This window comes from Roseicyclus persicicus (assembly GCF_012395815.1).
Lineage (GTDB): Bacteria > Pseudomonadota > Alphaproteobacteria > Rhodobacterales > Rhodobacteraceae > Roseicyclus > Roseicyclus persicicus.
Genome location: NZ_JAAZQQ010000002.1, coordinates 439,896 through 659,986, shown reverse-complemented (window position 1 = coordinate 659,986; position 220,091 = coordinate 439,896). Strand labels below are relative to the sequence as shown.

General features: G+C 70.5%; 221 protein-coding genes, 3 tRNA genes, 2 pseudogenes and 1 riboswitch (1 of these 227 only partly in view). Of the genes and pseudogenes, 110 read left to right on the top strand and 116 right to left on the bottom strand.

The annotated features are described in order from the left end of the window. The first annotated feature begins 32 nt into the window (after positions 1-32). Entirely contained in the window at positions 33-1,268 is a 1,236-nt protein-coding gene (locus tag HCU73_RS08590; RefSeq protein WP_168623003.1) for an MFS transporter, read from the top strand. A 19-nt stretch (positions 1,269-1,287) separates the two neighbouring features. On the opposite strand, the gene HCU73_RS08585 is transcribed toward HCU73_RS08590, so the two are convergent. The 3 genes from HCU73_RS08585 to HCU73_RS08575 form a co-directional block, all read right to left on the bottom strand. Continuing rightward, positions 1,288-1,605: an NIPSNAP family protein gene (locus tag HCU73_RS08585; RefSeq protein ID WP_168623002.1), complete on the bottom strand. Its 318-nt coding sequence runs from the start codon at positions 1,603-1,605 to the stop codon at positions 1,288-1,290. Between the two features lie 23 nt (positions 1,606-1,628). Then, positions 1,629-1,973 carry a thioredoxin family protein gene (locus HCU73_RS08580; protein ID WP_168623001.1) on the bottom strand — a complete coding sequence of 115 codons (345 nt, stop codon included), beginning with the start codon at positions 1,971-1,973 and terminating at the stop codon, positions 1,629-1,631. A 77-nt stretch (positions 1,974-2,050) separates the two neighbouring features. Beyond that, positions 2,051-2,365: a DnaJ family domain-containing protein gene (locus HCU73_RS08575; protein WP_168623000.1), complete on the bottom strand. Its 315-nt coding sequence runs from the start codon at positions 2,363-2,365 to the stop codon at positions 2,051-2,053. 96 nt (positions 2,366-2,461) lie between these two features. Between HCU73_RS08575 and HCU73_RS08570 the strand changes: the two genes are divergently transcribed. From HCU73_RS08570 to HCU73_RS08550, 5 genes are all read left to right on the top strand, one after another. Continuing rightward, positions 2,462-2,926, top strand: coding sequence for a MarR family winged helix-turn-helix transcriptional regulator (locus tag HCU73_RS08570; protein WP_168622999.1), 465 nt, complete (start codon positions 2,462-2,464; stop codon positions 2,924-2,926). Between the two features lie 669 nt (positions 2,927-3,595). Then, positions 3,596-4,135 (top strand): hypothetical protein, encoded by a 540-nt coding sequence (locus HCU73_RS08565; RefSeq protein WP_168622998.1) that lies wholly within the window; start codon positions 3,596-3,598, stop codon positions 4,133-4,135. Next, positions 4,132-5,487 carry a GAF domain-containing protein gene (locus HCU73_RS08560; protein ID WP_168622997.1) on the top strand — a complete coding sequence of 452 codons (1,356 nt, stop codon included), beginning with the start codon at positions 4,132-4,134 and terminating at the stop codon, positions 5,485-5,487. The genes HCU73_RS08565 and HCU73_RS08560 overlap by 4 nt, the downstream gene beginning before the upstream one ends. Before the next feature lie 225 nt (positions 5,488-5,712). Then, positions 5,713-7,068, top strand: a complete 1,356-nt coding sequence (locus HCU73_RS08555; protein WP_168622996.1) for an FAD-binding oxidoreductase — start codon at positions 5,713-5,715, stop codon at positions 7,066-7,068. A gap of 58 nt (positions 7,069-7,126) precedes the next feature. Beyond that, a complete protein-coding gene (locus HCU73_RS08550; protein WP_168622995.1) occupies positions 7,127-7,621 on the top strand; it encodes a c-type cytochrome in 495 nt (164 codons plus the stop codon). A 68-nt stretch (positions 7,622-7,689) separates the two neighbouring features. On the opposite strand, the gene HCU73_RS08545 is transcribed toward HCU73_RS08550, so the two are convergent. After that, entirely contained in the window at positions 7,690-8,193 is a 504-nt protein-coding gene (locus HCU73_RS08545) for a GNAT family N-acetyltransferase (RefSeq protein WP_168622994.1), read from the bottom strand. 252 nt (positions 8,194-8,445) lie between these two features. On the opposite strand from HCU73_RS08545, the gene HCU73_RS08540 reads away from it, so the two are divergent. The 13 genes from HCU73_RS08540 (at position 8,446) to HCU73_RS08480 (ending at position 19,335) form a co-directional block, all read left to right on the top strand. Next, positions 8,446-9,393, top strand: coding sequence for a helix-turn-helix domain-containing protein (locus tag HCU73_RS08540; protein ID WP_168622993.1), 948 nt, complete (start codon positions 8,446-8,448; stop codon positions 9,391-9,393). Positions 9,394-9,511: 118 nt separating this feature from the next. Next, complete coding sequence (locus HCU73_RS08535; RefSeq protein ID WP_168622992.1) at positions 9,512-9,952, top strand: hypothetical protein; 441 nt, start codon at positions 9,512-9,514, stop codon at positions 9,950-9,952. A 106-nt stretch (positions 9,953-10,058) separates the two neighbouring features. After that, positions 10,059-11,081 carry an NAD(P)H-dependent flavin oxidoreductase gene (locus HCU73_RS08530; protein ID WP_168623262.1) on the top strand — a complete coding sequence of 341 codons (1,023 nt, stop codon included), beginning with the start codon at positions 10,059-10,061 and terminating at the stop codon, positions 11,079-11,081. Positions 11,082-11,115: 34 nt separating this feature from the next. Then, positions 11,116-11,355: a YjiS-like domain-containing protein gene (locus tag HCU73_RS08525; protein WP_168622991.1), complete on the top strand. Its 240-nt coding sequence runs from the start codon at positions 11,116-11,118 to the stop codon at positions 11,353-11,355. Between the two features lie 10 nt (positions 11,356-11,365). Continuing rightward, complete coding sequence (locus HCU73_RS08520) at positions 11,366-11,989, top strand: LysE family translocator (protein WP_168622990.1); 624 nt, start codon at positions 11,366-11,368, stop codon at positions 11,987-11,989. Between the two features lie 24 nt (positions 11,990-12,013). Further along, a complete protein-coding gene (locus HCU73_RS08515; protein ID WP_210730540.1) occupies positions 12,014-12,523 on the top strand; it encodes a DUF6653 family protein in 510 nt (169 codons plus the stop codon). After that, on the top strand, positions 12,516-13,286 hold the full coding sequence (locus HCU73_RS08510; protein ID WP_210730539.1) for an alpha/beta hydrolase: 771 nt from the start codon (positions 12,516-12,518) through the stop codon (positions 13,284-13,286). The genes HCU73_RS08515 and HCU73_RS08510 overlap by 8 nt, the downstream gene beginning before the upstream one ends. Continuing rightward, positions 13,283-14,176, top strand: coding sequence for an alpha/beta fold hydrolase (locus HCU73_RS08505; protein ID WP_168622988.1), 894 nt, complete (start codon positions 13,283-13,285; stop codon positions 14,174-14,176). The genes HCU73_RS08510 and HCU73_RS08505 overlap by 4 nt, the downstream gene beginning before the upstream one ends. 44 nt (positions 14,177-14,220) lie before the next feature. Then, positions 14,221-14,592 carry a hypothetical protein gene (locus HCU73_RS08500; RefSeq protein WP_168622987.1) on the top strand — a complete coding sequence of 124 codons (372 nt, stop codon included), beginning with the start codon at positions 14,221-14,223 and terminating at the stop codon, positions 14,590-14,592. Positions 14,593-14,747: 155 nt separating this feature from the next. Further along, the gene (locus HCU73_RS08495; protein ID WP_168622986.1) at positions 14,748-15,257 is read left to right on the top strand and encodes a hypothetical protein; all 510 of its coding nucleotides are present in this window, start codon (positions 14,748-14,750) and stop codon (positions 15,255-15,257) included. 114 nt (positions 15,258-15,371) lie between these two features. Further along, positions 15,372-16,124: a hypothetical protein gene (locus tag HCU73_RS08490; RefSeq protein ID WP_168622985.1), complete on the top strand. Its 753-nt coding sequence runs from the start codon at positions 15,372-15,374 to the stop codon at positions 16,122-16,124. A gap of 84 nt (positions 16,125-16,208) precedes the next feature. Then, entirely contained in the window at positions 16,209-16,448 is a 240-nt protein-coding gene (locus HCU73_RS08485) for a helix-turn-helix transcriptional regulator (RefSeq protein WP_168622984.1), read from the top strand. A gap of 76 nt (positions 16,449-16,524) precedes the next feature. Continuing rightward, positions 16,525-19,335 (top strand): VapE domain-containing protein, encoded by a 2,811-nt coding sequence (locus HCU73_RS08480; RefSeq protein ID WP_168622983.1) that lies wholly within the window; start codon positions 16,525-16,527, stop codon positions 19,333-19,335. Between the two features lie 1,165 nt (positions 19,336-20,500). Here HCU73_RS08480 and HCU73_RS08475 read toward each other — a convergent pair. Beyond that, entirely contained in the window at positions 20,501-21,442 is a 942-nt protein-coding gene (locus tag HCU73_RS08475) for a GlxA family transcriptional regulator (RefSeq protein WP_168622982.1), read from the bottom strand. A gap of 164 nt (positions 21,443-21,606) precedes the next feature. Between HCU73_RS08475 and HCU73_RS08470 the strand changes: the two genes are divergently transcribed. Both HCU73_RS08470 and HCU73_RS08465 read left to right on the top strand, forming a co-directional pair. Continuing rightward, on the top strand, positions 21,607-22,476 hold the full coding sequence (locus HCU73_RS08470; protein WP_239025483.1) for an MBL fold metallo-hydrolase: 870 nt from the start codon (positions 21,607-21,609) through the stop codon (positions 22,474-22,476). Positions 22,477-22,694: 218 nt separating this feature from the next. Further along, positions 22,695-24,176: a fused MFS/spermidine synthase gene (locus HCU73_RS08465; protein ID WP_168622981.1), complete on the top strand. Its 1,482-nt coding sequence runs from the start codon at positions 22,695-22,697 to the stop codon at positions 24,174-24,176. A 285-nt stretch (positions 24,177-24,461) separates the two neighbouring features. Here HCU73_RS08465 and HCU73_RS08460 read toward each other — a convergent pair whose 3' ends face one another. The 5 genes from HCU73_RS08460 to HCU73_RS08440 are packed head-to-tail and all read right to left on the bottom strand — an operon-like array spanning position 24,462 to position 27,899. Next, positions 24,462-25,088 (bottom strand): CoA transferase subunit B, encoded by a 627-nt coding sequence (locus HCU73_RS08460; protein WP_168622980.1) that lies wholly within the window; start codon positions 25,086-25,088, stop codon positions 24,462-24,464. Next, a complete protein-coding gene (locus tag HCU73_RS08455; protein WP_168622979.1) occupies positions 25,088-25,816 on the bottom strand; it encodes a CoA transferase subunit A in 729 nt (242 codons plus the stop codon). Before HCU73_RS08455 ends, HCU73_RS08460 begins: the two co-directional genes overlap by 1 nt. Continuing rightward, positions 25,813-26,670, bottom strand: coding sequence for a 3-oxoadipate:acetyl-CoA acetyltransferase (locus tag HCU73_RS08450; protein ID WP_168622978.1), 858 nt, complete (start codon positions 26,668-26,670; stop codon positions 25,813-25,815). The genes HCU73_RS08455 and HCU73_RS08450 overlap by 4 nt, the downstream gene beginning before the upstream one ends. Before the next feature lie 12 nt (positions 26,671-26,682). Beyond that, positions 26,683-27,540, bottom strand: coding sequence for an alpha/beta fold hydrolase (locus HCU73_RS08445; RefSeq protein WP_168622977.1), 858 nt, complete (start codon positions 27,538-27,540; stop codon positions 26,683-26,685). Continuing rightward, the gene (locus HCU73_RS08440) at positions 27,537-27,899 is read right to left on the bottom strand and encodes a hypothetical protein (protein ID WP_168623259.1); all 363 of its coding nucleotides are present in this window, start codon (positions 27,897-27,899) and stop codon (positions 27,537-27,539) included. Before HCU73_RS08440 ends, HCU73_RS08445 begins: the two co-directional genes overlap by 4 nt. Positions 27,900-28,175: 276 nt before the next feature. Between HCU73_RS08440 and HCU73_RS08435 the strand changes: the two genes are divergently transcribed. Then, the gene (locus HCU73_RS08435) at positions 28,176-29,051 is read left to right on the top strand and encodes a dioxygenase family protein (RefSeq protein ID WP_168622976.1); all 876 of its coding nucleotides are present in this window, start codon (positions 28,176-28,178) and stop codon (positions 29,049-29,051) included. An 88-nt stretch (positions 29,052-29,139) separates the two neighbouring features. After that, positions 29,140-30,030 carry a LysR family transcriptional regulator gene (locus HCU73_RS08430; protein WP_168622975.1) on the top strand — a complete coding sequence of 297 codons (891 nt, stop codon included), beginning with the start codon at positions 29,140-29,142 and terminating at the stop codon, positions 30,028-30,030. A 30-nt stretch (positions 30,031-30,060) separates the two neighbouring features. Here the strand turns inward: HCU73_RS08430 and HCU73_RS08425 are convergent, their stop codons facing one another. The 12 genes from HCU73_RS08425 to HCU73_RS08370 form a co-directional block, all read right to left on the bottom strand. After that, entirely contained in the window at positions 30,061-30,759 is a 699-nt protein-coding gene (locus tag HCU73_RS08425) for an ABC transporter ATP-binding protein (RefSeq protein ID WP_168622974.1), read from the bottom strand. Continuing rightward, positions 30,752-31,495: an ABC transporter ATP-binding protein gene (locus tag HCU73_RS08420; RefSeq protein ID WP_168622973.1), complete on the bottom strand. Its 744-nt coding sequence runs from the start codon at positions 31,493-31,495 to the stop codon at positions 30,752-30,754. Before HCU73_RS08420 ends, HCU73_RS08425 begins: the two co-directional genes overlap by 8 nt. After that, entirely contained in the window at positions 31,488-32,492 is a 1,005-nt protein-coding gene (locus HCU73_RS08415) for an ABC transporter permease subunit (RefSeq protein WP_168622972.1), read from the bottom strand. The genes HCU73_RS08420 and HCU73_RS08415 overlap by 8 nt, the downstream gene beginning before the upstream one ends. 5 nt (positions 32,493-32,497) lie before the next feature. After that, positions 32,498-33,367, bottom strand: a complete 870-nt coding sequence (locus HCU73_RS08410) for a branched-chain amino acid ABC transporter permease (RefSeq protein ID WP_168622971.1) — start codon at positions 33,365-33,367, stop codon at positions 32,498-32,500. 63 nt (positions 33,368-33,430) lie between these two features. Continuing rightward, entirely contained in the window at positions 33,431-34,591 is a 1,161-nt protein-coding gene (locus tag HCU73_RS08405; RefSeq protein WP_239025482.1) for an ABC transporter substrate-binding protein, read from the bottom strand. Positions 34,592-34,653: 62 nt separating this feature from the next. Next, positions 34,654-35,433 (bottom strand): benzoate diol dehydrogenase BenD, encoded by a 780-nt coding sequence (benD, locus tag HCU73_RS08400; protein ID WP_168622969.1) that lies wholly within the window; start codon positions 35,431-35,433, stop codon positions 34,654-34,656. Then, positions 35,430-36,452 carry a benzoate 1,2-dioxygenase electron transfer component BenC gene (benC, locus tag HCU73_RS08395; protein WP_168622968.1) on the bottom strand — a complete coding sequence of 341 codons (1,023 nt, stop codon included), beginning with the start codon at positions 36,450-36,452 and terminating at the stop codon, positions 35,430-35,432. The genes benD and benC overlap by 4 nt, the downstream gene beginning before the upstream one ends. A 72-nt stretch (positions 36,453-36,524) precedes the next feature. Next, the gene (benB, locus tag HCU73_RS08390; protein ID WP_168622967.1) at positions 36,525-37,040 is read right to left on the bottom strand and encodes a benzoate 1,2-dioxygenase small subunit; all 516 of its coding nucleotides are present in this window, start codon (positions 37,038-37,040) and stop codon (positions 36,525-36,527) included. Between the two features lie 14 nt (positions 37,041-37,054). Further along, positions 37,055-38,443, bottom strand: a complete 1,389-nt coding sequence (benA, locus tag HCU73_RS08385; protein ID WP_168622966.1) for a benzoate 1,2-dioxygenase large subunit — start codon at positions 38,441-38,443, stop codon at positions 37,055-37,057. A gap of 37 nt (positions 38,444-38,480) precedes the next feature. Continuing rightward, complete coding sequence (locus HCU73_RS08380; protein WP_338052038.1) at positions 38,481-39,638, bottom strand: muconate cycloisomerase family protein; 1,158 nt, start codon at positions 39,636-39,638, stop codon at positions 38,481-38,483. 131 nt (positions 39,639-39,769) lie between these two features. Then, on the bottom strand, positions 39,770-41,041 hold the full coding sequence (locus HCU73_RS08375) for a D-amino acid dehydrogenase (protein WP_168622964.1): 1,272 nt from the start codon (positions 41,039-41,041) through the stop codon (positions 39,770-39,772). Between the two features lie 94 nt (positions 41,042-41,135). After that, positions 41,136-41,222: riboswitch (glycine riboswitch) on the bottom strand. 61 nt (positions 41,223-41,283) lie between these two features. Continuing rightward, entirely contained in the window at positions 41,284-41,754 is a 471-nt protein-coding gene (locus HCU73_RS08370) for a MarR family winged helix-turn-helix transcriptional regulator (RefSeq protein ID WP_168622963.1), read from the bottom strand. Between the two features lie 192 nt (positions 41,755-41,946). Between HCU73_RS08370 and HCU73_RS08365 the strand changes: the two genes are divergently transcribed. The 4 genes from HCU73_RS08365 (at position 41,947) to HCU73_RS08350 (ending at position 45,212) form a co-directional block, all read left to right on the top strand. After that, positions 41,947-42,972, top strand: coding sequence for a TRAP transporter substrate-binding protein (locus HCU73_RS08365; protein ID WP_168622962.1), 1,026 nt, complete (start codon positions 41,947-41,949; stop codon positions 42,970-42,972). A gap of 64 nt (positions 42,973-43,036) precedes the next feature. Next, a complete protein-coding gene (locus HCU73_RS08360) occupies positions 43,037-43,537 on the top strand; it encodes a TRAP transporter small permease (protein ID WP_168622961.1) in 501 nt (166 codons plus the stop codon). A gap of 17 nt (positions 43,538-43,554) precedes the next feature. After that, on the top strand, positions 43,555-44,826 hold the full coding sequence (locus HCU73_RS08355; protein WP_210730538.1) for a TRAP transporter large permease: 1,272 nt from the start codon (positions 43,555-43,557) through the stop codon (positions 44,824-44,826). 312 nt (positions 44,827-45,138) lie between these two features. After that, positions 45,139-45,212: transfer RNA gene (locus tag HCU73_RS08350), tRNA-Gly, on the top strand. Positions 45,213-45,479: 267 nt separating this feature from the next. On the opposite strand, the gene HCU73_RS08345 is transcribed toward HCU73_RS08350, so the two are convergent. From HCU73_RS08345 to HCU73_RS08335, 3 genes are all read right to left on the bottom strand, one after another. Further along, complete coding sequence (locus tag HCU73_RS08345) at positions 45,480-46,145, bottom strand: SOS response-associated peptidase (protein ID WP_168622959.1); 666 nt, start codon at positions 46,143-46,145, stop codon at positions 45,480-45,482. A 22-nt stretch (positions 46,146-46,167) separates the two neighbouring features. Next, positions 46,168-46,332: a hypothetical protein gene (locus HCU73_RS08340; protein ID WP_168622958.1), complete on the bottom strand. Its 165-nt coding sequence runs from the start codon at positions 46,330-46,332 to the stop codon at positions 46,168-46,170. A 168-nt stretch (positions 46,333-46,500) separates the two neighbouring features. Further along, on the bottom strand, positions 46,501-48,111 hold the full coding sequence (locus tag HCU73_RS08335) for a bifunctional metallophosphatase/5'-nucleotidase (protein WP_168622957.1): 1,611 nt from the start codon (positions 48,109-48,111) through the stop codon (positions 46,501-46,503). A gap of 126 nt (positions 48,112-48,237) precedes the next feature. On the opposite strand from HCU73_RS08335, the gene HCU73_RS08330 reads away from it, so the two are divergent. The 3 genes from HCU73_RS08330 to arsC are packed head-to-tail and all read left to right on the top strand — an operon-like array spanning position 48,238 to position 49,963. Continuing rightward, entirely contained in the window at positions 48,238-48,573 is a 336-nt protein-coding gene (locus HCU73_RS08330) for a DUF952 domain-containing protein (RefSeq protein WP_168622956.1), read from the top strand. Then, complete coding sequence (locus HCU73_RS08325) at positions 48,573-49,631, top strand: quinone-dependent dihydroorotate dehydrogenase (protein WP_168622955.1); 1,059 nt, start codon at positions 48,573-48,575, stop codon at positions 49,629-49,631. The genes HCU73_RS08330 and HCU73_RS08325 overlap by 1 nt, the downstream gene beginning before the upstream one ends. After that, on the top strand, positions 49,622-49,963 hold the full coding sequence (gene arsC, locus HCU73_RS08320; protein WP_168622954.1) for an arsenate reductase (glutaredoxin): 342 nt from the start codon (positions 49,622-49,624) through the stop codon (positions 49,961-49,963). The genes HCU73_RS08325 and arsC overlap by 10 nt, the downstream gene beginning before the upstream one ends. 66 nt (positions 49,964-50,029) lie before the next feature. Here arsC and HCU73_RS08315 read toward each other — a convergent pair whose 3' ends face one another. From HCU73_RS08315 to HCU73_RS08305, 3 genes are read right to left on the bottom strand one after another with little or no spacing between them, the layout of a single operon-like run. Next, a complete protein-coding gene (locus HCU73_RS08315) occupies positions 50,030-51,349 on the bottom strand; it encodes an MATE family efflux transporter (RefSeq protein WP_168622953.1) in 1,320 nt (439 codons plus the stop codon). After that, positions 51,342-51,851 (bottom strand): PaaI family thioesterase, encoded by a 510-nt coding sequence (locus tag HCU73_RS08310; protein ID WP_168622952.1) that lies wholly within the window; start codon positions 51,849-51,851, stop codon positions 51,342-51,344. Before HCU73_RS08310 ends, HCU73_RS08315 begins: the two co-directional genes overlap by 8 nt. Beyond that, complete coding sequence (locus tag HCU73_RS08305) at positions 51,848-52,291, bottom strand: PaaI family thioesterase (RefSeq protein ID WP_168622951.1); 444 nt, start codon at positions 52,289-52,291, stop codon at positions 51,848-51,850. The genes HCU73_RS08310 and HCU73_RS08305 overlap by 4 nt, the downstream gene beginning before the upstream one ends. Positions 52,292-52,433: 142 nt before the next feature. Between HCU73_RS08305 and HCU73_RS08300 the strand changes: the two genes are divergently transcribed. The 8 genes from HCU73_RS08300 (at position 52,434) to HCU73_RS08265 (ending at position 60,576) form a co-directional block, all read left to right on the top strand. Further along, the gene (locus HCU73_RS08300) at positions 52,434-52,808 is read left to right on the top strand and encodes a MerR family transcriptional regulator (protein WP_168622950.1); all 375 of its coding nucleotides are present in this window, start codon (positions 52,434-52,436) and stop codon (positions 52,806-52,808) included. Positions 52,809-53,225: 417 nt separating this feature from the next. Continuing rightward, positions 53,226-53,627: a MerR family transcriptional regulator gene (locus HCU73_RS08295; protein WP_168623258.1), complete on the top strand. Its 402-nt coding sequence runs from the start codon at positions 53,226-53,228 to the stop codon at positions 53,625-53,627. Positions 53,628-53,667: 40 nt separating this feature from the next. Then, positions 53,668-55,443: an acyl-CoA dehydrogenase C-terminal domain-containing protein gene (locus HCU73_RS08290; protein WP_168622949.1), complete on the top strand. Its 1,776-nt coding sequence runs from the start codon at positions 53,668-53,670 to the stop codon at positions 55,441-55,443. A gap of 55 nt (positions 55,444-55,498) precedes the next feature. Continuing rightward, positions 55,499-55,711, top strand: a complete 213-nt coding sequence (locus HCU73_RS08285) for a hypothetical protein (RefSeq protein WP_168622948.1) — start codon at positions 55,499-55,501, stop codon at positions 55,709-55,711. A 301-nt stretch (positions 55,712-56,012) separates the two neighbouring features. After that, positions 56,013-56,645: a glutathione S-transferase family protein gene (locus HCU73_RS08280; RefSeq protein WP_168622947.1), complete on the top strand. Its 633-nt coding sequence runs from the start codon at positions 56,013-56,015 to the stop codon at positions 56,643-56,645. A gap of 13 nt (positions 56,646-56,658) precedes the next feature. Next, the gene (locus HCU73_RS08275; RefSeq protein ID WP_168622946.1) at positions 56,659-57,870 is read left to right on the top strand and encodes an acetyl-CoA C-acetyltransferase; all 1,212 of its coding nucleotides are present in this window, start codon (positions 56,659-56,661) and stop codon (positions 57,868-57,870) included. An 11-nt stretch (positions 57,871-57,881) separates the two neighbouring features. Continuing rightward, complete coding sequence (locus tag HCU73_RS08270) at positions 57,882-58,370, top strand: hypothetical protein (RefSeq protein WP_168622945.1); 489 nt, start codon at positions 57,882-57,884, stop codon at positions 58,368-58,370. Between the two features lies 1 nt (position 58,371). Then, entirely contained in the window at positions 58,372-60,576 is a 2,205-nt protein-coding gene (locus HCU73_RS08265; RefSeq protein ID WP_168622944.1) for a 3-hydroxyacyl-CoA dehydrogenase NAD-binding domain-containing protein, read from the top strand. A gap of 78 nt (positions 60,577-60,654) precedes the next feature. Here HCU73_RS08265 and HCU73_RS08260 read toward each other — a convergent pair whose 3' ends face one another. Beyond that, positions 60,655-61,746: an enolase C-terminal domain-like protein gene (locus tag HCU73_RS08260; protein ID WP_168622943.1), complete on the bottom strand. Its 1,092-nt coding sequence runs from the start codon at positions 61,744-61,746 to the stop codon at positions 60,655-60,657. A gap of 292 nt (positions 61,747-62,038) precedes the next feature. Between HCU73_RS08260 and HCU73_RS08255 the strand changes: the two genes are divergently transcribed. The 3 genes from HCU73_RS08255 to HCU73_RS08245 all read left to right on the top strand — a co-directional run bounded on the left by HCU73_RS08255 (position 62,039) and on the right by HCU73_RS08245 (position 65,702). Beyond that, complete coding sequence (locus HCU73_RS08255; protein ID WP_168622942.1) at positions 62,039-62,839, top strand: Lpg1974 family pore-forming outer membrane protein; 801 nt, start codon at positions 62,039-62,041, stop codon at positions 62,837-62,839. Positions 62,840-62,964: 125 nt separating this feature from the next. Continuing rightward, on the top strand, positions 62,965-64,599 hold the full coding sequence (locus HCU73_RS08250) for an AMP-binding protein (RefSeq protein WP_168622941.1): 1,635 nt from the start codon (positions 62,965-62,967) through the stop codon (positions 64,597-64,599). A gap of 86 nt (positions 64,600-64,685) precedes the next feature. Further along, positions 64,686-65,702, top strand: coding sequence for a hypothetical protein (locus tag HCU73_RS08245; RefSeq protein ID WP_168622940.1), 1,017 nt, complete (start codon positions 64,686-64,688; stop codon positions 65,700-65,702). Positions 65,703-65,708: 6 nt separating this feature from the next. On the opposite strand, the gene HCU73_RS08240 is transcribed toward HCU73_RS08245, so the two are convergent. The 9 genes from HCU73_RS08240 to HCU73_RS08200 form a co-directional block, all read right to left on the bottom strand. Further along, positions 65,709-66,584: a hypothetical protein gene (locus HCU73_RS08240; protein ID WP_210730537.1), complete on the bottom strand. Its 876-nt coding sequence runs from the start codon at positions 66,582-66,584 to the stop codon at positions 65,709-65,711. 69 nt (positions 66,585-66,653) lie between these two features. Further along, a complete protein-coding gene (gene upp, locus HCU73_RS08235; RefSeq protein ID WP_168622938.1) occupies positions 66,654-67,286 on the bottom strand; it encodes a uracil phosphoribosyltransferase in 633 nt (210 codons plus the stop codon). Next, complete coding sequence (locus HCU73_RS08230; protein ID WP_168622937.1) at positions 67,283-68,269, bottom strand: adenosine deaminase; 987 nt, start codon at positions 68,267-68,269, stop codon at positions 67,283-67,285. The genes upp and HCU73_RS08230 overlap by 4 nt, the downstream gene beginning before the upstream one ends. A 1-nt stretch (position 68,270) precedes the next feature. Continuing rightward, positions 68,271-68,432, bottom strand: a complete 162-nt coding sequence (locus tag HCU73_RS08225; RefSeq protein ID WP_168622936.1) for a hypothetical protein — start codon at positions 68,430-68,432, stop codon at positions 68,271-68,273. Positions 68,433-68,438: 6 nt separating this feature from the next. Further along, the gene (locus tag HCU73_RS08220) at positions 68,439-69,647 is read right to left on the bottom strand and encodes a phosphopentomutase (RefSeq protein ID WP_168622935.1); all 1,209 of its coding nucleotides are present in this window, start codon (positions 69,645-69,647) and stop codon (positions 68,439-68,441) included. Continuing rightward, complete coding sequence (locus tag HCU73_RS08215; RefSeq protein WP_168622934.1) at positions 69,647-70,957, bottom strand: thymidine phosphorylase; 1,311 nt, start codon at positions 70,955-70,957, stop codon at positions 69,647-69,649. The genes HCU73_RS08220 and HCU73_RS08215 overlap by 1 nt, the downstream gene beginning before the upstream one ends. After that, positions 70,954-71,400, bottom strand: coding sequence for a cytidine deaminase (locus HCU73_RS08210; RefSeq protein ID WP_476748676.1), 447 nt, complete (start codon positions 71,398-71,400; stop codon positions 70,954-70,956). The genes HCU73_RS08215 and HCU73_RS08210 overlap by 4 nt, the downstream gene beginning before the upstream one ends. Before the next feature lie 39 nt (positions 71,401-71,439). After that, positions 71,440-73,002: a response regulator gene (locus HCU73_RS08205; RefSeq protein ID WP_168622932.1), complete on the bottom strand. Its 1,563-nt coding sequence runs from the start codon at positions 73,000-73,002 to the stop codon at positions 71,440-71,442. A gap of 81 nt (positions 73,003-73,083) precedes the next feature. Further along, complete coding sequence (locus HCU73_RS08200) at positions 73,084-74,982, bottom strand: propionyl-CoA synthetase (RefSeq protein ID WP_168622931.1); 1,899 nt, start codon at positions 74,980-74,982, stop codon at positions 73,084-73,086. A 402-nt stretch (positions 74,983-75,384) separates the two neighbouring features. Here HCU73_RS08200 and HCU73_RS08195 point away from each other — a divergent pair, with 402 nt between their 5' ends. Further along, positions 75,385-75,636, top strand: coding sequence for a hypothetical protein (locus tag HCU73_RS08195; protein WP_168622930.1), 252 nt, complete (start codon positions 75,385-75,387; stop codon positions 75,634-75,636). Between the two features lie 6 nt (positions 75,637-75,642). Here HCU73_RS08195 and HCU73_RS08190 read toward each other — a convergent pair whose 3' ends face one another. Both HCU73_RS08190 and HCU73_RS08185 read right to left on the bottom strand, forming a co-directional pair. Continuing rightward, entirely contained in the window at positions 75,643-77,922 is a 2,280-nt protein-coding gene (locus HCU73_RS08190; RefSeq protein ID WP_168622929.1) for an NADP-dependent malic enzyme, read from the bottom strand. Positions 77,923-78,001: 79 nt separating this feature from the next. Beyond that, entirely contained in the window at positions 78,002-78,769 is a 768-nt protein-coding gene (locus HCU73_RS08185; protein ID WP_168622928.1) for an NAD kinase, read from the bottom strand. Between the two features lie 192 nt (positions 78,770-78,961). Here HCU73_RS08185 and glyA point away from each other — a divergent pair, with 192 nt between their 5' ends. After that, on the top strand, positions 78,962-80,257 hold the full coding sequence (gene glyA, locus HCU73_RS08180; RefSeq protein WP_168622927.1) for a serine hydroxymethyltransferase: 1,296 nt from the start codon (positions 78,962-78,964) through the stop codon (positions 80,255-80,257). Positions 80,258-80,371: 114 nt separating this feature from the next. Beyond that, on the top strand, positions 80,372-81,445 hold the full coding sequence (locus HCU73_RS08175; RefSeq protein WP_239025481.1) for a fatty acid desaturase: 1,074 nt from the start codon (positions 80,372-80,374) through the stop codon (positions 81,443-81,445). Between the two features lie 178 nt (positions 81,446-81,623). Here the strand turns inward: HCU73_RS08175 and HCU73_RS08170 are convergent, their stop codons facing one another. Beyond that, on the bottom strand, positions 81,624-82,208 hold the full coding sequence (locus HCU73_RS08170; RefSeq protein ID WP_168622926.1) for a TetR/AcrR family transcriptional regulator: 585 nt from the start codon (positions 82,206-82,208) through the stop codon (positions 81,624-81,626). A 75-nt stretch (positions 82,209-82,283) separates the two neighbouring features. On the opposite strand from HCU73_RS08170, the gene HCU73_RS08165 reads away from it, so the two are divergent. Together HCU73_RS08165 and HCU73_RS08160 are read left to right on the top strand one after the other, a co-directional pair. Further along, positions 82,284-82,538, top strand: coding sequence for a hypothetical protein (locus HCU73_RS08165; protein ID WP_168622925.1), 255 nt, complete (start codon positions 82,284-82,286; stop codon positions 82,536-82,538). Positions 82,539-82,612: 74 nt separating this feature from the next. Then, a complete protein-coding gene (locus tag HCU73_RS08160) occupies positions 82,613-83,899 on the top strand; it encodes a homoserine dehydrogenase (protein ID WP_168622924.1) in 1,287 nt (428 codons plus the stop codon). Positions 83,900-83,903: 4 nt separating this feature from the next. Here the strand turns inward: HCU73_RS08160 and HCU73_RS08155 are convergent, their stop codons facing one another. Further along, complete coding sequence (locus HCU73_RS08155) at positions 83,904-84,812, bottom strand: hypothetical protein (RefSeq protein ID WP_168622923.1); 909 nt, start codon at positions 84,810-84,812, stop codon at positions 83,904-83,906. A gap of 136 nt (positions 84,813-84,948) precedes the next feature. Here HCU73_RS08155 and HCU73_RS08150 point away from each other — a divergent pair, with 136 nt between their 5' ends. From HCU73_RS08150 to HCU73_RS08100, 11 genes are all read left to right on the top strand, one after another. Continuing rightward, on the top strand, positions 84,949-85,620 hold the full coding sequence (locus tag HCU73_RS08150) for a ceramidase domain-containing protein (protein WP_168622922.1): 672 nt from the start codon (positions 84,949-84,951) through the stop codon (positions 85,618-85,620). 74 nt (positions 85,621-85,694) lie between these two features. Continuing rightward, positions 85,695-86,666: a class II fructose-bisphosphatase gene (gene glpX, locus HCU73_RS08145; RefSeq protein WP_168622921.1), complete on the top strand. Its 972-nt coding sequence runs from the start codon at positions 85,695-85,697 to the stop codon at positions 86,664-86,666. Between the two features lie 33 nt (positions 86,667-86,699). Next, positions 86,700-88,469, top strand: coding sequence for a single-stranded-DNA-specific exonuclease RecJ (gene recJ / locus HCU73_RS08140; RefSeq protein WP_168622920.1), 1,770 nt, complete (start codon positions 86,700-86,702; stop codon positions 88,467-88,469). A gap of 90 nt (positions 88,470-88,559) precedes the next feature. Continuing rightward, positions 88,560-88,634: transfer RNA gene (locus HCU73_RS08135), tRNA-Glu, on the top strand. Positions 88,635-88,778: 144 nt separating this feature from the next. After that, entirely contained in the window at positions 88,779-89,153 is a 375-nt protein-coding gene (locus HCU73_RS08130; protein ID WP_168622919.1) for a diacylglycerol kinase, read from the top strand. 579 nt (positions 89,154-89,732) lie between these two features. After that, positions 89,733-90,869, top strand: coding sequence for an ABC transporter substrate-binding protein (locus HCU73_RS08125; RefSeq protein WP_168622918.1), 1,137 nt, complete (start codon positions 89,733-89,735; stop codon positions 90,867-90,869). Positions 90,870-90,937: 68 nt separating this feature from the next. Further along, positions 90,938-91,858 carry a branched-chain amino acid ABC transporter permease gene (locus HCU73_RS08120; protein WP_168622917.1) on the top strand — a complete coding sequence of 307 codons (921 nt, stop codon included), beginning with the start codon at positions 90,938-90,940 and terminating at the stop codon, positions 91,856-91,858. Next, positions 91,855-92,838, top strand: coding sequence for a branched-chain amino acid ABC transporter permease (locus HCU73_RS08115; RefSeq protein ID WP_168622916.1), 984 nt, complete (start codon positions 91,855-91,857; stop codon positions 92,836-92,838). The genes HCU73_RS08120 and HCU73_RS08115 overlap by 4 nt, the downstream gene beginning before the upstream one ends. After that, entirely contained in the window at positions 92,831-93,580 is a 750-nt protein-coding gene (locus HCU73_RS08110) for an ABC transporter ATP-binding protein (protein ID WP_168622915.1), read from the top strand. The genes HCU73_RS08115 and HCU73_RS08110 overlap by 8 nt, the downstream gene beginning before the upstream one ends. Further along, the gene (locus HCU73_RS08105; RefSeq protein WP_168622914.1) at positions 93,577-94,263 is read left to right on the top strand and encodes an ABC transporter ATP-binding protein; all 687 of its coding nucleotides are present in this window, start codon (positions 93,577-93,579) and stop codon (positions 94,261-94,263) included. The genes HCU73_RS08110 and HCU73_RS08105 overlap by 4 nt, the downstream gene beginning before the upstream one ends. Positions 94,264-94,627: 364 nt before the next feature. Next, the gene (locus HCU73_RS08100) at positions 94,628-95,731 is read left to right on the top strand and encodes an MraY family glycosyltransferase (protein WP_168622913.1); all 1,104 of its coding nucleotides are present in this window, start codon (positions 94,628-94,630) and stop codon (positions 95,729-95,731) included. A 7-nt stretch (positions 95,732-95,738) separates the two neighbouring features. Here HCU73_RS08100 and HCU73_RS08095 read toward each other — a convergent pair whose 3' ends face one another. Beyond that, on the bottom strand, positions 95,739-96,782 hold the full coding sequence (locus HCU73_RS08095; RefSeq protein ID WP_168622912.1) for an AbrB family transcriptional regulator: 1,044 nt from the start codon (positions 96,780-96,782) through the stop codon (positions 95,739-95,741). 40 nt (positions 96,783-96,822) lie between these two features. Next, on the bottom strand, positions 96,823-97,563 hold the full coding sequence (locus HCU73_RS08090) for an SDR family NAD(P)-dependent oxidoreductase (RefSeq protein WP_168622911.1): 741 nt from the start codon (positions 97,561-97,563) through the stop codon (positions 96,823-96,825). Between the two features lie 179 nt (positions 97,564-97,742). Between HCU73_RS08090 and HCU73_RS08085 the strand changes: the two genes are divergently transcribed. The 5 genes from HCU73_RS08085 to HCU73_RS08065 all read left to right on the top strand — a co-directional run bounded on the left by HCU73_RS08085 (position 97,743) and on the right by HCU73_RS08065 (position 102,640). Beyond that, a complete protein-coding gene (locus tag HCU73_RS08085; protein WP_210730536.1) occupies positions 97,743-98,426 on the top strand; it encodes a GntR family transcriptional regulator in 684 nt (227 codons plus the stop codon). 89 nt (positions 98,427-98,515) lie between these two features. Further along, entirely contained in the window at positions 98,516-99,502 is a 987-nt protein-coding gene (locus tag HCU73_RS08080) for a Bug family tripartite tricarboxylate transporter substrate binding protein (protein WP_168622909.1), read from the top strand. Between the two features lie 72 nt (positions 99,503-99,574). Then, entirely contained in the window at positions 99,575-100,051 is a 477-nt protein-coding gene (locus tag HCU73_RS08075) for a tripartite tricarboxylate transporter TctB family protein (protein WP_168622908.1), read from the top strand. A gap of 37 nt (positions 100,052-100,088) precedes the next feature. Continuing rightward, positions 100,089-101,612, top strand: coding sequence for a tripartite tricarboxylate transporter permease (locus HCU73_RS08070; RefSeq protein ID WP_168622907.1), 1,524 nt, complete (start codon positions 100,089-100,091; stop codon positions 101,610-101,612). A gap of 5 nt (positions 101,613-101,617) precedes the next feature. Further along, a complete protein-coding gene (locus HCU73_RS08065) occupies positions 101,618-102,640 on the top strand; it encodes an Ldh family oxidoreductase (protein WP_168622906.1) in 1,023 nt (340 codons plus the stop codon). Here the strand turns inward: HCU73_RS08065 and HCU73_RS08060 are convergent. From HCU73_RS08060 to HCU73_RS08045, 4 genes are read right to left on the bottom strand one after another with little or no spacing between them, the layout of a single operon-like run. After that, the gene (locus HCU73_RS08060; protein WP_168622905.1) at positions 102,637-103,902 is read right to left on the bottom strand and encodes an aminotransferase class V-fold PLP-dependent enzyme; all 1,266 of its coding nucleotides are present in this window, start codon (positions 103,900-103,902) and stop codon (positions 102,637-102,639) included. The two genes, HCU73_RS08065 and HCU73_RS08060, sit on opposite strands and share 4 nt — an antisense overlap. A 19-nt stretch (positions 103,903-103,921) precedes the next feature. Then, positions 103,922-104,377, bottom strand: a complete 456-nt coding sequence (locus tag HCU73_RS08055) for a PaaI family thioesterase (protein WP_168622904.1) — start codon at positions 104,375-104,377, stop codon at positions 103,922-103,924. 1 nt (position 104,378) lies between these two features. Then, complete coding sequence (locus HCU73_RS08050) at positions 104,379-105,164, bottom strand: enoyl-CoA hydratase (RefSeq protein ID WP_168622903.1); 786 nt, start codon at positions 105,162-105,164, stop codon at positions 104,379-104,381. Positions 105,165-105,188: 24 nt separating this feature from the next. Then, positions 105,189-106,430, bottom strand: a complete 1,242-nt coding sequence (locus tag HCU73_RS08045) for a CaiB/BaiF CoA transferase family protein (protein WP_168622902.1) — start codon at positions 106,428-106,430, stop codon at positions 105,189-105,191. A gap of 110 nt (positions 106,431-106,540) precedes the next feature. On the opposite strand from HCU73_RS08045, the gene HCU73_RS08040 reads away from it, so the two are divergent. Both HCU73_RS08040 and HCU73_RS08035 read left to right on the top strand, forming a co-directional pair. After that, entirely contained in the window at positions 106,541-107,239 is a 699-nt protein-coding gene (locus HCU73_RS08040; RefSeq protein ID WP_239025480.1) for a GntR family transcriptional regulator, read from the top strand. Between the two features lie 35 nt (positions 107,240-107,274). Continuing rightward, on the top strand, positions 107,275-108,798 hold the full coding sequence (locus HCU73_RS08035; protein WP_168622900.1) for a malonate--CoA ligase: 1,524 nt from the start codon (positions 107,275-107,277) through the stop codon (positions 108,796-108,798). Positions 108,799-108,805: 7 nt separating this feature from the next. On the opposite strand, the gene HCU73_RS08030 is transcribed toward HCU73_RS08035, so the two are convergent. The 3 genes from HCU73_RS08030 to HCU73_RS08020 all read right to left on the bottom strand — a co-directional run bounded on the left by HCU73_RS08030 (position 108,806) and on the right by HCU73_RS08020 (position 111,383). Beyond that, complete coding sequence (locus tag HCU73_RS08030; RefSeq protein WP_210730535.1) at positions 108,806-109,399, bottom strand: DUF4893 domain-containing protein; 594 nt, start codon at positions 109,397-109,399, stop codon at positions 108,806-108,808. Between the two features lie 90 nt (positions 109,400-109,489). Then, a complete protein-coding gene (locus HCU73_RS08025; RefSeq protein WP_168622898.1) occupies positions 109,490-110,533 on the bottom strand; it encodes an NAD-dependent epimerase/dehydratase family protein in 1,044 nt (347 codons plus the stop codon). 97 nt (positions 110,534-110,630) lie between these two features. Continuing rightward, a complete protein-coding gene (locus HCU73_RS08020; RefSeq protein WP_168622897.1) occupies positions 110,631-111,383 on the bottom strand; it encodes a sulfite exporter TauE/SafE family protein in 753 nt (250 codons plus the stop codon). A 35-nt stretch (positions 111,384-111,418) separates the two neighbouring features. On the opposite strand from HCU73_RS08020, the gene rraA reads away from it, so the two are divergent. After that, positions 111,419-111,904, top strand: a complete 486-nt coding sequence (gene rraA / locus HCU73_RS08015) for a ribonuclease E activity regulator RraA (protein ID WP_168622896.1) — start codon at positions 111,419-111,421, stop codon at positions 111,902-111,904. A 6-nt stretch (positions 111,905-111,910) separates the two neighbouring features. Here the strand turns inward: rraA and HCU73_RS08010 are convergent, their stop codons facing one another. From HCU73_RS08010 to HCU73_RS07985, 6 genes are all read right to left on the bottom strand, one after another. Continuing rightward, positions 111,911-112,882: a D-2-hydroxyacid dehydrogenase family protein gene (locus HCU73_RS08010; RefSeq protein WP_168622895.1), complete on the bottom strand. Its 972-nt coding sequence runs from the start codon at positions 112,880-112,882 to the stop codon at positions 111,911-111,913. A gap of 82 nt (positions 112,883-112,964) precedes the next feature. Beyond that, positions 112,965-114,626: a thiamine pyrophosphate-binding protein gene (locus tag HCU73_RS08005; protein ID WP_168622894.1), complete on the bottom strand. Its 1,662-nt coding sequence runs from the start codon at positions 114,624-114,626 to the stop codon at positions 112,965-112,967. Positions 114,627-114,630: 4 nt separating this feature from the next. Next, entirely contained in the window at positions 114,631-115,722 is a 1,092-nt protein-coding gene (locus HCU73_RS08000; protein ID WP_168622893.1) for a 4-oxalomesaconate tautomerase, read from the bottom strand. Continuing rightward, entirely contained in the window at positions 115,719-116,783 is a 1,065-nt protein-coding gene (locus HCU73_RS07995) for an isocitrate/isopropylmalate dehydrogenase family protein (RefSeq protein WP_168622892.1), read from the bottom strand. The genes HCU73_RS08000 and HCU73_RS07995 overlap by 4 nt, the downstream gene beginning before the upstream one ends. After that, positions 116,780-118,795, bottom strand: a complete 2,016-nt coding sequence (locus HCU73_RS07990) for a tripartite tricarboxylate transporter permease (RefSeq protein WP_168622891.1) — start codon at positions 118,793-118,795, stop codon at positions 116,780-116,782. The genes HCU73_RS07995 and HCU73_RS07990 overlap by 4 nt, the downstream gene beginning before the upstream one ends. Before the next feature lie 74 nt (positions 118,796-118,869). Continuing rightward, the gene (locus HCU73_RS07985) at positions 118,870-119,973 is read right to left on the bottom strand and encodes a Bug family tripartite tricarboxylate transporter substrate binding protein (protein ID WP_168622890.1); all 1,104 of its coding nucleotides are present in this window, start codon (positions 119,971-119,973) and stop codon (positions 118,870-118,872) included. Between the two features lie 141 nt (positions 119,974-120,114). Here HCU73_RS07985 and HCU73_RS07980 point away from each other — a divergent pair, with 141 nt between their 5' ends. After that, positions 120,115-120,795 carry a response regulator gene (locus HCU73_RS07980; RefSeq protein ID WP_168622889.1) on the top strand — a complete coding sequence of 227 codons (681 nt, stop codon included), beginning with the start codon at positions 120,115-120,117 and terminating at the stop codon, positions 120,793-120,795. Continuing rightward, positions 120,792-122,189, top strand: a complete 1,398-nt coding sequence (locus tag HCU73_RS07975) for a sensor histidine kinase (protein WP_168622888.1) — start codon at positions 120,792-120,794, stop codon at positions 122,187-122,189. Before HCU73_RS07980 ends, HCU73_RS07975 begins: the two co-directional genes overlap by 4 nt. A 7-nt stretch (positions 122,190-122,196) precedes the next feature. Here HCU73_RS07975 and HCU73_RS07970 read toward each other — a convergent pair whose 3' ends face one another. Then, positions 122,197-123,267 carry an AbrB family transcriptional regulator gene (locus HCU73_RS07970; RefSeq protein ID WP_168622887.1) on the bottom strand — a complete coding sequence of 357 codons (1,071 nt, stop codon included), beginning with the start codon at positions 123,265-123,267 and terminating at the stop codon, positions 122,197-122,199. A 66-nt stretch (positions 123,268-123,333) separates the two neighbouring features. On the opposite strand from HCU73_RS07970, the gene HCU73_RS07965 reads away from it, so the two are divergent. The 4 genes from HCU73_RS07965 to HCU73_RS07950 all read left to right on the top strand — a co-directional run bounded on the left by HCU73_RS07965 (position 123,334) and on the right by HCU73_RS07950 (position 127,490). Then, complete coding sequence (locus HCU73_RS07965; protein WP_168622886.1) at positions 123,334-124,029, top strand: FCD domain-containing protein; 696 nt, start codon at positions 123,334-123,336, stop codon at positions 124,027-124,029. After that, on the top strand, positions 124,026-125,420 hold the full coding sequence (gene tcuA / locus HCU73_RS07960) for an FAD-dependent tricarballylate dehydrogenase TcuA (RefSeq protein ID WP_168622885.1): 1,395 nt from the start codon (positions 124,026-124,028) through the stop codon (positions 125,418-125,420). Before HCU73_RS07965 ends, tcuA begins: the two co-directional genes overlap by 4 nt. Further along, entirely contained in the window at positions 125,410-126,498 is a 1,089-nt protein-coding gene (tcuB, locus tag HCU73_RS07955) for a tricarballylate utilization 4Fe-4S protein TcuB (RefSeq protein ID WP_168622884.1), read from the top strand. Before tcuA ends, tcuB begins: the two co-directional genes overlap by 11 nt. 101 nt (positions 126,499-126,599) lie before the next feature. Then, on the top strand, positions 126,600-127,490 hold the full coding sequence (locus tag HCU73_RS07950) for a cation diffusion facilitator family transporter (protein ID WP_168622883.1): 891 nt from the start codon (positions 126,600-126,602) through the stop codon (positions 127,488-127,490). Positions 127,491-127,512: 22 nt separating this feature from the next. On the opposite strand, the gene HCU73_RS07945 is transcribed toward HCU73_RS07950, so the two are convergent. Next, a complete protein-coding gene (locus HCU73_RS07945) occupies positions 127,513-128,703 on the bottom strand; it encodes a CaiB/BaiF CoA transferase family protein (RefSeq protein WP_168622882.1) in 1,191 nt (396 codons plus the stop codon). Next, the gene (locus HCU73_RS07940; protein WP_168622881.1) at positions 128,700-129,659 is read right to left on the bottom strand and encodes a hydroxymethylglutaryl-CoA lyase; all 960 of its coding nucleotides are present in this window, start codon (positions 129,657-129,659) and stop codon (positions 128,700-128,702) included. The genes HCU73_RS07945 and HCU73_RS07940 overlap by 4 nt, the downstream gene beginning before the upstream one ends. Before the next feature lie 364 nt (positions 129,660-130,023). Between HCU73_RS07940 and HCU73_RS07935 the strand changes: the two genes are divergently transcribed. From HCU73_RS07935 to HCU73_RS07890, 10 genes are all read left to right on the top strand, one after another. Then, complete coding sequence (locus tag HCU73_RS07935) at positions 130,024-130,998, top strand: Bug family tripartite tricarboxylate transporter substrate binding protein (RefSeq protein ID WP_168622880.1); 975 nt, start codon at positions 130,024-130,026, stop codon at positions 130,996-130,998. After that, complete coding sequence (locus HCU73_RS07930; RefSeq protein WP_168622879.1) at positions 130,998-131,438, top strand: tripartite tricarboxylate transporter TctB family protein; 441 nt, start codon at positions 130,998-131,000, stop codon at positions 131,436-131,438. The genes HCU73_RS07935 and HCU73_RS07930 overlap by 1 nt, the downstream gene beginning before the upstream one ends. A gap of 28 nt (positions 131,439-131,466) precedes the next feature. Then, a complete protein-coding gene (locus HCU73_RS07925; RefSeq protein WP_168622878.1) occupies positions 131,467-132,984 on the top strand; it encodes a tripartite tricarboxylate transporter permease in 1,518 nt (505 codons plus the stop codon). Positions 132,985-132,989: 5 nt separating this feature from the next. Then, positions 132,990-133,913 (top strand): LysR family transcriptional regulator, encoded by a 924-nt coding sequence (locus HCU73_RS07920; protein ID WP_168622877.1) that lies wholly within the window; start codon positions 132,990-132,992, stop codon positions 133,911-133,913. 41 nt (positions 133,914-133,954) lie between these two features. After that, positions 133,955-134,353: a carboxymuconolactone decarboxylase family protein gene (locus HCU73_RS07915; RefSeq protein ID WP_168622876.1), complete on the top strand. Its 399-nt coding sequence runs from the start codon at positions 133,955-133,957 to the stop codon at positions 134,351-134,353. A gap of 59 nt (positions 134,354-134,412) precedes the next feature. Then, positions 134,413-135,327: an AAA family ATPase gene (locus tag HCU73_RS07910; RefSeq protein ID WP_338052032.1), complete on the top strand. Its 915-nt coding sequence runs from the start codon at positions 134,413-134,415 to the stop codon at positions 135,325-135,327. Next, positions 135,327-136,580 carry a vWA domain-containing protein gene (locus tag HCU73_RS07905; RefSeq protein ID WP_168622874.1) on the top strand — a complete coding sequence of 418 codons (1,254 nt, stop codon included), beginning with the start codon at positions 135,327-135,329 and terminating at the stop codon, positions 136,578-136,580. Before HCU73_RS07910 ends, HCU73_RS07905 begins: the two co-directional genes overlap by 1 nt. Before the next feature lie 238 nt (positions 136,581-136,818). Beyond that, complete coding sequence (locus tag HCU73_RS07900) at positions 136,819-137,289, top strand: (2Fe-2S)-binding protein (RefSeq protein WP_168622873.1); 471 nt, start codon at positions 136,819-136,821, stop codon at positions 137,287-137,289. 24 nt (positions 137,290-137,313) lie between these two features. Beyond that, entirely contained in the window at positions 137,314-139,674 is a 2,361-nt protein-coding gene (locus HCU73_RS07895) for a xanthine dehydrogenase family protein molybdopterin-binding subunit (protein ID WP_168622872.1), read from the top strand. Positions 139,675-139,689: 15 nt separating this feature from the next. Continuing rightward, positions 139,690-140,484 (top strand): FAD binding domain-containing protein, encoded by a 795-nt coding sequence (locus HCU73_RS07890; RefSeq protein ID WP_168622871.1) that lies wholly within the window; start codon positions 139,690-139,692, stop codon positions 140,482-140,484. 74 nt (positions 140,485-140,558) lie between these two features. Here HCU73_RS07890 and HCU73_RS07885 read toward each other — a convergent pair whose 3' ends face one another. Next, on the bottom strand, positions 140,559-142,925 hold the full coding sequence (locus tag HCU73_RS07885) for a 1-deoxy-D-xylulose-5-phosphate synthase N-terminal domain-containing protein (RefSeq protein WP_168622870.1): 2,367 nt from the start codon (positions 142,923-142,925) through the stop codon (positions 140,559-140,561). A gap of 147 nt (positions 142,926-143,072) precedes the next feature. Here HCU73_RS07885 and HCU73_RS07880 point away from each other — a divergent pair. Together HCU73_RS07880 and HCU73_RS07875 are read left to right on the top strand one after the other, a co-directional pair. Next, positions 143,073-143,162, top strand: a tRNA-Ser gene (locus HCU73_RS07880). 416 nt (positions 143,163-143,578) lie between these two features. Next, positions 143,579-143,809, top strand: coding sequence for a sulfurtransferase TusA family protein (locus tag HCU73_RS07875; RefSeq protein ID WP_168622869.1), 231 nt, complete (start codon positions 143,579-143,581; stop codon positions 143,807-143,809). Here HCU73_RS07875 and HCU73_RS07870 read toward each other — a convergent pair. The 17 genes from HCU73_RS07870 to HCU73_RS07790 all read right to left on the bottom strand — a co-directional run bounded on the left by HCU73_RS07870 (position 143,793) and on the right by HCU73_RS07790 (position 158,917). Further along, positions 143,793-145,076 (bottom strand): molybdopterin-binding protein, encoded by a 1,284-nt coding sequence (locus HCU73_RS07870; protein WP_338052031.1) that lies wholly within the window; start codon positions 145,074-145,076, stop codon positions 143,793-143,795. The two genes, HCU73_RS07875 and HCU73_RS07870, sit on opposite strands and share 17 nt — an antisense overlap. Beyond that, entirely contained in the window at positions 145,073-145,564 is a 492-nt protein-coding gene (mobB, locus tag HCU73_RS07865) for a molybdopterin-guanine dinucleotide biosynthesis protein B (protein WP_168622868.1), read from the bottom strand. The genes HCU73_RS07870 and mobB overlap by 4 nt, the downstream gene beginning before the upstream one ends. Next, positions 145,561-146,172: a molybdenum cofactor guanylyltransferase MobA gene (mobA, locus tag HCU73_RS07860; protein WP_168622867.1), complete on the bottom strand. Its 612-nt coding sequence runs from the start codon at positions 146,170-146,172 to the stop codon at positions 145,561-145,563. Before mobA ends, mobB begins: the two co-directional genes overlap by 4 nt. Further along, positions 146,169-147,044 carry a formate dehydrogenase accessory sulfurtransferase FdhD gene (locus HCU73_RS07855; RefSeq protein WP_168622866.1) on the bottom strand — a complete coding sequence of 292 codons (876 nt, stop codon included), beginning with the start codon at positions 147,042-147,044 and terminating at the stop codon, positions 146,169-146,171. Before HCU73_RS07855 ends, mobA begins: the two co-directional genes overlap by 4 nt. A gap of 61 nt (positions 147,045-147,105) precedes the next feature. Next, positions 147,106-148,317 (bottom strand): c-type cytochrome, encoded by a 1,212-nt coding sequence (locus HCU73_RS07850; RefSeq protein WP_338052030.1) that lies wholly within the window; start codon positions 148,315-148,317, stop codon positions 147,106-147,108. Between the two features lie 63 nt (positions 148,318-148,380). Then, positions 148,381-148,536, bottom strand: coding sequence for a hypothetical protein (locus HCU73_RS07845; protein WP_168622864.1), 156 nt, complete (start codon positions 148,534-148,536; stop codon positions 148,381-148,383). 13 nt (positions 148,537-148,549) lie between these two features. Continuing rightward, positions 148,550-149,641 carry a P-loop NTPase gene (locus HCU73_RS07840; protein ID WP_168622863.1) on the bottom strand — a complete coding sequence of 364 codons (1,092 nt, stop codon included), beginning with the start codon at positions 149,639-149,641 and terminating at the stop codon, positions 148,550-148,552. 83 nt (positions 149,642-149,724) lie between these two features. Next, complete coding sequence (locus HCU73_RS07835) at positions 149,725-150,717, bottom strand: formate dehydrogenase subunit gamma (protein WP_168622862.1); 993 nt, start codon at positions 150,715-150,717, stop codon at positions 149,725-149,727. 11 nt (positions 150,718-150,728) lie between these two features. Then, positions 150,729-151,325 (bottom strand): formate dehydrogenase FDH3 subunit beta, encoded by a 597-nt coding sequence (fdh3B, locus tag HCU73_RS07830; protein WP_168622861.1) that lies wholly within the window; start codon positions 151,323-151,325, stop codon positions 150,729-150,731. 15 nt (positions 151,326-151,340) lie between these two features. Next, a complete protein-coding gene (locus HCU73_RS07825) occupies positions 151,341-154,313 on the bottom strand; it encodes a formate dehydrogenase subunit alpha (RefSeq protein ID WP_168622860.1) in 2,973 nt (990 codons plus the stop codon). After that, the gene (locus HCU73_RS07820; protein WP_168622859.1) at positions 154,313-154,528 is read right to left on the bottom strand and encodes a hypothetical protein; all 216 of its coding nucleotides are present in this window, start codon (positions 154,526-154,528) and stop codon (positions 154,313-154,315) included. Before HCU73_RS07820 ends, HCU73_RS07825 begins: the two co-directional genes overlap by 1 nt. A gap of 87 nt (positions 154,529-154,615) precedes the next feature. Beyond that, positions 154,616-155,221, bottom strand: coding sequence for a TorD/DmsD family molecular chaperone (locus HCU73_RS07815; RefSeq protein ID WP_168622858.1), 606 nt, complete (start codon positions 155,219-155,221; stop codon positions 154,616-154,618). Between the two features lie 189 nt (positions 155,222-155,410). Beyond that, positions 155,411-156,091, bottom strand: a complete 681-nt coding sequence (locus HCU73_RS07810) for a DUF3306 domain-containing protein (RefSeq protein WP_168622857.1) — start codon at positions 156,089-156,091, stop codon at positions 155,411-155,413. Further along, positions 156,088-156,627 (bottom strand): DUF3305 domain-containing protein, encoded by a 540-nt coding sequence (locus tag HCU73_RS07805; protein WP_168622856.1) that lies wholly within the window; start codon positions 156,625-156,627, stop codon positions 156,088-156,090. The genes HCU73_RS07810 and HCU73_RS07805 overlap by 4 nt, the downstream gene beginning before the upstream one ends. Before the next feature lie 15 nt (positions 156,628-156,642). Beyond that, the gene (locus tag HCU73_RS07800; protein ID WP_168622855.1) at positions 156,643-157,632 is read right to left on the bottom strand and encodes a DUF6352 family protein; all 990 of its coding nucleotides are present in this window, start codon (positions 157,630-157,632) and stop codon (positions 156,643-156,645) included. Further along, positions 157,632-158,183, bottom strand: coding sequence for a DUF6505 family protein (locus HCU73_RS07795; RefSeq protein ID WP_168622854.1), 552 nt, complete (start codon positions 158,181-158,183; stop codon positions 157,632-157,634). Before HCU73_RS07795 ends, HCU73_RS07800 begins: the two co-directional genes overlap by 1 nt. Further along, positions 158,180-158,917 carry a biotin/lipoate--protein ligase family protein gene (locus HCU73_RS07790; protein WP_168622853.1) on the bottom strand — a complete coding sequence of 246 codons (738 nt, stop codon included), beginning with the start codon at positions 158,915-158,917 and terminating at the stop codon, positions 158,180-158,182. The genes HCU73_RS07795 and HCU73_RS07790 overlap by 4 nt, the downstream gene beginning before the upstream one ends. Before the next feature lie 92 nt (positions 158,918-159,009). Here HCU73_RS07790 and HCU73_RS07785 point away from each other — a divergent pair, with 92 nt between their 5' ends. Then, positions 159,010-160,962, top strand: coding sequence for a 4Fe-4S binding protein (locus HCU73_RS07785; protein WP_168622852.1), 1,953 nt, complete (start codon positions 159,010-159,012; stop codon positions 160,960-160,962). Between the two features lie 16 nt (positions 160,963-160,978). Here HCU73_RS07785 and HCU73_RS07780 read toward each other — a convergent pair whose 3' ends face one another. From HCU73_RS07780 to HCU73_RS07755, 6 genes are all read right to left on the bottom strand, one after another. Beyond that, positions 160,979-161,506, bottom strand: coding sequence for a DUF2478 domain-containing protein (locus tag HCU73_RS07780; protein ID WP_168622851.1), 528 nt, complete (start codon positions 161,504-161,506; stop codon positions 160,979-160,981). Between the two features lie 95 nt (positions 161,507-161,601). Then, entirely contained in the window at positions 161,602-163,539 is a 1,938-nt protein-coding gene (locus tag HCU73_RS07775) for a molybdopterin biosynthesis protein (RefSeq protein WP_168622850.1), read from the bottom strand. A gap of 5 nt (positions 163,540-163,544) precedes the next feature. Next, the gene (locus HCU73_RS07770) at positions 163,545-164,531 is read right to left on the bottom strand and encodes a MoeA family protein (RefSeq protein WP_168622849.1); all 987 of its coding nucleotides are present in this window, start codon (positions 164,529-164,531) and stop codon (positions 163,545-163,547) included. Positions 164,532-164,577: 46 nt separating this feature from the next. Beyond that, entirely contained in the window at positions 164,578-165,393 is an 816-nt protein-coding gene (locus tag HCU73_RS07765) for an ABC transporter substrate-binding protein (protein WP_210730532.1), read from the bottom strand. A 19-nt stretch (positions 165,394-165,412) separates the two neighbouring features. Next, a complete protein-coding gene (locus HCU73_RS07760) occupies positions 165,413-166,144 on the bottom strand; it encodes an ATP-binding cassette domain-containing protein (RefSeq protein ID WP_239025479.1) in 732 nt (243 codons plus the stop codon). Next, the gene (locus HCU73_RS07755) at positions 166,141-166,836 is read right to left on the bottom strand and encodes an ABC transporter permease (protein ID WP_338052027.1); all 696 of its coding nucleotides are present in this window, start codon (positions 166,834-166,836) and stop codon (positions 166,141-166,143) included. Before HCU73_RS07755 ends, HCU73_RS07760 begins: the two co-directional genes overlap by 4 nt. Before the next feature lie 87 nt (positions 166,837-166,923). Here HCU73_RS07755 and HCU73_RS07750 point away from each other — a divergent pair, with 87 nt between their 5' ends. Both HCU73_RS07750 and HCU73_RS07745 read left to right on the top strand, forming a co-directional pair. After that, the gene (locus HCU73_RS07750) at positions 166,924-167,838 is read left to right on the top strand and encodes a helix-turn-helix transcriptional regulator (protein ID WP_168622848.1); all 915 of its coding nucleotides are present in this window, start codon (positions 166,924-166,926) and stop codon (positions 167,836-167,838) included. A gap of 117 nt (positions 167,839-167,955) precedes the next feature. Beyond that, positions 167,956-168,108: pseudogene (locus tag HCU73_RS07745) on the top strand (IS6 family transposase); the annotation flags it as partial. Positions 168,109-168,168: 60 nt separating this feature from the next. Here HCU73_RS07745 and HCU73_RS07740 read toward each other — a convergent pair. Beyond that, positions 168,169-168,546, bottom strand: coding sequence for a hypothetical protein (locus tag HCU73_RS07740; RefSeq protein WP_168622847.1), 378 nt, complete (start codon positions 168,544-168,546; stop codon positions 168,169-168,171). 533 nt (positions 168,547-169,079) lie between these two features. Here HCU73_RS07740 and HCU73_RS07735 point away from each other — a divergent pair. Beyond that, positions 169,080-169,274 (top strand): hypothetical protein, encoded by a 195-nt coding sequence (locus HCU73_RS07735; RefSeq protein WP_168622846.1) that lies wholly within the window; start codon positions 169,080-169,082, stop codon positions 169,272-169,274. Between the two features lie 56 nt (positions 169,275-169,330). Here HCU73_RS07735 and HCU73_RS07730 read toward each other — a convergent pair whose 3' ends face one another. Then, the gene (locus HCU73_RS07730; protein ID WP_168622845.1) at positions 169,331-170,074 is read right to left on the bottom strand and encodes a Crp/Fnr family transcriptional regulator; all 744 of its coding nucleotides are present in this window, start codon (positions 170,072-170,074) and stop codon (positions 169,331-169,333) included. A 171-nt stretch (positions 170,075-170,245) separates the two neighbouring features. Here HCU73_RS07730 and HCU73_RS07725 point away from each other — a divergent pair, with 171 nt between their 5' ends. Further along, positions 170,246-170,479: a hypothetical protein gene (locus HCU73_RS07725; RefSeq protein WP_210730530.1), complete on the top strand. Its 234-nt coding sequence runs from the start codon at positions 170,246-170,248 to the stop codon at positions 170,477-170,479. Between the two features lie 93 nt (positions 170,480-170,572). Here the strand turns inward: HCU73_RS07725 and HCU73_RS07720 are convergent, their stop codons facing one another. The 3 genes from HCU73_RS07720 to HCU73_RS07710 form a co-directional block, all read right to left on the bottom strand. Continuing rightward, positions 170,573-170,728 (bottom strand): hypothetical protein, encoded by a 156-nt coding sequence (locus HCU73_RS07720; RefSeq protein ID WP_168622844.1) that lies wholly within the window; start codon positions 170,726-170,728, stop codon positions 170,573-170,575. A 39-nt stretch (positions 170,729-170,767) separates the two neighbouring features. After that, entirely contained in the window at positions 170,768-170,941 is a 174-nt protein-coding gene (locus tag HCU73_RS07715; protein WP_168622843.1) for a CsbD family protein, read from the bottom strand. A 231-nt stretch (positions 170,942-171,172) separates the two neighbouring features. Continuing rightward, on the bottom strand, positions 171,173-171,604 hold the full coding sequence (locus tag HCU73_RS07710) for a hypothetical protein (RefSeq protein WP_210730529.1): 432 nt from the start codon (positions 171,602-171,604) through the stop codon (positions 171,173-171,175). 253 nt (positions 171,605-171,857) lie between these two features. Here HCU73_RS07710 and HCU73_RS07705 point away from each other — a divergent pair, with 253 nt between their 5' ends. The 8 genes from HCU73_RS07705 to HCU73_RS07670 all read left to right on the top strand — a co-directional run bounded on the left by HCU73_RS07705 (position 171,858) and on the right by HCU73_RS07670 (position 176,446). After that, the gene (locus tag HCU73_RS07705) at positions 171,858-172,049 is read left to right on the top strand and encodes a Thivi_2564 family membrane protein (RefSeq protein ID WP_168622841.1); all 192 of its coding nucleotides are present in this window, start codon (positions 171,858-171,860) and stop codon (positions 172,047-172,049) included. A gap of 506 nt (positions 172,050-172,555) precedes the next feature. Beyond that, positions 172,556-172,870, top strand: a complete 315-nt coding sequence (locus HCU73_RS07700; RefSeq protein ID WP_168622840.1) for a hypothetical protein — start codon at positions 172,556-172,558, stop codon at positions 172,868-172,870. Then, complete coding sequence (locus HCU73_RS07695; protein WP_168622839.1) at positions 172,867-173,253, top strand: hypothetical protein; 387 nt, start codon at positions 172,867-172,869, stop codon at positions 173,251-173,253. The genes HCU73_RS07700 and HCU73_RS07695 overlap by 4 nt, the downstream gene beginning before the upstream one ends. Positions 173,254-173,261: 8 nt before the next feature. Beyond that, positions 173,262-173,723, top strand: a complete 462-nt coding sequence (locus tag HCU73_RS07690; protein ID WP_168623251.1) for a hypothetical protein — start codon at positions 173,262-173,264, stop codon at positions 173,721-173,723. Further along, entirely contained in the window at positions 173,720-174,727 is a 1,008-nt protein-coding gene (locus tag HCU73_RS07685; protein WP_168622838.1) for a hypothetical protein, read from the top strand. Before HCU73_RS07690 ends, HCU73_RS07685 begins: the two co-directional genes overlap by 4 nt. Before the next feature lie 31 nt (positions 174,728-174,758). After that, complete coding sequence (locus HCU73_RS07680) at positions 174,759-175,565, top strand: transglutaminase-like domain-containing protein (RefSeq protein WP_168622837.1); 807 nt, start codon at positions 174,759-174,761, stop codon at positions 175,563-175,565. A 132-nt stretch (positions 175,566-175,697) separates the two neighbouring features. Then, positions 175,698-175,835, top strand: coding sequence for a hypothetical protein (locus HCU73_RS07675; protein ID WP_168622836.1), 138 nt, complete (start codon positions 175,698-175,700; stop codon positions 175,833-175,835). A 77-nt stretch (positions 175,836-175,912) separates the two neighbouring features. After that, positions 175,913-176,446 carry a hypothetical protein gene (locus HCU73_RS07670; RefSeq protein WP_168622835.1) on the top strand — a complete coding sequence of 178 codons (534 nt, stop codon included), beginning with the start codon at positions 175,913-175,915 and terminating at the stop codon, positions 176,444-176,446. A 271-nt stretch (positions 176,447-176,717) separates the two neighbouring features. Here HCU73_RS07670 and HCU73_RS07665 read toward each other — a convergent pair whose 3' ends face one another. After that, entirely contained in the window at positions 176,718-176,870 is a 153-nt protein-coding gene (locus tag HCU73_RS07665) for a hypothetical protein (RefSeq protein ID WP_210730590.1), read from the bottom strand. A gap of 9 nt (positions 176,871-176,879) precedes the next feature. Here HCU73_RS07665 and HCU73_RS07660 point away from each other — a divergent pair. The 4 genes and pseudogenes from HCU73_RS07660 to HCU73_RS07645 all read left to right on the top strand — a co-directional run. Further along, positions 176,880-177,092: pseudogene (locus HCU73_RS07660) on the top strand (succinyl-CoA--3-ketoacid-CoA transferase); the annotation flags it as partial. 296 nt (positions 177,093-177,388) lie between these two features. Beyond that, a complete protein-coding gene (locus tag HCU73_RS07655) occupies positions 177,389-178,393 on the top strand; it encodes an AraC family transcriptional regulator (protein ID WP_338052024.1) in 1,005 nt (334 codons plus the stop codon). 106 nt (positions 178,394-178,499) lie between these two features. Next, complete coding sequence (locus HCU73_RS07650; protein WP_168622834.1) at positions 178,500-179,327, top strand: NAD(P)H-binding protein; 828 nt, start codon at positions 178,500-178,502, stop codon at positions 179,325-179,327. A 34-nt stretch (positions 179,328-179,361) separates the two neighbouring features. After that, positions 179,362-179,787 (top strand): DUF4345 domain-containing protein, encoded by a 426-nt coding sequence (locus HCU73_RS07645; protein ID WP_168622833.1) that lies wholly within the window; start codon positions 179,362-179,364, stop codon positions 179,785-179,787. A 200-nt stretch (positions 179,788-179,987) separates the two neighbouring features. On the opposite strand, the gene HCU73_RS07640 is transcribed toward HCU73_RS07645, so the two are convergent. The 18 genes from HCU73_RS07640 to HCU73_RS07555 all read right to left on the bottom strand — a co-directional run bounded on the left by HCU73_RS07640 (position 179,988) and on the right by HCU73_RS07555 (position 200,442). Next, a complete protein-coding gene (locus HCU73_RS07640) occupies positions 179,988-180,998 on the bottom strand; it encodes an alpha/beta fold hydrolase (RefSeq protein WP_168622832.1) in 1,011 nt (336 codons plus the stop codon). Then, complete coding sequence (locus HCU73_RS07635) at positions 180,995-181,684, bottom strand: DUF4386 family protein (RefSeq protein WP_168622831.1); 690 nt, start codon at positions 181,682-181,684, stop codon at positions 180,995-180,997. Before HCU73_RS07635 ends, HCU73_RS07640 begins: the two co-directional genes overlap by 4 nt. Positions 181,685-181,709: 25 nt before the next feature. Next, entirely contained in the window at positions 181,710-182,564 is an 855-nt protein-coding gene (locus HCU73_RS07630; RefSeq protein WP_168622830.1) for an NAD(P)H-binding protein, read from the bottom strand. A gap of 32 nt (positions 182,565-182,596) precedes the next feature. Next, positions 182,597-182,971 (bottom strand): hypothetical protein, encoded by a 375-nt coding sequence (locus tag HCU73_RS07625; protein ID WP_168622829.1) that lies wholly within the window; start codon positions 182,969-182,971, stop codon positions 182,597-182,599. A gap of 43 nt (positions 182,972-183,014) precedes the next feature. Then, positions 183,015-183,209: a hypothetical protein gene (locus tag HCU73_RS07620; RefSeq protein WP_168622828.1), complete on the bottom strand. Its 195-nt coding sequence runs from the start codon at positions 183,207-183,209 to the stop codon at positions 183,015-183,017. A gap of 31 nt (positions 183,210-183,240) precedes the next feature. Further along, positions 183,241-183,603: a glycine zipper family protein gene (locus tag HCU73_RS07615; protein ID WP_168622827.1), complete on the bottom strand. Its 363-nt coding sequence runs from the start codon at positions 183,601-183,603 to the stop codon at positions 183,241-183,243. 95 nt (positions 183,604-183,698) lie between these two features. Next, positions 183,699-184,739, bottom strand: coding sequence for a GlxA family transcriptional regulator (locus HCU73_RS07610; RefSeq protein WP_239025478.1), 1,041 nt, complete (start codon positions 184,737-184,739; stop codon positions 183,699-183,701). 310 nt (positions 184,740-185,049) lie between these two features. Beyond that, positions 185,050-186,459, bottom strand: a complete 1,410-nt coding sequence (gene cysG, locus HCU73_RS07605; protein WP_168622826.1) for a siroheme synthase CysG — start codon at positions 186,457-186,459, stop codon at positions 185,050-185,052. After that, positions 186,456-187,433: a glycosyl transferase family protein gene (locus tag HCU73_RS07600; protein WP_168622825.1), complete on the bottom strand. Its 978-nt coding sequence runs from the start codon at positions 187,431-187,433 to the stop codon at positions 186,456-186,458. The genes cysG and HCU73_RS07600 overlap by 4 nt, the downstream gene beginning before the upstream one ends. Beyond that, positions 187,430-190,069 (bottom strand): nitrate reductase, encoded by a 2,640-nt coding sequence (locus HCU73_RS07595; RefSeq protein ID WP_168622824.1) that lies wholly within the window; start codon positions 190,067-190,069, stop codon positions 187,430-187,432. The genes HCU73_RS07600 and HCU73_RS07595 overlap by 4 nt, the downstream gene beginning before the upstream one ends. Further along, positions 190,069-190,398 carry a nitrite reductase small subunit NirD gene (gene nirD / locus HCU73_RS07590; RefSeq protein ID WP_168622823.1) on the bottom strand — a complete coding sequence of 110 codons (330 nt, stop codon included), beginning with the start codon at positions 190,396-190,398 and terminating at the stop codon, positions 190,069-190,071. The genes HCU73_RS07595 and nirD overlap by 1 nt, the downstream gene beginning before the upstream one ends. 91 nt (positions 190,399-190,489) lie before the next feature. Then, entirely contained in the window at positions 190,490-192,928 is a 2,439-nt protein-coding gene (gene nirB / locus HCU73_RS07585) for a nitrite reductase large subunit NirB (protein ID WP_168622822.1), read from the bottom strand. Positions 192,929-192,933: 5 nt separating this feature from the next. Then, positions 192,934-194,604: an ABC transporter ATP-binding protein gene (locus HCU73_RS07580; RefSeq protein ID WP_168622821.1), complete on the bottom strand. Its 1,671-nt coding sequence runs from the start codon at positions 194,602-194,604 to the stop codon at positions 192,934-192,936. An 11-nt stretch (positions 194,605-194,615) separates the two neighbouring features. Then, on the bottom strand, positions 194,616-195,686 hold the full coding sequence (locus HCU73_RS07575; protein ID WP_168622820.1) for an ABC transporter permease: 1,071 nt from the start codon (positions 195,684-195,686) through the stop codon (positions 194,616-194,618). 162 nt (positions 195,687-195,848) lie between these two features. Next, positions 195,849-197,204, bottom strand: a complete 1,356-nt coding sequence (locus tag HCU73_RS07570; protein WP_168622819.1) for a CmpA/NrtA family ABC transporter substrate-binding protein — start codon at positions 197,202-197,204, stop codon at positions 195,849-195,851. A 270-nt stretch (positions 197,205-197,474) separates the two neighbouring features. Beyond that, positions 197,475-198,647 carry an ABC transporter substrate-binding protein gene (locus tag HCU73_RS07565; RefSeq protein WP_168622818.1) on the bottom strand — a complete coding sequence of 391 codons (1,173 nt, stop codon included), beginning with the start codon at positions 198,645-198,647 and terminating at the stop codon, positions 197,475-197,477. Further along, positions 198,644-199,228, bottom strand: coding sequence for an ANTAR domain-containing response regulator (locus HCU73_RS07560; protein WP_168622817.1), 585 nt, complete (start codon positions 199,226-199,228; stop codon positions 198,644-198,646). The genes HCU73_RS07565 and HCU73_RS07560 overlap by 4 nt, the downstream gene beginning before the upstream one ends. A 281-nt stretch (positions 199,229-199,509) precedes the next feature. Then, the gene (locus HCU73_RS07555; protein WP_168622816.1) at positions 199,510-200,442 is read right to left on the bottom strand and encodes a LysR family transcriptional regulator; all 933 of its coding nucleotides are present in this window, start codon (positions 200,440-200,442) and stop codon (positions 199,510-199,512) included. 152 nt (positions 200,443-200,594) lie between these two features. On the opposite strand from HCU73_RS07555, the gene HCU73_RS07550 reads away from it, so the two are divergent. The 6 genes from HCU73_RS07550 to HCU73_RS07525 all read left to right on the top strand — a co-directional run bounded on the left by HCU73_RS07550 (position 200,595) and on the right by HCU73_RS07525 (position 206,757). Next, a complete protein-coding gene (locus HCU73_RS07550; RefSeq protein ID WP_168622815.1) occupies positions 200,595-201,407 on the top strand; it encodes a class II aldolase/adducin family protein in 813 nt (270 codons plus the stop codon). Between the two features lie 133 nt (positions 201,408-201,540). Then, positions 201,541-201,834, top strand: coding sequence for a ribbon-helix-helix domain-containing protein (locus tag HCU73_RS07545; RefSeq protein WP_168622814.1), 294 nt, complete (start codon positions 201,541-201,543; stop codon positions 201,832-201,834). Between the two features lie 106 nt (positions 201,835-201,940). Continuing rightward, positions 201,941-202,336, top strand: coding sequence for a VOC family protein (locus tag HCU73_RS07540; RefSeq protein WP_168622813.1), 396 nt, complete (start codon positions 201,941-201,943; stop codon positions 202,334-202,336). A 56-nt stretch (positions 202,337-202,392) separates the two neighbouring features. Further along, positions 202,393-202,914: a Twin-arginine translocation pathway signal gene (locus HCU73_RS07535; RefSeq protein WP_168622812.1), complete on the top strand. Its 522-nt coding sequence runs from the start codon at positions 202,393-202,395 to the stop codon at positions 202,912-202,914. 20 nt (positions 202,915-202,934) lie between these two features. Continuing rightward, complete coding sequence (locus HCU73_RS07530; RefSeq protein WP_168622811.1) at positions 202,935-204,506, top strand: GMC family oxidoreductase; 1,572 nt, start codon at positions 202,935-202,937, stop codon at positions 204,504-204,506. Positions 204,507-204,852: 346 nt separating this feature from the next. Beyond that, a complete protein-coding gene (locus tag HCU73_RS07525) occupies positions 204,853-206,757 on the top strand; it encodes a heavy metal translocating P-type ATPase (protein WP_168622810.1) in 1,905 nt (634 codons plus the stop codon). Between the two features lie 18 nt (positions 206,758-206,775). Here the strand turns inward: HCU73_RS07525 and HCU73_RS07520 are convergent, their stop codons facing one another. From HCU73_RS07520 to HCU73_RS07485, 8 genes are read right to left on the bottom strand one after another with little or no spacing between them, the layout of a single operon-like run. Beyond that, positions 206,776-207,489 carry a hypothetical protein gene (locus HCU73_RS07520; protein WP_168622809.1) on the bottom strand — a complete coding sequence of 238 codons (714 nt, stop codon included), beginning with the start codon at positions 207,487-207,489 and terminating at the stop codon, positions 206,776-206,778. Continuing rightward, complete coding sequence (locus tag HCU73_RS07515) at positions 207,486-207,851, bottom strand: hypothetical protein (protein ID WP_168622808.1); 366 nt, start codon at positions 207,849-207,851, stop codon at positions 207,486-207,488. Before HCU73_RS07515 ends, HCU73_RS07520 begins: the two co-directional genes overlap by 4 nt. Before the next feature lie 37 nt (positions 207,852-207,888). Further along, entirely contained in the window at positions 207,889-208,785 is an 897-nt protein-coding gene (locus tag HCU73_RS07510) for a dynamin family protein (protein ID WP_168622807.1), read from the bottom strand. Then, entirely contained in the window at positions 208,782-210,875 is a 2,094-nt protein-coding gene (locus HCU73_RS07505) for a dynamin family protein (RefSeq protein WP_168622806.1), read from the bottom strand. The genes HCU73_RS07510 and HCU73_RS07505 overlap by 4 nt, the downstream gene beginning before the upstream one ends. Next, positions 210,872-212,065: a hypothetical protein gene (locus tag HCU73_RS07500; RefSeq protein WP_168622805.1), complete on the bottom strand. Its 1,194-nt coding sequence runs from the start codon at positions 212,063-212,065 to the stop codon at positions 210,872-210,874. Before HCU73_RS07500 ends, HCU73_RS07505 begins: the two co-directional genes overlap by 4 nt. Further along, the gene (locus tag HCU73_RS07495; protein WP_168622804.1) at positions 212,062-212,961 is read right to left on the bottom strand and encodes a PP2C family protein-serine/threonine phosphatase; all 900 of its coding nucleotides are present in this window, start codon (positions 212,959-212,961) and stop codon (positions 212,062-212,064) included. Before HCU73_RS07495 ends, HCU73_RS07500 begins: the two co-directional genes overlap by 4 nt. Continuing rightward, on the bottom strand, positions 212,954-213,760 hold the full coding sequence (locus HCU73_RS07490) for an FHA domain-containing protein (protein ID WP_168622803.1): 807 nt from the start codon (positions 213,758-213,760) through the stop codon (positions 212,954-212,956). The genes HCU73_RS07495 and HCU73_RS07490 overlap by 8 nt, the downstream gene beginning before the upstream one ends. Next, the gene (locus HCU73_RS07485) at positions 213,757-215,037 is read right to left on the bottom strand and encodes a serine/threonine-protein kinase (protein WP_168622802.1); all 1,281 of its coding nucleotides are present in this window, start codon (positions 215,035-215,037) and stop codon (positions 213,757-213,759) included. The genes HCU73_RS07490 and HCU73_RS07485 overlap by 4 nt, the downstream gene beginning before the upstream one ends. A gap of 266 nt (positions 215,038-215,303) precedes the next feature. Between HCU73_RS07485 and HCU73_RS07480 the strand changes: the two genes are divergently transcribed. From HCU73_RS07480 to HCU73_RS07465, 4 genes are all read left to right on the top strand, one after another. Next, positions 215,304-215,969: an ABC transporter ATP-binding protein gene (locus HCU73_RS07480; RefSeq protein WP_168622801.1), complete on the top strand. Its 666-nt coding sequence runs from the start codon at positions 215,304-215,306 to the stop codon at positions 215,967-215,969. A 3-nt stretch (positions 215,970-215,972) separates the two neighbouring features. Next, the gene (locus HCU73_RS07475; protein ID WP_239025477.1) at positions 215,973-218,378 is read left to right on the top strand and encodes an FtsX-like permease family protein; all 2,406 of its coding nucleotides are present in this window, start codon (positions 215,973-215,975) and stop codon (positions 218,376-218,378) included. After that, the gene (locus HCU73_RS07470) at positions 218,368-219,429 is read left to right on the top strand and encodes a lipocalin-like domain-containing protein (protein ID WP_168622800.1); all 1,062 of its coding nucleotides are present in this window, start codon (positions 218,368-218,370) and stop codon (positions 219,427-219,429) included. Before HCU73_RS07475 ends, HCU73_RS07470 begins: the two co-directional genes overlap by 11 nt. A 216-nt stretch (positions 219,430-219,645) precedes the next feature. After that, positions 219,646-220,091: the start of an SPOR domain-containing protein gene (locus tag HCU73_RS07465; RefSeq protein WP_168622799.1), read on the top strand. Its footprint extends 523 nt past the window's final position; the window shows 446 of its 969 coding nt (coding positions 1-446); its start codon is at positions 219,646-219,648; its stop codon lies off the right edge, out of view.

Sequence of the window (220,091 nt, the reverse complement as noted above, 5' to 3'; positions counted from 1 at the left end):
CATCCCGCCCCCTTGCCGAAGGAGTCCCCGCGATGCGCCTGCCCCTCGTCGTCATCCTCGCGACCGTCGCGCTCGACACCATGGCGGTCGGCCTGATCCTGCCTGTCATGCCGGGGCTGATCGGTTCGGTCCGGGGCCTGTCGCTGGCGGATGCCGCCCTCTGGGGCGGGATCCTGTCGGCCGTGTTCGCCGTCAGCCAGTTCGCCTGCGCCCCCGCGCTCGGTGCGCTGTCGGACCGTTTCGGGCGGCGGCCGGTGCTGCTGGTATCCCTCGTCGTGATGGCGGCCGACATGCTCGTCATGGCGCTGGCGCAGGCGATCTGGCTGCTGCTTGTCGCGCGCATCGTCGCAGGCATCGCGGCATCCACCTACGCGACGGCACTGGCCTATGTCGCGGACATCACGCCGGAAGCCCAAAGGGCACGCAGCTTTGGACTCGTCTCGGCGGCGATGGGCGCCGGCGTGGTTCTCGGGCCGGTCGCCGGAGGTCTCCTGGGTGGGATCGACCCGCGCGCCCCGTTCTGGGCCGCTGCCGTGCTGGCGGCCGGGACCGCAGTCTTTGCGTGGATGGCCCTGCCCGAGTCGCTTCCCCTCGACCGTCGTCGGCCCTTCGACCTTCGCCGGGCGAACCCGGTCGGCGCACTCTGGGCCGTCGGGCGGCTGCCGGGCCTTCGCCCGATGATCGCCGTCTTTGCGCTCCTGCAGCTGGTGGGCTTCGTCTACCCCGCCGTCTGGGCCTTCTACGTGGAGGCCACACTTGGCTGGACCGCGGCCACCATCGGGGCCTCGCTGGCGCTCTACGGGACGGTGTTGATACTGGCGCAGACCGGGCTCGTGCCGCTGCTGCTGGCGCGGCTCGGCGAAGTCCGTACGATCCGGGCGGCGATGCTCCTCGGCGTCCTTTGCCTCGTCGGCTACGGATTGGCCGACCGCGCGGCGTTGGTCTGGGCGCTCATCCCCCTCTCTGCGGTCGCCGCTCTTGCGACGCCGGTGCTGCAAGGGCTGATCTCGCGCAGCGTCGGCGCCGACCGGCAGGGCGAAGTGCAGGGCGTCCTCGGGTCGCTCGCCGCGCTGTCCATGATCCTGTCGCCGCTAATCATGACGCAGGCCTTTTTCTGGGGCACAGGACCGGGAGCCGACATCTGGTTGCCGGGCGCACCCTTCCTCGTGGCGGCCAGCATCCTGGGGGTTGCGGTGCTGGTGTTCGTCGGTCTTGTGCAGAAGGCGCAGGGCGGAGGCAGTCCCACACAACAGAGCGATGCGGCCTGATTGCGTCGGTGTGCCGCCCTCAGTCTCCGGCTGCCGCAAGCAAGGGCCGGAGAAACTGCCGGTCGTAGCGGCGGATGCACCGAGTCTCGCGGGCGAAGCGGTACGCCGCGCGACAGTCGGGGTCATCTGCACTCACGGCGCGGTACCGCTCGTAGGCAGCGAGCGAAGGGAAGGAGAACAAGGCGAGCGCGATGTCGTTGGCACCCTCATGCGGCAGGAAATAGCCATGGTGCACGCCTCCAAAGCGAGGCAGGAGGTCGATCCACCTGCGCGCATAGGCTTCGAAGTCCTCAAGCTTGTCGGCATCGACCTCATAGCGCAGGACACAAGTGATCATCGCTGGCTCTTCCCTCCCAGACATCAGCACGGCGAAGGCGCGAGGCCCTCGAGGGTTTCGAGAATCCAGCGCCGCGCGGTCGCCCGGGGCGCTGCCCCGGACCGCTGAGCCACCACGGTGCCCCCGTGCAGGATGAACAAGCCCGGCATGCCGCGAACTCCGAAGCGGGCAGCCTGCCCCGGGCTTTCCTCGACGTCGATCTTCAGGATCCGGATGCGGCCGGCCAGCTCGACTGACAGCTCGTCCAGCACGGCCGTCATCTGGTGACAGGGCGCACACCATGTGGCCGAGAACACCACGAGGACCGGGCCATCGGCCTGCAGCACATCGTTGGCGAAGCTGGCGTCGGTGACGGAGGAAAGAGGCATGAGGATCCTCGCTTTGACATGGGGAGACGGCCCGCGCGCAACGCGACCGGGTCAGTTGGTCAGGGATGGGTGGTGGCCTAGCGGTAGAACCGCCTGCGCGCCTCGCGCTCGATGTCGTAGCGCAGCTGCAGGTTTGTCAGCACGGCCATCGCCTGCTTGCGCGCCGCGGGATCGGTGATGGCTGCCAGCCGAGCGCGCTGGGCGTCCACCTCTTTCTTCAGCTCGAACTCGCGCGGCACGACACCGGCCTGCGCCATGATACGCATGGCGATGCCCACCGCATCCTCGGGCGGCCGTTCGGGCAGCGGCTTGCCCGCCCCTTCGAGGCGATCGAACACCCCGTCGGCCTGGGCCTTCAGGATCTGGCGTTCTGCAAGGTTGTGAGCGGGCATGGTGGTCCTCTATCAGGGGTCAAGGGCGATCCGGAAGCGGGACGCCACGAAGGGACATATTGACAACTGAGTTGTCATATAGTGGGTGCTGCCACCATGGACAAGCGAGATCGCGATCCTGTCGCTCTGTTGTACGAGGGCGTTCAGCTGGTGCGCCCGCTCCTGCGCAACATCACCAAGCGGGTCGAAGCCGACCTCGAGGGGACGGGCGTCAGCGTCGGCCAGAGGGCCATCCTCGAGGCGCTGCTCGGGCTTAGCCGCGCGACGGCACCGCAGCTGACCCGGGCGCTCGATGTGAAGCGGCAATTCGTGGCACGCGAGCTGCAGGATCTGCACGCCCGTGGCCTCGTCGAGCAGACCGGGAACCCCGCCCACAAGACGTCGGCGTTCTACAGCCTCACGCCGGGAAGCCACGCCCTGATCACGGCGATCCGCGCGCGCGAACAGGCCGAGTTCGCCCGCTTCGCCGCAGGCTACGCGCGGGAGGAAATCGAGGCGTTCCATCGCATCATCTCGGCCCTCAACGCGGGCATGAAGACGGATACCCCGGTCGGTGACTGACGCCGGGGCGGCGGCGCTCACCGCGGGTCCTTCAGACCAAGGATCTCGGCTGGACAGTCGACGGAGGCCCCTGGCGGCAGCCCGATATCGCGCCGGATCCTGTCGGGCAGATGCGCGATCGCAAGGGCTCTGCGTCGGCCCTCGGCACGGGCCCGCCAGCGGGCCAGCCCCTGCCGATGAGTCAGCACGCGCCTCGTGGCACGCATGTTGGACATGAAAATCGAACGGAGCATCACCGGCATCCGTCCTCGAAGGATCCCGAAGGACGCGGAAACGGAAGATCCGCGAGGTCACGCAAGCCAAGCCCTCGCAGGTCCGGGTGATCGATCGGGTCAGGCGGAACGAACGGGTCGAAAGGCTTGGCGCGACGCACTGGTCGCAAGGAGCGCAGGACGCGAAGAAACGCGAAGCGGGACATACAGGAACTCCAGAGCAGGAAAGAAGGCCACCGCAGGGAGCCTTGAAGCGGATGTCTATCGCTCGACCGTGCGCGGCGCCTCGTAAGTGTTCGCGCAAGCAATGCTAAATGGTTACTAACGAGAGGGGCTCGGGCCGCGAGATCCATGCGGATTTCGGCTTTTGGACGCCGCGCGGCATGGTAGTCTTTCGAGGACCGGTCCGCTCTCCGCACTGGACGCGTCCCCTTTTCGGCAGTCATGACCCCCAACGATGGCAGGACCCACCTACGCAACTCCGACCGGCGACCAAGCCGCCTGGCGCGACGCGAGCCCGAAGCCCGGGTGCCTGCCGATTGACCTCGTGGCCTTCGTGCAGGGCGGGGTCGCGCCGATCCTCGGCGTGCGGACCCCGGACGGGCGGCCACTGGTTGGTTCGGCCGTCGCCTGCCGGGTGCGCGAGATGCGCGTGCTGCGGGTCTTTGTCGAGCGGCGCCGCCACGAGGCCCTGCTGGGAGCCGTGGCAGCCGGTAGCGCGATCGCCGCGACCTTCTCCCGGGCGCGGGATCACCGATCGATCCAGGTGAAAGCCCCCGCCGCGCAGCTCGGCGACCCGAGCCCCGACGACCTGCCCGAGATCGCGCGCCAATGCGGCCTCCTGCTCGACGAGCTGCTTGAGCTTGGCTACACACGGCCGCAGGCCATCGCCTACACCGCCTTCGACCCCGACGGTCTCGCGGTGGTGGAGTTTATTCCTGAGCGCGCCTTCACCCAGACGCCGGGACCCGGCGCCGGCGCGGAGCTCCGGCGATGAGCGCCTGCGGTCTCAGGGCCCTGCGTGGCGCGATGGAAGGGATCGCGGCCTCGATTCTGTGCACCTGCGACGCCGATGGCCTGCCCAACGTCTCCATGATCAGCCAGGTGCACTGGGTCGACGACGACCACGTCGCGCTGTCCTGGCAGTTCTTCAACAAGACCCGGGCGAACCTGCTGGCGACGGGGCAAGCCTGCGTCGAGCTTTTTGATCCCACGACCCACGCCCGCCACCGCCTGCACCTCGACCATGTCGAGACGCGGACCGAGGGGCCGTTGTTCGAGATGATGAAGGCGCGGCTGGCGGGTATCGCCTCGCACCACGGGCTCGAGGGGGTGTTCCGCCTGCTCGGCGCAGACATCTTCCGCGTCACTGGCATTGAGCTGGTCGCGCCGCCTTCCGCACTCCCCGAGCCGGATCGCCCGCCGCTCCTGTCGAGCCTCCGGGCCTGCATCGACGACCTCGCCCGCTCTCGCGACTTCGACGAGCTGACAGATGCGCTGCTCGACGGCGTGGTCGCGCATCTTCGCATCGCGCATGTCATCCTGCTGATGGCCGAGGGCGACGGGCGGCTCTTCGCCATCGGCTCGCGCGGCTACGCGGCCTCCGGTGCCGGGGCCGAGATCCTGCCGGGCGAGGGTGTGATCGGGGTCGCCGCACGGGAACGGGTGCCGATCCGCATCGGGCATCTCAGCGCCGACTACCGCTACGGTGCGGCGCTGGGGGCCGCCGCGCGGCAGGCGGGACTCCTGGCCGAGGAGCCCTGCGGCGTGCCCTTCCCGGGGCTCGGTGACCCGCACAGCCAGATCGCGGTGCCGATCCTGTCTGGCGGGCGGGTGCTGGGGGTTCTGTTCTGCGAGTCGCCCGAGATCATGCGCTTCGACCACGAGCACGAGGACGCGCTGGTCCTGCTGGCGGGCTACGTCGGCACGATGGCTGTCCTCCTGGGCGAGGACGAGCCGCACCCTGCCGACGCCACCCCCGAGCCAGGCCAGCCACCCGCCTGCACGGTCACCGTTCGTCACTACCCGCGCGATGACAGCGTGTTCCTCGACCACGACTACCTGATCAAGGGAGTCGCGGGGGCGATCCTGTGGCGCCTTCTGCGAGAGCACGCGGCCACCGGGCGCACCGAGTTCTCGACCCGCGAACTGCGCCTCGACCGCAGCCTTCGCCTGCCCGACCATGCCGAAAACCTCGACGCGCGGCTGGTGCTCCTGCGCCGCCGGCTGCAGGATCGCGACGCCTGCCTGCAGATCGAGAAGACGGGGCGCGGCCTGTTCCGCCTCGTCCCGTCCTGCCGCATCGCCCTGCAGGACATGGGTGACGCAACGGCAGCCATGCCAGCCTGACGGCGCCGCCCGGCCCTTAGCATCCTTTTACGATTTCCTGCGCGGAGACTTAGCAAGCCCTCGCCGCGGTCCTGCCCTATCACGCCGCCCAGGCCGCCGGGACGGCCGCCCGGCACTGTGACCGGCGCCGCCCCGACAGCTACGACACCCCCACCCGGCGCGGCGCCCCACGGGCCCGCCCGACGCAGCACCGCAGGGCGGACCGCCGCCTGGAAATGGACCGTCATGGACACTGACACCCTCAAGCGCCGCCTGCGCGGCACCCTCATCACCTCCTTCGATCCCGGCTTCGGCGCCGACAGCGACGCGCTGATCTGGAACGGCCGCAAGCCCCTGCGCCGCGCCCGCCTCATCGTGCGCGCAGCCTCGGCCGCCGACGTGCAGGAGGCCGTCCGCTTCGCCGCGGCCCACGGGCTGACCGTGTCGCCGCGCGGCGGCGGCCACCACTTCACCGGTATCGCGGCGCGGGCCGACATGGTGATCGACCTCGGTGCGCTGGATGCACTGCAGGTCGATGCGGCCGCCCAGACCGCGCGGGTGGAACCCTCGGTAACGAATGCCCGGATGGCGGCCGCGCTGGACGCGCAGGGCCTCGCCTTCCCGCTCGGCCATTGCGGCAGTGTGCCGATGAGCGGCTACCTGCTTGGCGGCGGCGTCGGCTGGAACGGCGGCGCCTGGGGCTTTGCCTGCGGCCGCGTCACCGCCGTGGAGATCGTGCTGGCCGACGGGCGGCTCGTGACCGCCACCGCCACGGAGAACGCCGACCTGTTCTGGGCGGCGCGGGGCGCAGGCCCCGGCTTCTTCGGCATCGTCACCGCCTACCACCTGCGGCTCGCGCCCGCCGCCGGAGCGATCCGCACGGTGATCCGGGTCTACCCCCCGGCGGCGGTCGACGCGGTGTCGGCCTGGGCAGAGGCGGTGATGGCCAAGGCCCCGGCCTCGGTCGAGTTCACCGCCAAGATCGCAGGCACGCCCGGCGGCCCGGTGGTCGCGGCCATCGCGACGGTCTTCGCGGCGGACGAGACCGAGGCGTCCTCGATCCACGACGCCCTGTCCGATGGCGCGCCCGAGGCCCTTCAGGTGATCGGTCCGCTCGCAATGCCCTTCCCGGCGCTCTACGAGGCCACCGACCCCTCGGTGCCCGTAGGCCGGCGCTACCGGGTCGAGTCGGTTTGGTCCGACGCGACCCTCGGCACACTCCTCGGCCGCGCGGTGCAGGGCATGGCGCTGGCCCCCTCGACCGAGAGTTTCGCGGTGATCACCCTGAGGCCCAGGGCGGCGCCGCTGCCCGAGGGGGCGGCCCTGTCGCGCGACGGGCGAATCTTCGGCGTGGTCTACGGGATCTGGACCGAGGCCGAGGACGACGACCGCAACGCGGCCTGGCTCCACGGCCTGATCGACGGGCTCGCGCCGCACTGCACGGGCAGCTACGCCGGGCTCGCCGATCTCGACCGGCCCGGCCCGCGCCTGCCGACCCACGCGCCCGATGCGGCGCTCCGGCTGGCTGCGCTGCGCGCCCGGTTCGACCCCGCGGGCCTCTTCGGCGGCGGCCGTGCCGCCGCACCGATCGCCGCAGAATGATGCGACGCCCGCGCGGGACCCACCGCGCGGGCCACCCTCAAGATCAGGACCTACCCCGATGAAACTGAACACGCTCCTTCTGGCCGCCGTCCTGGCGGCCCCGGCGCCGGCCGTCCTTGCACAAGACGCGGAGCAGATCGCCCGCGGCGCCTATCTCGCCACGATCATGGATTGCGCGGGCTGCCACATGCCCCGGGGCGCCGACGGTGTGCCCCTGTTCGAGGCCGGCCTGTCAGGCGGAACCGTCGGCTTCGAGATCCCCGGCATGGGCATTTTCTGGCCGTCGAACCTGACCCGCGACCCCACGGGCCTCGGCGGCTGGACCGATGACGAGATCGCCACCGCGATCACTGGCGGCCTCCGGCCAGACGGGCGGGTGCTTGCCCCGGCGATGCCGTGGATGTCCTACTCGGCACTTCCGGCCGAGGATCTCGCGGCGTTGGTCGCCTACCTGAGATCGCTCCCCCCTGTCACGGCGCCCCGGCTCGGGCCGGTGCAGGCAGCAGAGGAAGCGCCTGCGCCGTTCTACCGCGTCGTGCTTCCGGCAGGCTGAGCGACCGCGGCGGCGGGTGCGGCTGAGGCTGGACCCGCCCGCCGATCTCGACCTCGTAACCGCCGAGGTCAGCTTGCGCCGCCCTGCAATGCACCTTGCTCAACATACTCGTGGGTCAGAACCGGATAGCCAAGCTCGGTCGTCTCGAAAGTCCGGGCCCGGTGCCAGCCCATGTGATCATAGAACGCGATCGCGCGCGTGTTGAACGCGCGTACCTCGAGGCGTCGTGCCCCAAGCGTCTTCGCCCGTGTGAACAGCAGCCTGCCGATCCCCTCCCCCTGCCGCGACTGCACGACGTGCAGATCCTCGAGCCGGTCACCCTCCACGAGCAGGGCGCCAACGACGGCACCTTCGACCTCGGCCACCTCAATCCGGTCGAGCGCCTCGTCGAGGAAGACAGTGACGGGGTCCCTCGCCCGGAACCGCTCTTCGGCGCCCGGGGGCAGGTGCGGCGCCCAGAAGCTCAGCCAGGACTCCTCGAAGAGCGCGTGGAGCGCGGGGCGATCATCGACCCGGGCTGCCCGGATGACCGTGGTTTGGGGTGCTCCCGCACCGTCCCTGCGTCCAGCCATGCGTTACCTTCCCGTCCGGTTGCCTCGTTCGCACAAACCCCTACCGGGGCCGGAAACTGCGGGCATGGTGGCGCGGGGCCGAGCGGAACGCCATGACAGATACCGATCAGATTCTGCCAAGAGGCACGATGGGCTTGGACATGCAACACGGCCGGGGGCACTGTGGCAGTCATGATTGATCAAGTGTCAGCCTCGGCACCAGAGCCTCGGCGGCCTGCGCTGCGCCGTGTCGGGTTATTCGTCTACGAGGGCATGGCCGCAAGCGACATCCTGTGGGAAGTCGACATGTTCCGCCTTGCCCCGGTGATCGCCGAGGCCGAGGGGCTGGCCTGCCCTCGGTTCGAGACCATGTTGATTGGCCTTGCACAGGGCCCGGTGGCAACATGGGCGGGCTTCCGGATCGTCGCCGACAAGGCCCTGTCCGACGTCAGGGACCGGCTCGACCTGCTCTACCTTGGCAGCGCCGCGCCCGAAAACCAGGCGCGTCTTGCCGAGGACGCCGGGTTCCGGCGCTCCCTCGCCAGCGTGGCGTCGAGTGGTTGCCGCATCGTCGCGGTGGGCTCGTCCGCTCTGATCCTGGCCGAGATCGGCCTGTTGAAGGGACGCCGCGCGACAGTCCACTCGGTAGCGGCCGACACGTTCCGGGCGCAGTTTCCCGACGTGGAGTTCGACCCCGAGCCGCTGTGGGTAGAGGACGGCCCAATCGTGACCACAGCCGGTTCGATGCCGGCGGTGGAGTTCACCCTCGAACTGCTTGAGCGGGAATGCGGGCGCGCCATGTCCTTTGCCATAGCGAAGGCGGGCCTTCTGCCGATGCGGCGTGGCGCGAGCCAGGCCCGGCTATCGGCGGCACTCGTGATGCAGATGGCGGCGAGCGACCGCTTCGACGGCATGCTGCACTGGCTGACCGAGAACCTTCACGTGCAGGTTACCGTCGCCGACCTCGCCGAGCTGGCTGGCATGAGTCCGCGCAACTTCGCGCGGCGCTTCGTCGACCGAACGGGCACGACCCCGGCGCGGTTTCTCGAACTCCTGCGGGCGGAGAGGGCACGGCAGCTTCTGGAAAGCACGAATTTACCGCTGGTGCGGGTCGCCTTACGCTCGGGCCTGCGCGATGAGCAGAGCCTCCGACGCGCACTGGTGAAAACCTATGGCCAAACGCCGAGCAAGTTGCGCCAGGGTCAGCCCCACCCGTCCTGAGACAATGGCAGAATCTGTCGGGTCGTTGTCCTAGGCCCTCCGCCGCGTTTGCCGATAGGCATGCGGCACGAGAGACAGGCGCCGGATCGCGCCCTCCTTACCACCCGGAGACCATACCATGACCCATGTTGCAGCGCATGCTTTCGGCCTCGACCGCGACTCCGCACGACGGACGGCCAAGGCGCTCAAGACCACACAGGCGCTCGTGTTCCTCGGGCTTGGCGGCTGGTGCCTCTTCGCCCCGCAGATGGTCGAGACTCTGTCGCTCAAGCCAGAATTCCATCATCTTAGCGCCACGACGGCGCTGCTGATGGGCTGCTTCGGGGCGCAGGCGGTCCTCTGCGGGTCGCTCATGCTGCTCTGCCGGTTCACGGCCTGGACCTTCCTTGGCTTCGGGCTTCTCGCGTCGATCCCCTTCTTCGTCTTCAACGCCTGGTTCGTCTGGGTGGCCGAGATGTTCACCGCGCTCATGCTGGTGGATTTCGCGGGGAACCTGAGCTTCCTCCTCATCGGCCTCCTCGGATGGCGCCTGATGCGCGACCAACCCGACCCCGTCTGATCCGTCTCGCCACGTCCGTGGCAGCTTCTGATGCCCCGCCCGGCGGCCCCGCGGTCGCCGGCCCGCCCCCGGCTTGCCCCGACCTTCCGTGACCAAGGATACCGACATGATCGAAACCGTCATCACCCGCCGCTTCGGCCTCACGACCCCGATCCTCAACGCCGGCATGGCCATGGTCGCCCGGCCCGACCTCGCCGCCGCGGTCTCGAATGCGGGCGGGCTGGGCATGATCGGCGCCGACGTCGCGCCCGCCGAGGCACTGCGGGCGATGGTCCACGCCGTGCGCGAGCGGACCGACAGGCCCTTCGGCGTGGACCTGCTCGCGCCCATGATCACCGATGCCCATCTCGACGTGCTGGCCGAGGAAAAGGTGGCGCTCTGCGTCGTCTTCTGGGGCAATCCCACCCGGGCCCAGGTTGACCGGATCAAGGCGGGCGGCACCGCCTTCTGGATGCAGGTCGGCTCTGTCGAGGAGGCGCGGGACGCACAGGCGCTCGGCGCCGAGGCCATTATCGTGCAGGGCATGGAAGGGGGCGGGCACAACCGCTCCGTCGCCTCGACCTTCGCGCTGCTGCCCGCGGTCCGCGCGGCCGTCGCGCCGGTTCCTGTCGTCGCGGCGGGCGGCATCACCGACGGCGCCGGCATGGCCGCCGCCCTTGCGCTCGGGGCCGACGCGGTCTGGTGCGGCACGCGGTTTCTCGCAAGCCACGAGAGCGACGCCCATGACGGCTACAAGGCCCGCGTGCTGGCCGCAGGCGTCGGCGACACGCTGTCGACCACCCTGTTCGGCCCCGAGATGCCGCTGCAGCCGATGCGCGTGATCCGCAACGCCGGCACCGACGAATGGGCCGGCCGCGAGGCCGAGGCGATGGCCGCCACCGAGGGCCAGACCGCAGCCACGCTGCAGACCCCTGCGGGGCCTGTCCCGCTGCCCCGCTTCTCGGTCTACCTGCCCACACGCGACGTGGAGGGCGACCTCGACCAGCTCTGCCTCACCGCCGGGCAGAGTGCCGGCACGATCCGCGACCTCAAGCCCGCCGGCGAGATCGTGGCCGAGATGACACGCGACGCCCGGGCCGTCATCGCCGCCCTCGCCCGGCGCGCGGCGGTGCCCGCGACGACGTCCTGACCCCCTCCACCCTGCCTCTCCGGAGACCCTCAAGATGACCGACGAGACACTCCACCGGACCTTTCCGACCCTCGATTTCTCCGAACTGCCCCGCAAGGGAACGCGGCACATCCTTGCGCTCCTGCGCCGCGCCCGTCATGTGCGGGATTACCGGCACCTCGATGGGCTGCCCGACTACCTCCTGAGCGATGTCGGGTTCACCCGGGCCGAGGTCCGGCGCCTTGCGGGAAGGACCCGCGAGTCCACGCCGCCCCTTCAGCCTGGGTTGTCGTGAGGCCGGCCCGATGACCGCGTTCTGGATCGCGCAGGCCCCGGTGACGCTGGCCATGGTGGTCCCCGTGCTGATGTTGCCGGGCCTCGACTTCGCAGCCGTCTTGCGCAGCGTGATGACAGGCGGGCAGCGGGCCGGGATCGTCGCCGCAGCGGGCAGCATGGTCGGGGCCAGCCTCCATGTCTTCGGGGCGGCCTTCGGGGTCGGCCTGCTGGCCGCGGCCCTGCCCGGGGTCGAGACCGTGCTCCGGTTCCTCGGCGCAGCGATCCTGTGGCTCTTCGCCTTTCGCATCCTCCGGGCCGCGATGCTGCCCGCCGAGAGCGCAGCCCCGCAGACCGCCCCCGCCAGCCGGCGCGGCGCCTTTGCCGAGGGGATGGTCGCGGCGGCCCTGAACCCCAAGACTCCGGTCTTCTTCGCGGCCGTGTTCAGCGCGGGCGGGATCGGCATGGCGACCGTCGGCGACCGTGTCGCCCTCGCGGCGGTGATCTGCGGTCTGCACTTCCTGTGGTTCGCGCTGGTCGCCCATCTCGGCAGCCGGCTCCAGGCCCGCCCCGTCGGAGCCACGGCGGTGCGTGTCGTATCCGTTGCCCTGGCCTGCCTGCTGTTCGGGGCCGGCGTCGCGGCGCTGGCCGTCTGACCCCGTGATCGAAAGGAACCTCCCATGACCAACACATCCAAGACCGGCCTCGGCGCGAGGTTCCCGATGCTCTCCGGCCAGGATGACGACGCCTGGGCACGGCACACCCACCCGCTCAGCGTCTGGACACGCATCGGGCTCGGGTTGCCGGTCCTCATCCTCGCCGGCTGGTCGCGGGTCTGGATCGGGCCGTGGTGGCTCTTGGCGATGGCGGCAGCCGTCCTGTTCCTCTGGCTGAACCCGAGGATGACGCCGGTGCCCCGGTCGACGGACAACTGGGGCGCCCGGGCCGTCCTCGGGGAACGGCGCTGGGTGCGGACGCGCCGGTCGGACCTGCCGCCCTGGCACCGGACAGTCCCGCTTGTCCTTGCCCTCGGGTCGGCCTGCGGGCATGTCGCCGTCCTCTACGGGGTCGTGGTCCTCGACCCATACTGGACGGCCCTTGGCTACGCCACTGGCATGCTCTGCAAACTGTGGTACCTCGACCGCATGGTCTGGCTCGACCGCGACATGGCACAGAACCCCGATGCCTGAGGCCCGTTTCCCTCCCGTGCTGCTGCTCCATGGCGTCTGCTCGACCGGCGAGACGATGGGCGTGCTGGTCGAGGCCTTCCGAGCCCGCGGATGCATCGTCCGGGCGCCGACGCTTGCGCGGCCTCTCAGGACCGACGTCGGCGCACTCGACGGCGGCCTTGCGAGGCTGGGGCTGCGGAGCCTGCTTGCGGAGGCGCGCCGCCACGCCGAGGCCGTTACCGAAGGCTTAGGCAGAAAGCCCCTTGTCGTGGGGCATTCGAACGGCGCGCTCCTGGCGCTTGCCATCGCCGCGCTGGGAGAGGCGGAGGCGGTCGGTCTCGTCGCCCCGGCGCCACCGGCCTCGGTGCCCGGTGCGCCCCTCTGGCTGCGCAAGATGATCTTCACGCGCGTCTTCGGCACAGGCTGGGGGACGCGCGCCATCCGGTTTCGCCCCCGCTGGCCGTTCGTCAGCGACGCGCCCGGCCCCGAGCTTTCGAAGACCCTCTGCCCGGACAGCGGCCCGGCCATGCTCGAGGTGATTTCCCCCGTCCATGGGGGTCCGTTCGATCCTGCGCCTCCGCTCCCCTGCCCGGCCGTCGTCGTTGCGGGATCAAGGGACAGGCTGATCCCTGCGCCCCTGACGCGAAGCCTGGCGCGACGGTTCGGGGCGGCCCACCACACGATCGACGGCGCCGGCCACTGGCTCATCGGAGACGAGGCGCACGCACACGCCATCTGCTCCGCCCTCCTCCATTCCTGTACCCCGAAAGGCATGACGCGATGACCGCTGCCCCCCTGTTCCGCTCGCCGCAGGCCCACCTCGAGATCGAGGGCGTCTTCATCCCGTACCGCAGCGTGGGCGAAGGACCGCCAGTGCTGCTGGCGCATGGTGTGCTCGGTGACCTGCGCAGCCTCGCCCCGGTGGCGACGGAGCTGTCCGACACCGTCGAGGCGATCACGGTGACCCTGCCCGCCCTTCTGGCCGACAGGCGCCCGACGCGGCCCTTCGGGACGGCGGGCCAGCGCGATGACCTCATCGATCTCATCTGGTCGCTGGGCCGAGGCCCCGTGCATCTCGTCGCCTGGTCCTTCTCTGCGCATTCCGCGATGGCCGTGGCCATCGACCGACCCGAGCTCGTGCGGAGCCTGTTTCTCTACGAACCGGGCTTTCCCACCTTCGTCGCCGACGCGACCGACCGCGACGCCGTTGCGTCCGACATGCGTGCGGCCTTCGCCCCGGTGGAAACGGCATTCGGGCGGGGCGACTCGGACACGGCCGTGCGACTGGCCATCGACGCCGCCGCCCGGAGCCCCGGCCATTGCGACGCCCAGCCCGAGGCGATCCGGGCGATCTACACTGACACCGCGCCGACGCTTGCGGCGATCTTCGGGCAGACACCGCCGATCCCGCTCGGCCCCGAAGATCTCGCCCGGATCCGCTGCCCGGTGACGATCGCCCGCGGGGCCGGGACGCGAGACTGCTACGCCATCGTCTCGGACGCGGCCGCACGCCTCGTGCCGGGGGCCGCGCACATCGTCGTCGCGGGAGCCGGTCACCTCCTGCCCGAGCAGGACCCGGCGCGCTTCGGCGCCCTGCTGCGGGCGCATCTTCTGTCCGCGAAGGGACAGGCGGGCCCCAAATCCCGCCGTGCCGACATGGAGGTCGCCCGATGACATGCGATGGACGTCGGATCCTCCGATGGCACGCGGGTTTCTTGATGGCGCTGACCCCGCTCCTGACCGTCGCCACCTATGTCGGTCTCTTCGCGGGCGTGGGGCCGTACGGCGGGCTCGCGGAGAACCCCATGGCCGTCGCGGGCCTTGTGCAGGCCTACCCGCTGATGGGTCTGGTCGCGGTGGCGATGTGGATGGGGTCGCACGGCCCGGCCCCGAAGCACTTCAGCGGTCTCGCCATTGCTGCCCATTGCGTTCCGCTGTCGGCCCTCGCGATCCTCTGGCAGCCGATCATGGACAGCGCGATTGCCCCGGCGATCCCGCTCAGTTTCCTGATCCACGGCGGTGGCATAACAGCGGAGCTGTGTTCGCTGCTGCTGGTGCCCGGCGCGCCGACTCGGGATAAGGAGCCGTGATGGCCAAGTACGACGCGGATCGAGAGGCCAGCACTGGCGCAGTGAACTGAAGCCGTCCCGCCCTCTGTCAAATGCGGTGTAACGTCCTGCTGGGGGGCACGCGACCGCGATGTTGCTTGGCATGCGAAGGTGGAGGCGTCATACGCGCGGCCTTCGTGGCGGCAGAGGCGGTCGCGGCGACGCGCGCCTTGCCGGGCGACCTCGACCTCATGCGCGTGGACGCCACCACCCCCGCCGAGGCGCTCCGCGCGCTCGACGCCCTGACCCGGGCCTGCGAGGTCCTGTCGCCCCTCGGTGCCTTCCTGCGCGGGGCGGAGCGGCCGTCGGCCTTCCTCTTCGCGCGCGACCGGACGGGGGCCGCCGTCGGGGCAGCGGGCGCGGTGGCCGCGGCACACCCGGACCACCCGCGCGCCCGCCGGGCCTGGTGGGGCATGCTGGCCACCACACCCGACCGCCGCGGCGAGGGCATCGCGCAGGTGCTCGGCGCCCTCTCCCTCCTGGCGATCCGCGACACGAGGCGGGTCGACGAGGTCTTCACCGGCATCCGCGAAGGCAACACCGCGTCCGAGGCGATCTGCACGCGCCTCGGCCTCGCCCCCACCGACGAACGCGACCTCATCGCGGTGGACCTGCAGGTCCTGGGGGCCGGGCGGATCACCAAGTAGGCGAGCGACTAGAAAGACCACGAGGGTCGGGGGGGGGGGGCTCGGGCTGCGAGAGAGAAACAAGGGAAAGGGATTATCAGTCACAATTTTGCCAAGCTTCATTGCTCAGACGCGATGAATGTCGATGAAGCGAGCGGAGTTGCTGACATGAGTTCAGGGGCAATGAAAGCCAAGACTGCCAGATCCAGGAAGTCGGCAAAAGATCCGGAGAAACAGGGACGCTCGAAACCCAGCACGTCCGACATTTGTTCTGCAAAACGCAGGATTAATCATTTTATTGCTGAAGGGTTCCTCGACCGCAGTGAGGATTGGCTGAAGGCGTGGTACCGATACGATCTCAAGTATTCCGAGTCTTCACCTTCACACGTCACCATTCCGCGAAAGAACCTGGCGCCGCTGCTCGATGAGGCAAGACGGAATCGGGATGTCTACGACCTTGTGGAGCACATAGTGAATTCCAAGCGCGCGGCCGACATCGATCTTACCGAGCCGCTCGCAAGCTTTCAGGTTGATGTGGAAGCAGGGCGAATTGTCCGTCCAAAGGGATCGCGCGGGCGCCCGAACAACTGGGGCCGAGACTTCATCATTCTGAATGTGCTCGACTTCATGACATTGGGTGACCCTGATGACAGAAAGACATGGCGGCGCCTCACGGCCAACCGTGAGCTAAAAGGCACCAAGAACATTTCCGAGTCAGCCAGTGAAGTCGTCTTTCTTGCGCTACCCCATACAAAAATCGGCCATGTTGCCCGCAGGGTGATCGAAAAACTCACGGAAGAGGATCGCAAACGCAAGGAGCACGACGAGGCTCGTTCGCTGTATCTGGTCGGCCTGCTTGACGACCTCGACGATCTGGACCGGGTCTGAACGCCCTCGCCCCATTTGTTTGGGACGATCGTGATCCGACAGGATGGCATTGAGAGGAAGCCCAATAACAGGGGATGCCTCGAAATGAAGAACCAGACCAAAGCCAACGACAACACCTCCTCCAAAGGCAATACCTGGCCGAACTCGGCGTACCTGCGGCCCGCCGAGGCCGCCCAATACACTGCGCACTCCGAGTCGACCCTTGCGAAGCTCCGTATGCGGCACCTGCGCGAGCGCGGGCCGGTCTTCATCAAGCGCGGCGGTGTCGTCCTCTATCGCCGCGCCGACCTGGACACCTGGCTCGCCAGCTTTCTCGTCGAATAGCGACGGCGACGCACCAAGGCGTTGCCAGCAACCACGGCCCCGCGCGGGCCTACGCGTTCAATCCAAGGCAATCAAAATGGACAAGCGCCGAATCATCGACACCACGCGCGTCGTCCTCTCGGTCGGGCGCCCGAGCAGCGCGGGCACCGGCCTGGGCAAGGTCGAGCAGGTCACATGGACCCTCAAGAAGCTGCGCGAGAAATTCGCGGAGCCTCTGGTCGATGTGAACACGCCCTACTCGAAATACCTCAAGCTGTCCAAGATCGCGAAGGACCGGGAGCACCCCAAGCACAAGGAGGCCGCCGACGCGATCCTGAACCTCAAGATGATGGCGGGCAACTGGACCGCCGCGCGCTACAAGGGCAAGAGCCGCAAGGCCGGTGATCTCGTCGCCAAGACGATGATCGTGCTCGACATCGACCACGCGAACCCGGACCAGGTGGCCGAAATCCGCGATGGCCTGACGCCGATCAGCCGGTTCTACTGGCTCGCCCACACCTCCCGGTCCCACGCGCCGGAGAAGCCGAAATTCCGCATGGCGTTCCCGGTCTCGCGCGAGATGACCGCCGACGAGGCCCACGCGATCCTGCGCCACCTCGCGACCGAACTGCTGGACGACCCGGAGGTATCCATCGAGATCGTGGACCTCGTGTCCTTCCGCCCGAACCAGACGATGTTCATGCCGTCGATCTCCAAGGGCCAGGACTACTGGTGGGACGAGAACCTGGCGGGCGAAATCCTTGACGTGGACAGCTACCTCGCCGAGCACCCCGGCTGGGAGAATTTCGAGACGCTGCCCTACCAGGTCGGCGAGAAGAAGCAGGGCCTCAAGGACCCGGCGAAGAAGATGGAGAACCCGCTGGAAAAGGCTGGGCCTATCGGAGCCTTCTGCCGGGTCTACTCGGTGCCTGACGCCATTGAGACCTTCCTGTCCGACATCTACGAACCCAGCCCGAACGCCAGCGACGAGCGTTACACCTTCATCCGCGGCACGTCCCACAACGGCGTGATAGTCTACGATGGCGGCCTGTTCGCCCTCTCGATGCACGGCTCCGATCCGGCCTCGGGGATGCACAACGCCTTCGATCTGGTCCGCATCCACAAGTTCGGCCACCTGGACGAGAACGTCCACGGGAACACCTCACCCGCCAACATGCCCAGCTTCAAGGCGATGGTCGAGTTCTGCCGGAAGGACCCGCAGGTCGTCGCCGAGGAGTTCGCCCACAACGGGGCCATGCTGGACGACCTCGATGACGAGGACGAGGACGAGGACAATGACGATGGCTCCCTGGAGTCGGGCGATCCCGTTGCCGACATGCTGGACGACCTCGATGACGGGGACGACGACCTCGACGCCATGATCGGCGACGCCAACCCCCCGAAGAAGGATGGGAAGCGGGACAAGAAGAAGGCCGACAACGAATGGCTCGCTACGCTCATCCGCAAGGCGAACGGCGACGTAGACCCGGTGTCCGCCTACAACGCCACGCAGGTCTGCCGACACCACCCGGCGCTCAAGGGCAAGATCGGGTTCAACGAGTTCACCGAGGACCCGGTGTGTCTCGCGCCTCTGGTCTGGAAAAAGGTCGGGCTGCCGCAGCCCGCCGTGATCCGCAAGCTGGGCAAGGTGGGCCGGAAATGGGCGGAGGAGGACGACCAGGCGATCAAGCTGCTCTGCTCCGCCCCGCTCTCTCAGGGCGGCCTGGAGGCGGATTTCTCGAAGGACAACATCCAGATCGCGGTCATCTCCGCGGCGCACGATAACCGCATCCACCCGGTCAAGGAGATGATCTACGACTGGTATGAGGAGTGGAAGGCGAACGGTAGCCCCAGGGGCGAACTGGAGCGCCTGGTGATCGACTACCTGGGCTGCCCGGACACCCCGTTTCACCGGCAGTCCGCGGTCCTGTTCCTCGTCGCCTCCATCGCCCGCATCTTCGATCCGGGCTGCAAGTTCGACGTGATGGCCGTGATCCAGGGTGCGACCGGCTCGCGGAAATCAACCTTCTGGAAAACGCTTTACCCCGGTTACTGCACCGAGTTGAAGGTGGACCTCAAGGACACCGGCAGGCTCATCGAGGCCCAGCGCGGCTGGTGGGCGCTGGAGATGGCCGAGATGGTTCAAGCCAATCGCGCCGACAACGAAACCCTCAAAGCCGAACTCTCGTCGGCTGGGGATCAACACCGGCTGGCCTACGCCCGGCGGGAGACCTTCTGGTATCGGCGGAACGTGTTCGTCGGCACCGCCAACACCAAGGACTTTCTGAAAGACCCGACCTCGGTGCGACGCTTCTGGATTTGGGAGACCACCAAGGACCTCCTCAATCCCATCGACACCGAGCGGCTGGCTCGGCGCCTCCCGTTCCTCTGGGGCGAAGCTTTCCAGGTCTACCTCGACATGCGCAAAGCCCAGCCCCACGGCGACCTGTTCCTCGATCTGCGCGATCCCGAGGCCATCGCCGAGCAGCAGAGGATCGCTGAGGGCAACCGGAAGCAGACCGTGGCCGAGGAGATCGCCGAGGCGATCCAGGAGTGGGTGGACCTGCCGGTCCCGGCCAGCAAGGCGTGTGTGAAAGAGTGGGACGAGCCGCTGCCCGGCTACGAGGAATACGTCGAGGCCGATGCGCCGATGGTCCGCAACATGGTCACGGCTCAGATGGCGTTCGAGGCCCTGGCCGACACGCCCATCTTCCGGCGCTTCCGCAACATCCGGGTCAACCATTTCGGCCAAGCCCTCTCGCACCTCGACGGCTGGCGCGAACTCGGCAAGGTCCGCCGCCACAACATGCCGAGGGCAGTCTGGTTCTGCCGCGCGGGGGACGGACCGCTCTGGGTGCCCGCACCCGAGGAGCCGGAGGACGACGACATCGAGGACATGATTTCCTGACCACCCACCACAGCGGGGAGAGAACCATGCTGAGATTCAAGAACGAGGGCGGAGCGTTGTCTGGGTGAACCCGGACCACATCGTCACTGTCTCGGAGGAGGACGAGGAGACGACCTGCCTTGTCCTGTCCATCGACCGGGAGGGCGATGGCCCCCTGCGGGTCAAGAGAACGGGGTGCGAGGTGGCCGACATGGCGCTTGACGCTTGGAAGCTGCGGACCTGTGTCCGACTCTCCCGCAGTCTACAAATCGGTGAAACCCGGCCCTCGCGGTCGGGTTTTCTCGTTTCCGGGGGTCTGAACCGGGCGGGTGTCGGCAGCCCGGCTGGCTCTCCGTGGCGCTTCGCGCGGGCTGCCCGACGACCGGATTTTCGCTCGCCGCGGTGCAGCGTTCGGAATTTTCGCCGGAAGCGGGGGTGGTCCGATGGCGGTCCGATGGCGGCCCAAAAACCATCGGACCAACAAAAAGCGTTTACTTTCCGTGGTTTATGCCCTGTTGGTCCGGTGGTCCGATGATTTCTCTAGATAGGCTGCGAAAAGGGGAATAATTTGATTCTTTGGACTCTCCGCTTGTAGACCACCCTGTTTTCTGCATCTTTTCTGTATTTCTCTCCCTAGAGTCTCAACATTTATCGGACCATCGGACCAGAAGCCGAAAAACCTAATAGGAACAAAGCCGTAAGCTGGTCCGATGATTTCTGAAGCCATCGGACCGCATCGGACCATCGGACCGCCCCGCCCAGGGCACATGCTCTCCTGCTGCACCGCAGAAAAATCGGCAGCCCGATCTCCCGACCACCCTGCTGCATCGCAGCGCCAGGCCGCCCATCGAGCGGCCACCGGGAAGCCTGGCAGCCCGGCTCCAGCGTGGGGGTGAGCCTCGCCCGCCGCCGATCTGAGCGGGGTCAGGCGGAAATCGGGCCTCTATATTAAGGAAAGCCGAATGTAAGGCGGCCTAAGTTAAGGAAAACCGCATAGTGGGGGCGTTTGCCCCCAGGAGTCGCACTGAAATTGTGAAATACCGCGCTCAGCGCCCCCCGCGGAGCGGTGCTGCGGCGCAGAAGGACCCGGAGCCAAAGACGGGCGGCGCCCCTCGCAAAAACCAGCACAGATTAGGCAGGCAGCGGCCGCCAGCTGCTGGACGCGGACGCCATCCGTGTTTGCGGGTCACGCACGGAAACGCTGGCGAAACTCGCTCGGCGTGAGGCCCACGACGCGATGGAACACCTTCCGGAACGCCGCCGGGTCCTGGTAGCCCACTTCCCAGGCGACGGCATCGACGGTCATCTGGCTGAACTGCAGCAGCTCCCGCGCCCGGTTAGTCCTCAGCCTCTGGGCATAGTCCGTGGAGGTGACTCCTGTGGCCTTCCGGAAGCGCCTCAGGAACGTGCGCGGTTCCAGCCCCGCGTGACCGGCGAGGGCGGCGAGCGGGGCATCGCGCCCCTCGGCGGTCTGCATCCAGTGCTGAACCTTGAGGATCGCTGGGTCGCCGTGGTTCAGCCGGAGCACGAAGGCGTTGTAGAAACGCTGCTCCCGCCCCGGCGGATCGAGCAACAGCACCCTCGACGTCTCCAGCATCACTGTCGAACCAAGGAAACGGTCGACCAGATGCAGGCCCAAGTCCGCCCAGGACATGAGGCCGCCGGCTGTGACGATGTCGCCATCATCGACGATCAGCCGGTCCGGGTCGAGGCTGAGACGGGGATACCGCTCGCCCATCGCGGCAGCGTAGGCCCAGTGGGTCGTCGCCCGACGCCCGTCCAGAAGCCCGGTTTCGGCGAGCAGGAACGCCCCCACGCAAACCGAGGCGAGGACGCAGCCCGCGGCATGGTGACTTCTGAGCCAGTCCGTGAGGCCCGGGACAGCCCCCGGTGCCGGCACGCCCCCGAGCGAGGGCGGCAGGATGACGACATCCAGGCGCGCGGTGTCCGGGCCAGGATCCGGCCAACCGTCCGCGTCGCAGGATTGCGGGCGTACCTCCAGCAAGGGCACGGCGACGTCGCGCCCCGAGGCGACGTGATTGGCGACACCGAACAGGTCGGCAAGGCCCAAGGCCGCCGACAGCTGCACGCCCGGGTAATGTACGATGCCGATCCTGACCCGTTCCATGCCGGAGCCCGCCCATGTCGTTATCGCCCCGGACTATGTCGACAGCGCCAATGGCGGCGCAAGCACTTCCACGCGATACCCGCCCTCGAAACGCCGCAAGCCCTCCCAGCATGCGGGCGGCGTCCCGCCGCCCCAGGGCCTACACAGGACGAAAGGACCAAGACATGACATCCCGAAGGACCTTCATCTCCATGGCCGGGGGGTTGCCCGCCCTGTCGACCCTCGCCACGGGCAGCACCGCGCAAGCCGACGCCGCCACCGGCACCGCCGTCACCCAGATCCGCAATGCGACCCTGCACGTGGACTATGCCGGGGTCCGCTTCCTCATCGACCCGATGCTGTCGGAGCGCGGCGCCTTTCCCGGTTTTCCCGGCACGCCGAACAGCGAGCTGCGCAACCCGCTGGTGCACCTGCCGTTCCCGGTCGAAGAGATCACCCGCGCTAATGCCGTCATCCTGACCCATCTCCACCCCGATCACTGGGACGAAGCCGCCAGCGCGGCCCTGCCGAAGACGATCCCGGTTTTCACCCAGAACGACGCGGATGCCGCGGTCGTTCGTGCCGCGGGATTTAAGGCGGTTGAGGTGTTGGGGGCAGAAACCCGGTTTGCCAGCGTGACGCTGACGCGCACAGGCGGGGCCCATGCCGCACCCGAAATCCTCGCCGTGGCGGGCGAGATGCTGGGGGAGGTCAGCGGCGTGGTTTTCCTGCATCCCGCAGCGCCCACGGTCTACCTTGCGGGCGACACGGTCTGGAACGAGACGGTTCGCGACGCGCTGGCGACCCACCAGCCGGAGGTCGTGATCCTGAACGCCGGCTACGCCCAGATCACCGGCCTCGGCCCGATCCTGATGGGTGCGGAGGATGTCCGCTCAGTCGCCGAAGCCGCCCCCGACGCTACCCTGATCGCCACCCATATCGAGGCGATCAACCACTGCATCCTGACCCGCGCTGAGCTGCGCGCCTTCGCCGCCGACGCCGGATTCGGCGACCGGCTGCGAGTCCCCGGGGATGGCGAGACCATCCGGCTCTGAACGCGACCCGTGTCTCTCGGACATCCGCCGTGGGGCATTGCTCAGTGGACCTCGGGCGCCGGGCAGGCATAGGTGACCCCGGGGCTGCTCCGGCGCGCGTCGTTCACGGGCGCCGCCCGGGGGCGAGACATTTGGAACCTCCGCCCCAGATAGCCCACCGGGAAAGGAATCCGGGGACCGGCCAGCGGCGGGATCCCGTGAGCGACAGGGAGATGCACATGCGGTTCTGGACGGCGATCGGCCTGATCACGGTGCTGTCAGCCACGGGCCTGACCTACGAGATCGCCGCGGGCCGGGTGCTGGCGCCGTTCTTCGGCACGTCGCTGCTGACCTGGACCACCGTGATCGCCACCGTGCTGGCCGGCTTCTCGCTCGGCAACGCCATCGGCGGCCTCCTGGCAGAGCGCGAGCGCCGCGCCGCCCTGCGCGGCGTGCGCGCCGCGCTCATCGCGACCGCGGTGCTGGCGGCGCTGTCGCCCCTCGTCCTTGGCCTCCTCTACAGCTGGGGCGCGCGGGGCACGGGGGGAATGCTGCTCAGCGTGATCCTCGCCTTCTTCCCGGCCTCCGTCCTGATCAGCGCGCCCTCGCCACTGCTGGCCAAGCTCGCGGTCGAGGCCCGGCCCGGCCGGGAGGGATCCTCGCTCGGCCTCGTGCTTGCGGCGGGCTCGCTCGGCGCCATCTTCGGCGCGGTGCTGGCCGGCTTCGTGGCGCTGCCGCTCGCCGGGTCGGCGGCGACCTTCGCGGGCTGCGCCGTGGCTGCGCTCCTCTGCGTGCCGTTCCTGCGCGGCGACCGGGACGGCGGCGGCGACGGGCGCAAGGCTGGGCAGGATGGCGAGTCGCTGGCGGTGCTGGTTCCCGTCGGCCTCCTCGTCGCCGCGAGCCTCGCCATCGGGCCGGTCTGCCGCTACGAATCCGGGCTCTCCTGCATCGATGTCGTCCAGCGCGGCGGCGCCGTCTACCTCTATGCCGACCGGACCTCGCAGGCCGCGGAGCGGAGCGCCCCGGCCGCCACGGCGGACCCCGAGGCCAGCGCCCTCGTCCTGCCCTACACGCAATGGCTCTGGGCGCGCATGGACCGCGACCTCGGCCCCGCGCCGGCGGTGCTGTTCATCGGGGGCGGCGGCTACACCCTTCCGACCCAGCTCCTGACCGCGCGCCCGGACGCCAGCGCCATCGCGGTGGAAATCGACCCGCTGGTGACGGAAGTGGTGCGGCGCCACCTGCCCTGGGCGGGCGAGATCCTTGCGCGGGCGGGCTACGATGCCGCCGCGGGGCCGCAGGGGGACGGGCGGCTCGGGATCGTGCACGAGGATGGCCGCGTCTACCTCAACGAGACCGACCGGCGTTTCGACGCCGCGGTGATGGACGCCTTCTCGTCGGGGTCGGTGCCCGCCCACCTCGTGACGCGGGAGACCTACGAACGCCTGCGGGAGATCGTGACTGGCCCGGTCTACGTGAACCTCATCGACACGCCCGACGGGTCGCTCGCCCGCGGAACCCATGCGATCCTCAGCGGCCTCTACCCGCACGTCACGGCAGTTCGGGGTCCGACCGGACCGCGCGGCCTCGGCAACATCGTACTGGCGGCCTCCGACAGGCCGCTCGGGCCGCTGGATCTGCTTCCGGACGGCTACGCGGAGACCCGGATCTCGCCGGGCCGCGCCTTCACCGACGACCGTGGGTGGGTCGGGCACCGCTGAGCACCTGTCCGGGAGGCGGACGTGTCCGAGGTATCTGGAGAGCGACTATCCCAGGCAGACCCAGGCGGTCCTCGACCCGTTGCCTGGCGCGGGACTTCGGAGGGAAGGGCCGCTGCCGATCCATCTGCTCGGGTGCGGGCCTGACATGCCCCCTCGTCGCGGGAGCCTGCATCGCGCAGCCGAGGCGGCCTCAAGCGTGTTTCGGGTCCTGACCGCAAGGCGACAGCGGTCCCAATTCCGTAATCGCCATTGAGCCGCTAGCCGGAAATGCCCGCCGGGCGGCGCTCAGACAAGCGTCGCCTCGGTCGCGGCGCGGAGCTCGTCCTCGGTCACGCCGTCGGCGAGTTCCAGGAGCTTCAGGCCACCCTCGACCACCTCCAGCACGCCGAGGTTGGTGATGATCAGGTCCACCACCCCCGTGCCCGTCAGCGGCAGGGTGCACTCTTTCAGCACCTTCGACTCGCCGTGCTTGTTGGTGTGGTCCATCACCACCACCACGCGACCGACTCCCGCCACCAGGTCCATCGCCCCGCCCATGCCCTTCACCAGCTTGCCGGGGATCATCCAGTTGGCGAGGTCGCCCTTCTCGCTGACCTCCATCGCGCCCAGGATCGCCATCGCGATCTTGCCGCCCCGGATCATGCCGAAGCTGGTCGCGCTGTCGAAATAGGCGGTGTGGGGCAGCTCGGTGATGGTCTGCTTGCCGGCATTGATGAGGTCGGGGTCTTCCTCGCCCTCGTAGGGAAAGGGGCCCATGCCGAGCATCCCGTTCTCCGACTGCAGCGTCACGGTCATGCCGTCGGGGATGTAGTTCGACACCAGCGTCGGGATGCCGATGCCGAGGTTCACGTACATGCCGTCGCGCAGCTCCTGCGCGGCGCGGGCGGCCATCTGGTTGCGGTCCCAGGCCATCAGGCGGTCTCCCTCTTGCGCGTCGCCCCATCGGGGCGCGGTCTCGTCGTGCGTTGCTCGATCCGCTTCTCGTGCTCGCCCTGGATCAGGCGGTGCACGTAGATGCCCGGCAGGTGGATGGTGTCGGGGTCGAGGCTGCCGGTCGGGACGATCTCCTCCACCTCCATGATGCAGACCTTGCCGCACATGGCCGCCGGCGGGTTGAAGTTGCGGGCAGTCTTGCGGAACACCGCGTTGCCGGTCTCGTCGGCCTTCCACGCCTTGACGATGGACAGGTCGGCGAAGATGCCCCGCTCGAGGATGTAGGTCTGCCCGTCGAAGTCCTTGTGCTCCTTGCCCTCGGCGATGACGGTGCCGACGCCGGTCTTGGTGTAGAAGCCGGGGATGCCCGCGCCGCCCGCGCGCATGCGCTCGGCCAGCGTGCCCTGCGGGTTGAACTCCAGCTCCAGCTCTCCGCTGAGGTACTGGCGCATGAACTCGGCGTTTTCGCCGACGTAGGACGACATCATCTTCCTGACCTGCCGCGTGGCTAGGAGCTTGCCAAGGCCGAAGCCGTCGATGCCGGCATTGTTCGAGGCGACCGTCAGGTCCTTGACGCCCGACTCCACGATGCCGTCGATCAAGAGCTCGGGGATGCCGCAGAGGCCGAAGCCCCCCGACGCGATCAGCATGCCGTCGAACAGGACGCCCTCCAGCGCCTCTTTCGCCGAGCCGTAGACCTTCTTCATGCCGCCACCTCACCGGCCGATGCGGGCATGCGGAGCCCGAGGATCTCGCGCGCCTGTTGCCAGGTGGCGACGGGGCGGCCGTAGGTCTCGCATATCTCGGCGGCGCGGCGCACGAGGGCGGCGTTCGACGGTGCAAGCCTCTCGCGGTCGAGCCGGACATTGTCCTCCAGCCCCGTACGCGCGTGCCCACCCGCGGAAATCGCCCAGTCGTTCAGCGTCAGCTGGGTCGGACCGATCCCCGCCGCGCACCAGGGCGCGTCTTCCCCGAACAGGCGCCGGACGGTGCGGACGTAGTAGTCGAACACGTCGCGGTCGGCGGGCATGGAATTCTTCACACCCATCACGAACTGCACATAGGGCGTGCCCTTGAGCTGGCCGCGGTCGGCCATCTCGCGCGCCTTGAGGATGTGGCCGAGGTCGAAGGCTTCGATCTCGGGCTTCACATCGTAGGTCAGCATCTCGGCGGCGAGCCAATCGACCAGCTCCGGCGGGTTCTCGTAGACCCGCGTGGGGAAGTTGTTGGAGCCGACCGACAGCGACGCCATGTCGGGCCGCAAGGGCAGCATCGCCCCGCGCGCCTGCCCGGCCCCCGAGCGCCCGCCGGTCGAAAACTGGATGATCATGCCGGGGCAGTGCTTTTCCAGCCCCTCCTTCAGCCGTGCGAATTTCTCGGGGTCCGAGGACGGGGTCTGGTCGTCGTTGCGCACATGGACGTGGACGATGGTGGCGCCCGCCTCGAAGGCCTCGTGGGTCGACTCGATCTGTTCCGACACGCTGATCGGCACGGCGGGGTTGTTCGCCTTGGTCGGCAGCGAGCCGGTGATGGCGACGCAGATGATGCAGGGTTTGGTCATCGGAATGTCCTGTCAGGCGGCATCGGCGCGGGGCATCGGCATCCGGGCCAGCGCGTCGAGGAAGAAGGGGCGGAACCCCTCGGGGTGTTCGCTCATCGGGAAATGGCCCAGCTCCTCCATCACCGCGAGGGTCGCGCCGGGGATGGCGGCGGCGGTGCGGCGGGCGTCCTCGGGCGTGCAGGTCAGGTCATAGGCGCCGACGAGCAGGTGGACGGGCGTTCTGGCGGTGTCGATCCGGCCAAGCCGCCCGATCAGGCTGTCGTCCCTGGTGTAGAAGCTGAGGTCGCCCCGGAACACGCCCGGCCCGCTCTGCATGAACATCCACAGCGTGTTCCAGCGTTCCACTGGCGGCGCATGGGGCGAGATGTTGGCCGAGACCAGCGCCGCGCCCATCTCGCCGCCGTGGGCGTCGGGGCGGTGGAACCAGTCGATGTCGTACCACGCCGGCTGGAAATCCGACGCCTCGATGGCGATGAAGCCGGCGAAACGGTGGCCATGCAGCGCCGCGAGCTGCAGCGCGATGCGCCCGCCCATCGAGCAGCCCGCCAGCACGGGGCGATCGAGGCCCATCGCGTCGATGACGGCCAGCACGGTCTCGATGTAGGCCTCCGTCGTCAGCAGGTAGTCCTGCGTCTCCCAGCCCTCGGGCGGCAGCGACTTGCCGTGCCACGGCATGTCGAAGGCGATCAGGCGGTTGCCGTCGGTGACGGCGGCGTCGTTCATCAGGTGGCGCCATTGCCGCGTGTCGGCACCCGCGGTGTGCAGGCAGAGGACGGGGCGGCCCCGCCCTGCCTCCTCGACATAGATGCGGCGGGGGGCGCCGCCGACGGTGACGGTCAGGTAGCGCCCGGTGATCGGCTCGAAGCTCATGCCGCGCCCTCCTGCCCGGCGCGGGGCAGCGCCATCACCTCCTTGAAGAACCGCAGGTTCCGCACGAGGCACAGGATGTCGCCGTCGATCCGGCCGCGGCCGATCTTCACCAGACCGAAGATGTCGTGGAACCCCGGCTGGGGCCGGGCGCGCCAGAATTCGGCCAGCGCCGCTCCGTCGGTACGGAGCGCGAAGCGCCAGGGCGTCTTGCGGCTCGGGCCCGGGGTGACGGTCGCCAGCCGGCCGCGGTCGAAGCCGAGGTAGATCTCCTCGCCGTCGACCTCGACCAGCACGGTTTCGGAGAACAGCCGCCCCAGCCGCTGCAGGTGGGGCGTGGCGTCCAGGCGGGCCTGGACCATGTGGAAGGTGTCGAGCACCGGGGCCTCCCTCGCGTCGGAATGTCCCCGCCCTGCTGCCATGCCCGCGCCCGAAGCCGCCATGCCGGGGCGGGTATGGGGCGATACCTGCGCGCCCCATTTAATCTCATATCAAGATCATCTTGACTTGATACGGTATGATCCGATACCCTGGCAGGCATGGGAAGGGAGCCCGCATCGGGCGCAGGATGCCGGCAACGGGGGCCCCAGGCCGATCCCGTGACCGGACGCATCCATGCCAGGAGGAGTTTTCAAGCCATGGGCATCGTCAACGCACAGAACATCACCGACGTCGTGGTCGGCAGCCTCGGCAAGCATGGCGAGATCACCGAGCGCGAGCGCGAGATCGCGACCGCGCTGATCCGGCACCTGCACGGCTTCGTGAAGGACGTGAAGCTGCAGCACCACGAGTTCCTCGCCGCCTGCGACTACCTCGCCCGCGCCGGCAAGCTCTGCAACGACAACCGGCAGGAGTTCATCCTGCTCGGCGACATCCTTGGCATCGAGGTGCTGGTCGACATGATGACCAACCCGGTCGAGGGCAACGAGAGCGAGTCGACCGTGCTCGGCCCCTTCTACCGCGAGAACCCGCCGGTCCTGCCCAAGGGCGCCTCGACGATCCAGAAGCACTACGACAACGAGGAAACCGTCTACTTCGAGGGCTATGTCCGCGACGAGGCGGGCCGCGGCATCGCCGGCGTCACGCTGGACGTCTGGGAGGACGCGCCGAACGGCATCTACGAGAACCTCGACCCCGACCAGCCGGAATACAACCTGCGCGGCCGCTTCGAGACCGACGAGACCGGCCACTATGCCTTCGTCGCCGTGCGCCCCGTGCCCTACCCGATCCCGGATGACGAGACGGCGGGCGAGCTCCTGCGCTTCATGGGCCACCACCCGAACCGCCCCGGCCACGTCCACTTCATCCTGTCGCGCGAGGGCTACCGGCCGCTGATCAGCCAGATCTACGACGCCGACAGCAAGTGGCTGGACGAGGACAGCGTCTTCGCCGTGAAGGAAAGCCTGATCGGCACCTTCCGTCCGGCGGCCAAGGAGCTCGGCACCGACCTGCACTTCACCTTCGACTTCGTCCTGAAGGCGGCCGCCGCCGAGCGCGCCGTCGCGGCCGAGTGATCGCCCCTTTCTCCCTGAGCCTGGCCCCCGGATTTCCGGGGGCCTTCTTTTTTGTCATGATGCGCCCGCGCGCCAACAGGAGACCGGCATGAACTTCCGTCAGCTGACCTATTTCATCGCCGTCGCCGAGGAGCTGCATTTCGGCCGCGCGGCCGAGCGGCTCGACATGGCGCAGCCGCCCTTGAGCCGCCAGATCAAGCAGCTGGAGGAGGAGCTGGGCGCGGTTCTGTTCAACCGCGGGCGCAGCGCGATCAGCCTCACGCAGGCGGGCGAACGCCTGCTCAAGCGCGGCAAGTCGATCCTCGCGCAGATGGAGGACACGCGGCTGGAGGTGCGGCGCCTGGGCCAGGGGGCCGAGGGGCGGCTCCGGATCGGCTTCGTCGGCTCGGCGACCTTCGGCATCCTGCCCAACATCATCAAGTCGTTCCGGGCGAACTACCCCGAGGTGAACCTGAGCCTGATCCCGATGAACAACGCGCAGCTGCACCGGGCGCTGGTGTCGCGCGAACTGGACGTGGCCTTCGCCCGGCCCGCGCTGCAGGACGCGGAGTTCGTGACGCGCGAGTTGCAGGAGGAAAAGCTGATCCTCGCGCTGCCCGACGTGGTGGACACCGGCGGGCGCACGGTCGCCAGGCTGGAGCGGCTCCAGACCCACAACCTGATCCTCTACCCGGAATACCCGCGCCCGAGCTACGCCGACTTCGTGCTGAACGCCTGCGAGGCGGCGGGGTTCGAGGTGCCGCTGCGGGTCTGGTGCATGGACCTGCAGACGGCGCTGAGCCTTGTGTCGGTCGGCGAAGGCGTCTGCATCGTCCCCGAATCCGTCGCCAACGCGCCGCGCAAGGGCATGAAATTCCTCAAGATCGAGCCCGAGATCGCGCGCACCACCCTGTCAGTCAACTACCGCCTCGACGAACAGGGCGTCCACGTCCAGAACTTCGTCAAGCTAGCGCAGAAGGTCGCCCGCAAGATCCTGTGACGGGCGGCCACGCGGGCCGCCCGCCCTGTCTCAGACCCCGAGCCAGCGGTGCTGTACGGCCTCGTCCGCGCGGATCGCGGCCGGGCTGCCCGACCAGACGACCTGGCCCTTGCTGACCACCACCACGTCGTCGGCGAGCGAGGTCGCGAAGCCGAAATTCTGCTCGACCAGCACCATCGACAGCCCCGCCTGCTTGAGTTCCATCAGCTTGTCATGGATCAGCTTGACGATGATGGGGGCAAGCCCCTCGGTCGGCTCGTCGAGGATCAGGAGGCGCGGGTTCATCAGGAGGCCGCGGGCGATGGCCAGCATCTGCTGCTCGCCGCCCGACAGCTCGGCCCCGCCGTTCCTCATGCGCTCGCCCAGCCGCGGGAAGAGGTCGACCACCCGGTCGAGCGTCCAGTCCGCCCCCTTGCCGCCGAACCGGCGCGCCGCGATCTCGAGGTTCTCGCGCACGGTGAGCGAGGGGAAGATGTCGCGCGTCTCGGGGACGTAGGCGATGCCCGATTGCGCGATGTCGAAGGGCCGGGCGGCGATCGGCCTTCCCTCGAAGGTGATGCTGCCGCCCCGTCGCGGCAGGAGGCCCATGATGGTCTTCAGCGTCGTGGACTTGCCCGCGCCGTTGCGGCCCAGCACGGCCAGCACCCGGCCCTGCTGGGCCTTCAGGCTGAGCCCGTAGAGCACCTGCGTTTCGCCGTAGCCCGACGAGACGGCATCGAGATCAAGCATCTTCCCAGCTCCCCAGATAGATGTCCTTCAGGAGTTTCGAGCCGCGCGCCGCCTCGGGCAGGCCGTCGAAGACGACCTCGCCGTAGTTGAGCACGGTGATCGTGTCGGCCACCGCAAAGGCGAGGTCCATGTCGTGCTCGATGATGAGCAGCGTCAGGTCGCTCGGCAGGTCGTTCAGGAGGTCGTGGAACCCTTTGGACATCTCGGGGCCGACGCCGCTGGTCGGCTCGTCCATCAGGAGGACATGGGGCCGGGTCGCCAGCGCCACGCCGACCTCCAGCTGCCGGCGGACGCCGTAGCTGACCTCGGAGACCTTCGCGTGCAGGTAGGGCACCAGTCGGACCTGCTCGGCCACCTCGGCCACGGTCTCGCGGATCTCGGGGCGGGACAGGCTGTCGGACCAGAGGCGCGTGGCGTGGCCCGTGGGCACCGCGGCGGCGAGCGCGAGGTTTTCCTCGACCGTCAGCCCGTCGAACAGCGTGTTCTTCTGGTAGCTCCGCGACAGGCCGCGCCGCGCGCGCCGGGCGACGGGCAGCGCGGTGACGTCCTCGCCGGCGAGGTGCACCGTGCCGCTGTCGGGCGCAAGCTCCCCCACCAGCAGGTTGAACAGCGTGGTCTTGCCGGCCCCGTTCGGGCCGAGGATCACCCGGCGCTCGCCCCGCTCCAGCCGGAGCGAGACCGACCGGGTGACGTGGATGGCGCCGAAGCTCTTGGTCAGGCTGCGGGTCTCAAGCATCGGAGGTCACCTCCTCGGGCGTGGGGGAACGGGTGGCGTCGGCGAGGCGCCGGTCTAGGCGGGCGCCCCAGCGGGCCTCGGCCCAGCCGAAGATGCCGTTGGCGCGGCTCATCACCACGGCGATCAGGACGATGCCGACGACGAGGTGCCAGTAGGTCGTGACCTCGCCCAGCTGGTGCTTCATCACCACGAAGGCGACCGCGCCGACGAGCGGGCCGACCAGCGTGCCGAGACCGCCGAGGATCACCACCACCAGCGCCTCGCCCGATACGGTCCAGTTCAGGAGGCCGGGCGAGATGAACATGATGTGCTGCGCGGCAAGCACGCCCGCGATGCCGGCGATGATGCCGGACAGGCCGAACACGTCCGCCTTGATGCGCCAGGTGTTCAGGCCCAGCGCCTTCATCCGCTTCTCGTTGTGCATCACGCCGGTCAGGCTGCGGCCGAGGCCGGAGCGCAGGATCGCGGTGGCGAAGAGATACACGGCCCCGAGGACGGCGAGGCAGAACAGCGCGAAGGTCCGGCTGTCGTTGAGGTCGATCCCGATGGCGGTGAGGTCGAAGCGGTCGATCCCGCCCATCCCGTCGTCGCCGCCGAACAGCGGCGACTCGAAGACGTAGGAATAGGCCATCTGCCCGAAGGCGAGCGTCGCCATGATGAAGTAGATGCCGTGGCTCCGGGCGCAGATCGCGCCGATGACCCAGGCCACCGCCGCGGTCAGCGCCACGGCGGCCAGCGCCGCAAGCCAGGGGTCGAGGCCCGCGAGCGTCGCCAGCGCGGCGAAGGCATAAGCGCCCACGCCCATCAGCGCGCCGTGGCAGAGCGAGACCATGCCGCCGAAGCCCGCCACGAGGTCGAGCGCGAGCACCAGCATGCAGAGGATCAGGATCTCGATCAGGATCTCGAGGCCGAAATAGCCGGCGGTGAAGGCCTGCATCAGCGCGGCGAGGGCGAGGATGGCGAGGACCGCGTGGCGAAGGGGGGTGTGACGGAACACGGGCGTTATCCTTTCGCGGGGAACAGGCCCACCGGCTTGATCACGAGGACCGCGGCGAGCAGCGCGTAGATGAGGACCGAGGCGAGCTGCGGCGCGAGGACGGCGCCGAAGGTCTGGACGAAGCCGTAGATCAGCGAGCCCGCGATGGCGCCCTTGAGCGAGCCGAGGCCGCCGATGACGATCACGATCAGCGTCGGGATCAGGATCTGCAGGCCCATGCCGGGCGTGACGCTCAGGAGCGGCGCGGCGACCGCGCCTGCCAGCCCCGCCAGCGCGCAGCCGACGCAGAACACGACGAAGAACAGCCGCTCCACGTTGATGCCGAGGCAGGCCGCCATCGCGTCGTTGTCGACGCCCGCCCGGATCATCGCGCCGATCTGGGTGCGCGCGAGCACCAGCGCCAGCGCGGCGAAGATCGCGGCACCGAGCACGATGATGAACAGCCGGTAGGCCGGGTAGGAGACGCCGAGCAGATCGACCTGCCCCGAGAGGACCGCGGGCATGGACATGGCGAGCGCGAGGTCACCCCAGAGGATGCGGGTGAGATCGAGCAGCGCGAAGATCAGGCCGAAGGTCACCAGCACCTGCGCCATCGGTCCGGATTTTCGCATCCGCCGGATCAGCCCGCCGTAAAGGACGACACCCACCAGCGCGACGCCGAGGGGCGCGAGCAGGATCGCCGCCCAGAACCCGGCGGTGCCCGCCAGCGTGGCCGCGATGTAGGCCCCGAGCGCGTAGAGCGCGCCGTGGGCGAGGTTCACGAAGTGCATCAGCCCGAAGATGACCGTCAGGCCGATGGAGAGCAGGAAGAGGAGCATGGACAGCTGCAGCGCGTTCAGCGTCTGCAAGGTCCAGAACGACAGGTCTTGGGTCATGGGACCACCTCGCGCCAGCTTGGGAAAAGGGCCGCCCGGCGGGTCGGGCGGCCCCGGTCGGGCTCAGTTCGTGGGCAGCGACGGCATCACGCAGCCGTTCACCGGGTCGGCCTCGGCGGGCAGCGCGGCCAGCACCTCCTGGGTCATGCCTTCGGGCCCCGTCACGGTCTCGTAGACGTAGATCGGCTGCACGATGTTGTTGGTCGCCGGGTCGATCGCCAGCGCGCCGCGCGGGCCGGTGAAGCTGACCTGCCGCAGCGCAGCACCCAGCGTCTCGCGGTCGCGCGCGCCTGTGGCCAGCGCCTCGGTCAGCGCGCGGGCGGCGTCGTAGCCCTGCACGGCGTATTCCGAGGGCAGGCGCCCGTTCGCCGCCGCGAAGGCCGCAACGAAAGCGGCGTTCTCGGGGTTGTCGAGGGTCGGCACGTAGTGCAGCGCGGTGATCACGCCCTCGGCCGACGCGCCCTGCGCGTTCACGTAGAGCTGCGAGGTCAGGAAGCCCGAGCCGTAGAGCGGCAGGTCCTCGGCGGCGCCGAAGCTCGCGTACTGGTTCACGAAGGAGATCGCCTCGCCGCCCGCGTAGAACACGAAGAGCGCGTCCGCGCCGGAGGCCTGGGCCTGCGCGATGTAGGGGCCGAAATCCTGTGTCTGCTGGAACGGCGTGAAGTCGCTGCCGAGGATGGTGCCGCCCGCCTCGGTGAAGGCGCCGGCGAAGCCCTCGATCATCTGGCGACCGGCGGCGTAGTCAGGGGCGAGGGTGTAGACCGTCTCGATCCCCTGCTCGGCCATCCAGCGGCCCATCGGCCGGTTCACCTGCCCGTTCGAGAACGAGACGCGGGTGATCCAGGGGCTGCAGTCCTCGCCCGTCGCCGCGTCGTTGCCGGCATTCGCCACGATCAGCGGCACGCCCGCGCCGTCGACCAGGTCGCGCACGGCGCCGAGCACGCCCGAGGAGACGATGCCGACGATTGCATCCACGTCATCCTGCAGGATCAGCTTGCGGGTGCGGGCGAGGCCCGTGGCGGGCGTCACCTCGGTATCCTCGCGGTGCAGGATGATCTCGACATCAAGGTCATTGCCGTAGGTCTCGAGGCCGAGGGCAAAGCCCGCCTCGATCTCGTTGCCGAGCGAGGCATAGACGCCCGAGAAGGGCAGCAGGATGCCGATGTCGACGGTATCGGCAGCGGCAGGCAAAGCAAGGGTGGTGGCGGCCGCGAGGGTCGCCATAGTAGCGCGTTTCATTGTGGGATTTCCTCCGGTTAAGTGTCTGGTCGGCCCCTCCTCCGGGCCTAGCCGAGATCGCCCCCGCCCACCGGCAGCGTGACGCCGGTGATGTAGGAGGCCTCGTCCGACGCCAGGAACAGGATCGGGCCTGCCTGCTCGTCGAGCGTTCCGTAACGTTTCATGAACGACGACCCGATGGTCTGGTCGACGATGGTGCGGTACCAGTCCTCGCGCTGTTCCTCGGCCGCGTTGGGGTTGCGCGGCGTGAGGCGCGGGGGGGCCTCGGTGCCGCCGGGGGCCGTGGCGACGACGCGGATACCGCGCTCGGCGACCTCCCAGGCGAGGCTCGCGGTGATCGCGTTCACGCCGCCCTTGGCCGCGGCATAGGGCACGCGGTTCAGGCCACGGGTGGCGATGGACGAGACGTTGACGATCACGCCCTGCCCGCGCGGCAGCATGTGGTCGAGCGCGGCGCGGCAGCAGTAGAGCGTGGGGAACAGCGACCGGCGCACCTCGGCGTCGATCTGGGGCGGCTCGTAATGCTCGAAGGGCTTGGCCCAGATCGTGCCGCCCACGTTGTTGACGAGGATGTCGATGCGCCCCCAGTGGCGGACCGCCTCGGCCATCGCGGCGGCGCAGCCCTCCCAGGTCTCGAGGTCGGCGCCAAAGGCTTCGGCCACGCCGCCCGCCGCGCGGATGGCGGCCACCACCTCGTCGCGATGCGCCGAGCGGTCGACGACCAGCACGGCCGCGCCCTCGGCGGCGGCGCGTTCGGCGACGCGGCGGCCGATGCCTTGGGCCGCGCCGGTGACGACCATCACCTTGTCTGCGAAACGCGGGCTCATGCGGCGGCGGCCTCCGCCTCGGTCGGGTTAAACTTCTCGTAGAAGAAGTTGGCGGGCTCGACGCCGAGCGTGCCGAAATGCGCGCGCACGGCATCGACCATCGGCGGCGGGCCGCAGAGGTAGACATCGACATCGCCGCCCCGGAGGTCGTCGGCGGACAGATGGTTGGTGACGAAGCCCTTGCGCGGGTGGTCGTCCTCGGCAGCGGCGAGGATCGTGATGACCTCGACCCCGCCGATCCGGTCGGCGAGCGCCTGCACCCGGTCAAGCTCCACCAGGTCGGCGGCGCGGGTGACGGCATAGTAGAGCGTCACGGGTTGATCGCAGCCCTGTGCGGCCAGGCTCTCCAGCATCGACAGGAAGGGCGCAAGGCCGGTGCCGCCCGCCAGCCACAGCTGCGGCCGCGTCACGGGGCGCAGGTAGAAGGCGCCCATCGGCCCGGTCAGGGTGACGGCATCGCCGGGCCGGGCGCGGTCGGACAGGTAGCCGCTCATCGTGCCGCCGGGCAGGTTGCGGATGAGGAACGTCGCCTCGTCCCGGCCGGGCGCGGAGGAGAAGGAATAGGACCGGTGCGCGCCGGTGCCCGGCACGGTGACGTTGACATACTGGCCGGGCAGGAAGCCCATGGGGCGCGCGAGTTTCACCCGCAGCCCGAAGGAGGTATCGGACAGCCGGTCGACCCCCAGCACCTCGCCCGCCACCGCCTCGGGCGCGGTCTTGCAGACGGCGGAGGAGGCCGGCACGCGGACAACACAGTCGCTCTGCGGGATCATCTGGCAGGTCAGGACGTAGCCCTGCTCGGCCTCGTCCTCGGTCATCGCCTCGTCCATGTAGAATTCCAGCTCGTACCTGCCCTTCTCGGCGAAGCACTTGCAGGTGCCGCAGACCCCGTCGCGGCAATCCATCGGCAGGTTGATCTTCTGGCGGAAGGCGGCCTCGGTCACCTTCTCGTCGTCGTCGCAGGCGATGACGCGGGTGACGCCATCCTCGAAGTTGAGCGCGATGCTGTAGGTCGTCATGGCCAAGCTCCTCCCTTGTCCGCGCGGCCCTGTCCGGGCGCGCGCGGTGCCATGGTGCCCCTTGGGGCGGGATCAGATGTGGTAGACGTCGATGACGTGGTGGATGCGGTCGTTCTTCAGCACCACCTTCTTCGACGTGATCAGCGGCCGCCCCTCGGCGGTGTCGATCGTGTAGTAGGACGTGCCCCAGTGCTGGTCGGTCTGCCCGTAGCGGTAGGACAGGGTCAGCCAGTTGAAGCGCAGCTTGATCTGCGAGCCCTCGCGCGCCAGCACCTCGATGTTCGAGATGTTGTGCGAGGTCCGCGGCTCGGGCAGCGAGGTGGCGGATGACCGGTCGGTCTTGATGCGGAACACGCGGTCCTCGATGCCCGCCCGGTCGGGGTAGAACATCAGCGAGATCTCGGTCTGCGGATCCTCGGTCAGCTTGTCCTCGTCGTCCCAGGCCGGCATCCAGAACGGGCAGTCCTTGTGGTAGAAGGTCAGCCAGGTATCCCAGTCGCGGTCGTCGAGCGCGCGGGCCTCGGCGTAGAGGAAGGCCTGGATCTCGTCGAAGGACAGGTCCGGGCGGATCGGGGTGGCGATGGTCATGGTCTGGTCCTCCCTCACTCGGCCGCCACGCGGGTCGCGGGCGCGGTGCTGCGTTCCCTGGCGATGGCCGCGGCCATGCGCTCGGTCCATTGGGTGTGCTGGATAACGAAGAGGCCCTCGTCCTCGGTGCGCGCGCCCGAGAGGATCGGGTTGACGCCCAGCGCCTTCGCGTCCTCGTCCGGCCCCTGGATCCACTGGGTGGCGCCGCGGGTGAGGTCGTTCCACTTGGCGTGCGCCGCACCGGCATACCCCCGCTGGGTCGCGCGGAATTCCTCGGTGTCGTCGGGCGTCGCCATGCCCGAGGCGTTGAAGAAATCCTCGTATTGCCGGATGCGGCGGGCGCGGGCCTCAGCGGGCTCGCCCCTAGGCGCGATGCAGTAGATCGTCACCTCGGTCTGGTCGACGCTGATGGGCCGGAACACGCGGATCTGGCTGGAGAACTGGTCCATCAGGAAGACATTGGGATAGAGGCAGAGGTTGCGCAGGACGCCCACCATCCACTCCGCCTTGGTCTGGCCGAACTTCTCGGTCCACTCGCCCAGGCGGGGATAGTTCGGGCGGTTGGTCGGGTCGGCCCACTGCGTCCACAGGAGCAGGTGGCCGTTCTCGTAGGAATGGAAGCCGCCGCGCTGCTTGGACCATTTCGAGGCGTCGGTGGCCTTGATCTTGTCTTCCTTGCCGTCCTCGTTGCGGTGCGCCGTGGTGGCGACGTAGTTCCAGTGGACGGACGAGACGTGGTAGCCATCGGCGCCGTTCTCGGCCTGCAGCTTCCAGTTGCCGTCGAAGGTGTAGGTGGAGGAGCCGCGCAACACCTCGAGCCCCTCGTCGGCCTGGTCTACGATCATGTCGATCATGTGCCGTGCCTCGCCGAGATAGTCCGCGAGCGGCTGGACATCGGCGTTGAGCGAGCCGAACAGGAAGCCGCGGTAGTTCTCGAACCGGGCCACGCGGGTCAGGTCATGGCTGCCGTCGGTGTTGAACTGCTCGGGGTAGCCGGCGCCGTTCGGGTCCTTCACCTTCAGGAGCTTGCCGGTGTTGGAGAAGGTCCAGCCGTGGAACGGGCAGGTGAAGGTCTTCTGGTTTCGCCGCTTGAACCGGCACAGCATCGCGCCGCGGTGCGAGCAGGCATTGACCAGCGCGTTCAGGTTGCCGTCCTTGTCGCGGGTGATCATCACCGGCGTCCGGCCCATGTGCAGGGTGAAGTAGTCGCCGGGGTTCGGGATCTGGCTTTCATGGGCCATGTAGATCCAGTTGCCCTCGAAGATGTGCTTCATCTCGAGCTCGAACAGCTCGGGGTCGGTGAACATGTCCCGGCGGGCGCGGAAGATGCCGTTTTCGGGATCGTCCTGCACCATGCCGTCGAGGCGGCCGGCGAGATCGTCGAGGGTGGCTTGGGTGAACATGGGCGGGTCTCCTCCTGGCTGTCGTGGGTCTGTCGGGCTATTCGCCCGCCACCGCGGTCACGCTGCGGGCGCGGTCGCGGCGGTAGAAATCGATCTTGTCGGGGTCGAGGGCGGCGCCGAGGCCGGGGCCACGGGGCACCTCGACATGGAAGTCGCGGTAGGTGATGGGCTCGGCGAGGATGTCGGCGGTCAGGAGCAGCGGACCGAAGAGTTCCGTCCCCCAGTCCAGCCGCTCGACGGTGGCGAAGAGCTGCAGCGCGGCGGCGGTGCTGAGGCCGGTTTCCAGCATCGTGCCGCCGTAGAGCCCGAGGCCCGCCGCCTGCCCGATCGCCACCACCTCGGCGGCGCGCTTGAGCCCGCCCGACTGCGCGATCTTGACGGCGAAGACATCGGCGGCGGCCTTGCCGGCCACGGCCAGCGCATCCTCGGGCCCGTTCAGCGCCTCGTCGGCCATCACCGCGATGGCATGGCCGCGGGTCAGCTCGGCCATCGCGGCGAGGGACCGCGCGGCGACCGGCTGCTCGACCAGCTCGCAGCCGGCATCCTGCAGAGCCGCGAGGCCGCGGCGCGCTTCGGCGAGCGACCAGCTCTGGTTGACGTCGACGCGGATGCTGGCGGCATCGCCCAGCGCGGCCTTGATGCGGGCGACATGGGCCACGTCCTCGGCCACGGCGCGCTTGCCGATCTTCAGCTTGAAGATGCGGTGGCGGCCGGTGGCGATCATCTCCTCGGCCTCGGCGATGTCGGTCTCGGAGTTGCCCGAGGCGAGCGTCCAGGCCACGGGCAGGCGGGCGTGGACCGCCCCGCCGAAGAGCTGCGCGACCGACACGCCGAGGCGCTTGCCGAGCCCGTCCCAGAGGGCGATCTCCACGGCGGTCTTGGCGATCCGGTTGCCGCGGGCGACGCGGTCCATCAGCTGGATCGCGCCGTTCACGTCATCGGCCGACCGCCCGACCAGCGCCGGGGCAAGGTAGGTGTCTATGGCCGAGCGGATGCTTTCGGGGCTTTCGGGACCGTAGCTGAGACCGCCGATGGTGGTGCCCTCGCCCAGCCCCTCGGAGCCGTCCGAAAAGCGGATGCGCACCAGCACGGCGGTCTGGGTCCGCATCGTCGCCATCGACAGGACATGCCCCCGGATCGTGGGGATATCGAGGATGCGGGTGTCGATGCGGTCGATCGTGGTCACTTGGGTCACCGTGCTTGGCTCTGCGTTGAGGCGGACCATGCGGGCGGGAGGCCGGATCTGTCGATGATGCGGGGGGTCTTGGCTGATACCCTGCCGCGGCACGCGCCGCAGCCCGGGGAGCAGGGCTGCGGCGCGGGGGGTCATTCTGCGGCCATCGGCAGGGCCGCGGCGCGCTGCGGGCGCGCCGGCGTCAGCGCCGGGTCCACCGCGACGGCCTCGGCCAGCATTTCGGCCGTCGCCGCCGACAGCGTCCAGCCGAGGTGGCCGTGGCCGGTGTTGTAGTAGACGCGCGGGCGCCGGCCGGGGCCGACCCTCGGCATCATGTCGGGCATCATGGGGCGCAGGCCCGCCCAGGGGATCGCGTGCTCGGTGCTGACGCCGGGGAAGAACCGCTCGCACCATTTGACCAGCGGGCGGATGCGGTCGTCGCGGATGTCGAGGTTGGTGCCGTTGAACTCCGCCGTGCCGGCGATGCGAAACCGGTTCGGGCCGAGGCGGCTGGTGACGATCTTGGCCTGGTCGTCGAGCAGGCTGACCCAGGGGGCCGCCTTCTGGCTGCTCTCGTCATCCAGCCGGACGGTGATGGAATAACCCTTGACCGGGTAGACGTTCACACGATCGCCCAGCATGGCGGCGAAGCGGCGGCTCTCGACGCCGGCGCAGATGACGACGGCGTCGAAGCGCTCCGTGTGGCGCTCGTCGCCTTGGCGCCACGTCACGCGCACCCCGTCCGGGCCGTGGCGCAGCCCCTCGATCTCGGTGCCGAAGCGCAGGTCTGCCCCCTCCCCCGCGATGCCGCGGGCAAGGCCGGTGGTGTAGCGATGGATGTCGCCGGTGAAATCGCTCTCGGTGTAGTAGCCGCCGTGGAAGTCGCCGCGGAGCGCGGGCTCGATGGCCCGGATCTCCGCTGGCGTCACGGCGCGGCGGGTCAGCCCTGCCTCGGCCAGGAGCGCCGTCACCCGCCCCGCATGGGCGAACTCGGCGGGGTCGGTGTAGATGTGCAGGATGCCCCGGTCCTCGGCGTCGAAGTAGAAGCCGTAGCGCGCCGCCTTCTCGCGCAGGAGTCCGCGGGCGGCGATGGCCATGCGGGCGGTGGCGACGGTGTTCTGCCGATAGCGCGGGATCGCGGCGACGAACTCGGCCATCCAGCTGTACTTGTGCCAGCTCGGCGTCGGGTTCACGAGGAGCGGCGCGCCGCGGGTCAGCATCCAGCGCATCCCCTTGAACACGGTCGCCCAGCGGTTCCACGTCTCGGCGTTGGACGCCGACAGCTGCCCGCCATTGGCAAAGGATGTCTGCATCGCCGCGTAGCGGTTGCGGTCGAAGAGCGTCACGTCATGGCCCCGATCCATCAGGGCAGACGCGGTGGAGACGCCGGTGATGCCGGCGCCGATAACGGCAATATTGGTCATGTGAACCTCCCGCGACCAAAGGGTTTCCCGCCCGCCCTGTGGCGGTGCGGTCCCCTCTGTTGCGGGCGCCTTGCACGGCCCGCTTCAGATCGCCCTGCGCGTCCCGGTCCTTTTGCCTGAGAGGTTCCGGGGGGTTGCTCCTTCGGCGCCGACGGTGGTCGGCCTCTCGCGGGACGGCTGGTATGGCGGGATCGACCCTAGCGTCTATTCGATCTCAAATCAAGATGATCTTGATGTGAGATTTATTCGACCGCTAGCTTGTCGCGGTAGCTGTCCGACGCCACCCAGACGCCGAGGCGCTCCAGCAGGCTGTCCAGCGTCTCCAGCTCGGCCCGCGACAGCGGTTCGGTCAGGATCGCCTCCAGCCGGTCCGACAGGGCGCGGGCCACCCGGCGCAGCTCCTGTCCCTTGGGCGTGGTCCGCAGCAGGAAGACGCGGGCATCCTCCGCCGAGTTCTCCCGCTCGATCAGCCCCGCCCCGATCAGCGACTGGATGATGCGCGAGGTCAGGCTGCGTTCGAATCCGGTCACCCGCGCGATCTCGCGAAACGTCGTGCCCGGCGTGTCGTCGATCAGGCGGAGCACCCGCAATTCCCGGATGCTGCAGCCCGTCTTGCGGACGAAGATCTGGTCGTTGGCCGCGATGGCCTGGTCGGCCAGCACGCTCAACCGATAGGTAAGCCGCTCGTTCCGAAAGACTTTCTGCCCGCCCATCCGTTCCGCCCCGCCTTCATGCCGTTCCCGGTATCACCCGATACCCGCGCCACCATCGCCGCTTCGATCTCAGCATGCAACAGTCTCAGCATATTATTCTCAAACCGCAACAGTCTCGATGCCGCACCGAACCGACCGGAGGAGTCGGACGGGACCGGCCCCGGGACGCACCGCCCCAAAGGGAGACCCCGCATGACCCGCACGCTTCTCAAGACCACCGCCCTCGGCACGGCGCTCCTGTTCGCCGCCGGCGCCGCCGGCGCGCAGAACCTGACCATGTCGTCCTGGGTTCCGCCGACGCATTTCCTGCACACCGACTTCTTCGTGCCCTTCGCCGAACAGGTCGCCGAGGTGACCGAGGGCCGCGTGACCGTGACGATCCTGCCCGCGCCGCTCGGCAGCCCGGCCCAGCACTGGGAACTGGCCCGCACCGGTGTGGCCGACATCACCTGGGGCAACTTCACCTACGAGCCCGAGCGCTTCGTGGCGCTGTGGTTCGCGGAGTTCCCCAACGCGGGCACCGACGCCGAGGCGCAGAGCGTCGCGCTCTGGCGGACCTACGAGGCGCACCTTGCCGACCTCGAAGTGTTCGACGGGGTCGAGATGCTGGCGGCGGGCCTCTTCGGTGGCGGCCAGCTGCACCACGGCAGCGCGCAGATGGTCACGCCCGGCGACATCGCTGGCCAGAAATTCCGCATGGGCGGCCCGATCCAGGAGCGGCTCCTGACCGAGCTCGGCGCGGTGCCGGTCGCGGCGCCGGCGACGCGGGCCTACGAGATGCTGGAAAGCGGCGTGATCGACGGCTCGCTGCACACGATGGAATCGGTGGTGAACTTCCGCCTCGAGGAGGCGCTGACCCATCACACGGTCTTCCCCGAGGGGCTCTATGACGCGGCCTTCTTCGTGGTGATGAACTCCGCCCGCTGGGACAGCATCGCCCCCGCGGACCAGGCCGCCATCGAGGCGATCGTGGGCGAGACCCTCTCGGCCGCCTGGGGCCGCCAGTTCGACGCGCAGAACCCCGCCGCGACCGCGGCGCTGGCCGCCGCCGGCCACACCATCACCGAGGCCTCGCCCGAGCTGATCGCGGCGGTCGACACGATCTACGACGCCATGGTCGCCGACTGGATCGTCGCCGCGCGGGAGGCCGGCGTCGCCGACCCCGAGACCGTGCTCGCCTTCTACGTCGAGACCTACGGCGCGCTGACCGCCGAGTGACGGCGCGCCAGCGCCATCCGGGACCGGGGCACGCCCCCGGTTCCGGTCAAGGGAGGATACCAGAATGCATGCCACCGCCTGGGCGCTGCGGCGCGCGGTCGAAACCGTCATGGCCGTTTTCCTGATGGCCATGGTCGCGCTGACCTTCGCCGACGTGATCGGCCGCCGCCTCTTCGCCGCGCCGATCTACGGCGCCCACGACATCACCGAGCACCTGATGGCGCTGGTCGTCTTCTGTGGCCTGCCGCTGGTGACGGCCGCGGGCGCGCACCTCACCATCGACCTCCTCGACCGCCTGGTCGCACAGCGCTGGATGGGCTGGTGGCGGGCGCTTACGGCCGTGCTGGTGGTTGGGCTCCTCGCCCTTCTCGCCTGGCTCTTCGTCCGGCACGGGCTGAACGCCGGCCGCATCTCGGAGGTCAGCCAGGCGCTCCGCGTCCCCCGTGAGCCCCTCTACCTGTTCATGGCCGCGAGCTTCGCCCTCTCGACACTCGCCGCCGCCGCCATCGCCCTGACCGGTCCCATGACCGACCCCGAAGACACCCACGAGGAGGATCCGCTGTGATAGTCGGTGCCCTGTCCATGCTTGCAGCAATCGGCCTCGCCTTCCTGCGCGTGCCGCTCGGCTTCGCCCTCCTCGCGGTCTCCATCGCCGGGATCGGGGTGGCGGTGAACTGGACCGTCGCGTTCCAGCTCCTCCCCTTCACCATCTCGGACGCCGTGCTCAACTACGACCTCGCCGTGGTGCCGATGTTCATCCTGATGGGCAACATCATCGCCAAGACCGGCATCGCGCAGGACCTGTTCCGCGCCGCCTATGCCTTCGTCGGCCATATCCGCGGCGGCCTCGCGCTGTCGACCATGATGTCCTGCGCGGGCTTCTCGGCCGTCTGCGGCTCCAGCTACGCCACCGCGGCCACGATGGCCAAGGTCTCCTACCCAAGCATGAAGCGCTACGGCTACTCCCAGGCGCTGGCCTCGGGCACCATCGCGGCCGGCGGCACGCTGGGCATCCTGATCCCGCCCTCGATCATCATGGTGGTCTACGGCATCCTGACCCAGACCAACATCGGCGACCTCTTCGTCGCCGGCGTCATCCCGGGGCTCTTGGGCCTTGCGCTCTACCTCGTGGTGATCCGGCTGGTCGCCGCCCGCAATCCGGCCGAGGCGCCGCAGGGCGACGTCACGCCCTGGCCCGACCGCTGGCGCTCGCTGGCAGGCGTCTGGCCCTTCCTGCTCCTGTTCGGCCTGATCATCGGCGGCCTCTACGCCAAGCTCTTCACGCCGACCGAGGCGGCCGGGATGGGGGCGGGTCTCGCCCTGCTCATCGCCGCGGCGACTGGGCGGATGTCCTGGCGCGTCCTGCGGCAGGTGATCGTCGACACCGCCTACACCTCGGTGTCGCTCTACACCGTGCTGTTCGGGGCGCTGATGCTGTCCAAGCTCCTCACCCTGTCGGGGCTCGCCGCGGGGGTACTGGGCCTGGTGGATGCGACCGGCCTCGAGGGCCTGCCGCTCATCCTCGTGATCCTCGCGGTGTTCCTCGTGCTCGGCTGCGTGATGGACTCGATGGCGATCATCCTGATCTTCGTGCCCCTCTTTGCCCCGGTGGTGGTCGCGCAGGGCTTCGACCTCGTGTGGTTCGGGATCATCGTGATCGTCGTGACCGAGATCGCACTGATCACGCCGCCGGTGGGCATGAACGTCTTTGTCCTCAAGGCTGTGCTGCCCGAAGTGCCTGTCGCCCGGATCTTCCGCGGGCTGGTGCCCTTCGTAGGGGTCGACCTGGTCCGGCTCGGGCTGCTCGTGGTCTTTCCCGCGATCACGCTGTGGCTGGGCAGCACGGTCAGCTAGGCACCGCGTTGCCTTTGGCGGTCAGGCGGAGGCGGCGCAGCCGAGTGTCGCGCTCCCGCCGCCTCAGGCAACGCGCGGGGTGAGGAAGGGGCATCAAGGTGTCCGAAGCAGGTCTTCACCTATCTCGGGCGGAAAAGCCGGTTCAGCCATTGTGTCCAGCCTTCCCGGATCGAGCCCGAGCAGACCGGGAAAGCCGGACACGGGTTTGCGAGGCCTGAGATCCCAGGACGACATATCTGACGTGTTGCGGGACTGGCGCCGAGCCATCCAACTTGACCGGCAATGAGCGTTGGACTAACGCATCCTTGGCGTGCGGGTGTGATGTAATGGTAGCCTGTCAGCCTTCCAAGCTGAACGCGCGGGTTCGATTCCCGCCACCCGCTCCAAGGAAATCGTTTCCGATAAAATTCTGATAAGGATATGCATCCAGCAGCCGTCAAATATGTGACATAAAAAGAAAATTCGTAATTTTCTAATCAGCCTTCCAAGCTGAACGCGCGGGTTCGATTCCCGCCACCCGCTCCAGCCCCCCTTCATCTTTCCCAAAATACGCCTGCCCTGCCGCCACCACCGGGCGCGACGTGCCCCTGGCGCGCCGCCAGACGCGGGCCGCCGCGCCGAGGGGCCGGCACGGGCCCGAGAAGCGGCCCGGCTCACGACGCCAGCGGCCGCACCAGCTCCTCGCCCTCGACCCGGTTCGAGTTCACCCGCGGGTCGACGCGCCAGCGGTCGTAGGAACCCGGCGGCGCGGGCCGCATCAGCGGCGCCGCCTTCTCGCCGGTCTCGCCCAGCCAGGTGGCCCAGTCGCCCGGGTCCAGCCGGACCGGCTCGCGGTGGTGGGTCTCGGACATCCAGGCACTGGCCGCGGTGGTGACGACCGCGACGGTCGGCGCGCGCCCGTCGCCCTGCCCCCAGTCCTGCCAGATGCCGGCCAGCACCAGCGGCGCGCCGTCGGCAGGCACGAAATACCACGGCAGCCGGTTGCCCTCCGCGTCCTTGGTCCATTCGTAGAAGCCGGTGGCCGGCACGAGGCAGCGCCGCTCGCGCACCGCGGCGCGGAAGGCGGGCTTGTCCGCGATCGTCTCGGCCCGCGCGTTGATCAGGAGGGGGCCGTCGGTCGGCGTCTTGTACCAGTGCGGCAGGAACCCCCAGCGCATCGGGCGCATCGCCCGGCGGCCCCCGGCGGCGGTCACCACGGCCACGGGCTGCGTCGGGCAGATGTTGTAGCGCGGCACCGGCGGCAGGTCGTTCGACGGCGCGGCGTCGAACAGCCGCGCCATCGCGTCGGTGGGGTGGGTCATGGTCATGCGCCCGCACATGGGCGCGAGACTACCCCGGCCGTCAGCGGCCGTAAACGTGCCGCCAGGCGATCTGTTCCGCGTCCTCGCGGAAGATGCCGAGGTCAAGCGCCACGTCGAGCGGCATCGCCGAGATCTCGCGGACGGTCTGGTGATAGGCCGCGCGCTTCGCGGCGGCGCTGCGCAGGCGGGACAGGATCGAGGTCATCGTGCAGCTCCTTCTGGCTTGGCGTGTCGTCTGTCGATGACCGGGATATGGTAGCGGTAACGGCCGGAACAATTGCCGGTACGCCAAGGCCGGGTTGCGGATGCTGCATGGCATGGAAAAGGCCGGCGCGGGGGTCCGCGCCGGCCTGTCCGGTGGGCTCGGGGCCCGTTACTGGACGGTGGCGATCCGGCCGTCGGTATAGGGCGTGTAGCCGCCCGAGGCCGCGATGTAGTCGGCCACCACCTGCTCGAGGCCGGGGCCGAAGTCATAGGCGTTCTCGGCCGTGGTGAAGACCGAGTAGCCGTCGCCGCCGCCGCGCATGTAGTTGTTCGACACCACGCCGTAGGTCGCCTCGGGGTCGAGCGGGACAAAGCCGTCGGCGGTCTCGATCTCGACCGAGACGACGCGGCTGCCCGGCTCGGCGTCCGGGTTCCAGACATAGCGCATGCCCGCGACCTGCGGGAAGCGCCCGGCGCCGTCGGCGACCTGGCTCAGGCCGTTCTCCAGCGCGGCCACGATGCCCGCGCCCGACAGCTGGAAGGTGGCCAGCGTGTTCTGGAACGGCAGCACCGTCAGCACCTCGCCCATGGTCACCTCGCCCGCGTCGATCGAGGCGCGCAGGCCGCCGCCGTTCTGGATCGCCACGTCGATGCCCTGGGCGCGGACGCGGTCCAGCATGGCGTCGGCCACCAGGTTGCCCATCGGGCATTCCATCGCCCGGCAGACCGACCGGTCCCCCTCGATGAACGCGGAGGTCGAGCCGATGACCACGGCCATCGCCTCCTCGATCGGGCCGCCCAGCTCGGCGACCCGCGCCGCGATGGCGGCATCGGGCTCGACCGAGGCGTCCAGCACCATGGTGTTGCCGTCGGCGAAGACCACGTTGCCGGCGTCGTCGAAGGACACCTCGAGGTGGCCGAGGTAGCGGGTGTAGGCGCCGGCCTGCACGATCGGCACCATGGCGCCGTCGGGGTTGCTGACCCAGTAGGGGTAGGGCCCGTCCCGGTCGGGGTCGTTGGCGGACAGGTAGGTGTGCGAGTGGCCGCCCACGATCACGTCGATGCCGGTGACGGCCTCGGCGATGCGGATGTCGGCCGGCAGGCCCACGTGGGTCAGCGCGATGATGATGTCCACGCCCTCGGCGGTCAGCGCGTCCACGTCGGCCTGCAGCGCGTCGATCTCGTTCTGGAAGATGATCGAGGGCCCGGGCGACGAGGTCTCGGCCGTGTCGGTGGCCAGCGCCGAGATGATGCCGACGCGCAGCCCGTTCACGTCGAGCACGGCGTGGTCGGGCACCATCTCGTCGGACAGCACGTTCGACTGGCTGAGGTCGAGGTTGCCCGAGATGATCGGGAAGCTGATCATCTCGGCGAAGCGGGCCAGGTTCTCCGGGCCGTCGTCGAACTCGTGGTTGCCCACGGCCATCACGTCGTAGCCGATGGCCTCCATCATCTCGGCCTCGACCTCGCCCTTGAAGGTCGTGTACATCAGCGAGCCCTGGAACTGGTCGCCCGCGTCGAGGACGATCACGTTCTCGCCGGCGGCCAGCAGCTCGCCGCGCAGCGTGTTGATGGCGGTGGCCAGGCGCGCCGAGCCGCCGAAGCATTCGCCGGCCGCGTCGTCCTCGGCCGAGCAGGTCGAGCCCGAGCCGCTGATCGGCAGGATCCGGCTGTGGACGTCGTTGGTGTGCAGGATGTGCAGCGTGGTTTCCGCCGCGACCGGCGCCGCCATGGACAGGCCGGCGAGGATCGCGGTCGACCCGAGGATCCGTGCGAGCATGGGTTATCTCCCCTTACAGGTGTTGGACTGCCGTCAGATTGGCGGGCAGCGGCACCCAAGTAAAGCGGCTTGGTGACGTCCGCGTCACACTTGACGGGGCGTCAGCGGCGCGCGAAGGGAGGCGCCATGCGCATCTACAAGATCCTCCGGGCCCCCGAATGGGCCGAGCTGGAGCGCGCGGGGCAGACCCCCGGCGCGCCCGTCGACGTGGCCGACGGCTTCGTCCATTTCTCGACCGCCGCCCAGGTCGCCGAGACCGCCGCGCGCCATTTCGCGGGCGCCGACGGGCTGGTGCTGGCCGCCTTCGACGCCGACGCGCTCGGCCCGGCCCTGAAGTGGGAGCCGTCCCGCGGCGGCGCGCTGTTCCCGCATCTCTACGGGCCGCTCCGCCGCGCCGACGTGCTCTGGCACGCCGCCCTGCCGCTGGTCGACGGCGTTCACGTCTTCCCGGCGGAGCTCTGATGGCGATGTGGGAACGCTTCGGCCTGTCGGTGATGCAGCGGATGGAGCCCGAGCGCGCCCACACCCTCGCCATCGCCGCGCTGAGGACCGGGCTCCTGCCCGCCCCCGGCGCCGTCACCTCGCCCCGGCTCGCCACGACGCTGGCCGGGCTGCCCCTGCCGAACCCGGTGGGCCTGGCCGCCGGGTTCGACAAGAACGCCGAGGCGGTGGGCCCGCTCAGCCGCGCGGGCTTCGGCTTCGTCGAGGTCGGCGCCGCCACGCCGCGCCCGCAGTCGGGCAACGCGCGCCCGCGGCTGTTCCGGCTCTCCGAGGACCGTGCCGCGATCAACCGCTTCGGCTTCAACAACGCAGGCATGGAGGCGATCGCGGGCCGCCTGGCCGCCGCCACGTCGGCCGTGCCCGTGGGGCTGAACCTCGGCGCCAACAAGGACAGCCCCGACCGCGCCGCCGATTTCGCCCGGGTGCTGGCGCGCTGCGGCCCGCATGTCGATTTCGCCACCGTCAACGTGTCGTCGCCCAACACCGAACGCCTGCGCGAGCTGCAGGGCCGCGCGGCGCTGGAACGTCTGCTGGCCGGCGTGATGGAGGCCCGGGCCGCGCTGGCCAGGCCCATCCCGGTGTTCCTCAAGATCGCGCCCGACCTCGGGCCGGACGAGCTGGCCGAGATCGCCGAGGTGGCGCTGCAGGCCGGCCTCGCCGGGATCGTGGCGACCAACACCACCCTGTCCCGCGACGGGCTCGCCAGCCGCCACCGCGGCGAGGCGGGCGGCCTCTCGGGCCAACCCCTGTTCGAGAAATCCACCCGCGTTCTGGCGCAGCTCCACCGCCTGACGGGCGGGCGCCTGCCGCTGATCGGGGTCGGCGGCGTGTCCTCGGCCGACCAGGCCTGGGAGAAACTGCGCGCCGGCGCCTCGGCCGTGCAGCTCTACACCGCGCTGGTCTACGGCGGCATCACGCTGGGGGCCCGCATCGCCGAAGGGCTCGACGCGCGCTGCACGGCCGAGGGGGTCGCCTCGGTGGCCGATGTGACCGGCACGGGGGTCGACGCATGGCTCTGACCCTCTGGCACAACCCGCGCTGCGGCAAGTCGCGGGCGGCCCTCGCCCTCCTCGAGGACCGCGGCATCACGCCGGAGATCCGCCTCTATCTCAAGGACCCGCCCGCCGAGGCCGAGATCCTCGACCTCCTGCACAAGCTGCAGCTGCCCGCCGGCGCACTCGTCCGCCGCAAGGAGCCCGTCTTCCGCGACGAGGGCCTCGCCGGGGCCGACGACATCGCGCTCGTCGCCGCCATGGCCCGCCACCCGATCCTGATCGAGCGCCCGATCCTCGTCGCCGGCAACCGCGCCGCCATCGGCCGCCCGCCCGAGGCCATCCTCGACCTGCTCTGACCCGATCTTTGCTTCCGAAATACTCCGGGGGGGAGGCCGCAGGCCGGGGGGCAGAGCCCCCCAAGCCTACCCGACCGCCCGCTCCAAGGCCGGGTATCGCAGCCCCAGCGTCAGCCCGCGCAGCGCGAAGAACACCACCAGCGCCGCCCAGAGCCCGTGGTTGCCGAAGGCCGGGACGAGGAGCGCAGCGACGAGGACGTAGCCCGCGAAGCTCACCGCCATCATGTTGCGCATGTCCCAGGTCCGCGTCGCGCCGATGAAGATGCCGTCCAGCATCCAGGACGCGCAGCCGATCAGCACCGCCAGCCCGATCCAGGGCAGGTAGACCCGCGCCTCGGCCCGCACCCCCTCGGCCGTGGTCATCAGGTCCACCGCCGCGCCGCCCGCAGCCCAGATCAGCCCCGCCATCACGACGCAGACGCCCAGGCCCCAGAGGCTCGTCATCGCCGCCGCACGCCGCAGCCGCGCCCGCGCCCGCGCGCCCACCGCCTGCCCCACCAACGCCTCGGCGGCGAAGGCGAAACCGTCCATCGCGTAGGCGGTGACGTAGACGAACTGGATCAGCACCTGGTTCGCCGCCAGCGTCACGTCCCCGAAATCGGCCGCGAGGAACAGGAAGGACGAGAACCCCAGCAGCAGCAGCACCGACCGGATCAGGATATCGGTGTTGACCACCGCCATCCGCCGCAGCTTCGCCCGCTCGAACACCCGCGCCCAGTCGCGCCAGGCCGGCACCGCAAAGGCGCGGCGGCAGAGCCACAGCCCCAGCACCAGCCCCGACCATTCCGCCAGGAAGGTCGCCAGCGCCACCCCCTCGACCCCGAGGTTCAGCCCCAGCACGAACCAGGCCGACAGGACGATGTTCAACCCGTTCTGCCACAGCTGCAGCGCCAGCACCGCGCCGGTGCGCTCCTGCGCGATCAGCCAGCCGACGATGCCGTAGATCGCGATCGCCGCCGGCGCCGAGAAGATGCGCACCTGCAGGTAGGCGCGCACCAGGCTTTCCACCTCGGCGCTGGCGGGCGACAGCCACAGGGCAAAGCCGAAGATCGGCACCCGGAGCGCCATCAGCACCAGCCCCGCCCCGAGCCCGATCATCAGCACCCGCGTCAGCAGTGCCGCCACCTCGGCCCGGTCGCCCGCGCCCAGCGCCTGCGCCGCCAGCCCCACCGTGCCCATGCGCAGGAACCCGAAGGCCCAGTAGATCGAGGTCAGGATCACGGCGCCCAGGCCCACCGCCCCGATCGGCGCGGGGTCGCCCAGCTGGCCGATCACCGCGGTGTCGACCACGCCCAAAAGCGGGATGGTGGCGTTCGACACCACCACCGGCAGCGCGATCTTCAGCACTCGGCCATGGGTCAGCGGCGCCGCCGCGGTCTCAGCCATCGCGGGGCGGCATCAGGAAATGCCCCGTGGCCTGCGCGAACAGGCGCTGGCGGTTGTCCTGCCAGGCCTCGACATGGACCGAGGCATAGCGCCGGCCCAGCCGGTTCACCCGCGCCCGCGCATAGGCGTCGCGCGGCAGGCCGGACCGCAGGTAGTCGACGGTGAAGTCGATGGTCTTGGGCAGCCGCGGCAGGGTCTCGGGCGTCAGCGCCTCGACGTCGAGCCGGCCCTCCTCCACGTCGTCCCACAGCATGTTGAACGACAGCTCCATGATCGCCGTCACCTCGAGGAAGGAGGCGATGGCGCCGCCATGCAGCGCCGGCAGGAGCGGGTTGCCGATCAGCTTGCCGTCGTAGTTCAGCACCGCCGTCAGCTCGTCGCCGCGGCGGTCGAAGGTCACGCCGAGAAACCCGATGTAGGGCACGCCTGCCACCAGCGCGGCCAGCGTGCGGTCGCGGCGCTGCTTGACCAGCGCCACGGGTTCGGGCGGGCGGCGGCTCATGGCCGGCCCCCGGCGCGCTCGACGGTGAAGGCGCCGGTCGCGGCGGCCACGGGGCGCGCGCGGTCCTCGTCCCAGGCCTCGGCCCGGACGAAGGCGACCGATCGGGTGACATGGTAGCATTCCGCCCGCGCGGTGATGCGCTGGCCCGGCGCGGCGGCGCGCATGTAGTCGATCCTGAGGTCGATGGTGGCGGTGCCGGCCAGCGCCTCGGGGTGGCTCATCACCGCCGCCCCGCCGCAGGTGTCCATCAGCGCCGAGACCGCGCCGCCGTGGATCACCCCCGACTTCGGGTCGCCCACCAGCGCCTCGGACCAGGGCATGGAGATGACGGCGACGCCGTTGCCGATCTCGTCGAGCTGCATCCGCAGCGCGCGGGAGAACGGGATCGCCTCGATGAACTGCCGCGCGATCCGCGCCTTGTCGTCCGCGCCCTGTGCCATGCCTGCCGTCTCCGGGATGCCGTCCTGCCGCGCGCAGTGTTTCCCGCGCCCGCGCCGCGCGCAAGAGGCGAGAGGCGCTTTTCCCGATGCCCCGACGGCCCTATTGTCCGGGGAAAGGGAACGCGATCAGCGAGGGGAGCGGATGAACGAGGACGTCCGGCTGAGCTTCAAGGAGATGTGCGCGCGCTTCGACGTGACGCCGCGCACGCTGCGCCATTACGAGTATATCGAGCTGCTGTTTCCCGAACGGGAAGGCCGGGCCCGGTTCTACGGCCCGCGCGAGATCGCGCGGATGACGCTGATCCTGCGCGGCCGCCGCTTCGGCTTCGCGCTGGAGGAGATCCGCCAGTGGCTCGAGATGTACGACGCCGACCCCCAGGGCGAGACCCAGCGCCGCGCCTGGATCGCGCTGGCCGACCGGCAGCTGGCCGAGCTGGCCAAGCGCCGGCGCGAGCTGGACGAGATCATCGGCGACCTGAAGGCGCTCCGCGACGAGACGGCGGCCGCCCGGCCCTGAGGCCCCGCCCTGACCTGCATCCGGCCCGCGCAGGTGCGCCTGCCGGGCGTCGCGCGGGGCCGTCATCACGCCGGGGCCGTTCAATGCCCAGCGACGGGGTTCGGCCAACCCCGGTACCGCGACAGCGTCACCCCTCCCCTGCCCCGCGATCCGGTCCGACCGTGTTGCAGGCCGATACCACCGTCGCCGCGGGGCCCCCGCAGGCAGGTCCTGGGGCCACGCCGCCATCTCGCCGCCCCCCGTCCGGTGACGCGGCGCGCACCCTCTAGGACCCGCCGGACGGCTAACGCTCCGTCATCCGCCGAAGTGACGCGACGTCTTGTTTACGTCAACGTCATCTTGTCTTGTAAGACTCGGGCCGACTCGCACATCAGCACGGCCAGACACCCTTCCATGTTCGACACGGACACGCCCCACATGACCGAAGACCTGATGACCATCCGCGAGATGTGCGACGCCTACGAGGTCACGCCGCGGACCCTGCGCTTCTACGAACAGAAGGAACTGCTGTTCCCGATCCGCGAAGGGCAGAAGCGCCTGTTCACCCGGCGCGACCGGGCGCGGCTCAAGCTGATCCTGCGCGGCAAGCGCTTCGGCTTCAGCCTCGAGGAAATCCGCCAGCTGCTCGACCTCTACTACGTGGGCGACCAGCAGGCGACCCAGCTCAGCCGGACCCTCGCCATCGCGGGCGACCGGCTGGCCGACATGGAACGCCAGCGGGCGGAACTCGACGTGGCGATCTCCGACCTCCGGGCCCAGATGGGCCTGGTCGAGGAGATGCTCGCCACCGTCGGCACCGCGCGCGACGCCGCCGAATAACGACACCCCAGACCGCCATTCGCACTCCGGGAGGACGACCATGCCCATCTACACCGCCCCCACCAAGGACGCGCAGTACATCCTTCACGACGTGCTCAAGGTCGCCGAGGCCGACATCCCCGGCTACGCCGACCTGGAGCGCGACTTCACCGCCGCCGTGCTGGACGAGGCCGGCAAGATCGCCGCCGAGGTGCTGGCGCCGCTGAACCCGGTCGGCGACACCGTCGGCTGCAAGCTGGAGAACGGCGTCGTCTACACGCCGCCGGGCTTCAAGGACGCCTTCGCGCAGATGAAGGAAAACGGCTGGCCGGGCATCGACATGCCCGAGGAGTTCGGCGGCCAGGGCATGCCCTACGTGATGGGCACCGCGGTGGGCGAGTTCTTTTCCGCCGCCAACCAGGCCTTCACCATGTACCAGGGCCTGACCCACGGCGCCGCCTCGGCGATCCTGGTCCACGGGACGGAGGACCAGAAGGCCACCTACCTGCCCAAGATGGTCGCCTGCGACTGGACCGGCACCATGAACCTGACCGAGCCGCACTGCGGCACCGACCTGGGGCTGATGCGCACCAAGGCCGAGCCGCAGGCCGACGGCACCTACAAGGTGACTGGGCAGAAGATCTTCATCTCGGCCGGCGAACATGACATGGCCGAGAACATCGTCCACCTCGTTCTGGCCAAGATCCCCGGCGGCCCCGAGGGCATCAAGGGCGTGTCGCTCTTCATCGTGCCCAAGTTCCTCGTGAACGAGGACGGCAGCCTCGGGCCGCGCAACGGCGTGTCCTGCGGCAAGATCGAGGAGAAGATGGGCATCCACGGCAACGCCACCTGCGTGATGAACTACGACGGGGCGACGGGCTACCTGCTCGGCGAGGCGCACAAGGGGATGCGCGCCATGTTCACCATGATGAACGAGGCGCGGCTGGGCGTGGGCATGCAGGGGCTGGCGCAGGCCGAGGTCGCGTTCCAGAACGCGCTGGCCTATGCCAAGGACCGGCTGCAGGGCCGCGACATCACCGGGCCCAAGAACCCCGACGGGCCGGCCGACCCGCTGATTGTGCACCCCGACATCCGCCGCAACCTGATGGAGCAGAAGAGCTTTGCCGAGGGCGCGCGCGCCTTCCTGCTCTGGGGCGCCACGCTGATCGACCGCGCCCACCGCGGGCAGGACGCGGACGCCGACGGGCTGGTGTCGCTGCTGACCCCGGTGATCAAGGGCTTCCTGACCGACAAGGGATTCGACATGACCGTGCAGGCCCAGCAGGTCTATGGCGGGCACGGCTACATCGAGGAATGGGGCATGTCGCAGTTCGCCCGCGACGCCCGCATCGCGATGATCTACGAGGGCGCGAACGGCGTGCAGGCGCTGGACCTCGTGGGCCGCAAGCTGGCGCAGGACGGCGGCAAGCACGTGATGGCCTTCTTCGACCTCGTGAAGTCGACCTGCAAGGAAGCCGGCGAGACCGACGGCATGGCCGAGTTCGTCGAGCCGCTGAAGCGCGCGTCCAAGGACCTGCAGGCCGCCGGCATGTACTTCATGCAGGAAGGCATGAAGAACCCCAACGCGGCGCTGTCGGGCAGCTACGACTTCATGCACCTGTTCGGGCATGTCTGCCTGGGCCTGATGTGGGTGCGGATGGCCGAGACCTCGCTCAAGGCGCTGGCGGCGGGCACCGAGGACCCGGTGTTCCACCAGACGAAATTGGCCACCGCGCGGTTCTACATGGCCCGCCAGCTGCCGATGACGGCGACGCACCTGGCCCGCATCCAGTCGGGCGCGGACACGGTGATGGCGCTCGACGCGGCGAATTTCTAAGCTGGTCCCGGGCCGCGCGGAGGGGCGCGGCCCGGAGCCATCCGGGGAGGGAGAGATGCCGAAACGCCTGCGCCTGACGCGCCGCCCGAACATCGCCATGAGCGAGGACGGCTACCGCAAGCTGCGCAGCCTCGCCGCCGAGGCGGGGCTCGACGAGGGGGAATTCCTGTCCTTCCTGTTCGAGAGCTGGGGCAGCGTGATCAACGAGGAAAAGCTCGTGGCACGGCTGAGGCTGTTCAACTCCGAGCTCGAGGAGCGGAAACGGTGAGCCTTGGCGCGATCCTTCCCGACGCTGCGCCCGGCGGCTGGCCAGGGATTGCGTATTTTGGGAAAGATGAAGGGGGAGGGTCAGCCCCCTGCCCGGCCGAGTGTTCGCCAGCGGCGTCCGGACACCGAGGCGCGCTGCACTTCCGCGCAGGGGGCCTTCACCTTTCGCGGTCATCGGCACGCCTGCCTGTACCGCCAGATCACCATGGCACGTTAACCTTAACAAAGGGTTACGAGCCTTCATCTTTCCAGAAATACGCACTTGCCACGGCCGAGGCCGGGCGCGACGCGGGGGTAACGCGATGACCAACACGCTGTATTGCTTCGGGGAATCGGGCAATGCCTACAAGGCGGCGATCGCCCTGACGCTGGCCGGCGTGCCATGGCAGGCGCGGCATGTCGATTTCTTCAAGGGCGAGGCGCGCAGCCCCGAGTTCCGCGCCATCAACCCGATGGGCGAGGTGCCGGTGCTGGACGCGGGCGGGCTGATCCTGACCCAGTCGGGCGTGATCCAGGACTGGGTGATGGACGAGACCGGGCGGCTCTGCGGCGACGGGTCGAAGGCCACGCGCCGCGAGATCCTGCGCTGGACGATCTTCGACAACCAGAAGGTGTCGGGCATCGCCGGGCCGCTGCGGTTCCTGATGAACTTCCTGCCCGAGGACAAGCGCCCGGCCGAGGTGATCGGCTGGATGTCGGGCCGGCTCAAGGCCGCGCTGATGGTGCTCGAGGGCGAGCTGTCGAGCCGCGACTGGCTGGCCGGCGACAGCCTGACCTGCGCCGACCTGTCGTGCTGCGGCTACCTCTACTACCCCGAACCCTTCAGTTTCGACCGGGGCGAGTACCCGGCGATCTCGTCCTGGCTCGACCGCATCGCGGCGACGCCGGGCTGGAAACACCCCTACGACCTGATGACGCGGGCCTTTCCCGCCTGACCGGAGACGACCGATGACCGACGCCTACATCTACGACGCGATCCGCACCCCCCGCGGCAAGGGCCGCAAGGACGGCGCGCTGCACGAGGTGACCGCCGCGCGGCTCTCGGCCTTCACGCTGAACGCGCTGAAGCACCGCAACAACCTGGACGGCCACGCGGTCGAGGACGTGATCTGGGGCAACGTCACCCAGGTGATGGAGCAGGGCGGCTGCCTTGCGCGGACCGCGGTGCTGGCCTCCGAGCTCGACCAGCGCATCCCGGGCCTCGCCATCAACCGGTTCTGCGCGAGCGGCATGGAGGCGGTGAACATCGCGGCGAACCAGGTCCGGGGCGGCGCCGGCGATGCCTACATCGCGGGCGGCGTCGAGATGATGGGCCGCGTCGCCATGGGCAGCGACGGGGCGGCCATCGCGGTCGACCCCTCGATCGCCATGGAGACCTATTTCGTGCCGCAGGGCATCTCGGCCGACATCATCGCCACCGAGTACGGCTTCAGCCGCGACGACGCGGACCTGCTGGCGGTGGAGAGCCAGAAGCGCGCCGCGCAGGCCTGGGCCGAGGGCCGCTTTGCGAACTCGGTGGTGCCGGTGACCGACATCAACGGGCTGACCATCCTCGACCGCGACGAATACATGCGCCCCGGCACCGACATGCAGAGCCTCGGCGCCCTCAAGCCCGCCTTCAAGGAGATGGGCGAGATGATGCCCGGCTTCGACGCGGTGGCGATGCTGAAGTACCCGCACCTGGAAAAGATCGAGCACATCCACCACGCCGGCAATTCCAGCGGCATCGTGGACGGGGCGGCGGCGCTGCTGATCGGCAACGCCGAGTTCGGCGCGAAGTACGGGCTGAAGCCCCGCGCCCGCATCCGCGCCACCGCCAAGATCGGCACCGACCCGACCATCATGCTGACCGGCCCCGTGCCCGCGACCGAGAAGATCCTCAAGGACAGCGGCATGGCCATCGGCGACATCGACCTGTTCGAGGTGAACGAGGCGTTCTCGTCGGTCGTGCTGCGCTTCATGCAGGCCTTCGACGTGGACCACGCCAAGGTGAACGTGAACGGCGGCGCCATCGCCATGGGCCACCCGCTGGGCGCGACGGGCGCCATGATCATCGGCACGCTGCTCGACGAGCTGGAGCGGACCGGCAAGGGCACTGGCCTCGCCACGCTCTGCGTCGCGTCCGGCATGGGCGCCGCCACCATCATCGAGCGCGTCTGAGGCCCGCGCCGATGGACCTGGCGGGGCTGCAGGACTGGCTCGACCGGATGGACCGCGCGGTCACCGAGGGTGATTTCGCGGACTATGCGGCGCGTGTCGTGCTGCCCTTCGCGCTCGAGACGCGGACCGCCACCCTGTCGGTCGCCAGCCTGGCCGAGCTGCGCGCGGGCTTCGACAGCTGGCGCCAGATGCTGGCCGCCCAGCGCGTGACCCATTCCGTGCGCCGGGCGACGGACGTCCGGCGCATCGGCCCGGACAGCGTCAGGGGCAGCTTCGACAGCTACCTCCTGGCCGGCGCCATTCCCGTGGTGCCTCCGATGGGCGGCACCGTGGACCTGCACCGGGACGAGGCCGGCCTCTGGCGCGCCACCCGCATCGTGACCGAGATGGCCAACGCCCGCTGGCCGATCGACCTGCCGCGCCCGGCCCGCCGCGCCGGCGCATCCACCCCATTCGCCGACGGGCCCATGCCCCGGCCCGACACCCGAGGAGACGACTGAGATGACCGATTTCACCATGGAGAAGGGCGCCGACGGCGTCGCCGTGATCACCTGGGACGTGAAGGCCAAGTCGATGAACGTGCTGACGCGCGAGGCCTTCGCGCTGGTCGAGGCGCTGGTCGACGACGCGCTGGCCGACCCGGCGGTCAAGGGGATCGTGCTGACCTCGGGCAAGGACAGCTTTGCCGGCGGCATGGACCTGAACACGCTCGCCACCATCCGCGACGCGGCCGGCGACGACCCGGCGCAGGCGCTGTTCGACTTCACCATGAACGGCCACCGCATCCTGCGGAAGCTGGAGCGCGCCGGCATGGACCCCAAGACCAACAAGGGCGGCAAGCCCGTCGCCTGCGCCATCACCGGCACCTGCATGGGCATCGGCACCGAGATCGCGCTGGCCTGCCACCGCCGCTTCATGGCCGACAATCCCAAGGCCAGGATCGGCCTGCCCGAGATCCTCGTCGGCATCTTCCCCGGCGGCGGCGGCACCACGCGCTATTCGCGCATGGTCGGGGCGATGGCGGCGGCGCCGGTGCTGCTGGAAGGCAAGACGCTTGACCCGAAGAAGGCCAAGGGCGCGCAGCTGATCGACGAGGTGGTGCCGGCCGACGAGCTCGTTGCCCGCGCGAAGGACTGGGTCCTGTCGGCCACCGACGCCGACATCGTGAAACCCTGGGACCAGAAGGGCTGGAAGATGCCGGGCGGCGCCCCCTACCACCCGGCCGGCTTCATGACCTTCGTGGGCGCCAGCGCCATGATCAACGGCAAGACCAAGGGCGTCTACCCGGCGGCCAAGGCGCTGCTGTCGGCGGTCTACGAGGGCGCGCTGGTCGATTTCGACACCGCGCTGCGGATCGAGGCGCGCTGGTTCACCAACGTGCTGTTGAACCCGTCGTCCTCGGCGATGATCCGGTCGCTCTTCATCAACAAGCAGGCGCTGGAGAAGGGCGCGAACCGCCCCGCCGTGGCCGACGAGACGGTGAGGAAGGTCGGCATCCTCGGCGCCGGCATGATGGGCGCGGGCATCGCCTATGTCTCGGCCAATGCCGGGATCGAGGTGGTGCTGATCGACGCCGCGCAGGACGCCGCCGACCGTGGCAAGGGCTATTCCGAGGGGCTGCTCGACAAGGGCATGAAGCGCGGAAAGGTCACCGCCGAGAAGAAGGCCGAGGTGCTGGGCCGGATCACCGCGACCACCGACTACGCTGCACTGGCAGGCTGCGACCTGATCGTCGAGGCGGTGTTCGAGGACCCGGGCGTGAAGGCCGAGGTCACCAAGAAGGTGCTGGCCGTGGTGCCCGCCGACTGCATCTTTGCCACCAACACCTCGACCCTGCCGATCACCGAGCTGGCCCGCGCGTCGGACAAGCCGGACCAGTTCATCGGCATCCATTTCTTCAGCCCCGTCGACAAGATGGCGCTGGTCGAGATCATCAGGGGCAAGGCGACGGGCGACCGCGCCGTGGCCAAGGCGCTCGACTACGTGCGCCAGATCCGCAAGACGCCGATCGTGGTGAACGACGCGCGCTTCTTCTACGCCAACCGCTGCATCATCCCCTACATCAACGAAGGCATCCGCATGGTGAAGGAGGGCGTCGCGCCCGCCCTGATCGAGAACGCGGCCAAGCTGGTTGGGATGCCGCTGGGTCCGCTGCAGCTGACCGACGAGACCTCGCTCGACCTGGGCGCCAAGATCGCCAAGGCCACCAAGGCCGCGATGGGCGCGGCCTATGACGACACCGTGGACGAGGTGATCTTCGGCATGGTCGACGCGGGCCGGCTGGGCCGCAAGTCGAACGCGGGCTTCTACGCCTACGACGCCACGGGCAAGCGCGAGGGGCTGTGGGACGGGCTGGCCGACCACTACCCGGTCAAGGCCGAGCAGCCCGAGCTGGTCGAGGTGCAGCATCGCCTGCTGTTCGCGCAGGTGCTGGAGGCGGTCCGCGCGCTGGAGGAGGACGTGCTGCTCGACATCCGCGAGGGCGACGTGGGCGCGATCCTCGGCTGGGGCTTCGCGCCGTGGTCGGGCGGTCCGTTCAGCTGGCTCGACATCCTCGGCACGCCCTACGCGGCGGAACGGTGCGACGCGCTACAGGCGGCCTACGGCGACCGCTTCGCCTGCCCCGCGCTGCTGCGCGAGATGGCGGAGAAGGGCCAGAGCTTCTACGGGCGCTTCGGCACCGGGGTGGACAGCCGCGCGGCGTAAGCGCCGGGGGGCGGAAAACCCGGGTTTTCCGCAAGGGAAATCCCGGGATTTCCCTTGCGTTTTCCCCGGGGAAAACGCCTACCCCACCCGGCAGGCCGCCAGCCTGTCCTCGTCCGGCGACAGGCCCAGCCCCGGCGCCTCGGAGACCACCAGCACCCCGCCCGCCATCTCGGGCGGGCGCTCCATCAGCAGCCGCGCGATGCGCCCCTGCGCCCGGTGCAGTTCCACCGCGCCCGACGCCATCGCGCCGCACATCCAGTGCAGGTTGACGAGGTCCCAGCCCCCCGCGGGCGACACCGCGCAGCCCGCCGCCTCGGCCGCCCGCGCCGCCGTCACCGCCGCCCCGATCCCGCCGGCGAACACGGCGTTGGGCTGGATCACCGCCACCCCCGCCTCGGCCAGCAGCGCGAAGCGGTCGGCGTCCTGTTCCATCTGGCCCGCGCCCAGCGGCATCGGCGCCTCGGCCGCCAGCGCCGCCAGCGCGTGCCGGTCGTTGCCGCGCACCGGTTCCTCCAGAAAGGCAAGGTTCAAGTCCCCTGCCCCGCGCGCGAAGGCCCGCGCGCTGTCGAGGTCCCAGCCGCAGTTGGCGTCGGCGATCAGGGCGGCGCCATCGCCGATCGCCGCCCGCACGGCGGCGACGCGCGCCAGATCCTCGGCCACACCGCGGCCCTTGGCGGCGACCAGCACCTTGACGCCATGGGCGCCCGCCGCCACCTCGGCCGCGCAGGCCGCGACCAGCGCGTCGGTGTCGAGCGCGGGAAAGCCGCAGGTCACGTCGACGGGCGCGGCGGGCCGCCTGCCCCCCAGCATCGCCGCCACGCTCCGCCCCGCCCGCTTGCCCGCGAGATCCCGGAGCGCCACGTCGAGCGCCGACAGCGCGGACACGACCACGCCGGTCATGCCCCGCGGGTTGAACTTGCGCGCGAGGTCCGGCACGGGGCCCGGCGCCGCCAGCGCCTCGGCCACCGCCCCGTTCAGCAGATGCGCCACCTCGGCCGCGCAGAAGCGCCCGGTGAAGCCGTCGCCCGTCACCCCGTCGGCATCCGTCACGCGCACCCGCACGAAGGTGAAGCTGTCCTCGCCCGCATAGGGCGCGGGATCCCCCGGCGCGGCCTCGGCCCGGTGCACGGCGGCATGGACCCTCAGCGGCCCCGCTGAAATGCACTCCATGACAGCCACCTCCCTTCAGTGCATTCCTGCCCATGGGGCATGGCAAAGTAGGACCGGTAAGGCCCCGTGGAGTCCTCGCGCGAACGACGCCCCTAGGCTGTAGCGATGTGATCGGCCTGTATACTGCAGATCCGACACACGATGTCGCGGCGCGGCAACACGCAGCATCAAGATATCCCTGATCTAACTAATGCGCTTGCCAACTGTCTCTTTCGCATCTTCGCTCGGCTTTACTGAACTGCCATGGCGTCGGGCTTCACCCAACAGTCGTGGCTCACTTGGGGGACTTCCAATGAAACTGAACGAAAGCGGCTTCCGCATTACGGCCCCGGCAACGGCCTCGCTCGCGCTCGCGGCGGCCCTGCTCGCCACAACCTCGTCGATGGCGCAGGCCGACGGGATCACCATCACACCCGGGATCGAGGTCTTGAGCCTGGGCTTCTTCGCGTCGCAGGGCACGGGCAGCAGCGTGGAGAACTACTTCCCGGACTATGGCGTGAACACTGCGATCCGTTACACGATCTCGGCGGCGTCGGACGCGGGTCTGGGTGTCCGCCTGCGCTACTTCGAGTTCGATGAAACCGAGCCGCATTTCGGTACGGATCGCCGGGCGGTGTTCGAGATGCTGGATGCCGAGGCATTCTTTCCCGTCTTTACCGGCGACAGTTCTTCTGCCGAGGCCTTCATCGGTGTGCGGAGTGGCAACATCGAGTTGAGCGGAGCGGATTTCGGCGGCGTTGACCCCTACCAGTTCGAGGGCACGGGCCTGACGCTTGGGGCAAGTTTCGCGCACCAGATCAACAATAACTTCGGGCTCAACTTCGGAGGACGCTACAGCATCATGGCCGGCGACGCGACTTTCACGCCGGTATCCACCAACGTCCTGTCGAATACCATCGTGCAGACCTTCGACCTCTTTGCCGGGGTGGAGTACATGCGTTCCTTCCGGGGAGCCGATCTGCGGGCGCATTTCGGCTACGAAGTGCAGTTCTACGGCACGGACTCGGTGTATTTCCCCTTCGCGATCGACCCCGAGACCATCGGCGACACTGGCCTGATGGGCCTGACCCTCGGGCTGAACGTCAGCTTCTGACCTGACGCGCCCTGCCGCCCCTTTGCGGCGGCGGGGCCTGTCCACGTCAATCCACCCCCTCTTTCCTTTTCTTGCGCGCCACGCCATGTGTGGACTCAGGATATTGCGCGCGACAGGAGGGGCGGATGGGCTGGATGAAGGACGAGACGGGGCTGGAGAAACGCGCCGCGAACCATGTCGCGCTGACGCCGCTCAGCCACCTGACCCGCGCGAACCGCATCTTCACCGACCGCACGGCGCTGGTCGACCGGGGCGTCCGGCGCAGCTACGGCGAGCTGCACGCCCGCACCTCGCGCCTGGCCTCGGCGCTGGCGAAACGCGGCGTGAACCCCGGCGACGTGGTGGCCGCCGTGATGCCCAACACCGCCCCCCACGTCGAGGCGCACTGGGGCGTGCCGGCCTGCGGCGCGGTGCTGAACTCCATCAACATCCGGCTCGACATCGGCACCATCGCCTACATCCTCGACCACGGCGAGGCCAAGGTGGTGCTGGTCGACACCCAGTTCCTCGGCGTGGTCGAGGAGGCGATGAAGGCGCAGGAGAACGACGCCCTGCCGCTGGTCGTCGAGGTGCCGGACGAGGCCGCCGGCTACCACGCCTCGGGGCGGCACCTGACCTACGAACAGCTGATGGCCGAGGGCGACCCCGAGTTCGACTGGATCATGCCCGTGGACGAGTGGGAGAGCCTGGCGCTCAACTACACCTCGGGCACCACCGGGCGGCCCAAGGGTGTCGTCTACCACCACCGGGGCGCCTACCTCATCACCATGGGCACGCCGATCAGCTGGCGGATGACGCTGTTCCCGACCTACCTGACCATCGTGCCGCTGTTCCACTGCAACAACTGGTGCCACGTCTGGACCATGCCCGCCGTGGGCGGCACCACCGTGTGCTGCCGGGACATCACGGCCAGGGCCATCTACGACGCCATCGCCGACGAGGGCGTGACCCATTTCGGCGGCGCGCCCATCGTGCTGAACATGATCGTCAACGCCAAGCCCGCCGACCGGCGGGAGTTCCAACACACCGTCGAGGTCTTTACCGCCGGCGCGCCGCCCGCGCCCGCGACGCTGGCCGCGATCGAGACGATGGGCTTCAACATCACGCAGGTCTACGGCCTGACGGAAACCTACGGGCCCGCCACCGAATGCACCTTCAAGGACGGCGAGTGGGACGCGCTCAAGGGCGACGACCGGGCCGCGATGAAGGCGCGGCAGGGCGTGCCGATGCCGAACATGGATCACATCACGGTGATGGACCCCGAGACCATGGCGCAGGTGCCGATGGACGGCGCGGCCCTGGGCGAGATCATGATGCGCGGCAATTCGGTGATGAAGGGCTACTACAAGAACCCGCGCGCGACGAACGAGGCGTTCCGGGGCGGCTATTTCCACTCGGGCGACATCGCGCGCCAGCACCCCGACAGCTATGTCCAGATCGCCGACCGGGCCAAGGACATCATCATCTCGGGCGGCGAGAACGTGTCGTCGGTCGAGGTCGAGGGCGTGCTGATGCACCACCCGGCCGTGCTGCTGTCGGCGGTGGTGGCGAAACCCGACGAGACCTGGGGCGAGGTGCCCTGCGCCTTCCTCGAGCTGAAGGAGGGCGCGACCGCGACGGAGGAGGAGATCATCGCCTTCGTCCGGCAGCGGCTGGCGGGGTTCAAGACGCCCAAGCGGGTGGTGTTCCAGGAACTCCCCAAGACCTCCACCGGCAAGATCCAGAAGTTCGAGCTTCGCAAGATCGCGGCGGCGCTCTAGGCCCCGCCACAAGCTGTGGTATGCGTTGAGGAAACCGGGGCGGCAGGCTATGCTGCCCCGCAACCGACACGAGCAGTGCCCGCCCCATGACCGCGCTAGCGCAATACAGCCGCCTCGAGACGACCGGGCTCTGGCGCGAGGCGCCCGATGCGCAGCGGCGCGAGGTGGTCGTGGCGCTGGGCGACGCGACGCTGATGATCTCCACCCCCGCCGAGGTCGCGCTGACGCACTGGTCGCTGCCCGCCGTCGCGCGGCTGAACCCGGGGCGGCGGCCCGCGATCTACGCCCCCGGCGCCGAGGCCGAGGAGCGGCTGGAGATCGAGGACGGCGACATGATCGCGGCCATCGAGACGGTGCGCGCCGCCATCGAGCGGCGGCGGCCGCACCCGGGGCGGCTCCGGCTGTGGATCGGGGCGGCGGTGGGCGCGCTGGGGCTGGGGCTGGCCGTGTTCTGGCTGCCCGACGCGCTGACGCGGCAGACCGTGGCGCTGTTGCCCGAGGCAAGCCGGGTGGCCATCGGCAACCGGCTCCTGGCCGAGATCGGGCGGCTTGCCGGCCCGATCTGCACCGCCCCGCGGGGGTCGGTGGCGCTGGGGCGGCTGGCGCGGCGGGCGCTCGGCGAGGCCGCGCCGCGGGTGGCGGTGCTGCCGTCCGCGATCCCCGAGACGCTGGCCCTGCCGGGGGGTATCCTGGTCGCGCATGCCGCGCTGGTCGAGGATTACGAGACCCCCGAGGTGCTGGCAGGCTACCTGATCGCCGAGGCGGCGCGGACCGCGGCGACCGACCCGATGCTGACGCTGCTGTCCGAGGCGGGGCTGGGCGTGACCTTCCGGCTCCTGACCACGGGCGAGATCGACGAGGCGCCGCTGCACGCCCATGCCGCCACGCTCCTGTCGCGCGAGGCGCCGCCGGTGGCCGACGCCGCGGTGCTGGCGGGCTTCGCCGCGGCGGGGATCTCGTCTGAGCCCTACGCCTTCGCGCGCGACGTGTCGGGGGAAACCGTCCTGCCGCTGATCGAGGGCAATCCGATGCGCGGGCAGGCGCCGGCGCCGCTTCTCGGCGACGCCGACTGGGTCAGCCTGCAGGACATCTGCGGGCGCTGACGCCCGTCAGGGCCGCACCACCACCAGCTGCGCGGGCACGATCGTCGCCGGCCGGGACGGCGCCTCGAACAGCGAGCGGAAGCCGCGCGGCTCGGTCCCGACGAGGCGGCGGGGCACGGTGTTGGTCCAGACCTGTTCCATCTGCCGCTGGCCGCCGGCGAAGGCGAGGCCGCGGTAGGGGTTCATGCGGTCGTCGTCCCACGCCGCGCGGTAGCCCGCGGGCGGGTTGACCTCGTAGCGCACGACCTGCCGGATCTCGCCGCCGCCGGTGACGGCGCTGGTGCGGTCGATGCCGCGGGCGGCGTCGCCCGGGTGCACGGCCTGCGGGCCGCAGCGCGGGTTCGGCCCGGTGAAGTACTGGCGCACCTCGGCGGGCAGGTTCGGGCAGGGGCCGGTCGCGGCCGGCGCGGCGGGCTGGGGCATGGCGCGGGGCTGGGTGGCCACGGGCCGCGGCTGGGTCGCGACGGGGCGCGGCTGGGTCGCCACGCTGCGCACGGCGGGCGCCGCCGGGGCGGCGGGCCGGGTCGCGGTGGCGGCCGGGCGGCTGGTGGTGGTGGCCGTCGCCGCGGGCGCGGCGCCGATCACGGTCACGCCCGGCGTGCGGTCGGCGGCCGGCGCCGCCGCGGTGGCCGTCCCCGCCCCCAGCGTCGGCGTGTAGCCGCAAAGCTGGTTGCGGTCGCGCCCGACGCGCGGCACCCATTCCGTGGCACTGCCGACGCCCACCCGGACGAAGATGCAGCCCCGGCTGTCGGTGTATTGATCGCCCGAATAACTTGCGGGCGGGATCTCCGCCGGCACACCCTGGGCCAGGGTCATCGAGGCGCCCGCCGTGACGGTGGCAGCCGTCAAGGCGGCGACCCGGATGAGTCGCGTCAGTCGCATGCAAACCCCCACGGTCGCTATGCGGTCAGACTGGCCCAAGCCCGCCTGCAAGTAAAGGCGGGCGTTGGATTATTTTGTGCCGTACATGCGGTCACCCGCATCCCCTAGACCCGGCACGATGTAGCCGTGGTCGTTCAGGTGGCTGTCGAGCGCCGCGGTGACGATCGGCACGTCGGGGTGCGCCGCCTTCATTCGGGCGACGCCCTCGGGCGCGGCCAGCAGGCACAGGAAGCGGATGTTGTTTGCGCCGGCCTTCTTCAGCAGGTCGATGGCCGCGACCGAGGAATTGCCGGTGGCCAGCATCGGGTCGACCACGATGGTCACCCGGTCCTCCAGTTCCGAGGGCACCTTGAAGTAGTATTGCACCGGCTGCAGCGTCTCGGGGTCGCGGTAGAGGCCGACGAACCCTACCCGCGCGTTCGGGATCAGGTCGAGGATGCCGTCGAGCAGCCCGTTGCCCGCCCGCAGGATCGACACAAGCGCCAGCTTCTTGCCCTCGATGGTCGGGGCCTCCATCGGGCAGAGCGGGGTCTCGATCTGCATCGTGGTCATCGGCAGCTCGCGCGTCACCTCGTAGGCCAGCAGCAGGCTGATCTCGCGCAGGAGCTGGCGGAAGGATTTGGTCGAGGTGTCTTTTTCCCGCATGATCGACAGCTTGTGCTGCACCAGCGGGTGATTGACGACGGTCAGGTGCTCGGTCATGGCGCTTTGGTCCCCAGTCTCTTGGCGATCTTCTCTTTCGTGGCGGCGTCGCAGAAGGCGGCCTCCAGCGCGGTGCGGTTGACCTCGGCAAAGACCTCCTCGTCCCAGCCGAAATGCCGGTTCAGGTTCTCGTAGTCGGACGTCATGGTGATGCCGAAGAAGGGTGGATCGTCGGTCGAGACGGTGACCTTCACGCCCCGTTCCCGCAGTTTTTCGATGGGATGGCTGCGCCAGTCCTTGCAGACGCCGAGAAACACGTTCGAGCCGGGGCAGACCTCCAGCACGATGCCGTCCTCGGCCAGCCGGTCCACCAGCGCCAGATCGTCGATGGCCTGCACCCCGTGGCCGATCCGGTCCGGCTGCAGCGCATCCAGCGCGTCGCGCACCGACTGCGCGCCGCCCCATTCGCCGGCGTGCACGGTGATGCGCAGCCCCGCCTCGCGGGCGCAGTCGAAGGCCCATTTGAAGTCGGCCGGTTTCCCCTTCAGCTCGTCGCCCGCCATGCCGAAGCCGGTGATCCAGTCGCCCGCCGTCTGCGCCGCGCATTCCGCGATGGGCCGGGCGCGCTCGGGCCCGAAATGGCGGATGCAGGTGATGATGCCCCTGAGCGTGATGCCGTGCTGCGCCTCGGCCCGGTCGGCGGCCTCGCGGATCGCGTGGAGGTATTCGCGCCAGGCCCCCACGTCACCGCCGCCGCAGAAATCGGGGCTGAGGAAGGTTTCCGAGTAGACGACGCCGTTGGCCGCGCTTTCCTCCAGCACCGCCGTGGTCAGGCGGGCGTAGTCGTCGGGCGAGGTCAGCACGCTGGTCGCGGCCTCGTAGACCTGCAGGAAATGCCAGAAATCGCGGTAGGTATAGCCGCCGTCCGCGCGGAAGATGCCGGACAGGTCGACGGATTTCTCCTTGGCCAGCCCTCGGATGAAGGCCGGCGGCGCGCCGCCTTCGAGGTGGAGGTGCAGTTCGACCTTGGGGATGTCCCTCATGTCACGCCCCTATGGCCCAGCCGATGCCGGCCACGACCAGCCCGAAGATCACCGCGCCCCGCCACGGCGTCCGGGGCCGGCCGATCAGGGGGCCGATGAAGCGGACGGCCGGCGTCACGACCGCGAAGGTCATGACGAAGTAGATCAGTTCCGAGGCAGACATCGTCCCTCACAGAAAGCTGCGGCCCGGCCCGTCGCTGGTGACGCCGAGGTGGGCCGCGACGGACGCGCCGACATCGGCGAAGGCGCGGATGCCGATCTGCCCCGAATACGGCCCCTTGGCAACCACCGGCACCCGCTCGCGGGTGTGGTCGGTGCCGGTCCAGGTCGGGTCGTTGCCGTGGTCGGCGGTGAACAGCATCAGGTCGTCGGGGCGCAGCGCGGCGAGGATCGGGCCGATCTCGGCATCGAACCATTCGAGGTGGCGCGCATAGCCCGCCACGTCGCGGCGGTGGCCGTAGAGGCTGTCGAACTCGACGAAATTGGCGAAGGTGAGGGAGCCGTCCTCGGCCTCGGCCACGGCGGTGGCGAGGTGCCCCATCAGGTCGCGGTCGGCGCCGGTTTTCGAGTGGTCCACCCCGCGCCCCGCGAAGATGTCGCGGATCTTGCCGATGCCGTAGGTGGTGCGCCCCGCCGCCTTGACCCAGTCGAGGAGCGTGCGCCCCGGCGGTTCCATCGCGTAGTCGTGGCGGTTCACGGTGCGGCTGTAGGCGCCGGGGCTGCCCACGAAGGGCCGCGCGATGACCCGGCCGACGCGGCGGGCGTGGAGCATGGGGGCGAGCCCCTCGCATAGCGCCATCAGCCGATCGAGGCCGAATGTCTCCTCGTGCGCGGCGATCTGGAACACGCTGTCGGCCGAGGTGTAGCAGATCGGCCAGCCGGTGCGCTGGTGCTCCTCCCCCAGCCGGGCGATGATCTCGGTGCCGCTGGCGTGCTCGTTGCCGAGGATGCCGTCGGTGCCGGCGAGCCGCTTCACCTCGGCCACCACGTCGTCGGGAAAGGCGGGGCTTGTGTCGGGGAAATAGGTCCAGTCGAAGGGCACCGGCAGGCCCGCCAGTTCCCAGTGCCCCGACGGTGTGTCCTTGCCGCGCGAGACCTCTTCCGCCGCGCCCCAGAGGCCGTCGGGGTCGGCGTCGAGCCCCTCGCCCCGGGCGCCGGAGGCCAGCCGGATCGCGGCCCCCAGCCCCAGCGCGTCGAGATGGGGCAGGTGCAGGGGGCCGCTGCGCCCCGCCTCGGACTCGCCCCGCGCGCAGGCGGCAGCGATGTGGCCGAGCGTGTTGGCGCCGGTGTCGGGGCGGCCCGCGTTGAAGAAGGACGCGGCGTCGGGCGCGCCGCCGACGCCGACGCTGTCCATCACCACGAGAAAGGCGCGCGGCATCAGGCGATCCTTTCGTGGATCAGCGGCGGCTGGTCCGGCGCGCTGCCCGTCAGGTCGAAGGCGCGGCGGACCTGCGCCGCGACGGACCGCGCGGCCTCCTCGCTGGCGGCGTGGATGCGCGCGAGCGGGCGCTGCGGGTCGACCTTGTCGCCGATGCGGGCGATGTCGCTGAGGCCCACGGCAAGGTCGAGCTTGTCGCCGCCTTTCAGCCGCCCGCCGCCCAGGTGCACCACCGCCTCGCCCAGCGCGCGGGTGTCGATCTTGCCGACGAAGCCGGTTTCGCCGGGGTGGACGTCGACCATGACGCGGGCCGCGGGCAGCCGGTCGCGCCAGCGGTCGGTGAAGTCGTGCGGGCCGCCCAGCGCGGCCACCATCTCGCCGAAGGCCTCGGCCGCCTCGCCCGAGGTCAGCGCGTCGGCGATCCGGCTTTCGCCGTCGGCGGCGTCGGCGGCCAGCCCGCCCAGCGCCAGCACCTCGCCGCCCAGGGCCTGCGTCAGCCGCGACAGGGGCGAGGTCAGGTCGCCCGAGGTCAGCGCCTCCATCACCTCGATCACCTCCAGCGCGTTGCCGGCCGAGGGCACCAGCGGCTGGCTCATGTCGGTCACCAGCGCCGAGGTCATGCAGCCCGCGCCCTGCGCGGTGTCGACCAGCGCCTGCGCCAGCGCCAGCGCGTCGGCCGCGTCGGCCATGAAGGCGCCCGAGCCGACCTTGACGTCGAGCACCAGCGCTTCGAGCCCCGCGGCCAGTTTCTTGGACAGGATGGAGGCGGTGATGAGGTCGATGGATTCGACCGTCCCGGTCACGTCGCGGATCGCGTAGAGGCGCTTGTCCGCCGGCGCGATGTCGGCCGAGGCGCCGACGATGGCGCAGCCGATGTCGGCGACCAGCTCCTGCAGCTCCTCGATCGAAACCTGGGTGCGGTAGCCGGGGATGGCTTCCAGCTTGTCGAGCGTGCCGCCGGTGTGCCCGAGGCCGCGGCCCGAGATCATCGGCACGAAGGCCCCGCAGGCCGCCAGCGCCGGCGCCAGCAGGAGAGAAACGCAATCGCCCACGCCGCCGGTGGAATGCTTGTCGATCACCGGCCCGTCGAGCCGCCATTTCAGCACCTGCCCCGACTCGCGCATCGCGGTGGTCAGCTGCACGCGCCCCTTGGGCCCGAGGCCGCGGGTGCAGACCGCCATGGCGAAGGCGCCGGCCTGCGCGTCGGTGACCTCGCCGGTGGCGAGCCCCTCGGCGAACCAGAAGATCTCGGCCTCGCTCAGGCGGTCGCCGTCGCGCAGCTTGGCGAGGATGGCGCGGGCGTCGGTCACGGCGTGCCCTTTTCCGCGTTGGCCATGAAGCCCGCGTCGAAGGCCCCGGGCAGGAGGTCGGCGACGGTCAGGCGCAGCGTGGCGCCCGCGGTGGTGGCCATCGTGACCACCACGTCGCCGGCGGCGAACTCGGCCAGCTTCTGCCGGCAGCCGCCGCAGGGGGGCACGGGCGCGGGGCTGTCGGCGATCACGGCGATCTCGGCGATGCGGCGGTCGCCCGCGGCGACCATGGCGGCGATGGCGCCGGCCTCGGCGCAGGTGCCCTCGGGGTAGGCCACGTTCTCGACGTTGCAGCCCAGATGCACCCGCCCCTCGACCGACCGGAGCGCCGCCCCGACCTTGAAGCCCGAATAGGGGGCGTGGGCGTTGTGCCGCACCGCGGCGGCCTCTTCGATCAGCGACATGGGTGTGCCCTCTCGGTCCCTGGAGGTGTCGGGGACCACTGTGAGCCGCCGGTTTCGCCAGCGCAAGGGTGCGGGCGGTCAGGCGGGGGGCAGCGCAAGCCCGATGGCGGCGGCCTCGGCCTCGACATGGGCCATGAGCGCGTCGAGGTCGGCGCGGCAGGGCGCCCAGAGCGCGGCAAGATCGCCGGTGCGGCGGCGCTTGGCGGCGATGTTCAGCACCTCGGCGATGCGGTAGAGCCGCTCGGCCCCGACCGCGCCCGAGATCGCGATCAGGATATGGGTCTGCGCCCGGATCTCGGGGATGTCGCCCGCCGCCACCCCGGCGTCGAGGGCGGCGCGGGTGGCGCTCAGGTCCTCGTGCAGGCGCGACAGAAGCTCCTCGGCGCCCTCCGGGCCCGCCACCGCCAGCAGCGCGGCAAAGCGCGCCTCGTCGAGCATGCGGCCCAGCCCCGGATCGCCCGGCGCGCCGCCCAGCACGTCCTCGGGCTCGGGCAGGCCGGCGGGGCGGCCGGCGTAGCGCAGGATGGCGCGGCCGAACTCGATCCCCGAGGAGATCGGCTTGCCGATGATGCCGTCCGCGCCCGCGGCGTAGATCGCCTCGCGGTTGTCGCGCAGAACGTAGGCGGTAAGCGCGACCATGGGCATCCGCGCCACCGCGTCGCCGCGCGCGCGCACCCGCGCCATCACGTCGAGGCCCGAGAGCCGCGGCATCTCGATGTCGATCAGCGCGATGTCGAAGGGCTGCCGGTCGAGCATGTCCAGCGCCGCGGCGCCGTCGGCGACGAAGACGGCCTCGGCCTGCATCCTGTCGAGCAGCTGGCGCAGGATGGTCTGGTTGGTCAGGTTGTCCTCGGCCACGAGGATGCGCAGCCCGCCCAGATCGGGCGGCACGCAGGGTGCGGGGCCGGTGCCGTCCCAGTCGATCACCGCCTCGGGCAGGAACAGCCGCGCCGACGCGCCGCCGCCCTCGGGGTTCGACAGGGTCAGCGTGCCGCCGACCTGCGCCGACAGCTCGGCCGCGATGCGCAGGCCAAGGCCGCTGCCGGCATGGTCGCCCACCGGCCCTGCGTCGCCCCCCCGGCCGATCCGGTCGAGCAGCGCCTGCGGGTAGCCCGCGCCGCCGTCCCGCACCGTCAGCGCCAGCCCTGCGCCGCGCGCGCCCTCGATCCGCAGGGTGACCGGCGTGCCGGGCGCGTGGTTGAGCGCGTTGGAGATCAGGTTTCCAAGGATGCGGTCGAGCGTCACCGGCGGCACGGCAAGGCGGTTCGGCATCGCGCCCGCCTGCTCGACTGCGAAGCGGCCCCGCCCCTCGGACGCGCGGCCGGACCAGCGGCCGGCCAGCGCGGCGAGCCAGTCCGCCAGCACGAGGGCGGCGTCGTCCTGCTGGATCAGCGTGTCGCCCACGGCGGCCATCAGGGCGCCGTCCACCAGCGCCGCGAGCGTGTCGGCGGCGGCCTGCACCCGGTCGACCTGCAGCTGCGCCTCGGGCGTCAGCCGCGCGCGGTCGACCAGCCGCAGCCCGCCCACCACGTCCGACATCGCCGACCGGATGTCGTGGCTGAACAGCTGCAGGGTCTCCGCCATCGCGGGCGGACGCCCGCCGGCGGCCGCGCCCTGGTGTCGGCCCGCCTCGTCACCCATGCGCCCATCCTCCGCGAGACCTGTCTCGCGGGACTATAGCCGCAGCCCGGACGCAACTCAAAGCTGAGTGTGCCGGGCCGGTCAGGCGGCCTTGCCGGGGTAGCCGAGCGTGCCGAGCGCCTCGCGGATCTCGTCGAGGATGGCGGGGTCGTCGATGGTGGCGGGCGTCTTGAACGTCTCGCCATCGGCGATCTTGACCATGGTTCCGCGCAGGATCTTGCCCGAGCGCGTCTTGGGCAGGCGGTCGACCACCACGGCCAGCTTGAAGGCGGCCACCGGGCCGATGCGGTCGCGCACCAGCTTGACGCAGTCCTTCACCACCTGCTCGGGCGGGGTCTTGGCGCCCTTGTTCAGGCACAAAAAGCCCATCGGCAGCTGCCCCTTCAGGCTGTCGGCCACGCCGATGACGGCGCATTCGGCGACATCGGGATGCGAGGCCAGCACCTCCTCCATCGCGCCGGTCGACAGGCGGTGGCCGGCCACGTTGATGACGTCGTCGGTGCGCGCCATGATGTAGAGGTAGCCGTCCTCGTCGATCATGCCGGCGTCGCCGGTCTCGTAGTAGCCGGGGAAGTGGGTGAGGTAGGCCTTGCGGAACCGCTCCTCGGCGTTCCACAGGGTCGGCAGGGTGCCGGGGGGCAGCGGCAGTTTCACCGCGATGGCGCCCAGCGTGCCGGGCTTCATCGGGTGGCCGCCCTCGTCGAGGATCTGCACGTCGTAGCCCGGCATCGGCACCGAGGGCGAGCCGATCTTGACCGGCAGCGTCTCGATCCCGAGCGGGTTGCCGGCGATGGCCCAGCCGGTCTCGGTCTGCCACCAGTGGTCGATGACCGGCACGCCCAGCTTGTCCTGCGCCCATTCGATGGTGTCGGGGTCGGCGCGCTCACCGGCGAGGAACAGGCTCTCGAGCGAGGACATGTCGTAGTCGCGCACCAGTTCGCCCATCGGGTCCTCGCGCTTGATCGCGCGAAAGGCGGTGGGCGCGGTGAACAGGCACTTGACCCCGTGGTCGCGGATCACCCGCCAGAAGGTGCCGGCGTCGGGCGTGCCCACGGGCTTGCCCTCGAACACGACGGTGGTGCAGCCGAAGGTCAGGGGCCCGTAGCAGATGTAGCTGTGGCCCACGACCCAGCCCACGTCCGAGGCGGCCCAGAACACCTCGCCGGGGTTCATGTCGTAGAGGTTGCGCATCGACCAGTTCAGCGCCACGAGATGCCCGGCCGTGTGGCGCACCACGCCCTTGGGCTGGCCGGTGGTGCCGCTGGTATACAGGATGTAGGCCGGGTGGTTGCCCTCGACCGGCACGCAGTCGGCCGGCTCGACGCCGTACTGGAAGGCGTGCCAGTCGACGTCGCGGCCGTCCTCGAGGTGCGCCACCTCCTGCTCGCGCTGGAAGATCACGCAGAAATCCGGCTGGTGCCGGGACAGGGCGAGCGCCCCGTCGAGCAGCGGCTTGTAGTGGACGACGCGGCCCGGCTCGATCCCGCAGGAGGCCGCGATGATGCATTTCGGCGTGCAGTCGTCGATCCGCACCGCCAGCTCGTTGGCCGCGAAGCCGCCGAAGACGACGGAATGGATCGCGCCCAGCCGCGCGCAGGCCAGCATCGCCTCGAGCGCCTCGGGCACCATCGGCATGTAGATGATGACGCGGTCGCCCTTGCCCACGCCCTTGGCCTTGAGCGCGCCGGCCAGGCTGGCGACGCGGGTCTGCAGCTCGCGGTAGGTGATCTTGTGGACCGACCCGGTCAGCGGGCTGTCGTGGATGATGGCCACGCGGTCGCCATGCCCTGCGGCGACATGGCGGTCGACCGCGTTCCAGCAGCCGTTCAGCGTGCCGTCCGAAAACCATTCGTAAAGGGGGGCGTTGTCGTCGACCAGCGCCCTGGACGGGCCGGTGAACCAGTCCACCCCCTCGGCCGCCTCCATCCAGAACGTGTTGGGGTCGGTCTTGGCGCGCTCGTAGATCTCGGCATACCGCATGGGTTGTCCCTCCTTCCGCTTGCGCAACTTTCTATCGTTGTCAGGGGGGCGGGCGCAATTCGGCGATAGTGCCGCATGGGGGCGCTAACGGGCCGCCGATCACATCTGATGAAACAGATCGGGCGCCGCTTGTCCGACTCGCGCCTTGGTTGCTTCGATTCCGCTGTGCGCCCGCATCGGGCGGGCGCCGGGAGGAGGAATGTTCCCATGGGCGACAAGAAACCGACGACCAAGAAAGCCGGCGGCGGCAAGACCGGCAAGTAAGCCGACCTGATCCACCAGGGTTCCGCGCCGGGCGCCAACCCTGCCCGGCGCGGGGCCCCTTGCGAGGACTGCGACACCCCGCCCCTCGCCGCGGCGCAGCATCGGCCTATCTCCCGCCTTGCGAACAGGAGATACGCCATGACCCTTGCCCCCGAGGCGCCGAAGCCCCGCTACATCACCCGCCACGTCACCTACCGCCTGCCGATCATCGGCCGCATGGCGCGCGAGGTGGTCGAGGGCCCGGTCGACAACGCCTTTGCCGCCGTGATCGGCGCGGTGTCGGCCGTCGCCATCGGTGTGCTGATCTGGGGCTACCCGGCGCTGATCTTCTCGGCGCTGTTGGCTGCCGCGCTGATGGTGATCACGCTGATCCGCATCACGCTGGGCTGAGGCCCGTCAGCCGTAGGTGCTGACGGGGGTTCCGGCCAGCGCCGAGATGTTCAGAAGCCCGCGCGCCGTGATCGACGGCGTCACGATATGCGCGCGGTTGCCCATCCCCATCAGGATCGGCCCCACCTCGAGGCCGCCGGCCCGCGCCTTGAGCATGTTGCGCGCCGCCCCCGCCGCGTCGGTCGAGGCAAAGACGAGGGCGTTCGCGGCCCCGTCCATCCGGCTGCCCGGCAACAGCCGTTCGCGCAGCTCGGCGTCCAGCGCCGTGTCGACGTGCATCTCGCCCTCGTAGACGAAATCGGTGCCCTCGGCGTCGAGGATCTCCAGCGCCGCGCGCATCCGCCGGCCGCTGTCGGTGTCGAGGTTGCCGAACTGGCTGCCCGAGCACAGCGCCACCTTGGGCGCGATGCCGAAGCGGCGGATGTGGCGGGCGCAGCCGCGCACGGTCTCCGCGATCTGCGCGGGCGTCGGTTCGGGGTGGACCTGCGTGTCGGCGATGAACAGCGGCCCCTCGTCCGAGATCATCAGCGACAGCGCGCCGACCGGGTGCAGCCCGTCGGTCGCCAGCACCTGCGTGATGTAGTTCAGGTGCCACAGATACTGGCCGAACGTGCCGCAGATCAAGCTGTCGGCCTCGCCGCGGTGCACCATGACCGCGCCGATGGCGGTGGTGTTGGTGCGCATGATCGCGCGGGCGAGGTCGGGCGTGACGCCGCGCCGGGCCATCAGGCCGTGGTAGGTCTGCCAGTAGTCGCGGTAGCGCGGGTCGTTTTCCGGGTTCACGAGGTCGAAGTCGCGGCCGGGCACCAGCGTGAGGCCGGCGCGCTCGATCCGGGTGTCGATCACCTCGGGGCGGCCGATCAGGATCGGCTTGTCGGTGGTTTCCTCCAGCATCGCCTGCGCCGCGCGCAACACGCGCTCGTCCTCGCCCTCGGCAAAGACGATGCGGCGCTCGGCGGTGCGGGCGGCCTCGAACACGGGCCGCATGATGAGGGCCGAGCGGAACACCGACTGGTTCAGCCGCTCGCGGTAGGCGTCGAGGTCATCGAGCGGGCGGGTCGCCACGCCCGACTCCATCGCGGCCTTGGCGACCGCGCTGGCGACCACGCCGATCAGGCGGCGGTCGAAGGGTTTCGGGATCAGGTAGTCGGGGCCGAAGGTCAGATGCTCGCCGGCATAGGCGGCGGCGGCCTCGGCGCTGGTGGTGGCGCGGGCCAGCGCCGCGATCCCCTCGATGCAGGCGATCTGCATGGCGTCGTTGATCTCGGTCGCGCCCACGTCGAGCGCGCCGCGGAAGATGAAGGGGAAGCACAGGACGTTGTTGACCTGGTTCGGGAAATCGCTGCGGCCGGTGGCGATGATGGCATCGGGCGCGACGCTGCGGACCTCGTCGGGCAGGATCTCGGGCGTCGGGTTGGCCAGCGCAAACACGATCGGCCGTGGCGCCATGCGGGCGACCATATCGGGCTTCAGCACGCCGGGGCCGGAGAGGCCGAGGAACAGGTCGGCGCCATCGATCACGTCCGACAGGGTGCGCGCGTCGGTCGCCTGCGCGTAGGCCGCCTTCTGCGGGTTCATGTCGATGTCGCGGCCTTCGTGGACGAGGCCGTGGATGTCGCAGAGCCAGACATTCTCGCGCTTGACGCCCAGCTTCAGCAGCATGTTGAGACAGGCGATCCCCGCCGCCCCCCCGCCGGTCGAGACGACCTTGATGTCCTCGAACCGCTTGCCCGCCACGCGCAGCGCGTTGGTGGCGGCGGCGCCCACCACGATGGCGGTGCCGTGCTGGTCGTCGTGGAAGACGGGAATGTTCATCCGCTCGCGGCAGATCTGTTCAACGATGAAACAATCCGGCGCCTTGATGTCCTCGAGATTGATCGCGCCGAAGGTCGGCTCCAGCGCGCAGACGATCTCGGCCAGCTTGACCGGGTCGGGCTCGTTCAGCTCGATGTCGAAGCAGTCGATGTTGGCGAAGGTCTTGAACAGGACCGCCTTGCCCTCCATCACCGGCTTGGAGGCCAGCGCGCCGATGTTGCCGAGGCCCAGCACCGCGGTGCCGTTCGACACCACGGCGACGAGGTTGCCGCGCGTGGTGTAGCGGGCGGCATTGGCGGGATCGGCCTTGATTTCAAGGCAGGCCTCGGCCACGCCGGGGCTGTAGGCGCGGGCGAGATCGCGGCCGTTGGCTAGCGGCTTGGTCGCCCGGATCTCCAGTTTCCCGGGCTTCGGATGCTCGTGGTAGAACAGCGCCGCGGCGCGCAACCCGTCCTGCTTGTCGTCGCTCATGACACCCTCCCGCCTCGGATTTGTTTAACGTTAAACATTCTTTGGCCCAGACCCGGAACGCGGCGCAACGCCGCGCGGGTCAGACGAACTGCTCCCGGATCAGCCGCTCCTCCAGCCCGTGTCCGGGGTCGAACAGGATGCGGTGCCGGATCGACGGCTCGGACCGGATCTCGACCGAGACGACATTGGCGACCGACCGGCTGTCGGCATCGGCCATCACCGGCCGCTTGCCGGGCTCGGTCACCTCGAAGCGCACCACGGCCGTCTTGGGCAACAGCGCGCCGCGCCAGCGCCGGGGCCGGAAGGCGGCCACCGCGGTGACGGCCAGCACGTCCGCCCCGATGGGCAGGATCGGCCCGTGGGCGGAATAGTTGTAGGCCGTGGAGCCGGCGGGCGTGCACACCAGCGCCCCGTCGCACACCAGTTCCGCCATGCGCAGCCGCCCGTCGACGTAGATCTTGAGCTTGGCCGCCTGCGGGCCCGCGCGCAGCAGGCTGACCTCGTTGATCGCCAGCGCCTCGACCACCTTGCCGGCGGTGGTGGTGGCGGTCATGTGCAGCGGGTTGATCACCGCCTCCTCGGCCTGTTCCAGCCGGTCGATCAGGTCATCCTCCTGGTAGGCGTTCATCAGGAAGCCGACAGTGCCGCGGTTCATGCCGTAGACCGGCGCCTCGAGCGCCTGGGTGGCGTGCAGGGTCTGCAGCATGAAGCCGTCGCCGCCCAGCGCCACGATCACGTCCGCCTCCTCGGGGGCGTAGGTGCCGTAGCGGGCCTCCAGCCGCGTCTTCGCGTCCTGCGAAAGCGCGGTATCGGATGCGAGAAACGCGATGTTGCGCGCCGCGGGCATGGCCGCCTCCTCCTGCCGTCGAGGGCACCCTCGCCCGCGCGGATCGGAAACTCAATCCTTCATCGGCGCGGGGCGCGCCGCTTTCCGTGGGCCGGGCGCCGCATTGCGCCCTTCCCTGCGGGCCTTCCATCGCCTAAACCGCGCGCTAACTGTCACCGGCCAGACATCCAGCCGCCCAGAGGAGGTTCAGCCATGAACGCCCCCCACCGCGATGAAGGCTTCTTCACCGAGACGCTCGAAACCCGCGACCCCGAGATCTTTGGCGCGATCCGCAAGGAACTCGGCCGCCAGCGCGACGAGATCGAGCTGATCGCGTCGGAAAACATCGTGTCCGCCGCCGTGATGGAGGCGCAGGGCTCGGTGATGACCAACAAGTACGCCGAGGGCTACCCGGGCCGGCGCTACTACGGCGGCTGCCAGTACGTCGACATCGCCGAGGATCTGGCCATCGACCGGGCCAAGGCGCTGTTCGGCGTGGGCTTCGCCAACGTGCAGCCGAACTCGGGGAGCCAGGCCAACCAGGGCGTGTTCACCGCGCTGCTGCAGCCGGGCGACACCATCCTGGGCATGAGCCTCGACGCGGGCGGCCACCTGACCCACGGCGCCAAGCCCAACCAGTCGGGCAAGTGGTTCAACGCGATCCAGTACGGCGTGCGGCAGCAGGACCTGCAGATCGACTACGACCAGATCGCCGAGCTGACCGCCCAGCACCAGCCCAAGATGCTGATCGCCGGCGGCAGCGCGATCCCGCGGATCATCGACTTTGCCAAGATGCGCGAGATCGCGGATTCGGTCGGCGCCTACCTGCTGGTGGACATGGCGCATTTCGCGGGGCTGGTGGCCTCGGGCCACTACCCCTCGCCCTTCCCGCACGCCCATGTGGCGACGACGACCACCCACAAGACGCTCCGCGGCCCCCGCGGCGGCATGATCCTGACCGATGACGAGGGCATCGCCAAGAAGGTCAACTCGGCCATCTTCCCGGGGATCCAGGGCGGGCCGCTGATGCACGTCATCGCCGCCAAGGCCGTGGCCTTCGGCGAGGCGCTGCGCCCCGAGTTCAAGGACTACCAGGCCCAGGTGATCCGCAACGCGCAGGCGCTCGCCGACCAGCTGATGAAGGGCGGCCTCGACATCGTCACCGGCGGCACCGACACGCACCTGATGCTGGTCGACCTGCGGCCCAAGGGCGTGAAGGGCAACGCGACCGAGAAGGCGCTCGGCCGCGCGCACATCACCTGCAACAAGAACGGCATCCCCTTCGACACCGAGAAGCCGACGATCACCTCCGGCATCCGGCTCGGCAGCCCTGCGGGCACGACCCGCGGCTTCGGCGAGCCCGAGTTCCGCCAGATCGGCGACTGGATCACCGAGGTGGTGGACGGGCTTGCCGCCAACGGCGAGGACGGCAACGGCGCCGTCGAGGCCAAGGTGCGCGCCGAGGTCGAGGCGCTCTGCCAGCGTTTCCCGATCTACCCCCGGCTCTGATCCGCCGACGGGGCCCCGGCCCCCTGCGACAACCTTGCAGCCCCCCGCCGACCATGGCAAATTTGCACGGACGGCGGGGGGTTCCTATGTCTGGCTCGACCAGGCCGTGACCCCATGGCCTACAGATTGATCGAGACCGGAAAGATGCACGCCGCTTCGTCCGCCCGCCCCGAGATCACCCCGCATTACCGCGCCGAGGCCGAGCGCGAGATCCGCGCCTTCACCCGAGGCTGGACGGCGCGCGACGACCGCCTCGCCGCGCTCAGCTACGGCGCCACCTTCGCGGTGTATTTCCTGACGCTTTGGCTGGCCCTGCAGGCCTGGCCGGCCTGGTGGCTGGTGGTGCCGCTGGTGGTGCTGAACGCGCTGGCGGGCGTGCGGCTCTACGTGCTGCAGCATGACTGCGGCCACGGCTCGCTGTTCTCGACCCGGCGGCGCAACGACCTGGCCGGCCACGGGCTCAGCGTGTTCACCCTGACGCCCTACCGGGTGATGCAGTCGAACCACAACGACCACCATTCCCACCTCGGCAACCTCGACGAGCGGCACACCACCGAGATCTACACCATGACCCTACGGGAATGGGAGCAGGCGGGGCTCTGGACGCGGCTGTGGTACCGGCTCTACCGCAACCCGCTGATCCTGATCCCGATCGGGGGCATGTTCACCTATGTCCTGGCCTACCGCTGGCCCAAGAACGCCGGCCGCGTCGACCCCAAGGGCGTGATCCTGCACAACCTCGGCCTCGCGGCCTGGGTCGCGCTGATCTGGTGGGCGGCGGGGGTGCCGGGCCTCGTGATCTACGCCGGAACGGTCTTCGTCGCGGGCTGCGTGGGGGTGTTCCTGGTCTACCTGCAGCACAATTTCGAGGACACCTGGTGGGACCGCAAGCCGGACCTGAACCCGGCCCGCGCCGCGCTGCAGGGGTCCTCGGCGCTGGACCTCGGCTGGTGGTTCGACCTGGCGGTGGCGAACATCACCTACCACGACATCCACCACTTCAACGCCAACATCCCGAGCTACCGGCTGCGCGCCTGCCACCGGGCCCTGCGCGAGAAGTACGAGGTGCAGACCATCGGCTGGGCCGAGGCGTTCCGGTCCTTCACCCTCAAGCTCTGGGACGAGGACCAGGGGCGGCTGGTGCCCTTCCCGCGCCAGCCGAGCCGCGTGGCGGTGGCGAGCGCCTGAAGTGGGGGGCCAGCCCCCCGTCGCCCTTGGCGACTCCCCCCGGAGTATTTGCAAAGCAAAGATGACCAGGGGCCCGTTAACCTTAACGCGCGGTTGACGCCGCAGGGCCGCCCTGCCCTCATCTTTGCTTCACAAATACTCAAGTCCGACCGCGCAGCCCGCGCGACGCCGGGATGGCTCAGGCCGCCGCCACCGCCTTGCGCGCCATGTCCCAGTAGAGCGCCTCGACCGTCGCCCGGTCGAGCCGCCCACCCTCGCGGTACCAGGTCGTCACCCCGGTCAGCATCGCGATGAGCGCCATGGTGGCGAGCTTGGTGTCGGCCACGTCGAACACCCCGGCCGCGCGCCCGCGCCGCAGGATCGCCTCCAGCCGGGTCTCGTAGTCGCGCCGTAGCCCCTCGATCACCGCGAAGTTCGCGGGGTCGAGATTGCGCAGCTCCATGTAGGCGATGAACACCAGGTCGGGCCGGTCGAGGTGGTAGCGGATGTGGTGGCGCACGAAGCTTTCCAGCTGCATCAGCGGCGGGGCCTCGGGCGGCGCCCAGTCGGCCAGCAGGTCCTCCAGGTGGTCCCGCATCAGGTCGAACAGCAGCGCCTGCTTGTCCGGCGTGTAGAGGTAGAGTGCGCCGGCCTGCACCCCCACCTCGGCCGCGATCTGGCGCATCGACACGGCGGCGAAGCCGTGGCGCGCGAACAGCCGCAGGGCGGCCTCCCGCAGCCGGGGGCCGGTGATGTCCGCGTGGCTGCCCTGTTTGCGTGCCATGGCGCCAGATTATCTGAACGCCCGTTCAATTCAACCGCGCTGGACAGCGGGGGGCGCAAGCGGCTAGCTGTGCCCATGCTGCCCCGCCTCTTCGCCCTCGCCTGCCTTGCCTGCCTTGCCGCCTGCGGCCCGTCGCGGCCCGACCTCGCGAGCCGGATCAGCGCCGAGGGGCGTGCCGCCGATTTCCCCGCGCTGCAGCCGCTCGGCCCCCTGCTCGACCGCAGCGACGCGCTCCTGCCGCGCAGCGCCGCGCGCGAGGGGGCGGCGCTGGAGGCGCGGGCGGCCGACCTGCGCCGCCGGGCCGCGCTCCTTCGGGCGATGCCCCTGTGACGCGCGTTGCAGCGCCGGGGCGAAGCCGCTAACACGGGCGCCGAACCCCGCTGACCAGCCCCGGAGGAGCCCCGATGTCTGACCCCCTGCGCCTTGGCATCGCCGGGCTTGGCACCGTCGGTGTCGGCGTCGTCAAGATCGTCCAGCGCCAGGCGCGGCTGCTGGAGCTGCGCTGCGGCCGGCCGATCGAGATCACCGCGATCTCGGCGCGCTCGCGGACCAAGGACCGGGGCGTCAACCTGTCCCGCTACGCCTGGGAGGACGATCCCGTGGCGCTGGCCCGCCGGCCGGACGTGGACGTGTTCGTGGAGCTGATGGGCGGCTCGGACGGGCCCGCCAAGGCGGCGACCGAGGCGGCCATCGCCGCGGGCAAGGACGTGGTGACGGCGAACAAGGCGATGCTCGCGCTGCACGGGCAGGCGCTGGCCGAGGCGGCCGAGGCCAAGGCCCGCGTCCTGCGCTTCGAGGCCGCTGTCGCGGGCGGCATCCCGGTCATCAAGGCGCTGACCGAGGGGCTGGCCGGCAACGCGGTCAGCCGCGTGATGGGCGTGATGAACGGCACCTGCAACTACATCCTGACCCGGATGGACAACGCCGGGCTGACCTACGAGCAGGCCTTCGCCGAGGCCGATGGCCTGGGCTACCTGGAGGCCGACCCGACGCTCGACGTGGGCGGCATCGACGCGGCGCACAAGCTGACGCTGCTGGCCGCCATCGCCTTCGGCACCAAGGTGGATTTCGACGCGATCCAGCTGGAGGGGATCGGCGCGATCACCATCGAGGACATCCGCCGCGCGGGCGACATGGGCTACAAGATCAAGCTGCTGGGCGTGGCGCAGATGACGGGCCGGGGCCTGGAACAGCGGATGTCGCCCTGCCTGGTGCCGGCCTCCTCGCCGCTGGGGCAGCTGGAAGGCGGCACCAACATGGTGGTGATCGAGGGCAGCAGCGTCGGCCAGATCGTGCTGCGCGGCCCCGGCGCGGGCGAGGGCCCGACCGCCAGCGCGGTGATGTCGGACGTATGCGACATCGCCCGCGGCACGCGGCTGCCGACCTTCGGCCAGCCGGCGGTCACGCTGGCCGACGCGCCCCCCGCCAGCGCCGCCAGCCCCGCCTGCTACTACCTGCGGATGGAACTGGCCGACAAGCCCGGGGCGCTCGCCAAGGTCGCCACCGTGCTGGGCGAGGCCGGCATCTCGATCGACCGGATGCGCCAGTACGACCACCCCGGCGAGAATGCCCCGGTGCTGATCGTCACGCACAAGACGGCGCGCCCGAACCTCGACACCGCGCTGGCCGCCCTGCCCGGCACCGGCGTGCTGACCGGGGCGCCGGTGGCGCTGCGGATCGAGGAGGTCTGAGCCCCTACCGCAGCAGCGATGCCGCGCAGGCGTCGGCCGCGCCGACGCGGTCGGCCGCGGGCGCCATCCGGGTGCGCAGGTCGAGGGCGAAGCGTGGGCTGGCCTGGTAGGTCGCGCTGTCGACCAGCCCCTCCACCGGGCTGAGGGTGACGAAGCCCACCAGCCCCCCCGTCGCCTGCGCCAGCGCCGCGGTGCAGCCCTCGGGCGCCGAGGGGCAGCCCGCGGTGCAGAGCGCGGCCAGCGGCGCGTCGAGGTCCTTGCGGTCGGGCACCGCGGCCAGCGTGGCCGTCACCACCGCGAGCAGCACCGGGTCCGAAACCCCCGTGGCCGGATCGCTCAGCAGGTCGCGCAGGCCCTCCAGCAGCGGCAGGCCGTGCCCCTGCAGGGCCGGATGCGCGCCCGCCGCGGCGACCTGCGTCCAGGCCCCCTCGGGGCCCAGACCGCCGATGTTGTAGAGCGTGACCAGCGCCCGGTAGGCCGCGCCCGTCTCGCCCGCGTCGAGCAGGGTTTGCAGGGCCGCGGCCATCTCGGCGGGGGTCGCCTGCGACAGGCCGCTGGCGACGGTGGCAAGCGCCGCCGCGACGGGCCCGTCCGCGCCCGCCACCCGCAGCCACGAGGTGCCCGACAGCCCGCCCGGGGCGCGGGTCAAGGCGATCCGGTCGGCCCGCGGCAGGGCCTCGACCGCGGCGGGCACGAGCCCGTCGGCCACCACCGCGCCCAGCAGCGCCTGCGCGGCCGGGTTGCCCGCCTGCGCCAGCGCCGAAAGCTGGCCGAGCGCGGCCATGTCGTCGGCGCCGGACAGCCAGGCGTCGCGCGCGGCGGCGAAACCGGGGTCCTCGGCGCCGGGCCAGGTTGGGGATTGGGCGGCGGCGGGGCAGGCAAGGATCAGGGACAGGGCAAGCGCGCGCAGCATGGGGGCCTCCGGGGCGATGTGTGGGCCGAGCATAGCACGCCGGGGGGCCGCCCCGTCAGGCGGGGTTTCCCGGCCCCCTGTGCGCGCCGCGCCGCCCGGCTATCTGACGCCGGGCCACCCCGACCGAGACGCCCGCATGGACTGGACCACGCCGATCGACGCCTACTGCGAACGCCTGGGGCCGGGGCTCTGGGCCGAGCCGGTGAACGCGCTGACCAACGCCGCCTTCCTGGTGGCGGCGTTGGCGGGCGCGGTCGCCGCCCTGCGCGCGGGGCTGCGGGACCGGGCGCTCTGGGTGCTGATCGCGCTGGCGGCGGCCATCGGGGTCGGGTCCTTCCTGTTCCACAGCTTCGCCACGCCCTGGGCGGCGCTGGCCGACGTGACGCCGATCTGGGCCTTCGTCGCGCTCTACCTCTATAGCTTCGGCACCCAAGTCGCCGGCGTCCGCCCCCTGCGCCTGGTGTTCGGCACCGCGCTGGGGCTGGTCGCGCTGATCGCGGCGATGGCGGGGCTTGACGCGGCGCTGGACGGGGCGGCGGCCGTACTGAACGGGTCCGAGCACTACGCCCCGGCCCTGCTGGCGATGCTGGTCTTTTCCGTCCTGTTGCACCGCCGGCACCACCCGCTCGCGCCCCTCGTCGCCGCCGCCACGGCGACCTTCGCGCTGTCGCTGACGTTTCGCACGCTCGACGCGCCGCTCTGCCCCGCGCTGCCCCTGGGCACGCATTTCCTGTGGCACCTCCTGAACGCCACGGTGATCGGGCTGTTGCTGATCGCGCTTGTCCGCGGGCTGCGGCCCGGCCGTTAGCGCCCCCATGCTGGACGCGGGCAGGCCGGGCCGCTAGACCGGGGCCAACCGCAGCATTTCAAGGCCCCTTCCCCATGTCGCAGACCACCGATTTCAACGACCGCATGCTGTCGCTGGGCCTCGCCCGCGTGTCCGAGGCCGCCGCGATGGCGTCCGCGCGCCTGATCGGCCGCGGCGACGAGAAGGCCGCCGACCAGGCCGCCGTGAACGCCATGCGCGAGCAGCTGAACAAGCTGGACATCAAGGGCGTCGTCGTCATCGGCGAGGGCGAGCGCGACGAGGCCCCCATGCTCTACATCGGCGAGGAGGTCGGCACCGGCGAAGGCCCCGAAGTCGACATCGCGCTCGACCCGCTCGAGGGCACGACGCTGACCGCCAAGGACATGCCGAACGCCCTGACCGTGATCGCCATGGGCCCGCGCGGGTCGATGCTGCACGCCCCCGACGTCTACATGGAAAAGCTCGCCATCGGGCCGGGCTACCGCAAGGGCGTGGTGACGCTCGACATGTCGCCCTCCGAGCGTGTCAGCGCGCTGGCCGCCGCGCGGGGTTGCTCGACCACCGACATCACCGTCTGCGTGCTGGAACGCCCGCGCCACCAGGCCATGATCGACGAGCTGCGCACCACGGGCTGCGCCATCCGCCTGATCACCGACGGCGACGTGGCCGGCGTGATCCACTGCGCCGAGCCCGAGGTGACGGGCATCGACATGTACATGGGCCAGGGCGGCGCGCCCGAGGGCGTGCTGGCCGCCGCGGCGCTGAAATGCATGGGCGGGCAGATCTTCGGCAAGCTCCTGTTCCGCAACGACGACGAGAAGGCGCGCGCCAGGAAGGCCGGCATCACCAACCTCGACCGGGTCTACACCCGCGACGACATGGTGACCAAGGACGTGATCTTTGCCGCGACCGGCGTCACCGACGGCTCGATCCTGCCCGGCATCAAGCGCGAGCCCGGCTTCCTGACCGCCGAGACGATCCTGATGCGGTCCAAGACCGGGTCGGTGCGGCGGATGACCTACCGCAACCCGGTCAAACAGGGGTGACGACTCACGGGCGCTGCCGGTAGGGTGGCGCCCATGTCGATCCCACAACATATGGACATCTCCGACGCCTTCCTCGGCGTCGAGACCTCGCTGACCGGCCGCCGCTGGCTGGGCCCCGCGCCCGACACCGCGCGGCTGGCCGAGGCGCTGATGCAGCGCGCCGACCTGCCGCCGCCGCTGGCCCATGTGCTGGCGCGCCGGGGCGTCGCGCCCGAGGAGGCGGCGGGCTTTCTCGCGCCCGCGCTGCGCGACCTGATGCCCGACCCCGCGCGGCTGGCCGACATGGGCCGCGCCGCCGAGCGGGTGCTGATCGCGCTGGAGCGCCGCGAGCGCATCGCCATCTTCGCCGACTACGACGTCGACGGCGGCGCCTCGGCCGCGTTGCTGATCGGCTGGCTGCGCGCGATGGGACACGCCGCGACGCTCTACATCCCCGACCGGATCGACGAGGGCTACGGCCCGAACGAGCCCGCCATGGCGGCGCTCGCCCGCGACCACGCGCTGATTGTCTGCGTCGATTGCGGGACGCTGTCGCATGGCCCGATCGCGGCGGCCAAGGGCGCCGACGTGATCGTGCTCGACCACCACCTCGCCGGCGCGACGCTGCCGGCCTGCGTGGCCGTGGTGAACCCCAACCGGCAGGACGAGGACGGGTCGCTCGGGCATCTCTGCGCCGCGGGGGTCGTGTTCCTGCTGCTGGTCGAGCTGAACCGCCGCCTCCGCGCGGGCGGGCGCCCGGGGCCCGACCTGATCGCCAGCCTCGACCTCGTCGCGCTGGCGACCGTCGCGGACGTGGCCCCGCTTGTCGGCCTGAACCGCGCCTTCGTGCGGCAGGGCCTGAAGGTGATGGCGCGCCGGTCGCGGCCGGGGCTGGTGGCGCTGGGGGACGTGGCCCGCCTCGACCGGCCGCCGACGGCCTACCACCTCGGCTATGTCTTCGGCCCCCGGGTGAACGCCGGCGGGAGAATCGGCGCGGCGGATCTCGGCGCGCGGCTGCTGGCGACCGAGGATCCCGCCGAGGCGGCGGAGCTGGCAAAGCGCCTCGACACGCTGAACACCGACCGACGCGAGATCGAGGGCCGGGTGCGCGACGCGGCCATGGCGCAGGCCGAGGCCCGCGGGCTGGACGCCGCGCTGGTCTGGGCGGCCGAGGACGGCTGGCACCCCGGCGTGGTCGGCATCGTCGCGGCGCGGCTGAAGGAGGCGACGAACCGCCCGGCGGTCGTGATCGGCTTCGACGGCGACGCCGGCAAGGGCTCGGGCCGCTCGGTCTCGGGCGTCGACCTCGGCGCGGCGGTGCAGCGGCTGGCCGCAGAGGGGCTGATCGAGAAGGGCGGCGGCCACCGCATGGCGGCGGGCCTGAGCCTCAGCCGCGCCCAGCTGGAGCCCGCCATGGCGCGGCTGACCGAGCTGATGGCGAAACAGGGCGCGGGCGACCGCGGGCCCGGCGACCTGCGCCTCGACGGGATGCTGATGCCGGCCGCCTGCACCGTCGAGCTGATCGAGCGGCTGGAGGAGGCCGGCCCCTTCGGCGCCGCAGCCCCCGCCCCCCGCTTCGCGCTGCCCGGCCTGCGCATCCGCCACAGCCGGCCTGTCGGCCAGGGGCACCTGAAGCTGACCCTGTCGGACGGGGTGTCGACCCTCGACGCGATCTGCTTCGACGCCGCGGGCTCGGGCCTCGACGCGGCGCTGCAGGCCCATGGCGGTCGCGCGCTGCATGTGGCGGGGCGGATCGAGGTGAACCACTGGAACGGGCGGCAGACGGTGCAGCTCCGCCTCGACGACGCCGCCTGGGCCGAGTGACGGCGCGCCTGGAACTTTCGCACGGCCGGGCGAAAAATCCGCTTGAACCCCGCCGCGCCTTTTTCTAGATACCAGCCCACGCCGAAGCGCGGCCCGTTCGTCTATCGGTTAGGACGCCAGGTTTTCAACCTGGAAAGAGGGGTTCGATTCCCCTACGGGCTGCCACGGCGAAATCCCCCACACTGGTCTCTGAACATGTGGCCCCGCCGTTGTGCGCGCTGGCCCGCGGCCGCTTGCCCGGTGGCCGGCGGAGGGCTACTCCGGTAGCCGCGGGCGCGGGTCCCGCGGGACCGGAGGGGGAGCCCACCCATGGCCAACAGCGGACGCCTGAGCCTCGCGCAGGAGATTGCCCGCCTGCGCAACACGGTGCGCTGGTCGATCGAGGGCTTCGCCGCCGCGTGGCGCGACGAGAAGAGCCTGCGGCAGTGGTCGGGCCTGAACGTGGTCGGCTGGGTGCTTTTGGGCGTGGTCCGCTTCCCCGCCGGCGAGACGGCGCTCCTGGTGGCGCTCGGCGCGATGGTCGTGGTGCTGGAACTGGTGAACAGCGCCATCGAGGCCACGGTGGACTACATCTCGACCGAACAGCACCCGCTGGCCAAGAAGGCCAAGGACGTCGCCAGCGCCGCCGTCGCGGTCAGCGCCCTGGCCTGGGGCGCCTGCTGGCTGATCCTGCTGCTGGCCTGACGGGGGCGCGCGATCGGGGGGCACGGCCCGGCGATGAGCCGGCCTTATAGAAGGCCAGTCGAACAGACGCGAACAGACGCGCAGTGTGACGCGGGAATGTTCGAAATTGTATATTGCACTCAATTGGTCACGATCAGAGGCACACCACAGGGCAATACGTGAGGAGACAATTTTATCTGATTTTGTAAACTTATTTGAACTTGATCAAAATTTTTCGGCGATTGTTGTTCGATAGTGATATACCCCATTACCAACGCCCTGCGCCGCAGCACATGCCATCACGCCCGGAATGTCCGTTTCAGACAATCCTCTTTCGCCGCACCACCCGACCCACACAGAGGTCCCGCCTCAAGCACCGCTCATGCCAAACGCACATCCAGCACGAGGCCCCGCCATGACTGATCATGCGCAGGCGGGGCCTGATCTCGACCGACACGGCATACCTCACCCGGCTTCCAGGCCTGGCGACGTGAGCCCACCCTGACCTCGCCCCTGCGCGGCAACGGGGCTTGACCCCGGCGCGGATACGGGGACGATCTGCAGCCGGAAAAAGACCCATAACCAACAGGGACGGACCAGATGACCTTGAAAGGCATTCTCCTGTCGGCCTCGCTGATCGCGCTGGCCGGCGCCGCCGCCGCCGAGACGCGGATCGGCATGATCACCACGCTGTCGGGGGGCGGCGCCTCGCTCGGGATCGACGTGCGCGACGGCTTCCTGCTCGCGCTCGAGCAGTCGGGCCGCGACGACATCGAGGTGATCATCGCCGACGACGAGCAGGCCCCCGACGTGGCCGTGCAGCTGGCCGACCGCATGATCCAGTCGGACGACGTCGACATCATGACCGGCATCATCTGGTCGAACCTCGCCATGGCCGTGGTGCCCTCCGTCACCGCGCAGGGCCTGTTCTACCTGTCGCCCAACGCCGGCCCCTCGCAGCTTGCGGGCCGCGGCTGCCACCCGAACTATTTCAACGTCGCCTGGCAGAACGACAACCTGCATGAGGCCGCGGGCGCCTACGCCAACAGCGCGGGCTACACCAACAGCTTCATCCTCGCGCCGAACTACCCCGCCGGGCAGGACGCGCTGGCCGGCTACAAACGCTTCTACGAGGGCGGCCTCGCGGGTGAGATCTACACCCAGCTCGGCCAGACCGACTACGCCGCCGAGATCGCGCAGATCCGGGCCTCGGGCGCCGACAGCGTGTTCTTCTTCCTGCCGGGCGGCATGGGCATCTCGTTCCTGCGCCAGTATGCCGACAGCGGCCTCGACATCCCCGTCATCGGCCCGGCCTTCTCCTTCGACCAGAACATCCTGCAGGCGGTGGGCGCGGCGGCGCTGGGCGTGGTGAACACCTCGCAGTGGTCGCCCGACCTCGACAACGAGGCCAACACCGCCTTCGTCGCGGCCTTCCGGGAGGCCTATGGCCGGATCCCGTCGCTCTACGCCAGCCAGGGCTTCGACACCGCGAACCTGATCCTGTCGGCCCTCGCGGTCGCCCACCCGTCCGAGGACCCCGACGCCTTCCGCGCCGCGCTGCAGGCCGCCGATTTCGCCTCGACCCGCGGCGATTTCGCCTTCGGGCCGAACCACCACCCGATCCAGGACATCTACGTCCGCGAGGTGGTGCAGGAGGGCGACATCTTCACCAACCGCGTGATCGGCGTGGCGCTGGAGGATCGCGGCGACGCCTACGCCGCCGAATGCTCCATGTGAGCTGAAACCAGTCTGACCGACCGGGGCCGGTCCCGCGGGGCCGGCCCCGACGCATGAGAGGGGGCGAGATGTCCGCGATCCTGATCGTCGAGCAGGTGCTGAACGGCCTGCAGTTCGGCGTGATGCTGTTCCTGATGGCGGCCGGCCTGACGCTGATCTTCGGCGTCATGGGGCTGATCAACCTCGCGCACGGGTCGCTCTACATGGTCGGCGCCTTCGTGGCGGCGACGGTGGCGGCGGCGACGGGGTCGTTCCTGCTGGCGCTGGTGGCGGCGATGGGGGCCGCGGCGATGGCCGGGGCGCTGATCGAGATGACGGTGATCCGGCGGCTGTACCACACCGACCACCTCGACCAGGTTCTGGCGACCTTCGCCCTGATCCTGGTGTTTTCCGAGGGCACGCGGTGGATCTTCGGGTCCTTCCCGCTCTACCTCGCGCGACCCGAGGCGCTGGCGGGCTCGCTCACCCTGCCCTTCGGCATCGAATACCCGCGCTACCGGCTGGCGCTGATCGGCGCGGGGCTGGCGGTGGCGCTGGGCCTGTGGCTCCTGATCGCGAAGACGCGCATCGGCATCCGGATCCGCGCGGGCGAGAACGACCGCGAGATGATCGCGGCGCTCGGCGTCGACATCCGCACGCTCTACACCTTCGTCTTCGCCCTCGGCGCGGCGCTGGCGGGCCTTGCCGGCGCGCTGGTGGGCGCGATCCAGTCGGTGCAGGTGGGCATGGGCGAGCCCGTGCTGATCCTGGCCTTCGTGGTCATCGTGATTGGCGGCATCGGGTCGATCAAGGGCGCCTTCGTCGGCGCGCTGGTGGTGGGGCTGACCGACACGCTGGGCGGCATCTTCCTGCCGGAACTGTTCAAGCTGTTCATGGAGCCCGCCTCCGCCACCCAGGTCGGCGCCTCGCTGGCGTCGATGGCGATCTACCTGCTGATGGCCGCGGTCCTGATCTGGCGGCCCACGGGCCTGTACGGGGCGCGCGCATGAGCCGGGAGGGCTACGTCAACGCGGCCCTGATCGCCGGGCTGATCGGTGTGCCGCTCTGGGCGCATGTCGCGGGCGAGCCGTTCACCATCACGCTGGCCACCCGCGCGGTGATCTTCGCGCTGGCGGCGGTCGGGCTGAACCTCGCGCTGGGGCTCGGGGGGCTGGTCAGCCTCGGCCACGCGGTGTTCTTCGGGATCGGCGGCTATGCGATGGGGATTCTGGCTTTCCATGCACAGACTTACACGCCGATGTTCCCGGATTGGTTGAACATCGAAGGCACGAAATCCATGCCGGTGATCTGGCTTGTCGCGGTGGTGTCCTCCGCCCTGGCCGCGCTGGTCATCGGGCTACTGTCGCTGCGGACATCCGGCGTGTATTTCATAATGATTACATTGGCTTTCGGGCAGATGTTCTACTACTTCGCGATCTCCTGGCGCGCCTATGGCGGCGAGGACGGGATGTCGATCTACCTGCGCAACAGCTTCCCCGGCCTGAACACGCTCGACCCGATCCAGTTCTACGGCCTGTGCTTCGTGCTGCTGTGCGCCGCGCTGTGGCTGACCGCCCGCATCGCGCGCGCGCCCTTCGGCCTGCTCCTCAACGCCGCGCGGCAGGTGCCGCACCGGGTCGAGACCGTGGGCCTCGACGGGCAGCGGGCGAAGCTGGTGGCCTTCGTGATCTCGGGCGCGATCACCGGGCTCGCCGGCGCGCTGTTTGCCGACCTCAACCGCTTCGTCAGCCCGACCATGTTCAGCTGGCACATGTCGGGCGAGATCATGATCTTCGTCATCCTCGGCGGCGTCGCGCGGCTGTTCGGGCCGGTCGCGGGCGCGGTGCTGTTCGTGGCGATGGAGCATGTGCTGGGCGACCTGTGGGACCACTGGCACATCCTGCTCGGGCTTCTGCTGCTGGGCGTGGTGCTGTTCGCCCGCGGGGGCGTGATCGGCCTGCTGGCAGGAAAGGCGCGGACCCATGACTGACCCGGTGCTGGAGGTCCGCGGCCTGACCAAGCGCTTCGGCGCGCTGGTGGTGTCGGACGCGATCGACCTGAGCCTGAACCCCGGCGAGATCCACGCGCTGATCGGCCCGAACGGCGCCGGCAAGACCACCCTGATCGCGCAGGTCTGCGGGATGCTCGCCCCCGATGCCGGCCGGATCCGGCTCAAGGGGCAGGACGTGACCGCCCTGCCCGCGCGCGCCCGGGCGCGGCGGGGGCTGGCGCGCACCTTCCAGATCTCGGCGCTGGCGATGGAGGACACGGTCCTGCAGAACGCGATGCTGGGCGCGCTGGGGGCCGCGGCGACGCCCTGGCGGCTGTTCCGGCCGGTGCTGCAGGACGCCGCCCTCCGGGCCACGGCCGAGGCGGCGCTGAGCCGCGTGGGCCTGCTGGACAAGGCGGCGGTGCGCACGGCCGAACTGTCCCACGGCGAGCGGCGGCAGCTGGAGGTCGCGGTCGCCCTGACGCTGAAGCCCGCGGCCTTCGTGATGGACGAACCCATGGCAGGCCTCGGCGCCGAGGGCGGGCAGAAGATGACCGCGCTGCTGGACCAGCTGCGGCACGAGGCCCCGATCCTGCTGGTGGAACACGACATGGACGCGGTGTTCGCGCTGGCCGACCGGATCAGCGTGCTGGTCTACGGCCGCGTCATCGCCAGCGGCCCGCCCGACGCGATCCGCGCCGACGCCGCCGTGCGCGAGGCCTACCTGGGGGACGCGGCATGACGCTCCTGACCCTCGAGGCCGTCACCGCCCGCTACGGGGCGAGCCAGGCCCTGTTCGGCATCGACCTGACCGTCGCCGAGGGCGAGGTCGTGGCGATGATGGGCCGGAACGGCATGGGCAAATCCACCACGGTCAAGGCGATCTGCCGGATGCTGCCCGCCGGGGGGCGGCTGGTGTTCGACGGCCACGACCTGACGCGGCTCTACAGCCACCAGGCGGCGCGGCTCGGCATCGGCCTGGTGCCCGAGGGGCGGCGCTGTTTCCGCGACCTGACGGTGGAGGAGAACCTGATCGTCGCGGCCCGGGCGGGCCATTGGGACCTGGGGCGCATCGGCGACCTGTTCCCGCGCCTCGCCGAGCGCCGGGGCCAGCGCGCCGCGACGCTGTCGGGCGGCGAGCAGCAGATGCTGGCGATCGGGCGCGCGCTGATGACGAACCCGCGGCTCCTGATCCTCGACGAGGCGACCGAGGGGCTGGCGCCGTTGATCCGGGCCGAGATCTGGGCCGCCATCGCGCGGCTCAAGACCGAGACCGGGCTTGCGATCCTGGTCATCGACAAGTCGCTGAAGGAGCTCAGACAGGTCTCGGACCGCGCCGTGCTGGTCGCGCGCGGGCAGGTCGCCTGGGAGGGGCCGATGGCCGCGCTCGACGCCGAGACCAGCGAACGCCACGTCGGCGTGTGACGCGCCGGCGGCGCGGCCTGCCCCCTGTCGTCGGCCAGCGCCAAGAAATGTCGGATTATTGCATCAAAATTCCGGTCTTTCGGCGAAAATGGGCACTTCGGACGAACAACAGCGCTGTAAAATGGATACCCTATCTTTCGAACAGGGCCATCGATACAAGACAACACCGTAGCCTCGGGCGGACGGGTCGCACGGTTCGACCGGCGGCGGTCCGCCGATGTGGCGCCGGGGGACGTGACGGGGGGACCACAGGCCGGGGCTGCAGGCGGGGGCAAGGCTTGACTCCGCGGTGCCGGTGGCGTCCTTCGGGGGTGTTTATTGCCGGGCGTGCGGCCGGTCCCGCGCCGATCATTTTGAACAGGTCATGCCGGATACGGATTTCGCCACGACATCGGCCGCGCTGGCTCTGTTTGCCCTGACGGCAGGATTGTCGGCCCTGATCGCGCTCGTCGCGCGGCGCAGCCCGCGCCTGGCCGGCCGGGCCGGCGACCTCAGGACGGTGCAGACCGCGCATCACCGGATGACCGCGCGGCTGGGCGGGGTGGCGGTGTTCGCGGGCCTGCTGGCCTGCCTGTGGCTCGTCCCCCTGCCCGCGCCCTTCAGCGCCCCCGCGCTGGCGGCGGCAACCGCGCTGCTGTTTGCCGCGGGGCTGGCCGAGGACCTCGGCTGGCACATCCCGCCGCGGGGCCGGCTGATGGCGGCGGTGCTGGCCGGGGCGCTGGTGATGCTGTGGACCGGGGTCTGGACGCCGCGGATCGGCCCGGCGCTGCTCGACCCCGCGATGGCCAGCGGCCTGCTGGGCATACCGATCACGCTGTTCGCCATGGTCGGCATCTCGCACGCCTTCAACCTGATCGACGGCGTCAACGGCCTGTCGGCCGTCGCCGCGCTGGTGGCGACGCTGGCGCTGGCGCTCATCGCCCGGCAGTCGGGCTATCCCGAGATGGAGGTCCTGGCCTGGCTCTTCGCGGCTGTGATCGCGGGCTTCCTGGCGCTGAACTGGCCGCTGGGGCTGATCTTTCTCGGCGATGCCGGGGCCTACGTGTTCGGCTTCACGCTCAGCTGGCTCGGCGTGATGGTGGTGCTGCACCACCCCGACGCCACGGCCTGGGCGATGCTCCTGACGATGATGTGGCCCATCGCCGACACGCTGCACGCGCTCTACCGCCGCCGGCGCCGGCGCCGGCCCGCGATGCAGGCGGACCGGCTGCACCTGCACCAGATGGTGATGCGCAGCCTCGAGATCTGGCGGCTCGGCAAGGGCCGGCGCCCGCTGGCGAACCCGCTGACCACGGTGATCCTTGCGCCCTTCGTCGCGGTGCCGGCCGCGACGGGCGTCTGGCTCTGGGACCGGCCGCTGCCGGCGTTCCTCGCCTTCCTCGCCTACGTGGCGGCCTATTTCGCCGCGGCGGCCTGGCTTGCACGGGTCATCGGCCCGCGCCGGCGCCGCGTGGGGCGGCGGGGCTGACGGGGCCTCAGCCGCCCTTGCGCCCGACCCCGAACAGCCGCGCCGCGACCGGGGCGCCGGTGATGATCAGGAACACCCGCACCACGTGGTGCAGCACGACATAGCCCAGATCGGCCCCCACCACGATGGCGAGCACCGCCATTTCGGCCTGCCCGGCGGGCACGAAGGCGAGGAAGCCGTCGACCGGCGGGGCCAGGTCGAACAGGATCACCGCCTCGGTGAACAGTGCCGCCAGCGCAGCCACCATCACGACGAACAGGGCACCGGCGACCACGTCGCGCCGGATCTCGGCCAGCGTCACGCCCAGGTAGCCCGCGCCGAGCGACAGCCCGATGAAGAACTGCGCGGCCAGGATCGCCTCGGCGGGCGGGCGGAAATGCAGGATGTCGGTCAGCGACAGGATCGCGGTCAGGATCATCGGCCCGAGGATCGCGGCGCCGAACAGGCCGACGCGCTCGGCGATCTTCCAGCCGGCAAAGGCCGCGACCACCATGATCGCCATCTCGTGCAGCGGCAGGGTCGCCGCCGGCGCGCCGATCGGGTTGTCGAGGCTGGCGCCGAACAGGTGCACCAGCAGGAACGGCGTCACCGCCACGATGATCAGCACGCGGGTGGCGTGGATCAGGCTCAGGGCGCGCACGTTGCCGCCAGCCTCCTGCCCGAACACCACCATTTCCTGCAGCCCGCCCGGCATCGCCGCGTACCAGGCCGTGACCATGTCGAAGCCGTAGACCCGGCGGAAGAACGGCACCCCCACCGCCGCGATGGCGATGACATAGACCGGCACCAGCGCCAGCGAGGCCAGCATCTGCGGCAGCCGCGCCACCAGCTCGGGCGTGATCGAGGCGCCGATGGCGACGCCCAGCACGGTGCGCATCACCTTGCCGAGCGGCCCCGCCCCCGTCACCGGCACCCCCGTCAGCGCCGCCACCAGGCAGGCGAAGAGCGGCCCGAGCAGGAACGGGAGCGGCAGGCCCGCCGCCCAGAACACCGCCGTCCCCGCGATGCCGATGCCGATCGTCAGCGCGCGGCGGCCCCAGATGCCGCCCATGCCACCTGCCCCTGTCCCTGCCATCGTCGCCGCCCGCCGCTCAGGTCTCCTCGCCGCCGTTCACCGCGATCATCTGGCCGGTGACGAAACGCGCCTCGGGCGAGCAGAGGAAGGCCACCACCGCGGCCACGTCGTCGGGCTGGCCCATGAAGCCCGCCGGGATCTTGGCGGCGCGCCTGGGGTCGTCGGCGTCGAGGCTCTCGTGCCGGATCTGGCCGGGCGAGACCACGTTTGCGGTGATGCCCCGGCCCGCGAACTCGGTCGACAGCGCCTTGGTCAGGCCCCAGACCCCGTGCTTGGCCGCCGAGATCGGCGCGCCCTCGAAATAGCCGCGGATCGCCTTCATGCCCGCGAAGTTCACGATGCGGCCCCAGCCGCGGTCGACCATCCCCGGAAGCAGGGCGCGCGACAGCCGGAAGGCCGCGGTCAGGGCGGTGTCGACGACCCCGTCCCAGTCGTCGTCGGTCATCTCGAGAAAGGGTTTGTGCGGCCGCCGCGCGGCGTTGTTGACGAGGATGTCGATGGCGCCGAACCGCGCCTGGGCCTCGGCGACCATGCGCGCGACCTCGGCCGCCTTCGACACGTCGCCCATCACGACCAGCGCCTCGGCCCCGGCCGCGACGACGCGCGCCGCCGTCTCGTCGCAGTCGGCCCGACTGCTGGCGCCGTTGACCACCACGTTGCAGCCCATGCCCGCCAGCCGCACCGCCACGGCGCGCCCGATGTTCTGCCCCGACCCCGAGACGAAGGCGGTCTTGCCCGCCAGCGGCCTGTCCGTCATCCTGTCCGACCTCCCCTTGCGAAATTTCGCTGGCGGCGCGCAGGCTTGCTGCCCGCCCCCGGCCCCGGGGCCCCGGCACAGGGCCCCCGGATGCCTTGTCTGGTAGCCCTGTCGCGTCCGGCAATCAACAGAATATTGTTGACAATCTACAATCCGAAGCCTGAGATGCAGCCATGCAGATGCGGGACACCATTCGTGAATCGGTTGCGCGGCGGCGGCAACGCCCGCTGGTGATCGAGGTGCGCGACGAGCTGGAGCGCATGATCCTGCACGGCGAGATCGCACCCGGCGAGCGGCTGAACGAGAACGCGCTGGCCGAGCAGCTGGGCGTCAGCCGCGGCCCCGTGCGCGAGGCCGCCCGGTCGCTGGAACGCGAGGGGCTGGTGCAGGCGGTGGCGAACCAGGGCGTGTTCGTGCGCAAGCTGTCGATCGCCGACGCGCTGGAGCTGTATGACCTGCGCGCGATGATGGCGGGCTACCTGTGCGGCGCGCTGGCGGGCCGCGCCGACGGCGCCATCCGGGCCGAACTGCGCGGGCTGGTCGAGGCGATGGACCGCGCCATCGCGGCCGGCGACGAGCGGCGCTATTTCGACCTCAACCTGCAATTCCACGACCGCATCGCCGAGGCCTCGGGCGCCGAACGTGCCCGGGCGCTCTACAGCGCGCTGTGCAAGGAGGTGCGGCTGATGCGGCTGCGCGTGCTGCAGGGCGAACCGTCGCTGAGGCAGTCGAACGAGGAACACCGGCGCATCGTCGCGGCCATCGAGGCGGGCGACGCCGCCGCGGCCACGGCCGCGGGCGCCGGGCACCACGAGAACGGAAAGAAACGATTGCTGGACACCATCGGCCAAAGGGACACGTAGCCGGCCGTCCAGCCATTCGTGCGGTGTCGTCCAATGGAGGGGGCGGCCCGCAAGTCGCAAACAGAGAGAGAGACCAAAGGGAGGCTCACATGACCCAACTGCAGGACAGCCTGACCGGCTGGATCAAGGCCGGCGCACTCGGGCTCGCCGTGGCGGCACCGTTCGCCGTCGCGGCCCAGGCCCAGACCTACCCCGACCCGGGCGAGACGCTCGACTGGACGATCGCCTTCGGCCCCGGCGGCGGCAACGACATCATGGCCCGGACCATCGTCGAGATCCTGAACACCTACGACCTGTACCCGGGCGACATCACCGTGGAAAACCGGGCCGGCGGCTCGGGCGCGGTGGGCTGGGGCTACCTGTTCGGCCAGGCCGGCTCGGGCTACGGCATCTCGACCACCTCGGGCAGCTTCGTGACCACGCCGCTGCAGGCCGACACGCCGTGGGAACCGGCCGACTTCACGCCGGTCGCGCTGCTGGCCACCGACGACCTCGTGCTGGTGGTGAACGGCTCGTCCGACATCCAGGACATCGGGCAGTTCATCGAATACGCCCAGTCGAACCCGGTCACCATCGCCGGCACCGGCACCGTCAACGTCGACTTCATCGTGCCGACGCTGTTCGCGCAGGCGGCGGGCTTCGAGTTCGAGTACGTCTCGTTCAACTCGATGGCCGACCAGACCACGGCGCTCCTGTCGCAATCGGTCGACGCCATGGTCGGCAACCCCGGCGAGATCCTGGGCCTGATCGACTCGGGCGACCTGCGCGCGCTGGTCTACTCGGGCGCGTCCACGCCCGAGGCGCTGGGCGACGTGCCCACCATGGGCGAGGTCGGCTACGAGATCGGCGTGTCGATGCCCCGCGGCCTGATCCTGCCGCCCGACGCCCCGGCCGAGGCGCAGGCCTTCTGGATCGAGACCATGCAGCAGGTGGTCGAGACCCCGGAGTGGGCCGAGTACATCCGCTCCAACACGCTGACCCCCACCGTGCTCTACGGCGAGGAGTTCCGCACCTTCCTGACCAACACGCAGAACGGCTTTGCCGAGGTGCTGCGCTCGGTCGGCGCGATCCAGTAAGCGGACGACACGATCCGGCCGGGCGCCTGCGGGCGCCCGGCCGTTCCTGAAGAATACCGCATCGGGGTGGTCATGCGCATCGTCTTCCTCGTCGCCCTTCTGGGCGGCGCCATCTTCTACACCTACATCGCCTTCTCGGACCTGAACTTCATGACCCGCACCGGGCGGCTCGGACCGGGGTTCTTCCCGCGGCTCGTGGGCGCCGCCATGGTGGTGATGACGTTCTGGGCGATCCTCGACGCGCTGCGCGACCGCCGCATGGTCGCCGCCGGAGGCGCCCCGGGCCCCGACGACGCGCCCGAGGGCGTGTGGCGCGACTTCCTGCTGCTGCTGGGCCTCGCGTTCGGCTACGCGATCCTGGTGCGGCTGTTCGGCGGCTTCGTGTCGACCGTGGTCTACCTGATCGCCGCGCTCAGCCTGCTGAACCCGGGCCGCCACCTGCAGAACGCGCTGGTGGCCGTGATCTTCCCGACGGGGGTCTACGTGCTGTTCGACCGCGTGCTGAACGCGAACATGCCCCCCGCCCTCTTCGACATCCTGCCGTTCTGACCGGCCCGGCCCGCAGGGCCGACCAAGGGAGCCAGACATGGAAATCTTTTCCGACCTCGTGATGGGCCTGTCCTACGCGGTCACACCAATCAACCTGGCCTACCTGCTGATCGGGGCGATGGTGGGCATGATCGTGGGCGTCATTCCGGGCTTCGGGCCCTCGGCGGGCCTTGCGATCCTGCTGCCGCTGACCTTCGGCATGGACCCGATCGGCGCCATCATGATGCTGGCCGCGATCTACTACGGGTCGATGTACGGCGGCACGATCACCTCGATCCTGCTGAACACGCCCGGCGAAAGCGCGACCGTGGCCTCGACCTTCGACGGCTACCCGCTGGCCAAGAAGGGCCGCGCCGGCCCCGCGCTGGTGATGCAGGCCGTGGCGTCCTTCGTGGGCGGCACGGTCGGCGTGATCCTCATCACCATCCTCGCGCCGATGTTCAGCCAGGTGTCGCGCAGCTTCGGGCCGCCGGAATACTTCTTGCTGGCCATGATGGGCATGTTGACGCTGCTGGTCATGATCGGGTCGAACTGGAAGCTGGGCGTCATCTCGGCGCTGATCGGCTTCGCGCTCGGCACCGTGGGCGTCGACCTCGAAACCGGGCAGAGCCGCTACACCTTCGGCTCGGCCGAACTGATCGGCGGCATCTACTTCATCCCGATCGCCATCGGCCTGTTCGGCCTGGGCGAGCTGTTCTACGCCTTCTACTCGCAGATCCACAAATCGGCCTCGGGCAGCCTCGTGGAATACGGCCGGGAACAGCGGTTCTGGCCCACCGCGCAGGATTTCCTCTCGACCCGCTGGACGATGGTGCGCGGCTCGATCCTGGGCTTCGTCGTGGGCGTGATCCCCGGCGCCGGCGCCACCATCGCGTCGCTGATGGCCTATTCGACCGAGCGCTCGCTGTCCAAGACGCCCGAGAACTTCGGCCAGGGCGAGATGGCGGGCCTCGTGGCGCCCGAGACGGCGAACAACGCGGCCTCCTCGGGCGCGATGATCCCGCTCCTGACGCTGGGCATTCCCGGCTCGGCCTCGACGGCGGTGCTGCTTGCGGCGTTCCTGCTCTGGGGCCTGCGCCCCGGCCCGCTGTTCATGGAGCAGAACCCGGAACTGGCCTGGGGCATGATCGCGTCGATGTATCTCGGCAACATCATCCTCCTGGCCATCAACATCTTCGCGATCCCGCTGTTCGTGCAGATCATCAAGGTGCCCTACCGCATCCTCGGGCCCTGCGTGGTGGTGATCTGCCTGCTCGGCACCTTCACCGTGCACGCAAGCTTCGTCGAGACCTGGCTCATGTTCGCGGCCGGCGTGGTCGGGTTCTTCATGCGGCTCTACGGGTTCTCGCCGGCGGCGCTGGTGCTGGCGCTGGTGCTGGGCCCGCTGGCCGAGGAGGCGCTGCGCCAGACGCTGACGATCTCGCGCGGGTCGTTCGGCATCTTCCTCGATCGTCCGGCGTCGCTCTGGATCATCGGGGTCACCATCGCGCTCGTCGTCCTGCTGCCCCTGATGGGGAGGATCGGGGCCGGCGCGGGACGGGCCGAGAAGGCCGGGGGATAGGGGACATGCCCCGGCTGAGCGAGGGGGAGGCGCGGGTCCTGGCGACCCGCGCCTTTTTCCATGCGGGCGTCGCCGCGCCGGGTCTGGCCGAGGCGGCGGCCGACAGCCTGGTGCTGGCCGAGATGATGGGCATCCCGACCCATGGGCTCGCCCGCGTCGGCGCCTGCGTCCAGCGCCTCGCGGCGGGTGGCATGGACGCCGCGGCCCGCCCCGAGATCACCGCCCCTGCCCCGGCGCTCCGCCTGATCGACGCGCGCGCCGCCCTCGGCCCCGGCGTCGCCATGCAGGCGCTGCACGCCACGATGGAGGCCGCGCGCGACACCGGGATGGCCGGCGCCTTCCTGCGCAACGCGACGCACCTGGGCGCGCTGGCGCCGCTCCTCTGGACGGCGGCCGAGGCGGGTTTCGCCACGATCGTCACCTCGAACGCCGCGCCGATGCTGGCGCCGCCGGGCGGGCGCGCGGCGCGGGTCGGCAACTCGCCCCTCGGGATCGGCCTGCCCCACGCGGGTGGGCGGCACGTGATGCTAGACATGGCGCTGTCGGTCGCGGCGCGGTCCAAGGTGCGGGCGGCCGCGCAGGCGGGCCGGCCGATCCCCGAGACATGGGCCACCGACGCCGAAGGACGCCCGACGACCGACGCGCAGGCGGCGATGGCGGGGCTGATGCAGGCCATCGGCGGCCCCAAGGGCGCGGCGCTGGCCGTCACGCTGGACCTGCTGGCCGCGGGGCTGGCGGGGGCCGCGATGCTGTCGGAGGTGCCCGACACCCACAAGGACGCCGCCGCCGTGCCGAACCTCGGGCAGATGATCCTGGTGATCGACGCGGCCCGGCTGGCGCCCCCCGCCGAGCTGGCCGCGCGGCTCGACCGCGCGGCGGGGATCGTGGGCAGCACCCCGCCCGTCGCGGGCGGCCCCGCCCCGCGCCTGCCCGGCGCCCGCGCGCTGGCGGCGCTGGACACGGCAAGGGCCGAGGGGATGGACATCCCCCCGGCCCTGATGGACGAGCTGACAAGGCTGGCCGGTTAGGCGGCCTCGGCGGCCTCGGTAATCTCGCGCATGGCCTGCAGGAACTGCGCGACCTCGGCCTCGGTGTTGTAGTGGCACATCGACACCCGCACCGCGGCGTCGAGGCCGAGCGGCGTCAGGATGTTCCCCGAGTAGTGGTCGGCCTTGCGGGTATGGGTGCGGATGCCGCGCGCGCGCAGCTGCGTCACCACCTCGGGGGCGGGCAGCCCCGCGACGGTGATCGACACCAGCCCCTCGCGGCGCGGGTTGTCGATGCCGCCGAGGATGGTGACCCCCTCCATGTCCTTCAGCCCCTTGAGGTTGCCGACCCCGTGGATCATCGCCTCGGTCAGCCGCGTCTCGTGGGCGTGGATCGCCTCGCCCGCCGCCACGATCCGCGCGCGGCGGTCGGCGGCGTCGGACACCTGCGCGCCCAGCCAGTCGAAGTAATCCACCACGTCCGAGAACGTCACATAGGCGCCGGTGTCGCGCGTGCCGAATTCCCACGGGTTGCCGGGGGCGTCGATCAGGTGCTCGTGCTTGACCGCGTGCAGCCGGTCGCTGACCCAGGCGACGCCGTAGCCGTGGCGCGAGAACACCTTGTAGGGCGAAATGACGTAGCCATCCACGTCGTAGCTGGCGATATCCAGCCGGCCGTGCGCCGCGTGCTGGATGCCGTCGACGATGATGATGCAGTCGGGCGAAACCTTGCGGATCTCGGCGGCGATGGCGGCCACGTCCACGCCCATGCCGGTGACGGGCGAGGTATGGAGGATGGTGGCCACGCGCGTGTCGGGCGTGATTTCGGGGGCGTAGTGCTCGGGGCCCACCGACCCGGTGGCGTCGTCATGGGCGACCAGGATGTGCGGCTTGCCCGCCACCTCGGCCCAGTGGCGCGCCGCGCTGCGGCTGGCGGGGTGTTCGAGGGTGGAGCCCAGCACGCGGCCTTCGGGCGTGCCGACGATGGCGGTGCGGATCAGCCGGAACAGAAGCTCCGTCCCACTTTCGCCGACGAAGAACTGGCCCTGCGGCGCGTTGAAGAAGACGCGCATGTCGTCCTTGGCCTTGTCGATGAAGGCCACGAGGGCCTTGGCCGCGGGGTTGTCGCGGCCCTGGTTGTCGGGGATCGCGGCGAATTTCGCGGATGTCTCGACCACGGAATTCAGCGTCAGCGCCCCGCCCGCGTTCTCGAAGAACACGCGCGGCCCCTCGAAGGGGCAACTGTCGACATGGGCGAAGCGGCCGCGGATCGCGTCCATCAGACCCGGTTTTTCCATCAGCATGGGTGTCTCCCCCCGGGGCTCAGCCCGGCATCTTCCAGGTTGCGGTGGCGTGGGCGGCAAGCTTGCCGTCCTCGCCGTAGAGCTTGCTTTCCATGAAGGACATCGTCCGCCCGCGGCGGGTGAAGCTGCCCTCGACGGTCACGGTGCCGGCCATCACGGGGCGCAGGAACTGCACCTTCATCTCGATGGTGGCGCCGGGGCCGGCGACCTTGGCGACGAGGTGGCCCATGGAAATGTCCATCGCGCTGGCCATGACGCCCCCGTGCAGCGCGCCCTGCGGGTTGCGCAGGAGGTCGGTGACCGGGAAGGTGATCCGGCACATCTCCTTGTCCGCGTCCGCCGCGCCCTCGGGCAGATAGGCAAAGGACAGGTCGAGGAAGCGCGCGAGGAAGAAGCGCTCGAACACCTGCTCGTGGGTGTCGAGCGCGTCCTTGAGCCGCGCGGACGCGGCCCCGGTGTCGATCCGTCCGGCCATCTCAGGCGCCGACGAAGTTCGGCTTGCGCTTTTCCATGAAGGCGCGGCGGCCCTCGATGTAGTCCTGGCTGTCGAAGCAGGCCTTCACGCGCGCGTCGCATTCGGCCAGGTCGCGCTGGCTTTCCGGCGTCACGGTCTGGCCCACGATGTATTTCACCGAGGCCACCGTCATCGGCGCGTTCTCGGCGATCATCTGCGCGGTCTCGAGCGCCGTCTCGGCCACCTTGTCATCCGGCACGACCCGGTTGACGAGGCCCATGATGCGCGCCTCCTCGGCAGTGAAGCGGCGGGCGGTGAAGAAGATCTCCTTGGCGAAGGACGGGCCGACCACGTCCACCAACCGCTTGATGCCGGGGAAGGCATAGCCGAGGCCGAGCTTGGCCGCGGGCACCGCGAACTGAGCGCCCTGCCCGCAGATCCGCAGGTCGCAGCACAGCGCCAGCGCCACGCCGCCGCCGACGCAGAAGCCGTCGATCTGCGCGATGGTGGGCTTGGGGAAGGCCTCGATCATGTCGTAGACGCGCTTGGTGGTGGCGTTGTAATGCGCCACGCCCTCCTCGCTGGCGCGCTCGCTCTCGAATTTCGAGATGTCGGCGCCCGAGACGAAGGCCTTGCCGCCCGCGCCCGACAGGATGAGGATGCGCACGGTGGGGTCGTCGCGGAACCGCGTCACCGCGGCCTCCACGGCCTCCCACATTTCCAGCGACACGGCGTTCCGCTTTTCGGGCTGGTTGAAGATGATGCGGGCGATGTCGCCCGACTGTTCCGTCAGGATCTTGTCGGTCATGTGGTCCCTGTCCCTTGCAAGCTGTCAGATGGCGCCTTGCGCCTTCATCTCGGCGATCTCGGCCTCGGAATAGCCGAGCTCGGAGAGGATCGCGGCGGTGTGCTGCCCGGCCAGCGGCGGCGGTGCCGCGATGGTGCTGGGCGTGCGGCTCATCAGGATCGGCTGGCCGACCAGCTCGGTCTCGCCGCGCTCCTGACTGACCACGGGCTGGGCAAGCCCGAGGTGGCGCACCTGCGGGTTGGCGAAGACCTGGCTGATGTCGTTGATCTCGCCCGCCGGCACGCCGGCCGCGTTGAAGCGGTCGATCCACTCCGCCGTGGTCGCCGTCGCGGTGATCGCCTCGATCTCGGCGCCCAGCGCGTCGCGGTTCTTGGACCGGGCCGGCGCGGTGGCGAAGCGCTCGTCCTGCATCCAATCGGTCCGGCCCATGGTCTCGCAGAACTTGGACCAGATCACGTTGCCGGTGACGGCGATGTTCATGTGGCCGTCCGCGGTCTTGAACACGCCGGTCGGGATCGAGGTGGGGTGGTTGTTGCCCGCCTGTTTCGGGATGTCGCCATCCATCAGCCAGCGCGCGGCCTGGAAATCCAGCATGAACACCTGCGCCTGCAAGAGCGAGGTCTGGATCCACTGGCCCATGCCCGAGGTCTGCCGCTCATAGAGCGCGATCAGGATGCCCTGCGCCGCGAACAGCCCCGCGCACAGGTCGGCGATCGGGATGCCCACGCGCATCGGCCCGCGGCCAGGCTCGCCGGTGATCGACATGAGCCCGCCCATGCCCTGCGCGATCTGGTCGAAACCGGGACGGTCGGCCAGCGGCCCGTCCTGCCCGAAGCCCGAGATCGAGGCGTAGATCAGCCTCGGGTTGGTGGTGGCCAGCGTGTCGTAGTCGATGCCGAGACGCGCCTTCACGTTGGGGCGGAAATTCTCGACGATGATGTCGGCGGTGTCGGCCAGCCGCCGGAAAGCCGCGACGCCCGCGGGCGATTTCAGGTCCAGCGTCAGGCTCCGCTTGTTGCGGTGCAGGTTCTGGAAATCGGGCCCGTGGCGCGGGCCGCCGAACTGCGCCTCGTCGACCGGCGCCTCGATCTTGATGACGTCGGCGCCCCAGTCCGCGAGCTGCCGCACGCAGGTGGGCCCCGACCGCACGCGCGTCAGGTCGAGCACGCGCAGGCCCCGCAGCGCCGCGCTGGCCGCAGGCAGCGCGCTGCCCGTCCCGGCCTTGGTTTCGGTGTCGATGGCCGGCTGGTGTGCAGGCGATGTCATGCTGCCTCCCCGTGGTGCAACCGCTGGATTCGATGTATGTCATATGCCGATCCATGACAATAAAAATGTTAAATGTTGACAAAATTACCGGCAGGAGGTCAGGTGCCGCCATGACGACAGGAGCAAGATCCATAGGGCCGAGGCGGGCGACGCTGGCCGGCGAGGTGCGCGGGGAAATCGAGCGCATGATCGTCGACGGCGACCTCGCCGCGGGCGAGAAGCTGAATGAGCTGTCGCTGTCGACCGCGATGGGCGTCAGCCGTGGCACCGTGCGCGAGGCGATCCGGTCGCTGGCCGACAGCGGGCTGATCGACCTGATCGCCAACCGGGGCGCCTTCGTGCACGAGACCACGCTGGCCGAGATCCGCAACCTCTACGACCTGCGCGGGGCGATCTTCGCCATGGCCTGCTCGGCCGCCGCGCGGCGCGTGCGCGAGGGGGCCGAGCCGAAGCTGGCCGCCGCGCTCGAGCGCAACCTCGACCAGATGCGCGCGACCCACGCCAAGGGCGACACCGCGCGCTACTACGTGCTGAACATCGAGTTCCACGACCTGCTGCTGCATGGCGCGGGGAACCCCAAGGCCAAGACGATGTACGACAACCTCGTCAAGGAGATGCACCTGTTCCGCCGCAAGGGCCTGTCGATCGCCACCAACATCGCGCGGTCGATCGAGGAACACGAGGTCATCACCCGCGCCGTGGCCGCCGGCGACGAGGAGGCCGCGCGCCGCGCCGCGCTCGACCACATCGTGGGCGGCTTCGGCCGCTACATGAGCATGGCCGAGGGCGAGACGGCCGCGACCGGCTGAGACGGCCAGAATTCAGGGACATCCGGGGACAGGACATGACGAACCCTCTCTATGACGCGCTTTTCGCCCCGCACGAGGGCAAGGACACCGCCTTTCTGCATCTGGCCGACGGGCGGGTGCTGAGCCATGCCGATTTCCTGGCGATGGCCGACCGGACGGCGAATGCGCTGGGGACGCTGGGGGTCAAGCCCGGCGACCGGGTGGCCGTCCATGTCGAGAAATCGCCCGAGGCGCTGGCGCTCTACGCGGCCTGCGTGAAGGCGGGCGTCGTGTTCCTGCCGCTGAACACCGCCTACACGCCCAAGGAACTGGACTACTTCGTCGGCGACAGCGGTGCCGCGCTGTTCGTCTGCGACCCCGGCGAGGCCGAGGCGCTGGCCCCCATCGCGGCGGCCACGGGCGCGGTGCTCAAGACGCTGGCGGGCGACGGCTCGGGCAGCCTGAGCGACGTGGTGGCGACGCAATCCGCGGCCTTCGCCCCCGTGCCGCGGGGCGAGGACGACCTTGCCGCGCTGCTCTACACCTCGGGCACGACGGGGCGATCCAAGGGGGCGATGCTGACCCAGAAGAACCTGTTGTCGAACGCGCAGGCGCTGGTCGACTGCTGGCGTTTCACCGCGGACGACGTGCTCCTGCACGCGCTGCCGATCTTTCACAGCCACGGCCTGTTCGTGGCGACCAACGTGATGTTGCTGGCCGGCGGCGCGATCATCTTCCTGCCCAAGTTCGACCTCGAGACGGTGCTGGCCAAGCTGCCGAAAGCGACGACCATGATGGGCGTGCCGACCTTCTACACCCGCCTGCTGGACGACCCGCGCTTCACCCGGGATCTTGTTGGCCACATGCGCCTGTTCATCTCGGGTTCGGCGCCGCTCCTCGCCGAAACCCACCGCGCTTTCGAGGGCCGCACCGGCCACCGCATCCTGGAACGCTACGGGATGACGGAAACCTCGATGAACACCTCGAACCCCTATGACGGCGACCGCCGCGCCGGCACCGTGGGCTTCCCGCTGCCGGGCGTCGAGGTGCGCGTCTGCGACCCCGAGACCCGCGCCGCGCTGCCCGTGGGCGAGATCGGGATGCTGCATGTCCGCGGCCCCAACGTGTTCAAGGGCTACTGGCAGATGCCCGAGAAGACGAAGGAAGAGCTGCAGGAGGATGGCTGGTTCATCACCGGCGACCTCGCGCGGATCGACGCGGACGGCTACGTCACCATCGTCGGCCGCGGCAAGGATCTGATCATCTCGGGCGGCTACAACATCTACCCCAAGGAGATCGAGATCTTCCTCGACGGCCAGCCGGGCGTGAAGGAAAGCGCCGTGGTGGGCGCCCCCCACCCCGATTTCGGGGAAAGCGTGGTGGCCGTGCTGGTGCCCGAGGGCGGGGCCGAGATCGACCTGGCCGCCATCGAGGCCGCGGCGCGCGCCGACCTCGCCGGGTTCAAGCGTCCGCGCCACTATGTCGTGCTCGATGCCCTGCCCCGCAACACGATGGGCAAGGTGCAGAAGGCTGAGCTGCGCGCGACCTACGCCGAGGTATTCCGGCAAAAGGCGGGCTGACCGTTCCTCAGCGGGTCAGCTCCAGGATGTCGAACCGGCTTTCCAGCATGGGCGCGGGGAACAGAACCCGCGCCCGGTTGGGGCTGACCATTTCCACATAGCCCACGTCGGACGTGACCTGCCCCGCGCTCGGGGGGATGGCGCCCGAATGGTACTGCTCGTAGGTGATCGGCTCCGCCCCGGCGATGTAGCCGACGCCGAGGTAGACCAGCCCGTCCTCCGTCTCGACGATGCGCCCCGACGTCAGCTGCGAGCCGGTCAGCTTTTCCAGGAACAGCCCGCCATCGGCGGTGCGGGTGATGCGGCAGCGGAACGGGCTGTAGACCGTCAGGGGCAGGATGCCGCCCAGCTTCATCACCCGGCAGGTCCAGTCGCCCTCCAGCCCCGCAGGCGGGATCGGGTCGCCGGCGAGCGCCGTGGTCAGCGCCGCGATGTCGGCCGGCGCGCCGCCCGCCATGGCCTCGGCCATTGCCGCGCCGAAATGGGTGTCGTAGGCCGCCAGCCGGGCGGCATCACCGGGGGCGATGGTCACCTCCTGCGCTTCGGCGGCGGGGCCGAGGGCGAGGGCAAGGGTTGCGGCAAGGGCAAGGGCGCGGAACATGGCAGGGGTCCTCGAACGGGGCATGGCGCGAGGATGCGCGCCGCCCCGGCCCGGTCAAGACAGGCTTCCCCTACCCTGCCCCGCCGCGCGTCAGATCACCCAGCGCAGCGCGGCCAGCGCGCCGCGTTTCCACGGCACCCGGTGGGTCACGCCGGTGGTGGCGGCGATGCGGTCGCGGTTGGCGAGATACCAGTCGAAGTTGCGGATCAGCGCCTCCTCGTTGGAATAGCGCGGCGCGTAGCCCAGCACCGCCTTGGCGCGGTCGATGCTGACGAAGCTGTCCTTGCCGGCGGTCTCGTAAATCCACTTGTAGAGCGGCGACAGGTGCAGCGCCTCGAGCGTGCGCAGCGTCCAGATCGCGGGCGCCTCGGGGATGGTCACGATCCGCCGCCCGTGGCCGGCATGGTCCAGCACCGCCTGGAAGCTGTCGCGCAGCGTGCCGAAGCGCTCCGCCCCGATGTTGAAGGTCGCGTTGACCCGGGCCGGGTCGCCGAAGCTCGCCAGGGTGACGGCGGCGCAGAGGTCCTCGACGTCGAGAAGCTGGTAGAGGTTGGTGCCCTTGCCCAGCACCGGGAAGCCGTGCCCGTCCGAGGCGAAATCGTAGAGCAGCTCGAAGGCGCCCAGCCGCTCGGGGCCGACGAAGCTTTTGGGGCGCAGCACGGGCAGGATCATGCCGCGCGCGCGGAACAGCTCGCACACCGCCTCGGCCGCGACCTTGCTTTCGCCGTAGGGGCCGACGCCGACCATCCGGTCGTCCTCGACCAGCGGGTGGTGGTCGGGGATGCCGTAGACGGCGGTGGACGAGATGTGGACGAAGCGCGGCGTGCCCCGCGACGCCGCGGTCTCCAGCAGCATCCGGGTGCCGTCGACGTTGGTCGAGCGGATCTCGGCCGGCGCGGCCAGCGGCAGGGCGGCGGCGCAGTGCACCACCACGTCGATATCGGCAAAGGCGCGCGCGTGCAGCGACAGGTCGCGGATGTCGCCCTGCAGCACGTCGATCCGGTCGGCCTCGGGGTAGGGAAAGGGCGCGATGTCGTAGCTGCGCACGGCATGGCCCTGCGCCAGAAGGTGACGAACCAGGTTGATGCCCATGAAGCCGGCGCCGCCGGTCACGAGAAAGCGGGTGGTGCCCATGCCGCTGCCCCTGCCCCCGTTGTGCGCGCGATCCCGGGATGCAGGCTAGCCCCGCCGCCCCATCACCGGAAGGGTGCCCGACGCCGCACCGCGCGGCCTAGCCGGTCAGCCCCTGCCAGATCAGCCGGAGCGAGATCAGCACCAGGATCACGTCGAGCGCGATCTTGAACACGCCGTCGGTCATCTTGTTCAGCACGGTCTTGCCGAGGAAGGTGCCCGCCAGCCCCGCGAGGATCAGGGCGAGGATCACCATGGCCCATTGGCCGAAGGCAAAGCCCAGTAGCCCGAAGATCACCACCTTCAGCCCGTGCTGCACCGTCATCAGCGCGGCGTGGGTGGCGACATGGGCGTGGCGCGGCAGGTTGAAGGACTTGGTGTAGTTCGCCACGAACAGGCCCGTGGCGCCGAAGAACATGGTCAGGAAGCTCGACACGCCGCCCGTCAGCCAGGGCCAGCGCGACAGCCATTTCGGCGGCTTGGCGAAGACCGAGTAGATCACGAACAGCCCCACCCCGATCTGCACCACGTTCGGCGGCAGTTCCACCACCACCGCGCCGCCGATGGCCGAGCCGACGAGCGAGCCGATCAGGAAGCCGGGGATCACCGCGGCCCAGCTGATCTGACGGAACAGCATCGCCGCCCGGCCGCCGTTCGACCCCAGCTGCACCACCCCGTGCACCGGGATCAGCGCGGCGGGCGGAACCAGCGTCGCCATGACGGCGAGCAGGAGGCCGCCGCCCCCGATGCCGAGCGCCACGGTAATGAGCGACGCGATGAAGCTCGTCGCCATCAGCACCCAGAAGGACAGTTGCGAAAGCCCCTCGGGAAGGGTCAAGAAGGTCTCGATCATGACAGGGCCTCCGGGCCGGCGAAGGGACACGCGCGATGCAACCGACCTGCGACCTCTACGACCACTTCCTCGACACCGCGGGCGTGCTGCCGCCGGGCCTGCAGCATTTCGGCGGGCGGCGGGCGTTTTCCGGCCCGGCGGTGACGGTCAAGACCCACGAGGTGAACACCCGCGTGCGCGAACTGGCCCATTCCCCGGGCGAGGGCCGGGTGATGGTGGTCGACGGCGGCGGCTCGCTCCGCCGCGCGCTGATGGGGGACGTGCTGGCCGCCAAGGCCGCGGAAAACGGCTGGGCCGGCGCGATCTTCTACGGCGCGGTGCGCGACGTGGACCTGCTGGCGCAGACCGGACTGGGGATCATGGCGCTGGGGCGCACGCCGCGCAAATGCATCCGCGCGGGCGAGGGCGAGGTCGGCCTCGTGCTGGAGATCGAGGGCGTGCGCGTGGCCACCGGCGACCTGATCGTCGCCGACGCCGATGGCGCGCTGGTGATCCCGCAGGGCCTGCCCCTGCCCGGCTGACATGGGCTAGCCCCGCACCTCGGGGTTGATCATGTTGATCGGCGCGCCCGCGGCGTAGGCGTTGATCTGGTCGTAGATGTCGGCGAACTGCAGGTCGAGCTCGTCCTCGGTGACGTAGCCGATATGGGGCGTCGAGATCACGGCCGGGTGCAGCACCAGCGGGTCGACCGGGGCGGCCATCGGCTCGCGGTCGAACACGTCGAGCGCCAGCCGCCCGGGCCGCCCGGCCGCCACCGCCGCCTCGAGCGCGCCCTTTTCGACAAGGCCCGAGCGCGAGGTGTTCACGAAGCTGGCCGTGGGTTTCATCGCCAGAAGGTCGTCGCGGGTTATGATGCCCCTTGTGTCGGGCTTCAGCCGGACATGCACCGACACGAAGTCGCTGTCGGCGAAAAAGGCGTGGCGGCTGGCGGCCAGCGGCGCGCCCTCCTCCGCGGCCCGCGCGCGGCCCTTGTCGGAGGCCCACCAGACGACGTTCATCCCGAAGGCTTCGGCATAGGCCGCGACCTGTTTCGCGATCCGCCCGTAGCCGTAGAGCCCGAGCCGCCGTCCCCGCAGCGTCTGGCCCGGCGCCAGCTGCCAGCGGCCCGCCTGCAGCGAGGCCATCTGCTGCGGGATCTGCCGCGCCGAGGCGAGGATCAGGGCGAAGGTCAGCTCCGCCGCCGCGACGGACGGCGCGTCGGCATGCATGTTCGAGCACAGGAGCACCCCGTTCGCCGTGCAGGCCGGCACATCGACATGGGGGTAGACGCTGCGCTGGCTGATCAGCTTCAGGCCCGGCAGCCGTTCCAGCAGGGGCGCGGTGATCGCGGTGCGCTCGCGGAACAGCACCAGCGCCTCGGCGGGCTGAAGGCGCTCGGCCAGCAGGTCGACGTCGTCGGTGTGGTCGGTCCAGACCGTCACGTCATGGCCGTCGAGCCGGGCAAAGCTCGGCAGCGTCTTCAGCGTGTCGAACCAGTCGTCGAGGATGTGAACCTTCATCGCGTGTCACCTTGTGCGAGGCGGCGGGCCAAATGGCATACCGTCGTATACAATTCCTGCTTCATCGAGGCCAGAGGCTCCGTCACATCGCCGCCAGCTCGGGGTGCGCGCGGCGGATCACGGGCGAGAACACCTTGTCCGAGATCGGCACGTCCCAGACCGCCGCGCCGCCCGTGGCCGCGAAATCGGCGATCATCGCGGGCAGTGCGGCAAGGTCGGTGACGGTCTGCCCGCCGATGCCGAAGCCGCGGGCGATGGCGGCAAGGTCCGTGGGCCCGAAGACAGCGCCGGTGTCGGGCAGCCCCTCGGCGCGGAGCTTGTGGATCTCGGAGCCGTAGGCGCGGTCGTTCAGGACGACGATCAGGATGTTCAGGCCATGCCGGCGGATCGTCTCCAGCTCCTGCACATGCATCATCAGGCTGCCGTCGCCGTCGAACAGCACCACGGTTTCCCCCGGCCGCGCGGCGGCGACGCCCATGGCGAAGGAGATGCCGTTGCCGATGGCCCCGAACTCGCGGATCGTCAGGAACTTCGCCTGCGGGCGCGAGGGCATGTGAGCAAAGAAGTAGGAGCAGTGGCCGGAGGAATTCACCATCTGCCAGTCGCTTGGCAGGTGTTCTTCAAGTGCCGCGACAACATCGCGGGGGTCGTGGAGGCCGGGTTCGGGCGGGAACACGGAGGCATCGGCGGGCGCGGTGGCGATGCGGTGGGCCAGCGCGTCGCTCCGCCAGTCGGGGGCGCGCGGGGTGACGGCGGCGGCGAGTGCCTCCACCCCAAGCCGGGCGTCGGCCCGGAGGTGGGCGTGGGCGGCGACGCGCCCCTGCGAGATCGCCTGCGGGGCCACGTCGATCTGCAGGACGCGGGCCTTGGGCCAAAGCTTGCCCGCATCCGCGTTGTGGGACGCGAGCGAGCAGCCGACGGCGATGACGAGGTCGGCCTCGGCGAAGCAGGCCCGCGCGGTGTCGGAGGAAAAGCCGCCGGCGACCCCGAGGCAGAAGCGGTCGCCCGCGAACAGCCCCCGGGCGGGCAGCGTGGTGGCGAGCGGCGCGTCGAGGCGGTCGGCCAGCGCGCGGCAGGCGTCGGCCGCCCCCGCCTCGGCCGCCCCCAGCCCGGCCATGACGATCACCCGGCGCGCGTCCGCGACCAGCGCGGCGGCACGGGCCACGTCATCGGGATGCGGCGGCATGGGCGACGGCGTGGGCAGGATCGCGGTGGAAGGCGCGGGCAGCTTGTCCGGGCCGGACCACGCGAGGTGCTGCAGGTCGAAGGGGATGCCGAGGACCACGGGCTTGCGCGTCATCCGCGCCTCGAGAAAGGCGTCGCGGATCGCGGCGGGCATCCGTTCGGGCCAGTGCAGTGCGCGGTATGTGGCGCCGGTGGCGGTGACGAAGGGCGCCTGGTCGATGGCCTGGTTGTACCAGCCCTTGGAAATGGGCGCCTCGCCCGCCAGCACCACCAGCGGGATGTTCGCGCGCACCGCCGCCGGCAGCGCCGTCATCAGCTGGGTCAGGCCCGGCCCGCAGGTCACCGTGGCCAGCCCCACCTCGCCCGTCTTGCGGGCATAGGCCATGGCGGCGGCCACCGCGCAGTGCTCGTGCCTCACATAGACCATCCGCGTGCCGCCCTCGGCCAGCCGGGTGGCGAAGTTCATGTTGGCGTCGCCGAGCAGCGCGAAACAGGTGCCGGTCCCCTCCTGCGCCACGGCGCGGGCGAGGATGTCGAAGACGTGCAGGCCGTGGCCCATGCCCTCAGCCCTCCATCAAACGCGCCGGCACGAAGACCTCGCCCCGCGCGATCAGGCGGGCGGTGCGGACGACACCGGCCGAGTGGAACTCGAACCGGTCGCCGTCGCGGGTGAAGGTCACGAGCACCTCCATCTCGCCCATCGGGTGCTCGATGCGGATCATCTCGGGCGAGCCCTTGACCGGCGCGGCGATGCCCTCCGCCACCGTCCCCGGCGCGATCGCGCAGGCGGCAAGGCACTGGGAGCCGGTGACGGCCAGGGACGGGTGCGTCTCCCACGGCATGAAGTAGCGCGCGGTCAGGTGCGCGCCCCCGGCCCGCGGCGGGGCGATCAGGCCGATCTTGGGCACGACGGATTTGGTCACGTCGCCGAGGCCCATCCGCTGCCCGGCCTCGAGCCGCACCGCCTCCATCCGGGCGAACAGGTCCTTGTTGGCGTCGAGTTCTCCTTGCGTCTCGTAGCCCGTCATCCCGAAATCGGCGGCCCGCGCGATCATCATCGGCATCGCCACGTCGACGCAGGACACCTCGATCCCGCCGATCACGTCGGTCCGGTTGCCGGTCGGGAACATCACGCCGGTGCGCGAGCCCACCACGTCGAGGAAGTTCAGCGCCACCGGCGCCGCCGTGCCGGGCACGCCCGCGATCTCGACGTCGCCCTCGTAGGACACGCGGCCGCCCGGCGTCTGCACGATGGCCTCGATCAGCGCGCCGGTGTTGACCGCGCGGATGCGCACCGGGGTCTGCCCGTCCTGCGCGGGGACGATGCCCATCTCGATGGCGGCGGGGCCGACGCCGACGAGGATGTTGCCACAGGTCGGCGCGAAGTCGACCAGCCGCTCGGTCACCGAGACCTGACCGAAGAAATAGTCGACGTCGACGCCCGGATCCGCGGATTTCGACAGCATGGCGACCTTGGTGGTCACGGCGTTGCCGCCGCCGATGCCGTCGATGTTGAGCGGGTGGCCCGCGCCGACCACGGCCATCAGCACCTCGGCCAGCCGGTCCCGGTCCTCGGGCAGGTCGGAACGGTGGAAATAGGGCCCGCGCGAGGTGCCGCCGCGGAGGAAGTGATAGGGGATCGCGACCTGTGTCATCTGTCTGCCTGTTCTGCGATGTGTCTCAGGATGGCCTCGGTCATGGCACGGGTGCCCGCCGTGCCGCCGAGATCTTGGGTGCGCGTCGCGGGATCGGCGAGGGCGGCATCCAGCGCCGCCCAGATCGCCGCCGCGGGGCCGGCGTGGCCCAGATGCGCGAGGAGCATGGCCGCCGAACCGATCAGCGAGCCGGGGTTGGCGCGGTCCTGCCCGGCGATGGACGGGGCCGAGCCGTGCTGTGCCTGCGCCACCGCGTGGGTGTCGCCGTGGTTCAGCGAGGCGGCAAGCCCGAGGCCGCCCGCCAGTTCCGCGGCGAGGTCCGACAGGATGTCGCCGAACATGTTCGTGGCGATCAGCACCTCGAAGCGCGCGGGGTCGCGGACGAGAAGCGCGGCGGCGGCGTCGACCAAGAGCTCCTCCACCGCGATCCCGGGGTAGTCGGCGGCGACGGCGCGGGTGCAGTCAAGGAACAGCCCGTCCGACAGGCGCAGCACGTTCGCCTTGTGGATCACGGTCACCGTCTTCGCGCCGCGCCGGCGGGCGAGCGCGAAGCCCGCCCGCGCGATGGCGAGGCTGTTTTCCCGCGTGATCTTGCGCACGGCCAGCGCGAGGTCGGGGGTGGGCATGAACTCGCCCGGCCCCACCTCCATGTTGCGGTCGGCGTAGAAGCCTTCGAGGTTCTCGCGCACCACGACCATGTCGACGGCGTGGCCGGTGGGCGTCTTCACCGCGGGGTGCGACCGGGCGGGGCGGATGTTGGAATAAAGCCCCAGCGCCTTCCTCAGCACGCCCGAGGGGTTCCGCCCGCCTTCGGCCACCGGCGGGTAGGCGTTGTGCGACACCGGCCCGAGGATCACGCCGTCCACCGCCCGCGCCCGGTCGATCACCGCGTCAGGGATCGTGGTGCCGGTGGCAGCCAGCGCCGGGAAGCCGATCTCGGCCCGCTCGATCGCCAGCGCCACGCCGAAGCGCGCGCAGGCCGTCGCGGCCACCCGTTCGGTCGCCGCGGTGATCTCGGGGCCGATGCCGTCCCCCGCAAGGGAAAGCAGCGTCAGGGTCATCGGAGCGGCCACGGCAGGTTGGTGTATTCCTGCAGCAGGCCCGGCGGGAAGTCGCGCCCGAGCACGTTGGCCAGGAACAGGATGAAGCCGATCCCCGCCGCGGCGTAGAGCACCGCCGACAGCCACGACAGCCGCGCCCGCAGCCGGAAGAAGGTGACGAAGAAGATCGCCAGCGCGATGACGAGACCAAACAGGCCCGACAGGATCAGGAGCCCGAGGAACCACGACAGCGTGCGCCACAGGCCGTGGGGCGCCTCGGCGTCGGCGCCGCCGGATTCGAGGTCGATGAAGGCATCGTCGGTCTCGGGCCGGCGCATCATCCGCACCAGCAGGACCAGGCAGGCGATCATCGTGGCGATCCCGACGGTCAGCGGGAACACCTTGTCGCCGAAGCGGCTGATGGTGGCGGCGTCCACGATGGCCACGCCGACATAGGCGGTGACGACCAGCATGAACAGGAACGGGGCGCGCTTGGTGCCGGTGTAGGTCTCGATGTTCTCGCGGATGTTCTTGGACTGCCGGATGCCGATGACGATGGACAGCACGGTCAGCACCAGGATCGTCACCGTGATCGGCGAGACGATGTAGTCGAGCCCCGCCTCGAAGCTGCGGCGGAACCGGGCCGAGGCGATCTGGGTCGCCATGTTGGTGAACTGCTCGGCCTGGTGCGACAGCACGAAGCCGATCAGGAAGGCCGGCCGCGAGAAATCGAAGCGGCGCAGGAGGATGCCGATCAGGCCGATGCCCACCAGCGCCACGAGGTCGCCCAGCGACTGCCGCGACTGGAAGGCGGCGAAGGCGATCATCATGAACAGGAACGGCGCCAGCAGCGTGAAGCGGATCGTGGTCAGCTTGGCGATCTGGTTCGACAGCAGCACGCAGAGCCCCGCGCCGATCACGTTGGCCAGCGCCAGCGACCAGACGATGGTGTAGGTGATGTCGAGGTCCTGCCGGATCATCGCGGGGCCGGGCGACATGCCCAGGAGCGCGAGGCCGCCGAGGAACACCGCCATCGACCCCGACCCGGGAATGCCGAAGATCAGCGTCGGCACAAGGCCCCCGCCCTCCTTGGCGTTGTTCGAGCTCTCGGGCGCGATGACGCCGCGGATGTCGCCCTGGCCGAACTTCTCGCGGTCCTTGGTCGACTGCACGGCGTAGCCGTAGGCGATCCAGTCCACGACCGAGCCGCCGAGGCCGGGGATGACCCCGACGACCACGCCGATGGCGGCGCACTTGGTCGACAGCCACTTGTTGTTCCACCAGTCGCGCAACCCGTGCAGCCAGCCGCGGCCGAGCTTGCCCGCCCCCGCGATCGGCTTGTCCTGCCGCAGCAGCGACACGACCTCGGGGATGGCGTAGATGCCGAGGCCGACGATGACGAGCGAGAAGCCGTCGACGAGATAGGGAATGTCGTAGGTCGACATCCGCAGCGACCCGCCCGCGGGCGCCGAGCCGATGGTGCCGAGCAGCAGGCCCAGGCCGCAGGCGATGACACCCTTGAGCGGCACCCGGCCGGCGAGGATGGCGACCATCGACATGCCGAGGATGGTGATCATCATCATCTCGGGCAGGCCGAAGGCGAGGATCAGGGGCCGCGCGACGAAGATGATGCAGGTCAGGATCATCGCGCCGAACAGCCCGCCGTAGAGCGACGAGACGAAGGCCGCGGCCAGCGCCCGGCCCGCCTCGCCCTTGCGCGCCAGCGGGAAGCCGTCGAGCACGGTCGCCTGGCTGGCCGAGGATCCGGGGATGCCGAGCAGCACCGAGGAAAACGTGTCGGAGGTGGGGATGACCGCGATCAGGCCGACCATCAGCGCGAGGCCCGCGACCGGGTCCATGCCGAACATGAAGGGCAGCACCAACGACAGGCCGGCGATGCCGCCGAGGCCCGGCAGCACGCCGATCGACAGACCGAGGAGAACGCCGGCGCACAGGAACATCAGCTGCTGCGGCTGGAACAGAAGCGTCAGGGCCTCGCCCAGCGCGGGCAAGGCGACGTTGAGGATGTCCATGGAAGTCCCCCGGATCGGCCGTCAGGAAAGGGCCCCCCGCCGCGCGGGCGGGGGGCGTTGGGCACGGGCGGCGCTTATTCCAGCGTCACGCCGTAGTCTTCGCGCAGCCAGTCGAGCACGAACTGGCGCGCCTCGTCAGACACGGTGATCGCCGCCTCGTGGGCCACGACCGCCGCCTCGCCGATCATCTGCGGGTAGACGCCGAGCTCGGCCGCCGAGATCTCGTCGAAGTCGGGGCGGGCGAGGATCTCGGCAAGGGCCTCCTCGTAGAGCGCGACCACCTCGGGCGCGGTGCCGCCGGGCAGGTAGACCAGCTTCTGCGCGGCGAAGCCCGACACGAAGAAGGCGCGCCACGCCTCCCAGGCCGTGCCCTCGGTCTCGCAGCCCGCGGTCGCCTCGCAGATCTCGGCGAAGGTCGGGATGTCGGGGAAGGTCGGGTCGCGGACGATGTTGCCGTCGTCGTCCAGGATGCCCCAGCTCATGACCGGCACGGCCAGGCCCTGGTCGACCAGCGGCTGCACGCTGGCGATGTAGGCCGACGAGGTCTGGTAGTCGATGTTGGCCTCGCCGCGCTCGAACATCAGGCGGCCATCACCGCGGCCCTCGATGCCGAAAACCGGCTCGACCTGCAGGCCCAGCATCCGGAACGCGAGCAGCGGCACGAGGTCGAGCGTGGTCGCGCCCTGGCTGCCGAAGATGAAGAACTCGTCCTGCAGGTCGTCCATGTCGCCGTCGAAGCGCGCGCCGAGATCGGCCGGCAGGTAGACCACGCCGCCCGTGCCCGAGGCGAGCACCGGGATCCAGTCGCGATATTCGTAGCGCACGCGCGGGTCGCGCAGCAGGTAGGGGAACTGGGTCGAGCCCGAGGTGCCGAAGATCAGCGTGCCGTCATTGTCGCCCTGGTTCTCCTGGAACCAGTTGGCGCCCGCGGTCGAGCCCGCGCCGGGGCGGTAGACCACGACGGTGGTGGGGTTGCCGTCGAGCGCCTCGCTGAGCAGCGGCGCGAAGAAGTTGGCCCAGCGGGCCGAGCCGCCCGATTCCGAGAACGGGATCACGAATTCGACGGTCTCGCCGGCGAGGTCGGCATGGGCGGTCTGCGGCAGGCCGGCGGTGAGGGCCAGCGCCGAGACGGCGCACAGCGACAGGGCCACGCGGCGCGTGGCGGACAAGTGGTTCATGGTATCCTCCCTTGGACGCCACGGGCTCCCTCCCGCGGCTGTTCGTGCAGGACGGTTTCCGCCCTTGCCGGACCGTACATCACCTGCGAACCTTGCACCAAGCTTTCGTGCCTTGGGAAAATTCGGGGAGGGATCGGCCGGGTGCGGATCGTGGTGGTCGAGGATAACGCCGCGCTGGCAAAGGGAATTTCCTACCGGCTGCAGGATCTGGGTCATGGCGTCGACTGGCTGTGCGACGGCGACCAGGCCGACGCGTTCCTGCGGCAGGAGGGCTCGGACCTGCTGATTCTCGACATCAACCTGCCCGGCGCGGACGGCCTGACGGTCCTGCGCAACCTGCGTGCACGGGGCGACGAACGCCCGGTCCTGATCCTGACCGCGCGGGCCGAGACCGAACACCGGGTGCGGGGCCTGGACGCCGGCGCCGACGACTACCTGGTGAAACCCTTCGAGATGGACGAGCTCGAGGCCCGCGTGCGCGCGCTGACCCGGCGCAGCCCGCGCCCGATCCGGCGGGTGCTGAGCTTTGGGCCGGTCAGCCTCGACTGCGACGCCCGGCAGGTGGCGATCGCGGGCGTGCCGCTCGACCTGCCCCGCCGCGAGGTGAGCCTGCTGGAAAAGCTCCTGACCGCGCAGGGCCGCGCGGTATCCAAGCAGGACCTGCTCGACCACATCTACGGCACCGGCGCCGACGTCGAGGAGGCCGCGGTCGAGGTCCACATCTCGCGGCTGCGCAAGCGGCTGCGCCCGCACGGCCTGTCGATCCGGGTGCAGCGCGGCATCGGCTACAGCCTGGCCGAGGCGGCGGCGGGGGCGGCATGAGGGCGGCCACCTCGCTCCGCCTGCGGCTGACGGCGATCATCCTGGTGCCGCTTCTGTCCATCGCGCTGGCGGTGGGGTTCTGGCAGGTGCACGACGCCCGCGAAAAGGCCGCCGACATCTTCGACCGGAGCCTCTTGACCGTGGCGCTTGCGGTCACCGGCGACGTGGCGCGGTCGAACGGCAACGCCCTGTCGCTGGAAACCCGCGACCTCCTGGGCGACACCTCGGGCGGGCCGGTGTTCTACCACGTCTACGCGCCCAACGGCTACTACGTCACCGGCTACGCCACGCCCCCCGTCCGCCACGCGGCCGAGCCCTGGCCGGACGAGCCCTACACCTACTACAACTCCACCTACCACGGCGACGCGGTGCGCGCGCTGCGCCTGCGCGACGTGACCACGGTCGACGGCATCACGGGCCTGTTCACCATCACCGTCTGGCAGCATGTCGAGGTGCGCGACGCCGTGGTGCGCGACCTCGCGCGGCGGGCCTTCATCGTGATGGCGATCCTGATCGGCACGGTGGCCTTCGTGGTGTGGTTCGGGGTGCGGATCGGCCTGCGCCCCCTGACCGACCTCGAGGACGCGATCTCGCGGCGCTCGGGGGGCGACCTGTCGCCGATCCGCCGCCCGGTGCCGCCCGAGATCCGGGGGCTGGTGCTGCGGCTGAACACGCTGTTCGGGCAAGTCGAGGCGTCGATGGCGCGGCAGGCGAGCTTCATCTCGAACGCCGCGCACCAGCTGCGCAACCCCATCGCGGGCGTCCTGGCCATGGCCGAGGCGGTGCGCTCGGCCCCCTCGGACCAGGCGGCGCGGGACCGGGCCGGGGAGCTGCTGGTCTCGGCCCGCCACGTCAAGGACCTTGCCAACAAGCTCCTCACGCTGGAGCGGGCGACGACCGCCACCGGCCACGACGAGCGACTGGAGGTGGGCGAACTGCTGGAGGACGTGACCGACCGGTTCCGCGCCACGGCCCGGGCGCAGGGCGTGGCCCTCAGCCTCGCCCTGCCCGAGGACGAGGTGCTGGCCGAGGCCGACCCGGTGATGCTGCGCGAGGCGGTGGCGAACCTCGTCGACAACGCGCTGCGCCACGGCGGCCCGGACCTCGGGCGCGTGGCGGTGGGGCTGTCGGCCGGCGACGGGCTGGCACAGGTCACGGTGGCCGACGACGGGCGCGGCGTAGCGGCCGAGGACGTGGAGACGGTGCTGTCGCGCTTCGGGCAGGCGGGGCCGTCCGAGGGCAGCGGGCTGGGCCTGTCCATCGCCGAGGCGGTGGCCGAACGGCACGGCGGCGCCATCGCGCTGGCCCCGTCCGAGGGTGGCGGGCTGCTGGTGACGCTGACGATCCCGGCCGCCGTCGAGGACGGCGCGCCGATGCGGCAGGCGGCGGAGTGACGGCGCCCTAGCCGGGCGGCCCGCCCTGCCCCCGGTCCGTGACCCGGAACAGCCGCGCCGCCAGCGGGGCGCCGGTGATGACCAGCAGGATCCGCGTCAGGTGGTGCACGATGACGAAGCCGAGGTCGGCCCCCGCCACGATGGCCAGCACCGTCATCTCGGCCTGCCCGCCGGGCGCGAAGGCGAGGAAGCCCTCGACCGGCGCGGCCACCCCGAGCAGCACCACGATCTCGGTGAACAGCGCCGCGAGCCCCGCGAGGATCAGCACGAAGACGATGCCCGCCGCGACGTCGCGGCGCAGCTCGTGCAGCGTCACGCCGACGTAGCCCACGCCGATGCCGATCCCGATCATGTATTGCGCCACCAGGATCGCCTCGGCGGGCGGGCGGAAATGGATGACATCCAGAAGGCTGAGGGCCGCCGTCACGATCAGCGGCCCGAGGATCGAGGCGCCGAACAGCCCGATCCGCTCGCCGCCCTTCCAGCCGACCAGCGCGGCCACCACCATGATGGCGAGTTCCGACAGCGGCAGGTCGGCCACCGGCTGGCCGATGGGGTTGTCGAGCGACTGGCCGAAGCCGAAGGTCAGGATCAGCGGCGCCAGCGTGATGATGACCAGCACGCGGGTGGCGTGGATCAGGCTGAGCGCGCGCACGTCGGCGCCCGCCTCCTGCCCGAACACCACCATGTCCTGCAGCCCCCCCGGCATCGCGGCGTACCACGAGGTCGGCCAGTCGAAGCCGTAGACCTTCCGGAAGAAGGGCACGCCGATGGCCGCGATGACGAGGATGTAGATCGGGATCAGCGCCACCGACAGCGCCATCTGCGGCAGCTCGGCGATCAGCGCGGGCGTCACCGAGGCCCCCACCGCGACCCCGAGGATCGTGCGCGCGCCCACCGACACCTGCCCCATGCCCCGCAGCCGCACCCCCGCCAGCGCCGCGATCAGGCAGGCGGTCATCGGCCCGAACAGAAAGGGCAGCGGCAGGCCCATAGCCCAGAACACCGCCACGCCGGCGGTGGCCAGCGCCACGGTCACGGCGCGGTCCCGCGCGGCTTGGGAAAGGGGAAAGGCCATCGGCTACTCCGTCTTGCATCCCCTTGTATCCAACTGTATGCAACTTGCAACCGAAAGGAGCCCGCGGTGGCCGAGAAACCCGACACACGACCGGCCGGCCGGCCCGAGACGGGCCAGGGCCGCGACGCCTACGAGCGGCTGATCGCGGAGATCCGCGCAGGCGCGCTGCGGCCCGGCGACCGGCTGACCGAGACGGAGCTGGCCGAGCGGCTGGGCATCTCGCGCACGCCGGTGCGCGAGGCGATAAGGCTGCTGGAGGCCGACGGGCTGGTCGAGCACCAGCCCCGCGCGGGCGCGCGCATCCGGCGGCTGGATCTCGCCGAGGTGACCGAGCTTTACGAGATGCGCGCGGTGCTGGAGGGGACGGCGGCGCGCTTCGCCGCGCGGGCGGCCTATGACAGCGAGCTGGCCGAGCTGGAGGCGATCAACGCCGAGATGCAGGCGGCGGCGGGCAACGCGGAGCGGCTTTATCACGCCAACCGGCAGTTCCACGGCGTCCTGCTGAACGCCGCGCGGAACCGGTTCCTGTGGCGGTCGGTCGAGGCGGTGCAGAAGACGCTCCTGATCCTCGGCCGGTCCACGATGGAGGAGGCCGACCGCGCTCAGGCGGCGGTGGCGGAACACGCGGCCGTTCTGGCGGCCCTGCGCGCCCATGACGGGGACGCGGCCGAGGCGGCGATGCGGCGACATATCGAGGGGGCGCACCGGGCGCGGCTGAAACAGCTGCGCGACCTGGCCACGGAGGGAGGGGAGAGCGCATGACACGGGTGGACGGGATCACCTGGGACGTGGTCGTGGTGGGCGGCGGCAACGCGGCCCTTTGCGCGGCCATAGAGGCGGCGGAGACGGGCGCGCGCGTCCTGATGCTCGAGGCCGCGCCCAAGACCTACCGGGGCGGCAATTCGCGCCACACCCGCAACTTCCGCTGCATGCACCACGGGCCCCTGTCGGTGCTGACCGGCAGCTACGAGGAAGACGAGTATTTCGACGACCTGATCCGCGTCACCAAGGGCAAGACCGACGAGGACCTGGCCCGCATGACCATCCGCGACAGCGAGGCCTGCCTGCCCTGGATGGAACGCCATGGCGTCGCGTTCCAGCCGTCGCTGTCGGGCACGCTGTCCTTGTCGCGCACCAACGCCTTCTTCCTCGGCGGCGGCAAGGCGCTGGTGAACGCCTATTACAACACCGCCGAGGACCTCGGCGTCACCGTCCGCTACGAGGCCGAGGTGACCCATGTCACGGTCGAGGGCGGCCGGTTCCAGGGTCTCGACGCCCGCATCGGGGGCCAGGACGTGCGGATCGAGGGCCGCGCGCTGGTGCTGGCCTCTGGCGGGTTCCAGGCCGACATCGACTGGCTGGCCGACGCCTGGGGGCCCGCGGCGCGCAACTTCCTGATCCGGGGCACCCCCTACAACCGCGGCGTCTTGCTGCGCGACATGCTCGACCAGGGCGCCGACAGCGTGGGCGACCCGACGCAATGCCACGCGGTCGCCATCGACGGGCGCTCGCCCAAGTTCGACGGCGGGATCGTGACCCGGCTCGACTGCGTGCCCTTCTCGGTCGTGGTGAACCGGGATGGCGACCGGTTCTACGACGAGGGCGAGGATGTCTGGCCCAAGCGCTACGCGATCTGGGGCCGGCTGGTGGCCGCCCAGCCCGACCAGGTGGCCTATTCGATCATCGACTCGAAATCCATCAACCTGTTCATGCCCTCGGTGTTTCCGCCCGAAAAGGCCGACACGATCGAGGGGCTGGCGCAGAAGCTGGGCCTGCCCGGCAACAAGCTGCGCGAGACCGTCGACGCCTTCAACGCCGCCTGCCGCGCCGGCACCTTCCACCCGACGGAGCTGGACGGGCTGGCCACCGAGGGGATCACGCCGCCCAAGACAAACTGGGCCCGGCCCATCACCGAGCCGCCCTTCTACGGCTATTCGCTCCGGCCCGGCGTGACCTTCACCTATCTCGGCCTCCGGGTGGACCGCACCGCGCGGGTGTCCGCCGGGGGCGCGCGGCTCCACAACATCTGGGCCGCGGGCGAGATCATGGCCGGCTCGATCCTCGGCGAGGGGTATCTCGCCGGCTTCGGCATGACCATCGGGACCGTTTTCGGACGCATCGCGGGCCAGGAGGCCGCCGCCCATGTCGCTTGACATCACCCCCACCCTGACCGCCACCGAGGAAGCCCGCCGGCAGGTCGAGATCTGCAACGCCTGCCGCTATTGCGAGGGCTACTGCGCCGTCTTCCCCGCCGCCTTCGCGGAACGCGAGTTCGCGGACGCCGACATCACGCAGCTCGCCAGCCTGTGCCACAACTGCCGCGGCTGCTACTACGCCTGCCAGTACACCGACCCGCACGAGTTCGCCCTGAACCTGCCCGCCGCACTGGCCGAGGTGCGGGTGGAAAGCTGGGCGCGCTTCGCCTGGCCGGGGCCCTTCGCGCGGCTGTTCCAGACCAACGGCGTGGCGCTGGCCGCGGCGCTGGTCGTCGGCACCGCACTGATCTTCGCGGCGATCCGGGCGCTGGGCACCGGGGCGGGCGACGGGTTCTACGCCTACCTGTCGCACAGCGCGATGGTGGCGATCTTCGCCCCCGCCTTCCTGTTCCCGCTGCTGGCCCTTGCCGTCGGCGTGCGGCGCTACTGGGCCGAGGTGGGCGGTGCGCGGGTCGCGTGGGCGGACCTGAAGGCGGCGCTGGTCGACGCGGGGCGGATGCGCAACCTGTCGGGCGGAGCGGCCGAGGGCTGCAACTACGAGAAGGGCGACCGCTATTCCGTGGCGCGCAAACACGCGCACCACGCGGTGGTCTGGGGGTTCCTGCTGTGCTTTGCCTCCACCTCCTCGGGCACGGTGCTGCACTACCTGTTCGACATGCCCGCCCCCTACCCTTTCCTCAGCCTGCCCAAGCTCCTTGGCGTGCCCGGCGGCCTCCTGCTGACCGTCGGCGCCGTGGGCCTTGCGGTGCTGAAGCTCAAGGCCGACCGGGCGCTCGGGGCGGCCGGGGCCTGGGGCGGCGAGATGGCCTTCGTGATCCTGCTGGGCCTCACGGGTCTGACGGGCCTCATGCTCTACGCCGCGACGGGCACCGGGCTGGTCGGGCCGCTGCTGGCGCTGCACCTCGGCACCGTGCTCGCCTTCTTCGTGACCCTGCCCTATTCCAAGATGGCCCACGCCGCCTATCGCCTGGCGGCGCTGACCCGCGACGCGCAGCAGCGCCGGGCGCGGGGCTGAGGGCGGCGGGCCCCGGTCAGCCGGTGTCGCAGGGGGCGCCGGAACCTTGAGCCGCGCCGCCCCGGAGGGTAGGAGCGGGGCAGCCGAAAGGAGACGCCCCGTTGTCGCGCGCGCTGAAACTGGCCACCGGAAGCCTCCTTGTCGGCGTTGCCGTGCTGGGGCTCAAGGTGCTGGCCTGGTGGATGACGGGGTCGGTCGCGCTCCTGTCGGACGCGCTGGAAAGCACGGTGAACCTCGCCACCGCCTTCGCCGCGCTGGTGGCGATCCGGGTCGCGGCGCGGCCGGCGGACCAGAACCACCCCTTTGGCCACCACAAGGCGGAATTCTTCAGCGCGGTGCTGGAGGGCGTGATGATCATCATCGCCGCCCTCTTCATCCTGCGCGAAGCCTACGAGGGGCTGATGGCGCCCCGCGCGCTGGACGCGCCGCTGGAGGGGCTGCTGGTCAACGGCGCGGCGACCGCGATCAACGCGGTCTGGGCCTTCGTGCTGGTCCGGCAGGGCCGCGCGCTGAAGTCGCCCGCGCTGGTGGCCGACGGGCGGCACCTGTGGACCGACGTGCTGACCTCGGCGGGGGTGGCGGTGGGCGTGCTCCTCGCGCTGGTCACCAGCTGGTGGATCCTCGACCCGATGCTCGCCGCGCTCGTCGCGGTGAACATCCTGTGGTCGGGCTCGCGGGTGGTGAAGGAATCGCTCAGCGGGCTGATGGACGAGGCCGTGCCCGAGGCGACGCTGGCGCGCATCCGCGACGTGATCTCGACCGAGGCGCGCGGCGCGGTCGAAGCGCATGACCTGCGCACCCGCCACGCCGGGGCCGCCACCTTCGTCGAGTTCCACCTCGTGGTGCCGAGCGAGATGACCGTCTACGACGCGCACGAGATCTGCGACCGCATCGAGGCCGCGATGGGCCGCGCGGTGCCCAACAGCCGCGTCACCATCCACGTCGAACCCGAGCACAAGTCCAAGCTGACCGGCATCGTGGTGCTGGACTGACGGCGCGGGCCATGCCCCCGCCTCAGCCCAGAAGGCCCCTGTCCCGCAGGCCCGTGATCTCGTCGGGGCCATAGCCCGCCTCGGCCAGCACCGCGTCGGTCTGGGCCCCGAGGTCGGGGGTGGGGTGGCGCAGCTGCAGGGGCGTCTCCGAGAACTTGATCGGGAAGCCGGTCATCTTGACCGTCCCGTGGCCGGGGTGCGGCACCTCGAGCACCATCTCCTGCGCCGCGACCTGCGGGTCGGCCAGCGCCTCGGTCAGCCGCTGGACCTTGCCGCAGGGCACGCCCGCGCGGTTCAGCCGCTCGATCCAGTGCGCCTGCGTGCCGTGGGCCAGCGCGTCGTCGACCAGCCGGTTCAGCTCGGCCCGGTTCTCGACCCGCCGGGCGTTGTCGGCGAAGCGGGGATCGTCGAGCAGGTGCTTCAGCCCGATCTCGCCGAGGAAGCGGGCCACGAACACGTCGGTCGAGGGCGCCACCGCGATGTCGCCGTCGGCGGCGCGGAACAACCCGTAGGGCGCGACGATCGGGTGGTCGTTGCCGGTGGTCACCGGGTCGCGCCCCGTCGCCAGCGCGCCCGAGGACAGGTAGGCCATCATCGACAGGATCGACATCATCATCGACGCCTCGACCCGCTGCGCCGGGCCGCCCGCGTCGCGCGCCCTGAGCGCCGACACCGCGCCCAGCGCCGCGTAAAGCCCCGCGATCAGGTCGGTCAGCGGCGGGCCGGTGCGCAGGGGGCCGGTGGCGGGCGTGCCGTTCGTCGCCATATAACCCGACATCGCCTGCGCGATGAAGTCGAAGGCGGGCCGGTTGGCATAGGGCCCCGTGCTGCCGTAGCCGTTCACGCTGACCACGATCAGGCGCGGGTTGATCTGCGCCAGCCGTGCGGGGGTCAGCCCCATCTCGTCCAGCACGCCGGGGCGGTAGTTCTCGGTCAGGATGTCGGCGCCGGCGAGCAGCCGCTCCAGCACCGCCAGCCCCTCGGGGCGGCGCAGGTCCAGCGCCACCGACCGCTTGTTGCGGTTGAAGCCCGCGAAATACCACGACAGCCCGTCGACGATATGCCCCTGCCCGCGCACCGGGTCGCCGCCCTTGGGGCTCTCGATCTTGACCACGTCGGCGCCCAGATCGCCGAGGATCATGGCGCAGAACGGCCCCGACAGGATGCGCGTCAGGTCGACGACCCGGACGCCGGACAGCGGCAGGTCGCTCATCCCGCGGCCGTGGCGGTCAGGCCGGGGTCGTAGCGGCGCAGCCGGGGGCCGGCCTTGATGACCTGCCCGGGCAGGTCGCGGCCGATGACACCCTGGGTCAGCCGGGCGGCCGCGATCAGCTTGTCGAGGTCGATGCCGGTGTCGTAGCCGCTTTCCTGCAGGAGATAGACGAGATCCTCGGTGCAGATGTTGCCGGTCGCGCCCGCCGCGAAGGGACAGCCGCCGAGGCCGCCGACCGAGGCGTCGTAATGCGTCACCCCCTCGGCCAGCCCCGTCATCACGCAGGCGAGCCCCACCCCGCGGGTGTTGTGGAAGTGGAGCCCGATGCCCAGCCCGGGCGCCTCGGCCCGGATCGCCTGCACCGCGGCGCGGACGGTGGCGGGGGTCGCCATGCCGGTGGTGTCACCGAGGCCCACGGATTTGGCCCCGAGCTCCTGGTAGCGTTTGGCGATGCGGGCGACCTGCTCGGGCGGCACCACGCCCTCGAAGGGGCAGCCGAAGGCGGTGGCGATGCCGCCCTCGACGGCGACGCCGGCCAGCGAGAGGAGCGCGAAGACCGCCTCGAAATCCTTCAGCGACTCGTCGACGCCGCGGTTCACGTTCTTGCGGTTGTGCGTCTCCGAGGCTGACACCACGGTGTGCACCGCGTCCACCCCGGCGGCGGCGGCCCGTTCGGCGCCGCGCAGGTTGGGGATCAGCGCGGTGATCAGCGCGCCCTCGGGCCGGTCGATGCCCGCCAGGACCGCCTCGGCATCGGCCAGCTGCGGCACCGCGCGGGGGCTGACGAAGGAGGTCACCTGCATGTGCCGGATGCCGGCGGCGAACAGCGCGTTGATGATCTCGATCTTCTTCGCGGTCGGGATGAAGGCCGCCTCGATCTGGAACCCGTCGCGCGGGCCCACCTCGCAGACGGTGATGCGCGCGCCCTCCGGCACGGGGCGTGAAGTGTCGGCCATGCGTCGCCTCCTTGCGTCCGATGCGGGGCGCAAACGGCCCCGCGACGGCATACTGCCCCGGCCGAATTCGACGGGGCAAGGGCGCTTGGCGCGGGCGCCCCGCACCGGGCCATCCGGCAAGACGGCGCGCCGACGGGCCGCCGCGGCCCGGCGCACGGCCGCCCCGACAGCGGCCAAGCGACTGATGCGGAACGGGTTTCCCGCGCCGCTGCGGCGCGGCAGGCGGGCGGGCCATGGCATCACCATGCGTCCCCGTGACGTGAAAAAATGTGATGACTGGCGTGATCGCCCGATCAGGGCACTTGAAAAACGGGCGCGAATGCCATCCCCTCGGGGACGGTTCCGACAGGGAGGAGAGAACCCGATGAAACTTCGCACACTGACTTCCATGAAACTGGGGGCCGCGCTGGCGGCCGCGATGACGGTCACCGCCGTCCCCGCCTCGGCCACCGAGTGCATCGCACCCTCGAACCCCGGCGGCGGCTGGGACTTCACCTGCCGCACCATCGGCCGCGTGCTGGGCGAGCTGGGCCTCGTCGAGGGCAACGTGCAGGTCACCAACATGGCCGGCGGCGTCGGCGCCGTGGCCTTTGCCATGGTCGCGGCCGAGCGCCCGGCCGACGAGGACCTGATCGTCGCCACCTCGACCGTGGGCGTGACGCAGATGGCCCAGGGCCGCTACCCCGCGCCGCTGGAAACCATGCGCTACCTCGCCATGCTGGGCGCCGACGTGGGCGTGATCGCGGTCGACAACGACAGCCCGATCATGACGCTGGCCGACCTGACCGCGGCGATGGCGGCCGATCCCTCGGCGCTGGTCACCGGCGGCTCGTCGGGTGCGGGCGGCTGGGACCACATCCGGCTCCTGATGGTGGCCGATGCCACCGGCACCGAGGATCTCAGCGCGATCCGCTGGGTGCAGTTCGACGGCGGCACCGACGCCGTGACCCAGATGATGGGCGGCCAGATCGCCGTGGTGTCGACGGACATGGGCGAGATCGCGGGCTTCGTGGAATCGGGTGACATCCGCGTCCTCGCGGCGCTGTCGGACGAGCCGATCCCGGCCTTCCCCGACATCCCGACCGCCATCTCGCAGGGCGTCGACGTGACCGGCTACAACTGGCGCGGCCTCTACACCGGCGGGCAGGTCTCGGACGAGGCGTACAACGCCTGGGTCGAGCGGCTGGAAACCCTCTACAACTCGGACAACTGGCAGGAAGCGGCCACCTCGGCCGGTCTGGTGCCGATCTGGCGCGGCGGCGCCGAGTTCGAGGCCTTCGTGCGGGATCAGGCGGCCATCATGGAGCAGATCTCCCGCGATATCGGCGTCATCCAGTAATGACGGGAACGAGCGTCAGGCTCTTCGGCGCCGCGGTCTTCGCGATCGCGGCGCTCTACACCCTGCAGGCCGACACCTACCAGATCACCTTCGGCGACGTGCTGGGGCCGTCCGTGTTCCCGATCATCGTCGGCATCCCGATGATGATCCTGTCCGCCTCGCTGGTGGTGTTCCCCACCGGCACGGTGGACTGGCCGGGCCGCGACCGGCTGTGGCGGCAGGCCGCCGCGCTGGCCGTGTTCATCGGCTACGTCCTGGTGATGGAGCAGGTCGGCTTTCCGATCGCCACCGCGGCGCTGATCGCGCTGGTGGGCATCATCATGGGCGGGCCGCCGTGGCACGCCGTGGCGCTGGGCGTCGTGTTCGGGCCGGGGCTCTGGGCGCTGTTCGACCAGGTGCTGGGGCTGCCGCTCGATTTTCTGGGGGACCTCTTCGGCTGAGGGCCGGAGGGGCGAAGGGAGACCAGTCATGGAAGTGCTCTCGCTGATCGGCAGCGGCTTTCTCGTCGCGCTGACACCGCTCAACATCGGCCTGCTGCTGATGGGCTGCTTCGTCGGCACGCTGCTCGGCGCGCTGCCGGGCCTTGGCCCGGTGAACGGGGTGGCGGTGCTGATCCCGCTGACCTTCGCCTTCGGCTTCGACCCCACATCCTCGCTGATCCTGCTCTGCGCGGTCTATTTCGGCTGCATGTACGGCGGGCGGATCAGCTCGATCCTGCTGAACATCCCCGGCGACGAGCCGGCGATCATGACCACGCTCGACGGCTACCCGATGGCGGTGCAGGGCCAGGCGGCGAACGCGCTGGCGATCTCGGGCGTCGCGTCCTTCGTCGGCGCCACCATCGCGGTGATCGGCCTGTCGCTGTTCGCCCCCGTGCTGGCGCGGGCGGCCATCCACTTCGGCCCGGCCGACTATTTCGCGCTCTACATCCTCGCCTTCGCCACCATCGGCGGCATCGCCGGCGTCGATCCGCGCAAGACGCTCCTGTCGGCGCTGATCGGCCTGATGCTGGCGACCGTGGGCATCGACCCGATCTCGGGCGTGCCGCGCTACACGATGGACAACTTCCACCTCTACGACGGCATCCAGCCGATCGTCGCGCTGGTGGGCCTGTTCGCGATCTCGGAGATCCTGCTGCTGCTGGAGAAAAGTGCCAAGGACCGCCCCAAGGCGATCAAGGTTGACCGCTGGATGCCGCAGTGGTCGGCGATCTGGCCGACCCGCTGGGCGATGCTGCGCGGCTCGGGCGTGGGCTTCGTCGCGGGCGTGCTGCCGGGCGCGGGGGCCTCGCTGGGGTCCTTCATGGCCTATGTCTTCGAGAAGCAGAAATCCAACGGCAAGGGCACCTTCGGCAAGGGCGACCCGCGCGGTGTGGCGGCGCCCGAGTCGGGCAACAACGCGGCCGCGGGCGGCGCGCTTATCCCGATGCTGTCGCTGGGCGTGCCGGGCTCGGGCACGACCGCCGTGCTGCTGGCCATGCTGATCTCGCTCAACGTGCAGCCCGGCCCGCTCCTGTTCGAGCGCCAGCCCGACCTCGTCTGGGGCCTCGTCGCGTCGCTTTACCTGGCCAACATCGCGCTCCTGATCCTGAACCTGCCGATGATCGGCATCTTCACGCGCCTGATGATGACGCCGACCTGGGCGCTGATGCCGGTGGTCGCGGCCGTCACCTTCGTGGGGGTCTACGGGATCTCGAACTCGATCTTCGACCTTGAGCTGATGGTGTTCTTCGGGATCATCGGCTACATCATGCGCAAGCTGGACATCAGCCTTGTGCCGCTGGTGCTGGGGCTGCTGCTGGGCGGCGACATGGAACGCGCGCTGCGGCGCGCGATGTCGATCTCGGACGGCGACTGGTCGATCCTGATCGCAAGCCCGATCTCGATCACCCTCTACGTCCTCACCGTGGGGTTCCTCGCGCTGTCGGTCTGGCTTGCCGTGCGCGACCACAAGCAGACACAGGCCGAACGCCTGACCGAGGGCTGAGCACGATGGCCGATGCCGGCACCCGCGCCCGGGCCGGCGGGGGCTACGACCTCGTGACGCTGGCGCTGTTCCGGTCGGTCGCGGCCTCGGGCAGCATCGCGCACGCCGCGGCGCTGCACGGGCTGGTGCCGTCGGCCGTCAGCAAGCGCATCGCCGACCTCGAGGCGCTGGTGGGTGCGCCGCTCCTGCACCGCCACCGGCGGGGGGTGGAGCTGACGCCCGCGGGCCACGACCTGGTGCGCCACGCCGAACGCCTGCGCGACGCGGTCGAGCGGCTGGAGGCCGAGATGGCCGCCCACGCCACCGGCCGGCGCGGCGCGATCCGGGTCGCGGCCAACAGCTCGTCGATCTCGCAGTTCCTGCCCGAGGACCTGGCCGAATTCGTCGCCGCCCACCCGCAGCTGCACATCCGCCTGACCGAGATGACCAGCCTCGAGGTACTGGAGGCCGTCCGCGCGGGCCGGGCCGATCTGGGCATCTTCTCGGGGCTGACCGAGGCCGCGGGGCTGGTGCTGATCCCCTACCGGCGCGACACGCTGGTTGTGGTGCTGCCCGCCGAGCACCCGCTGGCCGCGCGGCGCAGCCTGCACCTGTCCGACATCGTGGCCGAGCCCTTCGTGGCGCTGCAGGCCGGCAGTTCGATCCAGGCCTGGCTCGACCGCCGCGCCGAGGAGATCGGCGCGCGCATCCGCACCCAGGTCGCGGTCCAGAGCTTCGACGGTGTGCGCCGCATGGTGCAGGCGCGGCTCGGCATCGCGGTGCTGCCCTTCGGCGCGGTCGAACCCTACCTCGACGCGACGCGGCTGGCGATGGTGCCGCTGGACGAAAGCTGGGCCACCCGCGACCTGTTGATCGCGGTGCGGGACAAGGCCACCGTCACGCCGCAGACCGCCGCCCTGATCGCGACGCTCAGGGGGCACGCGGTCTGAAACATGGCCCGGGCATGGGCCGCAACAGGGGAGACACCGCCATGGGAACCTTCGACAATGACCTGTTCGAGAAGGGGCTGGCGCGGCGCAAGGCCACGCTCGGGGCCGACTACGTGCAGGCCAGCCTCGACAACGCCGACGCCCTCACCCGCGGCTTCCAGGAGGCGATGACGGCGTGGTGCTGGGGCTTTGGCTGGGGCGACGACGCGATCGACGCCAAGACCCGCAGCATGATGAACCTCGCCATGCTGGGGGCGCTGGGCAAGATGCACGAATGGGAGCTGCACTGCCGCGGCGCGATCAACAACGGCGTCACCGCCGAGGAGATCCGGGCGATCTGCCATGTCGTCGCGATCTACTGCGGCGTGCCGCAGGCGCACGAGTGTTTCCGCGTCGCCCGCAAGGTGCTGGAGGAGCGCGGGCTCCTGCCGATGGCGTGATGGACAGCATGGCAAGCGCCCCCTAAGACTTGACCCGATCAGCCCCGGAAGGAGGAGCCGTGGCCCACCGCCCGACGTCCATCGACGAGACCATCGCGCTGTTGTCGGCGCAGGATTACGTCTGCGGCCGCCCACTCGGCACCGTGGCCTTCCTCGCGCTGACGCTGGGCAAGCCCCTGTTCCTTGAGGGCGAGGCCGGCGTCGGCAAGACCGAGATCGCCAAGGCGCTTGCGGCCGCCTTGGGCCGCCGCCTGATCCGGCTGCAGTGCTACGAGGGGCTGGATGCGGCATCCGCCATCTACGAATGGAACTTCGCCGCGCAGATGATCGCCATCCGCACCGCCGAGGCCGCGGGCAACGCAGACCGCGAGATGCTGCGGGCGGAGCTGTTTTCCGGCGACTACCTGATCCGGCGGCCGCTGCTGGAGGCGATGGAGCCGCACCCCGAGGGGCCGCCCGTCCTGCTGATCGACGAGGTGGACAGGACGGATGAACCCTTCGAGGCGTTCCTGCTGGAGGCCCTGTCGGATTTCCAGGTGACGATCCCGGAGCTCGGCACCATCCGCGCCGAAGAGCCGCCCATCGTCATCCTGACCTCCAACCGCACCCGCGAGGTGCATGACGCGCTCAAGCGCCGCTGCCTCTACCACTGGGTCGATTTCCCCAGCTTCGACCGCGAGATGGAGATCCTGCGCGCCCGCGTGCCCGGCATCACCGAGACGCTGTCGGCCGAGGTGATCGCCTTCGTCCAGTCGCTGCGCACCGAGGACCTGTTCAAGACGCCGGGCGTAGCCGAATCGATCGACTGGGCGCGGTGCCTGCTCGCGCTCGACACCGTGGCGCTGTCGCCCGAGGTGATCTCGGACACGCTCGGCGCCGTGCTGAAATACCAGGACGACATCGCCCGCATCGCCGGCTCCGAGGCCACGCGCATCCTGAACGAGGCGCGGGCCAAGGTGGGCCGGGCGTCCTGATGGCGCCCCCCCGCCCCCTGCCCGAGACCGCGGGGCGGTTGGCCGAGAACATCGTGCATTTCGCCCGCGCGCTGCGAAAGGCCGGGGTCCGCGTCGGCCCCGCGCAGGTGCAGAGCGCGGTCGAGGCGGTGGCCGCCGCGGGCTTCACCCACAAGACCGATTTCTACCACGTCCTGCGCGCGACCCTGATCCACCGGGCCGAGCACCTGGAGCTGTTCGACCAGTGCTTCGCCCTGTTCTGGCGCGACCCGGAATTCATCGAGCAGATGATCCACCTGATGTCGCCCACGCTGCGCACCGAGGCCGAGGCGCGGAAGAAGAAGGCTGCCGAGCGCCGCGCGGCCGAGGCGCTGGCCGACGCGCCCGAGCCGCCCGAGGGCACGCCGGTGCGCGAGGAGCTGGAGATGGACGCGCGGATCAGCTGGTCGGCGTCGGAAAAGCTCCGGTCGATGGATTTCGAGCAGATGAGCGCGGCCGAGATCGCCGAGGCGACCCGCGCCGTCCGCGCCCTGCACCTGCCGGTGAAGCCCGTGCCGACCCGGCGCACCACGCCCTCGCCCCACGGCACCCGCCCCGACCTGCGCGGCACGCTGCGGCGCGCGATGCGGCGGGGCGGCGAGGTGGAAACCGTGCTGATGCGCCAGCGGCGGAGCCGGCCGCCGGACCTCGTGGCGCTGTGCGACATCTCCGGCTCGATGTCGGTCTATTCGCGGATGCTGGTGCATTTCCTGCACGCGATCACCTGGGCGCCGGACCGCGGCTGGGGCAAGGTGCATGTCTTCACCTTCGGCACCCGGCTGACCAACATCACCCGGGCGCTCGCGCAGAAGGACCCCGACCTTGCGCTGGCCGCCGCGGGCCGCGATGCGCGCGACTGGGAGGGCGGCACCCGGATCGGCGAGGCAATCCGCCGCTTCAACGTCGACTGGTCGCGGCGGGTGCTGGGGCAAGGGGCGGTGGTGCTCCTGATCTCGGACGGGCTGGAGCGTGGGGATACCTCGGTGCTGGAGGCGGAGATTGCCCGCCTGCGCCTGTCGTGCCGGCAGATCATCTGGCTCAACCCGCTCCTGCGCTGGGACGGCTTCGAGCCGCGCGCGGGCGGCATCCGCGCGATCCTGCCCCATGTCGACCGGCTCCACGCCTGCCACTCGCTGGACAGCCTCGACGCGCTGTCGGCGGCGATGAGCGGGGCGCGCGGCACCGCGGTCAAAACTGTTGCGTCACGTCCGGCGCCCGCTATGGTTGACCCGTGACCTCGTCGCGGGCGTGCACCCGCCACGGCGGCTGACCGGCGGAGGCGGACCCGGACCCGGAGGAGGGCCGGCCCGCGCCGCCTTGTCCGACGACGGGAACGGAGGAGGAGCCGGGGCTGCGCCGCGCGGTGCAGCATCCCCGACAGACAACAGACATCACAGGGTTGGCGGCCGCCCCGGGGCGGCCGCATCCCCGCCAGTGTCCGGGCGAAAGACCCGGCAGCCAGGGAGGAAGAGAATGGCGACCATATCCATGACCGTGAACGGAAAAGCGGTGAAACGCGCCGTTCCGGACAACACGCTCCTGTCGGAATTCCTGCGCGAGCACCTGCGCCTGACCGGCACCCATGTCGGCTGCGACACCAGCCAGTGCGGCGCCTGCGTGGTGCATGTGGACGGCCGCGCGATCAAGTCCTGCACGGCGCTGGCCGCGTCGCTCGACGGGGCCACGGTGACGACCATCGAGGGGCTGGCCAACGGCGACCTGCACCCGATGCAGAAGGCGTTCAACGACAACCATGGGTTGCAGTGCGGGTTCTGCACGCCGGGCATGATCATGTCGGGCGTCGACATGGTCGCCCGCTACAAGGCCGAGGGCCGCGAGCTGACCGAGGCGGCCATCCGCCACGAGCTCGAGGGCAACATCTGCCGCTGCACCGGCTACCACAACATCGTGAAATCGATCCAGCAGGCCGCGGCCGAGATGTGATCGGGTCCTTGGGAGGAAAGTGACATGAGCGACGGAATCGGCGCGCGCGTGAAGCGCAAGGAAGACAAGCGGTTCATCACCGGCAAGGGCAAGTACACCGACGACATCCGCATGGAGAACCAGGCCTACGCGGCCTTCGTGCGCAGCCCGCACGCCCATGCGAAGGTCAAGGGCATCGACGCCTCGGCCGCCGAGGCGATGGAGGGCGTGGTGGCCGTGCTGACGGGCGCCCAGCTGACGGGCGACGGCATCGGCAACCTGATCTGCGGCTGGGCCATCAACTCCAAGGACGGCAGCCCGATGAACATGGGCCCGTGGTCAGCGCTGGCGACCGACCGGGTGCGCTACGTGGGCGACGCGGTGGCCGTGGTCATCGCCGACAGCCAGAAACTGGCGCGCAACGCCGCCGAGGCGGTGGTCGTCGACTACGAGGAACTGCCCGCCGTGGCCCACGCCGACCGCGCGCTGGCCAAGGGCGCGCCGCAGGTGCATGACAATGCGCCGGGCAACCTGATCTACGACTGGGGCATCGGTGACGACGCCGCGACGCAGGCGGCGCTCAAGGGCTCGGCCCATGTGACGGAACTACACGTCACCAACAACCGGCTGTCGCCGAACCCGATGGAGCCGCGCTCGGCCGTCGCCACCTACGACGAGGCCGAGGATCACTACACCCTCTACACCACGTCGCAGAACCCGCACGTGGCGCGCCTCGTGCTGTCGGCCTTCTACAACGTGGCGCCCGAGCACAAGCTGCGCGTGATCGCCCCCGACGTGGGCGGCGGCTTCGGCTCCAAGATCTACATCTACCCCGAGGAGATCACCTGCCTCTGGGCCTCGATGAAGACCAAGCGCTCGGTGAAGTGGACGTCCGACCGGACCGAGGCCTTCATGACCGACGCCCATGGCCGCGACCACATCACCACGGCGAAGATGGGCTTCGACAAGGACGGCAAGATCACCGGCTTCCACGTCGACACGGTGGCCAACTTCGGCGCCTACATGTCGCTGTTCTCGTCGGCGGTGCCGACCTACCTGTATGCGACGCTGCTGTCGGGTCAGTACGACATCCACAACATCTACTGCAACGTGCGGGCGGTCTACACCAACACCGTGCCGGTCGACGCCTACCGCGGCGCGGGGCGGCCCGAGGCCTGCTACCTGATCGAGCGCATGATGGAGACGGCGGCGCGCGAGATGGGGATGGACCCGGCCGAGCTGCGCCGGCGGAACTTCATCCAGTCCTTCCCGCACCAGACGCCCGTCATCATGAACTACGACTCGGGCGATTTCCCCGGCAACCTCGACAAGGCGCTCAAGGCCGCCGACATCGCGGGCTTCCCGGCGCGCAAGGCCGAGGCGGCCAAGCGCGGCAAGCTGCGCGGGATCGGCTATTCCTGCTACATCGAGGCCTGCGGCATCGCGCCGTCGGCGGCGGTGGGCAGCCTCGGGGCCGGTGTGGGCCTCTGGGAATCCGCCGAGGTGCGGGTGAACCCGGTGGGCACCATCGAGATCCTGACCGGTAGCCACAGCCACGGCCAGGGCCACGAGACGACCTTTGCCCAGATCGTGTCGGACCGCTTCGGCGTGCCGATCGACAACGTGTCGATCGTGCATGGCGACACCGACAAGGTGCAGATGGGCATGGGCACCTACGGCTCGCGCTCGGGTGCGGTCGGCATGTCGGCCATCGTCAAGGCGATGGACAAGGTCGAGGCCAAGGTGAAGAAGATCGCGGCTCATGTGCTCGAGGCCTCCGAGGACGACATCGTCATCGAGGGCGGCGAGGTGAAGGTCGCGGGCACCGACCGCAAGATGGCGTGGCACGAGGTGGGCCTTGCCGCCTACACCGCGCACAACCTGCCCGCGGGCATGGAGCCGGGGCTGAAGGAAGGCGCCTTCTACGACCCGGTGAACTTCACCTTCCCGGCCGGCGCCTACATCGCCGAGGTCGAGGTCGACCCCGACACCGGCGTGACCAAGATCGTCCAGTTCACCGCCGCCGACGATTTCGGCACCATCATCAACCCCAACATCGTCGAGGGGCAGGTGCATGGCGGCGTGGCGCAGGGCATCGGGCAGGCGATCCTGGAACAGGTGGTCTACGACGAGGGCGGCCAGCTCCTGACCGGGTCCTACATGGACTACGCGATGCCGCGGGCCGACGACGTGCCGTTCTACACGATCGAGCACAACACCACCGTCTGCCCGAACAACCCGCTGGGCATCAAGGGCTGCGGCGAGGCCGGGGCCATCGGCGCCCCGCCCGCCGTCATCAACGCGATCACGGATGCCATCGGCACCAACGACCTGCAGATGCCGGCCACGCCCGCACGGGTCTGGGCGGCGCTCAACGCCGCGCGCGCCCCGATGGCGGCCGAGTGAAGGGAGGGACCACAGATGTATGACGTTTCCTATCACCGCCCGGCCTCGCTGGCCGACGCCAAGGCCATGCTGGCCTCGGACGACGCCAAGGTGCTGGCGGGGGGCCAGACCCTTCTGCCCACGATGAAGCAGCACCTGGCCGCCCCGTCGGACCTGGTGGACGTGCGCAGGATCCCCGGCATGTCCGGGGTCAAGGTCGAGGGCGGCAAGCTGGTCATCGGCGCGGCCACCACCCACGCCGAGGTCGCGGGCAACGCGGATGTGCTGAAGCACGTTCCCTCGCTCGCCTGCCTCGCGGCGGGCATCGGCGACCCGGCGGTGCGCCACATGGGCACCATCGGCGGGTCCATCGCCAACAACGACCCGGCCGCCGACTACCCCTCGGCGATTCTGGCGCTGAACGCGACCGTGGTCACCGACCGGCGCGAGATCGCGGCGGACGACTATTTCCAGGGCATGTTCACCACCGCGCTGGAACCGGGCGAGATCATCACCGCGGTGAAGATCACCCCGCCCAAGTCGGGCGGCTACGCCAAGTTCCCCAACCCCGCCTCGCGCTACGCGATGGTGGGGGTCTACGTGGCCCAGACCGGCGCGGGCGTCCGCGTCGCGGTGACGGGCGCGGGGCAGGACGGCGTGTTCCGGCATGACGGGCTCGAGGCCGCGCTGTCGGCCCGCTTCGCGCCCGAGGCGGTGGACGGCGTATCGGTCTCGGCCGACGGGCTGTTGTCGGACATCCACGGCGATGCCGCCTACCGGGCGCATCTGGTGAAGGTCATGGCCAAACGCGCGGTCGCCGCCGCGGCCTGATCGGCACGACAAGGCAAAGGACCGGCCCGCGGGGATGCCCCCCGCGGGCCGGTTCCGTTTCCGGGCCCCCTGCCCTAGCCGAGCCCCGCCCCCGCGGTCAGCCCGTTGACCGAGGCGACCAGCGCGTCGCGGTCGATGCGGAACTGGCGGTAGAGGTCGCCGATGGTGCCGGTCTGGCCGAAATGCTCCACCCCGTGCGGGATCGTCCGGTGCCCGGCCACCGAGCCGAGCCACGCCAGCGTCGCGGGGTGGCCGTCGATCGCGGTCACCAGCGTGCAGTGCCGGGGCAGCGGGGCGAGGAGCCGCTCCACATGGGCCAGCGCGTCCGGGTTGCCGCGGGCCCGTTCCCGCTGCGCCGCGGTCCAGCCCGCGTTCAGCCGGTCGGCCGAGGTCACGGCCAGCACGCCCACGTCGCGCCGCCCGCCGGCGATGAGGCCCGCCGCCGCGATGGCCTCGTCGGCGACGGCACCCTGGTAGGCGATCACCACCTCGCAGTTCGGCCCCGGCGGGCGCAGCCAGTAGGCCCCGTCGATGGCGCCTTGCCGGAACGCGTCGTCGTGGCGCTTGCCCGGCTGCTCCAAGGGCTTCGTCGTCAGCCGCAGGTAGACCGACCCGCCGGTCTCGTCCCTGAGCCATGTCCGTTCGTCCGGGTCGCCTTCGCCATCCCGCTGGAGGTAGTCGAAGGCCCATTCGAGGATCACCGCCAGCTCGTCGGCAAAGGCCGGCTCGAAGCTCGCCAGCCCGTCCTGCGCCATGCCGGTGAGCGGCGTGCCGATCGACTGGTGCGCGCCGCCCTCGGGGGCCAGCGTCACGCCCGAGGGCGTGCCGACGATCAGGAACCGCGCGTCCTGGTAGCAGGCGTAGTTCAGCGCATCGAGGCCGCGGTGGACGAAGGGGTCGTAGACCGTGCCGATGGGGATGAGGCGCTTGCCGAACAGGCTGTGCGACAGGCCCGCGGCGCACAGCAGCAGGAACAGGTTCATCTCGGCGATGCCCAATTCGATGTGCTGGCCCTGCGGGGCGAACTCCCACTTCGCGGTCGAGGGGATGCGGTGCTCGATGAAGGCGTCCTCGCGCGCGGTGCGGGCGAAGAGCTTGCGCCGGTTCACCCAGGGGCCGAGGGACGTGGTGCCGGTGACGTCCGGCGAGGTGGTCACGATCCGCGCCGCCAGCGCGCTGTCGCCCTTGGCCAGATCGTCGAGGATCTTGCCGAAGGCGGCCTGGGTCGAGATCTCCCGGTCGGTCGAAATCTCGATCCTCGGCGCGGGCAGCTTGGCGTCGGTGAAGCGGCGCGGCCCCTTGGCGAAGAACGGCACCCGGTCGAGGAACGCCCGCAGGGCGGCTACGTCGGCCACGCCCGCGAGGGGCTCCCACTCCTGCCCCTCGGGCACGCCCATGTGGCGCTGCCAGTCGGCCATCTGCGCCTTGGTCATCAGCCCGCCGTGGTTGTCCTTGTGGCCCGCGATGGGGGTGCCCCAGCCCTTGATGGTGTAGGCCAGGAAACAGGTCGGCCGGTCGTGGTCTATCCGCGCGAAGGTCTCGGCCATGGTCTGCACGCAGTTGCCGCCGAGGTTCTCCATCAGCGCGGCCAGCTCCGCGTCCGTCCGCCGGTCGATCAGCGCGGTCACGTCGCCCTGGTCGCCGAGGTCGTCCATCAGCCGCTTCCGCCAGACCGCGCCGCCCATATAGGTCAGCGCGGCGTATTCCGCGTTGGGGCAGCGGTCGATCCAGTCGCGCAGTGCCTCGCCGCCGGGCTCGGCAAAGGCCGCCCGCTGCAGCGCGCCGTATTTCACCCTGACCACGTCCCAGCCGAAGGCGTCGAAGATCTTCTCGATGCGCCCGAACAGCCCCTCGCGCACGATCCCGTCGAGCGACTGGCGGTTGTAGTCGATGATCCACCAGCAATTGCGCAGGTCGTTCTTCCACCCCTCCTGCAGCGCCTCGTAGACGTTGCCCTCGTCCAGCTCCGCATCGCCCACCAGCGCCACCATCCGCCCGAGGGGCTGCCCCGCGCCCCAGTCCTTGGCGGCGACGTAATCCTGCACCAGCGAGGCGAAGGCCGTGATCGCGACGCCGAGGCCGACCGAGCCGGTGGAGAAATCCACGTCGTCCACGTCCTTGGTGCGGCTGGGGTAGCTCTGCACCCCGCCGAGGCCGCGGAACGCCTCCATCCGGTCACGGGTCTGGTTGCCCATCAGGTACTGGATCGCGTGGAACACCGGCGCGGCGTGGGGCTTGACCGCCACCCGGTCCTCGGGCCGCAACGCCGAGAAATAGAGCGCGGTCAGGATCGACACCATCGAGGCCGACGACGCCTGGTGCCCGCCGATCTTGATGCCGTCCACCTTGGGGCGGATGTGGTTGGCGTGGTGGATCATCCAGTGCGACAGCCACAGAAGCCGCTGCTCGATCGTCTTCAGGTGGCGGGCGTCCGCGGTCATGTCGGTCCTCCGGGTCTGGTCCTGTGCGCAGCGCGGATCGTCGGGGATATCGGCCGGGGCCTCAAGGCCCCGCCGCCGGCGCACATGTCGCAACCGGTCCTTGGCGGCTTTCAGAATCGCCGCGCCGGCCGTAGGGCTTGTCGCTACGGAGGAGTGGCCGAGCGGTTTAAGGCACCGGTCTTGAAAACCGGCGTGCGGGAGACCGTACCGTGGGTTCGAATCCCACCTCCTCCGCCACCGACCCCTGTCTCACCGGCCCATAGCAAGACCGCTTGGAATTTCCCCTGTATCGACGGGACTTGCGGGTGCTCGCGCCTGCCTGAGACGCACCGTGAGAGCTCACGGGCTCATGCCGCGCGAATACGTCAACCGGTCGGAGAAAGAACAAAACCGGAAGAGACTTACTAGTGATCGAGGATGCTCCGGGGAGCAGGTCACCACCCTCCTCCAGGCGCGTGGCGATGTGCGGCGTGATCGTCCCGGAACCTTCGTGAGCGTGAGATGAAAGTTCTCGCCCGCTGTCGGAATGGACCGGCAAAGCGCGACCGACGGGTCAGCTTGACCTTGCGAAATGCGGGATATTTGCACTAGCACGTCAGCGCGAGACCGCGAGCGCCGCAAGGGCGCGGCGCTGCATGACACATGAGGCACAGATGGCCGAGGATGCGACGCTGGACACATTGGGCCTGCTCTGCCCGCTGCCGGTTCTCAAGGCGCGCAAGCGGTTGAAATCCATGCAGCCGGGGCAGGTGTTGCGGCTTCTGGCGAGCGATCCGGCGGCTGTTGTGGATGTGCCCCATTTCTGCGCCGAAAGCGGTCACGAGCTTCTGGGGGTCGAGGACGCGGGCGACGGCGCGCAGGCCTATCTCATCCGGCGGACATGATCCCGAACGAGGCATAGGGGATGTAGCGGACCGGATCGCCCGGCGCGATGGCACAGGCCTCGTCCGGCAATTCCACAAGCCCCGTGGCCCAGCTCAGCCCCGAGATCCGCCCCGACCCTTCCGAGGCGAAGACCTCTGCCGCGCCATCTTCTGTCAACCGTGCGCGCAGGAATTCGCGCCGCCCGGCCTTTTTCTTCTTGGTGAAGGCCGCGGGCACGGTGAAGCCCTGGGGGTCCAGCCAGCCCGCCCCCGCCAGGAGCGACAGCGCGGGGCGGGCAAAGACCAGGGCACAGGTGAGCGCCGCGACCGGATTGCCGGGCAGGCCAAAGACCGGAACCCCACCCCAGAGGGCCAGCGCCAAGGGACGGCCCGGTTTGACCGCGATCCGCCAGCTCGACAGGGTGCCGCGCTCGCGCAACAGCCGCGAGACATGATCCTCGTCCCCTGCCGAGGCGCCGCCCGAGGTCAGGATCGCATCGGCATGCCGCGCCCCGTGATCGAGCCGCGCCGCGATCACATCGGCATCATCGGGCGCATGGCCCAGATCGACAGGCTCAAAGCCCCAGGCGGCGATCAACGCCAGGAGCATGGGGCGGTTGGCATCGAAAATCTGGTGCGGGGCGGCATCCCGGGCAGGATCGGGCAGAAGCTCGTCCCCGGTCGACAGAACGCCCACCCGCAGGCGACGATGCACGGCCACGCGCGCCACGCCGACAGCCGACAAAAGCGCCAGATCGGCGGGGGTGAGCCGGCGACCCGCGGGCAGGATCGTCGCGCCCTCGGTCACGTCCTCGCCCGCCTTGCGGGTGTTGATCCCGCGCTTGACCGGCCCGTCGAAGGCCACGACCTGCCCATCGGTGGCGCAGTCTTCCTCGAGCACGACGGTATCGATCCCGTCGGGCAGGATCGCGCCCGTCAGGATGCGCAGGGCCTGACCGGGCGGCACCTCCCCGTCAAAGGGTTGGCCCGCCGCCGCGCGACCGGGCACAAGCGGCAGGCGCTGCACCCCGTCGCCCGTCGCGGCATGGGCGAACCCATAGCCATCGACCGCGGAATTGGGGCGCGGCGGGTTCGACCGGCGCGCCGTCACGGGGGCGGCCAGGATGCGGCCCTGCGCCCCGGCTGTCGGCACATCCTCGGGGACGGTCACGGCGTGCAGCCGCGCGCGCAAAAGGGCCAGCGCCTCATCGACCGGCACCCAGGCCACACCCTGCGGCATCGCGAAACAGTCGTTGCGCAGGCGCGGCGGGATCAGCGCGTCGCTCACAGCCCCACCTCCGCACGGATGAACCGGGCGATGCCCGCGACATCGTCCAGATCGAACCGCGGCAAGGCGCTGTCCACCGGCCCGTCGGCGGCGATGGCGCGGATGGTGGGGTTGTGCAGCGCCAGGAGATCGCGGCCCGCTGCCTTGCGGTGGGTTTCGATCTTGGGGTGCGGTGCAGTCTTGTACCCCTCGATCAGCACCAGATCGCAGGGATCGAGATGGGCGAGCAGATCGGACAGCGCGGGTTCCTCGGCCCCGCGCAGCTCGGTCATCAGCGCCCAACGGACCGGCGAGGCCACGATCACCTGCCCCGCCCCCGCCTGGCGGTGGCGATGGCTGTCGCGGCCGGGATGGTCGATCTCGGTCGCGTGATGGGCATGCTTGACGGTCGAGATGCGCAAACCCTGCCCCACCAGCTCCGCCACCAGCCGTTCGGTCAGCGTGGTCTTGCCGGTGTTCTTCCAGCCGGTGACGCCATAGACCCTCATGCCGCGCCCATCAGCGCTTCGGCGGCCGCGATATCCTCGGGCGTGTTCACGTTGAAAAAGGGATCGAAGGGCGCGCTGTCAAAGACCGCCTGACCCGCGCCATGGCCATCGGTCCAGATCACGATCTTGCGCAACCCGCCGACGAGCGCCGCGCGCAGATCGTCGCGCAGCGCCACGGGCCAGAGGCCGAAGGTCGGATGGCGCTGCACCCGCCCGGTCTCGTCCGGGCTTGCGGCAAGGCAAAGCCCCGAGGAACCGGCTGACGCCTGCAACCGCGCCACCAGATCGGTGGGAAAGAAGGGCGTGTCGGCCGCCGCCGTGACGATGGCCGTGGCCCCCTGCCCCGCCGCCCAATCCAGACCCGCCAGAACCCCGGCCAAAGGTCCCGGGTGATCGGCAAGGCTGTCGGCAACGACCGGCAGCCCGAATTCCGCCAGCCGCGCGGGATCGCCATTGGCGTTGATCGCCATGGCGCCGCATTGGGGCCCAAGCCGGTCGATCACGTGATCGATCAGGCGTCGCCCGCCCACCTCACGCAGACCCTTGTCGCCGCCGCCCATGCGGGTGGCCCGGCCACCGGCCAGAATGACCCCCAGCGGCGCGCTCATCCGTCATCCTCCGCGCCCTTGCGGCGGTGGCGGCGGTCCTCGTCGGGGACAGCGGACAGATCGGCATCGCGGATCAGGCGGCTTTCGCCCGACAGGCACACGAACCTCTGCCCGCGCATCCGCCCGATGAGCGTCAGGCCAAGCTCCTGCGCGATCTCCACCCCCCAGGCGGTAAAACCCGAGCGCGAGGCAAGGATCGGAATGCCCATCATCGCCGTCTTGATCACCATCTCGGAGGTCAGGCGGCCCGTGGTGTAGAGGATCTTGTCCGCCGCAGGCACATCATGGTGCAGCATGAAGCCCGCGATCTTGTCGACCGCGTTGTGGCGTCCGACATCCTCCATGTAGACCAAGACCTTGTCGCCCTGGCACAGCACCGTGCCATGGATCGCGCCTGCGGTCAGGTAGAGCGAGGGCAGCGTGTTGATCTGCCGCGAGAGCGCGTAAAGCCAGCTTGTGCGCAGCTCCGCCTCGGGCAGGGTCACACCTTCCAGCCCCTCCATCATGTCGCCAAAGACGGTGCCCACCGCGCAGCCCGAGGTGCGGGTCTTCTTCTTCAGCTTGTCCTCGTAGCTTGTCTGGCGGTCGGTGCGCACGACGACGGTTTCGATATCCTCGTCATAGTCCACGCCGGTCACCCGGTCGCCATCGCGCAACATGCCCTGATTGCGCAGGAAGCCAAGCGCCAGGTATTCGGGGTAATCCCCGATGGTCATGGCGGTGACGATCTCCTGGCTGTTGAGGTAGATGGTCAGGGGCCGTTCCTCGACCACAGCCAATTCCACCTCGGCGCCGGTGTGATCATGCCCACGCACCGCGCGCGTCAGACGTGCGGCCTCGGGATCGGGCAAAAGGGGCAGCTTTGGCAGCATGGACGCTCCTGCGTGGTGGTTGGTGATGTATAGCGCATGGGCCGGGAGGGGCCAGCGCACATCACCGGCTGGCACGGTCCAGAAACTCGACAAGGGCCTGCCGGTCTGCGGGATCGGCCACGCGTTGATCGGGCATGCGCGAGCCGGGCGTGTAGATCTCGGGGCCCACCTCGAACAAGGCCGCAACGGTTTCCGGCGTCCAGACGATGTCCAGATCCCGCAACGCGGGCGAAAAGGCGTAGCCCTCGACCGACGCGATGGGCCGGTCGAAAATGCCGTGCAGGCTGGGCCCCGCGCGCGAATGATCGCCCGGTTCCAGCGAATGGCAGATGGCACAGGCGCGCCAGACCTCGGCCCCACGGCTGCCGTCGTCATAGGCATCGGCGATGACGCTTTGCGCCTGCCCGATCCGCGCGCCATCGGCGATGGCGTGGCGGCGGATCGTTCCCGATGCCCCGCCCGCGACCAACGTGTCGCCCGCAAGCGCCAGCGCCCAGACCGGCCCCCCCTCGGGCGCGATCTCGGCGCGGACCTGCAAGGTTTCCGCCCCGAGAATCCAGATCGTGCCATCGACCGCTGCCGCCACGACCGTATCGGGCGACGCGGTGACGGCAACCAAGGGCCGTTCGCTCAGGAACCGTTCGGGCAAGACCTCGCCGTCGGGCGAGAACAGCCGCAGGGCGCCCTCGGCAAAGATCACGGCCAGCCTGTCGCCGACGCGCGCCAACCCGTTCGGCAGATCGGGCAGACCGGCGCTGGCCTGAAGCGACAGCGACCGGTCCCAACGGGCAAAACGGAGATCGCCGCCCACGCTGACCAGATCGCCCGAAGGCAGAAAGGCCAGCCCCGCGAGCCGACCGGTATGGGCCTGCACGCTCGCGATCTCGCGCCCATCCAGGCCCATGAGCACCAACCGCCCGTCCCAGAAGCCGACCGCGATCACCGACGCATCCGGCGCGACCGCCAGCGCGGCAACCGGCGAAACGCCATGCGGCGTGGCAAAGACCGGATCGCCTGCGTCACCCCAAAGTGCGACCCGCCCGTCCTGTCCGCCCGTCAGGTGCCGCCCGTCGGCCAGCAGTGCGGTCGCGGTGACATTGCCGTCATGAAACCGTTCGACGCCCCGCGCGGTCTGGAGATCGGGCGACCAGATGATCGTCCGCCCGTCGAACCCGCCCGAAATCAACCGGGTGCCATCGGCTGCCAAGGCGCTGACCGGTCCCGCATGGCCTGACTGGCCCTGCGCTGCGGCAACGGCAACGAAAGCAGGCACAAGGACCCCTGCGCACAGCAGGGTGCGAAGACCACGCAACACGATGCGCGCGACCTCGTGAGATCAGTTGGTCAGCAGGTTCGAGCCGGGATCGCCCACGCGCGCGCCTTCGGTGGTGAAGGCTGCCGAGGCCGGGGTCTGGTAGCTGTCGTTCAGAACGAAGGACGCGCCAGCGGCAAGCGCGACGGCAAAGATCACGGCGGCGAGGAAAGCTTTCATGGTGGGTCTCCTGTCAGGTGCGGATCGGCTGGGCCGCCCGCTGTCGGGGTTCCAGCCCGGCCAGAACGGCCCGGGCGATCTGTTGATAGAGTCTGCCCAGCGGACCATCCGGGTCGCGGGCGGTGATGGGCTGGCCCGCGTCCGAGGCCGCGCGCAGCTCCACGGTCAGGGGAACAGCCCCGAGGAAGGGAACGGCAAGCCGGGCAGCCTCGGCCTCGGCACCGCCCTGGCCAAAGATGGCATGCGCCCCACCGCAATCGGGACAGATGAAATGCGCCATGTTCTCGACGATGCCAAGGATCGGCACATCGACCTTGCGGAACATCGAGATGCCGCGCCGCGCGTCGATCAGCGACAGATCCTGCGGGGTCGAAACGATCACGGCCCCCGACAGGCGGGTGCCCTGTGCCAGGGCCAGTTGCGCGTCGCCCGTGCCGGGCGGCATGTCGACCAGCAGGATATCGAGCGGTCCCCAATCCACATCCGCCATCATCTGCGTGATGGCCGACATGACCATGGGTCCGCGCCAGACCATCGCGGCCTCGGCCTCGACCAGCAGGCCCATCGACATCGCCTTGAGGCCATAGGCCTGCATCGGCTTGAGCTTGCGGCCCGCAGCCTGCGGTTTGCCATGCAGGCCCAGAAGTGTGGGGAGCGACGGCCCGTAGATATCGGCGTCAAGAATGCCGACAGACAGGCCCTGCGCCCGAAGCGCCAGCGCAAGGTTGACCGTGGTGGTGGATTTGCCAACGCCCCCCTTGCCGGAAGCGACCGCGATCACGTGGCCCACCGCGGCCAGCGGATCGGGCTTTTCGGCCTTGGGCGTGGTCAGCGACGGCGGGGCGGGTTTCGCACCCTGCGTTTCGCTGGTCAGGACGACAAAGGCGCTGGTCACGCCGGGCAGACGGCGCAGGCGGGCCTCTGCCTCATCGCGCAACGCGGCAAGCGCGGCCGCCTCGGCCGGGCTCGTGCGGATCGACAGGTTGACACGATGGCCGTCGACCGTTGCCCCGGACAGCCGGTCCGAGGCGACAAGCGGGGTGCCATCGGGCAATGTCAGGCCCTGCAATGCCTCGATCACCTGGTTGTCGTTCGTGTCCGACACGGGTTCCGTCCATCGGATTTGAGGCGAAATCGGCCCCATGCGTCCTTCGCACGGGGCCGAACAATGGTTTCGTCAGGGCGCGATCACTCGGCCGGGTGCGGGCGCGCCTTGGAGCCGGTGTCGCCCTTCACTTCCTCGACCCAGAGCGAGTGATGCTCTTTCGCCCAGTTCTCGTCGACCTCGCCCGAGCCCATGGCATCGAACGCGCCCTCCATCCCGACAGAGCCGATGTAGATGTGCGCGATGATGATGGCCGACAGGACGGCGGCCGTCAGGGCGTGGATGGTCTGGTAGAACTGCCAGTCGGCGAAGGTCGCCACCTCGTTCGGGAAGAGCATCATCACGCCGGTGAAGGACAGCGCCGCGCCACCCAGGACGACCGACCAGAAGATCAGCTTTTGCCCGGCGTTGAACTTCTTGGCTGGCGGGTGAACGCCCTTCTTCAGAAGGCCGCCACCCTGCTTGATCCACTCCATGTCGACCTTGTTGGGGATGTTGTGGATCAACCACAGCACCACGATCATGACCAGGGCGACCATGAAGGGCCAGGCCAGGAAGTTGTGTGCGATCTTGCCCCATGCGCTCAGCGTGCCGAACGCGCCCTCACCGATCATGGGCAGCAGGACCGTGCGCCCGACGATGATGTTGAGCCCCGACAGCGCCAGGATGATGAAGGTCGAGGCAAGGGTCCAATGCGCGAAACGCTCGATCGCGTTGAAGCGCAGGATCTTGCGGCCCGACATCCCGCCATCGATGCGGATCTTGCCCCGGACGAGGTAGAACAGCGTCAGAAGCGCGACCATGCCGATGACGGCCCAGATCGAGATCGTGTGCAGCGTCTCGCCCTGCAGCGCCGCCCAAACCCGGTTTTCCGGCGCGATCAGCTGGCCCGCATGTGCATCGGGAATGGTGATGCGCCCGGTGACGCTGCCGCCATTGCCCAGCGCTTCGAAGAGCGCGTCCTCGGTCACCGATTGCGCGGTCGGATTGACCTGCGCGATGGCCTGCGGCGCGAAGAGGCCGAGCGTCAGGGCAAGCCCCAACGCAACGACCAGACGGTGGATGTTATGTGCCATCTTCATTCCCTTCAGACCGTCACGGTTTCGCCATAGGCCGTGCGCCAGCCCCAGGCACCCGAACCGTAGCCACGCGTCACGACACGCTCGCGGTAGATTTCCGCGATGATGTCGCCGTCCCCGGCCAGGAGCGACTTGGTGGAACACATCTCCGCGCAGAGCGGCAGCTTACCTTCCGCAAGGCGGTTGGAGCCGTACTTGATGTATTCCACCTCGCTCATGTCCGGCTCGGGACCGCCCGAGCAATAGGTGCATTTGTCCATCTTGCCGCGCGTGCCGAAGTTGGCGGTCTGCGGATACTGCGGCGCACCGAAGGGGCAGGCGTAGGAGCAATAGCCACAGCCGATGCAGGTGTCCTTGTTGTGAAGGACCACGGCATCATCGGTCGTGTAGAAACAGTCGACCGGGCAGACCGAGGCGCAGGGCGCATCGGTGCAGTGCATGCAGGCCATGGAGACCGAGCGTTCGCCCGGCAGGCCATCGTTGATGGTGACCACGCGGCGCCGGTTGATGCCCCACGGAACCTCATGCTCGTTCTTGCAGGCGGTGACGCAGGCGTTGCATTCGATGCAGCGGTCGGCGTCGCACAGGAACTTGAGACGTGCCATTTGCTATTTGCTCCTTCAGGCCGCGGCGATCTGGCAAAGGGTGACCTTGCCTTCGTGCATCCCGGTCACGGGGTCGTAGCCGTAGGTGGTGATGACGTTGACGGATTCGCCAAGGACGATGGGGTCGGTGCCTTCGGGGTACTTGCCCCGCTGGTCCTCGCCCTGGAACCAACCCGCGAAGTGGAAGGGCATGAAGGCCACGCCCGGCCCGACGCGTTCGGTCACAAGCGCCTTGACGCGCGCCCGCGATCCGCCCTCGGGGCCGGTCACCCAGACCCACCCGCCATCGACGATCCCGCGCGACGATGCGTCGGCCGGGTTGATCTCGACGAACATGTCCTGCTGCAATTCCGCAAGCCACGGGTTCGACCGGGTTTCCTCGCCACCGCCCTCGTATTCCACCAGACGGCCCGAGGTCAGGATGATCGGGAACTGTTCCGCCACGCGGTTTTCCAGGTTGGCGGTCTGCAGCGTCAGGCCGATGTTCGGCATCCGCTGCTGACGGCCGTCCTCGCGGGTCGGGTATTCGGCGACCAGGTCGGCGCGCGGCGAATAGATCGGCTCGCGGTGGACCGGGATCGGGTCGGGCAGGTTCCACGCCACCGCGCGGGCCTTGCCGTTGCCGAAGGGCACACAGCCATGCTGGAGCGCCACCCGCTGGATGCCGCCCGACAGGTCGAGCGACCAGGACACGGCGGCCATCGCCTCGGGGTCGTTGTTGCCGATGCTCTGGATCGTGGCCAGCTCCTCGGGCGTCAGGTCGGTATCCCAGCCGAGCTGCTGCAGCACACCATAGGTGAACTGCGGATAGCCGTCCTCGATCTCGGACCCTGCGGGCCAGCTGCCTTCGGCGAGCAGGGTTTCCCCGTCGCGGTCAAGGCCAAAGCGCGGACGGAAGGCACCGCCGCCCTCCATCGGGTGCAGGTTCGTGTTGTAGAGGATATGGGTGCCCGGATGGCGCAGCTCGGGCGTGCCCCAGCAGGGCCAGGGCAGACCGTAGTAGTCACCGCGGATTTCCTCGGGCGCGTCGGGCAGGGCCCGCAGCGTGACGAGGTCGAAATGCTGCTGGTTGGCCATATGCGCCTTGAGCCGCTCGGGGCTCTGGCCGGTGTAGCCGGTCGACCAGCCACCCCGGTTGATCTCGCGCAGCACGGATTCCGGCGTGGGTTCCATGCCGAACTTGCCCTGCACCATCTCGTAGTTCTTGAACATCTCGTCCGCAAACCCGAGGCGTTCGGCCAGGCCGTAGATCACCGCATAGTCATTGTCGGATTCGAAGATGGGTTCGACCACCTTCTCGCCCCACTGGACCGAACGGTTGGACGCCGTGCGCGAGCCCGAGCATTCGAACTGCGTGCAGATCGGCAGCAGGTAGGTGTTGTCGGTGCGCGAATGCAGCGCCGCGAAGGTCGTCGGATGCGGGTCGGCCACCACCAGCAGGTCGAGCGCATCCATGCCGCGCTGCGCGTCCTGCATCCGGGGCACGGTGTTGCCGCCATGGCCGAACACGAGCATCGCCTTGATGTTGTCGGCCTGGTCGATGTCCTCGGGGTCGATCGTGACCGCGTCGAACCAGCGGGTCGAGGTGATCCCGGCCACTTCCATGTTCTGTTCCGGCGTGCGCGCATCGCGCCCGCCCTTGGCGGCCACGGCGTCGAACCGGCCCACGAAATACTCGTAGGGCACATCCCAGACGCGCGCCCAGTGCTGCCACGCCCCCGCGCCCAGCCCGTAGTAGCAAGGCAGGTTGCCCACATCGAGACCGAAGTCGGTCGCGCCCTGCACGTTGCAATGGCCGCGGAAGATGTTGGCACCATTGCCCTCGCCGCCCACGTTGCCGGTGGCCAGAAGCAGGTTGTTGTACATCCGCACGTTTGCGGTGCCGACCGTGTGCTGCGTGCCGCCCATGCACCAGATGAAGGTCGAGGGGCGTTCATTGGCGAATTTGTCGGCGGCGCGACGCAGGGTCTCGCCGTCGATGCCGGTGATCCGCTCCACCACCTCGGGCGGATAGGCCCGCGTCTCTTCGCGGATCTGATCCATGCCCCAGACGCGGCTCGCGATGTAGTCGCGATCTTCCCAGCCGTTCTCGAAGATGTGCCAGAGCATCCCGTACATCACGGCGATATCGGTGCCGGGACGGAAGCGGACATATTCGGTCGCATGCGCCGCGGTCCGGGTGAACCGCGGGTCGAACACGATGACATTCGCGCGCTGCGTTTCCTTGCCTTCGAGGATGTGCTGCAGCGAGACGGGATGCGCCTCGGCCGCGTTCGATCCCATGAAGATCACGGTCTTGGAGTTGCGGATGTCGTTGTAGCTGTTGGTCATGGCGCCGTAGCCCCAGGTATTCGCAACGCCCGCCACGGTCGTGGAATGGCAGATGCGCGCCTGGTGGTCGACGTTGTTGGTGCCCCAGAAGGCCGCGAACTTGCGGAACAGGTAGGCGCCTTCGTTCGAGAACTTGGCGGAGCCCAGCAGGTAGACGGAATCCGCGCCCGACCGGCCGCGGATCTCGGTCATCTTCTCGGAAATCTCGGTCAGGGCCTGGTCCCAGCTGATCCGTTCCCAGGTGCCGCCGACCTTCCGCATCGGATACTTGATCCGGCGGTCGCCATGCACGAGCTCGCGCACCGATGCGCCCTTGGCGCAATGCGTGCCGCGGTTGATCGGGCTGTTGTACGCCGGCTCCTGGCCGACCCAGACGCCGTTCTGGACCTCGGCCTTCACCGTGCAGCCCACCGAGCAGTGGGTGCAGATGTTGGTGCGGATCTCGATGGGCTGCGACATGTCGGTGAAGCCCTCGGCGGCCTCCACCCGACGGGTCATGCCGGCACCCAGCGTGCCCAGTGCGGCCAGACCGCCGACGGTCAGACCAGAAGCCCGCAGAAAGCTGCGGCGATCGAGCGGGCGGGCCGAAACGGCATTCGCCATCTGTGACAGGCGCCCGGTCGAGGCGGTGTCACCGTTTCTGCGCTTAACGAGCATCAGTTGGTACCCCGGGGATAATAGCGGTTGGTCCGGTAGTAGGTCTCGACATGTTCAGTCAGCTGGTAGCGGGCGCGCGTGCGCTCATCGCCCGTTTCCTGCGCAAAGGCAGGCCGCGCCGATCCGGCGCCGAGTGCGACGGATGCGGTTGCGCCGACAGCCGTGGTCCCGAGAAAAGCCCGCCGGCTGATCGGAGTGGGTGTCTTGCTGGTCATGTCGTTCCCCTTTCTGCTTCGGTTCAGGCCCGTGACCTGTCCGAGTGTCGTTCATTCGTATGGTCGGACCGATGGCCGGTCCCTGCGTCAGGCCGCGAGCGAAAACGCCCGCGCCTCGATGTCCACGAGCAATCGGCCAACCTCGGCGACCGCCCGGTAGAAGGATGCGCTCGGCGCGATGGCGAGATCGTCGAAGAACTGCGCCGCCCACGGCTCGATGTGCCGACCGAAGAAGGCGGCCTGAATCGTCGCCGGCGTCTGCACCGCCCCCGAGGCAAGATCGGCCATCACCTCGAACAGCAGCGCGATGTGGTCCTCGGGCTCGAATCGCCCCTCGGCTCGCGCGATCCCCAAACGGGAAAGATCGGCCCTGACCTCGGCCAGCGGCCGTTCGTTCAGGAAGCCGGTCTGGTAGAAGCTGGCATAAGGCAACAGCTCGCCCCGACCGACGCCGATGAAAAGCTCGAAGAACTCCCGCTCGACCTTTGCCGCATCGGTCGCGCGCGCGGCGCGGGCCAAGGCCGTGACGGCCTGCCCAAAGGCAGTGGCGTCGCCGGCAAGACCAGCAACACCGTTCAGGATCTCCTGCGAGGGCGCGGCCGCAAGGAGGGTAGCCACGAAGCGATAGGTATCGCCTCGTGCTGCGTTCTCCACATCACTAGCTGGCCGGCTTTCCGGCTTGCTGGTTTTCATGAGTCGCGTTCTCTTCCCTCACGCGGTCATTGTATATGATCGCATGCCCTAGCCCAACAGCATTGCCAGCGGGGCCGTCTGGTCAAGCGAAATTTGTCAAATGCATGCATTTTTTCCGGATGCCCCGGTCGGTTTTTTTCGAACCCACAGACCGGCAAGGCGCGCGCACCCCGCCCGGCACGAAAACGGCTATCCCGGCAGTGCCGATCCATGCCGCCTGCGCACGGGCGGATCGGGTTCGGCGACCGACTCGGGATCGCCTGGCCCCCCTTCATCGCGTCGCTGTTCCGATGATGGCGCCCCGGGTGTCGGGGCTATCGTCTTGACCTCGCAAGACCTTTCATCCCCGGCGCCTTCCGTCGGTTGATCCGCACCCGCCTCGCCGTCGCCGGCACCCTCGGCCTCGGCATCGGCCTCGGATTTGGTCTGCCGCGGCGACAGGAGCGACTTGAGCATCTCTGCCGCGCGTTCGGGGGATGGGGCAACGCCGTCGCCGGGCACCCCGCCGGGCGTGTTCCAATCCCAGGCGTAATCGACCGCCGGGTCGCGATGATCGCGGATGGCGGGCGTCAGCATCCACATGCGGCGCAGGGCGGCGTTCTTGAGCGCCCGCGGCACGCCCGCTCGCAGGAACGGACGGATGTCGCTGCCTTGAACAAGATCCTCGATCCTCGGCAGCGCTGCCAGTTCCTCGTCCGAGAGCGTCGGAGGATCGGCCTCGGCCTCGGCCACGCCCTCCGGCTCCGGGTCGGTCTCGGGACTGTCCGGGTCGGGCAGACTTTCGGGCTCCGGCTCCGGTTCCGGCCGGGCGGCGGTCCGCTTGATGCGAGACCAGCGACCCAGAAAACCCTCGGGTTCGTCCCCGCTCATGGGTCAGACCTCCGGCCCTTGCGATTCTCCCACTTGTCCTCGGGCTGAAGCACGCGGGGCGCGCGCGCCGCAATCGAATTGGGATCGGCTGGCAGGCGCTTGCGCTTCTTGAAGGGCATGTCGACGAAATGCCGGTCGGAAAAGGCCGCAACCGCGCGGGCGACCGGCTCGGGCATCGGCACCGCATCGACGATCAACTCTGGGTCCGAGGCCAGCCCCTCCCCCTCGTAGGGATCGACGGTGACCGCCATGACCTCGGCCCGCGCAGGGTCCGTGCCCCGCAGGGCGACCCAGACGGACGGACGCCCCGACATCAGGTTGTCGCGGTGATGTCCGGCATCCCCGGACCAGAGCACCATGTCGCGCCCCCCCAGATACCAGGTCTCGACCCCGCCCTCGGTGCCCAGACGCGTGCCGGGCGGCGTCGCGGGTTCGACCGGCAGGACCAGAAGCGGGCGCAATTCCCCGGTGCTCCACCGGGTCACGGGCGGGCGACGTTCCGCCACCACACCGATTCGGATGATCTCCCTTGGCATGTCATCCCCTCCGTTTCAGTGCAGATGCGGTTCGGCCAGCGGCAGGCCGGTCAACAGGTTCTGCGGCTTCATCCGCACCGCTCCGTCCTGCCCGAGCCCCAGCAACAGCCAGACCGGATGCCCCACCATGTCGGCCCGTAGGACCGACGGATCGGCGAATTCGAGGCGGAACACCCCGATCAGGCTGGCAGGCAGCGGCCGACCGTGCCAGAGCGCATCGCCGATGGCCGTGCCGTTCGGGTCAAGCCCAACGTACCAGCGCAGGTCCACGTCGTCGACACGGGTCTGCGGCGTGACGCTGACCGTCATGCCCAGCATATGGCCGATGAAGGCCGCAAGCGCCTCGGCCATGCCGCGCCGCGCCTCGGGGTCGCCGCCGAAATTGTAGATCATCGTATGGGCGTCCGACCGCGACCAGTAGGTCCATTCATTGCCGCCGCCCAGAACGTCGAGGCTGTCGATCCCGCCCGAGAACATCGCCATGAGCGGCGAGGCGTGCATGTCGGCCTCGAACAGCGCCACCAGCTCCTCGTCGGCCATCAGGACCATGCCGTCCTTCACATGGGCGCGCTGCGGCCGGAACAGGCATTCGGCGGCGCGCAGCACCTGCGGATCGCCGCAGCCGTCCAGCGCGTTGCGCAAGATCAGCTGCACCAGCTGCGACAGGAACACGACCGGCAGGCGCAGCCCCTCGCGCATGATCGCGGCGTAGCCGTCCTCGATCGTGCCCGCCTGCAGCAGACGGTCGCGCAGCGTCAGGAAGAATTGCCAGTTCTCGCGCGCATCCGGGTCCTTCATCGCGGCCAGTTCCAGCGCCGGCACCGCCGCGCGCGGATGATCCATCAGGCGGGCATGAACGGCGCGCTCGGTCGCGCAGGCCTCGGGCGGCGGCACGATTTCCGGGCGGGCAAGCCATGCCAGCAAAAGCTCGTCCGTCACCACCATCCGGCCTGCACGGTCCAGCCGCGCCAGATGATGCCCCGAGGCGACCCAGAATTCCGGCATCAGTCCTGCCCCCGCAATTGAAACAGATCGACGTGATCCTCGCTCTCTTCCTCGAAGAACTGAAACGCCCGGTCATGGCCCATCAGGTGCGACGCGGAAAACGCGGTTTCGTCACGCGGGCGCAGGGTGCGGAACTGCTCGCGGATCTCGCCATCCTCGCCATGCCTGCGATGCAGCGCGATGAGCGTGCCGATGCCGTGATCGGCGCACAGGCTTTCGGCGAGCGCCACCTCCTGTTCGGCGGCAGGGCGTGCAATGTCGCGCGACGGTGCGCCCAGCTGCGCCACCAGTTGATCCGCCAGCGCCTCGACCATCGCGGCGCGTTCGTCGGGGCGGGCCTCCTGCACGGTCACAAGCGTCGAATGGCCGAAACTGTCCACGCCCAGAAACCCCGAGCGAAAGGCGATGGCCTCCTTCCGGGTAAGGCTGTCGGGCGCACGCCCCCAGAACAGGAAGGTGCCCGGCACCGCCCATTCGCCCGGTTCGGCGGCATGGGCGAAGATGTGGCGGTCCGACGGGTCAAGCCGGATCGTGCGCGGCAGGCGTGTCACAGCTTGGGCCCTGTCTCGTCACGCCATGCCTGCAAGGCCAGGGCCTCGCGCAGCGGCGGCATCCGGCGCCCGCCGCCGGACGGCGTGATTTCCAGCATCCGATCCCCCTCGATCCGGCGCACCCCGCGCAGCAGCGGCGGATCGACCCGCATCAGGAACCGGTTCGACACGGCGGCAAAGCCTTCATGCGCCCAGCGGTCGAAATAGAGCATCATGTAGGAGGCGAAGGTCGACACGATATCCTCGGCCGGATCGAACCCCTCCTCTTGCAGCGACGTGCTGTCCGGGTAGGCGCCCGGCTCGGCGATGTGGTCGCGGTCGGCGATCAGTTCGGCGGCAAAGACCATCCAGTCCGGCACGCCATCCTCGGCGGTGCCGGGCGCAATGGCGAAACGACCGCCTCCGATGCGCGCGCCGTCGAACAGAACCTCGTCAGGCCAGTTCAGCCTGACGGGCCGGTCGGGCGGGCAATGCGCGGCCAGCGCATCGCCCAGCGCCGTCATGCCCAAGAGAAAGGCAAGCTGCGCCTCGACCAGTGCCTGTTCGGGTTCCAGAACCACCGCAAAGGCCAAGAGACCGGGCGACTGGTGCAGCACCAGCGTCCCCGCCCCTTCGCTGGGCGCAAGCGCCACCCCCTCGGCCAGCACATCGCGCCCTAGGGTGCGATGCAGCGTGAACGGCGGCGGCAGAACCACCTTCGGCGCGGCAAGACGATCCTCCCCGACCAGCGTCATCCGATTTTCCCTCCCGAGACCGCTACCCATCCCACGCGGTTCAGATTACACCCGATGTCAGATAGTCCAGCCGAAAGCCCGACGAAAGCCCCATGCACGACCGGAACGACGCCCGCCTGATCTGCACCTGCGAAGGGACCATGACCCTCGACGCCGACACGTTGAGGGCCACCGGCAAACTGTCCAGCCAGCTTTGTCGCGCCCAGCTCGACAATTTCCGGCAGGCGCTTGGCAGCTTTGCCTCGGTCACCGTGGCCTGCACGCAGGAAGCCCCGCTGTTCTCCGAAGTGGCCGAGGATGCGGAATATGCCGGCACGCTCCGCTTCGCCAATATCCGCGAAACCGCGGGCTGGTCGGACGAAGGGGCCAAGGCCGCACCCAAGATGGCAGCCCTTCTGGCCATGGCGGAAACGAAGGAGTCGTCCTTCGAGACGGTCAGCCTCGAAAGCAAGGGGATCGCCCTGGTTCTGGGCCGGGACGAGGTCGCGATCGAGGCCGCGCGTCACTTGTCGGATGTTCTGGACCTGACCGTGCTGCTTTTGCCCGGCGCCGATGTGGCGCCGCCCCGCCGGACAACCTGGCCGGTGCTTCAGGGCCGTATCGCGCGGGCCAAGGGGCACATGGGTGCCTTCGAACTGACCGTCGATGCCTACGCGGCCCCTGCCCCGTCCTCCCGCGCAAGGCTCGATTTCGGCCCGGCGCGCAATGGCGCGGTGTCCCGCTGCGATCTGGTGCTGGACCTGACGGGTGGCCAGCCCCTGTTCCACCACACGCGCCCGGGCTATCTGCGCGCCGATCCGCGCGACCCCGCGGCGGTCGCCGCCCTCGTGGCCGAGGCGGGCCAGATGGTCGGCATCTTCGACAAGCCCAAATACATCGATTTCGAGGCCGGACTTTGCGCCCACTCGCGCAACACCAAGACCGGCTGCACCCGCTGCCTCGACCTGTGTCCCACCGGCGCGATCCAGCCCGCGGGCGACAGCGTGGCCATCGACCCCGCGATCTGCGCGGGATGCGGGCAATGCGCGGCGGCTTGCCCGACCGGGGCGGCCTCCTACGCGCTGCCCGCCGTGGGCAGCCTGGCCGACCGCCTGCGTGCGGGCCTTTCGGCGTGGGTGGATGCGGGCGGGCGCAATGCCCCCGTGATCCTGTTCCACGACGACGCGCACGGCGCGCCCTTGATCGATGCGACGGCCCGGTTCGGGCGCGGCCTTCCCGCCCATGTCATCCCGGTTCAGGTCAACGAACCCAGCCAGATCGGCCCCGAGATCATGGCCGCGGCCCTGGCCTGGGGGGCGGGCGGCGTGCGCGTTCTGGCCAAGGATCGCCCGGCCCATCCGCTCGATGGGCTGGCCACGACGCTCGACCTGATGGCCGCCATCTGCGAGGCGACCGGCCACCCCGCCGATGCCTGTGCGCTGATCCAGACCGATGACCCCGACGCGCTCGAAACCGCGCTTCGGCATCCGGCCCGGCCACTGCGGCCCGCGCGCTCGTCCTTCCTGCCGCCCGAGGACAAGCGCGGGCTGTTGACCCTGGCGATGGAGGAGCTGAACCGCACCGCGCCCCGCCCCGCCCAGCGGATCGACCTGCCCAACGGCGCGCCCTTCGGCACCGTGACCCTCAACCTCGACAGCTGCACGCTGTGCCTTGCCTGCGTCGGGGCCTGCCCCACGGGGGCGCTTGGCGACAACCCCGACAAGCCGATGCTGCGCTTCACCGAAAGCGCCTGCGTGCAATGCGGAATCTGCGAGGTGACCTGCCCCGAACAGGCCATTTCCATCACGCCGCAGATGGATTTCGCCGCCTGGGCCAACCCCAAGCGCATCCTCAAGGAAGAAGAACCCTTCTGCTGCACCTCCTGCGGCAAGGGCTTCGGCACCGGTTCGTCCATCCGCCGGGTGATGGAGCGGCTGGAGGGTCACTGGATGTTCAGCGGCGAGGACGGGGCGGCGCGCAAACGCCTGCTGACCATGTGCGACGATTGCCGCACGAAGGAGGTCGTGATCGCAGGCTTCGACCCGCACGAGGGGCCGACCGCGTAACGGGCGGCGCTTCGGGCTAGACGGCCAGCGCCGCAGGCGGACCGGCCAGCGCCGCAACGCACCAGCCGACCGCCGCCTCGGCATCGGGCGCGATCTCGACCGCGAGCCCCTCGGCAAAGGCAAGGAAGGCAGGCAGGTTCCCCTGCGACACCGTGGTCAGGACCGGCCTGCCCTCCAGCAGCGCGCGACCGATCACCTCGCGGAACCCGCCGCCTTCGGCTTCCTGCTTGCCGAACTTGTTGATCAGCAGAACGCCCGCCCGACCCTCGTCCAGCACGGTTTCGACGCGATGAACCGCGTCGGCCAGACCGCGCGGGTCCAACCGGCAGCCGCGCGCATGGCGCCCCCGATCCTCCGAGATGCGCAACACGTCATCCCGACCCAGGATGTGCAGATCCATGTGGCAATGCCGCTCGGGATCATGTTCGACGTTGAGCTGCACCGCCCCCGCAACGGCGATACCCCTTGCCGCAAGCCCTTCGGCCACGGCGATCATCAGCCGGTCGCCCGCGCCGCGCCCTGTCGAGATCATGTAACCCAGCATGGGCCGGTGCCTCCACCCCGCGCAAACCTGCCGCGTCGGCGAGGTCGCGTGCGTGCTTAGGCAAGCGCCCGACGGATTGTCAACAATCCCGCCCCTCAGCGCGGATCGAACCCCAGCGCGTGCAGCTCGTCCCTGCTTTGGGCCAGGGCCGCCTCGAACGCCTCCAGCGCGGCGGCATCGCGCGGGTCCTGCCAGACGGCGAAGTCGTAATGCTCCTCGGCCACGGGCAGAAAACCCAGACCCAGCGCCTCCGCGGCCGGCCGGATCGCCACGCCCCAATCCGCCCGGCCCTGCGCGACGGCGGCGGCGACCGCATTGTGCGAATTGGGCTGGTTCCAGTAGCCCTGCGGCCGCGCGCCCGCCAGCAGCCGGTCGATCAGCACGCGGGTGCCCGCGCCCTGATTGCGGTTGACCATGATCGCCTCGGGATCGGCGAGCAGGGCGGCCAGCGCCTCCGCCACGCCCTTCCCCGCGAGCCGGGCATCGCCCGCGCGAAAGACGAGGCCCTGCATCCGCCGCCAGCCGGGGATCAGCCGCATTCCATCGGCCAGGTAAGGCGTGTTGAAGCTGTCGGTGGCGGGATCGAACAGGTGGATCGGGGCGATGTCGCATTCCCGCCGCGCCAGCGCGGCCAACCCGCCCTGCGATCCGGTGGCCAGGATGCGGGCCGTCATCCCCTGCCCGGCCAGCCGCCCGACGACCGCATCCAGCCCAACGCAATGGCTGCCGATCACCGCCAGCCGGGGCGCGGCGACACCGACGCCGAACAGCGTGACCTCGGCCCGCGTGCCGGCGGCGAGGCTGTCGACCAGGGCGGGCACCGTCAGGAACCCGTCGGCCTGCGCGAAGGCCGTGACCGCGCCCGATCCCTTGCCGACCGGATGGGCCACCGCCCCCTCCGGCCCCTCGGTCAGCGCAACCATCGCGAATTCCGTCCGCCCCAGTTCCGAGCCAAGGCGCAGGGGCAGCACCGCCTCGATCCGGGCCGCGCCCCGTGGCGGCAGCCCCGCCATGATCCGAAGCACGGGGGCAACCATCTCGTGCAGGGTGAACATCGCGGATGTCGGAAACCCCGGCAGAACCGCGACCGGCTTGCCGTCGCACACCGCAAGGCAGAGCGGCTTTCCGGGCTTGAGCGCCACGCCATGCGCCACGATCCCCGGCGCGCCCAGACCGGCGATGACCCTTGTCGTCAGATCGCCCGCACCCTTGGACGTGCCGCCCGACAGGATCAGCGCATCATGGGCGGCAAAGGCCGCGCGGACCGCTTCGGTCAGCTGCGCCTCGTCATCGGGGATGGCCCCCAGATGCACCGCCTCGCAGCCATTCTCGGCCAGCGCCGCGGCGATCACCGGGCCGTTCGAATCGTACACCCCGGCCGGGCGCAGCGGATCGCCGGGCCGGACCAGCTCGTCGCCCGTGGACAGGACCGCGACCCGCGGCTTGCGCCAGACCGGCGCGCGGTCAAGCCCCACGGCGGCCAGCATCGCCACCTCGCGGGCCCCGATCACGACGCCCCGGCGCAGAAGCGTCTGACCGCGCGCGATGTCGGACCCGGCAAAGCCGATGAAACTGCCCGGTGCCACGGCGCGGGCGACCGCGATCCCGTCGCCCTCCGGCTCGGTATGCTCGATCATCACCACGGCATCGGCCCCGCGGGGGATGGGCCCGCCCGTGGCGATGGGCGTGGCGGTGCCGGGGGCGACGGGCAGCGCGGGCGCGGTGCCGCAATGGATCACCTCCGGGTTCAGGCGCAACCGCACCGGCTCCGCCTCCGAGGCCTCGAACAGGTCGGCGGCGCGCAGGGCGAAGCCGTCGACCACCGCCCGGTCGAAGGGCGGGGCATCGACCGGGGCCGCGATGTCGCGCGCCAGCACCCGCCCGAGCAGCGCCTCGAGCGCAACCTCCTCTGCCCCCAACGGCCGCGGGCCAAGCGCGGCCATGAAGGCCGCCTCGGCGTCATCGCGGGACAGGACCTGCAGGAACTGCTCCTGCTGATGCCCCGCAAGACCTGGCGCGTTCGGTGCAGACATCGTGGTCACCCGGGGGGAAAGGACAGGGAAAACGCCGCGAGCATCGCGCCCGCGGGCAGGCCCTCGCTGCCGGGGGGCAGGATGGCAAAGGCATCGGCGGCGGCAAGAGCCGCAAGCGTCACACTGCCCGCCGGGCCGGGACCCCAGCCGTCGCCCGAGCGCCGCAACAGGACCAGGTCGGACAGGCCGAGGCCCGAGGCGACCTTGCGCGTCAGCGCGCGGGTCTCGGGGGAACGGGTCGCCCCGGTCAGCGCGTCGAGCGCGGGACGGCCCAGCGCAAGGCAGGCCGCGACCATGCCGTCGAACCGGCGCGGCACCGACAGGATCAGCGCCGCCCCCTCCCGCGCAAGCCACGCCGTGTCACCGGGCGCAAGGGCAAGGCGCGGCGCCTGATCCGAGGACGGGCGCAGCACCATGTCCGCCGCATCCGGCGCGACCGGATCGCCGAACACCCCCAGGAGCGCACGGGCAAGCCCCGCCTGCGCCGGATCGGGCAGATCGACCGCGACCCGCGCGCGGCGCAGGCCGCACTCGCCGATCCCCGCCAGCTGCCCGACACGGCACAGCCGGTCGGACAGGATCGTGCCCATCGGCGCAAGGACCACCCCCGCCCGCCCGTCGTGACCCGCGCGGCGCATGCCCTCACCCGGCGCGATCGGCCGGACCGCGGCAACGCCTGTCGGGATCGGCTCGACCCCGTCGGGCGGCAGAACGGCATCCGTTCCGGGCGGCATGGGATCGCCGGGCAGAACCGGGACCGCCGCACCCAAGGGGATGGGCAGGCCCGCGCTCGCCCCGGTCAGATCCAGCGCCGTCACGGCAAAGCCCGCCCGCAGCGCTTCGGCCACGGGCGGGGTATCGCGCGGAAAACCCAGATCTTCGGCCAATACACCGCCCCGTGCGACAGCCAGCGGCACGCGCTCGGGCGCGACGGGGACCACGCCCGCCAGCGCCTGCGCGAGGCAATCGTCAAGGGGAACAAGGCTGCTCATCCCGCATGACTTAGGCCCCCGCGCCGGCAAAGGCCAGTGCGCCGCCCTACTGCGCCGAGGGGAAGAACAGCTGTTCGCCCCCGACCTCGAAGCTGGCGATGGCGGCCTGACCTTCGGGCGAGGTGATCCAGTCGATGAACGCCTGCCCCAGATCGGCCTTCACATGGGGGTGACGTTCGGGATTGACCAGGATGATGCCATAGGGGTTGAACAGCACCGGATCGCCCTCGGACACGATCTCGAGCGGGCCACGGTTGGCGAATGACAGCCAGGTGCCCCGGTCGGTCAGCGCATAGGCGGGCACCTGCGCCGCGGTGTTCAGCGTGGCGCCCATGCCCGAACCGGTCGACAGATACCAATCCCCCGCAGGCGCGATCCCGGCGGCGGCCCACAGACCCTGTTCGGCCACATGGGTGCCGCTGTCATCCCCGCGCGACGCAAAGGATGCCCCGGCCCCGGCAATCGCGGCCATGGCGCCGGCGGCGCTGTCGGTCGCGCGCACGCCGGCGGGGTCGTCGGACGGTCCGACAATGACGAAATCATTGTACATCACGTCGAAGCGCTGCACCCCGTAGCCTTCGGCGACAAAGGCCTCTTCCTGCGCGCGGGCATGGACGAAAACCACATCCGCATCGCCGCGCCGCCCGGTCTCCAGCGCCTGGCCGGTGCCTTGCGACACGACGCGGACCTCGATCCCGGTCTCGGCCTCGAAGATGGGCAGGATGTGCCCGAAAAGCCCCGAATTCTCGGTCGAGGTCGTCGAGGCGACGGTGATGAACTCCTGTGCGGCCGCAGGCAGCGCCGCCAGCATTGCGAGGCTGGATGCAAGACCCAGAAGGGCCGAACGCCGTGTCGGCGTCATGGTAGATCACTCCCGTTGTTTACCAGATCAGATCGCCCGCAAGAAAGGCGCGGGCCTCGGTGGTCTTCGGCCCCGCGAAGAAGGCCGCGGCAGGTCCCTGTTCGATCAACCGGCCGCGATGCAGAAAGGCCACGTCCTCGGCCAGGCGACGCGCCTGCCCGAGGTTGTGCGTGGTGAGCACGATGGTGATGCCCTCGGCCGAGAAGCTTTCGATCATCTCCTCGATGATCCGCGTGGCCGACGGGTCGAGCGCCGATGTCGGCTCGTCCAGAAACAGGACCTCGGGCCGCATCGCCCAGGCCCGCGCCAGCGCCAGCCGCTGCTGTTCGCCGCCCGACAAGAGCCGCGCGGGCCGCTCGGCCATCGCGCCCAGCCCGAAGCGGTCGAGCGTGCGCGCGACCATGGCGCGCCGGTCGGACCGGGACAGGCCGCGCAGGGCCAGCGGATAGTCGATGTTGGCCGCCACCGTGCGGCGCAGCAGGACCGGGCGCTGGAACACCATGGCCTGTGCCTCGGGCCGGGGCGATCCATCAGCCCAGAAAAACCGGCCCGATGTCGGCGCGATCGACCCGTGGCACAGCCGCAGGAGCAGGCTCTTGCCCGCGCCATTCGCGCCGAGGACAACCAGCCGCCGTCCCGGTTCGACCGTCAACGACACATCCGACAGCAGAGGTTTGACCCCCACGGCATACCCCACCCCCTCGAGCCGGAGCGGCAGGATCGACGGAACGAAGGCGCGCACATGGGTCATCCCAACCGCCCCCGCGCCCATTGTCCGGCCCCCCAGGCGGCCGCGTTCAGCGTCAGGGTCAGCGTGAGCAGGATGATCCCCAGCGCCACCGCAAGGCCGAGGTTGCCGCGGTTGGTTTCCAGCGTGATCGCGGTCGTCATGGTGCGGGTATGGCCCGCGATATTGCCGCCCACGACCAGAACCGCGCCCACTTCGGCACTGGCCCGACCAAAGCCCGCCAGAACCCCGGTCAGAAGGCTGACCCGGCCGTCCCACAAGAGCGTGGGCACCGCACGCAGCCGCCCGGCGCCAAGGCTCTGCAACTGCTCGCGGTATTCGGCCCAGATGTCTTCGACCACCGACCGCGTCAGCGACACCACGATGGGCAGGATCAGCACGACCTGCGCAAGGATCATCGCCTCGGGCGTGAAGAGCAGGCCCAGATCGCCCAGGGGCCCCGTGCGAGACAGCATCAGGTAGACGATCAGGCCCGCGACCACGGGGGGCAGACCCATCAGCGCGTTGAACACGATGATGACGGGCCCCCGACCGGGAAACCGCGCCAAGGCCAGCGCCGCCCCGAGCGGCAGACCGATCAGGCAGGCGATCAGCACCGCCGTCAGCGTCACGCGCAGCGACAGGCCGATGATCTGCATCAGCACCGGATCGGCGGCCAGAAGCAGGCCGAAAGCGGTCGCGAACGGCCCTTCCACAGGCACTCCTCCCCAAGACCCGCTGGAAATTAGGATCAAACTGCAATATCGTTCAACAACGTAATTTTTGCACGGAAGTGCATGGAAATGCAGAACGTGACCCCCTCTCTCTCGGTGATCACCGAGGCGTCGTCCCTCATGACAACCGGCGAAGTCGCGACCTACCTGCGCCTGCGGGAGCGCACGATCTACGAGATGGTGTCCCGCCAGACGATTCCCTTCACCCGGGCCACGGGAAAGATCCTCTTTCCGCGCCGGCTCATCGACGCCTGGCTCGAGGCGCAGACCGAACTGCCCGATGCGGGCATCGCCCCGGCCCCGCCGATCTATGCCGGATCGAACGATCCCCTGCTGGAATGGGCGCTGCGCCAATCGGGCAGCGGCCTGGCGGTGCTGGCGCGCGGCTCGGCGCAGGGGCTCGACGATCTGGCGGCGGGTCGCGCGGTCATGTCCGGGCTGCACCTGATCGATCCCCAGAGCGGGGCATGGAACATCGCGGCGGTGCACGCGCATCTGCCCGGATCGCGCCACGTCCTGATCCACTGGGCGCGCCGGACCCAGGGTCTGTTGCTGGCGACGGGCAATCCCAAGGGCGTCACGGGGCTGGCCGATGCCGTGGCGCGCGGCCTGCGCTTCGCGCTCCGGTCCGAGGGGGCGGGGTCGCAACGCCTGCTCGAGGTGCTGCTCGCCCGCGAGGGTCTTTCGCACGCCGATCTCGTGACCGCCGGTCAAGCCGTCGACACCCATACCGATCTGGCGGCCCTGATCGACACCGGGCAGGCCGATTGCGGCCTCGGGCTTCAGGCTGCGGCGGGTGCGCTGCATTTCCTTCCGCTGATCTCGGACGAAAGCTTCGATCTGGTGATGACCCGACGCGCCTATTTCGATCCGCCGGTCCAGAAGCTCCTGGCTTTCGCAAGGACCGAAACCTTTGCCTCGCGCGCCGCCCATCTGGGGGGCTACGACCTGAGCGGTCTCGGCACCGTGGTCTGGAACGGCTGAGCACCGGTTCAGCGCCGGCCGCCCCGCCCTCAGGCGCGTTCCGAATGGCTGAGGCGGCAACCATCATGCCGAGCAGTCTGCCGGGCTCTGGGGCAGGAGACTGTCTGGCGTCGGCGCATGACCCGACCCAGCCCCTTCAAGTGGTTCAAGACGCGCCCCGAAATCATTCGCCGCGCGGTGATGATGCATGTCCGGTGCCCGCTGTCGCTGCGCAATGTCGCGGACCTGCTGCACGAGCGCGGCGTCGAGATCAGCCACCAGACGGTGCGGGTCTCCCGACCCGGCCGCGGCCAGGTCCCTTGATCCCAGATGGTCGGGCGGGATCCGGCCTTATTCGTCAAGGCTGCGAGGGACGGTCCTCAGATCGGAAGCCAGATGCCGCGCCCGGTCGATGTGTACGGTTCCGTCTGGCGTTCTGCCCAGCGGAAGGTTCAGGCCCCGTCTGATGGCATCGGGCACGGATTCCCGGTGCCTGTTGTCCACGAAGAAGAACGTCGCGTGAGGATCTTCCTTGACCGACAGTATGTCGGCGATCCACTGGTCCGACATCCGGACACGGTCGATCTGACGGTCACCCAGGAAATCGGTATCGTGCTCTTCCCGGACATAACCGAAGCCGTCGTCCAGAATGTATTGCCGGTAGCCGTTGCGACGGCTGGTCAGCTGCTCCTGCCGGCGTTTCGAGAAAACGACGTAAAGGCCGGTCATTGCTCCACTTCCATCTGGCAGGGGCATTCGCGTGGAACGCCGCCCGGCTGTCAATATCGGAACCGAGCCTGTGGACGCTCGCCTGGCCACGCCAACTTCGCTCCATGCCATTCCCGGCAACGAGGACGCGCCGATGGGATGATCGGCGACGGCCGCGCGGCCCCGGACAGGGCGTTGAAGCGGGCGCGGGCGTCGGCGTGCAGGATCCCCCGCCGCGGGGCCGGATAGCCGCGGGGTGGAGATCGTCGTCACCCCCAGCTGACGGACCGCTGCGGACAGGCCGGGCCAATCCCGCGCCCGTCCTTCTCCTGTCGGTGGGTTTCCGCCGGTCGGCGGGAAAGATGGCGGGCCACCAACCTGCATCAGTCCGGGCCATGCAGGTCCCCGCCATGGTTTCGTCAGACGGCACACCATCCCGCCGTCGATCCTGTGTTCACGCGGCGACGCCAGCGACCCGGTCCTGTGACCGGGGCGTCCGGCCAGTCTGGCCGAGGGGCCGCTGCCCCGTGAACCGCACCGAAAGGACCTGTCCCATGGACAACAAGACCCCTTCCACCACCACGGCCGACAAGATGAAGACGGTCAAGGCGGCGTGGAATGCCGCGCCCGCGGGCCCCAAGAAGGACGCGGCGCTGAAGCATTTCCGCGCGGCCGAGAAGGCGCAGGCCGCCCACAACGACGCGGAGTGCAACCGCGCGCTTGAGGCGGCGCGGCACGCGCTCGTCTGACCACGGCCACCGCCGGACGTGTTTCCCCCGGGCAAGACGGCCCGGGGGGAGCGCCGTCAGGCCCCGGGCGCGGGCAGGAACGGCCGGCCCTGATCCAGATACTCCGGATCGAACGCGGCCAGTTGCTTCAGCCGGGCGATGTCGTCGAAGCTGACGCGCCCCTTCTGGAAGGTCATCAGCCCCTCTTCCCGCAGGTGGCGCAGCACGCGGTTCACATGCACGGCGCTCAGGCCCAGCACATCGGCGAGGTGGTATTGCGTCAGCGGGCAGTCGAAGCCCGTGGCATCCCCGACCCCCACCAGCCGCAGCCGCGCGCCGAGCTCCAGCATGAAATGCGCCATCCGTTCGTCGGCGGAACGGCGGCCGAGATTGACGAGATGCTCCACCACCATCGCCTCGTCGCGCGAGGCAGCCCAGAGCACCGCCGTGGCCAGCCGCGGCGCCTGCGCGAAGCTGTCGAGGATGTCGGAGGCCAGCACCTCGGAGGCCTCGATCCGCGTCACGGCCTCGGCGCTGTGATCCGAGGTGCGGAACAGGATGCTGCGCAAGCCGATGAAATCGCCGGGGACCTGGAAATCGACGATCTGGCGTTCCCCGTCGGGAAGCATCTTGTAGGAACAGGCCCAGCCCTTTGCCAGGACGAAGGCCGACCCGTGGCTCTGTCCCTCGTGGACCAGCTCGTGGCCTAGCCTGAAGCTCCGCCGGCGCTTGTGAAACCGCGCCAGGATGTCGAGGTCACCGGGCGAAAGGGCCACGTAGGCCGAGAGTTTTCTGGTCAACGGACTGAGGAGGGTCAGCATCACCAGGTCCCTCTGCTGATCGAGCGGGTGCGCATTAGCCCAGCCGTACCTGCCGGAAATGGGCGGCATCCTGCTCTATGTCAGTTCATCATAATCGACATTGAATATCGTTGCGACACATTCGGATCCGGCCAGGCCGTTTCGCCCCGCCCCCAACAGAAAGCGCCGATCATGCCCGTGCCCACCGACATCGCCGGACTAGCCGCGCTGTCCATCTGTGAGTCGCTGCTTCTGGCGCTGAACGATCGCAACATCCTGCCCGAGAAGGAGATCGTCGGCATCCTGCAGGACGCGGCCGCCGCGCATAACGCCGCGCCGGGCCGCGACCAGGCCGATATGCACAAGGCCGTGGCCGCACTGATCAACGGGATCCTCGCGGGGGGTAATTCCGTGCGCCGACGCTGACCCGTTGGGCCCCGAAGGGCGCAGGTCCCGAACAGGACAAGAGAAACCCCGCCGCCCGAGGTACGAGGCGGCGGGGCCGTTCCGGCGGCGAGATCAACCCTTGCGCGGGGCGTCCTTCGCCGTGCCGAACGTCTTGCGAAACTGGGCGTTGGGGGTGCTGGCCTTGCCCTCGGCCTCGCGCGCCTTGTAGGCGCTCGGGGTCTTGGCCGCCTTGGTCCCCGTGCCCTTCTTCTTGGCCGGTTTTTCCATCATGGGTGATCCTTTGTTGATGGTGGTCTTGCGCCTGCGTCACAGCTTGCGCAGGGCGTCCTTGGCCTTGCCGTAGGCCTTCTGGATGGTGCCTTCGGCCTGCTCGACCTTGCCTTCCGCCTCGAGCGAGGTGTCGCCGGTGATCTTGCCGAGGCTTTCCTTGGCACTGCCCGTGGCTTGCTTGGCGGTGCCCTTGACGCGGTCCTTGTCCATGGTCCGAGATCCTTTTCGGTAGGAACTGGGGGCGACCGGCTGCCGGAATGGCGATCAGCCGCGACGTCGCACGCCCTGCCGAAGATGATCGCCGGTCCGGGGGGACACGGCGCTAACCTGCGTCAGCCGGCTGGACGACCATCGCCAACCCGGCCCTGCCACCGGTCCAAAGCGGCCTCGAGATGCCCGAGCCGGGTTTCACCACCGTGTGCGGATGTCATTCCCGGGCCCTCATCCCTCCGACCCGGACGACCCCAACACCAGGGTCTGCACAAGGAAAAGGATCAGCAGAAGCAGCGCGATGAGCGGACCCGTCCCGCCCAGCCGCCCGCGCACCCTGTCGACGAGGTCTGCGCCCTCGCGCCCTGTGTCATCGCGGGGCAGCAGGCTCAAGAGCCGCTGCAGGATCGCGCCCTGTTCGGCCGAAAGACCCGGCACGTCACGGAACCGGGACAGGCGATCGCCAAGCCGCGCCTCCGCGCCGCCACGCGGCAGGCCGGACAGCGCGGCCGCCTCGTCCCATGGGTCGAGACCCAGCCGCGCAAGCGCGGACAGGACGCTGACGGCGTTGCCACGCCGGTCATCGCCAAGCGTGGCATAGAGAAACCCGTCAAAGGGCGTGACGCCCCCGCGCAGGAAATCCATTCTGGACATGGTGGTCATCCTTTCGCCGGATGCCCGGGCCCAAACCGGGCCGCGGCGCCGCGTTGATCGTGGTGGAGCAAGGGGGCAAGCCGTGCCCGCCGCCCATGGCTACCCGATCTGACCGCCCGGGCGGCTGATGCAGATCAGCGGCAGGGCCTTCACCGGCCACTAACCCCGATCAGCGTCGCCCGGCCGGTGGCGGCCTAGGGTGCAGCACGGCCCGGTGGCGAAGATGCCAAGCCGGTGCCGCGCACGGAAAAGGACGCTGGCCATGCCCCTCATCAATCTTGTCGTCACGCTGATCGTCGTCGGTGTGCTGCTGTGGCTCATCAACACCTACATCCCGATGGACTCGAAGATAAAATCCATCCTGAACGTCGTGATCGTGATCGCCGTCGTCCTGTGGCTGCTGAGTGCGTTCGGCATGCTGGGCGGGATGCGCGGCATGACCGTTGGCGGCTGAAGCGCGGGACGTTCAGGCCGCCGCGCACCAGACAGCGGCATCTATCCCGTCGGCTCTTCGGCGATCCTGACCGACGGGCGCGCCGGGAACCGGTTCGTCCTGCGCCTCTCCTCCCGGTTGTTTCGGGGGGCTGCGCCACCGCACGGCCTGTTCACGCGCCGACAGCGGCCCGGTCACTTGGCCCGGTGCCCTCGCAGTCCGGGTGGGCGCGGATTGAGGACATCGGGTTCGGCCATCGCGGGTCCGTCCGTGGCTTGCAGGAACGGCGATCATCCCTGTTTCGCGCCGGCTGTGCGCGGGTCGACCCTGCGGCCCCTACACAGGTCTGTGCCGGCGACTGCTACAGGCTGTTCCGACCGACGCGGCCCTCGGGACTAACCTGTGTCAGCGCGCGTCGCACGGTCCTCGGCTACAAGGGGAGACATCGTTCGACTGACCAGGCCCGGCATCCGAGGCGCATTCAGCAATGACGGACGACGGATCTGCCTGCATCACGGAGACCAGAGATGACCCTGCGGTCGACAAGATCGACGGTGACCTTTTCGAACGCGTTCACCCTGTCGGGATACCCGGGCGATTTGCCCGCCGGCGACTACGAGGTCCTCGTCGAGGAGGAGCTTCTCCAGGGACTGAGCTTCGAGGCCTACAGACGGACAGCAACCTACCTGACCGTGCGCGGACGGGGCAGCCGTGCGGGACGCACCGAGTTGCGCGCGATTTCCGACAGGGACCTGGAAAAGGCGCTGCGCCGGGACCAGGCCGCGACCGAGAGGAACGATCACGGCGATGCGGCGCTTTCCCCGCAGGAGGACAGATCATGAACCGGCCCGGATGGCTCAAACCCGGCATCTACGGCGCGCTGTTCGGCGCGGCGTTCGTCGGTGTCGCGGGGTTCACATGGGGCGGCTGGGTCACCGGCGGCACCGCGACCGAGAGGGCGATGGCGATGTCCCGGCACGATGTCGTCGCCTCCATGGTCCCGGTGTGCCTCCAGATGGCACGGTCAGATCCGGCACGGGCGGACAAGCTGGCCGCGATACGGGCAGCCCCGACCTACCAGCGGCGCGATGCGCTCATGACCGCCGGCTGGGCGACCATGCCCGGAACCGACGCCCCGGACCGCGACCTCGCACAGGCCTGCCTGGCAGCCCTCGATGTCGATGGATCGACGGAGCCTGCGGAAAGCGGAGTGCAAGAAGGATGACCCCCGTCATGGCAATCACGTCACCCGAGACGACCGATCTCGAACGGCGGGTTCTGGCCCATGAACAGGTGCTGCAGGCGCTGATCGCCTTCATGGCCCGGACGGAGCCGCGCTTCATCGATCACCTGAAAGCACGGTTCGTCGAACCGATGGACATGGCCCGCCACGAACAGGACTACCGCGGAACCGACGACTACGCGGAGGAATTCATTCGCGCCGTGATGCTCCTCGGAGAATTGCGTGCGCCCACAGCGAAGGAGCCGGACATGACCGACAGGAAGCCCATGCCGACGACCACCAGGGGGGACCAGGCGCCCACCGTGAACCGGACAGCGCCGCGAGGCGAGGTGCAGGTCCGCGAAAGAAACGGGATCTGGGAAGTGCAGGTCGATGGCAGGTTCCACGGTGACTATCACCAGAAGGAACACGCGCTGGCGGCTGCGGCGCTGGTCAAGCTGTCAAGCCGATGACCGCCAGCACACATCCGACAGCCCCGCGGGACTTTGCGATCGAGGTGGCCGAGAACGAAGGGATGCCATCGAGGTCGATTGCCACGGGCCGCCCGCCAAAGCCCGCGCCCACGCGACGGTTGACCGGAACGCTCACGCTTGGGCCGTCGATGGCGCGCGCGGCCGCCGGCGGGCTCTGGTCCGCCAGCGAACAAGCGGCGATGAGACATCACAAGGAACCAGCACGACGCGCCCCCGCGCGGCTGATCGCAAGGGTCGCCGTCGTGGCCGGGGTGATCGCGTCCTTCGCCTTCCCGGTCCTTGCGCAGGATGGCACCGGCCCGATCCCGGAGAATGCCCAGCCGCGCGGCCATGGTGGCGGCTGGGTCTGCGACCTGGGTTTCCGGCAGGAGGGCGCCGACTGCCTCGCCCTGCACATGCCTGCGCATTCCCATCCAACGGGGCGCTCCTACGGCACGGGGTGGGAATGCGACCGGGGCTATGTGGAGACGAACGGGGCGTCCTGCGATCCCATCCCAGTGCCCGAAAACGCCTTTCTCCGGTCGTCCGGCCATGAATGGCAATGCGACCGCGGCTACCTGCGGGATCGCGACGCATGTGTGCCGATCCTCCTGCCCGAGCACGCCTATCTGACGGACGACCCCGCGGGGACAGGATGGACCTGCGATCGCGGCTATGCCGCCCTTGAGGGAACATGCCTGCCGATTGCCGTGCCGGCGAACGCATACCTGACCAACGCAAGCTTTGGTCCCGTCTGGGCCTGCGAAAGAGGCTTCGTCAGGAACGACGACCGGTGCGACGCCATACCCCTGCCGGCGAACGCGTTTCTCGACCCGATCTCCCACGAACCGGGCTGGCGCTGCGAGCGGGGGTACGAGCCGCTGAACGGCGCCTGCGCCGCCCTGGTTCTGCCGGCGAACGCCCATCTCGACCGGTCCGGCAACCGGTGGACCTGCGACCGCGGCTTCCGGCTCTCCGACGGGGTGTGCAGCCTTGCACGGTGATGGGGATGCATCGCACCCTGGCGCGTCCGGGATGCGCGTCAGCATAGGGTGCCGTTTGCGATACAGCTTCCCGCAGCCGACGCCGCTGATCGCCCTGCTGAACGTGCACTACTCGCGGTTTGGCGACCTGGAGCGCCCCGACCATCTGGTGACGTCGCCAAGCGTGCCGCTCGAAAGCTACCGCGATGGCTTTGGCAACTGGTGCACGCGCCTGGTGGCTCCGGCGGGCGACTTCTGCCTGTCGACGGATGGCATCATCCGCGACACGGGCCAGCCCGACCCCGTGTCACCGGGCGCGCAGCAGCACGCGGTGCAGGATCTGCCATCCGACACGCTCGTGTTCCTGCAAGGGAGCCGATACTGCGACACCGACCTTCTTTCGCAGGATGCGTGGCGGCTATTCCAGACCACCGAACCCGGATGGTCCCGCGTTCAGGCGATCTGCGATTTCGTGCACCAGCATGTCCGTTTCGACTACATGCAGGCGAAGGCGACGCGAACCGCCTCGCAGACCCTGGCCGAGCGCCAGGGTGTCTGCCGCGACTTCGCCCATCTCGCCATCGCCCTGTGCCGCTGCATGAACATCCCGGCCCGCTACTGCACCGGATACCTGAGCGACATCGGCGACCCTCTTCCTCACCCGCCCGGGGATTTCGCGGCGTGGATGGAGGTCTTTCTTGCCGGTGAATGGCACGTGTTCGACCCGCGCAACAACAAGCCGCGGATCGCCAGGATCCTGATCGCGCGCGGGCGCGATGCCGCCGATGTGCCTCTGACCCAGACATTCGGTGAAAACACGTTGACCGGGTTTCAGGTCTGGACGGACGACCTGCCGTGATCCGGCCGGGCTTCCTGTCCGATGCGCCATCGCAAACCGGGTCGCTGATCCCCATGTAGTTAGGACCGACGCCGGGCGTCCCGGTCCGTCATGGACGGGGAGTTGGCGCCGGCCAATCAAGGGATCGATGACATGTCCTTCAAGGACCTGACCGCCAGGGCTGCGGCCGCCGTGAAGCCGAAGCCTGCCGAGACCGCGACGCCCCCCGCCAAGGGGCAGGCGTCCAAGGCTGCCGACACCCAGGCGCCGGCGAAATCCAAGACGTCCTGACACGATCACAGGTCGCGCGCCCCGGTGCGAACCCGGGGCGCGGACCACCCCCAGCACCAAGGAAAAGGATCACGCCGATGGAAGACCTGACGAGCAAGACCGTTGCGGTGTTCACGCGGCCGTTCACCGTTCCGGGCTTTGCCGAGACGCTCCCGGCGGGGGAGTACGAGATCGAGACGGAGCTGGCGTCCCCCCCGGACCAACGGGATCCGGGCGCCTGGAAAGCCTCCGTCCTCGTAAGGCTTCATCCCCGCGTATCGCATCCGGGACTTGTGCGGACGCTCACCGTTTCCCTCGCCGACCTCGACCACGCGCGGGCAAGGGACAAGTTGACGGGCAGGGCGTTGTCCGACTTCTTCCTCGAGGAAATGCTGGCTGATCCGATGGTGCGCCTCGTGATGAAGGCCGACGGGGTCTCAGAGGCGCAGCTGCGAAACCTCTACTCCGGCCACGGGACGCCCGACCCCGACCTGGCGGCGCCGTCCTCGGGGACAACGGCCCAGGCAATGCGGGACGAACAGTCGATCCGGGCCGCCGAAAACGAGGGCATGCCCTCAAGACCGGAAACACCGTCCCCATCGCGCGGCCGCAAGGGAGCGACAGGGACTTGATCGAAGGTGGACCGCCGAGCATCCTGCCTGCGCGGCAAGGGGCTGCACGCCGCGCCCTTCGACCCGGGCGCATTTCGCCGCCGCTGCCCCCCAAGGCGCACGCGCCGTCATCCACGCCCCTCACCGGACCATCGTTTCTGCCTGTCCCGACATCGTTCATGCCATGACCTGCCCCAGCGGTCAGGAGGTCTCCGTCGCGGGCCGCACGGGTTGATCCGTGGTCCGCGAGAGACGCGGGACTTGCGCCTTGCGCCCTGCGACCACGATGCGATCAGATCGTGTTGCGCAGCCAAAGCGCGATCGGGGGGAAAACCACGAGCAGCCCGAGCCGGACCAGGTCCACCCCGACGAACGGCACCAGGCCACGGAAGATGCGGGCCACCGGCACTTCGGACAGCACGGCCTTGAGGACGAACACGCTCATGCCCACCCCGCCGATTTCGACAGCGCGACCAGCTTCGGCATGATCCGGGGCGGCAAGATCGCCATGGCGATCCTCGGGGCGATAGACCTCGTCGCCGGCGTCGGCCGCGTGGTGGTGGTGGTGGACCTGATCATCACCAACCTCGGCGTGCTTGAGGTGGTCGAGGGTGGCCTGAAGCTCCTGGAACTCGCCGACGGCGTGACCGAGGCGACGCTTGTCTGAGCGCCGCCCCTCCCCTCCGCCACCAGCCCCCGCGAAAGCGTTCTCCCCTCCCGGCTGTAGCCGGAATTTCTCGTTGTATTAGAGGGGTATTCGGAGCGCACTCTGCCCCCAAACTCGTCCCGCCGAAACCAATGCCAACGCTTGGCAAGCGCCCGCTCGGGCGGAGGGAGCAAGGGTCGATCGGCGGAACACCGGGCCGTGTCGCAAGGCGCCCGACTGCCGGATCGGCGGTGACGCGACCTTGCCGGGAACCGGCACGTTTGGAGCTCGCGCCCATTCGGCGTAAAGTCCGGCCCGTGGGCTACGTTACGTCATTATTCGCGCGAAAGATGGTCGCCGCGGCGGGCCCCCATGTCGATGCGGCCGCCTTGCTTGCCTCGGTCGGCCTCGATGCCGAGGGGCCTTCGGATCCGAAGGCGATGCTTCCCGCCGACAGCTACTACGGCCTGCTGGAACGCATCGCCGCGCAAACGGACGTGACCGATCTGCCGGTGCGCGTCGGCGCATCCATGCGGCTCGACGAATACGGGGCGCTGGGATTGGCGTTCAAGGCGGCGACGACGCTGGGCGGGTCCTTTCAGCGGGTGGAGCGTTACGCCCGGCTCTGGACCAGCGTCGTGGAATACGAGCTGCGCCCCGATCGGCGCGGCACGCTCTTCATCCTGCACCGCTCCGGCGAGCGGCGGCTGGGCCTCCGGCTGTCGAACGAGGCGACGCTGGCGAGCACCGTCTCGATCGCGCGGCAGGTCTGCCCGGTGCCCGTCGCGCCCCTTGAGGTGCTGGTCCGGCATCCGGCCCCGAGGTCCACGGCAGGTCACGACGACCATTTCGGCTGTCCCGTCCGCTTCGGCGCGGAGCTCGATGCGATCCTCTTCTCGCGCGAGACGCTGGCGCGGCCGAACATCCTCGGCGACGAGGGGATCTCGCGTTACCTGATCTCGCATCTGGATGCCGAGTTGTCGGAGATCGCCGAGGAGGCCCCGCTGGTGGCCCGCGCGAAGGACGCCATCGCACAGGCGCTCAGCGGGGGCGCGCCCCGGATGCCGGACATCGCCCGCGGCCTGGGCCTGAGCGCGCGCTCCTTTCATCGGCGTCTGGCGGAACACGGGATGAGCTTCCAGACCCTGACCGAGGACACCCGCCGCGACCTGGCCGAAGGGCTCTTGCGGGACGAAAGCCATTCCCTTGCCGAGATCGCGTTCCTGACCGGCTTTTCCGAGCAGAGCTCGTTCACCCGGGCTTTCAAACGCTGGGTGGGCACGACACCGGCGAGCTACCGCAAGGATCGCATGGGCCGGTGACGCCGCCGTGGCGGCGGCGGTCAAAACGGTGGCAGGGCCGGTCAAGACCGCGCCGCGCCCCCGCTGCTACGCCTTGGCCCTCACCCGAAGCCAAGGAGCACGACCCATGCACACGACCCCCATCCTCGTCATCGGCGCCACCGGCAAGACCGGACGCCGCGTCGCAGCCAAACTGGAGGCCGCCGGGCATCCGGTGCGCCGCGGCTCGCGCCACTCCGCGACGCCCTTCGATTGGGAGGCGCCGGAAACCTGGGCGCCGGCCCTGAGCGGGGCCCGCGCCGCCTATGTCACCTACTTCCCCGACCTCGCCTTCCCCGGCGCGGTCGAAAAGCTCGGGTCCCTCGTCGAGACGGCGAAGGACGTGGGCGTCGGGCACCTCGTGCTGCTGTCGGGCCGGGGCGAGCACCACGCCCGACTGGGCGAGCAGGTGGTGCGCAAGTCGGGCATCGATTTCACCATCGTGCGGGCCGCGTGGTTCGCGCAGAACTTCAGCGAAGGCTACCTGCGCGACCCGGTCCTTGCCGGCGTGCTGCCGATGCCGGGCGGCGACATCGCCGAACCCATCATCGACATCGACGACATTGCCGATGTCGCGGTCGCCGCGCTGACCGAAGAGGGCCACAAGGGGCAGCTCTACGAGGTGACGGGGCCGCGCCTGATGACCTTCGGCGACATGGCCCGGGAACTGGGCCAGGCCATCGGTCGCCCGATCCGGCACATCCCGATCGGTTTCGAGGACTTCCACGCCAATATCGCCAAGGCGGGCGGCGACTTCGTGGCCGACGTCTTCACCGCCATCGCGCGCGAGACGCTGGACGGGCGCAACGCGCAGCTCGCCGATGGCGTGCAGCGCGCGCTCGGCCGGCCGCCGCGGGACTTCGCCGACTTCGCGAACGCCGCCGCCCGGGCGGGCACATGGCCGGTCGCGGCCTGACCTTTTCCCAGGTTCGATCCGGAAGGAATATCAGATGAGCCTCACACGTCTTGAACAGGTCGCGCTCGGCATCGCCGGCGCCACGGCGCTTGGTATCGGCGGCTTCATCCTCGCCGCGCCGCACGCCTTCTACGCAAGCTACGGCATTTCGCTGGGCACCGACGCCAGCGTCTTGAGCGAGGTGCGGGCCCCGGCCGCTTGCCTGGCCGCCCTCGGGGTCATTATGCTGGCCGGGATCCTGCGCCGGGCCTGGGCCCCGGTGTCGATCACCGCGGCATCGACCGTCTTCCTGGCCTTTCCGGCCGGGCGGCTGGTCGGGCTGGTCGTCGATGGCATGCCGTCGGGCGGCATCCTCGGCGCGCTGGTCCTCGAACTGGCGATCGCCGCGCTGTGCCTGGCAGCCTTCCGCCACAGGCTTTGGTCGACGGCGTCGACACGGAACCGGCGAACCGCCGCCTGACATCGCGGACCGGGCGGGAGGCTCGCGGCCTCCCATCCGACCCGCGCCTCGACCGGGAGCCTTTCAGGGGCTCCCGGTCCTCTTCCCGCTGCCGGTCGCCCTTTCCCACCACCGCGCCGGCCCGTGGTGTCGTCCTCGACCAAAGCCTGTCGGAACGGTCCCGGGGTCCAGGGCGGGGTGACGATGCGGGCGGCATGGCGTCACTGCGCCGGACCTGGCGGAGCCTCGGCCAGAAACGCCCTGATTGCGGCAAGGGCATCCTCGGGGTTGTCCCAGACCACGTCGTGACCCGCCCCCGGAACCACCACGAGGCGCGCGTCGGCGAAACGCGCGGCGTGCCGGGATTGCAGCGGCGCGCCGAGCCAGTCGTCGCAGGCCCCCGCCAGCAGCAGCACCGGTCCGTCGAAGGCGGCCGCGCCCGCGGCGATGCGGTCGATCTGGGATGCGGGCGCCCTGCCCATCGTCTCGCTCGAGAGCGCGCCGAACCGCCAGCCCGGGGCGTCGTAGCCGTGGCCGCAATGATAGGGGTTGTCCGGATGGCCGGCAAAGCGCCGCACCATGCGCCCGATCAGGAAATCCTGTCGCGCGTGGCGGTCGGGACCGTCGACATGGACCGCCCGGACCCCGGTCAGGGCGGCGGCGCCGAGAAACCCTGGGCCGGACATGTAGCGACGGCTTTCCTCCGTCCAGCGATCGCGCCCCGCGGCATCAAGGAACCCCGGTTCGATCAGCACGGCGCGGTCGATCCGGCCCGGATGCGCGCCGAGGTAGGCGGTGGCCAGCATCGCGCCCCAGGAATGCCCGATCAGGGCGACCGGCCCGCCCGGGGCCACATGGTCGATCAGCGCCGCCAACTCGGCCAGGTGCCCGTCGAGGGTCAGCGCCCCGGCCGGCACCCGCTCGGACAGGCCCGCGCCGCGCTGGTCGTAGAACACGACGCGATGGCTGTCGGACAGGGCGGCAAGCGCCTGAAGCGACCTGAAATCGCCGCCCGGCCCCCCGTGCAGGACGATGACCGTGGGCGCCCCGGGCGGGCCATCGACCACCCGGACATGCAACCTGATCCCGGCGATCTCAAGGGCGGGCAGCGAGGGGTCGCCGGTGACCAGCGCCGGGACGGGATAGTCGCCCCGGGTGGCGAGGACGAGGCCGACACCGATGGCAAGGACGGCTCCGGTCAGGCCGATGACCCAGCGCAGGATGCGTCTCATTCCCCGCTCTCCCCGACCATGCCCGGCCGCGGGTGGGTGCCCGACAGAAGCTGGGCGCCGACCCCCAGGAACCACGCGATCGCCCCGAGGCCGAAGACCGCCCCTGCCGCGTCGCCGAGCGCGGGCAGGATGGTGACGAGGCCGGCGACCCCCGTCAGGACGCCGAGAATGGCGACCGGCCGCGCAAGGCCACGTCCGACCAGCCCGGCGATGCCGACGCACAGGATCCACACCCCGCCCGCGATCTCGTTGCCACCGCCCAGTCCAAGCTCGACCGCGTGCAGGATGCCCCAGAGATCGGCGGCGGCCTGCGGATCGGCCGCATGGAGCGGTGCCGCACGCTCCACCGCGATGTTCGCGATCATGCCCGCCCCCAGGACCAGTGCCGCCCAGATCAGGCCGAACGCCCGGGTGACGGCGGCCCAGCCCGGCGTGACCGCGGCCTGCCGCTCGGACAGCGCCACCACCAGCACCACGAGCGCGAGCGCGTTCACGACGTAGATCGTCGTGTTCCAGGCGATCAGGATGCCGGGGCGCGCGTGGACAAGGTCGACAACCCCGCGCGCGTCGACCTCCGCCGTGCCGTATCCCAACGGCGCGAGCCATGTGACCAGAAGCGCGAAGCCCGCCAGGTAGGTGGCCGCGCAAACCAGCGCCGCGAGGCCGCCGATGCGCTGTAGCGTCATGGGTCCGTCCTTTCCTGGGAGGATCTCACCCGGGACGCCCGTCCGCGAGCGCCGCGAGATAGGCGTCGAGGTGCCGGGTGCCGTGGGGTGCGCCCACCATGTCCAGCCCGAGCGCGCTCAGGAAGAACACCGCCGGGCCATGGATGCGGCGCGGGGTCAGCCGCGGCAGCAACACCAGGGCCGCGCGGCGGAGCCAGTCCGGCAGCCACGTGATCTTCACCGGCTTGCCGGCGGCGCGGAACGCGGCCTCGACCAGCTCGGCCTGGCTGAAGATGTCGGGCCCGCCCACGTCCAGCCAATCCCGGCCCCGGTCGATGGCATCCGCCGTGGCCCTGGCCAGATCCGCCCCATGGATCGGGTTGATCCGATGCGCGCCGCCCCGGAATAGCCAGGCCCGGCCCGACCGCGCCGTGGCCAGCACATCGGCCATGTCCGAGAAATACCCCGACGGCGCGATCACGGTCGAGGCAATCCCGGCCTCCTCCAGCGCCCGGACAAAGGCCGCCTTGGCGGCGACCAGCGGCACATGCGCCATGTGCTCGGCGTTCAGCACATGGATATAGGCAAAGCGTGGCACGCGGGCGGACAGCGCCTCATCCAGCAGGTTGAGGTTCGCCTGGTAGTCGACGTCCCGATACCCCAGCCCATCCGCCTGCCGGGTGATGCCCAGGGCAGAGATGACCAGGTCGGCCCCCTCCATGACACCGCCAAGGCTGTCCGGCCGGGTGGCTTCGGCCTCGACCAACTCGTCGGCGTCGAGGTCACGCGCGCGCCCGACGTCCCGGACCAGGGCCCGGACGCGCCAGCCGCGTCCGCGGTATTCCGCACACAGGTGGCGGCCGAGGTAGCCGGTCGCTCCGGCGATGAAGACGGTTCGCACGGGCTGTCCTTTCGGGCGAGGCTGAAGGGGGATCACAGGAATGCCGCCCCGAGGGCGCTTGCGGCCATGCCCAGCAGGACCGGCGTCCACAGCAGGCGCTCGGGGCGCGAGGGGCTGGCCGCGTTCGCAAGGAGGCTGAGCAGGGTCAGGCCCAGCACTGGCCAGAACAATCCCGGTGGCAGCCCGGTGGACAGCGCGCCGCCCCGCCCGAGAACGACCAGCGCCATTCCGGCCAGCAGCCCGGCCTGCACCAGCGCCAGTCCCCGCCAGAGCGGCGGCAGGCGGCCCGGGAACCGCCCGCCGACCGTGAAACGCCCCAGGGGCGCCCCCGCGGCGACCGCCACATGCATCGCGGCGGGAAGGGCCGCGAGGAGTGCGTAGAAAAGGGCAAAGGTCTGGCTCGTCATGATGGTCCTCCCTGTTCGGTCCGCGCGCTGCGCGTTGCCCGCGTCAGAACCTGCGGAAACACTGGGGGTAGATCGGCGGCGCCGGCTCGATCTCGGGCAGGCCGATATCCCGCCGGAGCCGGGGCGCGGTGGGCAGCGGCGAGGCGCGGTTGCCCGAAACGCCCCCGACCGGGGACCACCCGAGCAGGGCCCAAAGCCCGGACAGCCGGGAACGGCGGCGAAAGACGATGGGGGGCATGTCGCGGTCCTTTCGTGATCTGGGCGATGGGTCAGCCGACGACCCGGTGGCCGCGGCCCTGCAGGCATTCGACAACGATGGCCTCGCGCCGCTCGCCGGCGTTGACGGCGCCTGCGACACCTGCCGCGAGGCCCCCGGCAATCGCGCCGCCGGCCGCATCGCCGTGGTCGTCCGCCGCACCCAGGAGCGCACCTGCGCCCGCCCCGAGCACGACCGCGCCCGCGGTCTCATGGTCGAACTGGCGCTGGCTGCGGGCAAGGCCCTGGCAGGCGGCCAGATCGCCTTGAAAGGCGGCGGTCGGGGGGCCGTCGAGGATCGGGACATGATTGGCGCCGCTGTCGGCGCAGGCGGCCAGAAGGGCGGCCAGCACGGGGGCAAGGAACTTGAATTTCATGGGGATCACCGGGATTTTCGGGCATGGGGAGAGGATCGCGCAAACGCAGGGCCTGCGGCGCGTGGGCATGGTCGGGTGTCAGGACAGGCCGCGCGTCAGTCGGGGCCGTCGCGGATCAGGGCCGCCGCCTCGGACCCGCGAAACCGCGCGCGATAATCCGTCGCCGAGACACCGAGATGCCGCTGAAAGGCGCGCCGCATCCGCTCGGCGTTCTGAAACCCGGTCTGCAGCGCGATCTGTTCGACACCGGTCGTCGTCGTCTCCAGCGCCACGCGGGCCGCCTGAACCCGCGCCGTCTCGACATAGGCGGCGGGCGTCATCTCGGTCTCGTCCTTGAACCGGCGCGCGAAGGTCCGCTCCGACAGGCCCGCGCGCGCGGCCAGCGCCGTCACGGTCAGCGGATCGCCGGGGTTCCCGAGGATGAAGTCGAGCGTCGCGTTGATCGCCGGGTCCTCGGCGCGCTGCGCCACGAGGTGCGCGCTGAACTGCGACTGCCCGCCGGGGCGCATCATGTACATCACGTTGTAGCGCGCGACCTGCAGCGCGATGGCGTGACCGAAATCCATCTCGACCAGCGCAAGGGCCAGGTCCATGCCCGAGGTCACGCCGGCCGAGGTCCAGATGTCGCCGTCGCGGACGAAGATCGCGTCGCGGTCGACAAGCACCTTGGGATACCGCCGTTCGAGGATCGGGCACCACCACCAGTGGGTGCTGGCCCGCCGGCCGTCGAGAAGCCCGAGCTCGGCCAGGATCATCGCGCCCGTGCAGATCGAGACGATCCTCCGCGCCCGTCCGGCGGCCTGGCGCACGAAGGCCAGCAGCTCGGCGTCCTCCAGCGCGGCGGTGGTGCCGTGGCCGCCGCTGACGATCAGCGTGTCGATCGGATCGGCATCCGCCATCGCCGCGGCGAAGGACCTGTGGGCCATCAGGCTCAGGCCCGACGTCGTGGAGACCGGCCCTTCATGCGGCGCGACCAGCGTGACGGCATAGGGCTCCGGGCCTTCGGGAAGAAAGAACTTAGCGCCGGTCAGCACCTCGAGCGGGCCCACGACGTCGAGAATATGCGCCTCGGGATAGGTCACCATCACGACCCTGCGCGTCAGACGCCCTGTCTGGTTGTTCGGTTCCTGTGCCATGGTCCGACACTAGGGCATTCCGCCAAGTGACCGTTAGGACAAAGACCCCTCGGATTCCGCCATGTTCCGCGGGGACGGGCGCGCGGGATGCAAGGCCGTGCGTCTTTCCCGATGGAGTCGCGGCCAGGACGGCAGGCCCGGTCGGGAAACGGACCCGGCTGAGAAACCACTGAAATATCGGATCTTTCGGTGGCTTCGAGAACAAGAGACCCATCGGCCCCCGCCCCTGCGCCAGCGGTCCTCATGCCCCGCTACGGCTTGCCCGGCACCGTCCAACGCCCGCGCGCCGCCGCCCGACCGCGCGCCTGCGTCAGGCCACGGCAAGCCCCGCGCGCGGGCGCACCGGGTCGGCCCCGGCGCAGGCGGCCGGCACCGGCCAGGTGATCAGCAGGATCGCGCAGCCGCTGATGCCATCGTGCAGGATCCGGTCGCACAGCCCGGCCAGCGTCGTCGCCACCAGCCGCTGCGTCGGTTTGGACACGTCGATGCACAGCTCGATCCGGGCCGCCTCGGGCAATCCCCGCGCCCTCAGCGCGGCGCAGATCCGGTCGGCCTGGCGGACGCCCATGTAGATCGCCGTCGTCGTGCCCGGCCCGGCAAAGCGCGTGCAGTCGGGCAGCGGGTCCTCGGCCCGGCCGGTGCCGGTCGACAGGACCAGCGTGTCCGACACGCCGCGTTCGGTCAGGCTGTGGCCCAGCGCCGCCCCGGCGGCCGAGGCCGCGGTGACGCCCGGCACGATCTCGACCGGGATGCCGGCCGCCCGCGCGGCGTCGATCTCCTCGCCCGCGCGGCCGAAGATGCCGGGGTCGCCGGATTTCAGGCGCACCACCCGGCGGCCCTTGCGCGCCTCGGCCACAATGACCGCGTTGATCCGGTCCTGCGGCCAGGCATGGGCGCCGACATGCTTGCCGACAAAGACCCGGTCCGCATCGCGCCGCGCCAGTTCCAGCACCTCCTCGTCGACCAGCCGGTCGTAGAAGATCACGTCGGCCTCCTGCAGGCGCGCGACCGCCCGCAGGGTCAGCAGGTCGCGCGCCCCCGGCCCCGCGCCCACCAGCGCGATGGACCCGGCCGCCTCGGCCCCGGGCGCGCCGCCGGCGGCGATGGCCGCCTTGATCGCCTGCGCCGCCTCGCGCTCGGCGCCCCGGGCCCAGGCCGCCCGCGGGGCGCCGGTGAAGACCCAGGCCCAGAACGCGCGCCGCCCCGCCCGCGGCACCGCCGCCGCCACGCTGGCGCGCAGCCGCCCGGCCAACGCCGCCAGCCCGCCGATGTTCGCCGGCAGCATCGTCTCGATCTGCGTCTTCAACGCCCGGCCCAGCACCGGCGCCGTGCCCTCCGTCCCGATGGCGACCACGACGGGGTCGCGGTCCACGATCGAGGGCGTGGTGATGTCGCACAGCTCGGGCCGGTCGACCACGTTCACCGGGCAGCGCGCCGCCTGCGCCAGCGCGTGCAGGCTCGCGTCCCAGCCCGGGCAGCCCGTGGCGACGAAGGCCATCGCGGCCCCCTCGAACAGCGCGGCCGTGACCGGCCCGGCATGGGCCTCGGCCCGGCCCGCGGCCACCAGCGCCGCCAGCTCGTCGTCGAGCGTCGGGGCCGCCAGCACGATCCGCGCGTCGGTCTTGAGGATCAGCCGCGCCTTCTGCGCCGCCTGTTCGCCGCCGCCCGCGATGACCACGCGCCGCCCCGTGGTGCGGATGAACATGGGAAAGCTCTTCATGCCGCCGCCTCCGTCCCGGCCAGGCGCGTCGCCCAGGCCTGCCGCGCCACCGCGCCGGGCCTTGCGACCCCCAGCGTGTCGAGCGCAAGTTCCGCCGTGCCGATCACCACCGCCTCGGCGAAGGGGTCGGGCGTCGTGCCGTCCCAGAGCCCGGCCAGGCCCGTGCCCGGCCGCGGCCCGTCGGCCAGGCGCACCGCCTCGCCCCCGCCGAGGCTGGCCGGGTAGGACCGGTCGACCGCCGCGCCGCCGCGCAGGCCGAAGCCCGCCACCCCCTTGCCCGGGTGCCGCTCGAACTCGCCGCCGCCGCCCTTGATGACCGTCAGCGCCCGCCACCCCAGGAGGCCCGCCGCATCCGCCTGCAACAGCCGGTAGGACGGGTGGAACACCCCCTGCACGCTTGCCGCCGCGCGCGCAGGGTTCAGCATCCGGCACACCGTGTTGACGCAGGACCGCAGCCCCAGCACCCCCCGCAGCGACAGCAGCGAGAACAGCGCCGGGTGCAGCGCCTCCAGCGGCAGGTAGACCACCCCCGCCCGGTCGAGCGCGGCCTGCGTCCCCACGGCGTCCGCCACCGGGATGCCCGCCGCGGCCAGGTGCGCCCGCACCGTCTCGTCCGAGCCGTTCCAGCCATGCAGCACCACGGGGTGCCCCGCCCGCGCCACCAGCCGCGCGGACAGCAGGAACCAGGGCAGCCCCCGCGTGCGCCCCGCGGCGTAGCTGGGCCAGTCGAGCGCCGCGCGCGGCAGGGCCGGGCAGGCCGCCTGCGCCGCATCGGCAAGGCCCGCGATCTCCTCCGCCGTCTCGCCCTTCACCCGCAGCAGCATCAGGAGCGCGCCGACCGCCTCGGGCGCGGCCCGGCCCGACAGCATCGCGGCCATGGCCTCCGCCGCCTCGGCGCGGGTCAGCGACCGCGACCGGCCGGGGCCGCGCCCCAGCGTGGCGACATGGGCGGCGAGGTCGGCGTCGGGGCTCATTCCGCCGCCTCCCTGTGTGGTGCGCGCGCCAGCAGCGCCGCGATCTCGGGGCGGCAGGAGCCGCAGTTCGTGCCGGCCTCCAGCGCGGCCCCCACCGCGTCCACGCTCATCAGCCCGCGCGCCTCGATCGCGGCGACGATCGTGTTGATCCCGACGCCGAAACAGGCGCAGAGCACCGGGCCCGGGTCCGGCATGTCCTTGGGCGGCCGCCCGGTCAGCACGCCCGCGGCCCCCGTGCCGGGCAGCGCCGCCAGGTAGTCGCGCATCACCGCCACCGGCGCGGGCGAGACGAAGAGTGCCGCCAGAAGCCGCCCGTCCTCCTCCAGCGCGATCCGGGCCGTGCCGCGCGCGGTGTCGATGATCGAGGTCGCATCGGCCCCGGGCAGGTCGAACAGCCGGCGCGCCTCGGCCTCCCAGTCGGCGGGGGCCTCGCGGCCGGCCAGCTCGGCCCGGGTGCCTTGCCGCGTGGTGGCCAGCGCCCAGTAGGCGCAATCGGGCCGGATCGGACCCGCCGAGACGGCGAAGCCGTACCACGCCGCCTGCATCCGGCGCACCGACACGACCGCGGCCTTGCTTTCGGGCTGCCCCGACACCGGGTCCGTCGCCGCCGCGACCAGCGCGTCGATCCGGCCCGAGGGCGCGGTCTCGCCGGTCCAGTGCATCGGCGCGAACAGCTGCCCCGGCTGCACCGCGTCGGTGATCCGCACCCGCAGGATGGCCCGGCCATGGGCGCTCGTCACCTCGGCGAGGTCGGCGGCCGCCAGCCCCAGCCGCGCGGCGTCGGCGGGGTGGATGTCGAGGAAGGGCTCGGCCAGGTGCGCCGACAGCTTCGCGCTCAGCCCCGTCCGCGTCATCGTGTGCCACTGGTCGCGCACCCGCCCGGTGTTGAGCCGGAACGGGTGGTCGGCCGAGGTCTGCGCGGCCGGCGCGCGGCTGGTGACGGCCACGAGGCGCGCCCTGCCGCCCTCGTGAAAGAACGCCCCATCGGCAAAGAACCGGCCGCCCTCGCGCGTCGCCGTCACCGGCCAGCGCAGCGGCGCCAGCCCGTCGTAGCCCGCGTCGTCCAGCCCCGACAGGCCCGAGATGTCGAAATCCCGCCCCAGCCGCCCCGCGATCCCCGACAGCGCGGCGTATTCGCGGAAGATCTCGGCCGGGCCGGCGTAGTCGAAGGCCGCCGTCCAGCCCATGCGCCGCCCCACCTCGGCCAGCATCGCCCAGTCGGGCCGCGCGGCCCCGGGCGCGGGCAGCACCGCGCGCTGGCGGCTGATCGTGCGGTCCGAGTTCGTGACCGTCCCGTCCTTCTCGGCCCAGGCCGCGGCGGGCAGCAGGACATGGGCCAGCCGCGCGGTGTCGGTCGCCCCGGTCACGTCGCTGACCACGACGAAGTCGCAGCCGGCGATGGCGTCGCGCACGGCATCGGCCTCGGGCATGGAAACCGCCGGGTTGGTGTGGATGATCCACAGCGCCTTGACCCGCCCCGCGCCCACCGCGCGGAACATGTCGACCGCCTTAAGCCCCGGCGCGTCCGGCATCGCGGGCGCCCGCCAGAAGCCGCGCACCGCCGCCCGGTGGTCCGCGTTCTCGAGGTCCAGGTGGCAGGCCAGCATGTTGGCCAGCCCCCCCACCTCGCGCCCGCCCATGGCGTTGGGCTGCCCCGTCACGCTGAAGGGCCCCCTGCCCGGCCGCCCGATCCGCCCGGTCGCCAGGTGGCAGTTCAGGATCGCGTTCACCTTGTCGGTGCCGCTCGTCGACTGGTTCACGCCCTGCGAATAGACCGTCACCACCCGCTCGGTCCCGATCCAGAGCCGGCAGAAGGCCGCGATCTCGGCCTCGCTCAGCCCGGTCTCGCCGCGATCCGCCCGTGCCGCCGCCAGCGCCGCGTCGAACCCCTCGGTATGGCGCAGGAACGCCGCGTCGGTCGCGCCGCCCGCGTGGATCGCGCAGAGAAGCCGGTTGAACAGCGCCGCGTCGCCCCCGGGGGCGATGGCCAGGTGCAGATCGGCGCCGTCGCAGCTGGCCGTGCGGCGCGGGTCGATCACCACCACCCTGGTGCCGCGCGCCTGTTTCGCGGCCATCACCCGCTGATGCAGCACCGGGTGGCACCAGGCCAGGTTCGATCCCACCAGCACCACCAGGTCCGCCGCGTCGAGGTCCTCGTAGGTGCCGGGCACCGTGTCGGTGCCAAAGGCCCGCCGGTGCCCCGCGACGCTCGACGCCATGCACAGCCGCGAGTTGGTGTCGATGTTGGCCGAGCCGATGAACCCCTTCATCAGCTTGTTGGCGACGTAGTAGTCCTCGGTCAGCAGCTGCCCCGACACGTAGAAGGCCACGGCATCCGGCCCGTGCGCCGCGACGGTCTCGCGGAACCGGTCGGCCACCAGCTGCAGGGCGTCGTCCCACCCGGTCTCGACCCCGTGGACCCGCGGCGCGGTCAGCCGGTGCCCCAGGCCCACCGTCTCCCCCAGCGCCGAGCCCTTGGAACACAGCCGCCCGTAGTTCGCCGGGTGCGCCGGGTCGCCCCGCACGGCCAGCCCGCCCGCGCCGTTCGGGCGCAGCAGCACGCCGCACCCCACCCCGCAATAGGGGCAGGTCGACCGCGTCTCGGGTAGGCCCGGCCCCTGCGACCCGCCGTCCATCAGGCCGCGCTCCGCCGGCCCAGCGCCGTGCCGTCGATCAGGATCCGGCCCGCCTCGACCCGCACCGGGTAGGTGGCGATCCGGGCGTCCTCGCCCACCGCCGCGCCCGTCTCCAGGTCGAACACCCAGTTGTGCAGCGGGCAGGTCACGCGGGTGCCGTGCACGATCCCCTCGACCAGCGGGCCGCCCTTGTGGGGGCAGGCGTTCGACGCCGCGAAGACCTCGGCCTCGGCGGTGCGGAACACCGCGACGCAGCCCAGGCGCGTCTTGACCAGCCGCGCGCCGCGCAGGGGCACATCCTCCAGCGATCCGATGTCGATCCAGCTCACGACCCCGCCTCCATCTTTGCTTCGAAAATACTCCGGGGGTGTGGGGGCAGGGCCCCCACCGGGTCGGCGCCGAAGGCGACGAACCGCCCCGTCATTCCGCCGCCTCCAGCGTCAGGTCGGCCAGCGGCGCATAGCTGTCCGCCCGCGTCGCCGCGTGCTCGGCCCAGGGGTCCTTGCGGTAGATGGACTGGCTCAGCTCGAAGGCCGCGATCAGCCGCGCGCGCTCCTCCAGATCGTCGACGACCCGCGCCCTGACCCAGTCGAGCCCGACCTTCGCCACCCACTTGTAGGGCCGGTCCAGGTACTTGGCGTTCTCGCGGTAAAGCTGGATGAAGGCCACCGTCAGGTCGATCGCCTCCTGCTCGGTCGGCACGTCGGCCAGGCGCTCGGTCTCCTTCACGTCCATGCCCGCGGCCCCCGCGACGCCCACCTGGTAGCCGCTGTCGACGCAGACGATGCCCACGTCCTTGCAGGTCGCCTCGGCGCAGTTCCGCGGGCAGCCCGAGACCGCCAGCTTCACCTTGTGCGGCGTCCACGACCCCCACAGCACCTTTTCCAGCTTGATGCCCAGACCCGTGCTGTCCTGCGTGCCGAACCGGCAATGGTCGGTGCCGACGCAGGTCTTCACGGTCCTGAGGCCCTTGGAATAGGCGTGGCCCGAGACCAGGCCCGCCCGGTTCAGGTCGGCCCAGATCGCCGGCAGGTCCTCGCCGCGGACGCCCAGCAGGTCGATCCGCTGCCCGCCCGTGACCTTGACCGTCGGCACCTTGTACTTGTCGGCCGCGTCCGCGATCGCGCGCAGCTCGTCCGGCGTGGTGATCCCGCCCCACATGCGCGGGACGACGCTGAAGGTGCCGTCCTTCTGGATGTTGGCGTGCTTGCGCTCGTTGATGAACCGGCTCTGCGGGTCGTCGCGGTAGTCCAGCGGCCAGTCGGCCAGCAGGTAGAAGTTGATCGCCGGGCGGCAGACATGGCAGCCGTTCCGCGTGCTCCAGCCCAGCTCCTGCCAGACGGCCTCCTGGCTTTTCAGCGGCATGGTCTTGATCAGCCGCCGCACATCCTCGTGGGTGTGGTCGGTGCAGCCGCAGACGGGCTGGACCGCGGGGGCCGCGTAGCCCTCGCCCAGCGTCGCCTGCAACAGCTGCTCCACCAGCCCCGTGCAGGTGCCGCAGGACGCGCTGGCCTTGGTGCGGGCGCGCACCGCGCCCAGGTCGCCCGCGCCGCCCTCGATGGCCGCCACGATGGTGCCCTTGCAAACGCCGTTGCAGCCGCAGATCTCCGCCTCAGGCGGCAAGGCTGCAACGGCCGACAGAGGGTCCGCGGTGGCGCCCCCCTGAAAGGCGGGGCCGAAGATCAGCGTCTCGCGCATCTCCTCGATGTCGGTCTCGTCCCGGATCAGGCCGTAGAACCAGCTCCCGTCGGCGGTGTCGCCGTACATGACGCAGCCCACCAGCCGGTCGCCCTCGATCACCAGGCGCTTGTAGATGCCGCGCGCGGGGTCGCGGTAGACGATGTCCTCGCGGCCCGGCCCGTCCCGGAAATCGCCCGCGCTGAACAGATCGCAGCCCGTGACCTTCAGCTTGGTCGCCACGTCCCTGACCTGGAACGCGTTCTCGCGGCCCAGCAGGCTGTCGGCCACGACCTTCGCCTGGTCGTAGAGCGGCGCCACCAGGCCGAACAGGTGCCCGTCGAACTCCACGCATTCGCCGACGGCGTGGATGTCGGGGTCCGAGCTGCGCATCTGCGCATCCACCTCGATCCCGCGGGCGACCCGGAGGCCCGCGGCGGTCGCCAGCCGGGTCTCGGGGCGGATGCCCACGGCCATCACCACCAGGTCGGCCGGCAGGGTCGTGCCGTCCTCGAGCAGGACCGCCTCGGCCCGGTCCGTGCCGAGGATCGCCTTGGTCGAGGCGCGGGTCAGCACCGTGATCCCCTTGGCCTCCAGATCCTTCTTCAGCAGGTAGCCGGCGGCCTCGTCCAGCTGGCGTTCCATCAGGTGGCCCATCAGGTGAACCACGGTCACGTCCATGCCCCTCAGCCGCAGCCCCGCGGCCGCCTCCAGCCCCAGAAGCCCGCCGCCGATCACCACCGCGGTGCCGCCGCGCTCGGCCGCCGCCACCATGGCCTCGGTGTCGTCGAGGTCGCGATAGGTGATGACCCCCGGCAGGTCCTTGCCCGGCACCGGGATGATGAAGGGCGCCGACCCGGTGGCGATCAGCAGCTTGTCGTAGGCCACGGCGCCCTGCTGCCCGGTCACCGTGCGGGCCTCCCGGTCGATGGCGGTCACGTGCTCGCCGAAGCGGCAGGCGATGCCGCGCGCGGCGTACCACGCGTCGTCATGGGTGACGATGTCGGCATAGGTCTTCTCGCCCGACAGCACCGGCGACAGCATGATCCGGTTGTAGTTGCCGCGCGGCTCCGCGTTGAACAGCGTGATGTCCCAGGCGTCCGGCGCCGCGTCGGTCAGGTGCTCCAGCACCCGGCCGCTGGCCATGCCGGCACCGATCACGACGAGTTTCTGCTTGCCCATCTTGCTCACTCCGCCGCCAGGGCCTTGGGGGCCGGTTTCGATTTCGCCTCGCGCCCGTGCTCGTATTCCTCGAGGAAATCGAGCACCTCCTGCCGGTAGGCGTAGTAGTCGGGGTGCTCCAGAAGCGCCTTGCGCGTGCGCGGGCGCGGCAGGTCGACATGGGTGATCTTGCCGATCGTGGCGCGCGGCCCGTTCGTCATCATCACCACCCGGTCGGCCAGCAGGATCGCCTCGTCCACGTCATGGGTGACGCAGATCGCCGTCACCTTGGTGCGGCTCCAGACCTCCATCAGCACTTCCTGCAGCTCCCAGCGCGTCAGGCTGTCGAGCATCCCGAAGGGCTCGTCGAGCAGCAGCAGCTTGGGGCTGAGCGCAAAGGCCCGCGCGATGCCCACCCGCTGCTTCATCCCGTTCGACAGGTCGGCCGCGGGCTTGTCCATCGCGTCGGCCAGCCCCACCCGTTCGAGGTAGTAGTCCACCACGTCCTGCCGTTCGGCCTGGCTGGCGCGGGGATAGACCCGGTCGACGCCGATGGCGCAGTTCTCCCGCGCGGTCAGCCACGGAAACAGCGACGGCGACTGGAACACCACCGCGCGCTCGGGGTCGGCGCCGCGCACCTCCATCCCGTCCAGCTTGATCGCGCCCTTCGACACCTCGTTCAGGCCCGCCACCATGGTCAGGACCGTGGACTTGCCGCAGCCCGAATGCCCGATCAGGCTGATGAACTCGCCCTTCCGCAGCTTCAGGTCGAAATCCTCGACCACGGTCAGCGGCCCCTTGGGCGTGGGGTAGATCTTGTGCAGCTGCGAGAACTCCAGGTACTTCTCGTCCAGCGCCGACTGCGCCGCCGTCGCCACGGCCGCGGGCACGCCGTGGATCGGCGTCACGTTCGGCAGGACGCGCGTGCCCTCGACCTTGGCCTCGATGCCGACGTCCATCAGGTAGGTCGTCACCCGCGCCCTCAGCCGCTTGAAGGTGGCGTCGTGGTTCATCGCCGACCGGTCGCGCGGACGGGGAATGTCGACCCGGATCGCCTCGGCCAGCGTCCCGTCGGGGTTCAGCGGGATGATCCGGTCGGCCAGCAGGATCGCCTCGTCCACGTCGTTGGTGATCAGGACGCAGGTCTTCTTGTCCGCCTCCCAGATCTTCTCGATCTCTTCCGCCAGATTGCCGCGCGTCAGCGCATCCAGCGCCGACAGCGGCTCGTCCAGCAGCAGCATCTCGGGGTCCATCGCCAGGGCGCGCGCCACGTTCACCCGCTGGCGCATCCCCCCCGACAGCTCGGCCGGGCGCCGACCCGCCGCGTGGCTCAGCCCCACCATGGCGACGTAATGCGCGACCTTCGCCGCCCGCTCGGCCTTGGACAGGCCGGGGAACATCGTGTCGACGGCCAGGCCCACGTTCCCGCTCACCGTCAGCCAGGGCATCAGCGAATAGTTCTGGAAGATCACGCCGCGCTCGGGGCCCGGCTCCGTCACCGGCCTGCCCTTGAACAGCACCTCGCCCCGCGTGGGCATCTCCAGCCCCGCCATCAGGTTGATGAGCGTCGTCTTGCCCGTCCCCGAGAAGCCGAGGAGCACGAGGAACTCGCCCTCCTCGACCGCCAGGTCGATGTCCTTCAAGACCGGCGTCTCGCCGTAGCTCTTGGACACGGATTTCAGTTCGAGAAACGCCATGGTCCCGGCCCTCAACGGTTGTTGGTGAAGGTGAAGAGCGACTGGATCGTGAACATCAGCCGGTCCAGCAGGAAGCCGATGATCCCGATGGTGAAGACCGCCACCATGATCCGGCCCAGGCTGTCCGAGCTGCCATTCTGGAACTCGTCCCAGACGAACTTGCCCAGGCCCGGGTTCTGCGCCAGCATCTCGGCCGCGATCAGCACCATCCAGCCCACGCCGAGCGACAGCCGCAGCCCGGTGAAGATCAGCGGCAGGGCCGAGGGCAGCACCAGTTTGCGGATCTTGGTCCAGGTGCCCATCTTCAGCACCTTCGACACGTTCACCAGGTCCTTGTCGATCGACGCCACGCCCAGCGCGGTGTTGATCAGCGTCGGCCACAGCGAACACAGCGTCACCGTGATCGCCGAGACGAGGAAGGACTTCTCGAACCAGCCGTCGTCGGTGGCGTAGACCGCCGAGACGACGATCGACACGATCGGCAGCCAGGCCAGCGGGCTGACCGGCTTGAACACCTGGATCAGCGGGTTCAGCGCGGCGTTCGCGGTCTGGCTCAGGCCCGCCATGATGCCCAGCGGCACCGCGATGACCGTCGCCAGCAGGAAGCCGAAGAACACCGTCCGGATCGAGGTCCAGATCTGGCTGTAGAAGGTCGGCGCGCCGGTGAACTCGCGGTAGCGCGGCTCGTCGCCCGCGGCGATGCGCTCGGCGTTGCGCTCGTCCTGCCGGGCGTAGAAATCGGCGGCGCGCTCCATCTGGCGCAGGTGGTCGGCGTGCAGGTTCTGCGCCTGGTCCCAGACCTGCGCGGGGCCGGGGATCGCGCCCAGCGAGGTCTGCACCTGCGGCGCAAGCGTGCCCCACAGCACGAGGAAGCCGAGGATGGCCAGCACCGGCACCCCCAGAAGGCGCCAGATCTCGCCCATCTGGGCCCTGGGGTTGTCACCGGCGCCGATGCGCAGGACGGGGGTGATCCAGGCCAGGCCCAGAACCCGGAACCAGGTATCGGCCTTGGTGATCGCGGCAAAGCGGCGTTCGCGGCGCGCCTCGCGCTCGGCATCGAAATTCGGGTCTGCGGTGGTCATGTCTGGCATCCTTTTCTGCGCTGCGGCATGGGCGGCTCGGGGCGGTCGGGCGGGGGCGCCGGTGTACCGGCTGTGTACGCGCGGTGTACGCGCTGTGCCCCGCCCGGCGTCCGGGCCGCGCCGCGGGCGCCTGTCGGGGCGCCCGCGGCAGGGATCGGGGGGTCAGCCCTGCACTTCGCCGTCGACCACCAGCTGCCCGCCGGTCAGGCCGATCGGGAAGCTGTCGATGTAGGCGTTGGGCGTGCGGCCGTCGTAGGGGATGCCGTCGATCAGATCGGTCGCCACCGGGCGGAACCCGTCGGTATCCCAGGGGAAATCCGCCTCGTCGGCCAGCCCGTCCTCGACCAGGCTGCGCGCGGCCTCCAGGTAGATGTCGGGGCGATACACCGACCGCGCGACCTCGTGATACCACTCGTCGGTATGCGGCTCGGAGATCTGGCCCCAGCGGCGCATCTGGGTCAGGTACCAGACCGCGTCCGAGTAGTAGGGATAGGTCGCGTTGTAGCGGAAGAAGACGTTGAAATCGGGCACTTCGCGCACGTCACCCGGCTCGTACTCGAAGGTGCCGGTCATCGAGGCGGCGATGGTCTCCACGTCCGCGCCCACGTATTCGGGGTAGGACAGGATCTCGACCGCTTCCATCCGGTTGGCGTTGTTGTCGGCGTCGAGCCACATCGCCGCCCGGATCAGCGCCCGCACGATGGCGCGCGTGGTGTTGGGGTTCTCCTCGACGAACTCCGCGGTCAGGCCAAAGACCTTCTCGGGGTTGTTCGGCCAGATCTCGTAGTCGGTGATGACCGCGACGCCGATGCCGCGCTGCACCGCGGCCTGGTTCCAGGGCTCGCCCACGCAGTAGCCGAAAATCGTTCCGGCCTCGAGGGTTGCGGGCATCTGCGGGGGCGGCGTGACGGACAGGAACACGTCGGCGCCGATCTGCCCGCTGATGTCCTGCGGGCTGTAGTAGCCCGGGTGCAGGCCGCCGGCGGCCAGCCAGTAGCGCAGCTCGTAGTTGTGGGTCGAGACCGGGAACACCATGCCCATGTCGAAGCGGATGCCGTCGTTGCGGAACTGCTCGACCACGGGGGCCAGCGCCGAGGCGCTGATCGGATGCTGCGGGCGGCCATCCTCCATCGAGGGGATGTGCGGGCGCATCAGCTCCCACACCTGGTTCGACACGGTGATGCCGTTGCCGTTCAGGTCCATCGAGAAGGGGGTGACGATATGCGCCTCGGTGCCGTAGCCGATGGTGGCCGCGATGGGCTGGCCGGCCAGCATGTGCGCCCCGTCCAGCGTGCCGTCGATCACGCCGTCCAGCAGCACGCGCCAGTTGGCCTGGGCCTCGAGCGTGACGAACAGGCCCTCATCCTCGAAGTAGCCCATCTCGTAGGCGATCGCGAGCGGGGCCATGTCGGTCAGCTTGATGAAGCCGAAGGTCAGTTCGTCGACCTCCAGCTCCTGCGCGGCCAGCGGGCCGGCAAGCGCCGTCGTGGCGACGAGCGTACCGATGAGGCGTTTCATGGGCAGTGTCTCCTGGCTGGTATCCGGCGGGGGGAGGACGCCGGAAAAACGAAAAAAAGCCGCCGATCCCGTCGCCATCTGGCGACACGATCGAGCGGCTCTGCTCGGACATCCCGGTCGGTGGGAAAACTCGGTGCGCGGACGCCATTGTCCATGCGCAAGGCCACCGTGCCGTCGAACGCCCGGGGCTGCAAGTGCCGCCTGCGGAACCCCGGTTGAAAAATGCTGCAGCGCCGCAATTCCAGCGCAAGGCTGCACAAGATCCGTGCATCAATCCGGCGAAGGATCAAAAACCCGACCATCGAAAAACACGTCCCGCTCGAGAATCAGCCGCCCCGAGCCCGACGCGACGGCGGTCGCGTTGGCGAGCGAGCCCTCGAGCTTCTCGGAGGCGCCCGGCAGGTCGGCGCCGGTGCCGCGCATGGCCGCGCGGTACAGGTCGCTGCGGAACACCGTGGCCGCGCGCTGCATCGCCATCGCCGGGTCCAGACCCGTGCGGCGGGCGATCTGGCCGCCGATCCACTTGGCCTGGCTGCGCCACGGGAAGGTCGCCGCGCCGCGATGGAACTCGAGGAACCGGGGCGCCTCGCGCACCTCGCCCGAGGGGGACACCGTCAGGAACCCGGACAGCGCGCGGTCGACCACCTCGGACGGCACGTCCAGCCAGCTGCGCCGCGACAGCATCTCGGCCGCCGCCGTGCGGCTGTCGGGCAGCGACAGCCAGCGGCCCGCCCGCCAGACCGCGCGCATCAGGCGGCCCAGCAGGTGCGGTTCGGTTTCGGCCCAGTCCGTCCGCGTGGCCAGCACCTTTTCCGGCGCGAAGGCCCAGATCGCGCTGCCCGGCAGCAACAGCGCCCCGGCGCCGCCCTCGACCGAGACCGACCCCCAGGGTTCGCCCACGCAGAAGGCGTCGATCTCGCCCGCGGCCAGCGCCTGCGCCATCAGCGGCGGCGGCACGGTGCGGATGTCGATGCGGATGCGCGACAGGGGCGTCGCCGCGCACCAGACATGCAGCAGTTCGACATGCATGGAGAAGGGGAAGGGCACCCCGATCTTCAGCCCGCCGGGCGCGACCCGCGCCAGCGCCGCGCCCGCCGCCGCGGCATCGGCGAAGTCGAAGCCGTGGCCGGTGTCGCGCAGGCGCGCCTCGAGGTCGCGGCTCACGCCGATCACGTCGCCGTTCACGGACAGGACCGACACGGCCGACATCGCGGTCGTGACCCCGCCCAGACCCAGCGCCATCGCCACCGGGACCGGCGACAGCAGATGGGCGGCATCGACGCGGCCAAAGGCCAGCATGTCGCGCACCGACGACCAGGACGGGGCGGCCACCAGGTCGAGCGACAGGCCCTCGGCCTCGGCGAAACCCATTTCCTGCGCCACGATCAGCGGGGCCGCATCGACCAGCGGCATGTAGGCGACGGGCAGGGTGACGGTCTTCATCGCAGCAGGCCCGCCGCCGTCACCAGCGCCTGGGCGACATCCACGACCTTGCGGCCCTGGTCCATGGCGGCCTTGCGCAGGATGGCGTAGGCCTCGTCCTCGTCGATGCCCTTGGCCTTCATCAACAGGCCCTTCGCGCGGTCGATGACCTTGCGCTCCTCGAGCGCGCGGCGGGTTTCGTCCAGTTCGGTGCGCATCTGGCGCATCATCTGGAACCGGGCGATGGCGGTATCGAGGACCGGCTTCAGCCGCTCGGGCTGCAGGCCGTCGACCACGTAGGCGGACACGCCCGCCTCCACGGCGGCCCGGGCAAGCCCGCCCGCCGCGCCCGAGACGAACATGGCCACCGGGCGGTCGAGCGGACCCGAGGCCAGCGTCAGTTCCTCCAGCATGTCGCGGGTGGGGTTGTCGATGTCGATCAGGACGATGTCGGGCAGGAACGCCGCGATCTTCCGCGCCAGCCCGGTGACGTTGCCGATGACATGCACGTCATAGTCGCCGCTGTCCTTCAACGCGTCCACGATCGCGATGGCGCGATCCCGGTCTTCCTCGACCACCACGATGGAAAGAGGGGTAGGCATGGAACGGCGATGAGGGGCGGCGACGGGGCTGGCAAGGGCTGCGCCGCGCGCCTGCCCGGGGCGGGACGCAAGCCGCCCGATTCCTGCGCAGATCGCGGCCGAAGCGCCCAATTTGTGATGCGGCCCGGAACCCGGGCGAGGCCCTGGGCTGGGTTGCCCATCGCGGCCCTCCCGGCGGGCGGTCTCCGCCGGGTCCGGGCACCGGCCCGGCAGGACGACGCGGCCCCTGCGGCGGGGCCAGGCGCGGCCGCCCTTGCCGCGGCCGGGCACGGCCGGCCCGGTCACGCCCCCGGCGCGGGGCCGTCGGCCTCCCAATCCGGGGCGCGGAAGGCGGCGACCAGCATGTCGATGAAGCTGCGGATCCGGGGGACCATGTCGCGGTCGGGCAGGAACACGGCCTGGATGGCCGTGTCGTCGGCGGGCGCGTGGTCGGGCAGCAGTTCCACCAGCCGCCCGTCGCGGATCGCGGGGCGCGCCAGGTGCTCGGCCACCCGCATCACCCCCACCCCGGCCAGGCACATCTGGAACAGCGACATCCCCTGGTTGCCGCGGAACCGGCTGCGGGCCTGGAACACCACGCGGTCCCCGCCCCGATCGAAGGCCCAGCGGTTGAGGTGGTCCCGGTTGGCGTCCCAGGCGAGGCAGGGCAGCCGGCCCAGGTCGTCCAGCGTGGCGGGCCGGCCATGGGCCTGCACCAGGGCCGGGGCGGCGACGACGAGACGCCGGAGCCGGCACAGGCGCCGGTGGCGCAGGCTGGAATCCGTCAGCGGGCCCATGCGGATGGCGACGTCGATCGCGCCCGCGATCAGGTCCTCGTGATCGTCGGTCAGGCGCAGGTCCAGCGACAGGCCCGGGTGGCGCGACAGGAAGCCCGGCATCAGGGGCGTGACGCGGTCCAGCCCGAAGGCGATCGGGGCCGTGACGCGCAGCCGCCCGTCGATCTGGGCCGCCTCCTGCTGCCAGAGGGTCTCGGAGCGCTCGACCGTCTCCAGCACATGCCGCGCCGCCTCGAGGTAGCGCTCGCCGGCCGGGGTCAGCCGCTGGCCCCGCGTCGTGCGGTGCAACAGCTTGGTCGCCAGCCGCGCCTCGAGCCGCTGCACGGTCTGGCTGACGAAGGGCTGGCTGGCGCCCAGCGCATGGGCCGCCGCGGTGAAGCCCCCGGTCTCCACCACCGCGCGGAACACCCGCATCTCGACAAGGCGGTCGTCCTTCATGCGCCCCCATCACGATAACAGTTATTGCCACCGCAGAATTGCTGGTCCTGCGCGCGGTTTCAATACTGCGCCGAGGGCGGGTCGACCGCGCGGCGGGGAGGAGGCCGCGCGTGTCCCCGCCCGATCATCACGCCGAAGGGAGGACCAAGGCCATGCTCGATCTCGGAAACCGCGTCTCGATCTACCAGCCCGAACAGGACGGGCTGATCTTTCCGGTACTGCCGGACTTCGACACCGTCGAGGACGAGCGCCGCCACCGCAAGGAACGCCTCGTCGCCGCCTGCCGGGCCTTCGCGCTGCACGGCTTCGACTACGGGTTCGCCGGCCACCTGACGGTGCGCGACCCCGAGCGGCCCGAGCTCTACTGGACCAACCCGATGTGCGTGCATTTCGACAAGGTGAAGGTGTCGAACCTGATCCTCGTCGACCATGCCGGCCGGGTGATCGAGGGCACCCATGCGGTCAACCGCGCGGGGTTCGTGCTGCACGCGAACGTGCACGAGGAACACCCCGACATCATCGCCATGTGCCACGCCCACACCACCTACGGCACCGCCTGGTGCGCGACGGGCCGGCCGATCGACCCGATCACGCAGGACGCCTGCGCCTTCTTCGAGGATCACGTGGTGATCGGCGAACAGGGCGGCGCGGTGGCGGTGGGAAACCACGCGGGCTCGGACGTGGCCAAGGCGTTCAAGGGCGTGAAGGCCGCGCTGCACCAGAACCACGGCCTGCTCACCGCCAGCCGCCATTCCATCGAAAGCGCGGCCTTCTGGTTCATCGCGCTGGAGCGCTGCTGCCAGCAGCAGCTGGCCATCGCCGCCTCGGGGATCGAGCCCATCCGCATCCCCGCCGACCGCGCCCGCTATTCGCGCGAGCATGTCGGCAGCGAGTACATCGGCTGGCTGCATTTCCAGACGATCTGGAACCAGCTGGTGGTCGATCAGCCCGACATGTTCGACTGAAACCTTTGCAGGTGCAGCGACGATTGTTCTGGACAGCACCCGTCGCCGCGCCGAAGCTTTTTCGGTCACCTTGCGGCACCCGCCCCCAGACCGGCGGGTCCCATCCATCTTGTACAAGAAGGGGAAGGAAGCCATGTGTGAAGTCTTTGCCGGACAGGACCCGCACCGCTACGCCCTGACGACGCGGCGGCTGAGGATCAATGGTCAGAGCACCAGCATCAGGCTGGAAAACGCGTTCTGGGACCTGCTTGACCAGATCTCGGCCCGCGACGGGCTCAGCACGCCCGCCTTCATCTCGCAGCTGCACTCCGAGGTGCTGATCCTGCGCGGCGAGCCGCCGAATTTCACCTCGCTCCTGCGCACGGCCTGCCTGGTGTTCATGGCCTCGGGCGAACGCCCGCGGGCCGCGCAGATCGCCGCGGAGTAGCGCGCCGCGGGCCATTCCGCACGGGGTAGTATCCCGATACTACCCGCCCCCGGCCCACCCGAGTCTATCCTGTTCCGACCCCAGACAACGGACAGGAGACAGAGCGTTGGCCAAGGCAATCCACAGCATGATCCGCGTGCTGGACGAGGCACGATCGGTCGCCTTCTACCGCGAGGCCTTTGGCCTGACGGTGGCGGACCGGCTCGATTTCCCGGATTTCACGCTCGTGTACCTGTCGAACGGGGAAAGCACGTTCGAGCTGGAACTGACGGTCAACAAGGGCCGGACCGACCCCTACGACCTCGGCGACGGCTACGGGCATTTCGCGGTGTCCGTCACTGACGCCGCCGCCGAACACGCGCGCTTCGAGGCCGCGGGGCTGGCGCCGCGCCGGCTGGTGGATTTCGCGCCCGCGGGCGAGGTGATCGCCCGCTTCTTCTTCGTCGCGGACCCCGACGGCTACCAGATCGAGGTCCTGCAAAGAGGTGGCCGCTTCCTGTGATCGGGGCGGCCTGCGGCGGCGTCCTGCGCCGTCAACGGTTCAAGGGAGGAACAGACATGAGCAAGCACGAGACTCCACGTGGCCTGACACGCCGTCAGCTTCTGGCGCGGGCCAGCGCCATGGGTGCCTTCGTGGTGGGGGCAGGCTTCATCGCCGCGCCCAACGCCGCCTGGGCGATCGAGACCACCCATCTCGACTCCGAGACCTTCGCCACACTGGTGCAGATGGCGCGGGACATCTACCCGCACGACTACGTCGCCGACGAATACTACGTCGTCGCCGTGCGCGGCTACGACACCCCCGAGCAGGCCGCGGCCATCACCGCCGGCATCGCCGCGCTGGACGCGGCGGCGCGCGGGCGCGGCTTTCCCAGCTACGTCGGCACCGGCTGGGAACGCGACCGCGTCGACATCCTGCGGTCGATGGAGGACAGCGCCTTCTTCCAGCAGATCCGCGGCGGCCTCGTGACCGGCCTCTACAACCAGAAGGAGGTCTGGCCGCTGTTCGGCTACGAGGGCGAAAGCTTCAGCCAGGGTGGATACCTCCACCGCGGCTTCGACGACATCACCTGGCTGTGATCTGAAAGGGAGGACACACCATGGCAGCTCCATTCGACCTCAACGACGACGGCGTGGTCGTCATCATCGGCACCGGCGCGGGCGGCGGCGTGCTGGCCAACGAACTGGCCCAGCGCGGCGTCAGCGTCGTGGCCCTCGAAGCCGGCGGGCGCTACCTGCCCGAGGATTACCTCAACGACGAGTGGGACAGCTTCGGGCAGCTCGCCTGGACCGACCCGCGCACCACCTCGGGCGACTGGCGCGTCGCGCGGGATTTCTCGGGCTTGCCCGCCTGGATCGTGAAGGCCGTCGGCGGCACCACGACCCATTGGGCCGGCGCCTCGATCCGCTTCCAGCCGCATGAGTGGAAGGCCGCGACGACCTATGGCCGCGTGCAGGGCGCGAACCTGCTCGACTGGCCGATCGACGAGGTCGAGATGGCGCCCTGGTACGACCTGGCCGAGGAAAAGCTGGGCGTCACCCGCACCGGCGGCCGCGCGGGCCTGCCCGGCAACAACAACTACAAGGTCTTCGAGGCCGGCGCCCGCGCGGTCGGCTACGAGGAGGTGCATACCGGGCGCATGGCGATCAACTCGGCCGATTTCGACGGCCGGCCCGCCTGCCAGCAGACGGGCTTCTGCTTCCAGGGCTGCAAGTGGGGCGCCAAGTGGTCGGCGGCCTACACCGACATCCCGCGGGGCGAGGCCACCGGCAACCTCGAGGTGCGCGAGAACGCCCATGTCGCGCGCATCCTGCACGACGACCGCGGGCTGGTGACCGGGGTCGAGTACTTCGACCGCGACGGCGCCCTGCAGTTCCAGCGCGCGCGCATCGTCTGCGTCGCCGGCAACTCCTTCGAGAGCCCGCGGCTCCTGCTCAACTCGGCCTCGTCGATGTTCCCCGACGGGCTCGCCAATTCCTCGGGCCAGGTCGGGCGCAACTACATGCGCCACGTCACCGGCTCGGTCTACGGCGTGTTCGACCAGCCGGTGCGCATGTGGCGCGGCACGACCATGGCGGGCATCATCCAGGACGAGGCGCGGCACGATCCCTCGCGCGGCTTCGTCGCGGGCTACGAGCTGGAGACGCTGGCGCTGGGCCTGCCCTTCATGGCGGCCTTCCTCGATCCGGGCGGCTGGGGGCGCGAGTTCACCTCGGCCCTCGACAGCTACCAGAACATGGCCGGCATGTGGATCGTGGGCGAGGACATGCCGCAGGAAACCAACCGGGTGACGCTGAACCACGACGTCACCGACCGCTGGGGCCTGCCGGTGGCGAACGTGCATTTCGACGATCACCCCAACGACGTCGCGATGCGCAACCACGCCTATGCCCGCGGCCAGGCGATCTACGAGGCGGTGGGCGCGACCCGCACCTTCCCGACGCCGCCCTACCCGTCGACGCACAACCTCGGCACGAACCGGATGTCCGAGAACCCGCGCGACGGGGTGGTCAACCGCTGGGGCCAGACGCACGACGTCGCCAACCTGTTCGTCTCGGACGGCTCGCAGTTCACGACCGGCGCGGCGGAGAACCCGACGCTGACCATCGTGGCGCTGGCGATCCGGCAGGCCGACCACATCGCCCGCCAGATGTCGGCCGGCGCGCTCTGACCCCCCCCCGGCAGGGTGCCCACAGGCGCCCTGCCCCACCTCGACCGACAGGGCCGCGTCCTCCGGGACGCGGCCCTTTTCGCGGGGCGCAGGCACGGCTGCGCCGACGGCAGCGGGACGGGCGTGTCGGGGTCATCCGCCTGCACGGACGCCGGCCATGCGCCAAGGGGCGGCGATCCGACCGGGACCGCCGCGGCGTGGCAGGTGCGGCGCGGGGATGGCGAAGCAGGCTCGACGCCCCGGCCCTCCTGCGCGATGATGCGGCCCGGGCCGGCGGCCTCGGCGTCGGACGGTCCATTTCCGTAGCGCAGTCGACCGCCGCCCCGGCCCGGGAAGCATGAGCCGCATGGACAGGACCCGCACCGATCGCGTCAAGACGGCCATCCTGGTGCTGGCCGCGGCCGGCCTGACGGCGGGGCTGGGGTTCTCCGTCGCCGGCCGGGGCGCCCTCGCGGACATGGTCTGGATCGCCGGCGTCGTGCCCGCGCTGGCGGCGCTGGTGGTCGAGATCCTGCGCAGCCTGCGCTCGGGCGAGGTCGGCCTCGACATCGTCGCCGCGCTGTCCATGTCCGCGGCGCTGGTCTTCGGCGAGACGCTCGCGGCGGCGGTGGTCGCGGTGATGTATTCGGGCGGCACCTTCCTCGAGGCCTTCGCCGAGGGCCGCGCCAGGGCCGAGATGCACGACCTGCTGTCCCGCGTGCCCCGGACCGCGACCCGGCACCGCAACGGCGGGCTGGAGGAGGTGCCGCTGGACCGGATCGCCCCCGGCGACCGCCTGCTGATCCGGCAGGGCGACGTGGTGCCGGTGGACGGGGCGGTGGCCTCGGCGGCGGCCTTCGTCGACACCTCGGCGCTGACGGGCGAGTCATTGCCGGTGCGGCTGGCGCAGGGGGCCGAGGCGATGAGCGGCGCGACCAACGCGGGCGAGGCCTTCGACCTGACCGCCACGCGCGAGGCGAAGGACAGCACCTACGCCGGGATCGTCCGGCTGGTCGAGGCGGCGCAGGCATCCAAGGCGCCGATGTCGCGGCTGGCCGACCGCTGGTCGCTGGGCTTTCTCGCCGTCACCGTGGGCATCGCCGTCGCCGCCTGGTGGGCCACCGGCGACCCGATCCGGGCGGTCGCCGTGCTGGTGGTGGCCACGCCCTGTCCGCTGATCCTCGCCGTGCCGGTCGCGCTGGTCGCGGGGCTGTCGCGGGCGGCGCATTTCGGGGTGCTGATCAAGGGCGCGGGGCCGCTGGAGACGATGGCGCGCATCCGCACGCTGATCCTGGACAAGACCGGCACACTGACCGACGGCCGCCCGCAGATCGTGTCGATCGACAGCCACGACGGCATGGCGGAGGACGACATCCTGCGCCTCGCCGCGGCGCTCGACCAGGCGTCCAAGCATCCGGTCGCGCAGGCGATCGTCGCGGCCGCCAAGGCGCGCGGCTTGCCCCTCGCCGTGCCGTCCGAGGTGGCGGAGATCCCCGGCGAGGGCGTCCTCGGCCATGTCGAGGGCCGCAAGGTCATCGTCGGCGGGGACGGCTTCGTCGCGTCGCGCGTCGGGCGGCGGCCGGGCGATCACCCCGCCATGGCCGCGGGCTCCGTCCTCGTCGCGGTGGCCGTGGATGGCCGCATGGCGGGGCACCTCGTCATGTCCGACCCGCTGCGCGAGGGTGCGGGCGCCATGCTGGACGGGCTGCGGCGGGAGGGGATCTCGCGCATCCTGCTCGCCACCGGCGACCGGGCGGACGTGGCCGAGCGCGTGACCGAGGGGCTGGGCCTCGACGGGCTGCGCGCGGGCCTGACGCCGGACCAGAAGGTGCTTCTGGTGCTGACCGAGCGCAAGAACGGGCCCGTGATGATGGTGGGCGACGGCGTCAACGACGCGCCCGCCCTTGCGGCGGCCGACGTGGGCGTGGCGATGGGGGCGCGGGGCGCGGCGGCCTCGGCCGAGGCGGCGGACGTGGTGCTCCTGGTGGACCGCATCGACCGGCTGGGTCCGGGGATCGAGATCGCGCGCGGGGCCCGCCGCATCGCCGTCGAAAGCGTCGTCGCCGGGATCGGCCTGTCGGTGCTGGGAATGATCGCGGCGGCCTTCGGCTACCTTACGCCGGTGCAGGGCGCGCTCCTGCAGGAGGTCATCGACGTCGCCGTGATCCTGAACGCGCTGCGCGCCCTGCGCATCACGCCCCATGACCCCGCCACAACGCCGCCACCCGTCCCCGCAGGGCAGGCCGGCCTCGCCCCGGACGGCGCGCGGTGATCTGGGCCTCCCGCCGCGTCACCCGCAGGCCGCGCCGCCGGACCGGGGCCGGGGCGCGTCCGGGTCGGGGCCAAGGACGCTGACGTCGAAACCGCCCAGGTCGCCCGCGATGCGGATGCGCCCCTCCGCGCCGTAGTCGAGCCACAGCGTGCCCTCCGTCTCGAGGCTCGCGGCCAGCGGGAAGGTGTCGGACAGGAGCTGGTCCAGCGCCCCGGCCGCCCAGTCGGCCAGCTCGGCGGTCTCCGCGTCCTCCGGCACGGCGGGATCGGGCGCGCCTTCGCCAAGGCGGACCGTGCACAGGGCCTCGGGCGACGGCGCGCAGGCGGCCGCGGCCGGAAGGGGGGCCAGGCCCGCAGCGGACAGGACGGCCGCCGGCGTCAGGCCCACCTGCCCCGCCCCCGCGCCCGGTGCGGCCGGGCCGGACCGGACCGTCACCGGCCCGCCCCCGGCCAGCGCACTGCGCAGGGCCGCCGCCACCGCCGCCGCGTCGCCGGGGCCGAGCGCGCCGCCGCCCGCATCCCCCGCAAGCGACAGCAGACGCCGATTCGCCGCGTCAAGGGCGATGGCCCGGCCGCCCGCGCCGCGGATCGTCAGCCGCCGCGCCAGCACCGTCGTGTCGACCCGGTCGAGCACCGCCCGCAGCGCGTCGTCCGGCGTTGCCGGGATCGGCGGCGGCGGGCCGTCGAGGGCCGCCTGGATCAGCCGCGCGCGCACCGCGCCGCGCGGGTTCATGCCGCGGCCTCCGGGTGCGGCGCGGCGGCAAGCGCCCCGCGGAGCCGGTCGAGCAGCGCCGGGGGGTCCGCGACCGGCCCGCCGAGACAGCAGATCGCCTCGGCCGGCGCCCCGGGCACCCGGAAGAACACCCGGCAGCCGGTCGGCCCGGCGAACAGCGCGCTGTCGGGCTGACGGCCGGAGCCCGGGGCGGCGACCTCCAGCAGTTGCGCCGCGCAGGCCCCCAGCGCGTCGAGATGTTCCTGCGGATAGGCCAGGTCGCCGTCGGCGGCCAGCACCGTGCCCTTGTCGATGTCGGCCCAGACCACCAGCGAGCAGGCCGGCACCGCGCGGCGGAGACGGGCGAGGGTGTCGGGGGTCATGCGGGGCGCTCCGGTGTCATGGGGGTCTCGGCGCCGGTCAGATCAGCGCTTCGCGCGGGCGGCCCGGGCGCGCGGCCCCGCCCGCGGGACGGATCCGGCGGGGCATCACGCCCGACGGGGCACCCTGCGGCACCTGAGGCTCGGCCCCTGCCCCGTCCCCGGCCCCGTCCGGCCCGGGCGCGCCGCTGTCCCCGGCGCGGGCCCGGCGCAGGTCGGCGGCGATGTCGGCGGTGCGGCGGGCGGGGGCGCGCAGATCGGCGACCACCTCGGCCAGCACGTCCATAAGGCGCGGCAGGCCCGAGGCGCGTTGCAGGTCGGCGTCGTCGCCCGCCTCCATCGCAAGGAGCGGCGACACCGGCAGCACGGCGCGGAACTGGCCCGCGGTCTCGCGGCGGACCCGGGCCAGCAGCCGGGCGCGGTCGACCTCGTTGCGCACCGTGTCGATACGCGTGAGCAGCAGCAGGCTGCGCGCCTGCAGCTCTTCGGGAACGCCCTCCCAGATCGCGGCCTCGGACTGGCGCCAGGCCTGCGACGCGGGCGTGCACCACAGCACGATGTCGGCCAGCGGCAGGAGCGCATCCCAGATGTCGGACGACATGTTCGGGTCGGAGCTGCCGGGCATGTCGATCAGGTCCACCGCGTCCAGCAGATCGGCCTCGAGGAACACCCGCACCGCCCGCGTGCCCAGCACCGGGATGCGGCTGATCTCGTCGTGGTCGATGACGGTCTCGGTGCCGTCGATGCCGACATGGACGGGATCGTCCGACCCGGCGCTGTACCAGATCGGCGGCACCTGGGTCGCCGTCACGCGCACGGGCGAGCTGTCCTGCCCAAGCAGCGCGTTGGCCAGCGTGCTCTTGCCGGCGCTGAACTCGCCGAGGAGCGCGATGCGCGGTTTCGCGGCCGCGCGGGCCGTCACGTCCTGGTCCGTCATTCTGCGGCCTCCTTCACTTCGGTCTTGTGGAACCCGGCAAGCAGCAGCCGGGCGCGGTCGATCCGGGCCTCGATGCGCAGGCGGTCCTCGTCCTGCTGGCGGCGCAGCGCGGCGAGGTCGCCGGCGCTGCGCTGCGCGAGGTCCATCAGGCTGGCGCGTTCCGCGGCCAGGAACTCGCCCAGCAGCGCCTTGAGCCGGTCGGCATGGGCGGCGGCATGGCCGGTCTGCAGCTCGGCGATGACCGGCGCGATCTCGGCGTCGATCAGGGCGGCGAACTCCTCGGCATAGGCCTGCGGGCTGCGCCGGCGGCGCCACCAGCGCGTCCACCAGTTGCCGCGGATATCGAGGGCGATGGTCTGGCCCAGCATGACCGGCACCGGCGGTTCGGGAAGCGACGGCGGGTCGAGCGCGAAGGTGCCCGGCTCGAGGTCCAGCCCCGCGGCGCCGATCTCGGCCACCGCCTGCGCGGTCTCGGCGAAGACCGCCTCGGCGGCGCGCGTGGCCTTGCCGGTGAACAGGTGGTAGCCCGACCGCAGCAGCGCCCGCAGCCCTGAGGGGTCGTAGGTCCAGACCTCGGTGTCGCCCTCGGTCTCCAGATGCTGCAGCAGCGCCCCGGTGGCGCGCGACACGAAGGTGCCGCGCGACGACTGCAGCCGGCCCTCGAAGGCGGCGAGCACCCCGTCGAGACGGCCCGCAAGATCCGCCTCGGCCTTGCGCGCCAGGGCGTCGAAGCGGTGCGCCAGCGCCGCGGCATCCACCGGACGGCCAGGCCCGCGGGCGCCGCCGCCGCGCGCCGCCAGCAGCACGCCCGCCGACACGCCCTGCGCAAGGTTGCGCCCCTGCCGCGCGATGCGGTCCACCACCTCGGCGCCTTCGCCATGGGTGATCCGGTCGGCCAGCACGCGGCCCAGCGCGGGCAGGCCCGACAGGTGCCACACCATCGCCGCGGCATCGGTTTCGACCATCCCGCGCCGCACCTCGTCCTCGGCCAGCGCGATCAGGGCGCGTGCGCTGCGTTCGCCGATCCGGTCCAGCTCGCCGCGCAGCGCGTGCACCGCCCAGTGCGCGCTGCCGAACAGGATCTCGGCGTCGGCCGGGCCGCTGTGGGCCCGCAGGGTGGCGCGGATGCTGTCGCGGATCTCGGGGATCTCGCGGACCGGGTCGGACAGCTCGTCGATCCGGTTCACGAACAGCACCACCTCGCGGGACCGGATGTTGGCGATCAGCCGGATCAGCGCGAGGTCGACCGTCGACAGCGCCTGGTGCGCCGACAGGACCACGACGCAGAGCCGGCTGGCGCGGATCGCGTTCACCGTGATCTGCTCGCGCACCATGAAGGTGTCGTTCACGCCGGGGGTGTCGCGCAGGCAGACCGGCATCGGCAGGGCGGGCTGCGACAGGAACAGGTCGGCCGACCGCGTGATGTCGGCAAAGCGGCCCTGCCCGCTGTCGGCGCCGGCCGCGGCGGCGATGTCCGGCTCGTCGCCGAGGCAGACGTAGCGCTGGATCAGGTCGGCATCGACGTAGCCGTAGTCGTGGGTCTGGCCCAGCAGCATCTCGAAGCGGCTGCCGAGGCGCTGGCGGGATTTCTCGCGCATCTCCTCGAGCTGGCGGCGCACCTTCTCCAGCTCCTGGTCGGCGCCGGCGCGGCTGGCAAGCTCGCCCACGCGGCCGCCCTTGCGCAGCAGGTTCGACCATTCGTCGTCGGTGAAGAAACGGAACCGCGACTTCTGTGCGTCGAGCGCGATCCGCGGCGACACGTGCAGCGACGTCACCACCGAGGTCCAGGGGTTGATGTCGGCGGGCAGCAGGCCCGGCCGCCCGATCAAGGCGTCGACCAGCGTGGTCTTGCCGGCCTTGACCTGGCCGATCATCGTCACCGTCGGCTCGACCTCGCGCAGCGACTGGCGCAGCTTGCGGATCTCGGGCTCGCGCGCGGTGTCGCCGACCTCGAGCAGCAGGCGCAGCGCCTCGTCCAGCCGGGCCATGTCGGTCACCAGCGGCTCCAGCCCCCGGTAGGTCGCCGCGATCAGCGGGTCGCCCACGGGGTCCCCCGCCAGCGGGGTCTTGGCGTGACGGTCCTGTTTCATCGGCCCACTCCCGGTTCAAGGTCCGGCGCCGGCGACCGCGCCAGCGCCTGTTCAAGCTCCCACCGCATCTGTCCCATGAGCGCCGCCGCGGTCTCGGCGGCCTCGGCACCGCCCTCGATCTGCAGGAGCAGCGCGGTGTCGCCCATCTCCTCGATCGCCTGCCGCAGCGCGGTGGCGGCGGGGTCGTCCTCGGGCCAGTCGGCGGCCCGGTCGCGCAGCCCCTCGGCGGTCTCGCAGCAGCCGTCGAGCACCTCGGCGGCCCAGTCGCCGCCCTCGTCCGGCCAGGCCAGCGCCTGCGCCAGCGCCCGCGCCCGCCGCGTGAGGTAGAGCAACGGCTCGGAAACCAGCGCGCGCATCCCGGCGGAGGGGGCCGCATCGGCGGCCGGCGCGGCGCGCGGCGCCACGGCCGCCGCCGGCGCGGGCACGGCGGACCCGAGGCGGTGCAGGAACAGCCGCGTCGCGTCGAGGTCGGCGGCGCGGGCCTCGTCCATGTCGGCCAGGAGCCGCTCCTGCAGCGCCGCGACCAGGGCGCGGGGGGCGGCCGCGCCGTCGTCGGGCGCAGGCCCGGCGGCGAAGCGCGCCACGAACTCCGCCCCCGCGGGCAGGCGGGGCGGCGTCGGGGCCGGCGCCCGTTCAACGAGGACCGCGTGGTTGTGCAACCGGTCCGGGGCCGCGGCCCAGATCCGCGCGTCTGCCGGCCCGAAGCTGGCCGTGCACCACAGCGCGATCTCGCTCCGGCGGGCGGCCCAGGCGAGCGCGGGGACATGCTGCGCCGGGTCGACGTCGAGGCAGACGGCCAGCACCGACATCCGCCGCAGGAGCGCCACCGGCGCCTCGACCGCCAGGAACACCGGCGCCCGGGCCAGCATGTCGGGCTGCGGCAGCCCCGGCCGCGCCAGCGTGCTGCCGTCGCCCAGCGTGGCGACGGTGCGGGGCGCCTCGCCGTGCGACACCTCCAGCGCGGGCGGCATCTGCCCCGCCGCGACCGGCGCCTCGCCGATCAGCCCCGCCAGCAGCCAGTGCAGCAGCGCCGGGTCGGGCCCGAGCAGGCACAGCCGCGCCGGGCGGCGCAGCGCCTCGGCCAGCCTTGCGCAGCGCGCCGCGTCCTTGGGCGACAGCGTCGCCCGGGCCAACAGCCCCTCGAGCTGCGCCACCGGCCCGGAGATGTCGACCTCGACGCAGTCCCTCATGCGCGGCCCCGCTGGCTGAGGTGCACCGGCGGCGCGACCGTGCGGCGCCAGGCGCGCAACAGGCCGCTGCGCGCGATCCAGCCGCGGGCGGCGCGGTCGCGCGGGCGCAGCGCGGTCACGCGCAGCACCACGATCGAGGTGTTGTCCTGCTCTGGGTCGTCCATCCTGGCGAGCGCGTCGAGCAGGTCCTGCGCCATGGTGCGGCTGTCCTCCTGCCGGGCGCGCAGCAGCACCGCCTCGATGATCGGGTCGGGCAGGAACTGCAGCCCGTCCGAGGCGAGGATGACCACGTCGCCCTCGCGCAGGCGCAGGGGCTGGTCGGGGCAGTCGATGGCCTCGATCTCGTCGCCGGTCAGGGCCGAGATCAGGCAGTTGCGCTGCGGGTGCGCCTGCGCCTGCTCGACCGAGATCATGCCCTGGGCCGCCATCAGGTCGATCTGCGGGGCCATCGAGTGATCGGCGTTCAGCCGGCTCAACGCGTTGTCGCGGAACAGGTAGAGCACCGAGTCGCCCACCGAGATCCAGTGCAGCCCGTCGCCGTCGAGGATGGTGGCGATGACCGTGCCGCCCATGCCCTGGTCGGCGCGGCGCGCCTCGGCATGGGCCTGCAGCGAGGCGTTGGCCTGGTCCACCGCCTTGCGCAGCAGGCGGCGGATGTCGGGGCCCGCGCCGTCGCGCGCCGCCTGGCCGATGGTCAGCTCGGCGAAGACCTCGGCCACGATGATCCGGCTGGCGAGATCCCCCGCCGCGTGGCCGCCCATGCCGTCCGACAGCACGGCAAAGCCGCGCTCGGCGCCGTCGGGAAAGGCGACGGCCAGCGCGTCCTCCTGCCGGGTGCGGGCGCCCTGGGCCAGCGCCGCCGCGGCGTCGATCTGGAACGACAGGCTGTCAGGCATCCGCGTCCTCCCCGCCCTCGCCGGTGTTCCAGCGGAAATCGGCGCCGCACAGCGCCACGAAGCGCAGCGTGGTCTTGCCGATGCGGATCAGGTCGCCGTCGTGCATCTCCTCGGTGGCGAGCACCGGCTGACCGTTGCGGCGCACCACGTTGGCCTTGTTGCCGTGCCCGATGAAGAAGCGGTTCTGCTCCTCGTCGTAGAGCACCGAGGCGTGCCCGCTGCGCGAGATGCTCATGTCGCCGAAATCCAGCGCCACATCCTGGTCGGCGCCGCGGCCGATGCTGGAGACATGGGTGGAGACCGCGAAATAGGCGCCGCGGCCGGGCCCGTCGACCACCACCAGCCAGCCGGCCGGAAAGGACGGTCCGCGCGGCGCGGCCCCGGCGCCGGGGGCCAGGCCGTCGGCCTCCAGCTCCTGCGCGTGAAAGCCCAGGATGCGCGTCTTGGCCCGGGCCGAGGGGGCCGCCGGTGCTGCGCCGAGGTCGGGGCGCCGGGGCGGGCGCGCCACCTCGGGGGGCATCGGCGGCTCGGCGCGGACGGGGGCGGGGGCCGGCGCGGGGTCCGCGGGCGGTTCGGGGTCGAGATCCCAGATGTTGCGGCGCGGCGGGGTGGCGGCAGCGGCGGGGGGCGCGGGGATCTCCGGCGCGGCCGGCGCAGGTGCCGGGTCGGGCGCGGCCGAGCGGACCGGCAGGGGCGGCTCGTCCCCCCAGGGCGGATCGTCCGAGGGCGGCTCGGCCCCACCGGCCGAGCCCAGCGGCCGCATCCGCACCGCGACGTTTCTCAGGCTCCTGATGTTCATGAGGTCCTCCAGCTCGTGTCCTGTGCGGCAGCGCCCGTCCGGCGGCGGATGATCCGCGAGAACAGCCGGCCGCGCGGCCGTTTCGCCGGGGCGGCGGGCGCCGCGGGCGCGTCGGCCGGGTCGTCCGCCGGGCCGGGCGCCTCCGCGGCCGCGGCTTCGGCCAGGTCGATGGCGACGACCTCGTCGGAGGCGGCTGGCCCTGCCGTGTCGGGCTCGGGGCGCGCCGTCGGGGGCGGGGTCGGGGCGGCGGCGGGTGCCGGCGCGGGCGGGGCGACCGGCACGAAGTCGCGGCGGAACTCGGCCACCAGCGCGCGGATGCGGCGGTCGAGCTCCTCGTCGCGGGCGGCCTGTTCCAGCGCCCGCTTGATGCGGCGCTCGCGGTCGATCACGTCGCGCCAGGCCGCCGCGCTGGGCAGGCGCTGCTGCGGAAAGATGCTGAGGCACTGGTTGATCGCGTCGATGAAATGCGCGTCGTAGCCCGCGACCCCCTCGAGCGGCCGCAACGGGTCGGCGAGGTTGCGGGCGACGGCGGCCATGCGCTTGTGGCTGCTGGGGGGCGGCTGGCCGCCAACGACGTGGTAGAAGGTCGCCGCCAGCGCGTAGAGGTCGCTCGAGCGGACCTGGTCGCTGCCGGCGAGGTAGAATTCCTGCGGCGAATACCCGTCCTTGACGGTCAGCACCTTGGACAGCACCCGGCTGACCCGGGTCGCGCCCTCGCGCGCCGCGCCAAAGTCGATCAGCACCGGCAGGTTGTCGCGGTCGATCAGGATGTTGTCGGGCGAGATGTCCCGGTGCAGGATGTCGTGCTCGTGGATGTACTGCACCGCCTGCAGGAGCCGGATCAGCAGCTGCTTGACCTCGTCCGGCGTCAGGCGGTGCGGCTCGGTCTCGATCACGTCGAGCAGCGTCCGCCCCTCGATGAAGTCCATCGCCATGTAGGCGGTGCCGTTCTCGCGGAAATACTGGTGCACGCCGACGATGTAGGGGTGCTGGAGGGCGGCCAGCGCCTGCGCCTCCTTCTCGAACAGGCCGAGGATGGTCTCGAACTCGCCGCCGGTGCTGCGCGAGCGGGGCCAGACCTGCGCGTTGTCGCGGTAGCAGACGGCGCCGGGGAAGCATTCCTTGATGACCACCCGGCGCCCGAGGCTGTCGCCCGCCAGGTAGGTCACGCCGAAGCCGCCGGCGTTCAGGTAGCCGTCAATGGTGTACTGCCCGCCACAGAGGGTCGACCCCGGCGGGAGTTCATCGCCACGTCTGTCCGTCCGCGCGGAGTCCATCGTCCTCGCTCGTGATGCCCCAGGCCCCTTGCGTGCGGCTCGGCCGATCGCCTGGCCACGTTTCCGCACGCGGAAGGGAATCAACCGGATTCGGCCGTCCGAACGTGGTCAATTCGGGTCTGGAACAAGGACAAATCATGGCGTGCCGGCCCCGGCCCCGCGCCCGGCGCCCGTGTCCGCGCCGCCCGGGCCGGGGCGCGGCGCCGCGGCGCTCCCTGCGCCATCCGCCCCTACCACCGGCGCGCGGACCTGCTAGGTAGCGGGGCATGACCGAGTTTCTCCAGATCACGGACGTGACCAAGGCCCATGGCACGCTGGAGGTCCTGCGCGGCGTGTCGCTGGCGCTGGACCGGGGCGAGGCGCTTGCCCTGACCGGCGAAAGCGGGTCGGGAAAAAGCACGCTGATGCACCTCGCCGCCGCGCTCGACGCGCCCGACAGCGGCGAGATCCGCATCGGCGGCCAAAGCCTCGGGGCCCTCGACGACGCCGGCCGGGCGGCGGTGCGGCGTGGCCGGATCGGGCTGGTGTTCCAGCAGTTCAACCTCGTGCCGTCCCTGACCGTGGCGCAGAACATCGCGTTCCAGGCGCGGCTCGCGGGGCGCCACGACCCGCGGCTCTGCGCCGAGCTGGTCGGGCGGCTGGGCCTGTCGGGCCTCGAGGCGCGCTACCCCGAGGCGCTGTCGGGCGGCCAGCAGCAGCGCGTCGCCATCGCCCGGGCGCTGGCGCACCGGCCCGAGCTGATCCTCGCCGACGAGCCCACCGGCAACCTCGACGAGGCGACCGGCGACGCGGTGCTGGCGCTGCTCCTTGAGCTGGTGGCGGAAACCGGCGCGGCGCTGATGATGGTCACGCACTCGACCCGGCTTGCGGCGCGGCTCGGGCGGCGGCTGCACCTGTCGCGCGGGCGGCTCGGCGCCCCGGACGCGGCCTGAGCCATGCTGCGGACCGCCCTCGCCACGCTCCTGTCGCACTGGCGGCGCCACCCGGGGCAGCTGGTCACGCTGCTCGCGGGGCTGGCGCTGGCCACCGCGCTGTGGTCGGGGGTGCAGGCGATCAACGCCGAGGCGCGCAGCTCCTACGCCGAGGCCGCCGCGGCGCTGGGGCAGGACCGGCTGGCGCGGCTGGTGGCGCCCGACGGCGGGCCGGTGCCGCTGGCCGAGCACGTGGCGCTGCGGCGCGCGGGCCACGCGGTGTCGCCGGTGATCTCGGGCGAGCTGCGCGACGGCGCGGCGCGGCTCAGGCTGTTCGGTCTCGACCTGCTGACGGCCCCGCCAGACGCCGGCGGGCCGGCGCTGGGCGGCGAGGGGATCGATCTTGCCGCCTTCTTCACCGCGCCGGGCGTCCTGTTGATGAGCCCCGCGACGCAGGCCGGGCCCCTGCCCCCGGACCTGCCCCCGGTGCTGGTCCGCGACGGCATCCCGCCGGGCGTCGCCTACACCGACATCGGCACCGCGGCGCGGCTCTTGGGGCAGGCGGACCCGTCCTTCCTGCTGGTGGCGCCCGACCAGCCCGCGCACCTGCCGCCGCTGGCCGAGGCCACCGGCCTGCGCCTCGTGCCGCCCGGCGACGACAGCGGGGTGGCCCGGCTGACCGACAGCTTCCACCTCAACCTCACCGCCTTCGGGCTTTTGTCCTTCGCGGTCGGCCTGTTCATCGTCCATGCCGCCATCGGCCTCGCCTTCGAGCAGCGCCGCGCCACGATGCGGACGCTGCGGGCGCTGGGCCTGCCGCTGCGCACGCTGCTGCTGGCCTTCGGGCTGGAACTGGCCGCACTGGCGATCCTCGCGGGGCTTGCCGGGCTGGCGCTGGGCTACGCCATCGCGGCGGCGCTGATGCCGGGGGTCGCGGGGACGCTGCGGGGGCTGTATGGGGCCGAGGTGGCGGGCGGCCTGTCCTTCGATCCGCGCTGGGCGCTGGCGGGGCTGGCGATGACGCTGGCGGGCGCGGGGCTGGCCGGGGCGCAGGCGCTCCGCCGCACCGCGCGGCTGCCGATCCTCGCCCCGGCCCAGCCGCGGGCCTGGGCGCAGGCCTCGGCCCGGGCGATGCGGCTGCAGGCGGCGGCGGCCGGGGTGCTGGCCGCGGCGGCGCTGGGCCTTGCGCTCTGGGGCGGCTCGCTGGTCACGGGTTTCGCCACGCTGGCCGCGCTGCTGCTCGGGGCCGCGCTGGCGCTGCCGGCGCTGCTGGGGCTGTCGCTGAGGCTTGCGGCCCGTGGCGCCCGCGGGGCGCTGGCCGAGTGGCTCTTTGCCGACACCCGCCAGCAGCTGCCCGGCCTGTCGCTGGCGCTGATGGCGCTGTTGCTGGCGCTGGCGGCGAACATCGGCGTGTCGACCATGGTGGGCAGCTTCCGCGGCACCTTCCTCGGCTGGCTCGACCAGAGGCTGGCCGCCGAGCTCTACCTCACCGCCACCGACGTCGACGAGGCCGCGCGCCTGCAGGCCTGGCTCGCCCCGCGCGCCGAGGCGGTGCTGCCCATCGTGCGCGCCGAGGCCACGCTGGCGGGCCGGCTCGGCGCCGTCTACGGGCAGGCCGACCACGCCACCTTCCGCGAGAACTGGCCGCTGATCGCCGCCGAGGCCGGGGCCTGGGACCGGCTGGCCGCCGGCGCGGGCGTGCTGGTGAACGAACAGCTGTTCCGCTTCGGCGACCTCGCGCTGGGCGAGCCCCTGCGCCTTGCGCCGGGCCTGACGCTGCCGGTGGTGGGGGTGTATTCCGACTACGGCAACCCGATGGCGCAGGCCATCGTCACCCTGCCCGTCTTTGCCGCGACCTGGCCCGAGGTCGCCGCCACCCGCTTTGCCCTGCGCGTGCCGCCCGATCAGGCCGCGGCGCTGGCCACGGCGTTGCGGGAGGACTTCGGCCTGCCCGCCGACGCGGTGGTGAACCAGGCGCAGATCAAGCGCTTCTCGCTCGAGGTGTTCGAGCAGACCTTCCGGGTCACGGGCGCGCTGAACATCCTGACGCTGGGGGTGGCCGCCGTGGCGCTCCTGACCAGCCTGACCACGCTGGCGGGGCTGCGCCTGCCGCAGCTGGCGCCGGTCTGGGCGCTGGGGCTGACGCGGGGCCGGCTGGCGGTGCTGGAGCTTCTGCGCAGCGTGGTCCTCGCCGCGCTGACCTTCGCGCTGGCGCTGCCGGTGGGGCTCGTGCTGGCCTGGGTGCTGCTGGCGGTGGTGAACGTCGAGGCCTTCGGCTGGCGCCTGCCGATGCAGCTGTTCCCGGCCGACTGGCTGCGCCTGCTGGCGCTGGCGCTGATCGCCGCGCTGCTGGCCGCCGCGCTGCCGGCGCTGCGGCTGTGGCGGATGGCGCCCACCACGCTGCTCAAGGTCTTTGCCCATGAACGCTAGGATCCTTCTCGCCGCGCTGTGGCTGGCCGCGGGGCCGGCGGGGGCGCAGGGCTTCGCGGGCCTCGGCACCGCGGCCGAGGGCTTCGCCATCCCCGAACGGCCGGCCGCGTTCGCCTTTCCCGCCGATCACGGCGCCCATCCCGCCTACCGCATCGAATGGTGGTACCTGACCGCCACCCTGACGGGGCCCGACGGCACCGACTACGGCGCGCAGTGGACGCTGTTCCGCTCGGCGCTGGCCCCCCGCCCCGCCGCGGGCTGGGAGGCGACGCAGCTGTGGATGGGCCACGCCGGGCTGACCACGCCCGCGGCGCATTACAGCGCCGAGCGGCTGGCCCGCGGCGGCATCGGGCAGGCGGGCGCCGAGGCCGAGCCCTTCGAGGCCTGGATCGACGACTGGGCGATGGTGTCGACCGCGGCGGGCGGCGCCGACGCGCTCGACGCGCTGCGGGTCACCGCCCGCGGGGACGGGTTCGCCTATGACCTCGCGCTGCGGGCCACGGGGCCGCTGATCTTCCACGGCGAGGGCGGCTATTCGGTCAAGTCGCCCGAAGGCCAGGCCAGCTACTACTATTCGCAGCCCTTCTACGACGTCGCGGGCACGCTCGAGCTGCCCGGCGGCGCGGTGCCCGTCACCGGCACCGCCTGGCTCGACCGGGAATGGTCGTCGCAGCCCCTGTCCGAGACGCAGGAGGGCTGGGACTGGGTCTCGCTCCAGTTCGAGGACGGCGCGCGGCTGATGGGCTTCACCCTGCGCGCCCGTGGCGGGGCCGATTTCACCGCCGCGACCTGGATCGCGCCCGACGGCACCACCACCGCCTACCCCGACGGCGCGCTGACCATGACGCCGCTGGCCGAGACGCAGGTGGCGGGCCGGACCGTGCCGACCGAGTGGCGCATCGCCCTGCCCGCGCAGGGGGTCGACATCGTCACCCTGCCCCTGAACCCGCAAAGCTGGATGGACGTGTCGGTGTCCTACTGGGAGGGCCCGATCCGCTTTGCCGGGAGCCACGCCGGGCGCGGCTACCTGGAGATGACCGGCTACGACTGAGCGGCCGCACCCGGGGCCCGTCGGGGCCGGTCCGGGGGCGTCGGGCGGCGCGCGCGGCGTGCAACGGTCTGCCGACGCCGCTTCAAGCGGGTTTTCAGATGCCCCGAAACCGGCTATCTTGCGTCAAAACAAAGACGGAGCGGTCCCCGGCAGAAGGGACCCGCCGGATAACCGTGGCATCCCGTGGGTGCCCCTTGAGTGCGGACAGAGCAGCAAATGACACGTTTCCACCCGATTCCGTCGCGTGCCCGGCTTGGGCTTGCGCTCTGCGCGCTGCTGGCCCTCGCGGCCTGCGGCGAGGACTTCCGGCCCTTCGGTGATGCGGGCACCCGAAACGCCACCGGCGACGGGCCGGCGCCGATCGGCGCGACCCGGCTGGTGGAGCGCGACGTCGAGGCGCCCGAGGTGTTCCAGGTCACCGAGGAGGGGCTTTGGGACGGGCGGCCCTCGCTCGGCGGGGTCTGGGTGGCGCACCCGACCGCCGACGACCCCGAGCGCGTGCTGATCCGCAACGAGGAAAACGGCCGCTTCGTGATCGGCGCCCTGTTCCGCCGCGAACGCGACCATCCCGGCCCCGAGCTGATGGTGTCCTCGGACGCCGCGGCGGCGCTGAACATCCTGGCGGGCGACCCGACCTTGCTGCAGGTCACCGCGCTCCGCCG

What these genes read in the sequence shown, in the direction of transcription:
- HCU73_RS08590 (WP_168623003.1), top strand. Translation starts at nt 33, where the DNA reads ATGCGCCTGCCCCTCGTCGTCATCCTCGCGACCGTCGCGCTCGACACC.
- HCU73_RS08585 (WP_168623002.1), bottom strand. Translation starts at nt 1,605, where the DNA reads ATGATCACTTGTGTCCTGCGCTATGAGGTCGATGCCGACAAGCTTGAG.
- HCU73_RS08580 (WP_168623001.1), bottom strand. Translation starts at nt 1,973, where the DNA reads ATGCCTCTTTCCTCCGTCACCGACGCCAGCTTCGCCAACGATGTGCTG.
- HCU73_RS08575 (WP_168623000.1), bottom strand. Translation starts at nt 2,365, where the DNA reads ATGCCCGCTCACAACCTTGCAGAACGCCAGATCCTGAAGGCCCAGGCC.
- HCU73_RS08570 (WP_168622999.1), top strand. Translation starts at nt 2,462, where the DNA reads ATGGACAAGCGAGATCGCGATCCTGTCGCTCTGTTGTACGAGGGCGTT.
- HCU73_RS08565 (WP_168622998.1), top strand. Translation starts at nt 3,596, where the DNA reads ATGGCAGGACCCACCTACGCAACTCCGACCGGCGACCAAGCCGCCTGG.
- HCU73_RS08560 (WP_168622997.1), top strand. Translation starts at nt 4,132, where the DNA reads ATGAGCGCCTGCGGTCTCAGGGCCCTGCGTGGCGCGATGGAAGGGATC.
- HCU73_RS08555 (WP_168622996.1), top strand. Translation starts at nt 5,713, where the DNA reads ATGGACACTGACACCCTCAAGCGCCGCCTGCGCGGCACCCTCATCACC.
- HCU73_RS08550 (WP_168622995.1), top strand. Translation starts at nt 7,127, where the DNA reads ATGAAACTGAACACGCTCCTTCTGGCCGCCGTCCTGGCGGCCCCGGCG.
- HCU73_RS08545 (WP_168622994.1), bottom strand. Translation starts at nt 8,193, where the DNA reads ATGGCTGGACGCAGGGACGGTGCGGGAGCACCCCAAACCACGGTCATC.
- HCU73_RS08540 (WP_168622993.1), top strand. Translation starts at nt 8,446, where the DNA reads ATGGCCGCAAGCGACATCCTGTGGGAAGTCGACATGTTCCGCCTTGCC.
- HCU73_RS08535 (WP_168622992.1), top strand. Translation starts at nt 9,512, where the DNA reads ATGACCCATGTTGCAGCGCATGCTTTCGGCCTCGACCGCGACTCCGCA.
- HCU73_RS08530 (WP_168623262.1), top strand. Translation starts at nt 10,059, where the DNA reads ATGATCGAAACCGTCATCACCCGCCGCTTCGGCCTCACGACCCCGATC.
- HCU73_RS08525 (WP_168622991.1), top strand. Translation starts at nt 11,116, where the DNA reads ATGACCGACGAGACACTCCACCGGACCTTTCCGACCCTCGATTTCTCC.
- HCU73_RS08520 (WP_168622990.1), top strand. Translation starts at nt 11,366, where the DNA reads ATGACCGCGTTCTGGATCGCGCAGGCCCCGGTGACGCTGGCCATGGTG.
- HCU73_RS08515 (WP_210730540.1), top strand. Translation starts at nt 12,014, where the DNA reads ATGACCAACACATCCAAGACCGGCCTCGGCGCGAGGTTCCCGATGCTC.
- HCU73_RS08510 (WP_210730539.1), top strand. Translation starts at nt 12,516, where the DNA reads ATGCCTGAGGCCCGTTTCCCTCCCGTGCTGCTGCTCCATGGCGTCTGC.
- HCU73_RS08505 (WP_168622988.1), top strand. Translation starts at nt 13,283, where the DNA reads ATGACCGCTGCCCCCCTGTTCCGCTCGCCGCAGGCCCACCTCGAGATC.
- HCU73_RS08500 (WP_168622987.1), top strand. Translation starts at nt 14,221, where the DNA reads ATGGCGCTGACCCCGCTCCTGACCGTCGCCACCTATGTCGGTCTCTTC.
- HCU73_RS08490 (WP_168622985.1), top strand. Translation starts at nt 15,372, where the DNA reads ATGAATGTCGATGAAGCGAGCGGAGTTGCTGACATGAGTTCAGGGGCA.
- HCU73_RS08485 (WP_168622984.1), top strand. Translation starts at nt 16,209, where the DNA reads ATGAAGAACCAGACCAAAGCCAACGACAACACCTCCTCCAAAGGCAAT.
- HCU73_RS08480 (WP_168622983.1), top strand. Translation starts at nt 16,525, where the DNA reads ATGGACAAGCGCCGAATCATCGACACCACGCGCGTCGTCCTCTCGGTC.
- HCU73_RS08475 (WP_168622982.1), bottom strand. Translation starts at nt 21,442, where the DNA reads ATGGAACGGGTCAGGATCGGCATCGTACATTACCCGGGCGTGCAGCTG.
- HCU73_RS08470 (WP_239025483.1), top strand. Translation starts at nt 21,607, where the DNA reads ATGACATCCCGAAGGACCTTCATCTCCATGGCCGGGGGGTTGCCCGCC.
- HCU73_RS08465 (WP_168622981.1), top strand. Translation starts at nt 22,695, where the DNA reads ATGCGGTTCTGGACGGCGATCGGCCTGATCACGGTGCTGTCAGCCACG.
- HCU73_RS08460 (WP_168622980.1), bottom strand. Translation starts at nt 25,088, where the DNA reads ATGGCCTGGGACCGCAACCAGATGGCCGCCCGCGCCGCGCAGGAGCTG.
- HCU73_RS08455 (WP_168622979.1), bottom strand. Translation starts at nt 25,816, where the DNA reads ATGAAGAAGGTCTACGGCTCGGCGAAAGAGGCGCTGGAGGGCGTCCTG.
- HCU73_RS08450 (WP_168622978.1), bottom strand. Translation starts at nt 26,670, where the DNA reads ATGACCAAACCCTGCATCATCTGCGTCGCCATCACCGGCTCGCTGCCG.
- HCU73_RS08445 (WP_168622977.1), bottom strand. Translation starts at nt 27,540, where the DNA reads ATGAGCTTCGAGCCGATCACCGGGCGCTACCTGACCGTCACCGTCGGC.
- HCU73_RS08440 (WP_168623259.1), bottom strand. Translation starts at nt 27,899, where the DNA reads ATGGTCCAGGCCCGCCTGGACGCCACGCCCCACCTGCAGCGGCTGGGG.
- HCU73_RS08435 (WP_168622976.1), top strand. Translation starts at nt 28,176, where the DNA reads ATGGGCATCGTCAACGCACAGAACATCACCGACGTCGTGGTCGGCAGC.
- HCU73_RS08430 (WP_168622975.1), top strand. Translation starts at nt 29,140, where the DNA reads ATGAACTTCCGTCAGCTGACCTATTTCATCGCCGTCGCCGAGGAGCTG.
- HCU73_RS08425 (WP_168622974.1), bottom strand. Translation starts at nt 30,759, where the DNA reads ATGCTTGATCTCGATGCCGTCTCGTCGGGCTACGGCGAAACGCAGGTG.
- HCU73_RS08420 (WP_168622973.1), bottom strand. Translation starts at nt 31,495, where the DNA reads ATGCTTGAGACCCGCAGCCTGACCAAGAGCTTCGGCGCCATCCACGTC.
- HCU73_RS08410 (WP_168622971.1), bottom strand. Translation starts at nt 33,367, where the DNA reads ATGACCCAAGACCTGTCGTTCTGGACCTTGCAGACGCTGAACGCGCTG.
- HCU73_RS08405 (WP_239025482.1), bottom strand. Translation starts at nt 34,591, where the DNA reads ATGGCGACCCTCGCGGCCGCCACCACCCTTGCTTTGCCTGCCGCTGCC.
- benD (WP_168622969.1), bottom strand. Translation starts at nt 35,433, where the DNA reads ATGAGCCCGCGTTTCGCAGACAAGGTGATGGTCGTCACCGGCGCGGCC.
- benC (WP_168622968.1), bottom strand. Translation starts at nt 36,452, where the DNA reads ATGACGACCTACAGCATCGCGCTCAACTTCGAGGATGGCGTCACCCGC.
- benB (WP_168622967.1), bottom strand. Translation starts at nt 37,040, where the DNA reads ATGACCATCGCCACCCCGATCCGCCCGGACCTGTCCTTCGACGAGATC.
- benA (WP_168622966.1), bottom strand. Translation starts at nt 38,443, where the DNA reads ATGTTCACCCAAGCCACCCTCGACGATCTCGCCGGCCGCCTCGACGGC.
- HCU73_RS08375 (WP_168622964.1), bottom strand. Translation starts at nt 41,041, where the DNA reads ATGACCAATATTGCCGTTATCGGCGCCGGCATCACCGGCGTCTCCACC.
- HCU73_RS08370 (WP_168622963.1), bottom strand. Translation starts at nt 41,754, where the DNA reads ATGGGCGGGCAGAAAGTCTTTCGGAACGAGCGGCTTACCTATCGGTTG.
- HCU73_RS08365 (WP_168622962.1), top strand. Translation starts at nt 41,947, where the DNA reads ATGACCCGCACGCTTCTCAAGACCACCGCCCTCGGCACGGCGCTCCTG.
- HCU73_RS08360 (WP_168622961.1), top strand. Translation starts at nt 43,037, where the DNA reads ATGCATGCCACCGCCTGGGCGCTGCGGCGCGCGGTCGAAACCGTCATG.
- HCU73_RS08355 (WP_210730538.1), top strand. Translation starts at nt 43,555, where the DNA reads ATGCTTGCAGCAATCGGCCTCGCCTTCCTGCGCGTGCCGCTCGGCTTC.
- HCU73_RS08345 (WP_168622959.1), bottom strand. Translation starts at nt 46,145, where the DNA reads ATGTGCGGGCGCATGACCATGACCCACCCCACCGACGCGATGGCGCGG.
- HCU73_RS08340 (WP_168622958.1), bottom strand. Translation starts at nt 46,332, where the DNA reads ATGACCTCGATCCTGTCCCGCCTGCGCAGCGCCGCCGCGAAGCGCGCG.
- HCU73_RS08335 (WP_168622957.1), bottom strand. Translation starts at nt 48,111, where the DNA reads ATGCTCGCACGGATCCTCGGGTCGACCGCGATCCTCGCCGGCCTGTCC.
- HCU73_RS08330 (WP_168622956.1), top strand. Translation starts at nt 48,238, where the DNA reads ATGCGCATCTACAAGATCCTCCGGGCCCCCGAATGGGCCGAGCTGGAG.
- HCU73_RS08325 (WP_168622955.1), top strand. Translation starts at nt 48,573, where the DNA reads ATGGCGATGTGGGAACGCTTCGGCCTGTCGGTGATGCAGCGGATGGAG.
- arsC (WP_168622954.1), top strand. Translation starts at nt 49,622, where the DNA reads ATGGCTCTGACCCTCTGGCACAACCCGCGCTGCGGCAAGTCGCGGGCG.
- HCU73_RS08315 (WP_168622953.1), bottom strand. Translation starts at nt 51,349, where the DNA reads ATGGCTGAGACCGCGGCGGCGCCGCTGACCCATGGCCGAGTGCTGAAG.
- HCU73_RS08310 (WP_168622952.1), bottom strand. Translation starts at nt 51,851, where the DNA reads ATGAGCCGCCGCCCGCCCGAACCCGTGGCGCTGGTCAAGCAGCGCCGC.
- HCU73_RS08305 (WP_168622951.1), bottom strand. Translation starts at nt 52,291, where the DNA reads ATGGCACAGGGCGCGGACGACAAGGCGCGGATCGCGCGGCAGTTCATC.
- HCU73_RS08300 (WP_168622950.1), top strand. Translation starts at nt 52,434, where the DNA reads ATGAACGAGGACGTCCGGCTGAGCTTCAAGGAGATGTGCGCGCGCTTC.
- HCU73_RS08295 (WP_168623258.1), top strand. Translation starts at nt 53,226, where the DNA reads ATGACCGAAGACCTGATGACCATCCGCGAGATGTGCGACGCCTACGAG.
- HCU73_RS08290 (WP_168622949.1), top strand. Translation starts at nt 53,668, where the DNA reads ATGCCCATCTACACCGCCCCCACCAAGGACGCGCAGTACATCCTTCAC.
- HCU73_RS08285 (WP_168622948.1), top strand. Translation starts at nt 55,499, where the DNA reads ATGCCGAAACGCCTGCGCCTGACGCGCCGCCCGAACATCGCCATGAGC.
- HCU73_RS08280 (WP_168622947.1), top strand. Translation starts at nt 56,013, where the DNA reads ATGACCAACACGCTGTATTGCTTCGGGGAATCGGGCAATGCCTACAAG.
- HCU73_RS08275 (WP_168622946.1), top strand. Translation starts at nt 56,659, where the DNA reads ATGACCGACGCCTACATCTACGACGCGATCCGCACCCCCCGCGGCAAG.
- HCU73_RS08270 (WP_168622945.1), top strand. Translation starts at nt 57,882, where the DNA reads ATGGACCTGGCGGGGCTGCAGGACTGGCTCGACCGGATGGACCGCGCG.
- HCU73_RS08265 (WP_168622944.1), top strand. Translation starts at nt 58,372, where the DNA reads ATGACCGATTTCACCATGGAGAAGGGCGCCGACGGCGTCGCCGTGATC.
- HCU73_RS08260 (WP_168622943.1), bottom strand. Translation starts at nt 61,746, where the DNA reads ATGGAGTGCATTTCAGCGGGGCCGCTGAGGGTCCATGCCGCCGTGCAC.
- HCU73_RS08255 (WP_168622942.1), top strand. Translation starts at nt 62,039, where the DNA reads ATGAAACTGAACGAAAGCGGCTTCCGCATTACGGCCCCGGCAACGGCC.
- HCU73_RS08250 (WP_168622941.1), top strand. Translation starts at nt 62,965, where the DNA reads ATGGGCTGGATGAAGGACGAGACGGGGCTGGAGAAACGCGCCGCGAAC.
- HCU73_RS08245 (WP_168622940.1), top strand. Translation starts at nt 64,686, where the DNA reads ATGACCGCGCTAGCGCAATACAGCCGCCTCGAGACGACCGGGCTCTGG.
- HCU73_RS08240 (WP_210730537.1), bottom strand. Translation starts at nt 66,584, where the DNA reads ATGCGACTGACGCGACTCATCCGGGTCGCCGCCTTGACGGCTGCCACC.
- upp (WP_168622938.1), bottom strand. Translation starts at nt 67,286, where the DNA reads ATGACCGAGCACCTGACCGTCGTCAATCACCCGCTGGTGCAGCACAAG.
- HCU73_RS08230 (WP_168622937.1), bottom strand. Translation starts at nt 68,269, where the DNA reads ATGAGGGACATCCCCAAGGTCGAACTGCACCTCCACCTCGAAGGCGGC.
- HCU73_RS08225 (WP_168622936.1), bottom strand. Translation starts at nt 68,432, where the DNA reads ATGTCTGCCTCGGAACTGATCTACTTCGTCATGACCTTCGCGGTCGTG.
- HCU73_RS08220 (WP_168622935.1), bottom strand. Translation starts at nt 69,647, where the DNA reads ATGCCGCGCGCCTTTCTCGTGGTGATGGACAGCGTCGGCGTCGGCGGC.
- HCU73_RS08205 (WP_168622932.1), bottom strand. Translation starts at nt 73,002, where the DNA reads ATGGGTGACGAGGCGGGCCGACACCAGGGCGCGGCCGCCGGCGGGCGT.
- HCU73_RS08200 (WP_168622931.1), bottom strand. Translation starts at nt 74,982, where the DNA reads ATGCGGTATGCCGAGATCTACGAGCGCGCCAAGACCGACCCCAACACG.
- HCU73_RS08195 (WP_168622930.1), top strand. Translation starts at nt 75,385, where the DNA reads ATGACCCTTGCCCCCGAGGCGCCGAAGCCCCGCTACATCACCCGCCAC.
- HCU73_RS08190 (WP_168622929.1), bottom strand. Translation starts at nt 77,922, where the DNA reads ATGAGCGACGACAAGCAGGACGGGTTGCGCGCCGCGGCGCTGTTCTAC.
- HCU73_RS08185 (WP_168622928.1), bottom strand. Translation starts at nt 78,769, where the DNA reads ATGCCCGCGGCGCGCAACATCGCGTTTCTCGCATCCGATACCGCGCTT.
- glyA (WP_168622927.1), top strand. Translation starts at nt 78,962, where the DNA reads ATGAACGCCCCCCACCGCGATGAAGGCTTCTTCACCGAGACGCTCGAA.
- HCU73_RS08175 (WP_239025481.1), top strand. Translation starts at nt 80,372, where the DNA reads ATGGCCTACAGATTGATCGAGACCGGAAAGATGCACGCCGCTTCGTCC.
- HCU73_RS08170 (WP_168622926.1), bottom strand. Translation starts at nt 82,208, where the DNA reads ATGGCACGCAAACAGGGCAGCCACGCGGACATCACCGGCCCCCGGCTG.
- HCU73_RS08165 (WP_168622925.1), top strand. Translation starts at nt 82,284, where the DNA reads ATGCTGCCCCGCCTCTTCGCCCTCGCCTGCCTTGCCTGCCTTGCCGCC.
- HCU73_RS08160 (WP_168622924.1), top strand. Translation starts at nt 82,613, where the DNA reads ATGTCTGACCCCCTGCGCCTTGGCATCGCCGGGCTTGGCACCGTCGGT.
- HCU73_RS08155 (WP_168622923.1), bottom strand. Translation starts at nt 84,812, where the DNA reads ATGCTGCGCGCGCTTGCCCTGTCCCTGATCCTTGCCTGCCCCGCCGCC.
- HCU73_RS08150 (WP_168622922.1), top strand. Translation starts at nt 84,949, where the DNA reads ATGGACTGGACCACGCCGATCGACGCCTACTGCGAACGCCTGGGGCCG.
- glpX (WP_168622921.1), top strand. Translation starts at nt 85,695, where the DNA reads ATGTCGCAGACCACCGATTTCAACGACCGCATGCTGTCGCTGGGCCTC.
- recJ (WP_168622920.1), top strand. Translation starts at nt 86,700, where the DNA reads ATGTCGATCCCACAACATATGGACATCTCCGACGCCTTCCTCGGCGTC.
- HCU73_RS08130 (WP_168622919.1), top strand. Translation starts at nt 88,779, where the DNA reads ATGGCCAACAGCGGACGCCTGAGCCTCGCGCAGGAGATTGCCCGCCTG.
- HCU73_RS08125 (WP_168622918.1), top strand. Translation starts at nt 89,733, where the DNA reads ATGACCTTGAAAGGCATTCTCCTGTCGGCCTCGCTGATCGCGCTGGCC.
- HCU73_RS08120 (WP_168622917.1), top strand. Translation starts at nt 90,938, where the DNA reads ATGTCCGCGATCCTGATCGTCGAGCAGGTGCTGAACGGCCTGCAGTTC.
- HCU73_RS08115 (WP_168622916.1), top strand. Translation starts at nt 91,855, where the DNA reads ATGAGCCGGGAGGGCTACGTCAACGCGGCCCTGATCGCCGGGCTGATC.
- HCU73_RS08110 (WP_168622915.1), top strand. Translation starts at nt 92,831, where the DNA reads ATGACTGACCCGGTGCTGGAGGTCCGCGGCCTGACCAAGCGCTTCGGC.
- HCU73_RS08105 (WP_168622914.1), top strand. Translation starts at nt 93,577, where the DNA reads ATGACGCTCCTGACCCTCGAGGCCGTCACCGCCCGCTACGGGGCGAGC.
- HCU73_RS08100 (WP_168622913.1), top strand. Translation starts at nt 94,628, where the DNA reads ATGCCGGATACGGATTTCGCCACGACATCGGCCGCGCTGGCTCTGTTT.
- HCU73_RS08095 (WP_168622912.1), bottom strand. Translation starts at nt 96,782, where the DNA reads ATGGGCGGCATCTGGGGCCGCCGCGCGCTGACGATCGGCATCGGCATC.
- HCU73_RS08090 (WP_168622911.1), bottom strand. Translation starts at nt 97,563, where the DNA reads ATGACGGACAGGCCGCTGGCGGGCAAGACCGCCTTCGTCTCGGGGTCG.
- HCU73_RS08085 (WP_210730536.1), top strand. Translation starts at nt 97,743, where the DNA reads ATGCGGGACACCATTCGTGAATCGGTTGCGCGGCGGCGGCAACGCCCG.
- HCU73_RS08080 (WP_168622909.1), top strand. Translation starts at nt 98,516, where the DNA reads ATGACCCAACTGCAGGACAGCCTGACCGGCTGGATCAAGGCCGGCGCA.
- HCU73_RS08075 (WP_168622908.1), top strand. Translation starts at nt 99,575, where the DNA reads ATGCGCATCGTCTTCCTCGTCGCCCTTCTGGGCGGCGCCATCTTCTAC.
- HCU73_RS08070 (WP_168622907.1), top strand. Translation starts at nt 100,089, where the DNA reads ATGGAAATCTTTTCCGACCTCGTGATGGGCCTGTCCTACGCGGTCACA.
- HCU73_RS08065 (WP_168622906.1), top strand. Translation starts at nt 101,618, where the DNA reads ATGCCCCGGCTGAGCGAGGGGGAGGCGCGGGTCCTGGCGACCCGCGCC.
- HCU73_RS08060 (WP_168622905.1), bottom strand. Translation starts at nt 103,902, where the DNA reads ATGCTGATGGAAAAACCGGGTCTGATGGACGCGATCCGCGGCCGCTTC.
- HCU73_RS08055 (WP_168622904.1), bottom strand. Translation starts at nt 104,377, where the DNA reads ATGGCCGGACGGATCGACACCGGGGCCGCGTCCGCGCGGCTCAAGGAC.
- HCU73_RS08050 (WP_168622903.1), bottom strand. Translation starts at nt 105,164, where the DNA reads ATGACCGACAAGATCCTGACGGAACAGTCGGGCGACATCGCCCGCATC.
- HCU73_RS08045 (WP_168622902.1), bottom strand. Translation starts at nt 106,430, where the DNA reads ATGACATCGCCTGCACACCAGCCGGCCATCGACACCGAAACCAAGGCC.
- HCU73_RS08040 (WP_239025480.1), top strand. Translation starts at nt 106,541, where the DNA reads ATGACGACAGGAGCAAGATCCATAGGGCCGAGGCGGGCGACGCTGGCC.
- HCU73_RS08035 (WP_168622900.1), top strand. Translation starts at nt 107,275, where the DNA reads ATGACGAACCCTCTCTATGACGCGCTTTTCGCCCCGCACGAGGGCAAG.
- HCU73_RS08030 (WP_210730535.1), bottom strand. Translation starts at nt 109,399, where the DNA reads ATGTTCCGCGCCCTTGCCCTTGCCGCAACCCTTGCCCTCGCCCTCGGC.
- HCU73_RS08025 (WP_168622898.1), bottom strand. Translation starts at nt 110,533, where the DNA reads ATGGGCACCACCCGCTTTCTCGTGACCGGCGGCGCCGGCTTCATGGGC.
- HCU73_RS08020 (WP_168622897.1), bottom strand. Translation starts at nt 111,383, where the DNA reads ATGATCGAGACCTTCTTGACCCTTCCCGAGGGGCTTTCGCAACTGTCC.
- rraA (WP_168622896.1), top strand. Translation starts at nt 111,419, where the DNA reads ATGCAACCGACCTGCGACCTCTACGACCACTTCCTCGACACCGCGGGC.
- HCU73_RS08010 (WP_168622895.1), bottom strand. Translation starts at nt 112,882, where the DNA reads ATGAAGGTTCACATCCTCGACGACTGGTTCGACACGCTGAAGACGCTG.
- HCU73_RS08005 (WP_168622894.1), bottom strand. Translation starts at nt 114,626, where the DNA reads ATGGGCCACGGCCTGCACGTCTTCGACATCCTCGCCCGCGCCGTGGCG.
- HCU73_RS08000 (WP_168622893.1), bottom strand. Translation starts at nt 115,722, where the DNA reads ATGACACAGGTCGCGATCCCCTATCACTTCCTCCGCGGCGGCACCTCG.
- HCU73_RS07995 (WP_168622892.1), bottom strand. Translation starts at nt 116,783, where the DNA reads ATGACCCTGACGCTGCTTTCCCTTGCGGGGGACGGCATCGGCCCCGAG.
- HCU73_RS07990 (WP_168622891.1), bottom strand. Translation starts at nt 118,795, where the DNA reads ATGGACATCCTCAACGTCGCCTTGCCCGCGCTGGGCGAGGCCCTGACG.
- HCU73_RS07985 (WP_168622890.1), bottom strand. Translation starts at nt 119,973, where the DNA reads ATGAACCACTTGTCCGCCACGCGCCGCGTGGCCCTGTCGCTGTGCGCC.
- HCU73_RS07975 (WP_168622888.1), top strand. Translation starts at nt 120,792, where the DNA reads ATGAGGGCGGCCACCTCGCTCCGCCTGCGGCTGACGGCGATCATCCTG.
- HCU73_RS07970 (WP_168622887.1), bottom strand. Translation starts at nt 123,267, where the DNA reads ATGGCCTTTCCCCTTTCCCAAGCCGCGCGGGACCGCGCCGTGACCGTG.
- tcuA (WP_168622885.1), top strand. Translation starts at nt 124,026, where the DNA reads ATGACACGGGTGGACGGGATCACCTGGGACGTGGTCGTGGTGGGCGGC.
- tcuB (WP_168622884.1), top strand. Translation starts at nt 125,410, where the DNA reads ATGTCGCTTGACATCACCCCCACCCTGACCGCCACCGAGGAAGCCCGC.
- HCU73_RS07945 (WP_168622882.1), bottom strand. Translation starts at nt 128,703, where the DNA reads ATGAGCGACCTGCCGCTGTCCGGCGTCCGGGTCGTCGACCTGACGCGC.
- HCU73_RS07940 (WP_168622881.1), bottom strand. Translation starts at nt 129,659, where the DNA reads ATGGCCGACACTTCACGCCCCGTGCCGGAGGGCGCGCGCATCACCGTC.
- HCU73_RS07935 (WP_168622880.1), top strand. Translation starts at nt 130,024, where the DNA reads ATGAAACTTCGCACACTGACTTCCATGAAACTGGGGGCCGCGCTGGCG.
- HCU73_RS07930 (WP_168622879.1), top strand. Translation starts at nt 130,998, where the DNA reads ATGACGGGAACGAGCGTCAGGCTCTTCGGCGCCGCGGTCTTCGCGATC.
- HCU73_RS07925 (WP_168622878.1), top strand. Translation starts at nt 131,467, where the DNA reads ATGGAAGTGCTCTCGCTGATCGGCAGCGGCTTTCTCGTCGCGCTGACA.
- HCU73_RS07920 (WP_168622877.1), top strand. Translation starts at nt 132,990, where the DNA reads ATGGCCGATGCCGGCACCCGCGCCCGGGCCGGCGGGGGCTACGACCTC.
- HCU73_RS07915 (WP_168622876.1), top strand. Translation starts at nt 133,955, where the DNA reads ATGGGAACCTTCGACAATGACCTGTTCGAGAAGGGGCTGGCGCGGCGC.
- HCU73_RS07905 (WP_168622874.1), top strand. Translation starts at nt 135,327, where the DNA reads ATGGCGCCCCCCCGCCCCCTGCCCGAGACCGCGGGGCGGTTGGCCGAG.
- HCU73_RS07900 (WP_168622873.1), top strand. Translation starts at nt 136,819, where the DNA reads ATGGCGACCATATCCATGACCGTGAACGGAAAAGCGGTGAAACGCGCC.
- HCU73_RS07895 (WP_168622872.1), top strand. Translation starts at nt 137,314, where the DNA reads ATGAGCGACGGAATCGGCGCGCGCGTGAAGCGCAAGGAAGACAAGCGG.
- HCU73_RS07890 (WP_168622871.1), top strand. Translation starts at nt 139,690, where the DNA reads ATGTATGACGTTTCCTATCACCGCCCGGCCTCGCTGGCCGACGCCAAG.
- HCU73_RS07885 (WP_168622870.1), bottom strand. Translation starts at nt 142,925, where the DNA reads ATGACCGCGGACGCCCGCCACCTGAAGACGATCGAGCAGCGGCTTCTG.
- HCU73_RS07875 (WP_168622869.1), top strand. Translation starts at nt 143,579, where the DNA reads ATGGCCGAGGATGCGACGCTGGACACATTGGGCCTGCTCTGCCCGCTG.
- mobB (WP_168622868.1), bottom strand. Translation starts at nt 145,564, where the DNA reads ATGAGGGTCTATGGCGTCACCGGCTGGAAGAACACCGGCAAGACCACG.
- mobA (WP_168622867.1), bottom strand. Translation starts at nt 146,172, where the DNA reads ATGAGCGCGCCGCTGGGGGTCATTCTGGCCGGTGGCCGGGCCACCCGC.
- HCU73_RS07855 (WP_168622866.1), bottom strand. Translation starts at nt 147,044, where the DNA reads ATGCTGCCAAAGCTGCCCCTTTTGCCCGATCCCGAGGCCGCACGTCTG.
- HCU73_RS07845 (WP_168622864.1), bottom strand. Translation starts at nt 148,536, where the DNA reads ATGAAAGCTTTCCTCGCCGCCGTGATCTTTGCCGTCGCGCTTGCCGCT.
- HCU73_RS07835 (WP_168622862.1), bottom strand. Translation starts at nt 150,717, where the DNA reads ATGGCACATAACATCCACCGTCTGGTCGTTGCGTTGGGGCTTGCCCTG.
- fdh3B (WP_168622861.1), bottom strand. Translation starts at nt 151,325, where the DNA reads ATGGCACGTCTCAAGTTCCTGTGCGACGCCGACCGCTGCATCGAATGC.
- HCU73_RS07825 (WP_168622860.1), bottom strand. Translation starts at nt 154,313, where the DNA reads ATGCTCGTTAAGCGCAGAAACGGTGACACCGCCTCGACCGGGCGCCTG.
- HCU73_RS07820 (WP_168622859.1), bottom strand. Translation starts at nt 154,528, where the DNA reads ATGACCAGCAAGACACCCACTCCGATCAGCCGGCGGGCTTTTCTCGGG.
- HCU73_RS07815 (WP_168622858.1), bottom strand. Translation starts at nt 155,221, where the DNA reads ATGAAAACCAGCAAGCCGGAAAGCCGGCCAGCTAGTGATGTGGAGAAC.
- HCU73_RS07810 (WP_168622857.1), bottom strand. Translation starts at nt 156,091, where the DNA reads ATGAGCGGGGACGAACCCGAGGGTTTTCTGGGTCGCTGGTCTCGCATC.
- HCU73_RS07805 (WP_168622856.1), bottom strand. Translation starts at nt 156,627, where the DNA reads ATGCCAAGGGAGATCATCCGAATCGGTGTGGTGGCGGAACGTCGCCCG.
- HCU73_RS07800 (WP_168622855.1), bottom strand. Translation starts at nt 157,632, where the DNA reads ATGCCGGAATTCTGGGTCGCCTCGGGGCATCATCTGGCGCGGCTGGAC.
- HCU73_RS07790 (WP_168622853.1), bottom strand. Translation starts at nt 158,917, where the DNA reads ATGACGCTGGTCGGGGAGGATCGTCTTGCCGCGCCGAAGGTGGTTCTG.
- HCU73_RS07785 (WP_168622852.1), top strand. Translation starts at nt 159,010, where the DNA reads ATGCACGACCGGAACGACGCCCGCCTGATCTGCACCTGCGAAGGGACC.
- HCU73_RS07780 (WP_168622851.1), bottom strand. Translation starts at nt 161,506, where the DNA reads ATGCTGGGTTACATGATCTCGACAGGGCGCGGCGCGGGCGACCGGCTG.
- HCU73_RS07775 (WP_168622850.1), bottom strand. Translation starts at nt 163,539, where the DNA reads ATGTCTGCACCGAACGCGCCAGGTCTTGCGGGGCATCAGCAGGAGCAG.
- HCU73_RS07770 (WP_168622849.1), bottom strand. Translation starts at nt 164,531, where the DNA reads ATGAGCAGCCTTGTTCCCCTTGACGATTGCCTCGCGCAGGCGCTGGCG.
- HCU73_RS07765 (WP_210730532.1), bottom strand. Translation starts at nt 165,393, where the DNA reads ATGACGCCGACACGGCGTTCGGCCCTTCTGGGTCTTGCATCCAGCCTC.
- HCU73_RS07760 (WP_239025479.1), bottom strand. Translation starts at nt 166,144, where the DNA reads ATGACCCATGTGCGCGCCTTCGTTCCGTCGATCCTGCCGCTCCGGCTC.
- HCU73_RS07750 (WP_168622848.1), top strand. Translation starts at nt 166,924, where the DNA reads ATGCAGAACGTGACCCCCTCTCTCTCGGTGATCACCGAGGCGTCGTCC.
- HCU73_RS07740 (WP_168622847.1), bottom strand. Translation starts at nt 168,546, where the DNA reads ATGACCGGCCTTTACGTCGTTTTCTCGAAACGCCGGCAGGAGCAGCTG.
- HCU73_RS07735 (WP_168622846.1), top strand. Translation starts at nt 169,080, where the DNA reads ATGGACAACAAGACCCCTTCCACCACCACGGCCGACAAGATGAAGACG.
- HCU73_RS07730 (WP_168622845.1), bottom strand. Translation starts at nt 170,074, where the DNA reads ATGCTGACCCTCCTCAGTCCGTTGACCAGAAAACTCTCGGCCTACGTG.
- HCU73_RS07725 (WP_210730530.1), top strand. Translation starts at nt 170,246, where the DNA reads ATGCCCGTGCCCACCGACATCGCCGGACTAGCCGCGCTGTCCATCTGT.
- HCU73_RS07720 (WP_168622844.1), bottom strand. Translation starts at nt 170,728, where the DNA reads ATGGAAAAACCGGCCAAGAAGAAGGGCACGGGGACCAAGGCGGCCAAG.
- HCU73_RS07715 (WP_168622843.1), bottom strand. Translation starts at nt 170,941, where the DNA reads ATGGACAAGGACCGCGTCAAGGGCACCGCCAAGCAAGCCACGGGCAGT.
- HCU73_RS07710 (WP_210730529.1), bottom strand. Translation starts at nt 171,604, where the DNA reads ATGACCACCATGTCCAGAATGGATTTCCTGCGCGGGGGCGTCACGCCC.
- HCU73_RS07705 (WP_168622841.1), top strand. Translation starts at nt 171,858, where the DNA reads ATGCCCCTCATCAATCTTGTCGTCACGCTGATCGTCGTCGGTGTGCTG.
- HCU73_RS07700 (WP_168622840.1), top strand. Translation starts at nt 172,556, where the DNA reads ATGACCCTGCGGTCGACAAGATCGACGGTGACCTTTTCGAACGCGTTC.
- HCU73_RS07695 (WP_168622839.1), top strand. Translation starts at nt 172,867, where the DNA reads ATGAACCGGCCCGGATGGCTCAAACCCGGCATCTACGGCGCGCTGTTC.
- HCU73_RS07690 (WP_168623251.1), top strand. Translation starts at nt 173,262, where the DNA reads ATGGCAATCACGTCACCCGAGACGACCGATCTCGAACGGCGGGTTCTG.
- HCU73_RS07685 (WP_168622838.1), top strand. Translation starts at nt 173,720, where the DNA reads ATGACCGCCAGCACACATCCGACAGCCCCGCGGGACTTTGCGATCGAG.
- HCU73_RS07680 (WP_168622837.1), top strand. Translation starts at nt 174,759, where the DNA reads ATGCGCGTCAGCATAGGGTGCCGTTTGCGATACAGCTTCCCGCAGCCG.
- HCU73_RS07675 (WP_168622836.1), top strand. Translation starts at nt 175,698, where the DNA reads ATGTCCTTCAAGGACCTGACCGCCAGGGCTGCGGCCGCCGTGAAGCCG.
- HCU73_RS07670 (WP_168622835.1), top strand. Translation starts at nt 175,913, where the DNA reads ATGGAAGACCTGACGAGCAAGACCGTTGCGGTGTTCACGCGGCCGTTC.
- HCU73_RS07665 (WP_210730590.1), bottom strand. Translation starts at nt 176,870, where the DNA reads ATGAGCGTGTTCGTCCTCAAGGCCGTGCTGTCCGAAGTGCCGGTGGCC.
- HCU73_RS07650 (WP_168622834.1), top strand. Translation starts at nt 178,500, where the DNA reads ATGCACACGACCCCCATCCTCGTCATCGGCGCCACCGGCAAGACCGGA.
- HCU73_RS07645 (WP_168622833.1), top strand. Translation starts at nt 179,362, where the DNA reads ATGAGCCTCACACGTCTTGAACAGGTCGCGCTCGGCATCGCCGGCGCC.
- HCU73_RS07640 (WP_168622832.1), bottom strand. Translation starts at nt 180,998, where the DNA reads ATGAGACGCATCCTGCGCTGGGTCATCGGCCTGACCGGAGCCGTCCTT.
- HCU73_RS07635 (WP_168622831.1), bottom strand. Translation starts at nt 181,684, where the DNA reads ATGACGCTACAGCGCATCGGCGGCCTCGCGGCGCTGGTTTGCGCGGCC.
- HCU73_RS07625 (WP_168622829.1), bottom strand. Translation starts at nt 182,971, where the DNA reads ATGACGAGCCAGACCTTTGCCCTTTTCTACGCACTCCTCGCGGCCCTT.
- HCU73_RS07620 (WP_168622828.1), bottom strand. Translation starts at nt 183,209, where the DNA reads ATGCCCCCCATCGTCTTTCGCCGCCGTTCCCGGCTGTCCGGGCTTTGG.
- HCU73_RS07615 (WP_168622827.1), bottom strand. Translation starts at nt 183,603, where the DNA reads ATGAAATTCAAGTTCCTTGCCCCCGTGCTGGCCGCCCTTCTGGCCGCC.
- HCU73_RS07610 (WP_239025478.1), bottom strand. Translation starts at nt 184,739, where the DNA reads ATGGCACAGGAACCGAACAACCAGACAGGGCGTCTGACGCGCAGGGTC.
- cysG (WP_168622826.1), bottom strand. Translation starts at nt 186,459, where the DNA reads ATGAAGAGCTTTCCCATGTTCATCCGCACCACGGGGCGGCGCGTGGTC.
- HCU73_RS07600 (WP_168622825.1), bottom strand. Translation starts at nt 187,433, where the DNA reads ATGAGCCCCGACGCCGACCTCGCCGCCCATGTCGCCACGCTGGGGCGC.
- HCU73_RS07595 (WP_168622824.1), bottom strand. Translation starts at nt 190,069, where the DNA reads ATGGACGGCGGGTCGCAGGGGCCGGGCCTACCCGAGACGCGGTCGACC.
- nirB (WP_168622822.1), bottom strand. Translation starts at nt 192,928, where the DNA reads ATGGGCAAGCAGAAACTCGTCGTGATCGGTGCCGGCATGGCCAGCGGC.
- HCU73_RS07580 (WP_168622821.1), bottom strand. Translation starts at nt 194,604, where the DNA reads ATGGCGTTTCTCGAACTGAAATCCGTGTCCAAGAGCTACGGCGAGACG.
- HCU73_RS07575 (WP_168622820.1), bottom strand. Translation starts at nt 195,686, where the DNA reads ATGACCACCGCAGACCCGAATTTCGATGCCGAGCGCGAGGCGCGCCGC.
- HCU73_RS07570 (WP_168622819.1), bottom strand. Translation starts at nt 197,204, where the DNA reads ATGAAACGCCTCATCGGTACGCTCGTCGCCACGACGGCGCTTGCCGGC.
- HCU73_RS07565 (WP_168622818.1), bottom strand. Translation starts at nt 198,647, where the DNA reads ATGAAGACCGTCACCCTGCCCGTCGCCTACATGCCGCTGGTCGATGCG.
- HCU73_RS07560 (WP_168622817.1), bottom strand. Translation starts at nt 199,228, where the DNA reads ATGCCTACCCCTCTTTCCATCGTGGTGGTCGAGGAAGACCGGGATCGC.
- HCU73_RS07555 (WP_168622816.1), bottom strand. Translation starts at nt 200,442, where the DNA reads ATGAAGGACGACCGCCTTGTCGAGATGCGGGTGTTCCGCGCGGTGGTG.
- HCU73_RS07550 (WP_168622815.1), top strand. Translation starts at nt 200,595, where the DNA reads ATGCTCGATCTCGGAAACCGCGTCTCGATCTACCAGCCCGAACAGGAC.
- HCU73_RS07545 (WP_168622814.1), top strand. Translation starts at nt 201,541, where the DNA reads ATGTGTGAAGTCTTTGCCGGACAGGACCCGCACCGCTACGCCCTGACG.
- HCU73_RS07535 (WP_168622812.1), top strand. Translation starts at nt 202,393, where the DNA reads ATGAGCAAGCACGAGACTCCACGTGGCCTGACACGCCGTCAGCTTCTG.
- HCU73_RS07530 (WP_168622811.1), top strand. Translation starts at nt 202,935, where the DNA reads ATGGCAGCTCCATTCGACCTCAACGACGACGGCGTGGTCGTCATCATC.
- HCU73_RS07525 (WP_168622810.1), top strand. Translation starts at nt 204,853, where the DNA reads ATGGACAGGACCCGCACCGATCGCGTCAAGACGGCCATCCTGGTGCTG.
- HCU73_RS07520 (WP_168622809.1), bottom strand. Translation starts at nt 207,489, where the DNA reads ATGAACCCGCGCGGCGCGGTGCGCGCGCGGCTGATCCAGGCGGCCCTC.
- HCU73_RS07515 (WP_168622808.1), bottom strand. Translation starts at nt 207,851, where the DNA reads ATGACCCCCGACACCCTCGCCCGTCTCCGCCGCGCGGTGCCGGCCTGC.
- HCU73_RS07510 (WP_168622807.1), bottom strand. Translation starts at nt 208,785, where the DNA reads ATGACGGACCAGGACGTGACGGCCCGCGCGGCCGCGAAACCGCGCATC.
- HCU73_RS07505 (WP_168622806.1), bottom strand. Translation starts at nt 210,875, where the DNA reads ATGAAACAGGACCGTCACGCCAAGACCCCGCTGGCGGGGGACCCCGTG.
- HCU73_RS07500 (WP_168622805.1), bottom strand. Translation starts at nt 212,065, where the DNA reads ATGAGGGACTGCGTCGAGGTCGACATCTCCGGGCCGGTGGCGCAGCTC.
- HCU73_RS07495 (WP_168622804.1), bottom strand. Translation starts at nt 212,961, where the DNA reads ATGCCTGACAGCCTGTCGTTCCAGATCGACGCCGCGGCGGCGCTGGCC.
- HCU73_RS07490 (WP_168622803.1), bottom strand. Translation starts at nt 213,760, where the DNA reads ATGAACATCAGGAGCCTGAGAAACGTCGCGGTGCGGATGCGGCCGCTG.
- HCU73_RS07485 (WP_168622802.1), bottom strand. Translation starts at nt 215,037, where the DNA reads ATGGACTCCGCGCGGACGGACAGACGTGGCGATGAACTCCCGCCGGGG.
- HCU73_RS07480 (WP_168622801.1), top strand. Translation starts at nt 215,304, where the DNA reads ATGACCGAGTTTCTCCAGATCACGGACGTGACCAAGGCCCATGGCACG.
- HCU73_RS07475 (WP_239025477.1), top strand. Translation starts at nt 215,973, where the DNA reads ATGCTGCGGACCGCCCTCGCCACGCTCCTGTCGCACTGGCGGCGCCAC.
- HCU73_RS07470 (WP_168622800.1), top strand. Translation starts at nt 218,368, where the DNA reads ATGAACGCTAGGATCCTTCTCGCCGCGCTGTGGCTGGCCGCGGGGCCG.